Source organism: Massilia sp. IC2-476, assembly GCF_020707295.1.
GTDB lineage: Bacteria > Pseudomonadota > Gammaproteobacteria > Burkholderiales > Burkholderiaceae_D > Telluria.
Map to the genome: position 1 here is coordinate 56508 of NZ_JAJFER010000002.1, position 224522 is coordinate 281029.

220 protein-coding genes, 1 pseudogene and 1 riboswitch (2 of these 222 cut by a window edge) are annotated in these 224522 nt (G+C 65.2%); of the genes and pseudogenes, 130 read left to right on the forward strand and 91 right to left on the reverse strand.

Annotated features, from left to right (window positions below; all coding sequences use genetic code 11):
• The 9 genes from LK539_RS05065 to argS form a co-directional block, all read right to left on the reverse strand.
• Positions 1 to 221 carry the 5' portion of a helix-turn-helix transcriptional regulator gene (locus LK539_RS05065; RefSeq protein ID WP_227799824.1) on the reverse strand. It extends 106 nt beyond the left edge of the window, so only the first 221 of its 327 coding nucleotides appear in the window; the start codon lies at positions 219 to 221; the stop codon falls past the left edge of the window.
• The gene (locus tag LK539_RS05070) at positions 208 to 723 is read right to left on the reverse strand and encodes an SRPBCC family protein (protein ID WP_227799825.1); all 516 of its coding nucleotides are present in this window, start codon (positions 721 to 723) and stop codon (positions 208 to 210) included. Before LK539_RS05070 ends, LK539_RS05065 begins: the two co-directional genes overlap by 14 nt.
• 83 nt (positions 724 to 806) lie before the next feature.
• Positions 807 to 1517, reverse strand: a complete 711-nt coding sequence (locus LK539_RS05075) for an SPOR domain-containing protein (protein ID WP_227799826.1) — start codon at positions 1515 to 1517, stop codon at positions 807 to 809.
• 13 nt (positions 1518 to 1530) lie between these two features.
• Positions 1531 to 2256, reverse strand: a complete 726-nt coding sequence (locus LK539_RS05080) for a type III pantothenate kinase (RefSeq protein WP_227799827.1) — start codon at positions 2254 to 2256, stop codon at positions 1531 to 1533.
• A gap of 13 nt (positions 2257 to 2269) precedes the next feature.
• Positions 2270 to 3034: a biotin--[acetyl-CoA-carboxylase] ligase gene (locus LK539_RS05085; RefSeq protein WP_227799828.1), complete on the reverse strand. Its 765-nt coding sequence runs from the start codon at positions 3032 to 3034 to the stop codon at positions 2270 to 2272.
• Positions 3031 to 3837 (reverse strand): SDR family oxidoreductase, encoded by an 807-nt coding sequence (locus tag LK539_RS05090; RefSeq protein WP_227799829.1) that lies wholly within the window; start codon positions 3835 to 3837, stop codon positions 3031 to 3033. The genes LK539_RS05085 and LK539_RS05090 overlap by 4 nt, the downstream gene beginning before the upstream one ends.
• Complete coding sequence (locus tag LK539_RS05095) at positions 3834 to 4496, reverse strand: thiol:disulfide interchange protein DsbA/DsbL (protein ID WP_227799830.1); 663 nt, start codon at positions 4494 to 4496, stop codon at positions 3834 to 3836. Before LK539_RS05095 ends, LK539_RS05090 begins: the two co-directional genes overlap by 4 nt.
• Positions 4497 to 4521: 25 nt before the next feature.
• On the reverse strand, positions 4522 to 5202 hold the full coding sequence (locus LK539_RS05100) for an SPOR domain-containing protein (RefSeq protein WP_227799831.1): 681 nt from the start codon (positions 5200 to 5202) through the stop codon (positions 4522 to 4524).
• Positions 5203 to 5209: 7 nt separating this feature from the next.
• Positions 5210 to 6964 (reverse strand): arginine--tRNA ligase, encoded by a 1755-nt coding sequence (argS, locus tag LK539_RS05105; RefSeq protein WP_227799832.1) that lies wholly within the window; start codon positions 6962 to 6964, stop codon positions 5210 to 5212.
• 162 nt (positions 6965 to 7126) lie between these two features.
• Here argS and rsmB point away from each other — a divergent pair, with 162 nt between their 5' ends.
• The 8 genes from rsmB (at position 7127) to LK539_RS05145 (ending at position 15419) form a co-directional block, all read left to right on the forward strand.
• Positions 7127 to 8662, forward strand: coding sequence for a 16S rRNA (cytosine(967)-C(5))-methyltransferase RsmB (rsmB, locus tag LK539_RS05110; protein WP_227799833.1), 1536 nt, complete (start codon positions 7127 to 7129; stop codon positions 8660 to 8662).
• A gap of 55 nt (positions 8663 to 8717) precedes the next feature.
• The gene (locus LK539_RS05115; protein WP_227799834.1) at positions 8718 to 9281 is read left to right on the forward strand and encodes a DUF4390 domain-containing protein; all 564 of its coding nucleotides are present in this window, start codon (positions 8718 to 8720) and stop codon (positions 9279 to 9281) included.
• A gap of 5 nt (positions 9282 to 9286) precedes the next feature.
• A complete protein-coding gene (locus tag LK539_RS05120) occupies positions 9287 to 11602 on the forward strand; it encodes an ATP-binding protein (protein WP_227799835.1) in 2316 nt (771 codons plus the stop codon).
• A gap of 80 nt (positions 11603 to 11682) precedes the next feature.
• A complete protein-coding gene (locus tag LK539_RS05125; protein WP_227799836.1) occupies positions 11683 to 12417 on the forward strand; it encodes a response regulator in 735 nt (244 codons plus the stop codon).
• Complete coding sequence (locus LK539_RS05130; protein ID WP_227799837.1) at positions 12418 to 12801, forward strand: GTP-binding protein; 384 nt, start codon at positions 12418 to 12420, stop codon at positions 12799 to 12801.
• 128 nt (positions 12802 to 12929) lie between these two features.
• Positions 12930 to 13187 (forward strand): DUF3567 domain-containing protein, encoded by a 258-nt coding sequence (locus tag LK539_RS05135; RefSeq protein WP_027865841.1) that lies wholly within the window; start codon positions 12930 to 12932, stop codon positions 13185 to 13187.
• Positions 13188 to 13264: 77 nt separating this feature from the next.
• Positions 13265 to 14041, forward strand: a complete 777-nt coding sequence (locus tag LK539_RS05140; RefSeq protein ID WP_227799838.1) for a class II glutamine amidotransferase — start codon at positions 13265 to 13267, stop codon at positions 14039 to 14041.
• A gap of 100 nt (positions 14042 to 14141) precedes the next feature.
• Positions 14142 to 15419, forward strand: coding sequence for an EAL and HDOD domain-containing protein (locus LK539_RS05145; RefSeq protein WP_227799839.1), 1278 nt, complete (start codon positions 14142 to 14144; stop codon positions 15417 to 15419).
• Positions 15420 to 15501: 82 nt separating this feature from the next.
• Here LK539_RS05145 and LK539_RS05150 read toward each other — a convergent pair whose 3' ends face one another.
• Both LK539_RS05150 and metH read right to left on the reverse strand, forming a co-directional pair.
• Entirely contained in the window at positions 15502 to 15876 is a 375-nt protein-coding gene (locus tag LK539_RS05150) for an SPW repeat protein (protein ID WP_227799840.1), read from the reverse strand.
• A gap of 117 nt (positions 15877 to 15993) precedes the next feature.
• Positions 15994 to 19764, reverse strand: coding sequence for a methionine synthase (metH, locus tag LK539_RS05155; RefSeq protein WP_227799841.1), 3771 nt, complete (start codon positions 19762 to 19764; stop codon positions 15994 to 15996).
• 244 nt (positions 19765 to 20008) lie between these two features.
• Between metH and LK539_RS05160 the strand changes: the two genes are divergently transcribed.
• Positions 20009 to 20242 (forward strand): BrnA antitoxin family protein, encoded by a 234-nt coding sequence (locus LK539_RS05160; protein ID WP_227799842.1) that lies wholly within the window; start codon positions 20009 to 20011, stop codon positions 20240 to 20242.
• A gap of 29 nt (positions 20243 to 20271) precedes the next feature.
• Here the strand turns inward: LK539_RS05160 and fmt are convergent, their stop codons facing one another.
• Positions 20272 to 21219 (reverse strand): methionyl-tRNA formyltransferase, encoded by a 948-nt coding sequence (fmt, locus tag LK539_RS05165; protein WP_227799843.1) that lies wholly within the window; start codon positions 21217 to 21219, stop codon positions 20272 to 20274.
• On the reverse strand, positions 21219 to 21758 hold the full coding sequence (def, locus tag LK539_RS05170; protein WP_227799844.1) for a peptide deformylase: 540 nt from the start codon (positions 21756 to 21758) through the stop codon (positions 21219 to 21221). Before def ends, fmt begins: the two co-directional genes overlap by 1 nt.
• Positions 21759 to 22024: 266 nt before the next feature.
• Here def and LK539_RS05175 point away from each other — a divergent pair, with 266 nt between their 5' ends.
• The 3 genes from LK539_RS05175 (at position 22025) to LK539_RS05185 (ending at position 24944) form a co-directional block, all read left to right on the forward strand.
• Positions 22025 to 23122: a LysM peptidoglycan-binding domain-containing protein gene (locus LK539_RS05175; RefSeq protein WP_227799845.1), complete on the forward strand. Its 1098-nt coding sequence runs from the start codon at positions 22025 to 22027 to the stop codon at positions 23120 to 23122.
• Positions 23123 to 23130: 8 nt separating this feature from the next.
• Positions 23131 to 24249 (forward strand): DNA-processing protein DprA, encoded by a 1119-nt coding sequence (gene dprA / locus LK539_RS05180; protein ID WP_227799846.1) that lies wholly within the window; start codon positions 23131 to 23133, stop codon positions 24247 to 24249.
• A gap of 236 nt (positions 24250 to 24485) precedes the next feature.
• On the forward strand, positions 24486 to 24944 hold the full coding sequence (locus LK539_RS05185) for a DUF494 family protein (protein ID WP_227799847.1): 459 nt from the start codon (positions 24486 to 24488) through the stop codon (positions 24942 to 24944).
• A gap of 54 nt (positions 24945 to 24998) precedes the next feature.
• Here LK539_RS05185 and LK539_RS05190 read toward each other — a convergent pair whose 3' ends face one another.
• Positions 24999 to 27170 carry a metallophosphoesterase gene (locus LK539_RS05190; protein WP_227799848.1) on the reverse strand — a complete coding sequence of 724 codons (2172 nt, stop codon included), beginning with the start codon at positions 27168 to 27170 and terminating at the stop codon, positions 24999 to 25001.
• 202 nt (positions 27171 to 27372) lie between these two features.
• On the opposite strand from LK539_RS05190, the gene LK539_RS05195 reads away from it, so the two are divergent.
• The 7 genes from LK539_RS05195 (at position 27373) to LK539_RS05225 (ending at position 36819) form a co-directional block, all read left to right on the forward strand.
• The gene (locus LK539_RS05195; protein ID WP_227799849.1) at positions 27373 to 27930 is read left to right on the forward strand and encodes an RNA polymerase sigma factor; all 558 of its coding nucleotides are present in this window, start codon (positions 27373 to 27375) and stop codon (positions 27928 to 27930) included.
• A 3-nt stretch (positions 27931 to 27933) separates the two neighbouring features.
• Positions 27934 to 28869, forward strand: a complete 936-nt coding sequence (locus LK539_RS05200; RefSeq protein WP_227799850.1) for a FecR domain-containing protein — start codon at positions 27934 to 27936, stop codon at positions 28867 to 28869.
• Between the two features lie 87 nt (positions 28870 to 28956).
• Positions 28957 to 31308 carry a TonB-dependent receptor gene (locus LK539_RS05205; protein WP_227799851.1) on the forward strand — a complete coding sequence of 784 codons (2352 nt, stop codon included), beginning with the start codon at positions 28957 to 28959 and terminating at the stop codon, positions 31306 to 31308.
• Positions 31308 to 32579: a ComEC/Rec2 family competence protein gene (locus tag LK539_RS05210; protein WP_227799852.1), complete on the forward strand. Its 1272-nt coding sequence runs from the start codon at positions 31308 to 31310 to the stop codon at positions 32577 to 32579. Before LK539_RS05205 ends, LK539_RS05210 begins: the two co-directional genes overlap by 1 nt.
• 286 nt (positions 32580 to 32865) lie before the next feature.
• Positions 32866 to 35517 (forward strand): DNA topoisomerase III, encoded by a 2652-nt coding sequence (locus LK539_RS05215; RefSeq protein WP_227799853.1) that lies wholly within the window; start codon positions 32866 to 32868, stop codon positions 35515 to 35517.
• A gap of 209 nt (positions 35518 to 35726) precedes the next feature.
• Positions 35727 to 36215 carry a hypothetical protein gene (locus tag LK539_RS05220; protein ID WP_227799854.1) on the forward strand — a complete coding sequence of 163 codons (489 nt, stop codon included), beginning with the start codon at positions 35727 to 35729 and terminating at the stop codon, positions 36213 to 36215.
• A 1-nt stretch (position 36216) separates the two neighbouring features.
• Entirely contained in the window at positions 36217 to 36819 is a 603-nt protein-coding gene (locus LK539_RS05225) for a hypothetical protein (RefSeq protein WP_227799855.1), read from the forward strand.
• A 107-nt stretch (positions 36820 to 36926) separates the two neighbouring features.
• Here LK539_RS05225 and LK539_RS05230 read toward each other — a convergent pair whose 3' ends face one another.
• On the reverse strand, positions 36927 to 37889 hold the full coding sequence (locus tag LK539_RS05230) for an IS1595 family transposase (RefSeq protein WP_227799856.1): 963 nt from the start codon (positions 37887 to 37889) through the stop codon (positions 36927 to 36929).
• 258 nt (positions 37890 to 38147) lie between these two features.
• Between LK539_RS05230 and LK539_RS05235 the strand changes: the two genes are divergently transcribed.
• From LK539_RS05235 to LK539_RS05260, 6 genes are all read left to right on the forward strand, one after another.
• Positions 38148 to 39821 (forward strand): methyl-accepting chemotaxis protein, encoded by a 1674-nt coding sequence (locus tag LK539_RS05235; protein ID WP_227799857.1) that lies wholly within the window; start codon positions 38148 to 38150, stop codon positions 39819 to 39821.
• Positions 39822 to 39911: 90 nt separating this feature from the next.
• Entirely contained in the window at positions 39912 to 40298 is a 387-nt protein-coding gene (locus tag LK539_RS05240; RefSeq protein WP_227799858.1) for a hypothetical protein, read from the forward strand.
• 19 nt (positions 40299 to 40317) lie between these two features.
• Positions 40318 to 41082, forward strand: a complete 765-nt coding sequence (locus LK539_RS05245; protein WP_227799859.1) for an alpha/beta hydrolase — start codon at positions 40318 to 40320, stop codon at positions 41080 to 41082.
• A gap of 24 nt (positions 41083 to 41106) precedes the next feature.
• Positions 41107 to 41424: a Dabb family protein gene (locus LK539_RS05250; protein WP_227799860.1), complete on the forward strand. Its 318-nt coding sequence runs from the start codon at positions 41107 to 41109 to the stop codon at positions 41422 to 41424.
• Complete coding sequence (locus tag LK539_RS05255; protein ID WP_227799861.1) at positions 41421 to 41945, forward strand: hypothetical protein; 525 nt, start codon at positions 41421 to 41423, stop codon at positions 41943 to 41945. The genes LK539_RS05250 and LK539_RS05255 overlap by 4 nt, the downstream gene beginning before the upstream one ends.
• On the forward strand, positions 41942 to 42460 hold the full coding sequence (locus tag LK539_RS05260; protein WP_227799862.1) for a hypothetical protein: 519 nt from the start codon (positions 41942 to 41944) through the stop codon (positions 42458 to 42460). The genes LK539_RS05255 and LK539_RS05260 overlap by 4 nt, the downstream gene beginning before the upstream one ends.
• On the opposite strand, the gene LK539_RS05265 is transcribed toward LK539_RS05260, so the two are convergent.
• The 4 genes from LK539_RS05265 to LK539_RS05280 form a co-directional block, all read right to left on the reverse strand.
• Entirely contained in the window at positions 42423 to 43625 is a 1203-nt protein-coding gene (locus LK539_RS05265; protein ID WP_227799863.1) for a serine hydrolase, read from the reverse strand. The genes LK539_RS05260 and LK539_RS05265 overlap by 38 nt on opposite strands.
• Before the next feature lie 88 nt (positions 43626 to 43713).
• Complete coding sequence (locus LK539_RS05270; RefSeq protein ID WP_227799864.1) at positions 43714 to 43920, reverse strand: addiction module protein; 207 nt, start codon at positions 43918 to 43920, stop codon at positions 43714 to 43716.
• Positions 43921 to 43962: 42 nt separating this feature from the next.
• The gene (locus LK539_RS05275; protein WP_227799865.1) at positions 43963 to 47562 is read right to left on the reverse strand and encodes a M1 family aminopeptidase; all 3600 of its coding nucleotides are present in this window, start codon (positions 47560 to 47562) and stop codon (positions 43963 to 43965) included.
• 3 nt (positions 47563 to 47565) lie between these two features.
• Entirely contained in the window at positions 47566 to 48459 is an 894-nt protein-coding gene (locus LK539_RS05280) for an ABC transporter ATP-binding protein (RefSeq protein ID WP_227799866.1), read from the reverse strand.
• Between the two features lie 204 nt (positions 48460 to 48663).
• On the opposite strand from LK539_RS05280, the gene LK539_RS05285 reads away from it, so the two are divergent.
• Positions 48664 to 49089, forward strand: a complete 426-nt coding sequence (locus LK539_RS05285) for a hypothetical protein (RefSeq protein ID WP_227799867.1) — start codon at positions 48664 to 48666, stop codon at positions 49087 to 49089.
• Positions 49090 to 49148: 59 nt separating this feature from the next.
• Entirely contained in the window at positions 49149 to 49793 is a 645-nt protein-coding gene (gene coq7 / locus LK539_RS05290; RefSeq protein WP_227799868.1) for a 2-polyprenyl-3-methyl-6-methoxy-1,4-benzoquinone monooxygenase, read from the forward strand.
• A gap of 181 nt (positions 49794 to 49974) precedes the next feature.
• On the opposite strand, the gene LK539_RS05295 is transcribed toward coq7, so the two are convergent.
• The 4 genes from LK539_RS05295 to LK539_RS05310 form a co-directional block, all read right to left on the reverse strand.
• Complete coding sequence (locus LK539_RS05295) at positions 49975 to 50397, reverse strand: OsmC family protein (RefSeq protein WP_227799869.1); 423 nt, start codon at positions 50395 to 50397, stop codon at positions 49975 to 49977.
• A gap of 121 nt (positions 50398 to 50518) precedes the next feature.
• Entirely contained in the window at positions 50519 to 51703 is a 1185-nt protein-coding gene (locus LK539_RS05300) for an ABC transporter permease (RefSeq protein ID WP_227799870.1), read from the reverse strand.
• Positions 51700 to 52431, reverse strand: a complete 732-nt coding sequence (locus tag LK539_RS05305; protein ID WP_227799871.1) for an ATP-binding cassette domain-containing protein — start codon at positions 52429 to 52431, stop codon at positions 51700 to 51702. The genes LK539_RS05300 and LK539_RS05305 overlap by 4 nt, the downstream gene beginning before the upstream one ends.
• Positions 52432 to 52441: 10 nt before the next feature.
• Positions 52442 to 53890, reverse strand: coding sequence for an alpha/beta fold hydrolase (locus LK539_RS05310; RefSeq protein ID WP_227799872.1), 1449 nt, complete (start codon positions 53888 to 53890; stop codon positions 52442 to 52444).
• 295 nt (positions 53891 to 54185) lie between these two features.
• Here LK539_RS05310 and rplM point away from each other — a divergent pair, with 295 nt between their 5' ends.
• The 3 genes from rplM to LK539_RS05325 all read left to right on the forward strand — a co-directional run bounded on the left by rplM (position 54186) and on the right by LK539_RS05325 (position 55980).
• Positions 54186 to 54614: a 50S ribosomal protein L13 gene (gene rplM, locus LK539_RS05315; RefSeq protein WP_227799873.1), complete on the forward strand. Its 429-nt coding sequence runs from the start codon at positions 54186 to 54188 to the stop codon at positions 54612 to 54614.
• Positions 54615 to 54623: 9 nt separating this feature from the next.
• Positions 54624 to 55016, forward strand: coding sequence for a 30S ribosomal protein S9 (rpsI, locus tag LK539_RS05320; RefSeq protein WP_227799874.1), 393 nt, complete (start codon positions 54624 to 54626; stop codon positions 55014 to 55016).
• A 217-nt stretch (positions 55017 to 55233) separates the two neighbouring features.
• Positions 55234 to 55980, forward strand: a complete 747-nt coding sequence (locus LK539_RS05325) for a helix-turn-helix domain-containing protein (RefSeq protein WP_227799875.1) — start codon at positions 55234 to 55236, stop codon at positions 55978 to 55980.
• A gap of 131 nt (positions 55981 to 56111) precedes the next feature.
• On the opposite strand, the gene LK539_RS05330 is transcribed toward LK539_RS05325, so the two are convergent.
• Positions 56112 to 56570, reverse strand: a complete 459-nt coding sequence (locus LK539_RS05330; protein WP_227799876.1) for a hypothetical protein — start codon at positions 56568 to 56570, stop codon at positions 56112 to 56114.
• A gap of 204 nt (positions 56571 to 56774) precedes the next feature.
• Here LK539_RS05330 and argC point away from each other — a divergent pair, with 204 nt between their 5' ends.
• The 3 genes from argC to erpA all read left to right on the forward strand — a co-directional run bounded on the left by argC (position 56775) and on the right by erpA (position 58814).
• The gene (gene argC, locus LK539_RS05335) at positions 56775 to 57812 is read left to right on the forward strand and encodes an N-acetyl-gamma-glutamyl-phosphate reductase (protein WP_227799877.1); all 1038 of its coding nucleotides are present in this window, start codon (positions 56775 to 56777) and stop codon (positions 57810 to 57812) included.
• Positions 57813 to 57978: 166 nt separating this feature from the next.
• Positions 57979 to 58371 carry a polymer-forming cytoskeletal protein gene (locus tag LK539_RS05340; RefSeq protein WP_227799878.1) on the forward strand — a complete coding sequence of 131 codons (393 nt, stop codon included), beginning with the start codon at positions 57979 to 57981 and terminating at the stop codon, positions 58369 to 58371.
• Positions 58372 to 58445: 74 nt separating this feature from the next.
• Entirely contained in the window at positions 58446 to 58814 is a 369-nt protein-coding gene (gene erpA / locus LK539_RS05345; protein ID WP_227799879.1) for an iron-sulfur cluster insertion protein ErpA, read from the forward strand.
• A 92-nt stretch (positions 58815 to 58906) separates the two neighbouring features.
• On the opposite strand, the gene LK539_RS05350 is transcribed toward erpA, so the two are convergent.
• The gene (locus LK539_RS05350) at positions 58907 to 60001 is read right to left on the reverse strand and encodes an anhydro-N-acetylmuramic acid kinase (RefSeq protein ID WP_227799880.1); all 1095 of its coding nucleotides are present in this window, start codon (positions 59999 to 60001) and stop codon (positions 58907 to 58909) included.
• A gap of 244 nt (positions 60002 to 60245) precedes the next feature.
• On the opposite strand from LK539_RS05350, the gene LK539_RS05355 reads away from it, so the two are divergent.
• The 3 genes from LK539_RS05355 (at position 60246) to LK539_RS05365 (ending at position 61418) form a co-directional block, all read left to right on the forward strand.
• The gene (locus LK539_RS05355) at positions 60246 to 60578 is read left to right on the forward strand and encodes a hypothetical protein (protein ID WP_227799881.1); all 333 of its coding nucleotides are present in this window, start codon (positions 60246 to 60248) and stop codon (positions 60576 to 60578) included.
• Between the two features lies 1 nt (position 60579).
• Positions 60580 to 61152, forward strand: coding sequence for an HD domain-containing protein (locus LK539_RS05360; RefSeq protein ID WP_227799882.1), 573 nt, complete (start codon positions 60580 to 60582; stop codon positions 61150 to 61152).
• Positions 61153 to 61250: 98 nt separating this feature from the next.
• Positions 61251 to 61418, forward strand: coding sequence for a hypothetical protein (locus LK539_RS05365; protein ID WP_227799883.1), 168 nt, complete (start codon positions 61251 to 61253; stop codon positions 61416 to 61418).
• An 82-nt stretch (positions 61419 to 61500) separates the two neighbouring features.
• On the opposite strand, the gene LK539_RS05370 is transcribed toward LK539_RS05365, so the two are convergent.
• Entirely contained in the window at positions 61501 to 62865 is a 1365-nt protein-coding gene (locus tag LK539_RS05370; RefSeq protein ID WP_227799884.1) for a M23 family metallopeptidase, read from the reverse strand.
• Between the two features lie 147 nt (positions 62866 to 63012).
• On the opposite strand from LK539_RS05370, the gene tyrS reads away from it, so the two are divergent.
• The 10 genes from tyrS (at position 63013) to ruvB (ending at position 71906) form a co-directional block, all read left to right on the forward strand.
• Positions 63013 to 64275 carry a tyrosine--tRNA ligase gene (gene tyrS / locus LK539_RS05375; protein WP_227799885.1) on the forward strand — a complete coding sequence of 421 codons (1263 nt, stop codon included), beginning with the start codon at positions 63013 to 63015 and terminating at the stop codon, positions 64273 to 64275.
• Positions 64272 to 64739, forward strand: coding sequence for a D-aminoacyl-tRNA deacylase (gene dtd, locus LK539_RS05380; protein ID WP_227799886.1), 468 nt, complete (start codon positions 64272 to 64274; stop codon positions 64737 to 64739). Before tyrS ends, dtd begins: the two co-directional genes overlap by 4 nt.
• 49 nt (positions 64740 to 64788) lie before the next feature.
• Complete coding sequence (locus tag LK539_RS05385; protein ID WP_227799887.1) at positions 64789 to 65451, forward strand: YbhB/YbcL family Raf kinase inhibitor-like protein; 663 nt, start codon at positions 64789 to 64791, stop codon at positions 65449 to 65451.
• Between the two features lie 32 nt (positions 65452 to 65483).
• Positions 65484 to 66152: a histidine phosphatase family protein gene (locus LK539_RS05390; protein WP_227799888.1), complete on the forward strand. Its 669-nt coding sequence runs from the start codon at positions 65484 to 65486 to the stop codon at positions 66150 to 66152.
• 326 nt (positions 66153 to 66478) lie between these two features.
• A complete protein-coding gene (gene dusB / locus LK539_RS05395) occupies positions 66479 to 67504 on the forward strand; it encodes a tRNA dihydrouridine synthase DusB (RefSeq protein ID WP_227799889.1) in 1026 nt (341 codons plus the stop codon).
• An 83-nt stretch (positions 67505 to 67587) separates the two neighbouring features.
• Positions 67588 to 67821 (forward strand): helix-turn-helix domain-containing protein, encoded by a 234-nt coding sequence (locus tag LK539_RS05400; protein WP_027865797.1) that lies wholly within the window; start codon positions 67588 to 67590, stop codon positions 67819 to 67821.
• Positions 67822 to 67912: 91 nt separating this feature from the next.
• Positions 67913 to 69499, forward strand: coding sequence for a bifunctional phosphoribosylaminoimidazolecarboxamide formyltransferase/IMP cyclohydrolase (gene purH / locus LK539_RS05405; protein WP_227799890.1), 1587 nt, complete (start codon positions 67913 to 67915; stop codon positions 69497 to 69499).
• A gap of 198 nt (positions 69500 to 69697) precedes the next feature.
• Positions 69698 to 70234: a crossover junction endodeoxyribonuclease RuvC gene (gene ruvC / locus LK539_RS05410; RefSeq protein WP_227799891.1), complete on the forward strand. Its 537-nt coding sequence runs from the start codon at positions 69698 to 69700 to the stop codon at positions 70232 to 70234.
• A gap of 17 nt (positions 70235 to 70251) precedes the next feature.
• On the forward strand, positions 70252 to 70830 hold the full coding sequence (gene ruvA, locus LK539_RS05415; RefSeq protein WP_227799892.1) for a Holliday junction branch migration protein RuvA: 579 nt from the start codon (positions 70252 to 70254) through the stop codon (positions 70828 to 70830).
• A gap of 8 nt (positions 70831 to 70838) precedes the next feature.
• Entirely contained in the window at positions 70839 to 71906 is a 1068-nt protein-coding gene (gene ruvB / locus LK539_RS05420) for a Holliday junction branch migration DNA helicase RuvB (RefSeq protein ID WP_227799893.1), read from the forward strand.
• Here the strand turns inward: ruvB and LK539_RS05425 are convergent.
• Positions 71863 to 72231 carry a putative quinol monooxygenase gene (locus LK539_RS05425; protein ID WP_227799894.1) on the reverse strand — a complete coding sequence of 123 codons (369 nt, stop codon included), beginning with the start codon at positions 72229 to 72231 and terminating at the stop codon, positions 71863 to 71865. The genes ruvB and LK539_RS05425 overlap by 44 nt on opposite strands.
• 189 nt (positions 72232 to 72420) lie before the next feature.
• Here LK539_RS05425 and LK539_RS05430 point away from each other — a divergent pair, with 189 nt between their 5' ends.
• A complete protein-coding gene (locus tag LK539_RS05430; RefSeq protein WP_227799895.1) occupies positions 72421 to 73197 on the forward strand; it encodes a class I SAM-dependent methyltransferase in 777 nt (258 codons plus the stop codon).
• Positions 73198 to 73785: 588 nt separating this feature from the next.
• On the opposite strand, the gene LK539_RS05435 is transcribed toward LK539_RS05430, so the two are convergent.
• From LK539_RS05435 to LK539_RS05455, 5 genes are all read right to left on the reverse strand, one after another.
• Complete coding sequence (locus LK539_RS05435; protein ID WP_227799896.1) at positions 73786 to 74535, reverse strand: hypothetical protein; 750 nt, start codon at positions 74533 to 74535, stop codon at positions 73786 to 73788.
• Positions 74536 to 74634: 99 nt separating this feature from the next.
• Positions 74635 to 75639, reverse strand: a complete 1005-nt coding sequence (locus LK539_RS05440) for a hypothetical protein (RefSeq protein WP_227799897.1) — start codon at positions 75637 to 75639, stop codon at positions 74635 to 74637.
• A complete protein-coding gene (locus LK539_RS05445) occupies positions 75636 to 76163 on the reverse strand; it encodes a DUF2867 domain-containing protein (protein WP_227799898.1) in 528 nt (175 codons plus the stop codon). The genes LK539_RS05440 and LK539_RS05445 overlap by 4 nt, the downstream gene beginning before the upstream one ends.
• A 115-nt stretch (positions 76164 to 76278) precedes the next feature.
• A complete protein-coding gene (locus tag LK539_RS05450) occupies positions 76279 to 76836 on the reverse strand; it encodes a dihydrofolate reductase family protein (protein ID WP_227799899.1) in 558 nt (185 codons plus the stop codon).
• A 70-nt stretch (positions 76837 to 76906) separates the two neighbouring features.
• Complete coding sequence (locus LK539_RS05455) at positions 76907 to 77581, reverse strand: glutathione S-transferase family protein (RefSeq protein ID WP_227799900.1); 675 nt, start codon at positions 77579 to 77581, stop codon at positions 76907 to 76909.
• Between the two features lie 116 nt (positions 77582 to 77697).
• Between LK539_RS05455 and LK539_RS05460 the strand changes: the two genes are divergently transcribed.
• From LK539_RS05460 to LK539_RS05475, 4 genes are all read left to right on the forward strand, one after another.
• The gene (locus LK539_RS05460; protein WP_227799901.1) at positions 77698 to 78219 is read left to right on the forward strand and encodes a helix-turn-helix domain-containing protein; all 522 of its coding nucleotides are present in this window, start codon (positions 77698 to 77700) and stop codon (positions 78217 to 78219) included.
• A 99-nt stretch (positions 78220 to 78318) separates the two neighbouring features.
• Positions 78319 to 80124 carry a CIA30 family protein gene (locus tag LK539_RS05465; protein ID WP_227799902.1) on the forward strand — a complete coding sequence of 602 codons (1806 nt, stop codon included), beginning with the start codon at positions 78319 to 78321 and terminating at the stop codon, positions 80122 to 80124.
• A 16-nt stretch (positions 80125 to 80140) separates the two neighbouring features.
• Complete coding sequence (locus LK539_RS05470; protein WP_227799903.1) at positions 80141 to 81247, forward strand: sensor histidine kinase; 1107 nt, start codon at positions 80141 to 80143, stop codon at positions 81245 to 81247.
• A complete protein-coding gene (locus tag LK539_RS05475) occupies positions 81244 to 81849 on the forward strand; it encodes a response regulator transcription factor (protein ID WP_227799904.1) in 606 nt (201 codons plus the stop codon). The genes LK539_RS05470 and LK539_RS05475 overlap by 4 nt, the downstream gene beginning before the upstream one ends.
• Here LK539_RS05475 and LK539_RS05480 read toward each other — a convergent pair.
• The 4 genes from LK539_RS05480 to LK539_RS05495 all read right to left on the reverse strand — a co-directional run bounded on the left by LK539_RS05480 (position 81816) and on the right by LK539_RS05495 (position 83723).
• The gene (locus LK539_RS05480) at positions 81816 to 82301 is read right to left on the reverse strand and encodes a hypothetical protein (RefSeq protein WP_227799905.1); all 486 of its coding nucleotides are present in this window, start codon (positions 82299 to 82301) and stop codon (positions 81816 to 81818) included. The two genes, LK539_RS05475 and LK539_RS05480, sit on opposite strands and share 34 nt — an antisense overlap.
• 87 nt (positions 82302 to 82388) lie before the next feature.
• On the reverse strand, positions 82389 to 82811 hold the full coding sequence (locus LK539_RS05485) for a hypothetical protein (protein WP_227799906.1): 423 nt from the start codon (positions 82809 to 82811) through the stop codon (positions 82389 to 82391).
• 90 nt (positions 82812 to 82901) lie between these two features.
• Positions 82902 to 83243, reverse strand: coding sequence for an SMR family transporter (locus LK539_RS05490; RefSeq protein WP_227799907.1), 342 nt, complete (start codon positions 83241 to 83243; stop codon positions 82902 to 82904).
• Positions 83244 to 83276: 33 nt separating this feature from the next.
• The gene (locus LK539_RS05495; RefSeq protein WP_227799908.1) at positions 83277 to 83723 is read right to left on the reverse strand and encodes a DUF2147 domain-containing protein; all 447 of its coding nucleotides are present in this window, start codon (positions 83721 to 83723) and stop codon (positions 83277 to 83279) included.
• A 189-nt stretch (positions 83724 to 83912) separates the two neighbouring features.
• Between LK539_RS05495 and LK539_RS05500 the strand changes: the two genes are divergently transcribed.
• On the forward strand, positions 83913 to 84875 hold the full coding sequence (locus LK539_RS05500; protein ID WP_227799909.1) for a hypothetical protein: 963 nt from the start codon (positions 83913 to 83915) through the stop codon (positions 84873 to 84875).
• Between the two features lie 17 nt (positions 84876 to 84892).
• Here LK539_RS05500 and LK539_RS05505 read toward each other — a convergent pair whose 3' ends face one another.
• Together LK539_RS05505 and LK539_RS05510 are read right to left on the reverse strand one after the other, a co-directional pair.
• Positions 84893 to 86056: a DUF6447 family protein gene (locus LK539_RS05505; RefSeq protein ID WP_227799910.1), complete on the reverse strand. Its 1164-nt coding sequence runs from the start codon at positions 86054 to 86056 to the stop codon at positions 84893 to 84895.
• 86 nt (positions 86057 to 86142) lie between these two features.
• The gene (locus LK539_RS05510; protein WP_227799911.1) at positions 86143 to 88941 is read right to left on the reverse strand and encodes a valine--tRNA ligase; all 2799 of its coding nucleotides are present in this window, start codon (positions 88939 to 88941) and stop codon (positions 86143 to 86145) included.
• Positions 88942 to 89030: 89 nt separating this feature from the next.
• Positions 89031 to 89144, forward strand: a riboswitch (TPP riboswitch).
• Between the two features lie 67 nt (positions 89145 to 89211).
• Between LK539_RS05510 and thiC the strand changes: the two genes are divergently transcribed.
• The 9 genes from thiC (at position 89212) to LK539_RS05555 (ending at position 97331) form a co-directional block, all read left to right on the forward strand.
• Positions 89212 to 91125, forward strand: a complete 1914-nt coding sequence (gene thiC, locus LK539_RS05515; protein ID WP_227799912.1) for a phosphomethylpyrimidine synthase ThiC — start codon at positions 89212 to 89214, stop codon at positions 91123 to 91125.
• Positions 91125 to 91328 (forward strand): sulfur carrier protein ThiS, encoded by a 204-nt coding sequence (thiS, locus tag LK539_RS05520; RefSeq protein WP_227799913.1) that lies wholly within the window; start codon positions 91125 to 91127, stop codon positions 91326 to 91328. The genes thiC and thiS overlap by 1 nt, the downstream gene beginning before the upstream one ends.
• Before the next feature lie 119 nt (positions 91329 to 91447).
• Complete coding sequence (locus LK539_RS05525; protein ID WP_227799914.1) at positions 91448 to 92242, forward strand: thiazole synthase; 795 nt, start codon at positions 91448 to 91450, stop codon at positions 92240 to 92242.
• Positions 92242 to 92985 carry a hydroxymethylpyrimidine/phosphomethylpyrimidine kinase gene (locus tag LK539_RS05530; protein ID WP_227799915.1) on the forward strand — a complete coding sequence of 248 codons (744 nt, stop codon included), beginning with the start codon at positions 92242 to 92244 and terminating at the stop codon, positions 92983 to 92985. The genes LK539_RS05525 and LK539_RS05530 overlap by 1 nt, the downstream gene beginning before the upstream one ends.
• A gap of 25 nt (positions 92986 to 93010) precedes the next feature.
• Positions 93011 to 93643, forward strand: coding sequence for a thiamine phosphate synthase (thiE, locus tag LK539_RS05535; protein WP_227800554.1), 633 nt, complete (start codon positions 93011 to 93013; stop codon positions 93641 to 93643).
• 20 nt (positions 93644 to 93663) lie between these two features.
• Positions 93664 to 94377: an ion channel gene (locus tag LK539_RS05540; RefSeq protein WP_227799916.1), complete on the forward strand. Its 714-nt coding sequence runs from the start codon at positions 93664 to 93666 to the stop codon at positions 94375 to 94377.
• 139 nt (positions 94378 to 94516) lie between these two features.
• A complete protein-coding gene (locus tag LK539_RS05545) occupies positions 94517 to 95287 on the forward strand; it encodes a hypothetical protein (RefSeq protein ID WP_227799917.1) in 771 nt (256 codons plus the stop codon).
• Positions 95288 to 95391: 104 nt separating this feature from the next.
• On the forward strand, positions 95392 to 96816 hold the full coding sequence (locus LK539_RS05550; protein WP_227799918.1) for a M28 family peptidase: 1425 nt from the start codon (positions 95392 to 95394) through the stop codon (positions 96814 to 96816).
• Positions 96816 to 97331: a GNAT family N-acetyltransferase gene (locus LK539_RS05555; protein WP_227799919.1), complete on the forward strand. Its 516-nt coding sequence runs from the start codon at positions 96816 to 96818 to the stop codon at positions 97329 to 97331. Before LK539_RS05550 ends, LK539_RS05555 begins: the two co-directional genes overlap by 1 nt.
• A 46-nt stretch (positions 97332 to 97377) precedes the next feature.
• Here LK539_RS05555 and LK539_RS05560 read toward each other — a convergent pair whose 3' ends face one another.
• The gene (locus LK539_RS05560; RefSeq protein WP_227799920.1) at positions 97378 to 98940 is read right to left on the reverse strand and encodes a S8 family serine peptidase; all 1563 of its coding nucleotides are present in this window, start codon (positions 98938 to 98940) and stop codon (positions 97378 to 97380) included.
• Between the two features lie 357 nt (positions 98941 to 99297).
• Here LK539_RS05560 and LK539_RS05565 point away from each other — a divergent pair, with 357 nt between their 5' ends.
• Positions 99298 to 100404 carry an S-(hydroxymethyl)glutathione dehydrogenase/class III alcohol dehydrogenase gene (locus tag LK539_RS05565; RefSeq protein ID WP_227799921.1) on the forward strand — a complete coding sequence of 369 codons (1107 nt, stop codon included), beginning with the start codon at positions 99298 to 99300 and terminating at the stop codon, positions 100402 to 100404.
• A gap of 250 nt (positions 100405 to 100654) precedes the next feature.
• On the forward strand, positions 100655 to 102472 hold the full coding sequence (locus tag LK539_RS05570; protein WP_227799922.1) for a M56 family metallopeptidase: 1818 nt from the start codon (positions 100655 to 100657) through the stop codon (positions 102470 to 102472).
• A 199-nt stretch (positions 102473 to 102671) separates the two neighbouring features.
• Here LK539_RS05570 and LK539_RS05575 read toward each other — a convergent pair whose 3' ends face one another.
• Positions 102672 to 103220: an SRPBCC family protein gene (locus LK539_RS05575; RefSeq protein WP_227799923.1), complete on the reverse strand. Its 549-nt coding sequence runs from the start codon at positions 103218 to 103220 to the stop codon at positions 102672 to 102674.
• A gap of 222 nt (positions 103221 to 103442) precedes the next feature.
• Between LK539_RS05575 and LK539_RS05580 the strand changes: the two genes are divergently transcribed.
• On the forward strand, positions 103443 to 103847 hold the full coding sequence (locus tag LK539_RS05580) for a GFA family protein (RefSeq protein WP_227799924.1): 405 nt from the start codon (positions 103443 to 103445) through the stop codon (positions 103845 to 103847).
• 23 nt (positions 103848 to 103870) lie between these two features.
• Here LK539_RS05580 and LK539_RS05585 read toward each other — a convergent pair whose 3' ends face one another.
• On the reverse strand, positions 103871 to 104374 hold the full coding sequence (locus tag LK539_RS05585) for a hemerythrin domain-containing protein (protein ID WP_227799925.1): 504 nt from the start codon (positions 104372 to 104374) through the stop codon (positions 103871 to 103873).
• A 164-nt stretch (positions 104375 to 104538) separates the two neighbouring features.
• On the opposite strand from LK539_RS05585, the gene LK539_RS05590 reads away from it, so the two are divergent.
• Positions 104539 to 106851, forward strand: a complete 2313-nt coding sequence (locus LK539_RS05590) for a UvrD-helicase domain-containing protein (RefSeq protein WP_227799926.1) — start codon at positions 104539 to 104541, stop codon at positions 106849 to 106851.
• Positions 106852 to 107027: 176 nt separating this feature from the next.
• On the opposite strand, the gene LK539_RS05595 is transcribed toward LK539_RS05590, so the two are convergent.
• Genes LK539_RS05595 through LK539_RS05605 form a run of 3 tightly spaced genes read right to left on the reverse strand, consistent with a single transcriptional unit; the run spans position 107028 to position 109331 of the window.
• Positions 107028 to 107810: a BPSS1780 family membrane protein gene (locus LK539_RS05595; protein ID WP_227799927.1), complete on the reverse strand. Its 783-nt coding sequence runs from the start codon at positions 107808 to 107810 to the stop codon at positions 107028 to 107030.
• Positions 107807 to 108766, reverse strand: coding sequence for a homoserine kinase (locus tag LK539_RS05600; protein ID WP_227799928.1), 960 nt, complete (start codon positions 108764 to 108766; stop codon positions 107807 to 107809). The genes LK539_RS05595 and LK539_RS05600 overlap by 4 nt, the downstream gene beginning before the upstream one ends.
• A gap of 58 nt (positions 108767 to 108824) precedes the next feature.
• Positions 108825 to 109331, reverse strand: coding sequence for a hypothetical protein (locus LK539_RS05605; RefSeq protein ID WP_227799929.1), 507 nt, complete (start codon positions 109329 to 109331; stop codon positions 108825 to 108827).
• 156 nt (positions 109332 to 109487) lie between these two features.
• On the opposite strand from LK539_RS05605, the gene polA reads away from it, so the two are divergent.
• The 4 genes from polA to LK539_RS05625 all read left to right on the forward strand — a co-directional run bounded on the left by polA (position 109488) and on the right by LK539_RS05625 (position 117946).
• Positions 109488 to 112262 (forward strand): DNA polymerase I, encoded by a 2775-nt coding sequence (gene polA, locus LK539_RS05610; RefSeq protein ID WP_227799930.1) that lies wholly within the window; start codon positions 109488 to 109490, stop codon positions 112260 to 112262.
• Between the two features lie 187 nt (positions 112263 to 112449).
• Positions 112450 to 113523, forward strand: coding sequence for a S41 family peptidase (locus LK539_RS05615; protein WP_227799931.1), 1074 nt, complete (start codon positions 112450 to 112452; stop codon positions 113521 to 113523).
• Between the two features lie 238 nt (positions 113524 to 113761).
• Positions 113762 to 114352, forward strand: coding sequence for a PEP-CTERM sorting domain-containing protein (locus LK539_RS05620; protein WP_227799932.1), 591 nt, complete (start codon positions 113762 to 113764; stop codon positions 114350 to 114352).
• A 30-nt stretch (positions 114353 to 114382) separates the two neighbouring features.
• On the forward strand, positions 114383 to 117946 hold the full coding sequence (locus tag LK539_RS05625; protein WP_227799933.1) for a pectinesterase family protein: 3564 nt from the start codon (positions 114383 to 114385) through the stop codon (positions 117944 to 117946).
• 72 nt (positions 117947 to 118018) lie between these two features.
• Here LK539_RS05625 and LK539_RS05630 read toward each other — a convergent pair whose 3' ends face one another.
• A complete protein-coding gene (locus LK539_RS05630) occupies positions 118019 to 119629 on the reverse strand; it encodes a diguanylate cyclase domain-containing protein (RefSeq protein WP_227799934.1) in 1611 nt (536 codons plus the stop codon).
• A 434-nt stretch (positions 119630 to 120063) separates the two neighbouring features.
• Here LK539_RS05630 and LK539_RS05635 point away from each other — a divergent pair, with 434 nt between their 5' ends.
• The 4 genes from LK539_RS05635 to LK539_RS05650 all read left to right on the forward strand — a co-directional run bounded on the left by LK539_RS05635 (position 120064) and on the right by LK539_RS05650 (position 123556).
• Entirely contained in the window at positions 120064 to 121683 is a 1620-nt protein-coding gene (locus tag LK539_RS05635; RefSeq protein ID WP_227799935.1) for a methyl-accepting chemotaxis protein, read from the forward strand.
• Positions 121680 to 122186: a GNAT family N-acetyltransferase gene (locus tag LK539_RS05640; protein WP_227799936.1), complete on the forward strand. Its 507-nt coding sequence runs from the start codon at positions 121680 to 121682 to the stop codon at positions 122184 to 122186. Before LK539_RS05635 ends, LK539_RS05640 begins: the two co-directional genes overlap by 4 nt.
• A gap of 82 nt (positions 122187 to 122268) precedes the next feature.
• Positions 122269 to 122949 (forward strand): EAL domain-containing protein, encoded by a 681-nt coding sequence (locus LK539_RS05645; protein ID WP_227799937.1) that lies wholly within the window; start codon positions 122269 to 122271, stop codon positions 122947 to 122949.
• Positions 122950 to 122995: 46 nt separating this feature from the next.
• Positions 122996 to 123556 carry a GNAT family N-acetyltransferase gene (locus LK539_RS05650; protein ID WP_227799938.1) on the forward strand — a complete coding sequence of 187 codons (561 nt, stop codon included), beginning with the start codon at positions 122996 to 122998 and terminating at the stop codon, positions 123554 to 123556.
• Positions 123557 to 123735: 179 nt separating this feature from the next.
• Here LK539_RS05650 and LK539_RS05655 read toward each other — a convergent pair whose 3' ends face one another.
• A complete protein-coding gene (locus tag LK539_RS05655) occupies positions 123736 to 125841 on the reverse strand; it encodes an ATP-binding protein (RefSeq protein WP_227799939.1) in 2106 nt (701 codons plus the stop codon).
• A gap of 17 nt (positions 125842 to 125858) precedes the next feature.
• The gene (locus LK539_RS05660) at positions 125859 to 126965 is read right to left on the reverse strand and encodes an ABC transporter substrate-binding protein (protein WP_227799940.1); all 1107 of its coding nucleotides are present in this window, start codon (positions 126963 to 126965) and stop codon (positions 125859 to 125861) included.
• Positions 126966 to 127305: 340 nt separating this feature from the next.
• Between LK539_RS05660 and LK539_RS05665 the strand changes: the two genes are divergently transcribed.
• Entirely contained in the window at positions 127306 to 128520 is a 1215-nt protein-coding gene (locus LK539_RS05665; RefSeq protein ID WP_227799941.1) for a DUF4382 domain-containing protein, read from the forward strand.
• A gap of 132 nt (positions 128521 to 128652) precedes the next feature.
• Here the strand turns inward: LK539_RS05665 and LK539_RS05670 are convergent, their stop codons facing one another.
• The gene (locus LK539_RS05670) at positions 128653 to 129774 is read right to left on the reverse strand and encodes a metallophosphoesterase (protein WP_227799942.1); all 1122 of its coding nucleotides are present in this window, start codon (positions 129772 to 129774) and stop codon (positions 128653 to 128655) included.
• A 316-nt stretch (positions 129775 to 130090) separates the two neighbouring features.
• Here LK539_RS05670 and LK539_RS05675 point away from each other — a divergent pair, with 316 nt between their 5' ends.
• The 4 genes from LK539_RS05675 (at position 130091) to LK539_RS05690 (ending at position 134415) form a co-directional block, all read left to right on the forward strand.
• The gene (locus tag LK539_RS05675; protein WP_227799943.1) at positions 130091 to 130975 is read left to right on the forward strand and encodes a dienelactone hydrolase family protein; all 885 of its coding nucleotides are present in this window, start codon (positions 130091 to 130093) and stop codon (positions 130973 to 130975) included.
• A gap of 111 nt (positions 130976 to 131086) precedes the next feature.
• Positions 131087 to 131836 (forward strand): ZIP family metal transporter, encoded by a 750-nt coding sequence (locus LK539_RS05680; RefSeq protein ID WP_229520623.1) that lies wholly within the window; start codon positions 131087 to 131089, stop codon positions 131834 to 131836.
• Positions 131837 to 131956: 120 nt separating this feature from the next.
• On the forward strand, positions 131957 to 134035 hold the full coding sequence (locus LK539_RS05685; protein ID WP_227799945.1) for a TonB-dependent receptor domain-containing protein: 2079 nt from the start codon (positions 131957 to 131959) through the stop codon (positions 134033 to 134035).
• On the forward strand, positions 134035 to 134415 hold the full coding sequence (locus LK539_RS05690) for a MerC domain-containing protein (protein ID WP_227799946.1): 381 nt from the start codon (positions 134035 to 134037) through the stop codon (positions 134413 to 134415). The genes LK539_RS05685 and LK539_RS05690 overlap by 1 nt, the downstream gene beginning before the upstream one ends.
• Before the next feature lie 127 nt (positions 134416 to 134542).
• Here the strand turns inward: LK539_RS05690 and LK539_RS05695 are convergent, their stop codons facing one another.
• From LK539_RS05695 to LK539_RS05715, 5 genes are all read right to left on the reverse strand, one after another.
• Complete coding sequence (locus LK539_RS05695; protein WP_227799947.1) at positions 134543 to 134911, reverse strand: Fur family transcriptional regulator; 369 nt, start codon at positions 134909 to 134911, stop codon at positions 134543 to 134545.
• Between the two features lie 6 nt (positions 134912 to 134917).
• On the reverse strand, positions 134918 to 135469 hold the full coding sequence (locus tag LK539_RS05700) for a hypothetical protein (protein ID WP_227799948.1): 552 nt from the start codon (positions 135467 to 135469) through the stop codon (positions 134918 to 134920).
• Positions 135470 to 135516: 47 nt separating this feature from the next.
• On the reverse strand, positions 135517 to 136371 hold the full coding sequence (locus tag LK539_RS05705; RefSeq protein ID WP_227799949.1) for a sulfurtransferase: 855 nt from the start codon (positions 136369 to 136371) through the stop codon (positions 135517 to 135519).
• 8 nt (positions 136372 to 136379) lie between these two features.
• A complete protein-coding gene (locus LK539_RS05710; RefSeq protein WP_227799950.1) occupies positions 136380 to 137300 on the reverse strand; it encodes a DMT family transporter in 921 nt (306 codons plus the stop codon).
• A gap of 160 nt (positions 137301 to 137460) precedes the next feature.
• The gene (locus tag LK539_RS05715) at positions 137461 to 138561 is read right to left on the reverse strand and encodes an aromatic ring-hydroxylating dioxygenase subunit alpha (RefSeq protein ID WP_227799951.1); all 1101 of its coding nucleotides are present in this window, start codon (positions 138559 to 138561) and stop codon (positions 137461 to 137463) included.
• Positions 138562 to 138895: 334 nt separating this feature from the next.
• On the opposite strand from LK539_RS05715, the gene LK539_RS05720 reads away from it, so the two are divergent.
• Genes LK539_RS05720 through dxs form a run of 3 tightly spaced genes read left to right on the forward strand, consistent with a single transcriptional unit; the run spans position 138896 to position 141891 of the window.
• Positions 138896 to 139135, forward strand: coding sequence for an exodeoxyribonuclease VII small subunit (locus LK539_RS05720; RefSeq protein WP_227799952.1), 240 nt, complete (start codon positions 138896 to 138898; stop codon positions 139133 to 139135).
• Positions 139132 to 140019: a polyprenyl synthetase family protein gene (locus LK539_RS05725; protein WP_227799953.1), complete on the forward strand. Its 888-nt coding sequence runs from the start codon at positions 139132 to 139134 to the stop codon at positions 140017 to 140019. Before LK539_RS05720 ends, LK539_RS05725 begins: the two co-directional genes overlap by 4 nt.
• On the forward strand, positions 140020 to 141891 hold the full coding sequence (dxs, locus tag LK539_RS05730; protein ID WP_227799954.1) for a 1-deoxy-D-xylulose-5-phosphate synthase: 1872 nt from the start codon (positions 140020 to 140022) through the stop codon (positions 141889 to 141891). It begins immediately after the preceding gene.
• A gap of 108 nt (positions 141892 to 141999) precedes the next feature.
• Here the strand turns inward: dxs and LK539_RS05735 are convergent, their stop codons facing one another.
• Both LK539_RS05735 and LK539_RS05740 read right to left on the reverse strand, forming a co-directional pair.
• The gene (locus LK539_RS05735; protein WP_227799955.1) at positions 142000 to 142698 is read right to left on the reverse strand and encodes a 2OG-Fe(II) oxygenase; all 699 of its coding nucleotides are present in this window, start codon (positions 142696 to 142698) and stop codon (positions 142000 to 142002) included.
• A 4-nt stretch (positions 142699 to 142702) separates the two neighbouring features.
• Positions 142703 to 143257 carry a cob(I)yrinic acid a,c-diamide adenosyltransferase gene (locus tag LK539_RS05740; RefSeq protein ID WP_227799956.1) on the reverse strand — a complete coding sequence of 185 codons (555 nt, stop codon included), beginning with the start codon at positions 143255 to 143257 and terminating at the stop codon, positions 142703 to 142705.
• Between the two features lie 91 nt (positions 143258 to 143348).
• Between LK539_RS05740 and LK539_RS05745 the strand changes: the two genes are divergently transcribed.
• The 6 genes from LK539_RS05745 to LK539_RS05770 all read left to right on the forward strand — a co-directional run bounded on the left by LK539_RS05745 (position 143349) and on the right by LK539_RS05770 (position 150215).
• Positions 143349 to 144842, forward strand: coding sequence for an FAD-linked oxidase C-terminal domain-containing protein (locus LK539_RS05745; RefSeq protein WP_227799957.1), 1494 nt, complete (start codon positions 143349 to 143351; stop codon positions 144840 to 144842).
• Positions 144843 to 144844: 2 nt separating this feature from the next.
• A complete protein-coding gene (glcE, locus tag LK539_RS05750) occupies positions 144845 to 145891 on the forward strand; it encodes a glycolate oxidase subunit GlcE (RefSeq protein ID WP_227799958.1) in 1047 nt (348 codons plus the stop codon).
• A 1-nt stretch (position 145892) separates the two neighbouring features.
• A complete protein-coding gene (gene glcF / locus LK539_RS05755; RefSeq protein ID WP_227799959.1) occupies positions 145893 to 147113 on the forward strand; it encodes a glycolate oxidase subunit GlcF in 1221 nt (406 codons plus the stop codon).
• Positions 147114 to 147232: 119 nt separating this feature from the next.
• A complete protein-coding gene (locus LK539_RS05760) occupies positions 147233 to 147613 on the forward strand; it encodes a hypothetical protein (protein ID WP_227799960.1) in 381 nt (126 codons plus the stop codon).
• Positions 147614 to 147744: 131 nt separating this feature from the next.
• Positions 147745 to 148059 carry a hypothetical protein gene (locus LK539_RS05765; RefSeq protein ID WP_227799961.1) on the forward strand — a complete coding sequence of 105 codons (315 nt, stop codon included), beginning with the start codon at positions 147745 to 147747 and terminating at the stop codon, positions 148057 to 148059.
• Between the two features lie 116 nt (positions 148060 to 148175).
• Positions 148176 to 150215 carry a glycoside hydrolase family 97 protein gene (locus LK539_RS05770; RefSeq protein ID WP_227799962.1) on the forward strand — a complete coding sequence of 680 codons (2040 nt, stop codon included), beginning with the start codon at positions 148176 to 148178 and terminating at the stop codon, positions 150213 to 150215.
• Positions 150216 to 150319: 104 nt separating this feature from the next.
• On the opposite strand, the gene LK539_RS05775 is transcribed toward LK539_RS05770, so the two are convergent.
• A complete protein-coding gene (locus tag LK539_RS05775; protein ID WP_227799963.1) occupies positions 150320 to 150802 on the reverse strand; it encodes a glutathione peroxidase in 483 nt (160 codons plus the stop codon).
• A 168-nt stretch (positions 150803 to 150970) separates the two neighbouring features.
• Between LK539_RS05775 and LK539_RS05780 the strand changes: the two genes are divergently transcribed.
• Together LK539_RS05780 and LK539_RS05785 are read left to right on the forward strand one after the other, a co-directional pair.
• Positions 150971 to 154873 (forward strand): DUF4214 domain-containing protein, encoded by a 3903-nt coding sequence (locus LK539_RS05780; RefSeq protein ID WP_227799964.1) that lies wholly within the window; start codon positions 150971 to 150973, stop codon positions 154871 to 154873.
• Between the two features lie 132 nt (positions 154874 to 155005).
• Complete coding sequence (locus LK539_RS05785; RefSeq protein WP_227799965.1) at positions 155006 to 157351, forward strand: outer membrane beta-barrel family protein; 2346 nt, start codon at positions 155006 to 155008, stop codon at positions 157349 to 157351.
• A gap of 40 nt (positions 157352 to 157391) precedes the next feature.
• Here LK539_RS05785 and LK539_RS05790 read toward each other — a convergent pair whose 3' ends face one another.
• From LK539_RS05790 to LK539_RS05815, 5 genes are all read right to left on the reverse strand, one after another.
• Positions 157392 to 158033 carry a hypothetical protein gene (locus LK539_RS05790; protein WP_227799966.1) on the reverse strand — a complete coding sequence of 214 codons (642 nt, stop codon included), beginning with the start codon at positions 158031 to 158033 and terminating at the stop codon, positions 157392 to 157394.
• A gap of 143 nt (positions 158034 to 158176) precedes the next feature.
• Entirely contained in the window at positions 158177 to 159889 is a 1713-nt protein-coding gene (locus LK539_RS24465; protein WP_307729088.1) for a methyl-accepting chemotaxis protein, read from the reverse strand.
• Positions 159890 to 159911: 22 nt separating this feature from the next.
• Positions 159912 to 160379: a chemotaxis protein CheW gene (locus LK539_RS05805; protein WP_227799967.1), complete on the reverse strand. Its 468-nt coding sequence runs from the start codon at positions 160377 to 160379 to the stop codon at positions 159912 to 159914.
• A 311-nt stretch (positions 160380 to 160690) separates the two neighbouring features.
• Positions 160691 to 161827, reverse strand: a complete 1137-nt coding sequence (locus tag LK539_RS05810) for a PilT/PilU family type 4a pilus ATPase (protein WP_227799968.1) — start codon at positions 161825 to 161827, stop codon at positions 160691 to 160693.
• 8 nt (positions 161828 to 161835) lie between these two features.
• The gene (locus tag LK539_RS05815) at positions 161836 to 162879 is read right to left on the reverse strand and encodes a type IV pilus twitching motility protein PilT (RefSeq protein ID WP_227799969.1); all 1044 of its coding nucleotides are present in this window, start codon (positions 162877 to 162879) and stop codon (positions 161836 to 161838) included.
• Between the two features lie 80 nt (positions 162880 to 162959).
• Here LK539_RS05815 and LK539_RS05820 point away from each other — a divergent pair, with 80 nt between their 5' ends.
• Both LK539_RS05820 and proC read left to right on the forward strand, forming a co-directional pair.
• Positions 162960 to 163661 carry a YggS family pyridoxal phosphate-dependent enzyme gene (locus LK539_RS05820; protein ID WP_227799970.1) on the forward strand — a complete coding sequence of 234 codons (702 nt, stop codon included), beginning with the start codon at positions 162960 to 162962 and terminating at the stop codon, positions 163659 to 163661.
• A gap of 8 nt (positions 163662 to 163669) precedes the next feature.
• Positions 163670 to 164488: a pyrroline-5-carboxylate reductase gene (gene proC, locus LK539_RS05825; RefSeq protein ID WP_227799971.1), complete on the forward strand. Its 819-nt coding sequence runs from the start codon at positions 163670 to 163672 to the stop codon at positions 164486 to 164488.
• A 26-nt stretch (positions 164489 to 164514) separates the two neighbouring features.
• Here the strand turns inward: proC and LK539_RS05830 are convergent, their stop codons facing one another.
• Genes LK539_RS05830 through ubiA form a run of 4 tightly spaced genes read right to left on the reverse strand, consistent with a single transcriptional unit; the run spans position 164515 to position 166403 of the window.
• Entirely contained in the window at positions 164515 to 164814 is a 300-nt protein-coding gene (locus LK539_RS05830) for a hypothetical protein (protein WP_227799972.1), read from the reverse strand.
• Positions 164804 to 165181, reverse strand: a complete 378-nt coding sequence (locus tag LK539_RS05835; RefSeq protein WP_227799973.1) for a phage holin family protein — start codon at positions 165179 to 165181, stop codon at positions 164804 to 164806. The genes LK539_RS05830 and LK539_RS05835 overlap by 11 nt, the downstream gene beginning before the upstream one ends.
• A gap of 2 nt (positions 165182 to 165183) precedes the next feature.
• Positions 165184 to 165504 (reverse strand): YqjD family protein, encoded by a 321-nt coding sequence (locus LK539_RS05840; protein WP_227799974.1) that lies wholly within the window; start codon positions 165502 to 165504, stop codon positions 165184 to 165186.
• A gap of 44 nt (positions 165505 to 165548) precedes the next feature.
• Positions 165549 to 166403, reverse strand: a complete 855-nt coding sequence (gene ubiA, locus LK539_RS05845) for a 4-hydroxybenzoate octaprenyltransferase (protein ID WP_227799975.1) — start codon at positions 166401 to 166403, stop codon at positions 165549 to 165551.
• A 183-nt stretch (positions 166404 to 166586) separates the two neighbouring features.
• Here ubiA and LK539_RS05850 point away from each other — a divergent pair, with 183 nt between their 5' ends.
• The 3 genes from LK539_RS05850 to LK539_RS05860 all read left to right on the forward strand — a co-directional run bounded on the left by LK539_RS05850 (position 166587) and on the right by LK539_RS05860 (position 169230).
• The gene (locus LK539_RS05850; protein WP_227799976.1) at positions 166587 to 168089 is read left to right on the forward strand and encodes a PhoX family phosphatase; all 1503 of its coding nucleotides are present in this window, start codon (positions 166587 to 166589) and stop codon (positions 168087 to 168089) included.
• 27 nt (positions 168090 to 168116) lie between these two features.
• Positions 168117 to 168686 (forward strand): PEP-CTERM sorting domain-containing protein, encoded by a 570-nt coding sequence (locus tag LK539_RS05855; protein WP_227799977.1) that lies wholly within the window; start codon positions 168117 to 168119, stop codon positions 168684 to 168686.
• A 61-nt stretch (positions 168687 to 168747) separates the two neighbouring features.
• Positions 168748 to 169230, forward strand: coding sequence for a YaiI/YqxD family protein (locus LK539_RS05860; RefSeq protein WP_227799978.1), 483 nt, complete (start codon positions 168748 to 168750; stop codon positions 169228 to 169230).
• Positions 169231 to 169369: 139 nt separating this feature from the next.
• Here LK539_RS05860 and LK539_RS05865 read toward each other — a convergent pair whose 3' ends face one another.
• Positions 169370 to 170311, reverse strand: coding sequence for a hydrogen peroxide-inducible genes activator (locus tag LK539_RS05865; RefSeq protein ID WP_227799979.1), 942 nt, complete (start codon positions 170309 to 170311; stop codon positions 169370 to 169372).
• A 160-nt stretch (positions 170312 to 170471) separates the two neighbouring features.
• On the opposite strand from LK539_RS05865, the gene LK539_RS05870 reads away from it, so the two are divergent.
• Together LK539_RS05870 and LK539_RS05875 are read left to right on the forward strand one after the other, a co-directional pair.
• Positions 170472 to 171656 carry a PilT/PilU family type 4a pilus ATPase gene (locus tag LK539_RS05870; protein WP_227799980.1) on the forward strand — a complete coding sequence of 395 codons (1185 nt, stop codon included), beginning with the start codon at positions 170472 to 170474 and terminating at the stop codon, positions 171654 to 171656.
• 8 nt (positions 171657 to 171664) lie between these two features.
• Positions 171665 to 172141 (forward strand): adenylyltransferase/cytidyltransferase family protein, encoded by a 477-nt coding sequence (locus tag LK539_RS05875; RefSeq protein ID WP_227799981.1) that lies wholly within the window; start codon positions 171665 to 171667, stop codon positions 172139 to 172141.
• 3 nt (positions 172142 to 172144) lie between these two features.
• Here LK539_RS05875 and LK539_RS05880 read toward each other — a convergent pair whose 3' ends face one another.
• On the reverse strand, positions 172145 to 172714 hold the full coding sequence (locus tag LK539_RS05880) for a hypothetical protein (RefSeq protein WP_227799982.1): 570 nt from the start codon (positions 172712 to 172714) through the stop codon (positions 172145 to 172147).
• 129 nt (positions 172715 to 172843) lie between these two features.
• On the opposite strand from LK539_RS05880, the gene LK539_RS05885 reads away from it, so the two are divergent.
• Positions 172844 to 173680 carry a metallophosphoesterase gene (locus LK539_RS05885; RefSeq protein ID WP_227799983.1) on the forward strand — a complete coding sequence of 279 codons (837 nt, stop codon included), beginning with the start codon at positions 172844 to 172846 and terminating at the stop codon, positions 173678 to 173680.
• Here LK539_RS05885 and LK539_RS05890 read toward each other — a convergent pair.
• Positions 173677 to 174126: an ester cyclase gene (locus LK539_RS05890; protein ID WP_227799984.1), complete on the reverse strand. Its 450-nt coding sequence runs from the start codon at positions 174124 to 174126 to the stop codon at positions 173677 to 173679. The two genes, LK539_RS05885 and LK539_RS05890, sit on opposite strands and share 4 nt — an antisense overlap.
• Positions 174127 to 174202: 76 nt before the next feature.
• On the opposite strand from LK539_RS05890, the gene soxR reads away from it, so the two are divergent.
• The 6 genes from soxR to LK539_RS05920 all read left to right on the forward strand — a co-directional run bounded on the left by soxR (position 174203) and on the right by LK539_RS05920 (position 180502).
• On the forward strand, positions 174203 to 174655 hold the full coding sequence (gene soxR, locus LK539_RS05895) for a redox-sensitive transcriptional activator SoxR (protein ID WP_227799985.1): 453 nt from the start codon (positions 174203 to 174205) through the stop codon (positions 174653 to 174655).
• A 58-nt stretch (positions 174656 to 174713) separates the two neighbouring features.
• Entirely contained in the window at positions 174714 to 175376 is a 663-nt protein-coding gene (locus tag LK539_RS05900; protein WP_227799986.1) for a response regulator transcription factor, read from the forward strand.
• Positions 175369 to 176727, forward strand: a complete 1359-nt coding sequence (locus LK539_RS05905) for an ATP-binding protein (RefSeq protein WP_227799987.1) — start codon at positions 175369 to 175371, stop codon at positions 176725 to 176727. The genes LK539_RS05900 and LK539_RS05905 overlap by 8 nt, the downstream gene beginning before the upstream one ends.
• A gap of 60 nt (positions 176728 to 176787) precedes the next feature.
• A complete protein-coding gene (locus tag LK539_RS05910; RefSeq protein ID WP_227799988.1) occupies positions 176788 to 177192 on the forward strand; it encodes a YgiW/YdeI family stress tolerance OB fold protein in 405 nt (134 codons plus the stop codon).
• Between the two features lie 69 nt (positions 177193 to 177261).
• The gene (locus LK539_RS05915) at positions 177262 to 179382 is read left to right on the forward strand and encodes a prolyl oligopeptidase family serine peptidase (RefSeq protein ID WP_227799989.1); all 2121 of its coding nucleotides are present in this window, start codon (positions 177262 to 177264) and stop codon (positions 179380 to 179382) included.
• Between the two features lie 157 nt (positions 179383 to 179539).
• Positions 179540 to 180502 (forward strand): fasciclin domain-containing protein, encoded by a 963-nt coding sequence (locus LK539_RS05920; protein WP_227799990.1) that lies wholly within the window; start codon positions 179540 to 179542, stop codon positions 180500 to 180502.
• 7 nt (positions 180503 to 180509) lie between these two features.
• Here LK539_RS05920 and LK539_RS05925 read toward each other — a convergent pair whose 3' ends face one another.
• From LK539_RS05925 to LK539_RS05935, 3 genes are all read right to left on the reverse strand, one after another.
• The gene (locus LK539_RS05925) at positions 180510 to 181073 is read right to left on the reverse strand and encodes a PEP-CTERM sorting domain-containing protein (RefSeq protein ID WP_227799991.1); all 564 of its coding nucleotides are present in this window, start codon (positions 181071 to 181073) and stop codon (positions 180510 to 180512) included.
• Between the two features lie 148 nt (positions 181074 to 181221).
• On the reverse strand, positions 181222 to 181692 hold the full coding sequence (gene trmL, locus LK539_RS05930; protein WP_227799992.1) for a tRNA (uridine(34)/cytosine(34)/5-carboxymethylaminomethyluridine(34)-2'-O)-methyltransferase TrmL: 471 nt from the start codon (positions 181690 to 181692) through the stop codon (positions 181222 to 181224).
• Between the two features lie 18 nt (positions 181693 to 181710).
• Positions 181711 to 182445: a ComF family protein gene (locus LK539_RS05935; RefSeq protein ID WP_227799993.1), complete on the reverse strand. Its 735-nt coding sequence runs from the start codon at positions 182443 to 182445 to the stop codon at positions 181711 to 181713.
• An 85-nt stretch (positions 182446 to 182530) separates the two neighbouring features.
• Here LK539_RS05935 and LK539_RS05940 point away from each other — a divergent pair, with 85 nt between their 5' ends.
• The 7 genes from LK539_RS05940 (at position 182531) to LK539_RS05970 (ending at position 188429) form a co-directional block, all read left to right on the forward strand.
• The gene (locus LK539_RS05940) at positions 182531 to 183424 is read left to right on the forward strand and encodes a methyltransferase domain-containing protein (protein ID WP_227799994.1); all 894 of its coding nucleotides are present in this window, start codon (positions 182531 to 182533) and stop codon (positions 183422 to 183424) included.
• A 343-nt stretch (positions 183425 to 183767) separates the two neighbouring features.
• Complete coding sequence (gene coxB / locus LK539_RS05945) at positions 183768 to 184955, forward strand: cytochrome c oxidase subunit II (protein WP_227799995.1); 1188 nt, start codon at positions 183768 to 183770, stop codon at positions 184953 to 184955.
• Between the two features lie 28 nt (positions 184956 to 184983).
• Positions 184984 to 186597, forward strand: a complete 1614-nt coding sequence (ctaD, locus tag LK539_RS05950) for a cytochrome c oxidase subunit I (protein ID WP_227799996.1) — start codon at positions 184984 to 184986, stop codon at positions 186595 to 186597.
• A 2-nt stretch (positions 186598 to 186599) separates the two neighbouring features.
• Positions 186600 to 186710: a cytochrome oxidase small assembly protein gene (locus LK539_RS05955; RefSeq protein WP_227799997.1), complete on the forward strand. Its 111-nt coding sequence runs from the start codon at positions 186600 to 186602 to the stop codon at positions 186708 to 186710.
• A 1-nt stretch (position 186711) separates the two neighbouring features.
• The gene (locus LK539_RS05960; RefSeq protein WP_227799998.1) at positions 186712 to 187290 is read left to right on the forward strand and encodes a cytochrome c oxidase assembly protein; all 579 of its coding nucleotides are present in this window, start codon (positions 186712 to 186714) and stop codon (positions 187288 to 187290) included.
• Positions 187291 to 187512, forward strand: a complete 222-nt coding sequence (locus LK539_RS05965; RefSeq protein WP_227799999.1) for a DUF2970 domain-containing protein — start codon at positions 187291 to 187293, stop codon at positions 187510 to 187512.
• Positions 187513 to 187571: 59 nt separating this feature from the next.
• The gene (locus LK539_RS05970; protein ID WP_227800000.1) at positions 187572 to 188429 is read left to right on the forward strand and encodes a cytochrome c oxidase subunit 3; all 858 of its coding nucleotides are present in this window, start codon (positions 187572 to 187574) and stop codon (positions 188427 to 188429) included.
• Positions 188430 to 188567: 138 nt separating this feature from the next.
• On the opposite strand, the gene LK539_RS05975 is transcribed toward LK539_RS05970, so the two are convergent.
• Positions 188568 to 188768 (reverse strand): twin transmembrane helix small protein, encoded by a 201-nt coding sequence (locus LK539_RS05975; RefSeq protein WP_159696392.1) that lies wholly within the window; start codon positions 188766 to 188768, stop codon positions 188568 to 188570.
• A 90-nt stretch (positions 188769 to 188858) separates the two neighbouring features.
• Here LK539_RS05975 and LK539_RS05980 point away from each other — a divergent pair, with 90 nt between their 5' ends.
• The 6 genes from LK539_RS05980 to LK539_RS06005 all read left to right on the forward strand — a co-directional run bounded on the left by LK539_RS05980 (position 188859) and on the right by LK539_RS06005 (position 194215).
• Positions 188859 to 189569 carry an SURF1 family protein gene (locus tag LK539_RS05980; RefSeq protein WP_307729089.1) on the forward strand — a complete coding sequence of 237 codons (711 nt, stop codon included), beginning with the start codon at positions 188859 to 188861 and terminating at the stop codon, positions 189567 to 189569.
• Positions 189538 to 190155, forward strand: a complete 618-nt coding sequence (locus LK539_RS05985) for a cytochrome C oxidase subunit I (RefSeq protein ID WP_227800002.1) — start codon at positions 189538 to 189540, stop codon at positions 190153 to 190155. Before LK539_RS05980 ends, LK539_RS05985 begins: the two co-directional genes overlap by 32 nt.
• 52 nt (positions 190156 to 190207) lie before the next feature.
• The gene (locus tag LK539_RS05990; protein ID WP_227800003.1) at positions 190208 to 191344 is read left to right on the forward strand and encodes a heme A synthase; all 1137 of its coding nucleotides are present in this window, start codon (positions 190208 to 190210) and stop codon (positions 191342 to 191344) included.
• Positions 191345 to 191412: 68 nt separating this feature from the next.
• Positions 191413 to 192306, forward strand: a complete 894-nt coding sequence (gene cyoE / locus LK539_RS05995; RefSeq protein WP_227800555.1) for a heme o synthase — start codon at positions 191413 to 191415, stop codon at positions 192304 to 192306.
• 3 nt (positions 192307 to 192309) lie between these two features.
• Positions 192310 to 192900 carry an SCO family protein gene (locus tag LK539_RS06000; protein ID WP_227800004.1) on the forward strand — a complete coding sequence of 197 codons (591 nt, stop codon included), beginning with the start codon at positions 192310 to 192312 and terminating at the stop codon, positions 192898 to 192900.
• A gap of 193 nt (positions 192901 to 193093) precedes the next feature.
• Positions 193094 to 194215, forward strand: a complete 1122-nt coding sequence (locus tag LK539_RS06005; protein WP_227800005.1) for an AI-2E family transporter — start codon at positions 193094 to 193096, stop codon at positions 194213 to 194215.
• Here the strand turns inward: LK539_RS06005 and LK539_RS06010 are convergent.
• Together LK539_RS06010 and LK539_RS06015 are read right to left on the reverse strand one after the other, a co-directional pair.
• Complete coding sequence (locus tag LK539_RS06010; RefSeq protein WP_227800006.1) at positions 194170 to 194406, reverse strand: helix-turn-helix transcriptional regulator; 237 nt, start codon at positions 194404 to 194406, stop codon at positions 194170 to 194172. The genes LK539_RS06005 and LK539_RS06010 overlap by 46 nt on opposite strands.
• Positions 194406 to 194960 (reverse strand): DUF2975 domain-containing protein, encoded by a 555-nt coding sequence (locus tag LK539_RS06015; RefSeq protein ID WP_227800007.1) that lies wholly within the window; start codon positions 194958 to 194960, stop codon positions 194406 to 194408. The genes LK539_RS06010 and LK539_RS06015 overlap by 1 nt, the downstream gene beginning before the upstream one ends.
• 125 nt (positions 194961 to 195085) lie before the next feature.
• Between LK539_RS06015 and LK539_RS06020 the strand changes: the two genes are divergently transcribed.
• The 3 genes from LK539_RS06020 to map all read left to right on the forward strand — a co-directional run bounded on the left by LK539_RS06020 (position 195086) and on the right by map (position 196923).
• Positions 195086 to 195844, forward strand: a complete 759-nt coding sequence (locus tag LK539_RS06020) for an alpha/beta hydrolase (RefSeq protein WP_227800008.1) — start codon at positions 195086 to 195088, stop codon at positions 195842 to 195844.
• Between the two features lie 72 nt (positions 195845 to 195916).
• A complete protein-coding gene (locus tag LK539_RS06025; RefSeq protein ID WP_227800556.1) occupies positions 195917 to 196159 on the forward strand; it encodes a ParD-like family protein in 243 nt (80 codons plus the stop codon).
• Positions 196156 to 196923: a type I methionyl aminopeptidase gene (gene map, locus LK539_RS06030; RefSeq protein WP_227800009.1), complete on the forward strand. Its 768-nt coding sequence runs from the start codon at positions 196156 to 196158 to the stop codon at positions 196921 to 196923. Before LK539_RS06025 ends, map begins: the two co-directional genes overlap by 4 nt.
• A gap of 18 nt (positions 196924 to 196941) precedes the next feature.
• Here the strand turns inward: map and LK539_RS06035 are convergent, their stop codons facing one another.
• From LK539_RS06035 to LK539_RS06070, 8 genes are all read right to left on the reverse strand, one after another.
• Positions 196942 to 197697, reverse strand: a complete 756-nt coding sequence (locus LK539_RS06035; protein ID WP_227800010.1) for a TerC family protein — start codon at positions 197695 to 197697, stop codon at positions 196942 to 196944.
• Positions 197698 to 197782: 85 nt separating this feature from the next.
• Positions 197783 to 198361, reverse strand: a complete 579-nt coding sequence (locus LK539_RS06040) for a hypothetical protein (RefSeq protein ID WP_227800011.1) — start codon at positions 198359 to 198361, stop codon at positions 197783 to 197785.
• 15 nt (positions 198362 to 198376) lie between these two features.
• On the reverse strand, positions 198377 to 198799 hold the full coding sequence (locus tag LK539_RS06045; protein WP_227800012.1) for an HIT family protein: 423 nt from the start codon (positions 198797 to 198799) through the stop codon (positions 198377 to 198379).
• A gap of 9 nt (positions 198800 to 198808) precedes the next feature.
• Positions 198809 to 199024 (reverse strand): hypothetical protein, encoded by a 216-nt coding sequence (locus LK539_RS06050; RefSeq protein ID WP_227800013.1) that lies wholly within the window; start codon positions 199022 to 199024, stop codon positions 198809 to 198811.
• Positions 199025 to 199112: 88 nt separating this feature from the next.
• Positions 199113 to 200678 (reverse strand): ATP-binding protein, encoded by a 1566-nt coding sequence (locus LK539_RS06055; protein WP_227800014.1) that lies wholly within the window; start codon positions 200676 to 200678, stop codon positions 199113 to 199115.
• A gap of 3 nt (positions 200679 to 200681) precedes the next feature.
• Entirely contained in the window at positions 200682 to 201485 is an 804-nt protein-coding gene (locus LK539_RS06060; protein WP_227800015.1) for an alpha/beta fold hydrolase, read from the reverse strand.
• Positions 201486 to 201592: 107 nt separating this feature from the next.
• Positions 201593 to 202939, reverse strand: coding sequence for a hemolysin family protein (locus LK539_RS06065; RefSeq protein WP_227800016.1), 1347 nt, complete (start codon positions 202937 to 202939; stop codon positions 201593 to 201595).
• A 60-nt stretch (positions 202940 to 202999) separates the two neighbouring features.
• The gene (locus LK539_RS06070) at positions 203000 to 203908 is read right to left on the reverse strand and encodes a LysR family transcriptional regulator (protein WP_227800017.1); all 909 of its coding nucleotides are present in this window, start codon (positions 203906 to 203908) and stop codon (positions 203000 to 203002) included.
• A 132-nt stretch (positions 203909 to 204040) separates the two neighbouring features.
• Between LK539_RS06070 and LK539_RS06075 the strand changes: the two genes are divergently transcribed.
• From LK539_RS06075 to LK539_RS06090, 4 genes are all read left to right on the forward strand, one after another.
• Positions 204041 to 205087, forward strand: a complete 1047-nt coding sequence (locus tag LK539_RS06075) for a DUF475 domain-containing protein (protein WP_227800018.1) — start codon at positions 204041 to 204043, stop codon at positions 205085 to 205087.
• 234 nt (positions 205088 to 205321) lie between these two features.
• Complete coding sequence (locus LK539_RS06080) at positions 205322 to 205897, forward strand: TerD family protein (RefSeq protein WP_227800019.1); 576 nt, start codon at positions 205322 to 205324, stop codon at positions 205895 to 205897.
• A 54-nt stretch (positions 205898 to 205951) separates the two neighbouring features.
• Complete coding sequence (locus LK539_RS06085) at positions 205952 to 206647, forward strand: TIGR00266 family protein (protein WP_227800020.1); 696 nt, start codon at positions 205952 to 205954, stop codon at positions 206645 to 206647.
• Between the two features lie 27 nt (positions 206648 to 206674).
• Positions 206675 to 207259 (forward strand): TerD family protein, encoded by a 585-nt coding sequence (locus LK539_RS06090; RefSeq protein ID WP_227800021.1) that lies wholly within the window; start codon positions 206675 to 206677, stop codon positions 207257 to 207259.
• A 145-nt stretch (positions 207260 to 207404) separates the two neighbouring features.
• Here LK539_RS06090 and LK539_RS06095 read toward each other — a convergent pair whose 3' ends face one another.
• Entirely contained in the window at positions 207405 to 209291 is a 1887-nt protein-coding gene (locus tag LK539_RS06095) for an ATP-binding protein (RefSeq protein ID WP_227800022.1), read from the reverse strand.
• A 199-nt stretch (positions 209292 to 209490) separates the two neighbouring features.
• Here LK539_RS06095 and LK539_RS06100 point away from each other — a divergent pair, with 199 nt between their 5' ends.
• From LK539_RS06100 to LK539_RS06110, 3 genes are all read left to right on the forward strand, one after another.
• Entirely contained in the window at positions 209491 to 209889 is a 399-nt protein-coding gene (locus LK539_RS06100; RefSeq protein WP_227800023.1) for a GntR family transcriptional regulator, read from the forward strand.
• A complete protein-coding gene (locus LK539_RS06105) occupies positions 209886 to 210635 on the forward strand; it encodes an ATP-binding cassette domain-containing protein (RefSeq protein ID WP_227800024.1) in 750 nt (249 codons plus the stop codon). The genes LK539_RS06100 and LK539_RS06105 overlap by 4 nt, the downstream gene beginning before the upstream one ends.
• A gap of 71 nt (positions 210636 to 210706) precedes the next feature.
• On the forward strand, positions 210707 to 212038 hold the full coding sequence (locus LK539_RS06110) for a hypothetical protein (protein WP_227800025.1): 1332 nt from the start codon (positions 210707 to 210709) through the stop codon (positions 212036 to 212038).
• A 7-nt stretch (positions 212039 to 212045) separates the two neighbouring features.
• Here the strand turns inward: LK539_RS06110 and LK539_RS06115 are convergent, their stop codons facing one another.
• The 6 genes and pseudogenes from LK539_RS06115 to LK539_RS06140 all read right to left on the reverse strand — a co-directional run bounded on the left by LK539_RS06115 (position 212046) and on the right by LK539_RS06140 (position 218644).
• Complete coding sequence (locus LK539_RS06115) at positions 212046 to 212936, reverse strand: bile acid:sodium symporter family protein (protein WP_227800026.1); 891 nt, start codon at positions 212934 to 212936, stop codon at positions 212046 to 212048.
• A gap of 106 nt (positions 212937 to 213042) precedes the next feature.
• Positions 213043 to 214007 (reverse strand): annotated as a pseudogene (locus tag LK539_RS06120) (IS1595 family transposase); the annotation flags it as partial.
• A gap of 87 nt (positions 214008 to 214094) precedes the next feature.
• The gene (locus LK539_RS06125; RefSeq protein ID WP_227800027.1) at positions 214095 to 215054 is read right to left on the reverse strand and encodes a hypothetical protein; all 960 of its coding nucleotides are present in this window, start codon (positions 215052 to 215054) and stop codon (positions 214095 to 214097) included.
• Between the two features lie 48 nt (positions 215055 to 215102).
• A complete protein-coding gene (locus LK539_RS06130) occupies positions 215103 to 216347 on the reverse strand; it encodes a diguanylate cyclase (RefSeq protein ID WP_227800028.1) in 1245 nt (414 codons plus the stop codon).
• 133 nt (positions 216348 to 216480) lie between these two features.
• Positions 216481 to 218223, reverse strand: a complete 1743-nt coding sequence (gene ggt, locus LK539_RS06135) for a gamma-glutamyltransferase (RefSeq protein WP_227800029.1) — start codon at positions 218221 to 218223, stop codon at positions 216481 to 216483.
• Positions 218224 to 218239: 16 nt separating this feature from the next.
• The gene (locus LK539_RS06140) at positions 218240 to 218644 is read right to left on the reverse strand and encodes a hypothetical protein (RefSeq protein ID WP_227800030.1); all 405 of its coding nucleotides are present in this window, start codon (positions 218642 to 218644) and stop codon (positions 218240 to 218242) included.
• A 189-nt stretch (positions 218645 to 218833) separates the two neighbouring features.
• Between LK539_RS06140 and pstS the strand changes: the two genes are divergently transcribed.
• The 4 genes from pstS to LK539_RS06160 all read left to right on the forward strand — a co-directional run bounded on the left by pstS (position 218834) and on the right by LK539_RS06160 (position 223955).
• On the forward strand, positions 218834 to 219862 hold the full coding sequence (pstS, locus tag LK539_RS06145) for a phosphate ABC transporter substrate-binding protein PstS (RefSeq protein ID WP_227800031.1): 1029 nt from the start codon (positions 218834 to 218836) through the stop codon (positions 219860 to 219862).
• A 57-nt stretch (positions 219863 to 219919) separates the two neighbouring features.
• Positions 219920 to 220564, forward strand: a complete 645-nt coding sequence (locus LK539_RS06150; RefSeq protein ID WP_227800032.1) for a response regulator transcription factor — start codon at positions 219920 to 219922, stop codon at positions 220562 to 220564.
• Between the two features lie 73 nt (positions 220565 to 220637).
• Positions 220638 to 223331 (forward strand): EAL domain-containing protein, encoded by a 2694-nt coding sequence (locus tag LK539_RS06155; RefSeq protein ID WP_227800033.1) that lies wholly within the window; start codon positions 220638 to 220640, stop codon positions 223329 to 223331.
• A gap of 60 nt (positions 223332 to 223391) precedes the next feature.
• The gene (locus LK539_RS06160; protein WP_227800034.1) at positions 223392 to 223955 is read left to right on the forward strand and encodes a manganese efflux pump MntP family protein; all 564 of its coding nucleotides are present in this window, start codon (positions 223392 to 223394) and stop codon (positions 223953 to 223955) included.
• Between the two features lie 18 nt (positions 223956 to 223973).
• Here the strand turns inward: LK539_RS06160 and LK539_RS06165 are convergent, their stop codons facing one another.
• Both LK539_RS06165 and LK539_RS06170 read right to left on the reverse strand, forming a co-directional pair.
• Entirely contained in the window at positions 223974 to 224483 is a 510-nt protein-coding gene (locus LK539_RS06165) for a gluconate 2-dehydrogenase subunit 3 family protein (RefSeq protein ID WP_227800035.1), read from the reverse strand.
• Between the two features lie 26 nt (positions 224484 to 224509).
• A protein-coding gene (locus tag LK539_RS06170; RefSeq protein WP_227800036.1) for a GMC oxidoreductase crosses the window boundary here: on the reverse strand, positions 224510 to 224522 show its 3' end. Its footprint extends 1709 nt past the window's final position; 13 of the gene's 1722 nt are visible here — the last part of the coding sequence; its start codon lies beyond the right edge, outside the window; the stop codon is at positions 224510 to 224512.

Sequence of the window (224522 nt, forward strand, 5' to 3'; positions counted from 1 at the left end):
TACAGCACTTCGCGGCCCTGGCGGCTGTGCGTCACCAGTCCCGCCGACTCCAGCACCTGCAGATGTTTGACGATGGCCTGGCGGCTGATCGTTTCGCCGCCCGCCAGGGCCGTGGCCGACAGGGCCCCGGCAGCGAGCAGTCGGCTGATCAACTGGAGGCGCACACCGTCGCCCAGCGCCGCGAACACCTGGGCCAGTTCCCCGCGACTAGCGTTCGACATGGCGCTGGATGTTGTTCGCCTGCGCCGCCCAGCCGCCTTCGTTCATGCGGAAGGCACGCAGACGGCGGTGTTCCGGCACGCGCGCAAAGCCCGACTCGACGATCGTCAGCCGGGTGCCGCCAGCCGTGGCGGCCAGCGTGAATTCGACCAGGGTGGTGGACTCGGTGGCCGGATCGCATTCGGCGTCGATGCCGTAGGGGATCCAGCGGAAGCTGAAGGCATGCGGCGCCTCCATGCGCTCGACCGTGCAGAACACGGTGTTGGGCGGGATCGGGCGGATGCCGGACGGCTCGACGCCGAGCGCGCGCTGGCGCTCCATGATCTTGCCTTCGTCAAACGTCATGTTGAACGAGCCGGTGATGGTGCGGCCGGGCTGGAAGGGCTGGTCCAGCGCCACCCCGAACCACTGGCTGAATTCCTTGTGGTCAGTGATCGCCTGCCACACGCGTTCGATGTTCGCGCGCAGGTCGATCGACTTTTCGATACGGTCAAGCGGGTCCATAGCCTCTCCATGAAGTGCAACGTAATGGTTGCATTATAGAGAGCTGCGGCGATTGTGCAACCAATTTGTTGCACAAATGATGACTAGCCGCAGGGGCGCAGCTGGACGCCGGCGAAGTCGTCGGCAATCCCGGCTACCTGCGCGCGTTCGCCGGTAGTGAGGTCGCGGAACTGCCAGGCCGCGCGCGTGCCCTGCGGTCCGCGCGGCAGCACACGCACGCCACGGATGCCCTGCTTGCCCAGGGCCGCGGCCAGGGTCTGCGCCGCCGTTTCGGTCTTGAACACGCCCAGCGACACCGCCCACTTGAGCGGCGACTCGCCCTGCATCACGAAGAAATTCTGCACGCCTTTTTCCTTCAGCTCGGCCACGCGGCGGTCGGCGCCTTCCTTGCCGCCGTTCGGAGGCAGGTAGACCAGGTGGCTGGTGACTTCCTGGAAGGGGACGCTGGTGCGCAGGGCGCGCGCGCCCAGGTCGAGGCGGGCGATGCGGGTTTCGAAACGGCGCGCGTCGCCGGCGGCAAAGGCGCCAGCCTGGGTGCAGGCGATGGTCTCGACCGGCGGAGCCACCGGGGCCGGGGCCGGTTCGGTGACGGGCGCCTCGGCCGGCGCCGGGATGGCTTCGGCGGCGGCGCGGGCCTCGCTTGGCGAGAGCATCACCATGCGCTCGGTGGCCAGCTGGCTCTTGAGGCGCTGCGGCTCGCGCTCGCCGCCCGCGGGCTTGCCGAGGTAGCCCTGGGCATAGGCGAACAGCGCGGCGTTCAGCGCCACGAGTACCCAGAATACGAATTTCAACAAGTGCGTTCTCCGTTCATTGGACGGCCGCCGCGTGCAGGCCGACCAGCACGATGTTATCGACCAGCCGGCAGGAGAACTTGAGGACCGGGGCGATGTAGGGCGCAGCGCCGCCAGAGAGGATGCAGGCCGTGGCGCCATGGGCCGCACAGGCGCGCTCGATTGCGCCGGCCTGGGCCGACAGCACGCCGGAGACGATCGCGTCGTCGGTGTTGTCGCCGAAGACAGGAGGCGGCGCGGCCCCGGGCGTCACCTGCGGCAGCTGGGCCGTGTTGCGCGCCAGCGAACCGGCCATCAGCGCCAGGCCCGGCAGGATCATGCCGCCGATGAAGCGGCCGTCGGCGCTGACGGCATCGACCGTGGTCGCGGTGCCGCAGGTGGCCACGATCAGGTCCAGGCCGGGCGCCAGGGCGCGCGCGCCGATGGCGGCGGCGAAGCGGTCGCAGCCCAGCTGGGCCGGATTGCGGTAGCCGTTGCGCAGGCCTGCCCGTTCCTCGCCGGAGGCGAACCATTCGACCGCGACGCCCTCGGGCAGGGCCGCGGCGATGCGCTCGCGCACGGCGGCGCCGGCCACGTTGGAGACGATGGCGCGCGCCACGCCGGCCGCACGCCAGGCCGTCGCCGCACCATCCAGGCTGGCGTGCGAGACGGCGTCCGCCAGGGTCCAGGCGCCCAGCGCCGCGCCGGGAGCGGCCAGCGCCCATTTGATGCGGGTATTGCCGGCGTCGATCAACAGCAGCATGCTTACTCCTCTGTCATTCACTGAGCCTGAGCGAGACGTCGCCCGCCAGCACCGTGCTGCGGCCCTCCGCCGTATCGAGCAGCAGGCGGCCGCTGTCGTCGACCCCGGCGGCCAGGCCTTCCTGCAGTACCTGGCCATTGTCGAGGATGACGACTGGCTGGCCCTGCCAGGCATGGCGCAGGTTCCAGCGCGCGCTGAAGGCGCCAAAGCCCTGGCGCGCGAACAGGCGCAGCGCATCGGCCAGCGCGTCGAGCAGGGCGGCCACCAGCACGTCGCGCTCCATGCGCGCCAGCCAGGGCGCGCCGGCGGCGCTGCGGCCGAGCTGCGCTTCGACCTCGTCCGGCATGATCAGGTTCAGGCCGATGCCGATCACGGCCCAGGTGCCGCCGCCCGGCGCGGCCTGGGTCTCGATCAGGATCCCGGCCAGCTTGGCGCCGTCCTTCAGTACGTCGTTCGGCCACTTCAGCTGCACCTGCACCCCGAGCGTGCCAAGGGCATCGCCCAGCGCCACGCCGACCGCGAGCGGCAGCCCGGCCAGCATCTGGGGGCCACCGTCGAATTTCCAGGCCAGCGAGAAGGTCAGCGAATTTTCACTGGACGACAGCCAGCTGCGGCCGGCGCGGCCGCGGCCTGCGGTCTGGTGCTCGGCGACCAGCAGCACCGGTTCGGTGAGCTGTGGCGCGCGCGCCAGCAGGTCGGCGTTGGTCGAGCCGGTTTCCGGCACGACTTCGACCGCGATGCCGGCACGGGACAGCGAGGCGATGCGCTCGGCCTTCATGCTTCCCCCCGCTGTTGGTCGATCCTTTGCTTGGTAGGAGCACGCGAGAATGCAAAGTCGAACAGGGCGTTCGGCAGCAGGCGCAGCAGCCTGGCGACGACGCCCATCTGCCAGGGCAGCACACGGTAGCTGCTGCCGCGCGCGATCACCTCGACCGCCCGCGCCGCGAAGCGCTCGGCAGGCATCAGGAAAGGCATGGGAAACCGGTTGTTGCGGGTCATGGGGGTATCGATGTAGCCGGGGGCGATGGTCACCACCTTGATGCCGGATGCGCGCAGCTCCAGGCGCAGCGATTCGCAGTAGCTGTGCACCGCGGCTTTCGAGGCGCAGTAGGCGCCGGCGCCACGCATGCCGCGAATCCCGGCCACGCTGCCGATCCCGACCAGGCGGCGCGGGCCCTGCTGCTGCTTCATGGCCGCGACGAACGGGGCGAAGGTGGCGACCGTGGCGTTGACATTGGTCGCGAACACCGCATCGAAGACCGCCAGGTCGGCGGCGCGCTCGGTGAGCGTGCCGTGCGAGATGCCGGCGCAGGCGATGACGATGTCGGCGCCGCCGTTTGCCGCGATGAAGTCGGCCGCGGCATCCGCCACTGCCTCGCTGTCGGTCACGTCGGCCGCATAAATGCGGTGACGTTCGGGGTGGGGGAGGCTGGCGGCCAGTTCTTCGAGCAGGGGGCGGCGCCGCGCCAGCAGGCCGAGGGAAGCGCCGCGCACCGCGTATTCGCGCGCCAGCGCCGCGCCGATGCCGCTCGAGGCGCCGGTGATGAACACCCGGTCCGCGCGGCCCGGCGTGTGGGTCATTTCTTGTCTGCTTTCGCGCGCGCCACCAGCTGGTCCATCACCTGCAGGGTGCCGGGCAGCGCGGCCTGGCCGGGCGTGCCCGCTTCGTCCACCATGCCGGGCGAGGTCAGGAAGCGGCCGTCGATCGCGATCATCGGCCAGTGGGTGACGCGGTAGGCTTCCATCATCGCCTGGGCGCGGCGCACCTTGGCCTGCACGCCGAAGGAGCGGTAGGTGTCGATGAAGCGGGCGCGGTCGATGCCGGCGCGGCTGGCCCAGTCGAACACCTGCTCGTCCTGCGCCAGCGGCAGGCGGTCGACGTGCATCGCATTGAAGACCTTGCCGTGGTACTGCTCGAGCAGGCCGAGCGACTCGAGCGTGAAGAACAGGCGCTGCTGCGGCGCCACCTGCTGCCCGCGCGGCACGTGCACGCGGCGGAACACGATGTTGTCGCCCTGTTTCTTCACCCAGTCCGCCAGCAGCGGTTCGAAGGCGTAGCAGTGGGGGCAGTAATACGCGAAGAACTCGATGACTTCGACCTTGCGCCCGCTGTCGGTCGGCTGGGCTTCCGGCAAGGCCTGGTATTCGGCGCCTTCCTTCGGGGCGGTGGGCGAAGCCAGGGCCAGGCTGGATGCGGCGAGCAGGACGGCGGAAAGCAGCAGGCGGCGAAGCGGGTTCATGCGGTTCCTCGGGAGATGGAATGAATCAACGCTGGTTGCGGACAATGGCGACGTCGATCCCGCTGTCGAGCAGCTTGGCGCGCGCCTTGTTCATGGCTTCCGGTGCGTTGTACGGGCCCACGCGGACGCGGTGCAGCACGCCGCTGTCGGTGCTGCGGTCGCTGATCGCGGCTTCGAAGCCGAGCAGGGCCAGCTTGGCGCGGGTGTTCTCGGCGTCGGACATCTCGCGGAAGGCGCCGGCCTGCAGGTAGTAGATGTAGCCGTCGCTGCCTGCGGGTGCTGCGGCGGTTGCAGGAGCAGCCGCAGGTGCCGCGGCCGGTGCGGTGGCGGCAGGAGTGGCGGGGGCGGCGGCCGGCGGGGTCTGCATGCCGGCGATGGCCTGGCCCAGCGGATCGGCCTCGGCGGCCGGCGCTGCCGCGGTGGGGGCAGGTGCGGGCTTGGTGACGCGCTCCGCGATCTCGCGGTTCGCTTCGCGCGCGGCGTCGCGGTTGCCGTACAGCGGCTTGTTCGGATCGTTCGCCTGGCTCGGCTCGAGGTCGGCCGGGCGACCCATCTTGGTCGAGCGGTCGGTGAAGGGCGACTGGCCCTTGGTGATCACGAGCGCGACCGCCACTGCGATTCCCAGGCCGATGATCAGGCCGATGATGATGCCGGTCAGGGTGCTGCCGCGCTGGCGCAGCGGGGAGAAAGTACGAATGGCGGTCATGTTGCGATTACTCTTGTGGTTCCGTGGGGGCGCGTTCCATCTTGGTCGGCGCGGACACGCCGATCAGGGCCAGGCCGTTGCGCAGCACCTGGCGGGTGGCCAGGGCCAGGGCCAGGCGCGCCAGCTTCAGGGGCTCGTTGTCGTCCAGCAGCCACTTGTGCGCGAAGTAGTAGCTGTGCAGCTCGCCGGCCAGCTCGCGCAGGTAGAAGGCGACATGGTGCGGGCTCAGTTCCAGCTTGGCGCGCTCCAGCATTTCCGGATAGGCGGACAGCTTGGCCAGCAGGCCGGCTTCGTGCGGCTCGGCCAGCAGCGACAGGTCGGCCTTGACCAGTTGCGCCTCGTCGCCGCCCCAGTTGGCGAGCGCCGAGCAGATGCGGGCATGGGCGTACTGCACGTAGTACACCGGGTTCTCGTCCGAGGTCTTGAGGGCGACGTCGACGTCGAACACGAACTCGGTGTCGGCCTTGCGCGAGATGAGGAAGAAACGCACCGCGTCGCGGCCGCGCGTGATGTCGCCGTTGCCCGACCATTCGATCAGGTCGCGCACCGTGACATAGGAGCCGGCGCGCTTGGAGATCTTGACCTCTTCGCCGTTCTTCATGACGGTGACCATCTTGTGCAGCACGTAGTCCGGATAGCCCTTCGGGATGCCGATGTTCACCGCCTGCAGGCCGGCGCGCACGCGCGCGATGGTGCCGTGGTGGTCGCTGCCCTGCACGTTGATGGCCTGGTCGAAGCCGCGGCGGAACTTCTGCATGTGGTAAGCGACGTCCGGCACGAAATAGGTGTAGCCGCCGTCGGACTTGCGCATCACGCGGTCCTTGTCGTCGCCGTAGTCGGTGGTCTTGAGCCACAGCGCGCCTTCCTGCTCGTAGGTGACGCCGGCGTCCACCAGGGCCTGCACGGCCTGCTCGACCTTGCCGTCCGCGTACAGCGAGGACTCGAGGTAGTAGTTGTCGAACTTGACGCCAAAGGCCTGCAAGTCCTGGTCCTGCTCGTTGCGCAGGTAGGTCACGGCGAAGCGGCGGATCGATTCGATGTCCTCCACAATGCCCGAACCGGTGGCAGGCTGGCCATCGCTGGCGGAGACGGTCTTCCTGGCCAGGAAGTCGGCGGCGATCTCGGCGATGTAGTCGCCGTTGTAGGCCGACTCGGGCCACTCGGCGTCGCCCGGCTTGAAGCCGCGTGCGCGCGCCTGCACCGAGGTGGCCAGGGTGGCGATCTGCACGCCCGCGTCGTTGTAGTAGAACTCGCGGGTGACGTCGTGACCCTGGGCTTCGAACAGGGACGAAAGCGCGTCGCCCAGTGCGGCCTGGCGGCCGTGGCCGACGTGCAGCGGACCGGTCGGGTTGGCCGAGACGAATTCGATGATCGCGTGGTGGCCCTGGCCGGAAGTGCCGCGGCCGAATGCCGACCCCTGCTCGAGCACGGTGCGCACGACCGACTGCTTGGCGCCTGCGGCCACGCGCAGGTTGATGAAGCCGGGGCCGGCCACGTCAGCCGACTCGACCAGGCCGGCAGCGCCGGGTTCGGCCAGCAGGGCCGCGACCAGGCGGGTGGCCAGTTCGCGCGGGTTGGTCTTGAGCGGCTTGGCCAGCTGCATCGCAATGTTGCAGGCGATGTCGCCGTGGCTCGGGTCGCGCGGGCGCTCCAGGACAATGTTCAGCTGTTGAAGCGTGGGGGCGAGGTCGGTGCCGGCGACGATCGGCGCGAGGGCAGCCTGGAACAGGGCAACGATCTGTTGTTTTTGTTGGGCGAGCATGGGGATGTCGATCTGATAAAAAATGGCGGGCCTGTGGGCAGGCAATCAGTAACCATTATACTGGTTTGGCGCACTGCGCAAACTCTTCGCATCGGCAAGCTTAAGCGGCGCCAAAGCCTTAGCCGTTACAATGGGCGCCATTTTCACCGTATCGACCCTGCCATGACCGACAAGCGCCCGACGCTCACCCTGAAACCCAAAGCCAGGCCCGCCCGCACGACGGCGGAGAAGACGGCGCGCCCGGCGGCCAAACCGGGGCAGGGTGCAAGCGAGGCTGGCAGCCAGAAGCCGGTCTACCGTCCTTCGCCCGAGCGCGCCGCGGCTGCACCGCGCCGTGAGCACGCGCCGCTGCGCCAGAGCCATGAAGTGAAGGTGGCGCCGCAGCGCGACTACCGTCCCGACCTGAAGTCCGACTCGCTGGCCCTGAGCCTGCTGGGCGCGGCCAATGCGGTGGCGCGGGTGCGCGCCGGCAGCGCGCTGCCGCAGGCCCTGAGCGCCGTGTTCAGCGCCTACGAGGCCACGCCCCAGGCGCGCGGCGCGATCCAGGACATCGCCTACCGCAGCATGCGCCAGCTGGGCCGCAGCGAGACCCTGCTCGGCCTGATGACGAGCAAGGCGCCGGAGCCGCCGATGCTGGGCGGCCTGTTGTGCGCGGCGCTGGCGCTGCTCGATCCGCCCGAGGGGTCGGCTGCGCCGTACGAAGCCTTCACCGTGGTCGACCAGGCCGTCAATGCGGCCGCCAGCCATCCCGATTTCGCCCACGCCAAGGCCATGGTCAATGCCGTGCTGCGCCGCTTCCTGCGCGAGCGCGAAGCGCTGGTGGCCGAGGCCGTCCGGCAGCCGCTGGCGCGCTGGAACTATCCACAATGGTGGATCGACAGCACCCGCGCCGCCTATCCGGAGGCGTGGGAATCGATCCTCGCGGCCGGCAATGTGCATCCGCCGCTGACCCTGCGCGTGAACCGCCGGCGTACGGACGTCGAAACCTACCTCAAGACCCTGCAGGAGGCCGGCTTCGCGGCCGAACAGGTGGGCCCGGGCGCGGTGCGCCTGGCCCAAGCCGTCAACGTCAGCCAGATCCCGGGCTTCCACGAGGGCGTGGTCTCGGTGCAGGACGCCGGCGCCCAGCTGGCGGCGCCGCTGCTCGACCTGGCGGACGGCATGCGCGTGTTAGATGCCTGCGCCGCGCCGGGCGGCAAGAGCGGCCACATCCTCGAGACGGCCGACGTCGACCTGACCTCGGTGGACGCCGACCCCCAGCGCCTGGCGCGGGTGGGCGACAACCTGGGCCGCCTCGGCCTGGAGGCGAAGCTGGTCGCGGCCGAGGCCCAGGAGACCGGCTGGTGGGATGGCCGGCCCTTCGATCGCATCCTGGCCGACGTGCCGTGCACGGCCTCCGGCATCGTGCGCCGCCACCCGGACATCCGCTGGTTGCGCCGCAAGTCGGACACGCTCCAACTTGCAACACTTTCTACCAAAATACTCGACAATCTTTGGCAGATGTTGCTGCCCAATGGTAAATTGTTGTTTGTGACATGTTCGCTCTGGCCCCAGGAATCGGAGGCACAGGCTGCCGCTTTCGCGGCGCGCCATGATGCCATCCGCCTCGACGCGCCGGGCCAGCTGCTGCCAGCCAGCGGTGCCGGGCAGGATCATGACGGCTTGTTTTACGCCCTGTTCCAGAAAAAAGCGGCGTAATGGTCTTCCCGACACAATAAAAGGCTTCGGCTACAGATAAGGCTCCGGCTCACCCGTGACGTTACGATTTTTCTGCATACTCGCTTGCCAGCTGCTGCTGGTCTTCGCGTGCGCGCAGGCACGGGCGGCCGACGTCATCGACATCACCAAAGCAGAAATCCAGTCCAGCGAAGAGGGCTATCGCCTCAATACCGCCTTTGCTTTCGACCTGAACCACGAGCTCCAGGACGCGGTGCAGAACGGCGTCAAGCTGCACTTCACCACCGAGATCGAAATGACGCGCCCACGCTGGTGGTGGCGCGACGAGAAGGCGGTGCTGTCCAAGCGCACCATCGGCATCTCCTACGACGTGCTCACGCGCCAGTACATCGTCGCCATCGGCGGCAGCGTGCCCCAGCCCTTCAATACCCTCGACGACGCCCTGTCGCTGATCCGGCGCCCGGCGCGCTGGCTGATCGCACCCAGGGACGCGCTCAAGCGCGGCGAAACCTATGAGGTCTCGCTGCGCATGTTCATGGACCGCGACTTCCTGTCCAAGCCCCTGCAGGTCAATGCCATCAACGACTCGAGCTGGCGCCTGGCCTCGAACCGGAAGACCTTCACCTACCGTGCGGAGTAAGGCGCATGCGCGCTAAATCGGTCGGCAAATCGGTCAACCAGGCCTTGCGCTATGCCCTGGTGGTGGGCGGCGCCATCGTCTCGATCCTGCTGTTCCTGCTTGCCTCGGCCTCCGAGAACTCGGGCTTCTTCGGCCGCTATTACACCTGGCTGCTGGGCGTAAACGCCGGCATGGCGGTACTGCTCCTGGTCCTCGTGATCGTCGCGCTGGCGCGTCTGTATTCACGCTACAAGGCAGGCAAGTTCGGTTCGCGCCTGGTGGCCAGGCTGGTGCTGCTGTTCGCCGGCATCGGCATCCTGCCGGGGCTGGTGATCTTCATGGTGTCGGTGCAGTTCGTTTCGCACTCGATCGACAGCTGGTTCGACGTCAAGATCGAGGCCGCGCTCGAATCCGGCCTGAACCTCGGCCGCGCCGCACTCGACGAGGCCGTGGCCGAACTGGGCGCCACCGGCCAGACCGCGGCCGCCACCCTGGCCGGCCAGGACGCGGTGATGGTGCAGGGCGTCCTGACCGGCCTGGTCAACGACGTCAGCGGTCTGCAAAGCGCCATGCTGCTTGCGGCCGACGGCACGGTGCTGGCGTCGAGCGCCCAGGACCGCAACGCCAACCTCGAGCTGGACCGCCCGACCCCCAACATGCTCAAATCGGCCGCGCTTCCGGGCGGCTATGCGCGCCCGGAAGGCACGGTCGAGCGCGAAGTCAGCGGCGAGGACGAAAGCCAGAACGGGCTGGACGCGGCGACCGGACTGCGCCTGCGCGTGGTATTGGCAGTGCCCGAGGCTGCAGGCATGGAAGCACGCTACCTGCAGCTGCTGCAGGCGGTACCGGTCAACCTGGCGTCCAATGCGGTGGTGCTGCGCAGCGCCTCCGAGGAATACCGCGCGCGCGACCAGGCCCGGCGCGGACTGCGCAAGATGTACGGCGGGACCCTGACCCTGACCCTGCTGCTGGCGATTTTCGGCGCGATCGGCAGCGCCTTCCTCATGGCCGGTAACCTGGCGCAGCCGCTGCTGGTGCTGGCCGAGGGCACCCAGGCCGTGGCCGAGGGCGACCTGTCGCCGCGCCCGACGGTCGAGACCAACGACGAACTGGGCACCCTGACGCGCTCCTTCAACGCCATGACCGGCCAGCTGTTCGAGGCCAGGAGTGCGGTCGAGCGCAACCGCATGGCCCTGCAGAACGCCAAGGCCCACCTGGAGTCGGTGCTGGCCAACATGTCGGCCGGCGTGCTGGTGCTGGATGCCGAGGGCCGGGTGGTGAACTCGAACGATGCCGCCTACCGCATCCTGCAGGTCGAACCGGGTGCGCTGGCCGGTCCGCTGGCCAGCATCCCCGGCCTGGAGACCTTCTACAACTGCGTGACGCGCGCGATCTCGGCCCAGAGCGCCCAGAGCGCGGCCGGCGGCGACCGGCGCCGGCGCGCCCACTGGCAGCAGCAGATCGAGATCCCGCGCCGCGGCAGCGGCGACGAGCAAGACCACGACATCACGCTGCTGGCGCGCGGCTCGCGCCTGCCGGTCGGCACCGGCAGCGGCTTCATCGTGGTGTTCGACGATATTTCGGACGTGATCTCGGCCCAGCGCTCGGTGGCCTGGGGCGAGGTGGCGCGCCGCCTGGCGCACGAGATCAAGAACCCGCTGACCCCGATCCAGCTGTCGGCCGAACGCCTGCAGATGAAACTGGAAGGCAGCCTGCCGCCCCACGAAGCGGAGCTGCTGAAGAAGAGCACCAGCACCATCGTCAACCAGGTCGACGCCATGAAGCGCATGGTCGACGACTTCCGCGACTACGCGCGCACGCCGCCGGCGGTGCTCGAGCCGCTCGACCTGAACGCCCTGATCGACGAGATCCTGCAGCTGTACCTGACCGGGGACGCCTCGGACGTCATCCACGCCGTGCTGGCGCCCGACCTGCCGAAAGTGATGGGCGACCCCACCCAGCTGCGCCAGGTGATCCACAACCTGGTGCAGAATGCCCAGGATGCGCTGGCCGACCGCGGCCCGCAGGCGCCAAGCCCGCGGGTGGACGTCACCACCGAGGCGATCCACTACGAAGGCGCGGACGGCGCCGCCGGCACCGCGGTGCGCCTTGCGATCACCGACAATGGCCCCGGTTTCTCGCCGCGCATCCTGGCGCGCGCCTTCGAGCCCTACGTGACTTCAAAGGCCCGCGGCACCGGCCTGGGCCTGCCGATGGTCAAGAAGATCATCGACGAACACGGGGGGCGGATCGACATCGGGAACCGGGCGGACGGATGTGGCGCGTCAGTATTCATTTTGCTGTTAAAGTTAGCTCCCGAGGCGAACTTGGCCGAAATATAATAGGCCTATAAAATCTCATTGGCGTAAATGCAAGCAGCAGGTGCGCACTGGACGGGTAAGAGATCAGGAAGGCGAAACAGATGGCGAACATACTCGTAGTTGACGATGAAATGGGCATCCGTGAGTTACTCTCGGAAATCCTGGGCGACGAAGGCCATGCCATCACCCTGGCGGAGAATGCGCAGCAGGCGCGCGAGGCGCGCGCCGCCGGCGCTCCCGACCTGGTGCTGCTCGATATCTGGATGCCGGACACCGACGGCGTCACCCTGCTCAAGGAATGGCAGCGCGACGGCCTGCTCACCATGCCGGTCATCATGATGTCCGGGCATGCCACGATCGATACCGCCGTCGAAGCGACCCGCATCGGCGCCCTGAATTTCCTCGAGAAGCCGATCGCCCTGCAGAAGCTGCTCAAGGCCGTGCAGCAGGGCCTGACCCGGGCCCAGGAAGTGGCGCGTGCGCCGATGGCGCCGCCGCGTCCGGTCGCAGCGAGCGTTCCGGTGGCGGAGACCGGATCCATGCAGGCCGCGGCCGTTCCGATGTACGCGCCGCCGGTCCAGCAAATGGGCAATGGCTCGCGCATGGTGCATGCGATTTCGCAAGGCGAGGGCACCGGCTACACGCTGTCCTTTGACCTGCCGCTGCGCGAGGCGCGCGATGCCTTCGAGCGCATGTATTTCGAACACCACCTGGGCCGCGAAGGCGGCAGCATGACGCGCGTCGCCGAAAAGACCGGCCTCGAACGCACCCACCTGTACCGCAAGCTCAAGCAGCTCGGCGTCGAGCCGGGCAAGCTCGCCAAGAAAGGCGTCTGATTGCCTGAACTACTCGGACGCGTCGCGACCACCCTGGTCACCGGCGCGTCCCCGGTTGCGCGCGAGGCAGCCATCGCAGGGCTGCTCGAGGCGCAGCCAGCAGCGCCCGACCGCTTCAACGCGGTGATCCTCGAAGGCCTGGCTTCGGGTTCTTCATCTATCCCAACAGACTCTTCTGTCAGACTTGTCCGACTCGCAGCCGGGTGTGTGTGCTGCACCGGCAACCTGGTTTTGCGTGTAACATTAAATCGTCTGTTGCGCCAAGGCCCGGAACGCTTGTTCATCGGTGTGGCCAGCAGCGAACACCTTGATCAGTTGCGATCGTGGCTGCAAGAAGCGCCATACGATCAGCTGTTGGCCCTGAATCCGACCGTGTGCGCCTGACATCTTTGCCTCATTCGAGCGCACTTGAAATCGGTCCAGCAAGCCCCACCTCTTAACCGAAGTGATCAGCCAGGCGCCTGCCGCCAAGCGTTTGACTGACACGAATCTGATCGAGAGAAGGAGTCATCATGAACATGATCTATAACAGCGAACAGTACAGCGTCGTCGAATTTGGCGTTGATCGCGACCTCGAAGCCCTGCGCTTCGGCGGATACGAGATCGTCGACAAAGCAGGCCGGCGCGAAGCGTTCATCGGCGGCAAACTGGCTCAGTCTTTCCGTCGCGATGTGAACAACCTCATCGCGAGCGAGCCGACCATGGAAGAAATCGACGACTTCCTGGGTTCCTACGATACCCTGATGAGCCAGCCCGTCGTGCTGCACTAATCATCGGGAAGGCCGCCACTACCGTTCGAGGAGTAGTGGCACCGCCATCGGCACCTCTGGCGTGGTAAGCTGCGCGCATGTGCCAGCTCCTCGGAATGAACTGCAACGTCCCCACGGACATCGTCTTCTCCTTCACCGGCTTCGCCCACCGCGGCGGCCGCACCGATACCCACCATGACGGCTGGGGCATCGCTTTCTTCGAAGGCAAGGGCGTACGCCACTTCGTCGACCACCAGGCCGCCATCGATTCTCCCATCGCGGAACTGATCAAGCGCTACCCGATCAAGTCCACCAACGTCATCGCCCATATCCGCAAGGCCACGCAGGGACAGGTCGCGCTCGAGAACTGCCATCCCTTCGTGCGCGAGATGTGGGGCCGCTACTGGGTGTTCGCCCACAACGGCGACCTGAAGGACTTCACGCCGACGCTGCACGGACCGTTCCGCCCGGTCGGGAACACCGACAGCGAGCTGGCCTTCTGCTGGCTGATGCAAAGCCTGCGCGACGAATTCGGCGATGGGACCGAAGGCAGCGCGCCTTCGCTCGCCGAGCTGCGCGCCGCGCTGGAACGCCTGGTGCCGCAAGTGGCGGCGCACGGCACCTTCAACATGATGCTGTCGGACGGCACCGCGCTGTTCACCCACTGTTCGACCAAGCTGTGCTACATCGTGCGCCAGCACCCGTTCGCGCAAGCGCACCTGTCGGACGAAGACCTGTCGGTCGACTTCTCGCAGGTGACGACGCCGAACGACCGGGTCGCCGTCATCGTCACCGAACCGCTCACCAAGAACGAAACCTGGACCCACTTCGCGCCCGGCGAACTGAAGCTGTTCGTGGATGGCGTGCCACAATAATGCCAAGGAATTAATGTTTCTGCTTTTAATTAGTGCCAGAATGCCACCAAATTGAGCAGATACGGTAAAGTACGACTGTTCGCGCGACCAAGCCCACAACATGACCGATACCGCCAGCCCTGACCAGGCTTCCCAACCGCTGAAGCTGCGCAATTTCTACCTCGGGCGCCAGCCGGTGCTCGACCGTAACCAGGCGCTGTTCGGCTACGAGCTGCTGTTCCGCGGCAGCGCCCAGGGCCCGGCGGAGATCAGCTCCGGCCTGTCGGCCAGCGCCAGCGTGATTCACCACGCTTCGCAGCTCGGCCTGCCGCGCGCGATCGGCGACGCCACCGCTTTCCTGAACGTCGATACCGACGTCCTCATGAGCGACATGTTCGCCTTCCTGCCGCGCGAACGCACCGTGCTCGAGATCGTACGCTCCGTGGAAGCGAACGACGCCGTCATCCGCCGCATGACCGAGCTGTCCACGCACGGTTTCCGCTTCGCCGCCGAAGCCTCGGCCCATGGCGCCAGCCTGGCCAGGCTGCTGCCGGTGATCGACTACGTCAAGATGGACCTGCGCGAGCTGCCGGTGGTGACCCTGCTGTCGCTGGCGCCGCGCCTGCGCGGCACCGGCAAGCGCCTGGTGGCCGAGAAGGTCGAGACCCACAGCGAATACCGCACCTGCCTGGACATCGGCTTCGATTACTTCCAGGGCTATTATTTCGCCAAGCCGACGGTGATCGCCGGCCGCAAGCTGTCGCCCTCACAGGCGGCGGTGCTGGACCTGATGAACCTGGTGACCTCGGATGCCGACAATGCCGAGATCGAGCGCGCGGTGAAGAAGGACGTCAGCCTCGGCCTGAACCTGCTGCGCCTGGTGAACACGCCGGCGGCGGGAGCAGGGCGGCGCATCGAGTCGGTCAGCCAGGCCCTGATGCTGCTGGGCCGCCGCCAGCTGCAGCGCTGGCTGCAGATCCTGCTGTACGCCGAACCGGGCGTGCGCGGCCACAACCTGTGCCCGCTCCTGATGCTGGCCACCACCCGCGCTCGTCTGATGGAACTGCTCGCGCAGCGCCTGCGCCCGGGCCAGCGCAACGTGGCCGACATCGCGTTCACGGTGGGCATGATGTCGCTGATGGACACGCTGTTCTGCATCCCGATGCAGGACATCGTCGAACAGATCCCGGTGATCGACGAAGTGCGCCACGCGCTGCTGGTGCGGCGCGGCTTCTTCGGCGAACTGCTGCGCTTGGCCGAATCGATCGAGCGCATGGACGATGCGCAGGACGAGGTACTGCCGGCGCTGCACGAATTGTCGATCGACGGGGACGACCTGGCCGAGCTCGAAGTCTCCGCCTTCGAGTGGAGCGACAAGGTCGTCCGCTACGCGATCTGAATTCGTTTATACGTTGACCGCGTGGGGTGCATTGGTCCAGTGGACCAATGCACAAGCCGCCCACCCTACAAAAGCCACGTCATCACGTGGCGCCGGAGCGCGTCCACTGCTGGTGCAGCTCCGGATCGCTGCGCAGCTCCCACACCGCCAGCACGATCGTGGCGATCCCCGCGATAACCAGGCTCCAGGTCATGGCCGGGTCGCGCACCACGCCGACCAGCCAGGGCGAGACCGCCACCCACACCCCCGCAATGATATTCAGCAGCACGGCCCAGACGTGGGTCTTGACCAGGTCGAAGGCCGCCAGCAGCGCGATCAGCACGCCGGCAACGTAGGCGTTGACGGCCGGCGGCGATTCGGACGGATAGCCGAGCGCCCAGGGCGAAATGAACAGCCAGACGCCGATCACGACCATGAGCTGGTCCTGCCAGCGCCGGGACGACAAATGCATTGCCATGATGTCTCCCTCCCATAACGATGACATTGCACTGGCTTAGACCGTGCAGCGGGGACGAAGTTTGCAGGAACGGGGGAGGCCGGCGCGGTCGAAAAGACCGCGCCGGCAGGGGAGGAATTACGAGAGGTTCGGCGCCAGGTGGCGCTCGAGTTCGGCCTTGTCCATGCCGCGGCGGCGCGCCATGTCCTCGAGCTGGTCTTCGCCGATCTTGCCGACCACGAAGTACTTCGAGTCCGGGTGGGCAAAATAGAAGCCCGACACCGCCGCGCCCGGATACATCGCGAAGGACTCGGTCAGTTCCATGCCGATCTCCCCGGCCTGCAGGGTACGGAACAGCTCGGCCTTCACGGTGTGCTCGGGGCAGGCCGGGTAGCCCGGCGCCGGACGGATGCCGCTGTATTCTTCCTTGATGAGCGCTTCATTCGACAGGTCCTCGTTGCCCGCATAGCCCCACAGGTCGGTACGAACACGCTCGTGCAGGTACTCGGCAAAGGCTTCGGCCAGGCGGTCGGCCAGGGCCTTGAGCATGATCGAGGAGTAGTCGTCGTGCGCCGCTTCGAAGCGCTGCTCGTGCTTCTCGATGCCGAGGCCCGCCGTCACCGCGAACATGCCGATGTAGTCGGCGATGCCGGAGTCTTTCGGCGCGACGAAGTCGGACAGGCACTGGTTCGGACGCTGCTCGCCGTCCACCACCGGCTTGACGCCCTGCTGGCGCAGGCCGTACCAGGTGAAGGCGACTTCCTTGCGCGATTCGTCGGTATAGATCTCGATGTCGTCCTCGTTCACCGCATTCGCCGGCAGCAGCGCGATGGCGCCGTTGGCGGTCAGCCAGCGGCCTTCGATGATCTTCTTGAGCATGGCCTGGGCTTCCTCGAACACCTTGGAGGCCGCTTCGCCCACGACCTCATCGGTGAGGATGGCGGGGTAGGGGCCGGCCAGGTCCCAGGTCTGGAAGAAGGGACCCCAGTCGATGTAGCGCGCCAGCTCGCCCAGGTCGACGTTCTTGAACACGCGGCGGCCGATGAACTTCGGCTTGACCGGGGCGTACGCCAGTTTCGCCTTGTTGGCGCGCGCCTGCTCGATACTCAGGATCGGCAGCGCCTTCTTGTTGGCGTGCTGGACGCGGATGCGTTCGTAGTCCTGGGCCAGCTCGATGATGTAGGCGTCGCGGCTGTCCTCGGTCAGCAGCGACTGGCCCACCGACACCGAACGCGAGGCGTCCGGCACGTAGACCACCGGGCCTTCGTAGTGGGGCGCGATCTTGACGGCCGTGTGGGCGCGGCTGGTGGTGGCGCCGCCGATCAGCAGCGGGATCTTCTTCTCGCGGAAGTAGGGGTCGCGCTGCATTTCGCGCGCCACGTGGGCCATCTCTTCCAGCGAAGGCGTGATCAGGCCGGACAGGCCCACGATGTCGGCGTTTTCTTCCTTGGCCTTGGCCAGGATGTCGGCGCACGGGACCATCACGCCCATGTTCACGATCTCGAAGTTATTACATTGCAGGACCACCGAGACGATGTTCTTGCCGATGTCGTGCACGTCGCCCTTGACGGTCGCGATCACCATCTTGCCCTTGGGCTTGGCGACCACGCCGGTGCGGCGTTCTTCTTCCGCCTTCTCTTCTTCGATGAAGGGCACCAGGTGGGCCACGGCCTGCTTCATGACGCGCGCCGATTTCACCACCTGCGGCAGGAACATCTTGCCCTGTCCGAACAGGTCGCCGACGATGTTCATGCCGTCCATCAGCGGGCCTTCGATCACGTGGATCGGACGCCCGGCGGTTGCCGCTACCCTCTGGCGCATCTCTTCGGTGTCCTCGACGATCCACTGCGTGATGCCGTGCACCAGCGCGTGCGCCAGGCGCTTCTCGACCGGCGCTTCGCGCCAGGCGAGGTTCTGTTCCTGCTTGCCGCCGCCGGCCTTCAGGGTGCCGGCGAATTCGATCATGCGCTCGGTGGCGTCCTCGCGGCGGTTCAGCACCACGTCTTCCACGCGCTCGCGCAGTTCCGCAGGGAGGTCGTCGTACACGCCGACCATGCCGGCGTTGACGATCCCCATGGTCAGGCCGGCCTTGATGGCGTGGTACAGGAACACGGTGTGGATGGCTTCGCGCGCCGGGTCATTGCCGCGGAAGCTGAACGAAACGTTCGACACGCCGCCCGAGACCTTCGCGTGCGGCAGGTTCTTGCGGATCCAGGCAGTGGCTTCGATGAAGTCGACCGCATAGTTGTTGTGCTCTTCGATGCCGGTGGCGATCGCGAAGATGTTCGGGTCGAAGATGATGTCTTCCGGCGGGAAGCCGACCTGCTCGGTCAACACCTTGTAGGCACGGCCGCAGATCTCGGTCTTGCGCGCGAAGGTGTCGGCCTGGCCCTGTTCGTCGAAGGCCATGACGATCACGGCGGCGCCGTAGCGGCGGCACAGTTTGGCCTGGCGGATGAATTCTTCTTCGCCTTCTTTCATCGAGATCGAGTTGACGATGGCCTTGCCCTGCACGCACTTCAGGCCGGCCTCGATCACGCTCCATTTGGAAGAGTCGATCATGATCGGCACGCGCGAGATGTCCGGTTCGGACGCGATCAGGTTCAGGAAGCGCGTCATCGCCGCCTGCGAATCGAGCATCGCCTCGTCCATGTTGATGTCGATGACCTGGGCGCCGTTCTCGACCTGCTGGCGCGCGACCGACAAGGCCTCGTCGAACTGCTCGTTCAGGATCATGCGCGCGAACGCCTTGGAGCCGGTGACGTTGGTGCGCTCGCCGACGTTGACGAACAGCGAGCTGTCGTCGATGGTGAAGGGCTCCAGGCCCGACAGGCGCATCGCGACCGGGGGCTCCGGCACCTGGCGCGGCGGGCGGCCTTCCAGCATCTTCGCGATGGCGGCGATGTGCTCGGGCGTGGTGCCGCAGCAGCCGCCGGCGATGTTCACGAAGCCGGCGTCGGCGAATTCGCGCAGCAGGGCCGAGGTATCGGCCGGCAGTTCATCGAAGCCGGTGTCGCTCATCGGATTGGGCAGGCCGGCGTTCGGGTAGATGCAGACGAAGGTATCGGCGATCTGCGAGAGCTCTTCGGCATACGGGCGCATCAGCGCAGCACCGAGCGCGCAGTTCAGGCCGATGGTGATGGGCTTGGCGTGACGTACCGAGTTCCAGAAGGCGGCGACGGTCTGGCCCGACAGGATGCGGCCCGAGGCGTCGGTGACGGTGCCCGAGATCATGATCGGCAGGCGCGGCAGTTCCGGGCGCTCTTCGAAGTAGAGGTCGATCGCGAACAGCGCGGCCTTGCAGTTGAGGGTGTCGAAGATGGTCTCGACCAGCAGCAGGTCGGCGCCGCCGTCGACCAGGCCGCGTACCTGCTCGTGGTAGCTCTCGACCAGCTGGTCGAAGGTGATGTTGCGCGCGGCCGGGTCGTTCACGTCAGGCGAGATCGAGGCGGTCTTCGGGGTCGGGCCGAGGGCGCCGGCCACGAAGCGCGGCTTGTCCGGCGTACTGTATTTGGCGCAGGCGGCGCGCGCGAGCTTCGCGGCTTGCACGTTCATCTCGTAGGCGAGATGCGCCATGTGGTAGTCGTCCTGCGCCACGCTGGTTGCGCCGAAGGTATTCGTTTCGATCAGGTCGGCGCCGGCGGCGAGGTAGCGCTCGTGGATTTCCTGGATCACCTGCGGCTGGGTGAGCGTGAGAAGCTCGTTGTTCCCCTTGACGAACAGCTCGCGCGCGCCAGCGCCTTCCGGCGCGCTGAAATCCTTGAAACGCTCGCCGCGGTAGGCGGCTTCGTCGAGCTTGTATTGCTGGATGATGGTGCCCATCGCGCCATCCAGGATCATGATGCGGCGCTTGAGGATGTCGCGCAGCTGGGAATCGATCGGGGAGATGGTAGGGAGTGGGGCGTTCATGTGAGCTTTTTCTCGCGGCTTTACTGGCCGTTACTGTTGGGCGGTCTACGATTATACGTCATGACGCTGCCTTGCTCAGGGAGGGGCAAAAACGCAGTTTTGTGTTTGTATCTTTATGTATTGATGCGCCCGACTGTTACATGACGTTACAAAACCCAACACATCCGCAATCTTTACGTTACATACACGGACGACAATTACCCCGTCGCCACAATGTTGGCGAAGCTTTTAACGGGATAATTGCATGAACAAAGAATATGAGCCGGATTGGGATCAATCCGCGAACCGCATTGAAGAGCCGGCAGTTGCCGTGAAGCAGCAAGCTAACAATGGCGTCAAGCAGATCGTGACGATTCGCCTGGACGTGGACATGCTGGAATGGTTCAAGTCGGCAGGTCCCGGCTACCAGACCCGTATCAACCAGGTACTGCGCGAATACATGGATGCGCAACGCGCTGCGGGAGCGCAGCAGAAGTGATCGATCGGGGCATTGCCCCGATTTTTATTTTACGAGAAGACTTTCCCGTCCAGCGGGAAGCTTTTGAGGAACTCCGGCGCCGCTAGGCGCTTGCCACCTGGCTTTTGCAGTTCGGTCATGCGCAGCGCACCCGTGCCGCAGGCGACCACAATGCCTTGCGCATCCGCCGCCAGCACCTGGCCCGGCGTGCCCGAACCTGATACCAGTTCCGCATTCCACACCTTGACGGTCACGCCATCCACCAGGCCATGCGCACCCGGGAAGGGATTGAAGGCGCGCACCCGGCGCCACAGCAGCTCGGCGGGCAGGGCGAAGTCGAGCTTCGCCTCTTCCTTGCTGATCTTGGCGGCGTAGGTCACGCCTTCTTCCGGCTGCGGCACGGCGGTCGATTCGCCCGCTGCCATCTTGCGCAGCGCCTCGACGATCATGCGCCCACCGAGCAGGGCCAGCTTGTCGTGCAGGCTGCCGGTGGTGTCCCTGTCTTCGATCGCCTCGCGCTCCATCAGCATCATCGGCCCGGTGTCGAGGCCTTCTTCCATGCCCATGATGGTCACGCCGGTATCCGCGTCGCCGGCTTCGATCGCGCGGTGGATCGGCGCCGCCCCGCGCCAGCGCGGCAGCAGCGAACCGTGGATGTTGATGCAGGGCTTGATGTCGAGCGTGCTGCGCGGCAGGATCAGGCCATAGGCGGCCACCACCATCACATCGTAATCGAGCCCCAGCAGGCGTTCATGGGCGTCGCGTGCTTCCTGCGCGCGCTGCGGGTCCTTGGCATCCATGCGCAGCGACAGCGGCTGGGCGACTTCCATGCCGTGCGCCAGCGCGTACTGCTTCACTGCGGATGCCTGCAACTGCATGCCGCGCCCGGCCGGGCGGTCAGGCTGGGTCAGGACCAGGGGAATCTCGAAGCCGGCCTCGTGCAGGGCACGCAGGGCGACGGCAGCGAACTCGGGGGTGCCGGCAAAAACGAGCTTCATCAGCGGCGCGCGCTGCGTTGCGCGGCGTCGCGTTCCAGCGAACGCTCTTCCTTCTGCAGCTTGGCCTTGATGCGGTTGCGCTTCAGGGGCGACAGGTACTCGACGAAGACCTTGCCCATCAGGTGGTCCATTTCGTGCTGGATGCACACGGCCAGCAGGCCATCGGCTTCGACTTCGAATTCCTTGCCGTCGACATCATGGGCCTTGCACTTGACGCGCGCCGGACGCTCGACGCCGTCGTAGATGCCGGGCACCGACAGGCAGCCTTCGTCGTAGACCTGCTTTTCTTCGCTGGCCCAGGTGATTTCCGGGTTGATGAAGACCATCAGCTGGTCGGTGGTTTCGCTGACGTCGATGACGATCACGCGTTCGTGCACGTCCACCTGGGTGGCGGCCAGGCCGACGCCGGGTGCATCGTACATGGTGTCGGCCATGTCCTTGACCAGCTGGCGCAGGCGTTCGGTACCGAATTCGGTGACCGGCTTGGCAACCTTGTGCAGGCGTGGATCAGGGTAGCGGAGGATCTTCAGTAAGGCCATGGTCGGAAAAATAAGAGGGAATATCAGTTCAATAAGGTTTATGCGCGCGTACGGAAAATGCAACACATCGCCTATCCTGCAGGACGCGGTTTGTCTTGCTAGTTCAGGGATTTGTGTGCAGAATTTGATTCAGTACGGCAACCTTTTGTCAATCGAGAGGGGTCATCGTCATGTCTCTTCCAGCACTAGCGCAGGAAGATGCGTGCGCGCTGCCAGCCATCCGGTGTCAAAGCCGCAAATTCACGGACGCAATGACGGACGTTTCAATGAAAAATTTTAGCACAGTCGTGACCCGCGCTGCTGCCCTGGCGCTGCTTGCCTGTGCCGCGGCGGCCCCGGTCCAGGCAGCCGAGCGCTGCGCATTCCGCCCGAATGCGCCCGACCAGCACGTCGTGGTCAAGGGCGATACCCTGTGGGACATCTCCGGCACCTTCCTGCAGAACCCTTGGTGCTGGCCGCAGGTGTGGGGCATGAACCGCGAGGAGATCCGCAATCCGCACTGGATCTATCCCGGCCAGATCATTTATTTCGACCGCGCACGCGGCCGCCTGTCCCTGAACCGTCCCGGCAGCGGCGACGACGCGGGCTTGCCGCCGCTGACGAAACTGTCGCCGCAGGTGCGCACCGAATCGCTGGAACGCAATGCCGTGCAGTCGATCCCGGCCGGCATGATCGAACCCTACCTGACCCAGCCGCTCGTGGTCGAGGCCAACGAACTGGCCGGCGCGGCGCGCATCGTCGCCTCGCAGGAAGGCCGCGTCTACCTCGGCACCGGCGACCGGGTCTATGTAAAAGGCAACATCGGCGCCGGCAAGACCTTCCAGGTCTTCCGTCCGACCGGCCCGCTGAAAGACCCGCAGACCGGCAAGGTGATGGCGCATGAAGCCGCCTACCTGGGCAGCGTCACGCTCGACCGCGCCGCGGCGCCAGGTGTGGATGCACATACTTTCCGCGTCACCGAGACGCGCCAGGAAATGGGCGTCGGCGACCTGCTGATCCCGATGCCCCCGAGCCCGGTGCGCAACTACATGCCGCATGCGCCGGCGCAGCTTGTCGATGCGCGCGTGATGTCGATCTACGCGGGCGTGAGCTATGCCGGCCAGAGCCAGGTCGTGACTGTCAATCGGGGTTCTGTTGACGGACTCGATGTCGGCTCCGTGCTGCAGCTCTATCATCTCGGGAAGACGGTCGCGGACCCCGCCAGCAAAGGCGTGTTCAGCTTCCGCAAACCGCAGATCAAGCTGCCCGACGAACAATATGGCAGCCTGTTCATTTTCCGTGTGTTCAGGAACGTGTCGTATGGCCTGATCATGCAAGTAACGGCGCCGGTGGAAGTCGGCGACGTAGCCCGCTCACCGGAGTAAACCCTACCGTGCAGGACACGGCCCCCCACACCCCGCCAGACCCCCGCGCCATCGCCGACTGGATCCGACTGGAAGGGACGAACGGGGTGGGGTGCCGGACTGCAAACCTCCTGCTGGCCGCCTTCGGTTCGCCCTTGGCAATCTTCCGTGCCGGCCATGCAGCCCTTGCGGCCCAGGTGCCGGCCGCCCAGGCCGCCGCACTATGCGCGCCCGTCACGCCGGAGCTTGCGCGCCGGATCGAGCTTACGCTGGCCTGGCTGTCCGAACCGCATCATCACCTCGTCACGCAGCAGGACGCCGACTATCCAGGCGACTTGCTCCACATTCCCGATCCGCCGCTGCTGCTCTATATAAATGGACGGCGCGAACTTTTGCATATGCCCATGATTGCCGTGGTCGGCAGCCGCAACGCCAGCACGCAGGGCAGGGCGAATGCGGAAAACTTTGCCGAGGCCCTGTCGCGCGCTGGCCTGTGCGTGGTATCGGGCATGGCGCTCGGCATCGACACCGCCGCCCACGAAGGCGCCTTGCGCGGGTCGGGTTCGACCATCGCCGTCATCGGCACCGGCCCGGACCGGGTCTATCCGGCACGTAACCGCGCGCTGGCGCATCGTATCGCAGACGCGGGCTGCATCGTCAGCGAATACGCGCTCGGCACGCCGCCCGTCGCCAATAACTTCCCGCGCCGCAACCGCATCATCAGCGGCATGGCGGCCGGCGTGCTGGTGGTCGAGGCGGCGGCGCAGTCGGGTTCGCTGATCACGGCGCAGATGGCGGCCGAGCAAGGGCGCGAGGTATTCGCCCTGCCGGGATCGATCCACTCGGCGCTGGCCAAGGGTTGCCACCAGTTGATACGCGAAGGCGCGCAGCTGGTCGAGACGGTGGACGAAGTGCTGGCCGCGATGCAGGTCTCGCCGTTGGCGCGGCAGGTAGCGGCCTGCCCGGCCGCCGGCGATGCCGCCTTGCTGGCGGCGCTGGGCCACGATCCGATGGAGCCGGACGCGCTGCTCGACAGCCTGGGCCAGGATGCCGGCTGGCTGGCCGGCGAGCTGCTTGCGCTCGAGCTTGCCGGACAACTCGAACGCCTGCCGGATGGCCGGGTCCAGCGCCTGGTGCGCCCCGCCTGAAAAAAAACGTATTCCTCCAAGTATGTTTGTTTCCGCACATGCTCTATGCGGGATGAATGCGAAAAACAGTATTCTTTTTGAGATATTTATGTGAAATGTTTGGCCTTCGTTTTGTTAAATCTCGACAAAACTGAATGAACGGATAAGGCCGTGATACAACGTTTTGCCCGCACGGTACGTGGGTGTGCGTGCCAGGCTTGTGCCTCGGCGAACTTAGCTGCTACAGTAGCGTCACTATGTTCGACATCCTGGTCTACCTCTACGAGACGTACTATCGTCCTGACGCCTGCCCCGAGCCGGCGGCCCTGGCACGCAAGCTGTCCGCCGTCGGTTTCGATGACATCGAGATTTCCGAGGCGCTGGACTGGCTCTCCGGGCTGACCGAAGCGGCAGTTTCCGACGCAATCGATGCATGCACCGGCATCCGCTACTATGTGGACGAGGAATACATCGAACTGGGCAGTGCAGCCATCGGCTTCATCCAGTTTCTCGAAAGCGCCAAGGTGCTCAGTCCCACGCAGCGCGAAATCGTCATCGAACGCGCACTGGCCTGCGATGAGTCGCCGGTCGCACTGGGCAAGCTCAAGATCATCGTGCTGATGGTCCTGTGGAGCCAGGGCAAGGAGCCCGACGCGCTCATGTTCGACGACCTGTTTGGCGACGACGACGAGCAGGAACCGCGCATGCTGCACTGATCTGAATGGATCATCGAAAACACAACGGGGCCGCAAGGCCCCGTTTGCATTTCCTTAGTTGAAGCTCAATCCCGCGCCATTGGCGTTGTTGATCTTCTTGCCTTTCAGGTCGATGGTGAAGCGGTCGCTCGGCTTGGCCGAACCGAGGCCCTTGAAGATCGCGAACACCTGCTTGAACTGGTGCTGGAAGGCGAGGTGCACCGGGTTCTGGTCGGACGGCTTGTCGCCGATTTTCACGGGCGCCGTGGTGGTCGCAGGGAAGGCCGCCATCAAGACCTTGTACTGGCTGACGCGTTCCTGGCCCATGTCGCGCAGCGCCAGTTCGCCGGCATACACGGTGCGGTGGAAGTCGCCGTAGAAGTCGTAGGGCGTGATCTTCGCGAACGAATCGAGGCTCAAGCCTGCAGCGCTGGCGAGCTTCTCGGCGCGCGCGGTCGCCTCGGCCCAGTCGGTGGTCAGCTGGGCGGCGGCCACCGGCATGCTTGATGCCGTACCTGCTGCGGCGCAGCTGGCGGTCAGCGGCAGCACCGACGGATAGTCCTTCAGCTGGGCCAGCGTGACGCGGGTCTGCAGCTGCGACAGGATCAGCATCTGCCGGCCGTTCAGGGCCATCGCCGCTTCCTTCATCTCGCACGGCCAGTATTCATCCATGAAGCGCAGGCGCGACAGCTCGCCGAAGTACTGGCGCGTGTAGTCGCCGTATGAGCGGGTGTCGAGGATCGAACGGTCCCAGCGCTTGGCGATGTCGGCCGCCAGGGTGCTGCCCTTCAGGTAATCGTTCTCGACCTGGTAGTAGGGGAACAGTTCGTTGAAGCGCGCCACCGAATTCAGGGCCACGGTCTGGACGTCGACGGTGTCGAGGTCCTTGTAGCTGATGATCTTGTAGGCCGCGCCGTAGACCGCGAGCGAAGGCGACTGCACGTTCACCAGGTAGTTGCCGTTGGCGTCGGCGAAATCGTTGGTGCCGTTGAAGTGCATGTGGCCGCCCACGTGCCAGCGCAGCCCCGTGGCGGCGACGCCGGCCGCGGTGGCGGCGTCCGGCACGCGCGCGGTCTGGAAGGCGCCCGGCTTGAAGGCCGCCTTCATCGCCTCGGTCTGGTTGGCGTAGAAGTCCATGGTCGGGTAGTGCGAGTAGGCCATCAGCTGCTTGCCCTCAAGCTTGGCGCGCGCGCTGACCGACTTGATCCAGTCCACCAGGTGCATCTTGTGGGTCAGGACCTTGTTCCAGCCGGCGTTGCCGGCGCCATCGTAGCCGCTGAATTTTTTCGGATTGGCGGGATCGAATTTCGCGTTCGGCACGAACACGTTGGCGTCGATCGCCAGCAGCCACAGGCCTTTCACCGGTTCCACCAGGTAGCTGGCGTCCATCATGGTCGCGCACTTGGTGTAAGCCTTGCCCAGCTTCGCTTCGCCCGCGGCCTTGTAGCTGCCGCCTGAGCCTTCGGCGCAGATCTCGAACTCGCGCTTGGCGACGGCCGACTGCGCGACCGCCTCGTCATAGCTGTACTTGTTGTTGGTGTACTTGCTGAATGGGGTTTCCCAGTGCAGGTCGGCCTTGTTCGGGTTGAAGCCGAAGTCGCCCAGCTTGGCCATCAGCTTTTCGTAGCCCTGTTCCATCAGCTGGTCGGTGCAGACCACAGTCGGGTCCTTGGCCAGGCAGGCGGCGTTCGAGGTGGCGTACACCTTCTGCTCCTTGCCTTCCTTGGTGAGGAAGTCGTTCTTGCCGGCTTCCAGGTCATCGAAAGGCTCGTTCGGATCATGGTTGCCCGGCGCCAGGAAGAAGCGCATGCCCTTGGCCTGGTATTCCTTCAGCACTTCGGCGATGCCGTCGATGTTCATCGGCTGGGCGTCGTCCGAGTAGTCGCCCGGGAAGGCGACCAGGCGGATGCCCTTGGCATGGGCATCGTCCAGCGCGGCGCGGAAAGCAAAATAGTTTTCGTTGAACAGGCGCGTCGAGGTCAGCTGCGCATACATGGTGCGGATGGTGGCGTTCTTGCCGTCCTTGGTCGGGATGCCGGCGAACTGCGGGCTCTTGAAGTCGCCGTACACGTTGTGGAAGTGGACGTCCGACATGAAGGCCACGCTGGCGTTTGGCTCGGCGGCCGGCGGCGCCGGCTGCTGGACCACGGGCGTGGTCTGGGCCGGGGTGGAGGGATCGTCGCTGCCGCAGCCGGACAGCAGAGCCAGCGCGGCGGCGCTGGCACACGAGAGGAGGAAACGGGACATGCAAGCTCCGGTCGTTGGAAAATGCCGGGATGGTGGCATCGTCGGATGACGGGACGATGACAGCCTGGCAGGTTTCGCACAGGTTTCGCATTGCCGCTTCGTTCATTGGCGCGTCACATGACCGTGCCAGGATAGGATCGCGCACATTTTTATTTTTCCGGATACCGGAATTTCATACGACCTTCGTCTACCCTTGCAAGACATGCCCAACGACCTGGACGACTGGTTCATCCGCGAGGTGCTCGCCGTCGAACCTGCACTGATGCGCTACCTCAGACATAACTGGCGCGACGCCGGCGAATGGGCCGACTTGCGGCAGGAGGTCTACGCGCGCGTGTACGACGCCGCGCGATGCGGCCTGCCGGAACGGACCGCCCCCTTCGTGATGGCCACAGCGCGCAATCTCCTGATCGACCGTGCGCGCAAAAGCCAGGTGGTATCGATCGACGCGTATGCCGAGATCGACGACCTGATCATCGACGAACTCACGCCCGAGCGGCATGTGAGCGGCAGGCGCGAGCTCGGCGTGCTGGTCGAAGCGCTGGATGCGCTGCCACCGCGCTGCCGGGAAGTCGTCGTGCTGCGCAAGGTCGAGGGATTGTCGCAGCGCGAGGTGGCGGCCGAGATGGGCATTGCCGAGGACACGGTGGAAAAACAGATCGCGAAGGGCATGCGCAGTCTCGCCGATGCATTGTTTTCCCGCGGCCTGGGCAGCGGGATCGCCAGGCTGGAACGCAAGCTGCGCAAACGAGGTACATGAGACATGATGGACAAGAACAAGAACGCGGAGACGATTGAAGAGACGGCGGCCGCCTGGGTGGCACGCCAGGATGCGGCGGACTGGAACGGCGAGCTGGAACGCCAGCGCGATGCCTGGCTGGACGCCGACACGCGCCATCGCGTCGCCTGGCTGCGCCTGGGCGCGGCCTGGAGCGCCGCGGACGCCCTGACCGAGCAGGACGCTGGCCTGCCGGCTGCGCGCACCGCACTGGCGCGCTTCTCTCCATGGCGCATCGCAGCCGGCGTGCTGCTCGCACTGGCGTTCGGCGCCTGGCTGGCCCCGCTCGGCGGCAACCAGGTCGAGCGCTACGCCACCCGCATCGGCGAGAACCGCATGGTCGCGCTGGAAGATGGTTCGCGTATCACGCTCAACACCGGTACACGTCTGCGCGCATCCCGCGAGCACGGGCGCCACGTCTGGCTGGAAGGCGGTGAAGCCTACTTCGACATCGCGCACGATCCCGCCCATCCCTTTGTCATCGAAGCAGGCGCCAGCCGGGTCACCGTGCTGGGGACCCGCTTCACCGTGCGCCGCGAGGGCGGCGCGGTGCGCGTGCTGGTGGAGCAGGGGCGCGTCCGCGTGAGTGGATCCGGCGCGCCGGTCGAACTCGGGCGCAACGAGGAAGCGGTCGCGCAGGGCGGCCGCATCATGCGTGCGCGCCACGACGCTGCCGCGACGGAAAAACGCATGGCTTGGCGCGAAGGCCGCATCGTGTTCGACCAGACCAGCCTCGCCGACGCCGCCGCGGAATTCAACCGCTACAACGAAAGGCGGATCGTGGTGAACGGAGCGGCCGCGCAGATCGCAGTCGGCGGCAGCTTCTCACCGTCCAACGTGGACGGCTTCGTGCGCCTGCTGGAAAAGGGCTTCGGGCTAAAGGCGCAACGGCGCGGCGACGAGATCGTGCTCTCGCGCTGAACATGTTCCGGCCGCATACCGGATTTTTGCGGCCCGCGCGTCTAAGAAGGAAGCAGCAAATCCCTCTACCATGCAAGGAACATGACAATGGCTATTCCAAGACTGAGCGGCACCTTGTGCCTGCTGCTGTTCTGCGGCACCCTCCACGCCCAGACAGCGGCACTGGACATTCCCGCGGGCGACCTGAAGACCGCGCTCGACCAGTACGCTACGCAAACCGGCGTGCAGCTGCTGTACCGCGCCGACGACGTGCGCGGGCGCACCAGCGCCGGCGCGCAGGGGACCATGGATGCACAGCGCGCACTCGACACGCTGCTCGCCGGAACCGGGCTGGCGGTGCGCCGGGATGGAGCCGGCGCGGTCCTGGTCTTTCGCGAAGCGCCGGACGGCGCGCCGGTCCCCACGGCCGACAGTGAACTGAACACGGTCACGGTTACCGCGCAGAAGCGCAGCCAGTCGGCGCAGGCGGTGCCGATCGCGATGACCGCGCTGTCGGCCAAGTCGATCGACGCGCATCGGGTGCAGGGATTGCAGGACCTGGCGCGGCTCACTCCCGGGCTGTTGGTCTCGGCCTTCAGCCAGGCCAATCCGACCATCGCCATTCGCGGCATCAGCAATACCTTTTCCCAGGTGGGCGTCAACAAGCCGGTCGGGATCTTCGTCGACGACGTGTTCATTCCCCGTAACAGCGCCGCCAGCTTCGAGCTGTTCGACCTGGAATCGATCGCGGTCCTGAAAGGGCCGCAGGGAACCCTGTTCGGCCGTAATGTGACGGGCGGCGCCATCGTGATCAACACGCGCCAGCCGGACCCTGGCCAGTATGCCGCCGAGGCCGAACTCATCGCGGGCAACCACGGCGAGCGCCAGGCGCGCGGCCTGGCCAACCTGCCGCTGGGCGAGCAGGCCGCCCTGAAGCTGTCGACCTCGCTCCGCCGGCGCGACGGACTCGGGCGCGACCGCCTCACCGGGGCGGAGCAGGACGACATCGACAGCCAGAACTTCCGCGCCCAGGCGTTCGTGCGCCTGGTCCCTGCTGTCGATCTCACTGTGAGCGCGGACTATAGCGACGACCGCAACGGCGGACGCACGCTGTCGTCCGATACCCTGGGAGACGATGGAGACGTGCGCACGTCCGAACTCGGCGTCCCGCAGCGCTTTGCACGCATCATCTCGGGCGCATCGGCCCGGCTGGTGTGGCGCCTGCCCGCCGGCGAGCTCACCTCGATCACCGCCTACCGCAAGTCGCAGTCGGGCGAAGACTACTCCGGCGTTGGCGCGAACTACGCCTTCCTTGCCAGCGGCAGCCAGAGCGTCACCCGCGACGCCGACCAGATCGCCACCTTCTCGCAGGAGCTGCGCTACGCCAGCCCGCGCTGGGCGCGCGGCGATGTCGTGGCCGGCCTGTACTATTCGGACGAAGAGGGGGAGCGCCAGCTGGGCACGCGCGGCCTGGCGGCGCGCACCGGTGCACTGGCCAGCGCGACGCTGGCCGAACAGGCGGTCGACAGCCGCAGCATCGCGGTGTTCGCCGACGGCGTCCTGCACCTGAGCCCGCAGTTCGACCTTAGCTTGGGCGCCCGCTATACGCGCGATCGCAAGCAGGCCTCGCTGGTGCGGACCGACCTGCTGCGTCCGACGGCATCGTTCAGCGTACAGGGGCTGTCGCAGGCATGGAGCGAATTCACGCCGCGCATGGTGCTCGGCTGGACGCCGCGTCCCGGCGTGCTGGGCTACCTGAGCGCGACCCGCGGCTTCACCAGCGGTGGCTACAACGCCGACGCGTCCAGCGCGGCTGCCTTCCGTACTGCATTCGCGCCGGAGACCGTCAACAACTTCGAGCTCGGGCTGAAGTCGCAGTGGCTGCAGAACCGCGTGCGTCTGAACGCCTCGCTGTTCCGCATGAAATACCGCGACAAGCAGGAACTGGTCAACAATACCTTGACCGGTATCCTGACGATCGTGAATGCCGGCCGCGCCAGCGTCGACGGCAGCGAGATGGAACTGGCCTGGAAGGTGGCCAGCTGGCTCGACCTGTCGGCCAGCGCGGCCTACCTGGACAGCCGCTACGACCGTTTCGCCGTCGGCACCGTCAACAATACCGGCAACCGCCTGTCGAATTCCCCTCGGCGCCAGGCCAGCGTCGCCGCCAACCTGAGCTACCCGGTGTCCTTCGGCTATCTGGTAGGCGCCGCCAGCCATGCCTGGAAGGAGAGCTACAACACGGGCGCGGCCAACGATCCGAACCTCCAGCTGCCTTCCTATGGCCTGGCCAACCTCTCCGCCGGCATCGAGTCCCTGGACCGCAACTGGCGCTTGCTGGCGTGGGTGAAGAATGCCGGCGACACCGCCTACCTGCTGACGCGCTCGACCCAGGTGGTGCGCGCCCGCTATGCGGGCGAGCCGCGCACCTTCGGCCTCAGCCTGACGGGGCGTTTCTGATGGCGCAACTCGACCAGCATCGCCGCCTGCTGCTGGCCGCCCTGCTGGCGCTGCCGGCGGCGCGCCCGGTGCGAGCGGCCGCCGCATCGTCCGAGCGCGTGGGCGAGCCCCTCGCGCCCTGGCTGCCGGGATGGCTGGACATCCACCACATTGCCACCGGCCGAGGCAACGCGACCTTCGTCATGCTGCCGGATGGGACCAGCCTACTGGTCGACGCCGGCGCCTCGCTGAACGCGCCCGATGTGTCGGTGGCGCCGCGTCCGGACGCCAGCCGCCGTCCCGGCGAGTGGATCGGCCGCTACGCGGCGCGCCACCTGCGACGCGCCGGGCTGGACGGACTCGACTACCTGCTGGCGACGCACCTGCATCCGGACCATACCGGCGACGTGAACGAATCGTCGCCGATCGCGGCCGGCGGCGCGTACCGGCTCGGCGGCGTGACCGATGTCGCCGAGCAGCTGAGGGTGAGAACCCTGATCGACCGCGGCTATCCCGACTACGCGTATCCCCAGCGGATCGATGCGCCGTTCTGGCGTAACTACCTGGCATTCGCCGGGGCGCGCCGCAAGGCCGGGCTGGCGGTCGAGCGCTTCCGGGTCGGCAGCGCAGCCCAGATCGCCGCGCGTGGCCACCGCCCGTCTCCGCATCGCTTCGAGGTGCGCAACGTGGCAGCGAATGGCGAAGTCTGGACTGGCGAAGGGGAGGGCAGCCGCAAGCTCTTTCCCGACCTGGCCACCCTGCCGCGCGCCGACTGGCCCAGCGAAAACCAGTGTTCGGTCGCGATCCGGATCGGCTACGGGAACTTCAGCTATTTCACGGCCGGGGACCTGACCAGCTATACGAACGATGGCGTCTTGCCATGGCAGGACGTGCTCGGTCCGGCGGCGCGGGCGGCTGGACCCGTAACGGTGGCGACGGCCGACCACCACGGCATGTTCGACGGCTTGAACGGGGACGTCGTGCGCAGCCTGCGGCCCCGCGTCTGGGTCATCCCATCCTGGCATATTGCCCATCCGGACATGCTGCAGTTGGAGCGCATGTTCAGCGAGCGGCTCTATCCGGGACCGCGCGAGGTGCTCGCCACGACCGTCATGCGCGAGAACCTGCTGGCGAACGGCCGCCTGACCCGGCGCATGCTGAGCCATGACGGGCATGTGCTGGTGCGCGTGGCGCCCGGCGGCGAACGGCTCCAGCTGGTGGTGACCGACAACCGGAACGAGCAGGATATCGTCCGGCTGGCGCCTCCCGCCATCCTGCTGACGCCAGGCTGACCAGGGAAACCGCTGGCATCCCGCGCCCGGGAACCTGCCCGGGTCGTCCCGCGTTTATGTTCTCGGCACGCGCCAGAAATCCCACGGCGCGCGTGTCCAATAGTGCATCATGGCAACAATCGCCCTGACACGCACACTTGCAGTGCGGCTGTCATCGCGCTTATCATTGGCCGCTCAATCCAAACTGTTACTCTTCAGACACTACGGCTTTCAAGACCGTCGAGCCCGCGAGCATGTATGATGCGCGGGCAAAAGCCACTTATATATAGAGCACCCGAGAATCACTATGACCAAATCCCTCATCATCGCCGAGAAGCCGTCGGTCGCGAACGACATCGCGAAGACGCTGGGCGGCTTCACCAAGCACGATGAGTACTTCGAGTCCGACGAATACATCCTGTCGTCCGCAGTCGGCCACCTGCTCGAGATCACGGTGCCCGAGGAGTACGACGTCAAGCGCGGCAAGTGGACCTTCACCCACCTGCCGGTGATCCCGCCGTACTTCGCGCTGAACCCGATCGCCAAGACCGAGTCGCGCCTCAAGGTGCTGAACAAGCTGATCAAGCGCAAGGACGTCACCACCCTGATCAACGCATGTGACGCGGGACGCGAAGGAGAACTCATCTTCCGCCTGATCGCCCAGGCTGCCAAGGCCAAGCAGCCGGTCAAGCGCCTGTGGCTGCAGTCCATGACCCCGGCCGCGATCCGCGACGGCTTCAAGCACCTGCGCAGCGACGACGAGATGCTGCCGCTGGCCGACGCCGCGCGCTGCCGCTCGGAAGCGGACTGGCTGATCGGTATCAACGGTACCCGCGCCATGACCGCCTTCAATTCGAAAGAGGGCGGCTTCTACCTAACCACCGTCGGCCGGGTGCAGACCCCGACCCTGTCGATCGTGGTCGAGCGTGAAGAGAAGATCAAGAAGTTCGTCCCGCGCGACTACTGGGAAGTGCGCGCCGAGTTCGTGTGCGCCGCCGGTGTCTACGAAGGCCGCTGGCTGGACACCAACTTCAAGAAGGACGAGAACGATCCGGAAAAGCGCGCCGAGCGCCTGTGGAGCCGCGCCGCCGCCGATTCGATCGTCGCCGCCTGCCGCGGCAAGCAGGGCGTGGTCACGGAAGAATCCAAGCCGACCACCTCGATGGCGCCGGCCCTGTTCGACCTGACCAGCCTGCAGCGCGAGGCCAACGGCCGCTTCGGCTTCTCGGCCAAGAACACGCTGGGCCTGGCCCAGGCGCTGTACGAGAAGCACAAGGTGCTGACCTATCCGCGTACCGATTCGCGCCACCTGCCGGAAGACTACATCGCCACCGTCAAGGGCACGATGGAGTCGCTGAACGAGACCAACAACTACCAGCAGTTCTCGAAGCAGGTGCTGAAGAACGGCTGGGTCAAGCCGAACAAGCGCATCTTCGACAACAGCAAGATCTCGGACCACTTCGCGATCATCCCGACCGGCGTCATCCCCAAGAATTTGAGCGAACCGGAACAAAAGCTTTATGACTTAGTGACGCGCCGCTTCCTGGCCGTGTTCTTCCCGCCGGCCGAGTTCCTGGTCACGACCCGCTTCACGGAAGTGTCGGGCCACCAGTTCAAGACCGAGGGCAAGGTGATGACCAACCCCGGCTGGCTGCAGATCTACGGCAAGGAGTCGCAGGACGACAAGGACGGCGCCAACCTGGTGCCGGTGCAAAAAGGCGAAAAGGTCCTGGCCGACAAGGTCACGCCCAACGGCCTGGTGACCAAGCCGCCGGCACGCTACACCGAAGCGACGCTGCTGTCGGCGATGGAAGGCGCGGGCAAGCTGGTCGACTCGGACGAGCTGCGCGATGCCATGGCCGGCAAGGGCCTGGGCACGCCAGCCACGCGCGCCGCTATCATTGAAGGCCTGCTGACCGAGAAATACCTGCTGCGCGAAGGGCGCGAGCTGATCCCGACCGCCAAGGCCTCGCAGCTGATGACGCTGCTGCGCGGCCTGGGCGTGAACGAACTGACCGCGCCCGAGCTGACGGGCGAGTGGGAGTTCAAGCTCTCGCAGATGGAAAAAGGGAAGATCTCGCGCGAAGAGTTCATGCGCGAGATCGCGCAGATGACCCAGATTATCGTCAAGCGCGCCAAGGAATACGACAACGAGACCATTCCCGGCGAGTACGCGACCCTCTCCACGCCGTGCCCGAACTGCGCCGGCGTGGTCAAGGAAAACTACCGCCGCTTCGCCTGCACCAAGTGCGACTTCTCGATGTCGAAGACGCCGGGCAGCCGCCAGTTCGAGATCGCCGAGGTCGAGGAACTGCTGAAGAACCGCACCATTGGTCCGCTGCAGGGCTTCCGCTCGAAGATGGGCCGCCCGTTCGCGGCGATCCTGCGCATCGTGCGCGACGAGGACATCAACAACTTCAAGCTCGAATTCGACTTCGGCCAGGATCAGGACGACGGCGAGGAAGGCGAGGGCGTCGACTTCACCGGCCAGACCGCGCTCGGCCCCTGCCCGAAGTGCAATGGCAACGTCTACGAGATGGGCCTGGCCTATGTGTGCGAAAAAACGGTCGCCAAGCCGAAGGGCTGCGACTTCCGCAGCGGCCGCATCATCCTGCAGCAGGAGATCCTGCCGGAGCAGATGGCCAAGCTGCTGAACGACGGCAAGACCGACCTGCTGCCGGGCTTCATCTCGCAGCGCACCCGCCGTGCCTTCAAGGCCTTCCTGGTGCGCGGCAAGGACGGCAAGATCAGCTTCGAGTTCGAGGAGCGCAAGGCCAAGCCAGGCGCGAAAGGCAAGGCGGCCGCAAGCGATGGCGCAGCGGATGGTGCCGATGGCGCGGCAGCACCGGTGAAAGCGGCGCGCAAGGCGCCCGCCAAGGCCGCGGCGAAAGCGCCGGCCAAGTCGGCGGTGCGCAAGCCGGCAGCGAAAAAGATCGCATCGGCGGCAAGCAAGAAGTAAACGCTGCGACCATCGGGTCGGGTGCAATGCCGTTCAGTCGAGACTGGACGGCATTTTTTTTTAAATTTCCTAATGGTAACTTTATAAGGTTTCCGTTATAGAATATTTAGGAAGTACCCGGACGAATTCAGAACTCGGCTTCTGGAACATTCAGCGCGCTGACGGTGAACGGCCGCCCGGCTAGCAATTGCCTCGAGAGGGATGAAACCATGCTCGAACCTTGGGTGAAACAGGCGTTTGCCTGGGCCGCGCCGGCCGCGCTGCTCGCGTGCGCCGCCCTGGCGGGATATGTCTATCACCTGCAGCGCGCGGACTACGACAGGGTGGAGGAACGCCGGGGCGTGATCGAGCAGATCCGGTTCTCGCAGACCGGCCGGGCCGGCCAGCTTACCCGCATGCCGATACTGGTCGTGACGGTACGGCCGCTCGGGGGCACGCGTATGCAGCCGCAGGAGCTCAGCACGGATGCGCCGTCGGAGGTGCAGGCCGCTTACTTCCAGGGCCACCGGGTCGGAAACGAAGTCGCCGTGTGGGTGGATCGGCGGTCTGGTCGCATCGTCGATGTGCTGCCGCCGGCGCCGCCCGACTTTGCACACATGTTCCTGATTTTGCTGCCCACCCTTGGACTGCTTGTTTTCCTCATCCTGATGGCCGTCATCGGTCATTCCTCACAAGGTCGTTCCAAACAGGAGACGTGACATGAAGCGATTCTTTCCAGCTTCCGTGCTGGTATTACTGCTGGCCCTCTCCCCCTCCGCTGCGGCCCAGAACATCCCGCTCGGCCAGGCCGAACCGCGCCAGATGACCGAGGAAATCCTGCATTCCTATACCGTCTATCCCTACCAGCCAGCCTTCTTGATCGAGACGCGGCCGGCTGCCGGCGTGCGCGACGACGTTCCCGAATCGGTGGTCGCCGGCTGGATCGGCGCGATGCGGGCGGGCCAGGTCGATGCGGTCGCCGGTTTCTGGGACAAGGCGTCGCAGCGCCAGATCGCCGAGCGCGACAAGGCCATGGGCAAGCAGCCGTCCGATTGGGTGCAGCAGTGGAAGCGCCTGTTCGGTAACAGCAAAGTGGTCCTGAACCACAAGATCAAGTATGGCAAGTACTGGATGATCGCCTATACCGCGCTTGATCCCGCCGGCCAGGTCCTGATCCACGAAACCGTCGCCTTGACGAATGCAGAAGGCAAATGGCGCCTGACCCTGGCCCTGGCCGACAACGTCGTGCTGAACAACTGGGAGTCGGGCAAGACGCGCGTCCAGCGCCTCGCCGCGCCCCTGTTCAAGTCGAGCGCCCAATAAGCGCCACAGCGCGTACGGAGCATCTCCGGTACGACGCATGGATGCGCTGCTCTACTTTGCAGCGCTGAGCGGCATCAGACCCGCAGGGGCTGTTTTCTTTGGCGCTGTCATCGTTGGATGTGGAAAATGGCGATTGCCGTCTGCAGCAGGTGCTTGGGGGCGTTAATTCGGTCTTCATCCAGCGCCCAGCGCCAGGCAAGGTAATTCGGCAGATAGCGCGAAGCAACGCCGCGAAAGCGCGAGAGCCAGCCGCGCAGGCGTTGGTGGTAAGCGTTGACGTTTTGCACGTGCACGGCGCCGCGCATGCGCTCACCCGCCCGCAGGTTCACATACGCATGCGCAATCCCAGCCTCGCGCGCGAAGGTTCGGTACGCAACATGCCCGTCGGTCACCAATAGGACGTCAGGGTCGAGCACGGGCAGCAGGTGCCGGTGCAGCTGTCTAGCCGTGACCGCAGCCCGTCCGGTGATACAGGAGCAGGTCTGACCGCTGCGGTCGCGGGCGATCAGAACGCAGTCGTGCTCGTGAGTGATGCCGCGGGTACGGGCATGCCCCCCACGCTTGCGGGCCGGCCGATCCAGGCGGCGCGATCCCTTTTGCGATTCGAGGATGAACATTTCGTCCGCCTCGGCAATGCCCGCCAGGCGCTCGGGCTGGTCGCGCCGTGCCCCGTCAAGAAAACGGTGGCGCCAGCGAAAACTGGTGTTGCGGTGCACCCCAATACGCACGGCTGCCGCGCGCACGCTGCGCGAGTCGAGCATGTCCCTGAGGTAGTCGAGCCATTTGGATCGGTGGCGCAGCCTGGCAAGAGGCGTGCCGCTCAAGGCGCTGAAGGTGCGGCCGCAAGCACGGCAGCGGTAGCGCTGCAGGCCTCGAACGATGCCGTGACGATAATGCCGGGTGCCGCTGCAGCCGGGGCAGCACAGGGGAGCAGGCCGGACCCCATCGATGACTTCGCACACCTGATCCAGGCCAAGCGCCGGGCGCAAGGATTCGATCAGCAGCGATCGTTGCTGGCGGCTGAGCAAACCAGCCTGTCGCAGCAGGCGACGAAAGTCGGCGGCATTCATGGTCCCTCCTGGTCATCGACCCAGCTTGGACATCCATTCGGCTCAGCAGTTCAATTTCCACACTCAGCGATGACAGCGCTTTTTCTTTCCTCGATCTACCCTGCATAAGTCTGTTGCATCCCTTCCCCATAGCACAACAATTTGCTTTTCATTAAGCACCAGCCCGGTAATAATCGACCAGCCTTACTTTCAGTTTCATCATTCGGTCGCCTGCCACGCAGGCATAACACTACAACGATATCGAGACCCGTCTGAACCATGAAGCTCTCCGACCTGAAGATCGCGACCCGCCTGTACCTCGGCTACGGCATCCTGATCGGCATTACCGGCATCGTCACCGCCATCGCCTATGCCGACGTCTCCACCCTCGATTCCGCCAACGACGCCAATGTGCACAGCTACCAGGTGCTGGGCGAGGTCGATGGCGCGATGGAGGCGCTGGTGAACATCGAAACCGGCCAGCGCGGCTTTGCCCTGACCGGGCAGGACGCCTCGCTGCAGCCCTACACGGCGGGCAAGGAAGCATTCCAGCAGCACCTCGAACGGGCGCTCGCGCTCACCCTTGATAACGCGGCGCAGCAGGGCCGCCTGCAGCAGCTGGCGCAGCACCAGCGCGACTGGCTGGCAAAGGCCGTCGATCCGGTGATCGCGCTGCGCCGCGGCGCCGTCGACGGCGACCTGGCGCCGGTCGTCGCAAGCGTCCAGGAAGGCAGGGACAAGGCCGGCATGGATGCCATGCGCGCCGTGGTGGCCCAGGTGCGGGCCGACGAGGAAGCCCTGCTGGCGCAGCGCGCGGAGAACATCGCCAGCGCCCGCTTGGCCATGCGCCGCACCCTCGTCGGCGGCGGCCTGATCGCCGCCATCCTGGCGGTCTTCATGGCTTACCAGCTGGGCCGCAGCATCGGCATCCCGCTGCGCCGCGCCGTGAAGCTGGCCAGGCAGGTGGCCGAAGGCGACCTGAGCGCCGAGGTCAAGGTCCGCACCAATGACGAGGCGGGCGAACTGATGGCGGCGCTGAAGGACATGAACACCTCGCTGGTGACGATCGTGTCGCAGGTGCGCGCCGGCACTGCGACCATCGAGACCGCTGCGCGCGAGATCTCGGCCGGCAACCAGGATTTGTCGAGCCGCACCGAAGAGCAGGCCAGCTCGCTGGAAGAAACCGCCTCGTCGATGGAAGAGCTGACCTCGACCGTCAAGCAGAACGCCGACAATGCGCGCCAGGCGAACCAGCTGGCCGCGAGCGCCGCCGACACCGCGGCGCGCGGCGGCGAAGTGGTGGCCGAGGTGGTCACGACGATGGGCTCGATCAACGAGGCGTCGCGCAAGATTGCCGACATCATCACCGTCATCGACGGCATCGCCTTCCAGACCAATATCCTGGCGCTGAACGCGGCGGTGGAAGCAGCGCGCGCGGGCGAGCAGGGCCGCGGCTTTGCGGTGGTGGCGGGCGAGGTGCGCAACCTGGCGCAGCGCTCGGCCGCGGCGGCCAGGGAGATCAAGGGCTTGATCGGCGACTCGGTGTCGCGGGTGGAGGCGGGCTCGCGCCTGGTGGACCAGGCCGGCCGCACCATGGGCGAAGTGGTGGCGAGCGTGAAGCGCGTGTCCGACATCATCGGCGAGATCGCCGCCGCCAGCGACGAGCAGCGCGAAGGCATCGAGCAGGTCAACGGGGCGATCGTGCAGATGGACCAGGTGACGCAGCAGAACGCGGCCCTGGTCGAGCAGGCTGCGGCTGCCGCCGAGGCGATGCGCGAGCAGGCGGGCGCGCTGGCGCAACTGGTCGGTACCTTCCAGCTGGCGCAGTCGGCCGCACCGGCACAGGCATTGCAGGCGCCGAAGCCGCCCGCGATCCGGCCGGCACTGCCACGTGCAGGCAAGGCGCCGGCAAAGGCCGCGGGCGCCAAAGCGCAGGAGGCCGCCGAGGCGTGACGAGTCCCGGATTTGTCACGTAACTGGCGGGGGCGCGCCCGGTTCTGCGGGTAGAATCGGCCTTCCCCGCACCTAGCCAAGGAGACCGGTATGTTCAGCCTGGACGATTTTGCGCAGCTGCAGTTCCTGCAAGGCCGCTGGAAGGGCGTCGCCCCGGACGGCAAGGAATTCTTCGAAGAATACACGCGGCCGGAGCCCGCCGTGTTCCAGTCGCACCGCTTCCCGGACAGCGCCTTTACCGGGCATACGGACGGCGCCACCATCAGCCTGAAGGATGGCGAGGTGATCTCGCAGTGGGGAGACTTCACCTGGAAGGCGTCCAGCATCGCCGGCGACAGCGCCGCCTTCGAGCCCGTGAACGCGCCCAGCCAATTCACCTGGCGCCGCGTCGACGATGCGACCCTGGAAGCGCGCCAGCGCTGGACGGCCGACGGCAAGGAGCAGGAATTCACGCTCCAGATGACCAAGCTGAACTAGTCGCGGGGCCGGCGAACGCATGCAAAGGACGCTCGCCGTCATCCTGGTGCTGGCCATGGGCGCGTACGCCGCTGCCTGCCTGCTGCTGTTCCTCCTGCAGCGCTCGCTGATCTATTATCCGCCGGCGGCAGCCGCCTATCCGGCGCCGAAGACCTGGGTCCTCGAGCAGCCCGGCGCCACCGTGAAAGTGTCGGAGCGGCCGCTGGCGGGCCCGCGCGCCCTGGTCTACCTGGGCGGCAATGCGGAAGATGTGACCGCCAGCCTGCCGCTCTTGGCGCAGGCCTTTCCCGACCGCGCCATCTACCTGCTGCACTATCGCGGCTACACCGGCAGCACCGGCAAACCGTCTGAGGAAGCGCTGGTGCTTGATGCGCTGGCGCTGTACGACCGCGTGGCGCGCGAGCACCCTGATGTGGCCGTGATCGGCCGCAGCCTCGGCACCGGCGTGGCGGTGCAGCTGGCCAGCCAGCGGCCCGTCAGCCGCCTGGTGCTGGTCACCCCGTTCGACAGCATCGCGGGCCTGGCGCAGCAGCAGTTCCCGTATTTTCCGGTACGCTGGCTGCTGCGCGACCGCTACGACTCCATGCAGTACGCACCGCGCGTGCGCGCGCCGACGCTGCTGCTGGTCGCCGCACAGGACGAGATCATCCCCGCGCACAGTCCCAAGGCGCTGCTGTCCTATTTTCCGAAAGGCGTGGCGCGCCTGCACGTGATCGAGGGTGTGGGGCACAATACGATCTCGAACAGTCCCGATTACATTCCTTCGCTCCAGGGAGCGAAGTAAGACCACCCAACAACAAGGAAGCTTATGCCAGCCAACCCATCCCTTCGCCATGTCGTGCTGTTCGCGTTCAAGGCCGACGCCGGCCAGGACGCGATCGATGCCGTCGTCTCGGACTTCGCCAAGCTGCCCGACGCGATCCCGGGCATCCAGGCCTACGAGTGGGGCACCAACGTCAGTCCGGAAGGCCTGAACAACGGTTTCACTCACTGCTTCACGCTGACTTTCGGCAGCGACGCCGACCGCGACGCCTATCTCGTGCATCCGGCGCACGAACGCTTCGTGGGCACGCTGGGCGGCGCGCTGGAGCGCTCGCTGGTGGTCGATTACTGGACGCAGGGATGAAGTCCCTGCTGCTGGCGCTAGCCGCGGCATGCCCCTTATTGGCATTGGCGGACGATGTCCTGCCGGGGCACCTGGTCGGTGTCTGGGGTACAGCGGAATCGCTGTATGCAGGTACCACCGCGCAGAGCGAACTGCATCTGCTGGCGAACGGCACGGGCATCATGGCGGGTTCCTCGCCTCCGGCAATTTCTATCGCCGATCCGGGCAAGATCAACCCCAACATGCGCGCCGTGGTGGGATTTCCGGTTCGCGCCACATCTGACGGCGATCGCCTGTCCCTGCAGCCGGCCATGCCGCCAGAACGCAATAGCCCGACACCGGAAGAGGCGCGTTTCGTCTGCCGTTACGATGGCGGCGGCCCAACCCTGACCTGTAGCGTCAAGGGGCGTCCCGAGATCGTCATGAAGCGGCGCAGCGACAGCGTGGAGGAAAAGACCGCGGAGATGATCCGTGACGCCCTGATCCAGGTGTCGGCCTATGCCGGCAAGGCCAGCGTACTGCGTCCGCAGCCTGCCAGATGAAACGCGCGCTGATCGTGGCGCTTGCGCTGGCATCGATGGTGTCCGCCGATGCTGCCGAGCAGATGCCAACTCATATAGCAGGCGTCTGGAGCACCGCCGAATCGCTGTACGCCGGCACCACCGGACAGACCGAACTCTACCTGCTCCGGGATGGCACCGGCGCGATAGGGGTTTCGTCACCTGCCAAGGCGGCCACGGATGGTCCCGACAAAGGCAAGCTCAAGCCGCACGTGCGGGTGATCGGGGGTTTTGCGTTTCGCGCACGTATGGAGGGAGAAGTCCTGGTCCTGCAACCCATCGTCGATCCGGGCGAGGGGGGAGGCCGGGCTTCGCCACTCCGGCTTACTTACTGGCAGACCGCCGATGGCCCGATCCTGAGCTCGCCCGGCAATGCGATCCCGGGCGAGGCCATGAAGCGCCGCAGCGACACCGTTCCGGAGCAGATCGCCCAGATGATCGCAGGCTATCTTGCCAAGCTTAGCGCACCGCGCCCAGCTCCTTCCATACGCCCCTGAACTGCTGGACGACCCTCGGATCGTCCTCTTCGCCGTCGCTGCTGAATTCCGTATTGGTCATCAGGATGCGCCCGGTGCCGCTGGCCGGGTCGATGAACATGAAGGCGGTGACGCCGGGGTCGCTCCCCGTGTGGCCGACCTGTCCGTTGCGCCGGATGCGCCAGAACACGCCGCTGTTCGGCTCACCCGCCGGGCTGCCCTCGGGCAGGGCGTCGGGCGCGAACTGGGGATCGAACAGCAGCGTGAAGCCTGCCTTGCTCAGCACGTTCTCTCCCCCCTTGTAACCCTGCACCATCGCCGTCAGGAAGCGCGCCAGGTCGGCAGCGGACGTGGTCAGGCCGCCGTCCGGGTAGGTGATCAAGGCATAGCGCGGATAGGCCTGCTGGCGGCGGTTGTAGACCTGCGCCTGGCGCTTCGCCAGCGCGGGATCGGGGCGCCAGGAGGTGGCGCGCATCTGCAGCGGCTCGAAGATGTGGCGCCGGGTGAAGGCGTCGAAGCTCTGGCCGCTTTTGACTTCGACCAGGTAGGCCGCGAGCGCCGCACCGATGTTCGAGTAGTGATAGGCGCTGCCCGGTGCGGCCTTGTCGAAGTTGGTCTTGCGGTAGTGGCGCCCGCCCGCGGCCAGGTAGGCCTTGAGGAAGCCGCCCAGGCTCAGGTCCTCGCGGCCGGGCAGGGTGAAATCGCGCTTGAACTGCCGGTACAGTGGACTGTTCTTGTCCGCATGGGGCAGCAGGTAGTAGGAGTGGCCGTAGATCTCGTCGTCATCGACGATGCCGGAGGTATGCGTCACCAGGTGGCGCACCGTGATGGGCGCGCCGGTGTGCGGATGCTGCACCTTGAAGGGCAGGATGCGGTTGATCTCGGTGTCCAGCCCGAAGTAGCCGAGTTCGATCGCCTTGACCACCGCCACGCCGACCAGGGTCTTGCTGACCGAGCCGACGTTCTGCAGCGTCTCGTGGGTGTACGGGCGTTTGGCCTGCAGGTCGGCCAGGCCGAAGCCATGCTGGTAGAGCACGCCCTTGTTCGAGACCACGGCCACGGCGAATCCCGGTAGCGAGGACTGCTGCTGCAGGGCCGACAGCCTGGCGTCAACAGCAGGGCCTTCCGCGGCCGCATGGCCCGGCATGCAGGCGAACAGGAGAAACAGGGCGAACAGGCGTTTCATCGGGCGGTCCTGGCAATCAAGGGTCTGAAATGCAAAACCGCGGCCAGGCCGCGGTTTCATCGTGAGCGCTCGAGGCACTATCGGGTGCTTACTCCTGCCATTCCTGCAGGGCGCGGATGGCGGCTTCGCCATTGCGGATCGCCTTCACGCGGCGCACCACTTCGTTGCGCCAGGCTTCGTCCGCGTCCTCGTCGGGACCGTCGATGTCCTGGATCAGCATGCGGATCAAGGTATGCTTTTCTTCTGCGTTCAGCAGCTGGATCTTTTCGGCGATCTCGGCAACCAGGTTCGACATGATATTCCTCGACGTAATATTTCAGAAATATTAGCGTTAATTTTAGGGGTTGTCGACAGGAAGCATATTGTCCGTTGGTTTTCTGTCAATTAACTTATTGTCAGGATCGATGCCCGCCCGCGCCGGTCGCGCGTCCACCACCAGGGTGACGGTCTGGGCGGCCCGGTCGACCAGGCGCCGCTCGCGCGCCAGGGGCTTGCCGTTGCGGTCGTCGACGCCGAATTCGATGTAGTCCGAAAGCAGCACCGGCTTCTCGTTGCCCAGTTCGTCCGCGCGCACCTTGCCGGCATGGGCCTTGATCGTGACTTCGAACTTGCCGTCCTTGCGCTGGCGCACGGTGGCGCTGTCGGCGCGGTTCTCGTACAGGACGATGTGCTCGAACAGGTCGTCGATCAGGTAAGCCTTGTCCGGCGGGGTCACCTTGCGCAGGGCGTCGACCAGCACTGTCACGGTCGGGTAGGGCGCAGCCTTGAATGCATGCTCTTGCAGGAGGCCGCGCAGCACGCCGTTGACGACTTCCTCGCCGAGCAGGTCCTGCAGCAGGTACAGCGCCAGACTGCCCTTGCGGTAGTGGACGTAGTCCTGGTTCTCGTTCTGCGCCAGCGGCAGCTCCTTGCGGCGCTCGGTGGCGCGGCCCATCAGGTAGGCGTCCAGGTTGTAGCGCAGGAAGCGGCGCATCTTCTGGCCGCCGGTCGCGCGCTTCATGACCATCAGCGCGGTGTATTCGGACAGGCTTTCCGACAGCGCGGTAGCGCCGCGCGTATTCGCACCCACCAGCTGGTGGCCCCACCACTGGTGCGCGGTCTCGTGGGCGCTCACGTAGAACGGATAATCGATGTCCTTGGGCGAATCGTTGTCGATGCGGGCGATGAAGCCCATGCTTTCCGAGAACGGGATGGTGCCGGGGAAGGCCTGGGCGTAATTGCCGTAACGCGGGAACTCGACGATGCGCAGTTCGCGGAAGGGATAGGGGCCGAAGCGGCGCGAGGCGTAGTCGAGGCCGGCCTGGGCGCCGCGGATCATGCGTTCGACATTGACTTCGTGTCCCGGGTGGTAGAACACGTCGATGGTCACGTCCTGCCAGCGGTCGTGCCGCACTTCGTAGCGCGCCGACTGGATCGCATAGAAGTTCAGGATCGGCTTGTCCATCCGGTAGTGGAACCAGCGGCGGCCCTTGTCGATCCACTCCTTCTCCAGCGTCCCCGGAGCGATCGCGATCTGGTCCGGGCTGGTCGAGACGACCGCATCGAAGCCGATCCAGTCGGCGTCCACGCCCAGGCCGTTGTTGGCGCGTGCGGCCTGGTCGTCGCGCGCGGCCATCGGATCCTTCGGCGGCAGGCCGCGGCGCTTGCGGTCGCGGTCGTCCGTCAGCTCCACGGCGGGCTGGTAGCCGATGCGCGGCATCAGCTCATTGGTGAAGAAGCTGCCGTTGCCCACCACCGGGGTGTCGCGCCCCAGTCCCAGCAGGCCGCCGGGTACGTAGCTGACGCGGAATTCGAGGGCGATGCGTGCCCCCGGGGCCAGCGGTTCGGCCAGGCGGAAGTGGTAGAAGCCACGCTCCGGATCGGCCTGCACGGGACGCGCCGGCTGCGACAGGTTGAATTCCAGGTTGGCGCGGCGATCCTGGTACAGGATCACGTCCTGCAGCGGCTTGCCGGTCCGGTTCTCGAGCTGGTAGGTCCCTTTCACGCGCAGGCTGCGCTGCTCGGGATGGATGTCCACCGCCAGTTTCACATCCGTGATGCGCGGCTGCGGCAGGCTGGCGTAGCGGCGGTAGCGCAGTTCGTATTCGGCGCGCTGGCGTTCCTGCTGGGCGCTGGTCTGGAAGCGGCCGGCGTGCAGTTCATAGGCCAGCAGCGCGCCGGTGCCCGCGAAGATCAGGAAGCCGATCCCGAAGCCGGCCAGCACCGGCCGGGTCAGGTTGCGGCGGCCCAGGCGCAGGCGCTCGCGCCAGCCGCTGTCCACCCCGCGCGCCCACAGCACGCGCGCCGCCACCAGCAGCATCAGGGCCAGGCCGCTCCAGTACAGCTGGAACAGGTGCTCGCGCAGGAGGTAGTGGCCGAAGCCGTTCATCGCCGAATAGGTGAAGGATGGGGAGCCGGCGTACACCAGCATCGGGTGGTCGTAGCCAATGCTCGCGGCGGTTGTGAAGACCAGGTACAGGGCGATCAGGATGAAGTAGGCCAGGTAGCGGTTGTTGACGATGACCTGCACCGCCACGGCCAGCGCCGCCAGCAGGACGTACTGCGGCAGCAGCACCGTGAACAGGAAGCGCAGGTAGAGGCCCGGCTCGAGACCGAACCAGCCCTTGAACAGCTGGATCAGCATGCCGACCACCATCGCCATCAGCAGCAGCAGGGCCTGCAGGCCGACCAGCGCCAGGGTCTTGCCGGCCAGCGGCAGCCAGGTCGGCGCCGGCATGGCATCGAGCATCTGCGACATGCGCGCCTCGCGTTCGCGCCACACCATCTCGCCGGCGAACAGGGTGGTCACCACCAGCATGTAGAGCGCGAACACGTCGCGGATCAGTTCCAGCACCATGTAGGTGACCGGATAGGTATTGGTGCCGTAGATCGAGCCCAGGTCGAGCGAGCTGGCCGCCAGGATCAGGGCGCCGGCGATCGCCAGCGCCAGGAAGTAGACGTTCCGGCACGATTCGCGCAGGTTGTACAGGACCGACTTCCCGAGCAGCACGGCCAGGCTGCGGCGCTCGAAGTCGGGACGCTCGCGTGTGTCGACGGCGGAGTGAGAGAGGCTGCCGGGAGCGAGGCCGGCGAGCGTGTCGGCCAGCTGCTGGCCCTGGCCCTTCTTGTGGCGCGGGTCCAGGTTGCCGGTGGTGTGGAAGCGCCAGTAGCCGAGCAGCAGGACCACCAGGCCGAAGGCCAGCCAGATCAGGCGGTTGACCAGGTAGACGCCTTCCAGCATCACGGGGCGCGCGTTGCGCTCGGCGATCGGCCAGTATTCGGTGAGGCGGATCAGGGCCGTGGTGCCGAAGGGGTCGATCAGGGCGGCCAGGGTCTTGTAGTCGAGGTCGCGCGCCAGCGATGGCGCCACGATGTAGCCGATCATCATGACGATGCTGGCCACGTAGACCGGCAGCATGCGGCGCGACAGCGCGGCCAGCACGAAGAACAGGGAGCCGAAGATGAAGGTATTCGGCAGCAGCGTGAGCAGCCAGGGCAGCAGGTAGCTGGAGACGTGGTGGGGTCCGACGCGGTCGGGCTCGATGCCGGGAATGAAGCTGCCCAGCCAGGCGCCCAGCACGATGCTCGACAGGATCACCGCCAGCGTGACGAAGGCGCCGAGGAAGCGTCCCAGCACGTAGTCGGCCTTGCGGATCGGCGCGCTGAAGAAGAAGTGCTGCATCTCGTATTCGAAGTCCTGCTGCACCGAGCGCCCCATCACGGCCGCCACCACGATCACCCCGAAGCAGCCGAGGAAGGACGCGGTCAGCGCGACCTGGCGCGGCGCATTGATCAGGACCCGGCCGCCGAAGGTGACCAGGGCGTCCTTGAAGGCGCCGCCGGCGGCCGCCATCCACAGCATCGCCAGCGCCAGGAACATGCCGAAGTAGATCCAGGTCGACAGCAGCTTGAGGCGCTGCCGCGCCTCGAAGCGGGCGATGGCGAAGAGCTGCCCCATCGCTCAGCAGTTCCCTGCTGCGGCATTGTGCTTGCCGGCGATGGTGGCGAAGTAGACGTCTTCCAGGCTGGCGCGGGCCGGCTCGAAGCCGTCGCCCGGATCGGTCTCGGAATACACGTGGATCAGGGTGCGGCCGGTGAGCAGGCGGGTGGAGATGACCTGGTGGCGCTTCTGGAACACCGGCAGCTCCTGCTTCGTGACGAAGCGTGCCCAGATGAAGTCTTCGATCTCGTAGGTGAGGTCCTGCGGGTCGCCGCACAGCAGCACGTGGCCCTTGTTGATGATCGCCATGTTCGAGCACAGATCGGCCACGTCGGACACGATGTGGGTCGACAGGATGACGGTCTTGTCCTCGCCGATCTCGGACAGCAGGTTGTGGAAGCGCACCCGTTCCTGCGGGTCCAGGCCGGCCGTCGGTTCGTCGACGATGATCAGGCGCGGGTCGCCCAGCAGGGCCTGGGCGATGCCGAAGCGCTGGCGCATGCCTCCCGAGAAGGTACCGAGGCGCTGGTTGCGCACTTCCCATAAATTGGTTTGCTGGAGCAGGCCGTCCACCACTTCCCTTCTGCGGTGCTTGTGCGACAGGCCCTTGAGCTGGGCGAAATGGTCGAGCAGTTCGTAAGCGGTTACTTTCGGGTAGACGCCGAAATCCTGCGGCAGGTAGCCGAGCATGCGGCGCACTTCGTCCTTCTCGTCCAGGACGTCGATGTCGTCCAGGAAGACCGAGCCCGAATCGCACTCCTGCAGGGTGGCCAGGATCCGCATGAGCGTCGATTTGCCGGCGCCGTTCGGACCGAGCAGGCCGAACATCCCGGCCGGGATGGTCAGCGTGACGCGGTCGAGCGCGACCACGCCATTGGCGTAGGTCTTCGACAAATTGCGGATCTTCAATTCCATGCCATGCCCCCAAGCGTGCATATAAACCTTTTCTACACTTGCATTGTATTAAATTGTTTTGATGTTTGTGGTATCTCTGCGACGCACGGACGCATTAGTGGCCCAGACTGCATAATCCGGGGATAGGCCGATGACGCCATGCACGAAGTGTTTCTTTTTATAAACATTGCTCGCGCTAGCCGTATAAACGTGGATAATGGCAGGATGAACAAGGCCATCCAGGACAAGCTGCTGGCGCTGATGCGCGAAGGACGCGACCGTGCCGAATCCACCGACTGGTTTCGGGTCGCGCTCGGGCTGTTCTACCTGGCGGCGTTGATGACGGAAGAGGCGATCGACTTCAAGAAGGTCGACCGCGAATTCAACCGCTTCATCTACCACACCCTGGGCAAGGGCCACACCATCACCAGCGTGCTGCAGTTCATGAGCGGCGAGAAGGTCATGCCGACCGTCGAGTCGGCGCGTTTCATGGAGGCGTTCGCGCGCCACTGCCCGGAAGTCCCGGCGCCGTCGATTCCCTTCCTGCTCGAGCTGAACCTGGGCGTGGCGAAGAACATCTCGGGGCTGGAGCCGGCCGGACCGCTGGCCGACTGGATCGCACGCCGCAAGGCCGAGCTTCCCGGCAGCTAGCGCCGGCCCATCCCGGCAAGGCCTATAATGATGTTTTCGCATATCGCATCGACAACATCATGAGTGCATACCGTTCCAGTACCCCCCTCGACAGCCTGATCACCGGTTTCGACAAGGCCCTGCGCGTGGTCGGCGGCGTCGCCGCGGCCTCGCGTCCGAACCCGGGCACCCAGCACACCGACTGCGAGCTGAGCGACGACGACCGCCGCCACAGCGCCGGCCTGATGCGCGTGAACCATGTCGGCGAAGTGTGCGCGCAGGCGCTGTACGATGCGCAGGCGCGCTTCGGCAAGAGCCCGGCGATTCGCTCCCAGTTCGCCAAGTCGGCGCGCGAGGAAGAAGACCACCTGGCCTGGACGGCCGAGCGCCTGTCCGAACTGGGTTCGCAGCCCAGTCTGCTCAATCCGCTGTGGTATGCCGGTTCCTACGTGCTGGGCAGCATCGCCGCCAAGCTGGGCGACCCGCAGAGCCTGGGCTTCGTGGTCGAGACCGAGCGCCAGGTCGAGGCGCACCTGAACCGCCACCTGGAAGACCTGCCGCCACAGGATGTGCGCTCGCGCGCGATCGTGGAGCAGATGCGGGTCGATGAAATCGCCCACGGCGCGTCGGCGCAGGCGCTGGGCGCGGCGGAGACGCCGGTGCCGGTGAAGTTCCTGATGCAGGCGATGTCGAAGGTGATGACGACGACGGCGTATCGCATTTGATAGCTGGCCGACCACTAAGGTATTTCTATTCACGCAGCCCGTAAACGTCGTTCCGGCGAAGGCCGGAACCCAATTTTGCATGCGTTACGACTGCTCATGCAAATTGGATTCCGGCCTTCGCCGGAATGACGTTTTGAAGCTAATGGTCAGGTGAAGCGTCAGCGATCAGCTGGCGACACAGTTACACCTCGACGATTTCGACCGTATGCGTGATCTCCGCCGTCTTGGCCAGCATGATCGACGCCGAGCAGTACTTGTCGTGCGACAGGCTGACTGCGCGTTCCACCGCCGCCGGCTTCAGGTTGCGGCCCGTGACCGTGAAGTGGAAGTTAATCTTGGTGAACACCTTGGGATCGGTCTCCGCGCGTTCGGCCTGCAGCGTCACGTCGCAGCCGCGCACGTCCTCGCGGCCGCGTTTCAGGATCAGGACCACGTCGTAGGCGGTGCAGCCGCCGGTGCCGACCAGGACCATCTCCATCGGGCGTGGCGCCAGGTTGTGGCCGCCGCCCTCCGGCGCGCCGTCCATCGCCACCATGTGGCCGCTGCCGGTCTCGGCGCGGAAACTCATGCCCGAGGGGCCGTTCCAGCTGACTTTCACTTCCATTCGATTTCTCCGCTGAGGATGCTGTAGCCGGAGCATTGTAAAACAGAAGGGGACAACCAGTGGTTGTCCCCTTCGGGCGCCCTTGCCGGACGCCCCTTCGAGGTCGATGGCGCGGATGGCCTCAGACGCCCAGCACGTAGCGCTCGCTCTTCATGCGCCAGCTGGCGTAGGCGATGATCAGGGCGGCCGGGATTGCCGAACACAGGACGGTCAGCAGGAAAGGCATGGCGCCGACGTGGCCCGCCTTCGACATCTCGGTGACCAGGGTCTGGTTCGACAGGAAGGGCACCATGTACATCCACTGCGCGGTCTTGAGTTCCATGAAGGACACCACGAAGCCCGGGATGATCGGCACGATCAGCACGAAGCTGATCATGGTCTGCGCTTCCTTGAACGATTTCGAGTTCATCGCCAGCGCGATGTGCAGTGCGCCGCCCAGCAGCGCCAGCGGCACCGTCACCAGGCAGACCAGCAGCAGGTCGCCCCAGCCCAGGCTCCAGGTCATGCCCAGTTCTTCCAGCGGCAGCCAGCTCAGGATCAGGTGCGCCAGCATCAGTTCCAGCGTCACGCCGACGATGCCGAGCGTGCTGGCGGCGAGCCACTTGCCGCACACCAGTTCCCAGGTCCGGGCCGGCTGCGCCATCAGCACTTCCAGCGAGCGGCGTTCGCGCTCGCCGGCGGTGCTGTCGACCGCGGCCGACATGCTCAGCATGAAGGCCGGGAAGAACAGGATGCCGATGATGCCGCCGATCAGGACTGCCGAGCGCGATGCATTGGTGCCGGTGTCATAGCGTTGCACGATGACCGGGTTGAGGGCGGCCGGCGACACGCCATGCGCCAGCAGGCGCGCACCGGCGATGTTGCTGCCGTAGGCCCTGAGCACCTCTTCCACGTCGCCGCGCTGGCGATCGCGGTCCGAGGCCGAGTCGTACCAGATCTCGACCCGCGCCGGGCGCATCGCCATGTAGTTGTCGGTGTAGTCGTCCGGCAGGCGCAGTACCGCCGCCACCTTCTTGGAGCGCAGCAGCTCGCCGATGGCTTCCTCGTCCATCGGCGCCGTCTCCTTGGCGGTGATGTTCTTCTGGGCCAGCTGCGACATCAGGGTCGGCGCCTTGGCCCCGCCGATCACGGCCAGCTCGATGCCTTCGCGTTCGGTCTTGGTGCTCTTGTTGATCCCTTGGTGCAGCATCAGGCCGATCATGGCCGGGTAGAACAGCGTGAACAGGGCGAGCATGCTGAGCGAACGCTTGTCGCGCAGCGTCTCGCGCAGCTCCTTCCAGAAGACGATCCAGAGTTTGGTTTTCATGCGATTCCTTCTTCGGTGCCGACCAGGTTGACGAACGCGTCTTCGAGGTTGGCGATGCCGGTGCGGCGGCACAGTTCTTCAGGCGAGCCCTGGGCCACGGTGTGGCCGCCGGCGATCACGATCACGTCTTCGCACAGCGCGGTCACTTCCTGCATCACGTGGGTGGCCATGATCACGCAGCAGCCGTCGGCGCGCAGGACGTTGAGGGCGGTGCGCAGGGCGCGCGTGCTCATGACGTCCAGGCCGCGGCTCGGTTCGTCCAGCAGCAGGTGGCGCGGGCGGTGCAGCAGCGTGCGCGCCATCGCGACCTTGATGCGCTGGCCCTGCGAGAAGCCCTTGGTGCGGCGCTCGAGGATATCTTCCATGCCCAGCAGCTCGGACACTTCGTTGATGCGCTTGTTCAGGTCCGGGCCCTTCATGCCGTTCAACTCGCCGAAATACACGAGGTATTCGCGCGTGCTGAGGCGCTCGTACAGCCCGAACTGGTCGGTCAGGAAGCCGATGTTGCGGCGCACCTCCATCGGGTCCTTTTCCGGATCGACGCCGTCGATCGCGATGCTGCCGTGATCGCGCCTGAGCAGGCCGACCAGGGTGCGCAGCAGGGTGGTCTTGCCGGCGCCGTTGGGGCCCAGCAGCGCGGTGATCTGGCCGTCGCGCGCGGTAAAACTGACCCCGCCCAGGGCCTGGACGGCGCCGAACTTCTTGCGTACATCGTGGACTTCAATCATGTTCTTTGCCTTATGGTTGCGGACCGAAGCTGCCGAGCTGGAAGGTCGGGGGCGGAATCTCTTTCAGGCAGGCGGCGTCCAGCTTGTCCTGCGGCTTGTCGAGGAAGGCGCGCAGCAGGCGCGGCGCGCAGCCGAGCTGCGACACGCCGTGGCCGACGTTGTCCACCACCACGTGCTGGGCGCGGCTCATGTACTTGGCGGCCGTTTCGGCGCGGTGCGGCGGGGTGACCGGGTCGAGCGCGCCGGACAGCAGCAGGGCGGGGGCCGCGATGCGCGCCGGCTCCTTGTATGGCACGGCGGGCACGTTCAGCGCCTTGCAGAGCGCAGGGATCTTGTCGGCCAGCGTCTTGGTCAGCTTGCCCTTGTCGGCGGCGAGCAGCTCCGGCGTCATGCGCGGCACGTCCTCGGCGCACACCACGGCGAAGTGCAGCAGGGTGGCGATATGGCCTTCGCCGCCGAAATCGCCCGACAGGTTCTGGCGCGCGATGAAGGGCTGCCAGCGGCCCTGGGCGGCGCTGTGCACCAGGAAGGGCAGGCGGCGCGCGTCGGCCGGCGAGTACAGGATGCCGTGCACGGTGCCGAGGAAGCGCGAGGCCGTCATGGTGATCTCGACTGGCTGGGCGGTGCGCGGATCGGGCAGGTTCAGCTTGAGCGGGGCCGCTTCCAGCTTCGCCACCAGGCCTTCGTATTCGGCGCGCAGGTTGGGATAGGTCTTGTTGCAGCCGGCATCCTTGGCGCACTGGGCGAACAGCTTGTCGAGCGCGGCCTGGCCATCCTTGGCGCCGGCCGGGATCACCTGGTCGGGCGCGGCTACGCCATCCAGCACCAGGCTGCGCACGCTCTGCGGATACAGGCGCGCATAGGCCTGGCCGAGGCGGGTGCCGTAGGAACCGCCGAACACGTTGACCGTCCCGTAGCCGAGCGCCGTGCGCACCGCTTCGATGTCGCGCGCGGCGGCGTCGGTGGTGTAGGCCGCGAACGGTGCCTTGGTCGCCGCGATGCAGCTGCGCAGTTCCGCTTCCAGCTGGTCTTCGGTCATGCGCTCGTGCTCCGGCTTGCTCTTGCAATCGAGCTTGCCCGAGCGGCCGGTGCCGCGCTGGTCGATGAAGACGATGTCGCGGGTGGCGCGCACGCGGTTGAAGGCGGTGGACAGCAAGGGGGCGACGTCGCTGCCGGCTTCGCCGGGGCCGCCGGCCAGCACGAACAGCGGATCGCCGCGCGTGCCCTGGCGGTGGGCCGGGGCGATGGTGACGTGGATTTTCAGCTTGTCGCCGCCCGGCTTGGCATGGTCCACGGGCACGTCGATGGTGACGCAGCGCAGGGTATCGGTGACGCCGGGGAGGTGGCAGCCGCGGACGGCCTTGGATGCGGCGGTGGCGGCCGCGCCGGAGGGTAGGGCTTGGGCTGCGGAGGCGGCCAGCCACAGCGCAGCCAGGGGAAGTAACGATCTTGTCTTCACACAATCTCCTCAAAGGATGCCTGCATACTAGATTGGCATCGTTTTAACGGTCAATGTCTTAGTTGCACCATCGCATGAAATTATGCGATCAGGGAATGCTTTGTTTGCGAAGAACGAACTAAGTCAGAAGCGGGCGGAGAAAATGCGACAGCGGGCCCTGCGCGGATTGACGGGAAGTCTGCTGTTCGGCTATCATCGTGGGCTTTCCCTTTGCTCGGGGAAGATAATAAGGCAGAGTCCGCTGCAACAAGGGCGGAACCACCACAGTGAGCATTTAACTTATTAGGAAGTCAACATGAAAACTTTTTCCGCTAAGGGCCATGAAGTCCAGCGCGACTGGTTTGTGATTGACGCGACGGACTTGGTCCTCGGACGTGTTGCCAGCGAAGTGGCACTCCGACTGCGCGGCAAACACAAGCCGGAATTCACTCCGCACGTCGATACCGGTGACTTTATCGTCGTCATCAACGCAGGCAAGCTGCGCGTGACCGGCACCAAGGCCACCCAGAAGACCTACTACCGTCACTCGGGCTACCCGGGCGGTATCTACGAAACCAACTTCCTGAAGATGCAGCAGCGCTTCCCGGGCCGTGCCCTGGAAAAGGCTGTCAAAGGCATGCTGCCGAAGGGCCCGCTGGGCTATGCAATGATCAAGAAGCTGAAAGTGTACGCGGAAGGTTCGCACCCGCACGCAGCACAGCAACCACAAGCACTGACCCTCTAAGGAACTGACATGATCGGTAACTACAACTACGGCACTGGCCGTCGCAAGAGTGCAGTCGCTCGCGTGTTCATCAAAGCTGGCTCGGGCCAGATCATCGTGAACGGCAAGCCGGCCGCAGAATACTTCTCGCGCGAAACCGGCCTGATGGTCATCCGTCAGCCGCTGGAACTGACCGGCAACGTCGAGCGTTTCGACATCAAGGTCAACGTGCACGGTGGTGGTGAGTCGGGCCAGGCAGGCGCCGTCCGCCACGGCATCACCCGCGCCCTGATCGATTACGACGCAGGCCTCAAGGGCGACCTGGCACGTGCCGGTTTCGTCACCCGTGACGCCCGTGAAGTCGAGCGTAAGAAAGTCGGCCTGCGTAAAGCACGCCGCGCAAAGCAGTTCTCGAAGCGTTAATTCGCCTCCTGCTGCTGGCAGCGCCCCTGGGCGCTGCTGCGAAAGCCGTCCTCCGCAAGGTGGGCGGCTTTTTGTTTTTCGGGTCCATTTCTGCCGCTTTCATGCGCCGCGCATGGCGAGCAGCCAGATTCATGCGTATTCGCCGATATTCATCTTTCAAGTCCTGCATGAATCCCCAAGAATACGGGTTTTCCATCGACTTTCAGGAGGGGACGACATGAATTTTGGCGAAAGACTCAAGGACCTCAGGACCGACAAGGGACTGACCCAGCCGCAGTTCGCGGCGCTGGCCGGCATCGAGCAGTCCTATCTGTCGAAGCTGGAAAACGACAAGTCGATCCCCTCGGCCGAGATGTTCGACACCATCGTGTCGGCCCTGGGGGTAGACGCGGCCACCTTCCTGCAGAAGATGGACCGGGACGTGATCGACACCACCCTGCGCCACGTCCCGGCCGTCAGCCAGTTCAAGAACCAGGTTGTCACCGAACAGGTACACCAGACCAGGCGCTGGCTGTTCGGATCGGCGGGAGCATGGATACTCGGTTTCGCCATCATGCTGGCGGCGAACGATGGCATCTTTTTCCCGAACAACCTGTACGTCTATAAATCTCCCGGAGTGTTCCTGGCTGGCGAAGGGGAGAATGTGTTTGACAGCTACGGAAAGATCCTGGCGCTGCAGCAGCGTGCCAAACTCATCTCGAATGAAGAGGCGGGCAAGCTGCTGTCCGAGTTCACGGCCAGGCGCGAGCGTCCGCTCACCGTGGAATGGCCCGAAAGCCGCGGCACCGTCTATTACGTAGCCACCGAAAACGGCAAGCGCCGCTTCGAGCTGACCAGGATCAGGGGCATGGAAAGCAGCGGCAACCGGATGTTGCAATACATTGGCGCCCTGGTCTTTGCCTGCGGCTTCGCCGGCATCTTCATCGAATGGCGACTGCGCCGGCTCAAGCGCCAGCTCCTCTGATGCAGGCGGGCAGTTGCGACCGGTTAATGTCGTAACAGCCGGGAAGGTGCCGCTTCAACTTGCTGGTGGCGCCTGTGTCGGCTGAAAGCCCATTGAATAAAACTAAGGGATGCGCAGGGTTGGAGCAAGGGCTAGAACAGCTCGACGCCCTGCCTGACCGCCTCGCGCTCCACGCTGATCATCTTCAAGGCAGGGAGAGCGCCGCCGAGCAGCTTTTGGGCCTCCTGGCGATTAGAGTCCGTAGGAACCATCAGTACCCGCAGCAGCGCGGGATCGATCACGCCCCAGTTCGCTCCGTCATTGCAGCCCGAGCCACCGCAAAAAGCCTGGAATACCACGAGCGGCCTGCCGTCGGCCGCGTTCACGCATTGGCCGCCGATGAAGTCGATGCTACGGAATCGCAGCACGGTGTCGAGCCCGTTCCGGGACATGGTGACGACGCCTTCCGCGCGCTCGTCAAGCATCCGGCTGTCTCGCACGAGCACCTCGATTCGCGTGTCGGAGCCGCCGCAAGAAAATTGGTCGGCCGCCAATGCGGGCCCGGTGAGCGTCGACAGAAAGGCAAGGCAAAGCAGGCCGCGGGGTCGCATGGAATCTCCGATTGGATGGGGTAGCCACACTGCCATGGTAATGATGGCGAGCTCTGTTATGCAAAGAATATTTGCATGGAGAGTCCAACAGGCAAATTTCCTTTGCATCCCGTTCCAGGCCTTGTCGGCGCACGCATTTTTCACCGCTGTTAAAATGCAGCCTCGTCCTGGAAAGGTCATTTTTACATCACGAAGGAACAGAACATGATCAAAGTTGGCATCGTTGGCGGAACCGGATACACGGGCGTGGAATTGCTGCGGCTGTTGGCCGTGCACCCCGATGTGCAGCTGACCGCGATCACCTCGCGCAAGGAAGACGGCCTGCCGGTGGCCGACATGTTCCCCTCGCTGCGCGGCGTCGTCGACCTGGCCTTCTCGAGCCCGGACAAGGCCGACCTGACCCAGTGCGACGTGGTGTTCTTCGCCACCCCGCACGGCGTCGCCATGGCGCAAGCCCCGGCGCTGCTGGCGGCCGGCGTCAAGGTGATCGACCTGGCGGCCGACTTCCGCCTGAAGGACCAGGCCACGTTCGAGAAATGGTACAAGATCCCGCACACCGCGCCGGAACTGATCGAGGAAGCCGTGTACGGCCTGCCGGAACTGAATCGCGACGATATCAAGGGCGCGCGCCTGATCGCCAACCCGGGCTGCTACCCGACCACCATGCAGCTCGGCTTCGTGCCGCTGCTCAAGGCCGGCCTGATCGATGCGGGCAACCTGATCGCCGACTGCAAGTCGGGCGTCTCGGGCGCCGGCCGCAAGGCCGAGATCGGCACGCTGTTCTCGGAGTCGAGCGACAATTTCAAGGCCTACGGCGTGCATGGCCACCGCCACACCCCGGAAACCTCGGCCCAGCTGGCGCGCTATACCGACCAGAAGGTCGGCCTGATCTTCACCCCGCACCTGGTGCCGATGATCCGCGGCATGCACGCGACCCTGTACGCGCGCCTCACCAAGGACATCGACGACGCGGCCCTGCAGGCCCTGTTCGAGGACACCTACAAGGACAGCGCATTTGTCGACGTGATGCCCTTCGGCTCGCACCCGGAAACCCGCTCGACCCGCGGCTCGAACATGCTGCGCCTGGCGCTGCACCGTCCGGAAGGCGGCAATACGGTCGTGATCCTGGTGGTCCAGGACAACCTGGTCAAGGGCGCTTCCGGCCAGGCGGTGCAGTGCATGAACCTGATGTTCGGCCTCGAGGAAACCACCGGGCTGAAGCAGATCGCGCTGCTGCCCTAATCCAGGGGCTCCCCATCCAAGGCCGCGCTCGACGCGGCCTTTTTTATTCCTCCGCGCCGGAGCGCTTCCGGCACGCAATCCTGCCGAGCCGATCTACATCAAGGCCGTACTTGTTGAGCACGGTAAATTGAATGATGCGCGGGTACACATTTGACGGGGGTAGATCATGTTCGGTCGGCAAGTAAAAAGCGAAATTGACAGCCTGGTTGGCATCTCTGCCCGGATCGAAGGCGACCTGTGCTTTACCGGCGGCCTGCGCATCGATGGCGAGGTACATGGCAACGTGGTGGCGGCGGAAGGTGCCGATTCGATGCTGATCGTGTCCGAGCATGCCCGGATCGAGGGTGAGGTGCGCTGCGCCAGCCTGGTGGTCAACGGTTACATCGCCGGCTCGGTGTATTCGTCGGAACTCCTTGAATTACAGCCGAAAGGCCGCATACATGGTGATGTACATTACCGGTTGCTCGAGATGCACGGCGGCGCCCTCGTGACGGGGAAACTGACCCACGAACCCGTCAGCGAACCGGTGTTTCATCTAGCCGACGCTGCTGCTGGTTAGGCGGCAGGGTCGGCAGCATGAGTTGCGCCAACGGTCTATAATGGCTGCAATTCGTATTTCACCAGGAGTGTTTCATGACCGCAGTCGCCGAAGTGCAAGAGCACGACACGATCCCCGTCCCGATCAACTTCACCGACAGCGCCGCACAGAAAGTTGCTCAGCTGATCGAGGAAGAGGGCAATCCCGACCTCAAGCTGCGCGTCTTCGTGCAGGGTGGCGGTTGCTCCGGCTTCCAGTACGGCTTCACGTTTGACGAAATCGTCAACGAAGACGACACCACGATGGAAAAGAACGGCGTCCAGCTGCTGATCGACTCGATGAGCTACCAGTACCTGGTCGGCGCCGAGATCGACTACAAGGACGACCTCGAAGGCGCCCAGTTCGTGATCAAGAACCCGAACGCCACCTCGACCTGCGGTTGCGGTTCGTCGTTCTCCGCCTGACCCCCAGGCCGCCCGGCGATCCGGGCAGCCAACGGCCCGGTTCGTCCGGGCCGTTCCTTTTCAACAGCCCGGTTCCGACCGGGCTTTGACGTTTACGCCGGATACAGTGCGCCGAGGATGCGCGGCCCGCGTGCGCCCGTCACCGCCGGCAGGTTGCCCGGCTGGCGCTCCATGAAGCGGTAACCCAGCCAGGCAAAGGCAAGCGCCTCGACCCGGTTCGGCGCGATGCCGAGCGCCACCGTCGATTCCACCCGCGTCCCGCCCAGCGCGCTGCCGATCTCGCGCAACAGGGTGGCGTTATAGGCGCCGCCGCCGCACACGTAGACTGCCTCCGCCGCCACGCCCTCTTCACGGATGGCGTCGCCGATCGTCACCGCCGTCAGGCGGGTCAGGGTGGCCATCACGTCGGCCGGCGCCAGACCCTCGAAGCCCTTCAGCTTCGCATCCAGCCAGCGGTCGTGGAACAGGTCGCGGCCGGTGCTCTTGGGGGCCGGCTGGCGGAAGTAGGGCTCGTCCAGCAGGGCGTCGAGGAGTGGCTGGTGCACGCTGCCGGCGGCGGCCCAGGCGCCGTCCTCGTCATAAGGCTTGCCCAGGTGGCGGCCGATCCACAGGTCCATCAGCACATTGCCCGGGCCGGTATCGAAACCGGTCACGCGGCCGTCGCCGTGCAGCACGCTGATGTTGCCGATCCCACCGATGTTCACTACCACGCGCGCCGTGCCCGGCTTGCCGAAGGCTGCTTCATGGAAGGCCGGCACCAGCGGCGCGCCCTGGCCGCCGGCCGCGACGTCGCGGGTGCGGAAGTCGGCGACCACGTCGATGCCTGTCAGTTCGGCCAGCAGCGCCGGGTTGTTGGTCTGGCGCGTGAAGCCCAGTTCCGGACGGTGGCGGATGGTCTGGCCATGCGCGGCCACCGCCGCCACCGGCCCATTGGCAGACGGCAGCAGCTGGCGCACGCAGTCGGCATAGCACAGGGCCAGGCCGTTGGCGGCCAGGCCTTCGCGCTCGAGCTCGTTCTCGCTGGCGGCCTGCAGCGCCATCAGTTCGCTGCGCAGCTCCGCAGGGAAGGGCGTGAAGGCGGCCGCAATGCTGCGGATGCTGCCGCCGGCGAAGTCGACTAGTACGCCGTCGACGCCGTCGAGGCTGGTGCCAGACATCAGGCCGATATAGAGAGAGGAGGTGTTCATATTCAGTAGGAAAGCATGCCGATGCGACAGGCCATACTAAACGGTCGAGGCCAAAAGCGGAAGCGAGGCATGTTTCGCATATTGGTGGACGAGAACTTCCGGCCCAAGCGTTAGTGCAATACGGTGGCGGCTGGCGGTGGGAGTGCGAGGAAGTAAGCGCCTGCAGCCATCGAGCGAGAGTTTTGGAGGAATTCCGGCCGCCGCCGCCGTGGTATCGTCGCAACTTTGAACGACGCATTCCACCATGATGAAGCCTACTTTCGTGCTTGCCGCTTTCCTGGCGCTGGCCGGTGCGACCGCCAGCGCCCAACCCGCGATGCAGTTGGGCGGGCGTACCACTGCGACCTACAGCTGCGGCGCCGGCCTGCTGGGCGAATGTGCCTTCCTGCTGTACACCTCCGACTGCAAGGAAGCGGCCGTCAAGAATGGCTCTCCCTCCCTGGTCTGCACCCACGCAGTGTTTGCCGAGTTGAAGCTGAAGAACGGCGAATCGAAGACCTTCACGGACCTGCCTCCCAACGTCAAGCAGTGCCAAGCCCGCAACGGCAAGCTGTCCTTCCCCGACTGCATGCGCTGACATGGACGAGGGACTGCTCGAAGGCCGGCTCGCCTTCCTGAAGGCGGCCGAGGCGCTCAAGGACACGCTGCGCAGCGGACACACCTCGCAGGGCCGCCCGGAAAGTACGGCCGAGCACAGCTGGCGCCTGTGCCTGCTGGTCCTCGCCTTCGAAGACCAGCTGCCCGGCGTCGACATGCTGAAGTTGCTCAAACTGTGCATCCTGCACGACCTGGGAGAAGCAATCCACGGCGACATTCCCGCTGTGGCCCAGGTGGACCGGGAGGCCAAGCGCCTGCAAGAGCGGCAGGACATGCTGCAGCTCACCGCGCCACTCGACCCCGGCCTGCGCGGACAACTGATGTCCCTGTGGGAAGAGTACGACGCGGTAAGCTCGCGCGAGGCCATGCTGGTAAAGGCTTTCGACAAACTGGAAACTGTTTTGCAGCACAACCAAGGCCGCAATCCCCCTGACTTCGATTACGGTTTTAATCTGGACTACGGCCGGCAATACACGGCGGCCCATCCCCTGACTGCGCTGCTGAGGGCCTTGCTAGATCGTGACACCCGCGTCAAGATGCAAAGCGGCAACTGAATACTGTAATTCAGCTACGTTTGTTGCAATGTGCGCATATTGCGGAAAATCAGAGTGCTAGACTGCTTTCGCATCGCACACTTGCGTGGGGTAGGGACATGAGGAAATCGAAGCATTTCACATTCGCGGCTGTCGCCTTCGGCATTAGCTGCGCCGGCTTCGTCTTCGGCGGCCATGTCGGCCTGGGCGGCGGGCTGGGCGCCTTGTCCGCCACCTACGCCGCGCTGGCCTACCGTGCGTGCGCGGCGGAACGCCGCGATTCCTGAACCAGTCTCCCAAAACAGAACGCCCCGCGGCATCAATGATGCGGCGGGGCGTTCTTGTTTCTGGGGAGACGCTTAAGCGCGCTTAGCGGGCTGCCATTGCGTTGCCGCTCGGTGCAAGCAGCGAGAAACGGTGTTTCATGTCGGCGGCGGCCATGCGGAAGCGGGCGGCTTCCGCCGGGGTCAGCGGTTGCTGGGCCAGCGACTTGAACTTGTTCGGGTCCTTGGCTTCGCCTGCGACACGGAACTCGTAGTGCAGGTGGGCGCCGGTCGACCAGCCGGTCGAGCCGACATAGCCGATCACCTGGCCCTGGCTGACCTTGCTGCCTTTGCGCAGGCCCGGTGCGAAGCGGCTCATGTGAGCGTAGGCGCTGCTGTAGTTCGACCAGTGCTTGAGCACGACCTGGTTGCCGTAGCCACCGGAGACGCCGACGAAGTCGATGGTGCCGTCGGCGACCGCGCGGATCGGGGTGCCCATCGAGGCGGCATAGTCGACGCCCTTGTGCGCCTTCCACTTGCCCGAGATCGGGTGCACGCGCATCGAGAAGCCGGACGAGATGCGGGAGAATTCGAGCGGGGACTTGAGGAAGGCCTTCTTCAGCGCCTTGCCGTCCAGGCTGTAGTAGCCGCCCTGCTTGGTGACCGGGTCTTCGTACCAGACCGACTGGTAGGCCACGCCGCGGTTGACGAATTCGCCTGCCAGGATGCGGCCGGTCTTGACCAGTTCGCCGTCGAGCCAGAAGGTTTCGTACACAACATTGAAGCGGTCGCCACGCTTGATGTCCGAACGGAAGTCGATGTTGGTTGAGAACATCTCGATCATCTGGTTGACGACCGAATCCGGCATGCTGCCGCCGTCGACGTTGGAGTCAGTGGCCGAGTACAGCGAGCTGGTGATCTCGCGCGAACGCATTTCGACGCGGCGTTCCAGCTTGGCTGGCGCTTCGACAGCGACGAACTTGTCGCCCTGGCGCTCGACCGAGATCTGGCGTGCTTCGCCAGCCTTGCCGTCGGTGATCGTGGCGCGCATCGACAGCAGCAGGCCATTTTCATCGGTTTCGGCCTGGAGTCGCTTGCCGGTCTTGAGGGACAGCAGGCGGCGGGCGGTCTTGTCGGTGCGGACGAATTTCTGGGCGTCGGCGTCGTCGACGCCAAGGCGGTTGAAGAGGGAGCCGAGCGAATCGCCTGGGCGAATACGCTCCTCGTGGATGAATTGCTGCTCGTTCTGCTGGAGGGCGGCGATCTGGTCTGCCAGGTTAGGCAGTTCCAGGGTTTGCTCGATCGATTTGACCGGCACGTCCGCCGCGTCAGGAGCGATCGGGGCCACGGCGACGGCGCCGAAGGCGCACACGCTCAGGAACGCAGCGCCGGCGCTGACGATACGCGCCTTGCGGGTCCGGGGCACCAGCTGGAGCAGGCTTTGACGGGTGATTTTCTGTATAGGGTTCATGCAATCAGTTAAAATTTGCGGCTGAACTTCCAGGACTTTTCTTATTATGCTTCTGCAAAGTTTTCTGCAAGAAACATAAAAAGGATCGTGAATTATACCAAAAGAAGTGGTCCTACAACCGTCTTAGATCTTTTCCTACACGAATTTATGACTTCAAATGAAGCGTCCGGCAGCACCGTCCCGGCAAAATCCTCCGCTCCCCTGCCGCTGACGGACAAGGTGCTCGAGGCGCTGGCCATTACCAAGCGCGGTGTCGATGAACTGCTGATCGAAAGCGAGTTCGCCCAGAAACTGGCGCGTTCCGAACAATCGGGCACGCCGCTGCGCATCAAGCTCGGCCTGGACCCGACTGCGCCCGACCTGCACCTCGGCCATACCGTGGTGCTGAACAAGATGCGCCAGCTGCAGGACCTGGGTCACCAGGTAATTTTCCTGATCGGCGACTTCACTTCGATGATCGGCGACCCTTCGGGCCGCAATGCCACGCGTCCGCCGCTGACCCGCGAGCAGGTCGAGGAAAACGCGATGACTTATTTCCGCCAGGCGTCCCTGGTGCTGGACGCCGCGCGCACGGAAATCCGCTACAACTCCGAATGGTGCGACCCGCTGGGCGCGCGCGGCATGATCCAGCTCGCCTCGCGTTACACCGTGGCACGCATGATGGAGCGCGACGACTTCACCAAGCGCTACAAGAGTGGGACCCCGATTGCGGTGCATGAGTTCCTTTACCCTTTGATGCAGGGCTATGATTCGGTCGCTTTGAAGGCGGATCTGGAACTTGGGGGCACAGACCAGAAGTTCAACCTCCTTGTTGGCCGTGAGTTACAGAAAGATTACGGTCAGGAACAGCAGTGCATCCTGACCATGCCGCTGCTCGAAGGCCTGGACGGCGTCGAGAAGATGTCCAAGTCGAAGAACAACTACATCGGCATTACTGAGGCCCCGAACACCATGTTCGGCAAGCTGATGAGCATCTCGGACGACATGATGTGGAAGTACTACGACCTGCTGTCCTTCCGCTCGATCGCCGAGATCGCGCAGGTCAAGGCCGAGGTCGTTGCAGGCGCCAACCCACGTGACGCGAAAGTGGCGCTGGGCAAGGAAATCGTCACGCGCTTCCACTCGGCCCAGGCCGCCGAGGATGCCCTGGCCGACTTCGTCAACCGCTCCAAGGGCGGGATCCCGGACGACGTGCCGGAAGTCACCCTTTCTGGCGCGCCGCTGGGCGTGGCCCAGCTGCTGAAAGCGGCAGGCCTGTGCGCCTCGACCTCGGAAGCCATGCGCATGGTCGACCAGGGCGGCGTGCGCATCGACGGCGCCGTCGTCAGCGATAAAGGCCTGCAGATCGAGGCCGGCACCTTCGTCATGCAGGTGGGCAAGCGCAAATTCGCTCGTGTCACCCTGGCATGATTGGGCTGCTGCAGCGCGTCAGCGAAGCCAGCGTGCGCGTTGACGGCGAGACCGTCGGCGCGATTGGCCCCGGCCTGATGGTGCTGGTGTGTGCCGAGAAGGGCGACACCGAGCGCGAAGCCGAGGCCCTGCTGGCCAAGCTGCTGACTTACCGGGTGTTCTCCGACGAGGCCGGCAAGATGAACCGCAGCGTCACCGATACCGCCGGCGGCCTGCTGCTGGTACCGCAGTTCACGCTGGCTGCGGATACGAAATCGGGCACCCGTCCCTCGTTCTCGCCGGCGGCGGCGCCGGAAGACGGGCGGCGCCTGTTCGACCATGTCGTGCGCCAGGCCCGCGAACGCCATGGCATTGTCGAGACCGGCAGATTCGGCGCGGACATGAAAGTTTCGCTCATCAACGATGGTCCCGTCACTTTCTGGCTTCAGGTTGATCCGGTCGCGGTGTCGGCTGCGGGGCGCTGAAACCCGCACTGCCATCAAGGGTCAATAGCAGGGAGGGCAGGGAGGACTTATGCGCATCTGGAGCGATTCATTCACCGAAGGCGGGCTGATCCCGCCTCACTGTGCGTTTGCCACGATCGATCCCGGCAGCCGGATCAAGCTGTCCAGCAACCGCAGCCCGCACCTGGCCTGGGACGATGTCCCGGCTGGAACCAAGTCGCTGGTGCTAATCTGCCACGACCCCGATGTGCCCTCCGTGGGTGGCGACGTCAACCAGGAAGGCAAGACCGTGCCGGCCTCGCTGCCGCGGGTCGACTTCTTCCACTGGTCGCTGGTCGACATCCCGGTCTGCATCAAGTCCCTGGCCGAGGGCATGTTCTCGGACATGGTCACGCCGCATGGCAAGTCCGGTCCCCTGGTGCCCTTCACCATCAAGAACGGCACCGAGCACCAGCTGCGCCAGGGCATCAACGACTACACCGGCTGGTTCGCGAGCGATCCCGACATGGCGGGCGAGTACTACGGCTACGACGGCCCCTGTCCACCATGGAACGACGAACGGGTGCATACTTATGTGTTCACGCTGTACGCGCTCGACATTCCGCGCCTGCCGCTGGTCGGCCGCTTCACCGGCCCCGAACTGCGCCTGGCGATCCGCGGCCACATCCTGGACGAAGCGCGCACTTTCGGCGTGTATTCGCTCAACCCCAACGTCGCACCCACACTTCTGTAAACACCGCCCCGAGGTTCGGGCGAACGGACCTCATGCCTTTGAACGATAACGCAGTCACGCCCACCACCATCTTCCTGATCCGCCATGGCGAAACCGCCTGGAACGCCGAGAAACGGCTGCAGGGCCACCTCGACATTCCGCTCAACGCGGAGGGCGAGCGCCAGGCGGCGCTGCTCGGCGCCGCCCTGGCTGCGGAGCCGGTCGACCATATCGTGTCCAGCGACCTGATGCGCGCGCGCCAGACGGCCGAGGCGATCGCCCGCACCCGCGGCGCCCGGGTAGCCACCGACCCGGCGCTGCGCGAGCGCTGCTACGGCGGCTTCGAAGGCCTGCTGTACAGCGAGATCGCAGCCCGCTTCCCGCTCGAATTCGCAGCCTGGCAGGCGCGCGACGTCGATGGCGTGCTGCCACCGGGAACCAACCAGGGGGAGAGCTTCCGCCAGTTCTACGAGCGGGCAGTCGGCGCGATCCTGGCGCACGCACAAGCGCATCCGGGCAAGACGATTGCACTGGTGGCGCACGGCGGCGTGCTGGAATGCGCCTACCGCGCGGCGCTCGGCCTGTCGCTGGAAACACCGCGCGACTTCAAGGTGCTCAATGCGAGCGTGAACCGGTTTGTGGTGGAGGAGGGCGGGCTGAAGTTGGTGAGCTGGGGAGAGGTGGGGCATCTCCGGCCGGCGGTGTTGGATGATTTGACGTAGGGGGCTTTGGTGGGGAAATTGGATCCCGGCCTGCGCCGGGATGACGGTCTTCAGGCTATAGGTTGAAACATAGATTACGGCAGTTCATGCGTTAGCCTCAAAACGTCGTTCCGGCGAAGGCCGAAGTGATGCCGCCGGCATCACTTCGCCCAATTCTGTCGCCTGCCGTTAGCTTATCCTTGCACCTGAAACTGCACCGCCTACCCCCACTTCCCCCACCTGCCAATATCACACACGCAACAACCCCCAAAAATTCTGCCGCTATTTTGAGCAGCGAATGAGGTAAAATAATAGGTTCCCCGAGAAACTTTAGAGACTTTTCCGCTGTGCAAATCGGTCCATACACCCTGCGTAACAATGTCTTCGTCGCCCCCATGGCGGGGGTGACCGACCGTCCGTTCCGCCAGTTGTGCAAGCAGCTGGGCGCCGGCTACGCCGTGTCCGAAATGGCGGCGTCGAACCCGCGCCTGTGGGCCAGCGAAAAGACCTCGCGCCGCACCGACCACACTGGGGAAATGGAGCCGAAGGCAGTCCAGATCGCCGGCGCCGATCCGAAGGACCTGGCTGATTGCGCCAGGTTCAACGTCGAGCGCGGCGCCCAGATCATCGACATCAACATGGGTTGCCCGGTGAAGAAGGTGTGCAACAGCTGGTGTGGCTCCGCCCTGCTGCAGCACGAAGACCTGGTCGAGCGCATTCTGCATGCCGTCGTCGAAGCGGTGGACGTGCCGGTGACGCTGAAGTTCCGCACCGGCTGGGATCGCCAGAACAAGAATGCCCTGACCATTGCCCGCATGGCGGAACAGGCCGGCATCCAGATGCTGACCCTGCACGGCCGCACCCGCGCCGACGGCTACAAGGGCGAGGCCGAATACGACACCATCCGCGCCGTCAAGGCGGCGGTGGGCATCCCGGTGGTCGCCAACGGCGACATCACGACCCCGGAAAAGGCGAAGTTCGTGCTCGACTACACTGGCGCCGACGCCGTGATGATCGGCCGCGCCGCCCAGGGCCGCCCCTGGATCTGCCGCGAGATCGACCATTTCCTGCGCACGGGTGAGTATTTGCCGGCGCCGATGGTCGAAGAAGTACGCGGCCTGATGAACGAACACCTGCCGGCGCATTACGCCTTCTATGGCGAATACGTCGGCGTGCGCACCGCCCGTAAACACATTGGGTGGTATGTGCAGGACTTGCCGGGCGGGGAAGAGTTCCGCCAGCGCATGAACCTGCTGGAATCGACCGCCGAGCAGCTGGCGGCGGTCGACGCGTTTTTCAAATCGCAACTCCGTCATGGCGAGCGGTTACAATACCGGCCCGCGCATCAGGTCGACGAGGCGATGGCGGCATAAAGCACGACATAAGAATCAGAACATACGGGGACACGTTGCGTCAGCAGCGAGCAATCATTAACCAGGATAAAGCAGCAGAGAACATGAGCAAAGAAAGTATCCAGGAAGTCGTCCAGAAAAGCCTCGAGGACTATTTCAACGATCTGGGCGAGCAGAAACCGACGAACATCTACGACATGATGGTCCTGACGGTGGAAAAACCGGTCCTTGAAGTGGTCATGACGCGCGCCGACGGCAACCAGTCGCACGCGGCGCAGATGCTGGGCATCAACCGGAATACTTTGCGCAAGAAGCTGCAGGAGCACGGTCTCTTGTAACAGACCGCATGGCGATGGCCGTGCGTCTGGGGCGCGGCCGGTACGCCGTCCGTCCGCCCCGACGCCAGAATTCTCAACAACAGGCCTCACCATGATCAAACAAGCACTGATTTCCGTTTCCGACAAAACCGGCGTCCTCGATTTCGCGAAGGCGCTGTCGGCTCTCGGCGTCAACATCCTGTCCACCGGCGGCACCGCAAAGCTGCTGCAGGAAAATGGCGTGCAAGTGACTGAAGTCGCCGACTACACCGGTTTCCCGGAAATGCTCGACGGCCGGGTCAAGACCCTGCACCCGAAGGTCCACGGCGGCATCCTGGCCCGCCGCGACTTGCCGGAGCACGTCGCCAAGCTGGAAGAGCACGGCATCCCGCAGATCGACATGGTCGTGGTGAACCTGTACCCGTTCCAGCAGACCGTCGCCAAGGAACAGTGCTCGCTGGAAGACGCGATCGAGAACATCGACATCGGCGGCCCGACCATGCTGCGCTCGGCCGCCAAGAACCACCGGGACGTGGTCGTGATCGTCGATCCGGCCGACTACGGCGTGGTGCTGGCCGAGATGAAGGGCACTGGCGCTGCCGCCGGCCCGGTGAGCTATGAGACCAAGTTCCGCCTCGCCAAGAAAGTCTTCGCGCACACCGCACAGTACGACGGCGCGATCACCAACTACCTGACCAGCCTGGGCGAAGACCGCCAGCACACGACCCGCTCCAGCTATCCGCAGACCCTGAACGTGAGCTTCGAAAAGGTCCAGGACATGCGCTACGGCGAGAACCCGCACCAGGGCGCCGCCTTCTACCGCGACCTGGTCGCGACCCCGGGCGCGCTGGCCAACTACCGCCAGCTGCAGGGCAAGGAACTGTCGTACAACAACATCGCCGATGCCGACGCGGCCTGGGAATGCGTCAAGTCGCTGGGTGGCCTCGGCCAGCCGGCCGGCTGCGTGATCGTCAAGCACGCCAATCCGTGTGGCGTGGCGATCGGTGTCGATGCGCTGGACGCCTATTCGCGCGCGCTGCAGACCGACCCGACCTCGGCCTTCGGCGGCATCATCGCCTTCAACGTCGAAGTCGACGCTAGGGCTGCTGAAGCCGTGGCCAAGCTGTTCGTGGAAGTGCTGATCGCTCCAGGCTTCACCGCCGAGGCGCGCCAGATCATGTCGGCCAAGCAGAACGTGCGCCTGCTCGAGATCCCGCTGGGCGAGGGCCAGAATGCCTATGACCTCAAGCGCGTCGGCGGCGGCGTGCTGGTGCAGGCGCCGGACGCGAAAAACGTCGGCCTGGGTGAACTGCGCGTGGTCAGCAAGAAGCAGCCGACCCAGCAGCAGCTGCAGGACCTGATGTTCGCCTGGCGCGTGGCCAAGTTCGTCAAGTCGAACGCCATCGTGTTCTGCGCCAACGGCATGACCCTGGGCGTGGGCGCAGGCCAGATGAGCCGCATCGACTCGGCGCGCATTGCCTCGATCAAGGCGCAGAACGCCGGCCTGTCCCTGAGCGGCTCGGCGGTAGCCTCGGATGCCTTCTTCCCGTTCCGCGACGGCCTGGACGTGGTGGTGGATGCAGGCGCGACCTGCGTGATCCACCCGGGCGGCTCGATGCGCGACCAGGAAGTGATCGATGCGGCGGATGAGCGTGGGGTTGTGATGCTGTACACGGGTACCCGTCACTTCCGTCACTAATCCCGTAGGGTGGGCGGGTTTCCCGCCCACGCGGTCAACGGACCCCGGAACCACCGCGACTATTCATATCTAACCTATCACCGCGTGGGGTGATCTGGTCCAGTGGACCAGATCACAAGCCGCCCACCCTACAACACCCACTGTGTTTTTGCACAGTATTTTTCCCACGAACACCCTCCAGCCGTATATCATTCCGCAATGATTATTCTCGGCATCGACCCGGGCCTGCGTACGACGGGATTCGGCGTCATTGAAAAACACGGCAGCAAACTGCGGTACATTGCGTCCGGCACCATCAAGACCGGGCTGGAAGGGGCATTGCCTCCGCGCCTGAAGGTGATCCTGAACGGCGTGGGCGAGATCGTCTCGGCCTACCAGCCCACCTGCGCGGCCATCGAAAAAGTCTTTGTGAACGTCAACCCGCAATCCACGCTGCTGCTGGGCCAGGCGCGCGGCGCCGCCATCACGGCGCTGGTCGGGGCCGATCTCGACGTCGCCGAATACACGGCGGTGCAGGTCAAGCAGGCGGTGGTCGGCACCGGCAAGGCCGCCAAGGCGCAGGTGCAGGACATGGTGGCGCGCCTGCTGAAACTGCCGGGCCTGCCGGGCACCGACGCCGCCGACGCGCTCGGCGTGGCGATCTGCCACGCCCACAGCGTCGACACGCTGGCCCTGGTCGGCGCGCTGTCGCCGTCGGCGCCGGCGCTGCGCATGAAACGCAGCCGCCTCGTTTAAGAACAATAGGAAACCACATGATCGGTCGTCTCTCCGGAACCCTGCTCGAAAAAGCGCCGCCCCACGTGCTGGTGGACTGCAACGGCGTCGGCTATGAAGTCGACGTGCCGATGAGCACCTTCTACAACCTGCCGCACACCGGCGAGAAAGTGGTGCTGTTCACCCACCTCGTGGTGCGCGAGGATGCCCACCTGCTGTTCGGCTTCGGCACCGCGTCCGAGCGCGCGCTGTTCCGCCAACTGATCAAGATCACCGGCATCGGTGCGCGCATGGCGCTGTCGATCCTGTCGGGCATGTCGGTGGCCGATTTGTCGCAGGCCGTCACGCTGCAGGAAACCGGCCGCCTGGTCAAAATCCCCGGCATCGGCAAGAAGACCGCGGAACGCCTGCTGCTGGAACTGAAGGGCAAGCTGGGCGCCGACATCGGCGTGGTCGGCGGGGCAGTGCGCGACGACGCCCAGGCCGACGTGCTCAATGCGCTGCTCGCATTGGGGTATTCTGACAAGGAAGCGCTCCTCGCGATCAAGAACATGCCGGCCGGATCGAGCGTGTCTGACGGCATCAAGTTCGCACTCAAGGCCCTTTCTAAAGCATAAGCATAAGCATGAGCATCCAGACCGACAATTTCACCGAGCACCGCGTGATCGACGCGGCTCCGGCCTCGCCCAACGAGGAGGCGATCGAACGCGCCTTGCGTCCCAAGCAGCTGGACGAATACGTCGGCCAGTCCAAGATTCGCGACCAGCTCGAAATCTTCATCAGCGCCGCCCGCAAGCGCCGCGAAGCGCTCGACCACACGCTGCTGTTCGGGCCACCGGGCCTGGGTAAAACCACGCTGGCGCACATCATCGCGCGCGAGATGGGCGTCAACCTGCGCCAGACCTCCGGCCCGGTGCTGGAGCGTCCGGGCGACCTGGCCGCGTTGCTCACCAATCTCGAGCCGAACGACGTGCTGTTCATCGACGAGATCCACCGCCTGTCGCCGGTGGTCGAAGAGATCCTGTACCCGGCGCTCGAGGACTACCAGATCGACATCATGATCGGCGAGGGCCCCGCCGCGCGTTCCGTGAAGCTCGACTTGCAGCCCTTCACCCTGGTCGGCGCCACCACCCGCGCCGGCATGCTGACCAACCCGCTGCGCGACCGCTTCGGCATCGTCGCGCGCCTCGAGTTCTACAACGTCGAGGAGCTGACCAAGATCGTCACCCGCAGCGCCGCGCTGCTCGAAGCGCCGATCAACGAAGCCGGCGCACGCGAAGTGGCCAAGCGCGCCCGCGGCACCCCGCGTATCGCCAACCGCCTGCTGCGCCGCGTGCGCGACTACGCGGAAGTGAAGGGTACCGGCGAGATCACCGTCGAGATGGCCGACCGCGCCCTGAAGATGCTGGATGTCGACACGGTCGGCTTCGATGTCATGGACCGCAAGCTGCTGGAGGCCGTGCTGTTCAAGTTCGCCGGCGGGCCGGTGGGCATCGGCAACCTGGCGGCGGCGATCGGCGAAGCGGCCGACACCATCGAGGACGTGCTGGAACCTTATCTGATCCAGCAGGGGTATTTGCAGCGCACGCCGCGCGGGCGTATCGCGACGCCGCTGGCGTATCAACACTTCGGCGTCACCGCGCCGCGTATCAGTCCGACGGGCGATTTGTGGGACAACCTGCCGCCTGCTTGACGAGGCGCCTGTCAGCTTGGTCGGGAGCCGACACCAGGAGGTCGGCAACGACGTCACCCCGCAGCGGGCCATCGACGAGTTCAGTGCATTCACGCATCCGCTTGCGCAGCTCGACCATGCGTGGGCTTGGCTCGGCTTGTGCAGCCCAGGCGAGTTCGGACGGCCATTGGGCATACGCGAAATAGTGACCATCGGCGCACCGATGCAGGCGCGACCCCAGGCCGCCTCGCTCGTCGCGTACGAGTTCGGTGAGTTCCAGCCAGGCCTGCTCGAAGTCTCGCTCGTGACCAGAGGCTACCTTCCATCTAAAGTAAATCGCGTGCATAAGATCCTTTCGGGCGCGGCCAGATTCGATGCCAGTCGGCAGGAGAGTCGATCAACTCCTTTTTGGTAATGAAGGAATTTGTAAGCTAGCCAACGCACGTTGAGCCGCCAACGCAGCTACACTGATCATTCCTGTTCACCGCAAGCCTGTCGACGCTATTGCACCAGCAACTTCTTACGGAAACCGATCATGCACCCTACCTGCTCGCGCAACTGCCGCACCTGGCACACTCACCGTATTCTACCCATCCTGCTGGCCTGCCTGTCGGCTCTGACGCTGCTGTCATCCGCTAGCATCGATGCCGTCGCACAAGCAGAGACCACCGATACGCGCTATGAACGGATCGAACCCAGCCCTGATGGCATCGGCAAGCGCTACATGGGCCGCGAGATCGCTGGCGTGATGGGATGGGAGGGCGCGCAATGGCTCGAACGCCAAAGCCGCGCACGCGAGGAGCGTCCGGAATTGCTTTTGCGGGAACTGGCGCTGGCGCCCGGCATGACGGTGGCCGACATCGGCGCCGGGACTGGCTACTACACCTGGCAGTTGGCAAAGAAGGTCGAGCCCGGAGGACGTGTGTATGCAGTCGACGTGCAGCCGGAAATGATCGGCATGCTCGACAAGCAGATGGCAAAGCGCGGCGTGCGCAACGTGGTCTCGGTGCTGGGCAGCGAAACCAGCGTCAAACTGCCGCCAGCCAGCGTCGACTTGGCCATCATGGTCGATGTCTATCATGAACTCGCCTATCCCTCGGAAGTCCTCGACAGCATCGTCGGCGCCCTCAAGCCGGGCGGGCGCGTCGTCTTCGTCGAATACCGTGCCGAGGATCCGGCAGTCGCGATCAAGCCGCTGCATAAGATGAGCGAGCAGCAGGTACGGCGTGAAGCCACTGCGCATGGCCTCACGTGGGAACGCAGCGTCAAGTCGCTTCCAATGCAGCATGCGATCGTGTTTCGCAAGCCCTGAGCAGATTTTCTTGCCCTTGGTATCGGTGAGTAGCGGCCACTGCGCGCTCGTGGGCCAGGCATTGAGTCTTACCGAGCCCAGTCAGTGCATCTGCGATGCCCGACGCATACTGCCCAAGCAGACGGCTATGCAGCACTGACCATCTTGAGAGGCAGCTGTCGAGCCAAGGCGGACCTGGGTCCGTGCATTCCTAAGGGATGAGCAAATAAAATGTGTAGCAGAGCGCCCCGATAATGAAATAAATTGCGATAAATGCTGACCACATCATGAAGCGCCCTTCCCAATTGCCCTCCTTGCTGAGTTTTGCATAGTATCCCCATGCATGTCCGGGTTGGTATCGCTTCCGATGTTTGTAGTCAATTATTTGATTGGGAATGCCAACAACGACCAGGAAAATAAGAGTAAGAATCTTAAGTGTAAGCATGGTGTTCCCACTTGGTCGACGTTACTTCAGTAAGATCGCTTCCAGCCGAGTGCTGGCTGTTACCACCTACAGTTCTCTAAGGCACGCGGAAGCAGTCGCATTTTAAATGCGGTCGCTCAACGATATATTAAGCGGCGTGGTATGCGACGGTTTCCGAAACCAAGTTAGACATCATTCAGATTTGCCTTTGACATCGGAACTGCCGACTCCATGACCAAACGAAGCGCAAGGCATGGGTCGAGCGTCGCTCTTCCCATAACGATGACCTCCTGGATGGATAGGCTCAGCAAAACAGGCCAATGTTCTGGATTGGGGCAGAACTTGACGATAAGAGGCTTCAGCGCCGGCCAAAGGGTGTGGATATAGTTGAGTGGAAGATCATGTGGTGTGTGCTGATCAGGCACACGTGGCACACCAAACGCCTGTGTTCCGACCACTGCCGAGGCGTGCTTGAATATGTCCGCGACATCGGGGAGAGTCCCGCAGCCCGCCTGTTGTGCGCCGCCACCTGCGATATTCCAAACGGAATATTGAGACTCGGCTAGCAGTTTGTTCAGGTCGTCACCAAAAAAGTAGATCTTGCCGTCCTTCGTCTCCACGGAAGTGAGCAGGCCAACTTCCGGCAAACCGCGCGCAACAGCTTGCGCCCGAACAGCAGCTTGACACGAGTAACCTGCAAGAGCACCGAGAGCGCAGAGTAGTGATTCGATATGGACGCCGCGCTCGGTTTTCATCGCGCCGAGTAAGCGTTGAGTGAGCTCCTTACTACCAATTTTTGCGCCGATGAGGGGATCTGCTTTACTGCGTTCGGCAATCTGCCGCAGCAACGCTTGCTCGGCAGCATCGGGAATGGGTTGAGCATTGACTTGAGCTGCAGTAGATATCCCAAAGAGTATTAATAGCTGCTTCAGCATTGATCGTCTCGCTATCGAAAAAGATTGTGATGGTGTGAAAGGGGGAGATCTTATGTCTGCTACTGGCTGCGCATTCAATCGGTGCTCGCAACACACTGTTCAGGCAATCGGCAGCTCGGCGCGGGCCTGGCACAGTTCATCGTGTAACCGCTGTACTGCAAGTGCAGCAGGTGCGCTGACGCCGCTGCCGATCGTCTCCATGAAGCGGCAGGCAGCGAAGCCAGCGGCCGCGCGGTCGTAGTGTTCCAGCCACGCTCGTCGCTGCGGCAGCCGCTCAGGGGCAACCGGCCAGACGCCGGGTCGTGGGGTGAGCCGGCCCTCTATGCCAATGCGCCATGGTTTGGCCGAGACGCGCGCCCTGAAGCAGTGCTGGTTCAGGCACATGGCCACGTATACGGGATCGGTGCCCAATTCGCGGAAGCACTCGGCCACCTCGGGCTCCAGCGGATCAAACAGGCGATGGGTGGCAAGCAGGCGCAATCCGGCCGGCGTACGGTAGACATGGATCAACCAGTCGGGACGCTTGCTCATGAAGCGCTGAACGCGCGCACGGGCGATTTTTTCCGGCCCGCCGCCGGTCCGCACCCTTATGCCGTGGATGAGGTTCGCGATCGCGGATGAAAGCGACAGCGTCAGCAGCGCGGCGATCACACCCGCTATCCACAACATGCGGGTGCTTTCGCCGCTCGCCGCCAGGCGATATACCACACCCGCACCGACTGCGAGCAGGACCAGTGCGATGCCGCCGACCATGCGCAGACTGGCGCCGGCAGGGAAATCGATATCGGCAAACAGCACGCCCGGCGTATTCAGGCAGCGCGCGCCGTATGAGTTGCGGGTGATGACGGTGTCGCCGATGCGGTCGACCACTTCTTCCCGGATCGGGAGCCCATTGCCGCCGTTGTATGGCACCTTGCGCTCGCGCCGCGGCAAGGGCTCGCCGGAGACGGCACGCGCAAGCGCTTCGTCGACGCGTGCCTGTGCATTGCGTTGTGCGTCCTCTTCGCTGGCGTCGGACCAGCCGAAACGCCTGATCGTGATCTGCTTTCCTTTACGGCGATACTGGGCCCTCGCTTCAGCCCAGAAACTGGGGACGACCATCATTCGCTGAAGTGGCCCGATGCGGGCCAGCCGATCCTCGCTGCACGGCGCAGGCTGGCCTTGACCACCATGCGGTGGAAGGGGGCGATCACGAACAGATAGGTCCGTCCCAGCAGGTTGTGGCAGTGGACCACCGTGGTCACCGTCAGGTCTTGCGCACCGCACAGGATGGACACCCGGAAGTCGAGGTGCCGGTCGTCCTCGCCCAGCACGATCTCGTTCTCGCACCTGGTGTAGATGCGGAAGATGCCGACCCGCTCGTTCTTCTCCCTGCCGGCCAGCTGCGCCAGCTGGCGCGCTGTTTTCAGGCCGAAGCAGGCGACGATGGTGTCGCGTAGGCCTGTGAGCCAATCGACCCAGCCCGGCTGGTGCGCGACGATGAAGCGGACCAGGGTTTCCGGGTCGCGCGTTGCGCCGGCGGGAAGCGGGATCGCGAAGGCGTCGGCCAGATGGACCGGTTCATCGATCCAGGTGAGGCCCGACTGCGGCAGTGATACCGGCACGGCGACGGTGGATTCGACAGGCATGGGGCAGCTCAAAGTGAGGTTCAGCGCCTGCAGTATGGAGCGGGGACGGCTGATGATCAATGCGTCCTGCATCGCCTGCGCTTTTTCTCATGAGCAGGACGAGGACGCGGTCGAATCAGTGCGCGCGCCGGTAGTGCATGGCGACCGCGCCGTTGCGCAGTGGTGTCGCCGAGACCAGCTCGAGCTGTCGCGTGCCGGGCAGTCCGCCTGCGTACAGGGTAGGGCCATGGCCGGCGATCCTGGGGTGGACGAGCAGCCTGTACTCGTCGATCAGGTCCAGCCGCTCCAGCTCGGTCGCGAGCTTGCCGCTACCGAGCAGCACGCCATTCGGTGTCGCGTCCTTGAGCTGTTGTATGCCCGATCGCAGCTCGCCGACGATGTGGTGACTGTTTGTCCAGGGGAAGTCCGTTCGTGTCGAGGACACCACATACTTTGGCTTGGCCTCCAGCTTCAGCGCCCACTCGCGCATCGCAGGCGGCGCCTCGGTAGCGCCGCGGGCGACCATTGGCCAGTAACTTTCCATCATCTCGTAGGTGACGCGGCCCCACAGCATTGCTCCGCTCTCGTCCATGAGGCGGGTGAAGAAGGCGTGTGTTTCGTCGTCGGCGATGCCTTCCTGGTGGTCGACGCAGCCGTCCAGGGTAAGGTTGATACTGAAGATTAAGCGTCCCAACAGATCCTCCGTTTGCGTTACGTGACGGGCAAGCCGCCGTCCATGCATGCGTCCACCTCAGTTGAAGCAGTCAATCCCTGTCAGGCGCTCCCAAGGGGAAGTAATGCCTGAATGGCCGACCTCCATCCACGGCGCGCGCAAACGAGGGGCGCGCCAGCAAACGCGCCCGGTACGCACGTACTTCCGGATAGGCCGCACTGATCGGATGGGTCCAGTCAGCATAGAACAGGGACGGGGCTGCGGCACAATCTGCGAGAGTAAAATTGGCGCCGGCTACCCAGGGGGCCTTGTTCCTGGCCAGGTGGGCCTCGAGCCATGCGTAGGCCAGTTCGAGTTTTTCTGCCGCATGGGTGTGCGCTTCCTGTTTTTTGAGGGCATCGCCGCTCAATGCGCCGCCCACCGCATGCTGCACCAGAGCGATGACGTGCAGGTCGAAGAAGCGGTCGAGAAAGCGCACGTTCAGCGCATCCAGCGGATCTTCCGGCAGCAGCGGGACAGCGCCCGGGTAGGCAAGCTGCAGGTATTCGACAATCACGCTGGCCTCGACGATGCTACGGTCGGCGTCTACCAGCAACGGAAACGTGCGCAGTGGCCAGCGCTCCAGCCAGTCGGCAGTATGTTGCGCATGGTTCAGCGCATTGTCATCGAGCGATAAAAGAGAATGAGGAACATCGTTTTCGAATAGCGCAACGAGCACCTTTTGGGTGTATGAGGAGAACGGATGACCGTAAAGCAAAAGCGACATGGGACGTCCCTCTACAGAGTATGATGCTCGGGTGAGTTCAACCGATTGCATATTGCAAGTGGTTGAACTCTACGCTGCGGCGCTGTGGAAGGCAATATTAATTTGGAGAGATATCGATGCCGCAAAAAGGTCGCTCAGCTTGCCCGATCAACCTGGCACTGGAACAGTTGGGTGATCACTGGACCTTGATCGTCATCCGCGACCTCATGTTCGGAAACCGGCGTACCTATGGCGACCTGCTGGCGAACAGCGAAGAAGGGATCGCCTCGAACATCCTGGCGGATCGTCTCAAACGTCTGGTCGCCGCCGGCTTGCTGAGCAAGGCACCGGACCCGCAACATCGTCAGAAAGCCATCTATTCGCTCACGGAGCCCAGCATCCAGCTGGTGCCGCTGCTTGCGCACCTGGGATCCTGGGGCCGCCGCCACACGGCACCAAGCAGGGAACTCTCTGTGCGCGCCGAGCTGCTGGAAGCAGGCGGCCCAGCGCTGTGGGACGCATTCATGGAAGAGTTGCGCTACCTGCACCTGGGCGCACAGGCACCCGAGCGCTCGGTCTTCAAGGAACTTCAGGCAGCGTACGAACAAGCCATGCGTGACGGGCCGGCGCCAGGACAGGGGACAGCACCCGCCCCGTAAGGGCATGACAATTGTCATGACAAACTGATGGCGCCTGCTTCTACAGGCGCCATCGCCGTTCTCGCATACTGGCTTCACACCAACCAATGCGAGGAACGCATGAAGCCCACCGCCCTGAAAGTCCTGTCCGTCGCCGCAAGCCTCCTGCTGGCAGCGTCCGCAAATTCGGCCAACGCCGCGCCCACCCTGGTCCAGGACGTGCGCGTCTTCGATGGCGAGCGCGTGCACGAGCGCCGCTCGGTCCTGTTCGATAATGGCGTCATCGTTGACGCCGACTTCAAGGGCAAGGCGCCGCAGGGCGCCCGCGTGGTCAGCGGCGCCGGCCGCACCCTGCTGCCGGGCCTGATCGACGCCCACACCCACGCCTTCCGCTTCCACGAACTGCCGGTGCTGTTCGGCGTGACGACCCAGATCGACATGTTCACCGACGTGCCGACCCTGAAGAAGGCCAAGCTCGAGATGGCACATGGCGGCAACAGCCGCCGGGCCGACCTGTTCTCAGCCGGCACCCTGGTCACGGCGCCCGGTGGCCACGGCACCCAGTTCGGCATCGCGATCCCGACCATCACCAGGCCGGAAGAAGCGCAAGCCTTCGTGGACGCCCGCATTGCAGAAGGCTCGGACTTCATCAAGATCGTGATGGAAGGCGGCTATGGCTACAAATCGCTCGACCTGGCCACGGTGAAGGCGGTGATCGACGCAGCGCACAAGCGCGGCAAGCTGGCCGTGGTCCACATCAGCAACGAGAAGGATGCGCGCGCCGTGCTGGAGGCGGGCGCCGATGGGCTGGTGCACCTGTTTGCGGCTGGTTCCGCCGATGCGGAAGGGCTGGCCAGGCTGGCGCGCTCTAAGGGCGCCTTCGTGATTCCGACCTTCGCGGTACTCGAGAGCATGGCCAACTTCCGCGGCGACGACCTGCTGGCCAACCCGTCCTTCGCTGCGCTGCTCGACAAGGATGGGCAGGCGCCGCTCAAGGCCAGGTACGGCAATGAAGCAAAACCGGCGCTGCTGGTGGCGCCGAAAGCCGTCACCGCCGCGATGGTGAAGGCGGGCGTGCCGGTGCTGGCCGGGACCGATGCCGGCAACCCGGGCACCCAGTATGGCGTCAGCATGCACCGCGAACTGGCGGCCCTGGTCGAGGCGGGAATGACGCCCTCGCAGGCGCTCACCGCCGCTACCAGCGCGCCGGCCGGGGCCTTCAAGCTGGGCCAGCGCGGCCGCATCGCCAAGGGCTACAAGGCGGACCTTCTGCTGGTCGAGGGTAATCCCACCGCCGACATCCTGGCCACTCGCCGGATTGTCGAAGTATGGAAGGATGGCGAGAGTGCGAATGGCCTGGTCGATGCCCAGCGCCGCCAGGTGGCCAAGGCCGCCCAGGAAGCGCAGGGAAGCAATCCCATTGCGCTGCCGCCGGATGGCCGTATAAGCCAGTTCAGCGAGAAGCGCCTGGCCAGCCCGATCGGCATCGGTTGGGGACCGTCCACCGACAGCTTCGCCGGCGGTAAGTCGACCGTGAAGCTGGCGCCGCAGCCGGCCCTGCCGGACGGCCAGGTGCCGCTCGCGATCAGTGCGACGGTTGCGCCGGGCCTGCCCTTCGCCTGGTCGGGCGTGGCTTTCATGCCGGGCGCCCAGCCGATGCAGCCGGCCAACCTGAGCGCGGCGAAGACCGTGCGCTTCAAGGTGCGCGGCGACGGCAAGACCTACCAGATGATGGCGATGTCGCAGGGCGTGCAGATGCCCGGTGCGAAGAGTTTTACCGCGGGCCCGGAGTGGACCGAGGTCAGCGTCCCTTTTAGTGACCTCAAAGGCATCGATCCGGCGGCCATCACCATGTTAGGATTCAACGCCGGCCCGCAGCCGGGCGACTACCGCTTCGAGATCGCCGACGTGCGCCTGCTGCCGTAACAAGAAGAAGACGACGATGAAGAAGATCATGGGGATGCTGAAGGGACCGTGGGTGCCGCCGGAGCAGGGCAGGATGCCTTACTTCTGGCTCCTGAGCCTCGGCTACATGGGCTGGAAGTACGCCTACATCACGCCCGGGCCGCTGGAACTGGCGATGCTGATCCTGACGCTGGGGGTGTTCGTGCCCCTGTACTTCGCCAGCTACTGGGCGCGCGGCTGGCAGGTCTATGCCTGCATGCTCGCGGGCTGCCTGATCGGCACGGCCTGGGTGCGGTGGAATCCGGGTGCGGCCACCTTCTTCATCTTCGCCTGCGCCATGGCGGCCGGCATCGAGCGCATGAAGCAGGCGATGCTGGCGATCGGCGCCATCGTCGTGTGCGCGCTGCTCGCCTCGCTACAGATTAAAGAGACGCGCTTCATGTTCCTGATGCCGATCCTGACCATCAGCCTGCCGGTGGGCTTCGGCTCAGTGATGGATGCGCGCCTGCGCCGTTCGCGCCAGCAGCTGATGCGCAAGCAGGAAGAGGTCGAGCACATGGCCACCATCGCCGAGCGCGAACGCATCTCGCGCGACCTGCACGACCTGCTGGGCCATTCGCTGTCGCTGATTGCGCTGAAAGCCGAACTGGCGCGTAAACTCGTGCACCGCGACGCCGATGCCTGTGCGCGCGAAGTCGGCGACATCGAAGCCAGTGCGCGCCAGGCCTTGGCCGAGGTGCGCGCCGCCGTCACCGGCTACCGCGAAAAAGGGCTGGCCAGCGCGCTGGCAAGCGCACGCGCCAGCCTGGCGGCGGCCGATGTCCGGCTGGAAGAGAAAGTCGAGCGCATCGAGCTGGGGCCGGCTGCCGAGAACGTGGTGGCGCTGGCCCTGCGCGAAGCCGTGACCAATGTGGTGCGCCACGCAGGCGCGAGCCGCTGCAGCGTCTCGCTGTCGCTGGAACACGGCGTGGCGGTGCTGCGCATCGCCGACGATGGCCAGGCGCGCAGCGAGGCCGATATCCGCCACGGCAACGGCCTGTCCGGCATGCGCGAGCGCGTCGCCTCGGTCGGCGGCAGGCTGGCCTTGCGTGCGCGCGCCGGCCTCGAACTCGAACTGCGCATTCCCACCGGAGCCACGTCATGATCCGCATCCTGCTGGCCGAAGACCAGACCCTCGTCCTCGGCGCAATGGCCGCGCTGCTCAGGCTCGAGCCCGACTTCGAAGTCGCCGGCGCCGCCACCAACGGGCGCGAAGCGTTCGACATGTGCGAGCGCCTGCAGCCCGACATCGTCCTGACCGACATCGAGATGCCCCTGATGACGGGGCTGGAGCTGGCGGCCCAGCTGAAGGAGCGCCGCCTGGGAGCGAAGGTGATCGTGGTGACCACCTTCGGGCGCAGCGGCTACCTGCGGCGCGCCATGGAGGCCGGCGTGCGCGGTTACCTGCTCAAGGACGCCCCGGTCGACGCCCTGGCGGCGGCGATCCGCGCCGTGCATGGCGGCGGGCGGGCGATCGCGCCCGAACTGGCAATGGAAAGCTGGAGCGGCGGCGCAGACCCGCTGACCGAGCGCGAACGCCAGGTGCTGCGCCTGGCCGGGGAGGGCAAGAGCAGCGGCGACATCGCGCGCCAGGTACACCTGTCGGAAGGAACGGTGCGCAACTACCTGTCCGAGGCGATCAGCAAGCTCAATGCCGCCAACCGGGTCGAGGCCTACCGTATGGCGCGCGACGCCGGCTGGCTGTAGGCTTGCGCGCGGCGGCCGTTCTTCGGCTTCGGGGTGTGCGTCAGGGGATAGATGAAGCTCATGTACAGCACCAGGGTGAACACCATCAGGAAGCCGCACACCCGCAGCAGCATCGGATGGCCGCCATGCCAGACCACGGTGGCGCTGGCGCCGAAGGGCACCATCATCAGCAGCGAAGCGAGGGAACGCAGCGGCGGAGAACGGCGCATGCGGTGGCCCGCCAGCCCGATCACGAAGTAGCCGCCGGCCGCGAGCAGCATCCCGCCCAGCATGACGAAGGGTTCGGCGATATCCGGCAGCAGGTGGGAGATGCGGCGCAGCAGCAGGGGTGGATGGACCAGGGCGAGCACGCCGGCGAACAGGCTGAGCAGGCGTAGGTAGCGGAGCAGCCGGCCTCGCACCACGGGGCGCGCAGCGTTGATGGGACCTTGGGCACTGGTCGGTATGCTCATCGGGGATCTGGCTACGGGCCGTTCATGGCCCCGACGATAGCACAGAGCGCCTGCCGAAGACGGCGGCCTGTTTTGCCGTGCGCGTGTTTACAGGTGATGCAGAACCGGCGGGCGGTGCTGGCGCTTTTCGCGCGCCCGCACCCGGCTCGGGCTGGGTTCCTGCAGCAGCAGGAAGGCCAGCACCAGCGCGACCATCAGGGTAAAGCAGAGCAGTGCGCCGCTCATCCACAGGGCCAGCGGCTCGGCGCTGTGCCACATGGTCGCCATCCCGGCCACGAAGGCGGCCCCCAGCAGCAGGGCGCACAGGCGGCCCAGCGCCGGCGAGCGCTTGATGCGGTGAATGGTCATGCCGACGATGAAGAAGCTCGACGCGGCCAGCAGCAAGGCCGCCAGCAGGGTGACGGAACGCGACAGCTCGAACAGGCCGGCGCCTTTCGGGAACAGCATGGCCGGTGGCGCCACCAGCACCAGGATGCCGGCGGCAAGGCAGGCGAGACGCAAGAAAATCATGGTTTCCTCGTTACAAATCGTTGTGCATACAACTCAGCAGTAACGAGAAGATAGCGAAATTACAATCCTGGTGGCGCGCGAATGGAAGAGTCAGTGGCTGACGCTGTTCGAGAACAGGTTGATGACCGCGACGCCCGCGATGATCAGCGCCAGGCCGGCGATGGCAGGCAGGTCGAGGCGCTGCCCGTAGACGGCCCAGCTGATCAGGGAAATCAGGACGATGCCGACGCCCGACCAGATCGCATAGGCGATGCCGGTGGGGAGTATCCGCAGGCTGAAGGTCAGCAGGTAGAAGGAGAGGGCGTAGCAGCCCACCGTGACCAGGCTGGGCAGCGGTTTGGTAAAGCTGTCGGAGGCCTTGAGCGCGGTGGTGCCGATGACCTCGGCCACGATGGCGAAGGCAAGGAAGAGGTAGGCCTTGGCGGGCGACATACGAAAAAGCGGCCCGCAGGCCGCCTTGAAAGATTACTGCTCGCGCACCCAGGTCTGGGTACGGCCGAACATCGGCGCGCCGATGTAGCCGCGCACGTCGAGCTTGCTGCCATTGTCCTTCAGGCTCAGCTTGCTCTTGTAGGTCTTGCCCTTGGACGGATCAAGGATCTCGCCGCCGGTGTATTCGTTGCCGTCCTTCTTCAGGCCCCACAGGATGGTCATGCCCACGATCGGCTGGTCCTTGCGCGCGCCTTCGCAGGCGGTGCACTTCGGGTTCTGGTCCTGGTCGGCCGGGCGGAACAGCTTGTCGATCTTGCCGGTCAAAACACCGTTCTCTTCGGTGATGCGGACGAGGGACTTGGGTTTGCCGGTCTCATCGTCGATGGTTTTCCATACGCCCGCTGGCGAGGCGTTTTGCGCCCACGCTGCCGGCATCGCGAACATCATGGCGATCAGGCCTGCCTTCATCAGTTGTCGCATCTTGGGTCTCCAGAATCGTTATTGGTATGGCAGAGTGTAGCAAACCCGTCCAGACAAGTGGATAGTGGAATCCGAGGATTCCTTCCAATCGTGGCGGCAGGGCCATGTTGACAATCCGCCGACACTTTGATGACATGTGAATTGTTTCCAAAGCGATACAATCCGCCATTTTTTGACCGAGGAACCGCATTGAAGAGCTTTTTCCGCTTGCCCCTGGTGCTGGGCGCCATCCTGTCCGCTTCCGCCGGCGCAGCCGAGGTCAAAGGCTTGAGCATGCAAGTGCATGACCTTGCCACCCCCTTCGCGCAGGTGTGGGACCGCAACGCGGGCAAGCCGGACAGCGCGTTCGTGCAGGACTTCAAGACCACCATTGCATCGCGCTTCCCGGCCTTCTACGATGTGCAGCGCTTCGGGGGCAGGCGGACCGAAGCCCAGCACGACGGGGAAATCGCCAAAGCCCGTACCGAATTCCCATCCATGCGAGCCGCCTATGACAGGAAGGTGGCGCGCTTCACCCAGGACCTGCCGGGCCATATCGCGAGCTTCCGCGCCACTTTCCCGGATTACGCGGCCAAGACCGACATCTGGTTCCTGCACTCGCTCGGCGAAATGGACGGCGGCACCCGTACATTCGACGGGAAAACCTATTTCATCTTCGGGGCCGACGCCATGGTCAAGTACCACGGGGATGGCGACGAAGCGGCCTTCTTCCACCATGAGCTGTTCCACGACTACCACAACATGAACTGCGCGAAGGAGCCGGTGTGGGTGGGATTGTGGAACGAAGGCCTGGCGACTTACGTGGCCAAGCGCATGAATCCGTCGGCGAACAACAGCGAACTGCTGCTCGACATTCCCCACAACCTGGTGGCCGACACGCGCAAGCAACTGGGCCGCGCCTTCAACGACCTGCACGGCAAGCTGGAGAGCGAGGACCAGACGCACTATGCGGGCCTGTTCCAGGGCCGGGGCGGCGACGGCACTGGCCTGCCGGCGCGGCGTGGCTACTACCTGGGCTACCTGGTGGCAGAAGAGATCGGGAAGGGCATGAGCATGCAGCAGATGGCCAGGCTGGAGTGCGGGGCAGCGCACAAGGCGGTGGTGGGGGCAGTGGAGGCGCTGCGCAGCCAGCACGCATCGACCGGAAAATAAGGCGTGGCGCGCCGGATTCAGGCCGGCGGCAAGAGACTCTTCAAGGCCTGGACATAGGACGCGCGCGCGGTCTGCAGCACAGCAAGCTGCGCCTGGAGGCGGGCGAGTTCCTGGTCCACGAACTGGATGCTTTGTAACTGCACCTTCGCCTCCTGGGAGAGGCTGGCGACATCATAATCGGTGTTGTCGATCGTAATAGTTTTCACGGCTTGATCCTGGGTGGGTAATGGGTGGGTGTTGGCGGTGTGCTGCACCAGCCGCAGGTTCGCCTGCTGGACGTCCTGGACGACGCGCTTCAGGACATCAGGAGACTGGTGCCAGCGCCTGGCGCGCTGGCGGCTGCACTGCTGCAGGGCCTGTTCGCGCCCCTGCGCTGCGTCACGGGGCAAGGCATATCCGGCACTGCGCAGCGCCGTCGCGGCCTGCTCGAAGACGGCGTCCGGCATCGGCGCCTCGCGCAGCACCGCAGCGCTTGGCGCGAAGCCACCGGCGCGCGTCAGCGCCAGCATGTACTGGGCAGCGTCATGGATCTTGATGTGTCCGTTGGGCTTCACGTGGATGAGCGGGCAATGCGGGGCAAGCTCGGGCAAGAGGTGGTTCGCATACCATTGCCCTTCCCAATAGCCGGACCCGATCTGGCGGAAGTGGACGAAGTCCCGGATCGGTACGAATTGCGCCTCGTCGAAAGGCAGGATTTCGACCTTCGGCTTGGTGATCGTCACGGTGTCGTTGGAGACGTCGACGTACAGGCTGCCGACCTGGAACGCGTTCTGGAAGTATTGTTCGCGCAGCGCCCCCCAGGTCCGGCGCACGGTGCCGCCGGCAGCCTGGAAGGCTCGCAGCGCGCGCAATCCGGCGGCGGCCTGCTCGGGCAACTGCGACTCGTCGAGCGAGCGCAGGCGATCCTGCACAGCCAGGCTGATTTCCAGGCAATGCCCTAGTGGGTATGCCTTGCCCTGCTTGACAGGGCTCGCTCGCCCGAGTTCGGCGTCTACCTGCAGGCGTACGGCCAGCATGCAGGCGCCCAGTTCGGCAATGGCGGGCAAGAGGTACTGGGCGGTCAGCGTGGCCTCGCGGACTGGAGCGGCTACGCGGGGCTCGTTCGGCAGCAGGCGTCGCGCCAGCGGGCCGGGACGGCCAGGCGCGGCGCGTGGACCGGCGCCCGTATCGGAACTTGTCATTGAACGGGAACTGCTTGATTACATGACGCATGGTTCGTCCGGCAGGCATGCCCGCTGGACGAACCGGGGAGGCAAAAGACGACGCCTCAGGCTGCCGGCAGCTTCGCCAGCTGTTCCTGCATCTTGGCCAGCGTCGCCGAGAAGTTCGCCACGCGTTCCTTTTCCTGCTCCACCACCGCGGCCGGGGCGCGGGCGACGAAGCTTTCGTTGGACAGCTTGCCGCTCGCCTTGGCGATCTCACCCTGCAGGCGCGCGATCTCTTTCGACAGGCGCTCGCGTTCTGCGGCGACGTCGATCTCGACCTTCAGCATCAGCTTGGTGGTGCCGACGATCGACACGGCGGCCGGCGATTCCGGCAGCGCGTCGACGATCTGCACCTCGGCAAGCTTGCCCAGCGACTGGATGTAGGGCGCGAACACCGACATGCGGGCGCGGTCGTCATTGTTGCCCGGCTCGACGAACAGCGGCACGCGCACCGACGGCGACAGCGACATCTCGCCGCGCAGGTTGCGGGTGGCGTCGATCAGTGCCTTGAGCTGCTCCATCCAGGCTTCCGCCTCTTCGCTGACAAAGGAAGTGTCGGCCAGCGGGTAGGGCTGCAGCATGATGCTGTCGCCGGTTTTGCCGGCCATCGGCGCGATCGCCTGCCACAGCGCTTCGGTCACGAACGGGATGATCGGGTGCGCCAGGCGCAGCACCACTTCCAGCACGCGCAGCAGGGTGTGGCGGGTGGCGCGCTGCTGCGCTTCCGTGCCCTGCTGGACCGAAACCTTGGCCAGTTCCAGGTACCAATCGCAGTATTCGTACCAGACGAAGTTGTAGATGCTGCTGGCGATGTTGTCGAAGCGGTAGTCGGCGAAGCCCTTGGCCACGTCCAGCTCGACGCGGTTCATCAGCGAGACGATCCAGCGGTCGGCCTGCGACAGGTCTTCCGGGTTCGGCTGGCTGCAGTCCTTGCCTTCCGTGTTCATCATCACGAAGCGGGTGGCGTTCCACAGCTTGTTGCAGAAGTTGCGGTAGCCCTCGCAGCGGCCCAGGTCGAAGTTGATGTTGCGGCCCAGCGAGGCGTAGCTCGCCATGGTGAAGCGCACGGCGTCGGTGCCGAAGGCCGGGATCCCTTCCGGGAATTCCTTGCGCGTCGCTTTCGCGATCTTCTCGGCGGCGCGCGGGTCCATCAGGCCGGTGGTGCGCTTGGCAACCAGCGACTCGACGTCGATGCCGTCGATCAGGTCGATCGGGTCGAGCGTGTTGCCCTTCGACTTCGACATCTTCTGGCCCTGGCTGTCGCGCACCAGGCCGTGCACGTACACGGTCTCGAACGGTACCTTGCCGGTAAAGTGGCTCGTCATCATCACCATGCGGGCGACCCAGAAGAAGATGATGTCGAAACCGGTTACCAGCACGGAGGAAGGCAGGAAGTGCTTCATGTCCGCGGTTTCTTCCGGCCAGCCCATGGTCGAGAAGGGCACCAGGGCCGAGGAGAACCAGGTATCGAGCACGTCGTCGTCACGGCGCAATTCGCCGGCGATGCCTTGTGCGGCGGCCTTGGTCCTGGCTTCTTCTTCGCTGCGGGCGACGACGATCTCGCCGTTCTCGCCATACCATGCCGGGATGCGGTGGCCCCACCACAGCTGGCGCGAGATGCACCAGTCCTGGATGTTGCCCAGCCACTGGTTGTAGGTGGTGGTCCAGTTCTCCGGCACGAACTTGATCTGGCCGCTCGCGACCTTCTCCAGCGCGACTTCGGTGATCGACTTGCCCGGGTTGAAGGTGCCTTCCGGCGCCGGCTTGCTCATGGCGACGAACCACTGGTCGGTCAGCATCGGCTCGATGACGACATTGGTGCGGTCGCCACGCGGGACCATCAGCTTGTGCGGCTTGACCTGCTCGAGCAGGCCTTGCGCGTCGAGGTCGGCGACGATCTGCTTGCGCGCGGCGAAGCGGTCCAGGCCCTGGTACTGGGCCGGGCCGTTTTCGTTGATCTTCGCGTCCAGCGTGAAGATGTTGAGCGGCGCAAGGCCGGCGCGCTGGCCGACCGCGTAGTCGTTGAAGTCGTGGGCCGGGGTGATCTTCACGCAGCCGGTGCCGAATTCCTTGTCGACGTAGCTGTCCGCGATCACCGGGATCTGGCGGCCGGTCAGCGGCAGGGTCAACAGCTTGCCGACTAGGCTCGTATAGCGCTCGTCGGTCGGGTCGACCGCCACGGCGACGTCGCCCAGCATGGTTTCAGGACGGGTGGTGGCGACCGTCAGGTGGCCCGAGCCGTCGGCAAGCGGGTACTTGATGTACCACATCGAGCCGTCTTCTTCCTGCGAGTCGACTTCCAGGTCCGATACCGCCGTGCCCAGCACCGGGTCCCAGTTGACCAGGCGCTTGCCGCGGTAGATCAGGCCCTGTTCGTACAGGCGCACGAAGACTTCCGCCACGGTTTTCGAGCGGGTCTCGTCCATGGTGAAGTATTCGCGCTGCCAGTCCGGCGAGGTGCCCATGCGGCGCATCTGGCCGGTGATGGTGTTGCCCGACTTTTCCTTCCACTCCCAGACCTTTTCCACGAAGGCTTCGCGGCCGAGGTCGTGGCGCGAGATTTTCTGCGCGTCGAGCTGGCGCTCCACCACGATCTGGGTCGCAATGCCGGCGTGGTCGGTGCCCGGGATCCACGCGGTGTTATAGCCGCGCATCCGGTAGTAGCGGGTCAGGCCGTCCATGACGGTCTGGTTGAAGGCATGGCCCATGTGCAGGGTGCCGGTCACGTTCGGCGGCGGCAGCTGGATGCTGAACGACGGCTTGCCGTCCTCCATGGTGGCGGTGAAGTAACCGCGCTTTTCCCACTCGGTGCGCCAGTATTGTTCAATGTCTGCGGGCTCGAAAGACTTGGCTAATTCCATGATGTGGTGGCGTAAAAATTGTGCGAAAAGAACCATTATAGAGTAGATGGCGCTATAATCCGGCCCGCTGCGTCCGGGAAGCCGGGCGCGGCACACGCTAGGGGTCCTGTTGTCGCAGATATGCAAATCCGCGACACGGGTGAGAAATACCCTCCGAACCTGATCTGGATAATGCCAGCGAAGGGAAGCAGTCAGAAGCAGGCCTGAGGTGCGCACGCGCCTGCGCGGCCGTACTGGCACACTCCTTTGCTGGCTCCGCAAAGGAGCCACATGAACGCACCGCACAAGTTTGAAGCCGCGACCGCCACGGTCGACCAGGCGGCGATCGAACCCTTCCCCAACTCGCGCAAGGTCTACATCGAAGGCAGCCGGCCCGACATCCGCGTGCCGATGCGCGAGATCTCGCAATCGCCCACGCCCGACAGTTTTGGCGGCGAAGCCAATCCGCCGCTGTTCGTCTACGACACATCCGGGCCGTACACCGACCCGCTGGCTTCCATCGATGTGCGTCGCGGCCTGGGCACGCCGCGCCTGCCGTGGATCCTCGAACGCGGCGACACCGAGGAGCTGCCAGGTCCCACCTCCGACTACGGCAAGGCGCGCCTGGCCGACCCGGCGCTGGCCGCGCTGCGCTTCGAGCTGCAGCGCACCCCGCGCCGCGCGAAAGCGGGCCGCAACGTCACCCAGATGCACTACGCGCGCCAGAGCATCGTCACCCCCGAGATGGAATTCATCGCCCTGCGCGAAAACCTGCGGCGCAAGGAATATCTCGCTTCGCTGGTCGATTCCGGTCCGATGGGCGCGCGCGTGGCCAGCCTGATGGCGCGCCAGCATCCTGGCCAGTCCTTCGGCGCCAGCATCCCGCCTGAAATCACACCGGAATTCGTGCGCCAGGAAGTGGCGCGCGGCCGCGCCATCATCCCCGCCAACATCAACCACCCGGAAATCGAACCGATGATCATCGGCCGCAACTTCCTGGTGAAGATCAACGCCAACATCGGCAACTCGGCCGTGACCTCGTCCATCGGCGAGGAAGTCGAAAAGATGACCTGGGCAATCCGCTGGGGCGCCGACAACGTGATGGACCTTTCGACCGGCAAGCATATCCACGAGACGCGCGAATGGATCATCCGTAACTCGCCGGTGCCGATCGGGACGGTGCCGATCTACCAGGCGCTGGAAAAGGTCGGCGGCAAGGCCGAGGAACTGACCTGGGAAATCTACCGCGACACCCTGATCGAGCAGGCGGAGCAGGGTGTCGACTACTTCACCATCCACGCCGGCGTGCGCCTGGCCTACGTGCCGATGACGGCCAAGCGCCTGACCGGCATCGTCTCGCGCGGCGGCTCGATCATGGCCAAGTGGTGCCTGGCCCACCACCAGGAATCCTTCCTGTACACGCATTTCGAAGAGATCTGCGAGATCATGAAGGCCTACGACGTGTCCTTCAGCCTGGGCGACGGTCTGCGCCCCGGCTCGATCTTCGATGCCAACGACGAAGCCCAACTGGCCGAACTGAAGACCCTGGGCGAGCTCACGCAGATCGCGTGGAAGCACGACGTCCAGACCATGATCGAGGGCCCGGGCCACGTGCCGCTGCACCTGATCAAGGAGAACATGGACCTGCAGCTGGAGCAGTGCAGCGAGGCGCCGTTCTACACCCTGGGGCCGCTGACCACCGACATCGCGCCCGGCTACGACCACATCACTTCCGGCATCGGCGCCGCCACCATCGGCTGGTACGGCACCGCCATGCTGTGCTACGTCACGCCCAAGGAGCACCTGGGCCTGCCCGACAAGCAGGACGTCAAGGACGGCATCATCACCTACAAGATCGCGGCCCACGCCGCCGACCTGGCCAAGGGCCACCCGGGCGCGCAGATGCGCGACAACGCGCTGTCCAAGGCACGCTTCGAGTTCCGTTGGGAAGACCAGTTCAATCTCGGCCTCGACCCGGACAAGGCACGCGCCTTCCACGACGAGACCCTGCCCAAGGATTCCGCCAAGGTGGCCCATTTCTGCTCGATGTGCGGGCCGCACTTCTGCTCGATGAAGATCACCCAGGAGGTGCGCGAGTACGCCGCCGCCAGCGGCGTTGGGGAAGACGCGGCACTGGCCAGGGGCATGGAAGAAAAGGCGATCGAGTTCGTGCGCGGCGGCGCCAGGCTGTACCGGGAGGTGTGATGCTGGACATCGAACTGAACGGCGAACCCTACCGCGTGCCGCCCGGGGTGTCGCTGCAGGAACTGGCCGGCCAGCTCGGGCTGGCCGGGCAGGCGGTGGCAGTGGCGGTCAACCGCGAAGTGGTACCGCGCCAGCGCTGGGCGCAGCGCCAGGTGCAGGCCAGAGACAAGATAGACATCGTCCGCGCCATCGGCGGCGGTTGAATTCGTAGGGTGGGCGGATTCCGCCCACGCGGTCACATCCCGTATGAATTGACACGACGTTTTGGTATGGGCCGGTCAACCGCGTGGGCGGGAGACCCGCCCACCCTACAGGAGAAGAAATGAACGCAATTGCAGACAATGATTTCCTCACCATCGCCGGCCGCCAGTACGGCTCGCGCCTGCTGGTCGGCAGCGGCAAGTACCGCGACCTGGCGCAGACGCGCGATGCCACGCTGGCAGCGGGCGCCGAGATCGTCACGGTGGCGATCCGCCGCGTGAACATCGGCCAGGATCCTAACGCCCCCAGCCTGCTCGACGTCTTGCCGCCGGATGAATTCACCATCCTGCCCAACACGGCCGGCTGCTACACGGCCAGGGACGCGGTCTACACCCTGCAGATGGCGCGCGAGCTGCTGGGCGGGCGCAAGCTGGTCAAGCTGGAAGTGCTGGGCGACGAGAAGACCCTGTTCCCGCAGATGCCGGAAACCCTGAAAGCCGCGGAGACCTTGGTGCGTGACGGCTTCGACGTGATGGTCTATTGCAGCGACGACCCGGTGCAGGCCCGCATCCTGCAGGAGATCGGCTGCGTGGCCGTGATGCCGCTGGCTTCCCTGATCGGCTCGGGCATGGGCATCCTGAACCCGTGGAACCTGTCGCTCATCATCGAGCAGGCCACGGTGCCGGTGCTGGTCGACGCCGGCGTCGGCACCGCGTCGGATGCGGCAATCGCGATGGAGCTGGGCTGCGACGGCGTCTTGATGAACACCGCAATCGCCGCGGCGGGTGACCCGGTGCGCATGGCGCGCGCCATGCGCCACGCCGTGATCGCCGGGCGCGAAGCCTACCGGGCGGGGCGCATGCCGAAACGTTTCGCTGCCGCGCCCTCGTCGCCGCTGCAGGGCATGGCCACCTGATGGTGCCGACCGTGCTGGTGTTCGCCGGGCTCGATCCCGGCGGCGGGGCCGGGCTGGCGGCGGACATTGCCGCCATTGGCGCGCTCGGCGGCCATGCGCTGCCGGTCGCGACCGCGCTCACGGTGCAGGACAACAACCGGGTGCACGAGGTGCAGCCGGTCGATGCTGGCCTGATCCTGCGCCAGGCGGACGCCCTGATCGATGCCTGCAGCATCGATGCGGTCAAGATCGGCATTCCCGGCTGCCGCGAGAACGCGCTGGCCATCGCCCGCCTGCTGCGCCAGCTGCGCGCCGCCGACCCGCAGCTGCCAGTGGTGCTCGACCCGGTGCTGGCCAGCGGCCACGGCGATGCGCTCGGCAGGGGCAGCGCGCTGGCGGCGCTGGCCGAACTGCTGCCGCTGGCCACCGTGCTGGTGCCGAACCTGCCGGAAGCGCAGGCGCTGGGGGCCGTGCCCTGCGAGCATGTGCTGCTGACCGGCGGACACGACGAGGGTGACATCGTGGTCAACCGCTGGCTGCGCGCCGGCGTCGAACAGCGCAGCTGGCGCATGCCGCGCCTGCCGCACAGCTACCACGGCAGCGGCTGCACGCTGGCCGCCGCGATCGCGGCGCGCCTGGCGCTGGGCGACGCCATGGGCGAAGCACTCGAGCACGCGCAGGACTACTGCCACCAGACGCTGGCGCATGCCTTCTGGATCGCGCCGGGACAGCGCATCCCGCGCCGCATCCTCCATACACACTGAAAGGAGCATCATGGACACGCACTCCCTGCGCGGACTCTATCTCGTCACACCAGACTGGGACGACACCGACACCTTGCTGGCGGTGACCGGCAGTGCGCTGGCCGCCGGCGCGTCGCTGGTGCAGTACCGGCACAAGAGCGCTAGCCCGGCCCTGCGCGCCGAACAGGCGGGGGCCTTGCTCGCGCTGTGCCGCCGCTACGGCCGGCCGCTGGTCATCAACGACCACATCGACCTGTGCCGCGACATCGATGCCGACGGCGTGCACCTGGGCGGCACCGACGCACCGGTCGCCCATGCGCGCGCGCTGCTCGGTCCGGACAAGATCGTCGGCGCCTCCTGCTACGGCGAGCTGAAGCTGGCGGAAAGCGCCCAGCAGGCCGGCGCCAGCTATGTCGCCTTCGGCGGCTTCTATCCGTCGCCGGTGAAAAAATACAGTTTCGTCACCCCGGCGGAACTGGTCGACGTGTGGCGCGACCGGGTGTCGCTGCCGATGGTCGTGATCGGCGGGATGACGCCGCAGAATGCCGCTCCACTGGTAGCGCGCGGCGCGTCCATGGTGGCGGCCATCACCTCCGTCTACGCGGCCGAGGATCCGGACGCGGCGGTGCGCGCATTCTGTGCGCTGTTCGGCCAAAGGGGTCCTACAATGAGGGGGTGATCCACTTTGCTTTTTTGACCATGCGACCTTTGCGCCTGCTGATCCATACGCGCCGCCATCCCTCCGCCGTCCTGCTGCTGGTGCAGCTGCTCGGCATGCTGCTGTATCCCTTCATCGAACATGCGCCGGCCGGGCACGCGGCCTTCAATGTGTTCGGCGTGCTGGTGCTGTCGCTGACCATCCGCATGGTGCGCCGCACCCCGGGCGAGACCTGGATCAGCGTGGCCTTGGCGGTGCCGATCGTGATCCTGCTGGCGCTGCAGTCCTTCCTCGACCTGCGCAGCACGCTGCTGCCCTGGTCCTCGGCGCTGGAAGCACTGTTCTACTTCTACGCCGCCGGCAGCCTGATCGCCTATATGATGGCCGACCGTCGTGCCACCACCGACGAACTGTTCGCGGCCGGCGCCACCTTCACCCTGCTGGCCTGGGGTTTCACCCACCTCTATCTGATGGTGCAGGAGCTGCAGCCCGGCACCTTTGCGGCTGCCGTCAACGCATCCGCACCGCGCTCGTGGAGCGAGCTGAATTACCTGAGCTTCGCGCTGCTCTCGAGCACCGGCATCGGCGACGTGATTCCGCTCACGGTGCATGCGCGCGCCCTGTGCAGCATCGAGATGCTGGTCGGCGTGATGTACCTGGCGGCGGTGGTGGCGCGCCTGATCGGCTTCACCACCCAGGGCAAGGTCTACCGGCGGCCGCCGACCGCGGCGCACGAGGCGTGGGAAGAGGACTGAGTTCTACGCAATTCGCATATTCTTCACCCGGCGGGGCGCGACGCGCCCTCCGTTAAGCTTTCGATAAGACTCGTTCAGTAACTTGCGCCTGTCGCGCATCCGGCATCCCGCCGGTCGCCGCCCTGACGCGAGAACGATCTTGATAGCACGGACCATCCAAACCGCCCGCCCGGTTCGCCGCCTTGCGCGCTTCCTGAAGACCTGCCTGGCCGGCCTGCTGGCGGTGGCAAGCCTGTACCTGCTGGTATGCGTGTTCCCCAAGCCGGTGTTTGCCTACCGCAGCGTCTACCAGAACTATCAGGTCTGGTCGGACCAGCCGATCCCGGGCGAGATCACGGAAGTGCTCGACGACGTGACGCGGCGCCTGCGTACCTCGTCCCTGCACGACCGCGAGGTCCCGGTCGAGATCTTCTTCTGCAACGAGCCCTGGCGGCTGTGGCTGTACGGCCGCGCCTTCCATTCGCGCATGGGCGGCGCCACCGACGTCTGGCTGACACGGCAGGTGTTCATCCGCGCTTCCGATATCCCGGCGAACCGCATTCTGCCGCCAGGGCCCCGACCGATCGCCGATGCCGCGCAGCGTTCGCTGTCGTACTACATCGCGCATGAAATCACCCACGCGGACGTGTCGCGCGCCTTTGGCCGCACTGTCATGCTGCGCTATCCGCAATGGCTGCTGGAAGGTTATGCCGACTACGTGGGCAAGGGCGGCGACTTCGATTTCGACGAGAACCGCAGCCTGTTCTCCATCAACGCCTGGGAGCTCGATCATGGCAGGAGCGGGCTGTATCGCGAATTCCATCTGAAGGTCGCCTACCTGCTCGACAAGAAGGGCTGGACGCTGCAACAGGTGTTCGCCAATCCGCCGGAAGAACACGAACTGGAGGAGCGGCTGCGGGCCAGGCCGTGAGCGGGGCCGAGACATATGCATTCATTTGTGGTTGCCGCGGATTGACCAGCCGTGGGGCGCCATGCGATATTGCCTTTCTTGCCATTTGACCCGAAAGCAATCGCATGCGTCTTTACCTTTCCGCTCTCGTCCTCGCACTGGCCGCCGCCGGCTGCGCCCAGGTTCCCACCGCGACCATCACCCCCGATGCGCTGCGCACCCACGTGAAATACCTTGCTTCCGACGAGCTGGAAGGCCGCGGCACGCCCTCGCGCGGGCAGGACCTGGCGACCGACTACATCGCGACGCAGTTCCGCAAGGCGGGCCTGGAGCCGGCCGGCGACGACGGCTACTTCCAGACTGCGAACTGGCAGTACGCCGAGCGCAAGGCCGGGGACGTGAGCCTGAATATCAATGCCGGCGGCAGCACGATCGCCGTGCCGGCGGGCGGCGCGACCGGCAACTTCCTCGATGCGGTGTCGCTGGCGAGTACGCCGGCCGTGTTCATGCCCTGGAAGGAAGCGCTGGAAAACAGCGAGGCCGCGAACGGCAAGGTGCTGGTGGTGCCGGCCGCCCCGGTACCGGGCGCCGCGCGCCAGCTGCAGGAAAAACTCAAGAGCAAGCCGGCATTGGTCATCATGATCGACCGCGAGAAGCGCCACGGCGCCGGCACCGGCGGCTGGCTGATCAATCCGGAGCAGCCGGTCGTGAAGGGCGCGCCGCCGGTGCTGGTGCTGCACGCGGCTGACGCCGCAGCGGCGCTGGAAAAGAGTGGGGCGCAGGTCCGCGTTGCGGTGGCGGCAGCAAGCGTCCGTCCGGTCAAGCTGCGCAACGTGGTCGGCGTGCTGCGCGGCTCGGATCCGCAACTGAAGAACACCTACGTCCTGATGACGGCCCACCACGACCACGTCGGCATCCGCGACGGCGAGATCTATAACGGCGCCAACGACGACGCCAGCGGCGTGGTCTCGGTGATCGAGGCGGCCAACCAGCTGGCCTCGCGCAAGGAGCGTCCGCGCCGCAGCATCGTGTTCATGACCTTCTTCGGCGAAGAACTCGGCATGCTCGGCTCGAAGTACTATGCGCGCCACCCGGTGTTCCCGCTGAAGGACACGGTGGTCAACATCAACCTCGAGCAGACCGGCCGCACCGACGACAGCGAAGGCAAGCAAGAGAATTCCATCGCCATGACCGGCTACGACTTCTCGACCCTCGGCAGCATGCTCAAGAAGTCGGCCGACCAGACCGGCATCCGCCTGTGGAAGCACGCGTCCTTCAGCGACGCCTTCTTCTCGCGCGCCGACAACCAGTCGCTGGCCGACGTCGGCGTGCCGGCGCATACGCTGTCGGTGGCCTACGGCTTCTCGGACTACCACGGCAAGGACGATACCTGGGACAAGCTCGACTACGACAACATGGCGCGTGTGACGCGCATGCTGGCGCAGGGCGTGTACGACATCGCCAATGACACGGCGCGCCCGACCTGGACCGATGCGCCCAAGGCTTCCGGCTACGCTGCCAAGGGCCGCACGCTGAATCCGGGCCAGTGATGGCGCAAGCCTCGATCCGCCGCCTGCGGCCGGACGACGGGCCGGCTTACCGCAGCATCCGCCTGCGTGCGCTGGAAGACTCCCCGGAGGCCTTTGGCAGCTCGCTGGCAGAGGAAGCGGCGCGCCCGCTCGACAGCTGGTCTGCGCGGCTCGACAAGGCAGCGGTGTCCGGTATCGATTGCCCGCTGGTCGCGGAACTGGACGGCGAAGCCGTCGGACTGGTGTGGGCCAAGGTCGATGCCGACGATGCGGACACCGTGAACCTGTACCAGATGTGGGTCGCACCGCAGTGCCGCGGCCGCGGCGTCGCCGCCGCGCTGCTGGACGCAGCGGTGGCCTGGGCCAGGGAGCGCGGCGCGCACACCGTCGGGCTGGGCGTGAACTGCGCCAACCGCGCGGCGGTGGCGCTGTACCAGCGCGCGGGCTTCACGGTGCTGGGCGAGGCCTATCCGATGGCGGGGGCGCCCGGACGCATGGAATACGCGATGCGGCTGCGCTTGCACGCAGCGCCATGAAAAAAGGGACGCCGGAAAGCGTCCCTCTTCACTTGCGGCGCAAGCTTTAGTTACCGCAGCCCAGCGAAGCGATGCGGTCGCGCGCGGCCTTGGCCTGGACCAGGCCGAAGCCGTACTTGGTGTCGCGGCCGGCGGTACCCAGGTCGAGCGCGCTCTTGGTGAGCGAAGCGCGCATCTGGGCCGCGGTACAGGTCGGGAAGTAGCTCCACACCAGGGCGGCGACCGCGGACACGTGCGGGGTCGCCATCGAGGTGCCGTCGAAGTAAGCGTAGTTGCTGGCCTTGATGCCGACCGTCGCGCTCTGGCCCAGCTGGCCCTTCATCGCGGCGCCTTCCACATCGGTGGCGGTGACCGACGGGATGCTGGTCACGGTGGTGCCGAGCGTGCCGCCGAAGGAGCCGGCCACGTTGTTGTACACGACCGCGCCGACGCCGCCGCTGTTCTGGCAGTTGCTGACCTTGACCGCGAAGTCCACGGTGCCGCGCTGGATCAGGCAGACCTTGCCCGACACGGCGGTGTTGACCTTGTCGCCGATGCCGAAGTCGGCCAGTGGGGCGGTGGCAACCTTGACCGGCGAGCCTTCCATCGCACCCGGGGCATAGGTGGAGCTGCCCACCGTCAGGACGGCTTCCTGGCCGCCGCCCATCGGGACGGTCGACAGCACGCCCACGCCGGGGCCGGCAAGTTCGACCTTGCTGTTGTACTGCGAGAAGGTGGCCCAGGCCTTGTTCTCGTCGACCGCGCCGACCATCACCACGCTGGTGTAGCCGGCCGGGTAGGAGACCACGGTGTTGCCGTCGTTGCCGGCGGCGGCGATGTTCAGCACGCCGTTTGCATACAGGGTATCGAAGGCCTTCTGCTCGGTCACGCTCTTGCGGCCGCCGCCCAGCGACATGCTGACCACATTCGCACCTGCAGCGCCACACTTGTTGGCGGCCGAGGCCAGGGTGGAGGAGTAGGCCCAGCCGTCCTTGCCGAACACCTTCACGATGTGCAGCTTGAGGGTCTTGTTCGCGTTGACGCCGACCACGCCGGTGCCGCTGTTGTTGATGGCGGCGATGGTGCCGGCCACGTGGGTGCCGTGGTGGTTCTCGTCGGTGTACCACCAGCCGGTGCCGGCATCGTATTCGCCGGTCACGTTGTTGGCGGACAGGTCTTCGTGGTTGCGGTCGTAGCCCGAGTCGATGATGCAGACCTTGCGGTTGCCGGCGGCGCTGTCCGACAACAGGTCGGCCTGCACCTGCTTGATGCCATACGGGACCAGCTGGCCCGACAGGTAAGGGGTGCCGGTTGACGGGGAGGTGAGGGCGAAGGGCTTGCGGATGACATCCTCTTCGATGTATTCGACGTTCGGATTGTTCTCCAGCCCCTTCAGCGCGACCGCCGGGACCTCGATGGCCATGGCGTTCATGCCGAAGATGTCGTGCTTCACCGCGCCCTTCGAGGAGGCGACCAGCGACTTGACCTTGGCGGCGGCGCCCGGTTTGAAGGCGACGATGACGCGGGTGGTGTCCGGCGCCGCAGCCTGGGCGTTGCCGAACACGCCGGCTGCGACCAGGGCCGCCAGGCCGATGCGAAGGGAGGATGCGCGAGTGTTTTTGTCTACCATTACTATTCTCCGTGTGAAAACTAGTTATTGCGCCTCGGCTCTGTAGGCCTTGTGCGCTTATGGCCCGCCTTGTAGGCGGTAAATTTAGTGTATTTCAAACGCATCAATATATGCACGTCGAATTCAACTGTACGTGGGAAATTTTTTTCAAGCTGGGTTTGCTAACGTGTTCTTAACGCCGCGGCTCTGGCGGCGTGATATGTTTTGAACCAAACGTCCACCGTCGGCGTCATGAGATTCCTGCTTCTCTTCCCAAATGCAGACGCGCGCAACGCGCGAGCGCACTCCTTGTTATCATTCCAGACTTGACGGCGTTGCAAGCACTGCAGCGCCGCGCGCCATTCTGGAAGGGAGAACATGAAGACCAAGGCTGCAGTTGCATGGAAGGCGGGCCATCCGCTCACGATCGAGGAAGTCGAGCTCGAAGGCCCGAAGGCGGGCGAGGTGCTCGTCGAGGTGAAGGCAACCGGCATTTGCCACACCGATTACTACACCTTGTCCGGCGCCGATCCGGAAGGCCTGTTCCCCGCCATCCTCGGGCATGAAGGCGCGGGCGTGGTGGTCGACGTCGGTCCGGGCGTAACGAGCCTGCGCAAGGACGACCACGTAATCCCGCTGTACACGCCGGAGTGCCGCCAGTGCAAGTTCTGCCTGTCGCAGAAAACCAATCTGTGCCAGGCGATCCGCTCGACGCAGGGCCGCGGCCTGATGCCCGACGCGACCTCGCGCTTCTCGCTGGACGGCAAGCCGCTCTACCACTACATGGGCACCTCGACCTTCTCGAACTACATCGTGGTGCCGGAGATCGCGCTGGCCAAGGTGCGTTCGGACGCGCCCTTCGACAAGATCTGCTACATCGGCTGCGGCGTCACCACCGGCATCGGCGCCGTGATCTTTACCGCCAAGGTGGAGGCGGGCGCCAACGTGGTCGTGTTCGGCCTGGGCGGCATCGGCCTGAACGTGATCCAGGCCGCGAAGATGGTGGGCGCCGACAAGATCATCGGCGTCGACCTGAACCCGGAACGCGAAGCGATGGCGCGCAAGTTCGGCATGACCCACTTCATCAACCCGACCAAGGTGGAAAACGTGGTCGACACCATCGTCCAGCTGACCGACGGCGGCGCCGACTACAGCTTCGAATGCGTCGGCAACGTCACCACCATGCGCCAGGCGCTGGAGTGCTGCCACAAGGGCTGGGGCCAGTCGATCATCATCGGCGTGGCGGCGGCCGGCCAGGAAATCTCGACCCGTCCGTTCCAGCTGGTGACCGGCCGCGTGTGGAAGGGCTCCGCATTCGGCGGCGCGCGCGGACGCACCGACGTGCCGAAGATCGTCGACTGGTACATGGAAAACAAGATCAACATCGACGACCTGATCACCCACCACCTGCCGCTCGAGCGCATCAACGAAGGCTTCGACCTGATGAAGTCGGGCGAGTCGATCCGCTCGGTCGTCGTCTTCTGATTTGCCAGGCGGGCCGCCACGGTCCGCCCGATGGATTCCTCCACGCGGCCTCCGGGCCGCGTTTTTCATTCTGTACCGCCGATCGTGCCGCCTGTCGCACCGGGCTGGCCTGGCGCGCCACGCGCGCCTACAGTGTTCCCATCGCCAGCCCCATTCGCCGCAAAGTAGAAAAAAAGTTCTAGACAAAATTATCTAGAACTTTTAATCTAGTTGCCAACGGTGGAGCTGGAGCACACCTTACGGAGACCCGATGAACGCGCTGCTGGACACTGCTGCACCGGCCCTGGCCTGGGCCCTGATCGACTTCCTGTGGCAGGGGCTGCTGGTCGGCTGGGCCGCGGCGCTGCTGCTGGCGCTGATGCGCAAGGCGAGTCCGCAGGCGCGCTACCTGGTGGCCTGCGCCGCGCTGCTCCTGTGCGCGGCCCTGCCCGTGGCCGGCACCGTGCAGCGCGTACTGGATGCAGATACCGGCGCGGTGACGACCATGCTGCCCGTGACCGTGACGGGGCAGGTGAGCGGCACCCTCCCTGCGCTGCCGGCGATGGCGATCGACGCCGGCCGCTTCGCCGGCTGGGAGATGGCGCTGGAGCAGCGCCTGCCCCTGGTGGTGCTGTGCTGGTCGCTCGGCGCCGGGCTGCTGGCGCTGCGCATGGTGCTCGGTCTGGCCTGGGTGCGCCGGCGCAGCCGTCCCGGCCAGTACCGGGTGGACCCGGTGTGGCAGGCGCGGCTGGATGCGCTGGCGCGCGGCATGGGCATCGCCCGCCGCGTCACGCTCGGCCTGGTCGACGATCTGACGAGCCCGGTGACGGCCGGCTGGTGGCGTCCGGTCGTGCTCGTGCCGGCGGCGCTCGTGTCGGGCATGCCGCCCCAGCTGCTGGAAGCGCTGCTGGCGCACGAGCTGGCCCATGTGCGCCGTTGCGATTACGTAGTGAATTTGATCCAGAGCGCGATCGAGATCCTGCTGTTCTACCACCCGGCCGTGTGGTGGCTGTCGAACCGGATCCGCGAAGAGCGCGAACAGATTGCAGATGATGTAGCCGCAAGCAAGCTCGGCGAACCGCGGCGCCTGGCACTTGCATTGTCCGAACTGGACCTGTTCCAGTTCACCCCGCAACTTGCCCAAGCAGCACATGGAGGAAAGCTTATGTCCCGCATCAAACGCCTGGTTCGTCCGGAAGCCGAACCGCTGAACTGGAAACTCGCCCTGCCGATCCTGGGCCTGGCCACCGCCGCCGCCTTCTATTCCTGGTCGGCCCCGGTGCAGGCCGCCGCGGAGCAGCCGGCGCCAGCGCCCCAGGCCACGCCAAACGCCCGTCCCGATCCGGCGCCGGCGGCCGTGCGCCGCGTCGTGCGCAAGGAGGGCAGGGAAGATCCCTACGCCGTCGTCCGCGCCAACGACAAGAACACGACCATGAGCGGCAGCAGCGACGACTGGGACGATATCAAGGACGCCAGGCGCCGCATTGGCGGCGACTTCCTGTGGTTCCGCGAAGGCGGCCAGGCGTACTACATCCAGGATCCGGCCGTGCTGGCCAAGGTCGATGCAGCCTGGGCGCCGATGAACAAGCTGGGCGCACAGATGGACGTGCTCGGCAAGGAAATGGACGTGCACGGCAAGAAGATGGATGCGCTGGGCAAGGAAATGGACACCGCGGCAAGCGGCTTCAGGCCGGACGAGAAGAAGTTGCGCGCCATCGAAGGCCGCATGAAGACCCTGGGCGACGAGATGGGCAAGCTGGGCGAGCAGATGGCGGCGACCGACAGCATCAAGGAGCGTGAGCGCATCCAGCGCCGCATGAGCGAGCTCGGCCAGCAGATGTCGGTGGCCGGCACCGAGATGGGCGCCTTGCACAATGAGCCGGGCATGCGCCAGGCGCAGAAGTCGATGGACCAGATTGGTCGCCGGATGGGCGAGGCGGGCAAGCCGATGGATGCGCTCGGCAAGAAGATGGGTGTGCTCGGCAAGGAGATGGAGCGCGAGAGCAAGACGGCCGACCAGACCGTCCGCGCCCTGATCCGCGAGGCGCGCGAAAAGGGACTGGCGAAGCCGGTGCCGCAGGCGGGCTGATCCCCGCTTGCGGGGCAGCCAGCCCGAGGCAAAAAAAGGCCTGCCGGTTGTCGCGGCAGGCCTTTTTTTTACCGGATGGTCAAACTCCGGGGCGTTAGAGCGTGTGAAAAAACCTCCAGGGCAAGGCGCATTGTCGAAGACAGTACGTTAGTACGGCGAGACGATGCAACGCAGCCATGGAGGGATTTTTCACAGGCTCTTAATGTTGCTTGATCTGGCCGCGCCATGCGCCGGTTTCCGAGCCACGCTTCTCGAGCAGTTCCTTGAAGTTCTGCAGGTTGCCGCGCAGTTCCATGCGCACGGCGCCCATGGCGTCGCCGATGGCTTCGAGGGCGCCGTCCGGCGTATAGTCCATCTGGACCGTGACGCGGCAGCAGGTGTCCGAGATCTTGTGGAAGTCAGCAACGCCGCCGTTCTTCACGCCGGTGATGCTGCGCCATGCGATGCGCTTGTCCGGGATCTGTTCGGTGATTTCGACATCCCACTCTTTCTCTTCGCCCGCCACGTTGGCGCGCCAGTGCAGGTGCTTGTCGTCGAGCTGGCGGATTTCCTTCACGCTCTTCATGAACTGAGGGAAGTCCTCGAACTGCGTCCACTGGTTGTACGCGGTCTTGACCGGGACGTTGATCTCGATCGTTTCCGTCACGGACGAGCTGGCGCCAAAGCCCTGGCGGTTCGATTTGAGTTTTTTGGACAGCATCATGCCGCCGACGGCAAGCGCGGCAACGGTAACTACGCGGTTCAGCATAAGAATTCTCCTTTGGTCTGGTAAGCCCTTGCACATGCCCACACAGTCTGGCCCGAGACATGGCACGCGCAAACGATGGCTTCGAACGGAACGGTCCTGCGGGCCACGCGATCTGTCGCGAATCTCCAAATAAAATAAGCGAAAAGACAATCGGGCGGCGCGCGAAAGGATGGGCCGCTTATACTGTTGAGTCAGTTGTTGGTTGCCAGAAAGGAGACCAAGATGAACCTACAGGGAGGCTGTTTCTGCGGTGCAGTTCGCTACACCGTTACAGGAGAAATTTTCAACAGTACGCTGTGCCATTGCACCGATTGCCGCAGGATTTCCGGCGCGCCCGCGCTGGCCTGGTTCAGTGCGCGCCGCGCCGATTTCCGCTACACAAAAGGAGATCCCCAGCGCTTCGCATCCAGCGAGCACGTACTGCGCGGCTTTTGCCCACAATGCGGCACCACGCTCACCTTCGAGGACGCGCGCTGGCCGGAAGAGCTCGACATCACAAGTGCCAGCCTCGACGACCCGAACACGGTCCCGCCGGGCGACCACACCTTCGTGCGCAGCCGCCTGCGCTGGATGGACTTGCACGACGGCCTGCCGGAATACCCGAGCACCAGGTCGGCAGGCCGCTGACGCCGCGTTAGGCGGCCGGGGACTCAGCGCCGCATCCTTCCCTGGTCGCTCATCTGCGCCTGCGTGTGCACCATGTTGGCCTCAAACGATTGCATCTCCAGCCCGACCGACGTCATGTCCACGCCGGAGCCTTCGATGCGCGGGAACAGCTGGTTTTCCTCTTCCTGGATGTGCGCCGTCACCGCGCTGATCAGTTCGCGCATCAGGGCGTCGCTGTGGGCATCCGCGAGTGACATGCCGTCCAGCGTCGCCAGCAGGTTGTCGACCTTGTCGTGATCCCGCTCGAAGCCCCTGACCAGCGCCTCGTCGATGCAGCGCACCGCCGGGTAGAACACGGATTCCTCGATCCGCGAATGCATGTGCAGGGCCTGCAGGATCTGCTTGCCGGCCTGGACCTTGAATTCCTGGCTGTCGCCGTTCAGGTACCTGTCGCTCAGCGCGCGCACCATGTCGTGGTCGCGTTTCAAGGCCTCGGTCGGTCGGTCGACCGGGAACGCACCCTTGCCGGGATCTTTATCAATAGCCATCTCACTCTCCGATTCGTCGTTGTCGATGTGGCGACGGCGTCCTGCCGCCACCCTGGTCTTCCAGCCTAGCGCGGATGCGGCGAAGGTCAATGGCCAATGTGGGACTGTCGCGACTGTTGCACAGCTGGATGGGCATACAGTAATCGCGGCGTTATAATGGCCGGATGCAGAATCTCCTCCATAACCTCAATCCTGAACAGCTCGCCGCCGTCACCCTGCCGTCGCAGAGCGCGCTGATCCTGGCCGGCGCCGGTTCCGGCAAGACGCGCGTGCTGACGACCCGCATCGCCTGGCTGATCCAGACGGGGCAGGTGTCGCCCGCCGGCATCATGGCCGTGACCTTCACGAACAAGGCGGCAAAGGAGATGCTGACCCGCCTGTCCTCCATGCTGCCGATTAATACGCGCGGCATGTGGATCGGCACCTTCCACGGCCTGTGCAACCGGCTGCTGCGCACCCACTACAAGGATGCCGCGCTGCCGCAAGCCTTCCAGATCCTCGATTCGCAAGACCAGCTGTCGCTCATCAAGCGCATGCTGAAGGCGCACAACGTGGACGATGAAAAATACCCGGCCAAGGCGCTGATGTACTTCATCAACAACGCCAAGGAGCAGGGCCTGCGCGCCAACCGGCTCGAGCCGAACGACCCGATCGAGCGCCGCATGATCGAGCTCTACGAGCTGTACGAGGGCCAGTGCCAGCGCGAGGGTGTGGTCGATTTCGCCGAGCTGCTGCTGCGCTCGTACGAACTGCTGGCCCGCAACGGCCCGCTGCGTCACCACTACCAGATGCGCTTCCGCCACATCCTGGTCGACGAATTCCAGGACACCAATGATCTGCAGTACAACCTGCTGAAGCTCCTGGCCGGCCACGACGAGGACGGCGGCGGCGCCATCTTCGCGGTCGGCGACGACGACCAGAGCATTTACGCCTTCCGCGGCGCCAACGTCGGCAACATGCAGGCCTTCGAGCGCGAATTCCGCGTCAAGAACCTGATCAAGCTGGAGCAGAACTACCGCTCCTTCGGCCACATCCTCGACTCGGCCAACTACCTCATCGCCAACAACACCAAGCGCCTGGGCAAGAACCTGCGGACCGACGCGGGGCAGGGCGAGCAGGTGCGCGTGTACGAGGCGGCGAGCGACCTGGAAGAGGCGCAGTGGATCATCGAGGAAGCCAAGAGCCTGATGAAGGACGGCCTGTCGCGCAGCGAGATCGCGATCCTGTACCGCTCCAACGCGCAGAGCCGCGTGATCGAACACGCGCTGTTCGCAGCCGGCCTGCCCTACACCGTGTACGGCGGCCTGCGCTACTTCCAGCGCGCCGAGGTCAAGCACGCCATCGCTTATCTGCAACTGATGGACAACCCGCACAACGATTCGGCCTTCCTGCGCGTGGTGAACTTCCCGACGCGCGGCATCGGCGCGCGCTCGATCGAGCAGCTGCAGATGGCGGCCGATTCATACGGCATCTCGCTGTACGCGGCGGTGCCCTACATGACCGGCAAGGCCGGCAGCTCGCTGGGCGCGTTCGTGAAGCTGATCGAATCGGTGCGCTTCGAGACCCAGCAGCTGCCGCTGCCGGAACTGGTGCGCGTGGTGCTCGAGCGCAGCACCCTGCTGCAGCACTACCAGAACGAAAAAGAAGGCGCCGACCGCATCGAGAACCTGGAGCAGATGGTCAACGCCGCCACCCAGTTCGTGCAGGAAGAAGGCTTCGGCCAGGGCGCCCCGGCCCACCTGGGGCCGCAGGCCTTGCCGCAAGCGGGCGAGGCGATCGTGAACCAGGACGGCATCGAGATCCTTGATTCGGATGCGCCGCTGGCGAGCGTGATGTCGCCGCTGTCGGCCTTCCTCACCCACGCCTCGCTGGAAGCGGGCGACGCCCAGGCCCAGGCCGGGCAGGATGCGCTGCAGCTGATGACGGTGCACTCGGCCAAGGGCCTGGAATTCGACGCGGTCTTCATCACCGGCCTGGAAGAAGGCCTGTTCCCGCACGAGAGCAGCGCGCGCGAGCTCGATGGCGTCGACGAAGAGCGGCGCCTGATGTACGTGGCGATCACGCGCGCCCGCAAGCGTCTATATATGAGTTTTACCCAGCAGCGCATGCTGCACGGCCAGACGCGCTTCAACATGAAGTCGCGCTTCTTCGACGAACTGCCCGACGAGTCGATCAAGTGGCTGTCGCCGCGCGTGCAGACCAACTGGTTCGCCGGCCGCAAGCAGACCACGGCCTGGGACGACGCCAACTTCCGCGAGGGTTCGGACAACCGCATCGCCCAGCAGATCACCCAGAAGTCCGGCAACGGCTCCGGCTGGCGCGTGGGCGAAACGGTGGCGCACGCCAAGTTCGGCGAGGGCGTGATCGTGAATATCGAGGGTGGGGCAGGGGCGGCGCGCGCCCAGATCAACTTCGGCGCGGCGGGGATGAAGGTGCTGGATTTGTCGGTGGCGAAGCTCGAACGCGTCGGCCGCTGAGCCGCTAATTCGTTATTCTCTGCGTTAGCCTGTAAACCGTCATCCCGGCGAAGGCCGGGATCCAATTTTGCTCGCGTTACCGAAACGCCAGCAAACTTGGAGGGAATCATGCCAGTGGCATGATTCCCGCCTTCGCGGGAATGACGTTTTGAAGCCAACAAAATAACGGGCTCGTGCTACTTGCTGAGATTGACGGTCCCAGCCGGCGCACTATCCACCGGCTTGCCGAAAATCTGCCGGTACCCCGCATACATCGCGCACTGCAGCAGCAGCACGAACAGGAAGATCAGCCACATCAAGACCACGCGCGTCATGCTCGAAGGGCCCAGCAGCATGGTGATCACGCTGGTGATGCCGATGAAGATCGCGAACCAGGCCAGCAGCAGCACGATGAACACGCGCGCGCTGCGCACCACGGCGAAGAAGCTGTAGAAGGTCGCCTTCCCCGCGCTCATCTTCTGCCAGTAGGTCAGCGGCGCGGCGAAGCACAGCGACATCAGGATGATCACGTCCAGCCCGAACACCGCCATCACACCCAGCACGTCGCCTGGCGCCACCTGCGGCTGGCCGCCTTCGCGGCCTTGCCGCGCCATCTGTTCCCAGAATCCCGGATCGACCACGAAGCGCATCAGGAGCGCCATCAGCAGCGACACGCCCAGGTAGATCAGGCCGACCTTGCACAGGTCCGGCAGCACCGGCTTGCGAAAACCGGTCAGCAGGACCGGGGGCGTGACGCGCTCGCCGTTCTCGATCATCAGGCAGGCCTTCATGAAGGCCATCGAGAACGAAGGGATCAGGATCACGGCGATCATCGGCCCGAGCAGGGGCACGGCGCTGATGCCGATGCTGATCAGGATGTTCGCGAACAGCAGCGTGGTCAGCGCGGCCGGTTGTTTGCGGAACAGGCCGGCGCCTTGCTTGAGCCAGTGCCAGCCGGTGATTGCAGGGATAGAGTTCATGTGGGGAGGTCAGGGGCGCCGCGCTCGATGCGCGCGCGCAGGATGCGTTCGAAGTGGGTCGGGTCGTGGGGCGTGAGCAGTTCTGCCGCACGCGGGATATGCAGATCGTACAGGCGCGACAGCCAGAAGCGCAGGGCGCCGGCGCGCAGCATCGGCAGCCAGGCGCCCTGTTCTTCCGCCGTGAACGGGCGCACGGCGTGGTAGGCGGCGAGCAGGGCGCGCACGCGGGCTTCATCCAGTTCGCCGGTGGCCAGGTCCACGCACCAGTCGTTGACCGTGACGGCGACGTCGAACAGCCAGGTATCGACGCCGGCAAAGTAAAAGTCGAAGCAGCCGGTCAGGCGCTCGCCCTCGAACATCACGTTGTTGCGGAACAGGTCGGCGTGCACCGGGCCGCGCTGCAAGGCGGCATAGGTGACGCTGCCGGCGAACTCGCCCTGGTAGGCCACCTCGCTGCGCAGCAGCGCGGCTTCGGCTTCCGAGATGAGCGGCAGCACCGTGGGCGCGGTGGCGCGGATCCAGTCGAGGCCGCGCAGGTTGGGCTGCACCAGCGGAAAGGCCTGCCCGGCCAGGTGCATGCGCGCCAGCATGGTGCCGACTTCGGCGCAGTGGACAGGTTGCGGATCGAGCTGGGAAGCGCCGGAGAGGCGGCTGACGATGATGGCCGGCTTGCCGTGCAGTGCGACCACCAGTTCGCCTTCGATGGTCGGCACCGGCGCCGGCACGGGTATGCCGCGCCCGGCCAGGTGGCGCATCAGCTGCACGTAGAAGGGCAGCTGCTCGAAACCGAGGTTTTCGAAGATGGTGAGCACGAATTCCCCACGCTCTGTTGTGAGGAAGAAATTGCTGTTGTCGATACCGGAAGAAATGCCGTCAAGCGCGAGCGCGCGGCCGAGGGGGAACTGCTTGATCCACTGGGAAAGGTCGTCCAGCGAGACCGCGGTGAAAACTGCCATGTGCTAGCAACAAAGGTGAGGGTCGGCTGCCGTGGCCATCGCGACGGCAGCGCCAGGATTATTTTTTCTCGACAGGTTCCAGCCGTGGCGGAGGCGGCGCATCGGCGCGCGCGGGTACGCCCGCTTTGGCAGGGGCCGGCGACGGAGAGGTAGTGGCCGGATCGGCCGCCTGCTTTTTCGGGTTGCCGAAGTCGAATTCCATGACCTGCCATTGTGGGGCGCGGATCGAGTTGCTCTGGGCGTCGCCGGGTTGGGCGTTACCAGGTGCAACATTGGGTTTCATGATGTAGCGGCTCTTGCCGCTTTGCACTTCCACTTCGGTAACCGAGCCATCGTTGCCGCGCTTTTCGGTGATGCGGGTGCGCTCGCGTGGCGGGATGGTGGTGGTCGGCACGTCGCTGCCCGGCTCGATACGCTCGAGCTGCGGCGGCGCCTGGCTGGGGCGCGCCTGCTGTGCAGGCGCCTGCTGGGCCGGCGCCTGCTGTTGGGTCTGCGCCGCGGCCAGGCCGGCGTGCGCCAGCAGGCACAAGGTCAGAAGTTTCAGGCGGGAAGATGTGCGCAACATGATGGTCACCTTGTGTCGTTTAGTTCATTGTAACAAACAGACACGCTTCCCTGTGAAAAGTGTGCAGAGTTTGAACCGCCGCGCCTGCCGTCCCCTGGTACCGAATCTGCGATAATGCTGGACACTTTGTCTGCCTTGTTTGCTTCTGCGCCCCCTATGGAAAATACCCTGCTGCTCGTTGACGGTTCCAGCTATCTCTACCGCGCCTACCACGCGCTGCCCGACCTGCGCAGCGCGGACGGTTTCCCGACCGGCGCCATGCACGGCATGGTCAATATGCTGCGCCGCCTGCGCGCCGACTACCCGGCGGCCTACATCGCCTGCGTGTTCGACGCCAAGGGCAAGACCTTCCGCGACGACCTCTACCCGGAATACAAGGCCACCCGCGCCTCGATGCCGGAAGACCTGGGCAAGCAGATCGAACCGATCCACGAAGTAGTGCGCCACCTCGGCTGGCCGATCCTGATGGTCGACGGCGTCGAGGCCGACGACGTGATCGGCACCCTCGCGGTGCAGGCGGCCGCGCGCGGCATGAAAACCGTGATCTCGACCGGCGACAAGGACCTGGCCCAGCTGGTCAACGACAAGGTCATGCTCATCAATACCATGAGCAACGAGAAGCTCGATGAAGCCGGCGTGCTCGCCAAGTTCGGCGTGCCGCCGAACCGCATCATCGATTACCTGACCCTGATCGGCGACACCGTCGACAACGTCCCCGGCGTGAACAAGTGCGGCCCCAAGACCGCCGTCAAGTGGCTGACCCTGCACGGTTCGCTCGATGGCGTGGTCGAGAACGCCCATGCGATCACCGGCGCGGTCGGCGAGAACCTGCGCGCGGCGCTCGAATGGCTGCCCAAGGGCCGCGAACTGATCACCGTGAAAACCGACTGCGACCTGGTCAACCACGTGGTCTCGTTCGAGGAAACCCTGGTCGGCCGTCCGGAAGACGCCGAAGCCCTGCGCGAGTTCTTCCAGCGCTACGGCTTCAAGACCATGCTGCGCGACCTGGGCGGTGGCGGCCGTGCCGATGGCGCAGTGGCACCAGCGCGCGGCGCCGGCCCTGGCGGCGCGCCGCTCAACTCCCCCGAAGGCGCGTCCGGTACCCTGCCGGGCATGCCCATCATCAAAGGCGAGTACGAGACCGTGCTCACCGAGGAGCAGCTCGACAAGTGGCTGGCGCTGGTCGATGCGGCCGAGCTGACTTCGGTCGATACCGAAACCACCTCGCTCGACCCGATGACGGCGGAGATGGTCGGCATCTCGCTGTCCGTCGAAGCAGGCAAGGGCGCCTACATCCCGCTGGCGCACCGCTATGCGGGCGCACCCGACCAGCTCGGGCGCGAGCACGTGCTCGAGCGCATGCGTTCCTGGCTGGAGAATCCGGCCAAGCCCAAGCTGGGCCAGAACCTGAAGTACGACATGCACATCTTCGAGAACCACGGGGTGAAGCTGGCCGGGATCGTGCACGACACCCTGCTGCAGTCCTACGTGTTCGAGTCGCACAAGCCGCACGACATGGACACCATGGCGATGCGCCATCTCGGCTACACCACGATTCCCTTTGTCGACGTGTGCGGCAAGGGCGCCAGCATGATCTGCTTCGACCAGGTCGAATTGAACCGCGCCACCGAGTACGCGGCCGAGGATTCCGACATCACCCTGCGCCTGCACCAGACCATGCTGCCGCACGTCGAAACCGACAAGGGCCTGACCTACATCTACCGCAACATCGAGATGCCGACCATGGAAGTGCTGCAGAAGATCGAGCGCAACGGCGTCCTGATCGACGCGGCGCTGCTCGAGGTGCAGTCGTCCGAACTGGGTGCGCGCATGCTGGAGCTGGAGCAGCAGGCCTACGAATTGGCCGGCGGTCCCTTCAACCTGGGTTCGCCCAAGCAGATCGGCGAAATCTTCTTTGGCAAACTCGGTCTCCCGGTGATCAAAAAGACCGCCACCGGCGCGCCCTCGACCGACGAAGAGGTGCTGCAGAAGCTGGCCGAGGACTACCCGCTGCCAAAGATCCTGCTCGAGTACCGCGGCATGTCCAAGCTGAAGTCGACCTACACCGACAAGCTGCCGAAGATGGTCAACCCGAAGACCGGCCGCGTGCACACCAACTACGCGCAGGCGGTGGCGATCACCGGCCGCCTGTCCTCGAACGAGCCGAACCTGCAGAACATCCCGGTGCGCACCGCCGAGGGCCGCCGCATCCGCGAAGCCTTCATTGCGCCGCCGGGCAGCGTGATCGTCTCGGCCGACTATTCGCAGATCGAGCTGCGCATCATGGCGCACATCTCGGGCGACCCGGCGATGCTGAAGGCCTTTGCGGAAGGCGAGGACATCCACCGCGCTACCGCTGCCGAGATCTTCGGCATTGCGCCGGAAGAGGTGCAGAGCGAGCAGCGCCGCTATGCGAAGGTGATCAACTTCGGCCTGATCTACGGCATGAGCGCCTTCGGCCTGGCCCAGAACCTCGGCATCGAGCGTTCAGCGGCGTCGAGCTACATCGACCGTTATTTCGCGCGCTTCGCCGGCGTCAAGCAGTACATGGACGAGACCCGCCTGCAGGCCAAGGCGCGCGGCTACGTGGAGACCGTGTTCGGCCGCCGCCTGTGGCTCCCCGAGATCAACTCCCCGAACGGCCCGCGCCGCGCCGGCGCCGAACGCGCGGCGATCAATGCGCCGATGCAGGGCACGGCGGCGGACCTGATCAAGCTGGCCATGATCGCCGTGCAGGAGTGGCTGGAGACCGACAAGCTGGCGACCCGCATGATCATGCAGGTGCACGACGAACTGGTGCTGGAAGTGCCGGAAGCCGAGCTGGAACTGGTGCGCGTCAAGCTGCCCGAGCTGATGGCCGGCGTGGCCAAGCTGAACGTGCCGCTGGTGGCGGAGACCGGTGTTGGACCGAACTGGGAGCAAGCCCATTGAGTATGGGCTTGCGCCCATTGAGTATGGGCTTGCGCCCATTGAGTATGGGCTTGCGCCCATTGAGTATGGGCTTGCGCCCATTGAGTATGCGCAGCGAGTAAATCGCCGGGCGCGACTTGAAAATGTGCAATCTTTCCTTAGATTGAATCGGTGGCAGGACCGTCTGTCAGCCCTCACTAAGGAAAACATGAAAGCATTGCGCGTCCTGGCGGGTCTCCTTCTTGCCGCCAACCTGCTCAGCCTGCCGGCGTCGGCCGAAGTCCGCATGACCCCCGCCAGCCGCCAGCAGCTGGTGGACACCCTGGCAAAAGAGGTCGACCAGCGATACGTCTTCCCCGACGTGGCCGGCAAGGTCGCTGCGGCGCTGCGCGCGCAGCAGCAGCGGGGCGCCTACGACGGCGTCGCCGACGCGCGGCAGCTGTCGGAAGCCTTGAGCCGCGAGATGCAGGCTGCGTCCGGCGACCGGCACCTGCGTGTGAGCTACAGCGACGACCCGCTCCCCACACGCCAAAGCCATGTCGCGTCATCGGCTGAGGATACGGCACGCCGCTTGGCCTGGATGCGCTCGAATAACTTCGGTGTGCAGAAGATCGAGCGCCTGCCCCTGAATATCGGTGTGCTGGAGCTGGACGGCTTCATGTCCGCCGCTCACGCGGCCGACACCCTGGCCGCCGCCATGACGGCGCTTGCCCATACCGACGCCCTGATCATCGACCTGCGCAACAACGGCGGGGGCGACGCCGCCACCTCGGCCCTGCTGGCGAGCTACCTGCTGGACGGGCGCACCCATCTGAGCGACTTCTACCTCCGCGAAGGCAATCGCCTCGAGCAGCGCTGGAGCCTGGACGTGGTGCCCGGGCTGCGCTACGGCCAGAAGAAGGAGGTATTTATCCTCACCAGCAAGGACAGCTTCTCGGCGGCGGAAGATTTCGCCTACGCCCTCAAGAACCTGAAGCGCGCCACCATCGTGGGCGAGACCACGGGCGGCGGCGCCAATGCCGGCAAGGACATCCCCTTGATGCCGCACTTCGTCGCATTCATTCCGCTGAGCCGCCTGAGCAGCCCGATCACCAAGGCGAATTGGGAAGGCGTCGGCGTCACGCCCGACGTCAAGGTGTGCGCCGCGGACGCCTTGCGAACGGCGCAGCTGGCGATCCTGAGCAAATGGGCCGCATCCGAACAGGACAGCGAGAGGCTCGGCCAGCTGACGCAGCGCATTGCAGAGCTGGGCCATCTGAACGCGACCGCAGCATGCCGATGAGCTGATTTTCACAACGATGCTTGGCGAAAGCCCGGGAATTGCGATGGCAAGACCCGGGCTTTTTTCTGATCGGAAACTAATTGTCTCGTGCCATCCACGGTTTACCAATCCACATATTTCGGCCAGACCAAATATGCAAATGGACAGACCAAATGTGATGCATCCGTGCTAACCTTTCAGCACCACTGACGAGTTCGGCAGCTGGCACTTCCTTCTCAACACCGATCAGGACCAAGAAATGAAAACAAAAATCATATTGGAGACACTGGTATTGGCTGCGGCACTCACGGCAACCCAGGCGGGAGCGGGGCCGATTTCCCTGCAAGGCGGCACGGTTACCGCGACCTATAACGGCTCGGCCGACGGCGTGCTGGGGCTCGACCACCTGTTTCAGCCTGAGCCGGGCAGCAACACCTCCGCAATCGATCCCGCTGGCTATCCCGACCTCGAATTCCTGACGGCTGACGGGCTGTTCGGCTTCGACTTCACGCCCGCCGGACGGCTGGACGTCTACCTCAATCAGCCGAGCGTGGAGCCGGGCCAGTATCGCCTGGTCTTCGATTTCGGCGCCAGTCTGGCACAGGAAATCGGCAGCTTCACGCTGCTGGACGCCGGCGCCATCGGCGGCCTGCCGACGCTGTCGGTCCTGAGCGGGACCAGCATTGCGATCGATCTGTCTTCAGTCACCTGGAACGACACGTACGGCATGTTCTCGGCGCAGATCGGCACTGCCGCGGCGGTGCCGGAGCCGGGCAGCGCCGGCCTGGCCCTGGCCGGCCTCACCGGCCTGGCCCTGGCCCGGCGCCGCAAGAGCAGGGCACAACGCTAATCCCATTCCATCCTGTTCCAGGAGGTTCACATGAAACATCCAGGTTTCAAGGCATCGGTATGCGCCGCTGCCTTGCTGGCGGCCGTGTTCGGCCTGCCAGCCAGTGCCGCCACCACCACCACTGACCCAGCGCGCCAGGTCGCGCCACCAGATGGCTGGGCCAGCCAGGCCGGCGGCACCAATGGCGGTGCGGCCGCCACCACCGACAACATCTACACCGTCACCAAGCGCTCGGAGCTGCTGGCCGCACTCGCCAACGGCGCCGACAACCCGAAGATCATCAAGCTGGTCGGCACCATCGACATGACCGAGGGTAAGCCCTATACGAGCACCGCCGACCAGTCGGCGCGCGGGTCGATCCGATTGAGGAGCAACACCACCCTGATCGGCGCCGACGCCAATGCCGGCATCATCAACGGCACCGTGCTGGTGTCGAACGTCTCGCAAGTCATCATCCGCAACCTCAAGATCGTGGCGCCCTGCGACGTCGAACCGGTCTGGGACCCCACCGACGGCTCGACCGGCAACTGGAATTCGGCCTTCGATGCGATCGGCGTCTCCGGCTCGCACCACGTGTGGGTCGACCACGTCACCTTCACCGATGTGCCGCTAACCGACAACTTCCTGCCGATCGAGAACGGCAAGAAGAAGCAGTGCCACGACGGCGCGCTCGACATCACCAATGCGTCCGACTACGTGACCGTGTCGTACAACGTCTTCGGCCAGCACGACAAGAACACCCTGGTCGGCGGCAGCGATTCGGCCACCGCCGACGAAGGCAAGCTGCGGGTCACCTTCAGCAACAACGTGTACCGCGACATCGTCCAGCGCGCGCCGCGCGTGCGCTTCGGCCAGGTCCACGTCTTCAATAACTACTTCGTCGGCAGCAAGACCGCCTCGCCCTACGCGCACAGCGTCAGTGTCGCCGCGGGTAAGGCGGCCAAGATCCTGTCCGCCAATAACGTGTTCGAGATCGCCGGCGCGCAGCGATGCGACCAGGTGGTGACCAACATGAGCAGCACCAATCCCGGCTTCTTCAAGGACGCCGGTTCGCTGCTCAACGGCGCCCCACTTGGCGCCTGCTCGGTGTCGAACGATGTCACCTGGACCCCGCCGTATGCCTTCACCCCGCGTCCGGCGGCGCTGGTGAAATCCAATGCGCTGACCCAGGCCGGGGCCGGCAAGATCGGCACGGCGATCAGCGGCACCGGCAAGGTCACCATCGACCAGAGCCCGACCCTGGTGTGCCCGGCGACGGGCCTGTACTTCTGCGACGACTTCCAGGACGGCAGCAGCGCCAAGTGGGACCTGCTCCCGGTGACGGGCCCGAACGGCAGCTTCAGCGTGAAATCGGAAGTGGTCGGCGGCGACAACAAGGTGCTGCAGTACACGGCCGCCAGCACCGGCGGCGTGCTCGCCCTGGTCAAGCCAGGCGCCTTCGGTGGTGTGCCATCCGGCGACTACTACGTCGAAGCGCGCATCCGTCCAATGACCAACGGCACCACGGGCAACAAGCTGCTCTACCTCGTCACGCGCTACGTCAACGCATCCAACTGGTATGGCGCCGGCCTGAACGTGCAGAGCAGCACCGCCAGCACCCAGGTGGAAATCGCCAAGATGCTGAACAACTCGCTGAGCCGGCCGCGCCAGGTGCGCACCCCGATCGAGATGGATGCCGCCTTCTATACCGTGCGCTTCGAGATGATCGGCAGCACCCTCACGGTCTACCTCGACGGCCGCAACCTCGGCTCGGTCACGGACACGGCCTTTACACAGCGCGGCCTGATCGGCCTGTACACGGCCAACAAGACCTTCATGATCGACGACGTGCGGGTGGGTGACCCGCGCATGAAGCCGGTGCAGCTGAACATCGATCCTGCCGGCCAGGCTTATTCGGCGGAAGTCGGCGACGCACCCTACCAGGTCAAGGTGACGGCGATTACCAGCGATAACCAGCCGGACAGCTTCAGCGCGACATCGAGCAACCCGGCGGTGGTGGCAGTGACGACCGACGGCAATACCGTGAGCCTGAATGCGGTCGGCGCGGGCAGGGCCGACATCGTGTTCCGCAGCGCGTCCGAACCTGCGATCACGCGCACGATCACGGCGACCATCGCACCGCAGTTCGTGCAGCCGACGCAGACCTATGCGATGCAGGGCGCCAGCTTCCCGGCACCGCTGGAGGCATCCGCGCACGTCGACACCTCGCTCAAGCTGGTGTTCGACAAGCCGCCGACCCTGGGCACGAGCGGCAGCATCCGCATCTTCCGCAAGCTCGATGATGCGCTGGTCGACGTCATCCGCGTCCGCGACGAAACCGACGCCATCGGCTACGAAGGCCAGGCGCTGGTGCGCAAGGTGAACACGGCCCCGATCAAAATCGTCGGTAACACCGTGACCATCAAGCCGCACAGTAACAGGCTGGCCTACGGCACCGAGTACTACGTGGCGATCGCCGACGGCGTGTTCACCAACACGAGCCTGGGCGGCACGCCTTTCGTCGGCCTCGGCAAGGCGGCCGGCTGGACTTTCAGCACAAAAGCCGGTACACCGACGGGCAGTACCCTGACGGTGGACGACGATGGCGAAGCCGACTTCCGCACCGTGCAGGGCGCGCTCAACCACGCCATGCAGCGCTTCGCGAAAGCGGATCCGGTCACCATCAACATTCGCAATGGCCGCTACGAGGAGCTGCTCTACCTGAACGGCAAGGACAACCTCAGCATCAAGGGGGAAAGCCGCGATGGCGTGATGATCTCGTATACCAACAACGAGACCCTGAATCCGGGCACGGGCAGCAGCCAGTCCGGTAGCGCGGCCGGTTCGCCCTCGGGTGGACGCGCCGTGATGCTGGTGGAAGCCTCGGACATGCTCAGCCTCGACACCCTGAGCCTGAAGAACACGACCATCCGCTCGAGCAGCATCTCGGGCCAGGCCGAGACCATCTACTTCAACAGCGACGGCCGCCTGGTGGCGAAGAACGCCAGCTTCTACAGCGAGCAGGACACGCTCAACCTGAAGGGCTGGTCCTGGTTCTACCGCACCCTGGTGGAAGGCAACGTGGACTTCATCTGGGGCAGCAGCCGCGCCGCCCTGTTCGAGGAAAGCGAGATCCGCTCGGTGGGCGACAGCGCCAACGCCAGCAGCGGCGGCTACGTGCTGCAGGCGCGGGTGCCGGCCGCCGCCGACATCGGCTACGTGTTCCTCAACAGCGCACTGACCCACGGCCCCGGCCCGGGACCGCTGCGCGGCGACGTGCCGAACGGCGCCACCTACCTGGCGCGCAGCCCGGGCGGCACCGCCACCTGGGACAACATCGCCTTCATCAACACCAGGATGGATACCCATGTGGCGCCAAGCGGCTGGGCAGGGCAGGGCGTGAACGGCCAGCCGGCGCCGAACCCGACGGTCGCACGCGCCGATGCGGGCTGGCGCGAGTACGGCACCACCGACATGGCCGGCAATCCGCTCAACCTGGCGGCGCGGGTCGGCGGCTACATCCTGAGCGAGACCGATGTGGCGAACCGCTTCGCCACGCGCGCAAAGGTGTTTGCGGGGTATGGCAACGGGGCGGGGTGGAATCCGCAGCCGTGATGTAAGGATGCGATAGCATCGATGTGATCAAGCACCGGTGTCTCTTCTCAGGGACACCGGTGCGTTGATGTACTAATTCACAAGTTCAATCGTGCATGCATCTCGTCCGCTACGCTTTGTTTTGTAGAGAGCAGCATCTGCGCTTTGCATCATGAAATCGACGGGAGGGATGGGGAAACGGGCGACAGCAACACCAATACTTGTCGTGACATGCAATGTGCCTTGATTCGATTCGAAAGGTTCCCGTATCCGCTCAAGAATGCGCATAGCAAACTGCCTGGCCCTCTCGGTGGAGCTCATGCCCTCTGAAACGATAACGAACTCGTCCCCAGCGTAGCGATAAACCCGATCGGTAGGCCGAACTGCCGAGAGCAAACGGCGAGCAAATTCCGCAAGTACCATGTCACCCGTAGCGTGTCCGTACACGTCGTTAATTTCCTTGAATTTGTCCACATCTAGAAAGATAACGCTCAGCCCCTGACAGCACAGACCTGCGCGCTCGACAATTGCGTCAACCTGTTGAGTAAATTGACGGCGGTTCCCCAGTCCCGTCAAGACATCAGTTTGGCTGATTCTCTCCAGTTTCTTCTCCGCCTCGAGTCGTTTGACAGACAGCGAATGAAAAGCCCGTCCCAGCGCACCGATCTCGTCTTTCCGGCTAATGTCGAGGACTTCGATGTCAGCTCCATTACGTTCTACAGCGATCACATGCCTGCGCAGCGTTCTTAGGGGCTTGAGCAACACGATCATCATGGCCCATCCGATCAGGCCAGCGAGAAGGGCGACCGCCAGAGCGCACGCCCACGCATATCTGCGAGCCTTCTCAATCCCAGCAAACGCCTCTTCTCCAGGAAACGAGGAACCCAAGATCCATTGAGGCCCCCTGACCTGCTTAAATGTGAGTATTGTCGATTTCTCAGTGTCATCTTCTGCCAGGGTCCAGCCTTCCCATCCATAGAAGGGGTGCTTCTTTCTGTCAATGTCTAATGGATATTGATTACCAATATTACGGGCCAATAATTGGCGATTGGGGTGATTCAATATCATGCCTTTTCGAGTCAAGGCGAAAATATATCCCGTGGCGTTCGGGCGCAGGCGCGCAATATGTCCGAAAAAGTCCGGATCTTCCATGTCGATTCCTCCTGCTAATACGAGGACAATTTTTCCTTTTGAATCGCGGACTGGATGAGTAATCAACACGATCGCTCTACCAGTCGAGCTGCTAATAATCGGCTCGGATAATATGCCTCGCTGCTTCTGGAGAGTAGCCTCTAAATAATTCTTTTCTGTAAACTGGGACCGGACAACATCGCTTGTCTCCTTCAAATCGCCAGTGATTTGGCCAGATCCATTTAATGCGATGACATCGAGGAACGCTGTAGCAAGCCGTGGGTGCTGACTTAACAGCTTTTGCAGGCTCAAAGGGTCCTGGATCTGTTGTGCCGAAATCTCTTCTGCAATCGTTTCCAGTAAAGCACGTTTTGCGTCGAGTTCTGATTCAAGATGCAGCGCTGCACTCGTCAGGAGGGCGTATTGCTGGCGCCCGGTCGACTGCTGCATTTCCTGATACGCGATTTCGAGAGCAATAGCTGTCGTCACAAGGCAAGCCAGTGCCACCAAGGATATAACTGTGGCGATCAACCGCCCCTTCAAAGTCCGTGGCAATATTTTAATTAACTGCATTCACTTCCTATCAGTTGTACTTGCGCTTCTTATTGAGGACCTCCACGACATGTAGAGACTTAATATGCACCATTCCGCTAAAAGTATGGTCCAGGCTAACAGGCTATCAACACCAGCTATAAGTTTTTGGAATCGGTTCCAAAACTTTGGTTATTCGTTTGTTTTCGGAGCGTAATTCTACCGCTCAATTTGTACATATTTAATGCAAATTTGTATCTACCCCCATGCGTGGGGGGAGTACATATCATTACATCGACATACATAATCGCTACATCTTAGCTAGCGTTTTCAATCAGAATCTCGGCTGTAAATATTTATGGTTCAGGGCGCTGCGCACTCCTTTCGTCGCCGTCATTCTGTCTATAACTCCCCTATTGACTGCGCCAGTTCCGTTCATTGACGTGAGCCTTCGCATTTCCATTTAAAAAGAATTCATGGGTAACCTTAAAATCCGTTCGCGGCTGGCGCTGGTTTTTTCCATTTTGATCGCACTTATCCTGGTCATTGCAACCACAAGCATTTACGAATTGAAGGAACTTGAATCCAAGTTGCGTGAGGTTGTTGTTTCGAATAACCAGAAAACCAGGCTGGTAACGCAGATGTCTGAATCCATCCATATCCAGTCCCGAGTGATGCGAACCATTACCCTCCTGGATGATCCCGAGCTGATATCGGTGGAAAGCAGGAAGCTCGAGGAAGCGCGCGCTCGATACGATGAGGCGGCGGCAATGCTGTACTCGCTTCCAACAAGTAATTTGGGCCAGGAGATTCGCACCCGGATCAAGACAGCCCTCGCCCTGGCACGAGTGCAAAACGATCGGGTGCTCGCGATGGCGAGGTCGAATGAAGACGAAGCGGCGGTGGTCCATTTGCTGCGCGTGGCCGGGCCGGCTACCCAGGCTCTGCAAGACGTGCTGCACGAAAACTCGGCGCTGCAGGAGAAGCTCACGTCGGAATCCTTCAAGGCTGCCGAAGCTGCTTACGCTAACGATCTATGGATCCTCGGTACGCTGACGTCTGTAGCGGTGACGTTCGGCATTATTACGGCAGTAGTAATTTCACGATCGATCACGAAGCCAATCACCGCTGCGGTGGATGTGGCGCGGACTGTCGCGGCCAAGGATCTGACCAGCTGCATCACGTCCACAACACGTGATGAGACTGGCGAGTTGCTGGCCGCACTCGGACAAATGAACAATGGCCTTCGAGAGATTGTCAGCAAAGTCCGCGTTGGCGCCGAAAATGTGAGCGTAGCGGCCATTGAGATCTCGAATGGAAATACGGATCTGTCTAGCCGAACTGAACAGCAAGCATGTGCACTCGAACAGACAGCTGCCAGTACTGATCAGCTAGCTAGCACCATTAAAGACAATGCCAGGAGCGCCCAGCTCGCTGATGATCTGGCTTCGTCTGCGACCGATTCCGCAGCGCATGGCAGCACGATCGTGGATCAGGTTGTCACAACCATGGTCAAGATTTCAGGGGCGGCTCGAAAGATCGAGGAAATCATCGGTGTCATTGAGGGGATCGCGTTTCAAACAAATATCCTTGCTCTGAATGCTGCCGTCGAGGCAGCGCGGGCTGGCGAGCAAGGACGAGGCTTCGCTGTCGTTGCCGATGAGGTCAGGAACTTGGCGAAGGGAGCAGCGTCAGCTGCAAAAGAAATCAAGGTTCTGATCGATAGCTCTGTTCATACCATTAATGAAGGCACCGAATTGGCGCAGGATGCAGGTGAGGCAATACGCCAGGTAGTCGACAATATCCTGAGGGTCTCGTCAACCGTAAAAGCGATTGCAGTTGCCAGCGCCGAGCAGGCATCCGGTATTGAACAGGTAAATATTGCTGTCTCGAGCCTTGAACAGGTCACCCAACAGAACGCGGCCCAAGTCGAAGAGGCTGCCGCCGCGGCCGAGTCTCTGCGTAAAGAGGCGGCCACGTTGGCAGAGACGGTAAGCACGTTCAAGCTGCATCAGACGTCGGGGCTGCATGGCAAGCCGTCACACCTTGCCTTGGCGCTCGGCGACTCCACGCAGCCTGCATATCCGGCACGATGAAAAAACTGCCAAGCGACGGTTCCGCTTCGTTCCGGGTATATCAGCTTCAGCAAGTATCGACGAGCGTTCAAGCTCAAATGTGGCGACTGCGAAAGCGGGCAATTTGGGGCAGCTGGACTCCCCATTATCCTGTACACGCACTTGCAGCATGGGCGACGCCCTCATCCACACGCTTTGCAGGTCTGATGACCAAAGGAGGTGCTGTCATTGCGGAGCAGGATGGCGTTCTGTGGGGGTATGCAATGCTGGACATGAGCAACGGCGAAATCGAGTCACTTTTTGTCGAACCGCTATATCAAGGCAGAGGCGTCGGCCAGGCGTTGATGCGTTCCCTTGACGAGATGGCAGCCTCACACGGCGTTCAATATCTCTTCGCGTATGCCTCGCTTAACGCGCGCAGGTTTTTTCAAAGAGCAGGGTTCACGTTCGAGCGCGAACAAGACCATGAGCATCATAGCGGGGCCACCTTGCGAGTTGCGTTCATGGCCAAAGCCTTGCGCTAGATGGCTGTCATCCACACGCAAGTCCTACGAAAACCGCGTTAACGTAATCAGGCGATCAGAATTGTCACACCCTACAAACAAAATGCTGCTCATTGCTGGGCCTGTCGAGAGCGAGACCTTGCCGGAGCTCCCGTTCGAACTCCAGCCGGTCATGCGGTTTTCAACCATGGAAGTCGAGCGTTATGAAATGCTCTACCGCGGCAAAATGCCCACATCCTGGCAGGCGGTGGACGAGGCGGTGATCTTCTTCCTTAGTACTGAACGCCCGCATCTTCCTCCGCTCTTCGTCAATGTGTCCAACGAGGCGCTGTTGACAGTTGCGGATGACATTTTCACGAAAGCATCCTCAAGTAACGATGTGGTGTTCGAGCTGAGTGAAGCCTTTGCTGGATACGCGGACTGCCGCTCGATCAGCGTCAAGGCAAACCTGCTGATCACGAATGGTGCGCGACTTGCACTCGACGATTTCGGTGCGGGACGAGACGGGCTGGACAGGTTCTATTCGCTTGAAGGTATTTCGACCGTCAAGATTGACAGGAATTTCATAGCGACTTGTATGGCGCGTCCCGACGCCGCCGAGACCTTGAAGCATTTGATCACTCAGTGGAAAGCGCAAGCCGTCAGTTCCGTGGCAGAAGGACTGGAAACCGAATCCATGTTCGACTTCGCGCACGAGATCGGGATCGAAATGGCCCAGGGATGGTATGTGGATGCGCTCGCCCAGAATGCCCTCAAATCTCGGATGGAAGAAACGGAGTCATGACTCTTCATGCGCTTGGCGTGGCAATCATCGTGAAAGAATCGCACCGTTGAACAACATCTCTTCAACTCGATCGCTTAACAATCCCCCAGAGAGCACGCTGCAATTTGTCGAGGGGACTCTCGAGTGCATTCAGGCCGAGCTTGAGAGACCGGAAAAGCTGGCTAGCCTCCTTGGTGCCAGGGTGCCAGCAAGCTGGCCGCCAGGGCAGTTTGACCGCGACGCCTTGCTGTACTTCAGGGACCTTATTCAGGAAGACGCGCAGCTTTACTCTGGATGGCTGGTTTGGTATGGGATCATAGAAGAGGCGTCAGGAAGAAAATGGTTGGCTGGGGTTGGTGGATATTTCGGCCCTCCACTCCGTGGTGAAGTCGAGATCGGCTACTCGGTAGCCCCGGAGTTCGAAGGGCGCGGATTTGCGCAGCAAATGACGCAGTTTCTTGTGCGACGCGCGTTTGACAACCCTGCGGTTTCGGTTGTACGGGCTCGTGTCGACACTGGCAATACGCGATCCATCAACGTTTTAATGAGATCCGGTTTCGAGCTCGCGCCCTTCGACGAAGCTACTGAGCAGCTGGATTTCTCGATTCGACGAAGCCAGGTGCCGTGACCGTCGACACGTGGACGTGAAGGATTACCGGACAGGGGAAGAGTAAGGCGGATGTCATATCGTCGGCCTGCTTGAGGGCTGCTGGAGGTGGGCCGCAGCGGCTGATGTACGAGGGCGTATTCGGCGGCGCAGGGGGGGCGACATACGGCGACCGGCCGGATAAGTGACAGCCGAGGGCCTCAGTCCTGACCTGCGCTGCGCCCTTTCGATACGCGCAGGCGCCCGATGGTGTCGATCAGCTCATCCACCCGGACCGGCTTGACCAGGTGGGCCGCGAATCCGGCCTCGCGTGACATCCGGCGATCCTGTTCCTGGCCGTAGCCGCTGACGGCGACGAAGGTGGCGCCGTTGGAGCAGGGCAGCTGGCGGAGCGCCTTGGCCAGCGCGTGTCCGCTCATGTCCGGCAGGCCGATATCGAGCAGGATGAAGTCGAATGCTTCTTCCGTCGCCGTAGCCAGCGCGGCCTGGGCCGAATGTTCGGCCCTGACCCCGTGTCCGGCTGCCTCGAGCAGCATGGCCAGGGTGTTCGCGGCGTCGACGTTGTCGTCCACCACCAGGATACGGCTGGCGGCTGCGGCGGCCGTATTGGTTGCTCCGTCTTCCGCAGTGTCCGCGGCGGATGCGCTGCCTACGGCCGGCAGCAGCGGCAGGCGCACCGTGAAGCTGCTGCCCTGGCCCGGCCCCTTGCTGTCGGCGTCGACGGCGCCGTCGTGCAGCTCGACCAGCTTTTTCACGAGGGCCAGGCCGAGCCCGAGCCCGCCCTGGGCGCGGTCGGGCGTGCGTTCGCCCTGGGTGAACAGGTCGAACACCTCCGGCAGCAGGTCCGGATCGATGCCGATGCCGTTATCCTGCACCTGCAGCACGGCGCGATCACCCTGCTGCTGCAGGCTGACGCGCAGCTGGCCACCATCCGGCGTGTATTTCGCGGCGTTGCCCAGCAGGTTGGCCACTACCTGGATCAACCTGGTCCGGTCGCCGTTCACTGGCATCGGATGGCTCGCGATGTCCAGCGTGAGGCGGTGCCGGCGGGTTTCGATCAGGGGCACGATCTGCTCTACGGCTTCGCGCACCACGGCGCCGAGTTCCACTTGCGTCCTGTTGATGGTGGCCAGGCCGCGCGTGACGCGCGACACGTCCAGCAAGTCGTCGACCAGGTGCGTCATGTGCGCCACCTGGCGCGAAATGACCTCGCTGGTCTGCTTGATCCGCGGCTCGTTCGCAAACAGCATGCGCAGGAGCTGGGCGGCGCTGCTGATCGGCGCCAGCGGATTGCGCAGTTCGTGCGCCAGCATTGCCAGGAACTCGTCCTTGCGCTGGTGTTCCCGCTGCAGGTGCTCCTGCTGCCGGTGCAGGCGATCAAGCATCTGGTTGATCGAGCGGGCCAGGGTCACCGTTTCGCTGCTGCCCGCCAGTTCGGCGCGGTGCTCGCTGATGCCTTCTTCGCCAAGCCGGCTGGCGAACTGCTCGAGCTTGCGCAGGTCCTGGGTCAGGCCGAGCGACAGGCGCGACCCCAGCAGGAACACGATCACGGCCAGCAGGGCTGCGATGCCGCCGATCAGGCTGTACTGCGACCAGGGTGTCTCCAGAATGTGAGCGAGCCCGCTGGTGTCGACGCGCAGCACCAGGCCCAGGTGGGCGAAGCGGGCGGGCGCCGCGACCGGCATGTCCAGGTGGGTTCCCTCGGCCGCTGGGCGCGGCTGCGCCTTCCAGGCCAGCTGTGCGGAAGGGACGGGGGCGAGGTCGCGCATCCTGACTTTGTAGACCAGGGCGCCTTCCGGAGTATTGGTGCGCGAATAGCGCAACAGCGAAACGCCGACGAGTTCCGCGCCCTCGGGCCGGTCGAAGATGGCGGCGCTTTCCACGCCATCGTCGAGACGCGCGCGCAGCCAGGCCAGTTGCGTCTCGTCGAAGCGCTCGAGGCCATTGCCGGCGACCGGCTTGCCTTCGAAATCGGTGAACAGGACCTGGACCGGGATGCCGTTGATCTGCCGCAGGCCACCGAGGAAGGGAGCCAGGTAGGTTTCCCTGCCTGCGCTGTCGACCAGGCCGGTCGCCAGGATGGGGCTGGCCGCCACTTCGTCCATGCGCGTGGCGAGCGTCGCCAGCGTATTGCCCACGGTGCGCGCATTGAACGCGGCCTCGCGCTGCTGCAGCAGCTCCACGGCGGACGCATGCTGGCGGTTGACCAGCCAGAACGAGGCTGCCGCCGCCAGCAGCACGGCGCAGGCGGCCAGGATGGCCGACGCCAGCGCGAAGCGCTGCGTCAGGCTCGCAGACCTGAGCATCGACCACATCGCCATGCTCAGTCGTCCGTCGGCACGAGCACGCCGTCCGCGCGGTAGCGGGCGATCAGCAGTTCTTTGCTGCTGAGTGCTTCGTGACGCGTGGCCGTGAACGGCGGGGCATAGGTCTTGACCAGCCCACGATGCTGGCGCAGCTTCTCCAGCGCGTCGCGTACCGCCTTGCGGTCGGTGCTGCCGGCCAGGTCGATTGCCTTGGCCAGGATGTGCATCAGGTCATAGGCATGGGCCACCCCCACCGGACCCCGGATGTCTTCGATCCTGCGCACCGGCGAAATCGCGGCGGCGCTGGCCATGAAGCGCGCGACGGCCTTCTGGTCCGCCCTGAAGAAGGAAAAGGTCTGGATCACGGAAAAGTCGACCTGGTTGAGAGCCGGCCCTGCCTGCCTGACGAACTCGCCGCCGGTGACGCCCCAGTGGCTCAGGATCGGTATCCGTTCGTTCTTTGGCAGCGCAGCCACTTCGCGCACCAGCACCGCAGCTTCATCGTCGTTGGCCACCAGGATGACGGCCTGCGCGCCGGCCCTGCGCAGCGCCTGGTACCTGGCAACCAGAGTCTGGTCGCGCCAGTTGTACCAGGCGGTCTGCACGATGCTGAGCTCCTTGTGGGTAGCGGCGAACTTCTCCGCCGCGGCCAGGTTGCTGCGGCCCCAGGAGGTATTCGTCAGCAGCAGCCCGACCCGTCCCAGGCCCCGCTTGTGCGCCGTCTGCAGCAGCTTGGGCATGGCCAGGCTGTCGCGCAGCGACAGGCGGAAGACGTAATTCGGATGCATGTCGTTGTCGATGATGCCGTCGGCCGAGGACCATGGCGCCATGAACAGGGTCCGGGTTGCCTTGAGGGTTGGCAGCTCTTCGATGATCACGGGACTGAAGCGTCCCCCGAACACCGCAACGAGATCCGGCATGCGCGCGAATTCTTCGATGTTGCGGATGCCGCGCGCCGGGATCGAACGGTGGTCGCGGGTAATGAGTTCGACGGGCCGGCCGCCCAGTACACCACCGGCGCGGTTGATCTCGGCGATGGCCGTGCGCATGCCCAGTTCGACCGCCTGGGCAGAGGTGCTGTTGTCCAGTCCGAACTCGGCATCCAGGCCGACGCGTACCGGCATGGGCTGAGCCTTTGCCCCGGTACAAACGGCGCACAGGACAAGGAGCACGGCAAGGGAATTGCTCAAACGGGAGAGAATCGGATTCAGCATGGAGAGGTCAACAACATAGTTGGGCGTTCTGATTTTCTATAGAACGCTGCGCGCGCGAAACATGGGAGTATGACAGTATTCAAACCAGCTGGACCACCCTTGTGGCGGCGCAGGCGCGTTAACATTCAACACATCTGTAAAGACTGTAAGCAACTGTTTCAGAATGCCGAAGCGCGTTTAATAATTGCATTTTGGAATGCTAGGATACCTCATCTGTTTCTTTTAGCAGAACAAGAAAGGTATTCATAACATGTCCCAGGCCACATCCCGCTTCGCCCTGCTCGGCGCCACTGTCCTCAGTGCAGCCGTCCTGTCCTCCTGCGGCGGCGGCGGCGGTGGCGATACCGCCCCGGCCACTCCGCTCAGCACCCTCGGCACCCTGGCGGTCTCGATGACCGACGCCCCGGCCTGCGGCTTCGACGCTGTCAATGTGACCGTGTCCAAGGTGCGCGTGCACCGCAGCGAAGCTGCGGCGGAGACGGACAGCGGCTGGACGGACATCACCCTGAACCCGGCGAAGAAGATCAACCTCCTGAACCTGACTAACGGCGCGCTCGAAGCGCTGGGCCAGACCACGCTCGAAGCAGGGCGCTATTCCCAGCTGCGTCTCGTGCTGGACGCGAATGCCAACGGCAGCGCCAACACCGTGGTGCCGACCGCGGGCAAGGCCGAGCAGCCGCTCGACACCCCGAGCGGGGCCCAGAGCGGCATCAAGCTGGTGGGCAGCTTCGACGTGAGCGCCGGCCAGAAGACCGACGTGGTGCTCGACTTCGACGCCTGTAAATCGGTGGTCACCCGGGGCCGCGGCGGTTACGCGCTCAAACCGGTGGTGAAAGTGGTGCCGGCGGCCCTGAACGGCATCTCCGGTTTCGTCAGCACGGCGCTGCTGGGCCGCAGCGTGCAGGTAACGGCACAGCAGAACGGCCAGATCGTCAGCGCCACCGCGCCGAATCCGACCACGGGCGAATTCGTCCTCTCGCGCCTCGCGCCGGGCAACTACGACGTGGTTATCACGGCTGGCGACAGCGCCGCCAGCGTGGTCGCCGGCGTGCCGGTGGCCACGACCACCAGCACCACGGTACTGAGCACCTCGGCCGCCCCAATCCTGCTCGCGCCGGGCAACACCGGTTCGATCGGCGGCACCGTGACCATGAACCCGGCCAATACCGAGGCAGCCTACGTGTCGGCCAAGCAGAGCTTCGTGGCCGGACCGACCGTCACCATCAGGTACCAGGGCGCGGACCTGCTCTCGGGCGCCTACAGCATCGCCAGCCTGCCGGTGGGGGCGCCGCAGTTCGCTGCGTACAGCAGCACGCTGCCGCTGGTGTTCAATGCCAGCACCGCGGCCCCTGCCGGCAAATACCGCGTCGAGGCGGCGGCGGCCGGCTACGTGACGAAAGCGGTGGACGGCGTGGACATCAGCGTCGCCAACCGGTCGAACGTGAACTTCGCACTGACCCGCTGACGTCCTCGGTCCGGGGGCACGCTCCGGGGGCAGGTCTGACAATTGGACACGGGCTCGGCGCTAGTTGTTTGTCCAAGGCAGAGACCGTGTCCGAAAGTCAGACTGACCCTCGTTTTGTGGGAAAGCGCGCGATCACGGTGTCTGACGCCGCAGCGTGATGCGCGTCAACTCGGCTGGCACGCCAAGCCGAAGCGCGAAGCCCGGCCACAGAGCCGTGCCATTGTTCAGGTACAGCGTCATGCCGTCGACCTCGTAGCGGCCTGAAACGAAGCCATTGTTCGCCCGTGCCACCACGCGATCGAGCCCGATGATCATGCCGCCATGCGTGTGGCCGGACAATTGCAGCGCGACGCCGCGGCTGGCTGAGAAGCTGGCATTCCTGGGCTGGTGGTCGAGCAGCACGACCGGCACGCCGGCCGGCGCGCCGCGGAGTGCCGCATCGAGGTCGGGCGCGGGGGCGCCGGTGCGCGGGGCGGTCACGTCGTTGACGCCGGCGAGCACCAGTTGCCCGGTACCTCGACTGATGATGGTGTGACGATTGTCCAGAGGCCTCATGTTGAGCCCCGCAAAGTACGCCATCCATGCGCGGTGGCCAAAAAAGTACTCGTGATTACCGGGAATGACCCAGACCCCATCCGGAGCGCGCAGGTCGCGCAGCGCGGCCACGTCGGCTTCGCGCTGCGCGACATTGCCATCGATGAGGTCACCGGTGATGACGATCAGGTCCGCCCCGAGCGCATTGGCATCATCGACGACCTTGCGTGTCCATGCTGCGTCGAACAGGCGACTGATGTGCAGGTCGGTCAGGTGCAGCACCCGGTAGCCGTCGAACGCACGCGGCAAGTCCTTTACTGAAATCTGTATGTCCTTCAGCGGAGGCGGCTTGATCGCCTGCATGACGCCGAACGCGGCCAGCAGCATGGCAGCGACGCCGATCGCACCGCGCAGGCGCGCGGCGATTGGCACGCGGCGACGCTGAACCAGTGCGACGAGCAGGGCGCCAACATCGAGCAATAGCTGGAACACAGCCAGCAGCAGCATGGCGCCAAACGCCCAGTTGAACAGGATGATGAGGGATTTCGGAAACTCCGGCGAAAACACGCTGCCGGAAGAAAAGCGCGACCAGAGGTGATATTGCGAGGCCAGCGCCAACAGGACGGCGCCAGCCAGCTTTGTGCGCCCGGTCAAGGGTAGCGGCAATAGCCAACGTACCAGCACAACGAGGCAGGGCAAACTGAACATCAGATGGAACATCAGTTGCGCTCCATTTGCTTCCAGTCGCGGCCGGAATCGGCAGGATTGCAGTGTGGGGGTGTGGTGGCGCCGGAAGAAAATAAGAGGAAAATACGCATCATGTCCTGAGTTCGAACTGTCGACCGGTAAGCATAGCGTAGATTGTGTGAAGGCACGGGCGGCGATGCGATCCGGCGCTGCACATGCAGGGCGTATCTGCGCTGAGGGCTTCCGAAACACGATCGCTTGCTGTCCCGCTGATCGCTCGACAGCAAGCGTGCGCCCCTCCGGACTTTGCTAATATAGCAAGCCTGTCCAACACAACCGGAGGGGTGCAATGAAAGATCACATCAGCGACGCCGAAAACCTGCTGTCCGCCAGTGCGTTCAAGGACGGCGTCGACCGTCGCGTCTTCCTGAAAGCTGCCATGGGCAGCGGATTTGCCGTCGCGGCCCTGCCGGTGGTGGCCCAGAACATGATCCAGACCTCGGCCGAAGGCCTGGACGCCGCCGACCACATCGTCGTGATCAACGGCCAGGACGTGCCGGTCTACCGCGCCCAGCCCAAGGACCGCACCAACCTGCCGGTCATCCTCGTCATCTCCGAGATCTTCGGCGTCCATGAACACATCAAGGATGTGGTGCGCCGCTTTGCCAAGGCCGGCTACCTGGCCGTGGCGCCCGACCTGTTCGTGCGCCAGGGCGATGCAACCAAGGCGCCGGATACCGCCACGCTGATCAAGACCATCGTCTCCAAGGTGCCGGACGCCCAGGTGATGTCCGATCTCGATACCATCGTCAAGTGGACCAAGCAGCGCGGCGGGAATACCGACAAGCTGGGCATCACCGGCTTCTGCTGGGGCGGGCGCATCACCTGGCTGTACGCGGCCCACAACCCGGACGTGAAGGCCGGCGTGGCCTGGTACGGCCGCCTGGTGGGCGAATCGACCCCGCTGCAGCCGAAGCACCCGATCGACGTGGCCCAGAGCCTGAAGGTGCCGGTGCTCGGCCTGTACGGCGCCAAGGACCAGGGCATCCCGCTCGACACCGTGGAGCGCATGCGCACCGCGCTCAATGCCGGCAACAGCAAGTCGCAGATCCACGTTTACCCGAATTCGGGCCACGCCTTCCATGCCGACTACCGCAAGGACTTCAATGCCGCGGACGCGAAAGACGGCTGGAGCAAGGCGCTGAACTGGTTCGGCACGCACGGCGTCGCCTGATCTTGCACGGCTATAAACCGGGCAGGTTACAATGCCCGGTTTGCAGCCCGCACTGGGGCTGTAGGCTCCAGAACAAGAGGCTTTCAAATCGACCCCGTCCTTTCTTCCATCCTGCTGGCGACCGTGATCGCCGGCGTCGTCAGCATTACCGGCGCTGCCGTATTCTCGTTCGCGCTGCTGTCGAAAGTGGTGGAGCGGATGGTCAGCCTGTCGGTCGGCATCATGCTGGCCACCTCGCTGCTGCACGCGCTGCCGGAAGCCTTCGAGTCGAACGCCGATCCGCGCAACCTGTTCGCCACGCTGCTGGGCGGCCTGCTGGCCTTCTTCGTGCTGGAAAAACTGGCGATCCTGCGCCATTCGCACCACCACGAAGGCGACGGCCACCATCATGCGCATGGCCATGACGCCCACCAGGCCGGCAAGTCGGGCTGGATGATCCTGCTCGGCGACGCGATGCACAACTTCACCGACGGCATCCTGATCGCCGCGGCCTTCCTCGCCAACCCGGAACTGGGCATCGTCACCGCGCTGGCCATCGTCGCGCACGAGATCCCGCAGGAGATCGGCGACTTCATCGTGCTGCTCAACGCCGGCTTCTCGCGCCTGCGCGCCTACGTCTTCAACCTGCTGTGCAGCCTGATGGCGGTGGTGGGCGGCCTGCTCGGCTACTTCACCCTGGACCAGGCCAGCGGCCTGATCCCCTACGTGCTGGTGTTCGCGTCCTCCGGCTTCATCTACATCGCCGTCAGCGACCTGATGCCGCAGATGCAGCGCCGCGCCACCGTGCGCGAATCGGTGCCCCAGGTGGCGCTGATCGCACTCGGCGTGGCCATCGTGGTGGCGCTCAACCACGCGTACTGACGCGGTTCTCCGTTTTTACTTTTCCGATGTCCGGCAGGGCAGGGCTGCGCACGCTTCTTGTCTTGTTATTGATAATGACTTATCATTACCGTCAGAACTCAACAACAAGGAAGCCCCGCCATGCCATCTCCGACCCTGCAACGCACGCCGCTCGCGTTGGCGATCCTGTTCGCCTTTACCGCGCCGCTCGCCCATGCCCAGACCGACAGCCGCCTGAAGGCCGACCCCGACAGCGTCCCGACCGTGGTGGTGTCCGCCAGCGCGCTCGGTGTGCTGGAAGACGACATGATCACGCCCGTCACCTCGCTGTCCGGCGGGGCCCTGGTGCGCGCCCGCGAATCGACACTGGGCGAGACCCTGGCCAACCAGCCGGGCATCAGCTCGAGCCACTTCGGCGCCGGCGCCAGCCGCCCGGTCATCCGCGGCATGGATGGCCCGCGCGTGAAGATCCTGTCGGACGGTGCGGAAGTGCAGGACGCGTCCACCATCAGCCCGGACCACGCGGTCGGCTTCGAGCCGGTGCTGGCCGAACGCATCGAAGTGCTGCGCGGCCCGTCGGCGCTGGCCTATGGCGGCGGCGCGGTGGGCGGCGTGGTCAACATCCTGGACCGCAAGATTCCAACCCGGATGCCGGACAAGCCGATCGAAGGCAGCGCCGAAGTACGCGGCAATTCCGTGGCGCGCGAAAAAACTGGTGCCTTCGAACTCACCGGCGGGGCGGGCAATATCGCCGTGCACGCCGAAGGCGTCAAGCGCGACGCCGGCGACTACCGTGTCGGCAAGGGCTGGGAAGACGGCAAGCGCGTGAACGGCAGCTACAAGGAAACCGAAACCGGCACCGTCGGCCTGTCCTGGGTGGGCGAGCGCGGCTACCTGGGCGCGGCCTACACCAGGAAGCGCACGGAATACGGCATCCCCGGCCACAATCACGAATTCGAAAGCTGCCACCCGCACGGCGACCACCTGCATTGCGGCGGCCATGGCCACGAGGAGGGCGAAGAGCACGACCACGAGCACGAGCACGGCGCCGAGGAAGTGCCGGTCGTGAAGCTGAATAGTGACCGCTGGGACCTGCGCGGCGAATACCGCAATCCGGTGGCCGGCATCGAAAAAGTGCGCCTGCGCGCCGCCTTCACCGACTACCGCCACGACGAGCTGGAAGAGAACGTGGTCGCCACCAGCTTCCTGAACAAGGGGCACGACGCGCGCTTAGAGGCGGAACATGCGCCGCTGGGCGGCTGGCGCGGCGTGGTCGGCCTGCAGACAACGCGCCGCGACTTCCGCACGCTTGGCGAAGAGGCCTACGTGCCGCCGACCGTGACGAAGAAGCATGCCGTGTTCGTCACCGAGGAATACAAGCTGGACAACTGGCGCTTCGAGGCCGGCGCGCGCCACGAGTGGCAGGACATCGCGGTCGACAGCGCGACGCAGAAAGATACCGATGCGCGCGGCACCTCGGTGGCGCTGGGCGCGGTGTGGAAGTTCCAGCCGCAGTATTCGCTGCGCGCCGGCCTGTCGCGCAGCCACCGCCTGCCCACCGCGGAAGAACTGTACGCCGGCGGCGTGCACCTGGCCACCGCCACTTACGAGATCGGCAACCAGAACCTGGGCAAGGAAACCTCGAACAACATCGACATCACCCTGCGCAAGTTCGAAGGCGACACCACCTTCTCGCTGAGCGCCTTCCACAACCGCGTCGACAACTACATCTACGCGCACACGCTGGACAACCACGATGGCTTCCAGCTGGTGGAATACGCGCAGCGCGACGCCACCTTCACCGGCTTCGAAGGAGAGCTGCGCCACAAGTTCTCGAAGGTGGTGGAGGGCACGTTGTTCGGCGACCTCGTGCGCGCCCGGTTCGAAGGCGGGGAGGGCAGCCGCAACATCCCGCGCATCCCGGCGCACCGCATCGGCGTGCGCCTGAACGCCGACTGGCAGGCCTGGCACGGCATGGTGGAACTGGTCCGTGTCGGCAAGCAGGACCGCGTGGCGGAGTTCGAGGGCCGTACCGGCGGATACAATATGCTGAACCTCGGTACCCACTACACGACGCGCATCGGGGGCGTGCCGGCCCAGCTCTACGCCCGCATCAACAACCTCACCAATGAACTGGCGTTCAGCCACACCTCCTTCATCAAGGAAGCCGCGCCGCTGCCGGGCCGTAACATCACGGCGGGCCTGCGCTTCGTCTTCTGATGAAACAACTGATCAGGTTTGCCGACTACGCGGGCATCGCGGCGTCGGCCCTGTGCCTGGTACATTGCCTGGCGATGCCGCTGTTGCTGGTGGCATTCCCGCTGCTGGGATTGGGGACCGACCACCATGCGCTGCATGACGCCTTGCTGGTAGGCGTGAGCCTTCCGGTGCTGCTGGCGCTGGTGCCCGGCTATGTAAAGCACCGGGATCCGGCGGCGCTGGGGCTCGGGCTGGCCGGGCTGAGCGCCTTCCTGGTGGCGGTGTTCGTGCTTGGCCCGCGCTTCGGCGAATGGGCGGAGACGGGGGCGGCGGTGGGGAGCAGCGTGCTGCTGCTGGCGGCGCATCTGCGCAATCACCGCTACTGCAAGGAGTGCCGGTAATCTGTAGCGTGGGCGGCTATGCCGCCCACGCGGTGGGGTGCTGGCGATACTTGAACGCGTGGGCATTCGTAATTCCGGGCATTGCCCGAAATTACCCCGTCCACCCTACAAAAGCGTCACGTCAGTGTTAACGGCAAGCGCTGCACAAGCCGTACAGCGTCAGCTCATGCGACTCCAGCACGAAGCCATCCGGCGTCAGCTTCTGCATGTCGCCCGGGCAGGCATGTACCTCATACACCTTGTCGCAGGAACGGCAGTGAAAATGGTGGTGATGCCCATGTCCCGCGATCTCGTAGCGGTCCCCGCCGCCCGGCAGTGACACCGTGGTGATCTCGCCCGCTTCCAGCATCGACTTGATGTTGCGGTAGATGGTCGCCATGCCGATCCCCGGCACCACGGTCTGGGCGTGTTCGAGGATCTCCTGCGGCGCCAGAGGACGGCCGGCGTCCTCGATGCACTGGTGGATCGCCTTGCGCTGGCGCGTGTTGCGTTCCATGGCCGCTTACTTCTTCGCGCGCAGCGCTTCGAGCTCGGTGCGCAGGGCGCTGCGCTCGGCGTAGGATTTGTCGAGCTGGGCGCGCAGCGACTTCACTTCGTTGGCGAAGTTGTCGCGCGCGGTGGTGGCGCCGACCAGCTCCATCTCGGCGGCCAGGCGTGCATCCGACTCGCTCGCCTGGGCCGCGACGTTGCGTTCCAGCTGGGCGCGCAGGTCGGCCAGCTGGCGGTCCTTGCCATCGATCGCCAGCTGGTCCTTGGCCTTGCTGACCAGGGCATCGGTGGCGACCTGGCGCGCGTCGCGCAGTTCGGCCGTGAGGCGTTCGATCTCGGCTTCATGCTCGGCCGACGCTGCCAGCGCCTGGTCGCGTGCGGCTTCCAATGCCGCGCCGCTTTCGCGCAGGGCGGCTGCATCGGCTTCGGCTTCGGCCAGTGCCTCGCGCACCGGTCCGGCGGTCTGCTCGGCGACCTGTTGTACCCAGCCACTCAGTGCGGCGGTTACCGATTCGGGGATGTCCAGCGCGGGTGCGCCGGCGTTGTTCTTGTCCTGGTCCGACATTGTCGCGTTATCCTTTGCTGCTGCTTTTTTCATTGATGTGCCCTCGCTCACGCATCGCCCGTGGCGACAGGGCGGGTCGGGTCGCCGACCCATTCGCTCCACGAGCCGGGATACAGGGCCGCCCCGGGCATGCCCGCTACCGCCAGGGCAAGCAGGTTGTGGCAGGCCGTCACGCCCGAGCCGCACTGCATGATGGCGCGTTGCGGATCATCGACCAGCGGCGCGAACTCGCTGCGCAGCGTCGCGGCATCCTTGAAGCGGCCGTCCGGCTGCAGGTTGTCCTTGAAGAAGCGGTTCTTCGCGCCCGGGATGTGGCCGCCCACCGGGTCGATGGTTTCGTTCTCGCCGCGGAAGCGGTCGCTGGCGCGCGCGTCGATCACGATGCGTTCGCCCTTGTCCACGTTGTCCAGCACTTCCGCCACCGTCACGGTCGGCACGAAGGGCGCGCGCACCGTCACGCTGCCGCGCGGCTTAGCCGCCACCTCGGTGCTGAGCGGCTTGCCGAGCGCCTGCCAGGCGGCCATGCCGCCGTCCAGCACCGCGACGTTTTCGTGGCCGAGCCAGCGCAGCAGCCACCACAGGCGCGCGGCGAACATGCCGCCGTGGGCGTCGTAGGCCACGACTTGCGAGCCGTCCTTGACGCCCCAGCCGCGCAGGGTCTCGATCAATGCTTCCTTTTCCGGCAGCGGATGGCGGCCGCGGAATACCCCGTCGGGACCGTGCTTGGCGCCCGAGAGCTGGGTCTCGATGTCGCCGAACACCGCGCCTGGGAGGTGGCCGATGGCGTAGCCATCGCGCCTGGCGGCCAGGTTCATCAGGTCGTGGCGGCAGTCGACCAGCACCCAGTCCGGGTCGTCGATGTGTGCGGCCAGGTCTTGCGCCGAAATCAGTGTCGTGTACATGTCGCTCCTCAAGTCTCGCTGGCGATCGGATCGGTGTCCTTGACCACGGCGCCCTTGGCCGTGCTGCGTGTATTGTAGAACGTCGCGGCGACGCCGGACGCAAGGATCACGCCGATCCCGAGCCAGACGTGCCAGTCGAAGCTATCGCCCCACAGGGCCAGGCCCCACAGGCTGGAAAACACGATGCCGGTGTACTGCAGGTTGGCCACCACGAGCACCTTGCCGACGCGGTAGGCGCGCGTCATCGCCATCTGGGCCATCAGGGCGGTGACGCCGATGCCCAGCAGCAGGATGCCGCTCCCCAGGGTATGGCTCTGGAACACCGCGCCCTTCGGGCCGTCGCCCGCCAGCACGCCCAGCAGGCCGGCCAGCGCCGTGGTCAGCGAGAAGTAGAACACCACGCGGTACTCGGGTTCGCCCATCTGGCCGAGCTTACGCACCTGCATGTAGGCCATGGCCGAGATCACCGAGGAGCATATGCCGGCCAGGCCGCCCAGCCACTGCTCGCTCTCGATGGCCGGCTGCAGCACCAGGGTCACGCCGAAGAAGCTCATGGCGATGGCCAGCACCAGCGGCCATTCGGGCATCTTGGTGCCGCGCCACCAGCCGACGCCGAACATGAAGGCGGCGATCCAGATCGGGGCCATGTAATTGAGGGTGACGGCGGTCGCCAGCGGCAGGCGGGTAATGGCGAAGAACCACAGCCAGAGCGAGATCACGCCGACCACGCTGCGCCAGATGTGTTCCTTGGGGAAGACGGTCCTGAAAGTGCCGCCGCGGTGCCGGACGATCATGAAGAGTACCAGGGTGCCGATCAGGCCACGGTACATCACGAGTTCCGAGGTGGAGTAGAACTCCGAGGCCAGCTTCACGCCCGCGCCCATGGCGGCGAACGCAAAGCTGGCAAACAGCATCCAGAGTGAAGCCATCTTAGAACCTGTTCCAGTAGGCTGGAGTCGCTGCTGGCGCGCCTGACAAGCGGGTGCTGCGTTGCTCGTCGTTGCATGGCGCGCCATGCGGCCTCCTCGCGCCTTGCCCGCGCTTGCCAGTCATCACCATCAGCTTCCTCCCTCCTACTGGAACAGGTTCTTACAGCTCAAGTTTACTTCGGTACCACTCGTGGAAGTGCTGCATTCCGTCTTCCATCGGCGACTGGTAGGGTCCCACCTCGTTGACGCCGCGTTCGAGCAAAATCTTGCGGCCGGCATCCATGCGCAGCGCGATCTCGTCATCCTCGACCGCGGTTTCCATGTAGGCGGCACGTTCGGCTTCCACAAACTCGCGTTCGAACAGCACGAACTCCTCGGGGTAGTAGAACTCGACCACGTTGCGGGTCTTCTGCGGGCCGATCGGCCACAGGGTCGACACCACCAGCACGTTCGGGTACCACTCGACCATGATGTTCGGGTACAGGGTCAGCCAGATCGCGCCGTACTTGGGCGGCTGGCCGTTGTTGAACTTCAGGACCTGTTCCTGCCACTTTTTATACGCCGGCGAACCCGCCTTCTGCAGCGCGCGGTTCACGCCCACGGTCTGGACACTGTAGTCGCGGCCGAATTCCCACTTCAGGTCATCGCAGGACACGAAGTTGCCCAGGCCCGGGTGGAAGGGCTCGACGTGGTAGTCCTCCAGGTAGACCTCGATGAAGGTCTTCCAGTTGTAGTCGCACTCGTGGATCTCGACGTGGTCGAACATGTAGCCGCTGAAGTCGAGGTCGCGGGTAGCCTCCATGTTCTTCAGCTTGTCCATGACGTCATAGCCGTTCTGCTCGAACAGCAGTCCGTTCCAGTTCTGCAGCGGCGTCTTCGACAGGTTCAGGCACGGCGTCTCCGGGAAATGCGGAGCGCCGATCAGCTGGCCCTTCAGGTCGTACGTCCAGCGGTGCAGCGGGCACACGATGGTGTTCGCATTGCCGCGGCCATTGAACATCAGCGCCTGGCGGTGGCGGCAGACGTTGGACAGCACTTCGATGCCGCCCGCGTTGCGGACCAGCATGCGGCCTTCGTTTTCGGATGCAAGTGTCGCGAAATCGCCTACCTCCGGCACCATCAATTCATGGCCGACATAGCGCGGGCCCTTGTGAAACAGTTGCTGCAGCTCGCGCTGCATCAGCGCATTGTCAAAGTAGACATCTACCGGAAGCTGCGCGCACGAGCGCGCCAGCTTGGCGTGGGTAGCCAGATCGGACATCCCAACCCCCCTTTAATCAAGTACCACCAAAGAAGAGAAAGAATCCAAAGACCAGTATTTTGAGAAAAGGAATACGGTGTTTCGGACAGAACCTTAGATTATACCGTGGAAACACGGCTCAAGGGTTCGGCCCGTCGCGCGCAAGGGACGAAACCGTGCAAATAACTTGTTGAAAAATCAAGGATTTCATCCAGGAGGGCGCTTTGCCGTAAAAGGTTTCACACAAGCAAGTTGCGGATGATGCAATGTGCGCCCCTTGAGGGGAAGGATTGGACTAAAATACGCGATTGGACCGACCCTTGGCGCACCCTTGCGCCTATATAAGCAAAACGCTATGTCAAACAATACGAATGCGCCCGAGTCGTTCGAAGGCGCGATGGCCGAGCTTGCCCAGCTCGTGTCGCAGATGGAGTCCGGCCAGCTGCCGCTGGAAGCGTCGGTGGCCGCCTATGCGCGCGGCTCCGAGCTGGTGAAATACTGCGCCGCCCAGCTGGAAAAGGTCGAGTCCCAGGTGAAGGTACTGGAAGGCGACATGCTGAAACCCTTCTCGGCCGAAGGCGAGGGCGATCAATGACGGCGTTCGACACCTGGATGCGCGAGGTGCAGGCCGAGGTCGAGCGCGCGCTCGAGACCCTGCTGCCGGCGTCCGCCACGGTGCCGCACAAGCTGCACGAAGCGATGCGCTACACCGCCCTCGGCGGCGGCAAGCGCGTGCGTCCGCTGCTGGCCTATGCCAGCGGCGCCCTGTTCGGCGGCGATGCGCAGGCGCTGGCCCGCGTAGCCGCCGCCGTCGAGATGATCCACGTGTATTCGCTGGTGCACGACGACATGCCCTGCATGGACGACGACGATCTGCGCCGCGGCAAGCCGACGGTGCACGTCGCCTATGACGAAGCGACCGCGCTGCTGGTCGGCGACGCGCTGCAGGCCCAGGCCTTCGAGGTCCTGGCCGGCATCGACACGCTGCCGCCGAGCCGCCAGGTCACCATGCTGCGCCTGCTGGCCGAAGCGGCTGGCTCCGCCGGCATGTGCGGCGGCCAGGCGATCGACCTGGACAGCGTGGGCCTGGCGCTCACGCGCGAGGAACTCGAGCGCATGCATCAGCTCAAAACAGGCGCGATGCTGCGCGTGTCGGTGATCCTGGGCGCCCTGTGCGGCAAGGACTTGTCGGCGACTGAACTGGAAGCGCTGGGCGCCTATTCGAAGGCGATCGGCCTGGCTTTCCAGGTGGTCGACGACGTGCTGGATGCGACGGCCGATTCGGCCACGCTGGGCAAGACCGCGGGCAAGGACGCGGCGGACAACAAGCCGACCTATGTGTCGATCCTTGGGCTGGACCAATCGAAGGAACTGGCCGAGCAATTGCGGCGTGAAGCGCACGAAGCGCTGGCGCCATTTGGAGAACAAGCACTGCGGCTGCGCGAACTCGCGGACCTCATCGTGCAGCGGAAGGCATAAATGAACCTGCTAGAGACCATCAACGACCCCGCGGACCTGCGCCAGCTCCCGCGCACGCAACTGACCCCGCTCGCCACCGAGCTGCGCCAGTTCCTGCTCGACTCGGTGTCCAAGACCGGCGGCCACCTGTCCTCGAACCTGGGCACGGTCGAACTGACCATCGCGCTGCACTACGTGTTCAACACCCCGCACGACCGCATCGTGTGGGACGTGGGCCACCAGACCTATTCGCACAAGATCCTGACCGGCCGCCGCGGACGCATGCCCAGCCTGCGCCAGCTGAACGGCCTGTCGGGCTTCCCGAAACGCGACGAAAGCATCTACGACACCTTCGGCACCGCGCACTCGTCGACCTCGATCTCGGCCGCGCTGGGCATGGCGAAGGCGGCCAAGCTCAAGGGCGAAGACCGCCACGCGATCGCCGTGATCGGCGACGGCTCGATGACCGCCGGCATGGCCTTCGAAGCCCTGAACAACGCGGGCGTCGAGGACGACTGCAACCTGCTGGTGGTCCTGAACGACAACGACATGTCGATCTCGCCGCCGGTGGGCGCGCTGAACCGCTACCTGGCGCGTTTGATGAGCGGCCAGTTCTACGCCGCCGCCAAGAACGTCGGCCGCAGCGTGCTGCCCGGCCCGGTGCTGGATCTCGCGCGCAAGCTCGAAGAACATGCCAAGGGCATGGTGGTCCCGGCTACCATGTTCGAGGAATTCGGCTTCAACTACATCGGCCCGATCGACGGCCACGACCTGGATTCCCTGATCCCGACCCTGGAGAACATCAAGAAGCTCAAGGGCCCGCAGTTCCTGCACGTCGTGACGAAAAAAGGCCAGGGCTACAAGCTGGCCGAGGCCGAGCCGATCCTGTACCACGGCACCGGCAAGTTCAATCCGCTGGAGGGCATCAAGGCGGCGACCGCGCCGAGCAAGATCACCTACACCGAAGTGTTCGGCAACTGGCTGTGCGACATGGCGGCCAGTGACCATCGCATGGTCGGCATCACGCCGGCGATGCGCGAGGGTTCGGGCATGGTGCGCTTCCACCAGGAGTACCCGGAGCGCTACTTCGACGTCGGCATCGCCGAGCAGCACTCGGTGACCTTCGCCGCCGGTATCGCCACCGAAGGCTTGAAGCCGGTCGTGGCGATCTACTCGACCTTCCTGCAGCGCGCCTACGACCAGCTGATCCACGACGTGGCGCTGCAGAGCCTGGACGTCACCTTCGCGCTCGACCGCGCAGGCCTGGTGGGCGCCGACGGCGCCACCCACGCCGGCAACTACGACCTGGCCTACCTGCGCTGCATCCCGAACATGGTCGTCATGGCCGCGTCGAACGAGAACGAATGCCGCCAGATGCTGACCACCGCTTATCACTACCCGGGCCCGGCGGCGGTGCGCTATCCGCGCGGCGCCGGCGTAGGCGCGGCGATCCAGCCGGAGCTGACGTCGATTGAGATCGGCAAGGGTGAAGTCCGCCGCGAAGGCAAGGGCATTGCGATCCTGGCTTTCGGTTCGATGGTGGCGCCGAGCATCGCCGCTGGCGAAGAACTGAACGCGACGGTGGCCAACATGCGCTTCGTGAAGCCGCTCGACGTGGAACTGGTCAAGCGCCTCGCGAAGGAGCACGACTACCTGGTGACGGTGGAAGAGGGCTGCGTGATGGGCGGCGCGGGTAGCGCCGTGATGGAAGCGCTGGCCGCGGCAGGGATTGCCAAGCCGGTGCTGAACCTGGGGCTGCCGGACAAGTTCATCGACCAGGGTGATCCGGCGGCACTGCTGGCTTCCGTTGGGCTGGATGCGAAGGGGATTGCTGCGTCGATCCGTCAACGGTTTGCTGCGGGAGAGCCGCGCCTGGTAGTCAACAATACCTAACCCGTAGGGTGGGCGGCTATGCCGCCCACGCGGTCAACTGGCGCAAGAATAGCCTGTTCGGCACTTCATTCGCTAACTGTCACCGCGTGGGCGGAGAATCCGCCCACCCTACGAACCACCATATAGCGTCTCGGCTCTCTGGAACAAAATCCACGAGGTCGCAATATACTTGTCCCCGCTGCGCGAAACATGCCCCTTGTGGGTATGCGTGAACCCCGCCGGCGCAATGATCAGCCGTCCCTTGCGCGCTTCCACCTTCCGGTTCTGGTACAGGAACTCGGTCTCCCCGCCATCTTCCACGTCGTTCAGGTAGAACTGCCACAGCAGCACCCGGTGCAGGGTCTCGCAGCTCGGGTTTTGCGGATAGATTTCGGAATGCCAGTGGTGGTAGCCGCCGGTCCCCTGCAGGTATTTCTGCAGGTTGACGTGCCCGACCCGGTAGATCGACTGCATCAGCTCCATGATGTTCGGCGTGCCGAATTCGTCGAAGTTGGCCAGGGACAGGGTCACCGGCTCGCCCGTCGCGGGGTGCGCCACCTGCGGCGACAGGGCGCCGATCAGGAGCATCCGGTACCGGTCCATGTACTGCGCCATGTGGCGCGCCATGGTCTGGGTGAGCAGGGCGCCGACGTCGTCCCACTCCGGGTGGCCGTTGATGGTCAGGTCGTAGCTGTCCTTCTTGCTGACGTCGACGCCGTTGCCGGTGCGGCCGCGCGCCACCTTGCTGCTGGCGTCGAAGCGTGCGCGGATCGCGTCGCACTGCTCGGCCGTCAGAGCGTTGTCGTAGATCCCGATGAAGTCTTCCATGTATTTATCCCCGCTTGCGCTCGTGCTGCCACAGCACGTCGCTGCCGCCGGCGAAGCGGTTCAGCACGCGCGCCAGCACGAACATCAGGTCCGACAGGCGGTTGACGTACTCGCGCGGATGCGGGCGGATGTCCTCGGCGTGTCCCAGCGCCACGATGCTCCGCTCGGCGCGGCGGCACACGGTGCGGCATACGTGGGCCAGCGAAGCGGCGCGCGAGCCGGCCGGCAGGATGAATTCCTTCAGCATCGGCAGGTCGGCGTTGTATTTCGCCAGCAGGCTGTCGAGGCGCGCCACGTGCTCGTCCTTGATCATCTCGTAGCCCGGGATGCACAACTCGCCGCCCAGGTCGAACAGGTCGTGCTGGATCGAGACCAGCTCTTCGCGCAGGTCCGCCGGCATCTCCTCGCACAGCAGCAGGCCGACGAAGGAGTTGAGCTCGTCGACCTCGCCCAGCGAATGGATGCGCGGGCTGTCCTTGACGGTGCGGCTGCCATCGCCCAGGCCGGTGGTGCCGTCGTCGCCCGTCCGGGTGGAGATTTTGGAGAGTCGGTTGCCCATGATGTAACCTTATGCAATATGTTAAAAAAACGATAGGGCGAGCATACGATAATCGCGGCGCTTGTGCTCAATTTTTGCCTACAATTCAAGAATGAGCGCTACCACGTCCGCACCCACCGAGAACCTCGCCGGAAGGCGCGCGCAGGTCGCCGCCGCGCTGCGTGCGCGCCTGCCTGACAACGTCGTCCTGTCCGACCCCGAAGACACCCGTCCCTATGAATGCGACGGCCTGGCCGCCTATCGCCAGCTGCCGATGGTCGTCACGCTGCCTACCAGCGAAGAGCAGGTGCTGCAGATCCTGAACACCTGTCGCGAACTCCGCGTGCCGATCGTGCCGCGCGGCGCCGGTACCGGCCTGTCGGGTGGGGCGCTGCCGATCGCCGACGGCGTGGTGATCTCGACTGCGCGCCTGAACCGCATCGTTCGCGTCGATGCGTACTCGCGCACCGCCGTGGTCCAGCCGGGCGTGCGCAACCTCGCCATCTCCGAGGCGGCGGCGCAGTACGGCCTGTACTACGCGCCCGACCCGTCTTCGCAGATCGCGTGCACCATCGGCGGCAACGTGGCCGAGAATTCCGGCGGCGTGCACTGCCTGAAATACGGCCTGACCGTGCACAACGTGCTGCGCGTGCGGGTGGCGACCATCGAAGGCGAGATCATCGAACTGGGCAGCGAGGCGCTGGATGCGCCGGGCCTGGACCTGCTGGCCGTCTTCATCGGCTCGGAAGGCATGCTCGGCATCGTCACCGAGGTTACGGTCAAGCTCGTCCCCAAGCCCGCGGTGGCGCAGGTCGTGATGGCCTCCTTCGGCGACGTCCTCACCGCCGGCAACGCGGTGGCCAGCATCATCGCGGCCGGCATCATCCCCGCCGGCCTGGAAATGATGGACCGCACGTCGGTGCGTATGGTCGAACCGTTCGTGCGCGCCGGCTACGATACGGACGCCGCCGCCATCCTGCTGTGCGAGGCCGACGGCACCGCGCTGGAAGTGGCGGAAGAAATCGAACGCATGAAGGCGGTCTTCGAAGGGGCAGGGGCCACCGCCATCGCCGTGTCGCAGAGCGAGGCCGAGCGCATGCGCTTCTGGTCCGGCCGCAAGAATGCCTTCCCGGCGGCCGGTCGTATCTCGCCGGACTATTACTGCATGGACGGCACCATCCCGCGCAAGCAGCTGGCGCGGGTATTGCAAGGCATCGAGGACATGGAAAGGACTTTCGGCCTGCGCTGCTCCAACGTGTTCCACGCGGGCGACGGCAACATGCATCCGCTGATCCTGTTCGACGCCAACCAGCCGGGCGAATTCGAGCGCGCCGAAGCGTTCGGGGCCGCGATCCTGGCGCTGTGCGTCGAAGTGGGCGGCACCATCACCGGCGAGCACGGCGTGGGCATGGAGAAGATCAACTCGATGTGCGTGCAGTTCGACCGCAAGGAGCTGAACGCCTTCTTCGCGGTCAAGCGCGCTTTCGATGCCTTCACGCTGCTCAATCCGGACAAGGCGATCCCGACGCCGCACCGCTGCGCCGAATTCGGCAAGATGCACGTGCATGGCGGCGAACTGCCGTTCCCTGAACTTCCGCGCTTCTGAACATGCAATCGATCGAACAATTCCAGGAACGGGTGCGCGCCGCCGCAGCAGACAAGCAGGCCTTGCGCATCCGCGGCGGCGGATCCAAGGACTGGTACGGCCAGCGCCTGGAGGGCGAGATCCTCGACACGCGCGGCTACCGCGGCATCGTCGACTACGAGCCCACCGAACTGGTGATCACGGCGCGCTGCGGCACGCCGCTGAGCGAGATCGAGGCCGTGCTCGCAGAACGGAACCAGATGCTGGCCTTCGAGCCGCCGCATTTCAGCGAGGACGCAACCCTGGGCGGGGCGATTGCTGCCGGCCTGGCCGGCCCGCGCCGCGCCTATGGCGGCGGCGTGCGCGACTTCGTGCTGGGCGCCAAACTGCTGGACGGGAATGGCGACGTGCTCTCCTTTGGCGGCCAGGTGATGAAGAACGTGGCCGGCTACGACGTGGCGCGCATGCTGGCCGGCTCGCTCGGCACCCTTGGCCTGCTGCTGGAAGTGTCGGTCAAGGTGCTGCCGCGGCCCCTTGCCGACACCACCTTGCGCCTCGAGATGAGCGAGATCGACGCGATCCGCCGGCTCAACGAGTGGGGCGGCCAGCCGCTGCCCCTGTCCGCCAGCTTCTGGCACAGCGGTGTGCTCTTGCTGCGCCTGTCGGGCGCCCAGGCGGCGGTCGATGCGGCGGTGCGCCTGATCGGCGGCGAGGTCGTCGAGCATGCCGCCTCCTGCTGGGAAGAGCTGCGCGAGCAGCGCCTGCCTTTCTTTGGCGGCGAGGATGCGCTGTGGCGCCTGTCGGTGCCGTCCACGACCGGCGCGATCGTGCTCGGCGGAGTGCAACTCATCGAATGGGGCGGGGCCCAGCGCTGGCTGCGCAGCGAGCTCGAAGCCGCGACCATTCGCCGCAGCGTGGCGGCCGTGGGCGGCCATGCGACCCTGTTCCGCGGCGGCGACAAATCCGTGGGCGTGTTCGACACGCTCCAGCCCGCGCTTGCGCGCATCCACGAACGACTCAAGGCTTCCTTCGATCCGGCCCACATTTTCAATCCGGGACGAATGTACTGACATGCAAACCAATCTCGCCGATTTCATCAAGGGCACCGCCGACGGCATGGAAGCCGAAGCGATCCTGCGCGCCTGCGTGCACTGCGGCTTCTGCACCGCCACCTGCCCGACCTACCAGCTGCTGGGCGACGAGCTCGATGGCCCGCGCGGCCGCATCTATCTCATCAAGCAGGTGCTGGAAGGCGCCGAACCCACCCGCAAGACCCAGCTCCACCTGGACCGCTGCCTTACCTGCCGCAACTGCGAAACCACCTGTCCGTCGGGCGTCAAGTACGGCCGCCTGGCCGACATCGGCCGCCGCGTGGTCGAAGAGCGCGTGGCGCGGCCGCTGAAGGACCGCGTCAAGCGCACCACGCTGAAGGAATTCCTGCCGCGCACGGCGCTCTTCAAGCCCGCGTTCAGGGCGGGCGCGCTGGCGCGGCCGGTGCTGTCGAAAGGCTTGCAGGACAAGCTGCAGCCCGCGCGCGCACCTGGCGCCTGGCCCACCCGTTCCCATGCGCGCAAGATGCTGGTGCTCGAGGGCTGCGTGCAGCCGGCCATGGGACCGAACATCAATGCCGCCACCGCGCGCGTGCTCGACGCTTTCGGCGTGCAGCTGCTCACCGCACCGAAAGCGCGCTGCTGCGGCGCCGTGCGCTACCACCTGAACGATCAACAGGGCGGCCTGGAGGACATGCGCCGCAACATCGACGCTTGGTGGCCCTACGTGGAGCAAGTGGAGGCGATCGTCATGACCGCGTCCGGCTGCGGCGTCACGGTCAAGGAATATGGCCATCTGCTGGCGCACGACGAAGCCTACGCCGCCAAGGCCGCGCGCATCTCGATGCTCACGCGCGACCTGTCCGAGATCATGCCCGAGTTCGAAGAGCAGCTCGGGGCGAAGCTGAAGGGGAAGATCGCGAAGCGCGTGGCTTACCACCCGCCCTGCACCCTGCAGCACGGCCAGCAGATCCGCGGCAAGGTCGAAGGCGTGCTGCGCGCCGCCGGCGTGGACGTGCAGCTGTGCGCCGACAGCCACCTGTGCTGCGGCTCGGCGGGCACCTATTCGGTGCTGCACCCGGAGATCGCGCACGCACTGCGCGACCGCAAACTGGCCAATTTGCAAGCCACCAGTCCGGACGAAATCGTCTCGGCCAACATCGGCTGCATGACCCACCTGCAATCGGGCACCGATACCCCGGTCACCCACTGGATCGAACTGATCGACCGCGCGCTCACCTGAGTCACCTCGTCCCGGGCGTGCCCCGAATGACCGCGCGCGCAAGCGTGTGCGGCGCTTTTGCTCTTTTGTCTATCGTGGTGTACCGACAAGCCGTATCACCAACAGAACAGGAGAGCAGGATGGAAGCAATCAGGATGCTGCAGATCTCGACGTATTTGTTCGCCCTTACCGCCCTGGGTGGCATCGTGATGGGCTGGATCCGGTTTTCGAGCGGCAGGAATCCGCCCTCATCGTTCGCGATGGGCCATGGTTTCCTGGCGGCTGCCGGCGTGACCTTGCTTGCGTATGCGATCTTTGCGCTGGATGCACCGGGCACGGCGCTCCTGTCGCTGCTGCTGTTCCTGGGCGCCTCGATCGGTGGCGTGGTCCTGAACCTGCACTATCATCTGAAAGAGCAGCCCATGCCCAAGGCGATCGTGGTGGTGCACGCGGTCGTCGCGGTCATCGCTTTCGTTCTGCTGTACATGGCGGCATTCACGGGCGACGCGGCCGGCGTTTGAATCCGGGAGCCGGCTGCCGGCGACGCGCATGCGCGGGCGGCGCTATACTCGTGCTTTCGTCCACGCGCCTGCGTTTCGCCGTTCTCCGTGAACATGCCCATGTATTCCCCATCCGTCCGTGAAGTCCTGCCATGAGCTTCGTTTTTCAGCTCGTTCGTGAAGACGAGGGCATGCCGCCCGCCGTCGTCTTCGAAGAATCCACCACGCCCGGCCTGGTCCCGGTCTGGGAAGCCGTCGGCGTCTACGACGCCCTGTACAACAGCGACGGCAAGCTGGCGCGCGACGTTTCGCGCGCCATCGCCTACGGGCTCGACCGCGTCACCGAAGATGGCTCGCTGGCGCCGCTCATGCCGCCGGGCGTGTCGCAAGCGGAAGCGATCCGTTTCCTGGACAACGTCAACCGCGGCTGCACCACCCATGGCGCGGCCTGGATCCAGACCCGCTAATTCCACTGTTTTCGTGCGCTGGTAGTCGAGTTACGTCTTTTTATCTTACTATGTGGTGCTCAGCCGTATAGGGGGTAGTTTTCCTACGGTGAGCCCCATAAAGACAAGGAGACTCCATGCACGTCCACCGCTTTGCCCTCACGATTGCGGCATCCTGCCTGCTGGCCCTGCCGGCATGGGCCCAGCAGCTCATCGCCAGTGCGGCATCGCCCGGCAATGTCCTCAGCGTGGAAGTGCAGCTCGACGGCATGGGCAAGCTCGCCTACGGCGTCAAACGCCAGGGCAAGGACATCATCGCCCCGTCGCGCCTCGGCTTCAACCTGGCCAATGCGCACAAGCTCGATGGCGGCTTCAGCCTGCGCAAGCAAGCCGTGAGCGAGCATGACAGCACCTGGGAGCAGCCCTGGGGCGAGCGAAAGTATGTACGCAACCGTTACCGCGAGCTGCGCGTCGACCTGGAGCAGAAGAACCGCGCCGGACGCCAGCTCACGGTAGTGTTCCGCATCTACGACGACGGTGTCGGCTTCCGTTATGAATTCCCGGCGCAGAAGCAGCTGCCCAGCGTCGAGATCCTTGATGAGCTGACCGAATTCACCGTGGCCTCGCCGGCGACCGCCTGGTGGATCCCGGCCGGCGAACTGCCGGGTCTCGAAGAAGAGATCCGCAAGGCGCCGCTGAAGGAAATCGGCATCGCCAACACGCCGCTCACCCTGCGCCTGGACGACGGCACCCACATCGCCTTCCATGAAGCGGCGCTGGTCGACTACGCCACCATGTGGCTGCGCAAGGTCGACGGCCAGAAGCTGCGAGCCATGCTGGCGCCGTCGCCGAGCGGCCCGGCGGTAGTGCGCAAGGGCGCCTTCGGCACACCGTGGCGCACCATGCAGATAGCAAGCAATGCGGCCGGCCTGTACATGTCGGACCTGGTGCTCAACCTGAACGAACCGAACAAGCTGGGCGACGTGTCCTGGGTGAAGCCCTCGAAGTTCGTCGGCGTCTGGTGGCAGATGCACCTGAACAGCGGCACCTGGAACGCCGGCCCGAAGCATGCGGCCAATACCGCCAACACGAAAAAATACATCGACTTCGCGGCGCAGAACGGTTTCCGCGGCGTGCTGGTCGAAGGCTGGAACAAGGGCTGGGAAAGCGACTGGGGCCACGGCGGCGCCGATTTCAGCTTTACGCAGCCTTATCCCGATTTTGACCTGCCTGGCCTGGCTTCTTACGCCAGATCGAAGGGCGTGCGCCTGATCGGCCACCACGAGACCGGGGCCAATATCGTCGCTTATGAAAAGCAGATGGACGGCGCCTACCGGCTGTACGCGAAGCTGGGCGTGGACAGCATCAAGTCGGGCTATGTGCACGAGGCGGGAACGGCGCTGTTCACCGGCCGCGACGGCAAGCCGCGCTACGGTCACTACGATTCGCAGGAAGGCGTGAATCACTTCCTGAAAGCCGTCACCGAGGCCGCGAAATACAAGCTCTCGATCGACACCCACGAACCGGTGAAGGACACCGGTCTGCGCCGCACCTACCCGAACTGGCTCACGCGCGAAGGCGCGCGCGGCGTCGAATACAACGCCTGGGGCAATCCGCCCAACAGCGTGGACCACGAGGCCAAGCTGGTGTTCACGCGCATGCTGAGCGGGCCGATGGATTACACCCCGGGTGTCCTGAGCCTGGTGGGGGCGGACGGCAAGACCTTCAATTCGACCCAGGCCAAGCAGCTGGCCAATTACGTCGTCATTTATTCGCCGATCCAGATGGCGGCCGACCTGCCGGAGAACTATGCGAAGTACCCGGCAGCCTTCAAGTTCATCCGCGACGTGCCGACCGACTGGCTTGAGACCCGCGTGATCAACGGCGAGGTAGGGAACTACGTGACCATCGCGCGCAAGGACCGCGCGAGCCAGGACTGGTACGTGGGCGCGGTCACCGACGCCCAGGCGCGTACGCTGGCGGTGCCGCTCGACTTCCTCGAGCAGGGCAGGCGCTATACCGCGGAAATCTACCGCGACGGCGACGCGGCCGACTACCGTACCGAGCGCCGCTTCGACCTGGTGGTCGAGAAGAAGACCGTCACGGCGGCCGATACGCTGCAGTTGCGGCTTGCGCCGGGCGGCGGCCAGGCGATCCGCCTGACGCCCCAGCCGTAGGGTGGTCGGCTCCGCCGACCGCGCGTTCAACTCCGGTTCGCATCACGACTGCGCCCGAGCTGCTTGAACGCGCGGTCGGACAAGCCGACCACCCTACGTTCCACTCAGAGGACCAGCAGCTTCTCGATGTCGCCCGCAATCTCGTCTGGCGCCGTCTGCGGCGCGTAGCGCTTGGCCACTTCGCCGTCGCGCGCGACGAGGAACTTGGTGAAGTTCCATTTGATCGCTTCCGTGCCCAGCACCCCCGGTTTTTCGCCCTTCAGGTGCTTGAACAGCGGGTGTGCGCCTTCGCCGTTGACATCGACCTTGGCGAACATCGGGAAGCTCACGCCATAATTCTTCTCGCAGAAGGCGCCGATCTCGGCTTCCGTTCCCGGTTCCTGCTTGCCGAACTGGTTGCAGGGGAAGCCCAGCACCACCAGCCCGCGCTCGCCGTACTGGCGGTACAGCTCTTCCAGTCCCTTGTACTGCGGTGTGAAGCCGCAGGCGCTGGCGGTGTTCACGATCAGGAGCACCTTGCCGCGGTAGGCCGCCAGGTCGACCGGTTTGCCGTCAAGCGCGCTTGCCTGGAAATCAAAGACGTTCATGCCGAACTTTCATGGTGGATTGATGTGAAAAGTATACGCCAAGCCTGCCGATGTCGCCGCGCTGCGACGCTATCGGCGGGATGGTGGAAATGTGTGTAGTTTCGTCCTGGGCGCTCTGATAATCTTGAACGCTTCCCTACTGTCCAGCACGGCCCGACCCTGCCCGCCATGTCCACACATCTCGCCAGTTCCGCCGCCGTCGACACCTTCGGACCTTACATCATGCAGGCGCCGCGCGACGGCAGCCTGGCTGACGGCAGCTTCGTCATCCGCTTCAACGAGGCGGTGCAGTTCGGGACCGGCACCCTGATCCTGCGCACCCAGGGCGGCACGGTACGGACCGAGGTGCTCGCCGGCAGCCCGTATGTCACCCTGTCCGGCGACACCCTGACCTACAAGCCGCCACAGGCGCTGCAGTACGGGACCAGTTACAGCATTGAATTCAGCAGTACCGCCATCAGGGACCTGGCCGGTAATTTCTACGTGCAGGGCTATCCCTCGCCTGCCAGCTTCCGCACCGGCCTGAGTCCCACCGCCATCCAGTTCAATGGCACCGACGGGGCGGACATGGTCCACGGCAGCGAACTCGCCGACACCCTGTCCGGAGGCGGCGGCGCCGACACCCTGTACGGCTATGGCGGCGACGATGCGCTGAACGGCGGCGACGAGCCGGACGACAGCGACGGCGACATGCTCAGTGGCGGCGAGGGCAACGATACCCTGAGCGGCGGCGCCGGGCGCGACCGCCTCAGCGGCGGCGGCGGCAACGACAAACTGTACGGCGGCAGTGGCGACGACGTCATGTTCGGCGATGGGGGCGACGACGTGCTGGAAGGCGGCGACGGCCGCGACACGCTCACCGACTCCGGCCCGGGCGTCAACCGCCTGCTGGGCGGCGCCGGCGATGATTTCCTGACCTTCGAAAACCAGGCTACCGGCCTGCTGGACGGCGGCGCCGGCGACGACCGCCTGACCAGCGCAGGCGGCACGCTGGTCGGCGGCGGCGGCAATGACCAGTTCACCATCTACGGCGCGCTGGGCGAGGCCGCAGCCACCAGCGCCGATGGCGGCGACGGCGACGACCGCTTCCTGCTGCACATGGACGGGAGCGGACAGCTCCTGGTCACCGGCGGCGCCGGCGCCGACGTCTACGCGCTGGCCCGCATGGTCAACGAGTCGCAGCAGCGCTATGCGACGGTGCTCGATTTCACCTCGGCTGACCGGATCGACATCACCGAACTGATGCCCTTCAGCGGTAATCCGTTCCAGACCGGCGTCGCACGGCTGGCTGCGGCCGACGGCGGCACGCTGCTGCAGGTGAAGCTGAGCGCGACCAGTGCGACCTGGCTCACCGTGCTGGAGCTCAAGGGCGTCCAGCCCGCGCAGCTGGGCGCCGCCAACTTCGTCGGCGCCTTCGATCCGCAGGGCGGCACTGTCGGCATCACCATCCAGGGCGGCGCCGGCGACGACACGCTGCAGGGAACGACCCTCGACGACAAACTGTACGGCAACGGCGGCAACGACCACATCGACGGCGGCGCAGGCCAGGACCTGCTCGAGGGCGGCGCGGGCGACGACCGCCTGGTCGACCGCGACGGCGACAACCGCCTGCTGGGAGGCGAGGGCAACGATGTCCTGGAGGCCGGCTCCTCCGGCACCAACCTGCTCGAGGGCGGCGACGGCAACGATACGCTGTTCGGCGGCAGCGGCAACGACACCCTGGCGGGCGGCGCCGGCAACGACCGCTTCTATGTGGACTGGCGGACCTGGCACCCGGCGCATGCGGTGAGCATCGCCGGCGGCGACGGCGACGACCGCATCGAGTTTTCCGGGTACGCCGATCCGCAGCGCATGGTGACCCTGAGCGCCAGCGGCGGCAGCGGGGCGGACGAATTCGTCATCCGCACCGTCCAGCCGGGCCTGACCATCACCGACTTCGGCAGCGGCGACCGGCTCAACCTGCTGGAGCTGCTGCCGTCGAACGTGTCGGGCAATCCCTTCGGCGCCCTCGGCTACCTGTCGGCGCGCGAGCAGGGCGGCAATACCCTCATCTATCTCGACCGCGACGGCGCGGCTGGCAACAGCTTCGGCTTCACGCTGGCGTTCACCCTGGCCGGCGTGGCCCCCGCCGCCCTGGGCGCGGCCAGTTTCACCGGTGGTTTCGGCACGGATGGCTCGAACCGCGGCATGGTCCTGACCGGGACCGCCGGCGCCGATACGCTCATCGGCGCCATGCTGGACGACACCATCAGCGGCGGTCCCGGCTCCGACCTGCTGCAGGGCGGTGCCGGCCGTGACACGATCGACGGCGGCGACGAGAGCGGGGCCGGAGACCAGATCGATGGCGGCCTCGGAGACGATCTGCTGCACGGGAACGGCGGCGCCGATCTGCTGCGTGGCAGTGCGGGCGACGATACCTTGTACGGCGACGCCGGCAACGACACCCTGGACGGCGGCAGCGACAACGACAGGCTGTTCGGCGGCGATGGCGACGATGTGATCGAAGACTACTACGGCGTCAACCTGCTGGAAGGCGGCGCCGGCAATGACCGCATCCGCGGCGGCAACGACAACCAGTCTGCGAGCGGCACGGTGATCGACGGCGGCGAGGGCGACGACACGATAGAGGCCGGGGTCACGGCCGATAGGGTGGCCGGCGGCGCCGGCGACGACACGATCCGGCTCGAACTCGGTGCGATCAGGAAGTTCGAGACCGCGATGCAGGTGGATGGCGGCGCCGGCAGCGACCTGATTACCGTTGTCGGCAGCCACTTCAGCTCACGCGCCGCGACGCTCGCCACCGGCGCCGGCAGCGACCGCATCGTGTTCCAGGGCTCGGCGCTGCCGGTGCTGACCATTACCGATTTCCAGGCCGGCGCCGGCGGCGACTGGATCGATGTCTTTTCGCTGGTTCCGTCGACCACTACCGGCAATCCGTTCGCGACGGGCGGCGGCCTGCGCCTGGTGCAGGACGGCAGCCGCGTGCTGCTCCAGCACGACGGCGACGGCGCAGGCCCGCAGGCCTTCGAGACGCGCATCGTGTTCGAGGGATCCAGCCTGGCTGCGTTCAGCGGGGCCAATTTCGCCGAGGGCGCGCGTCCGGACGGCAGCACGGGCGGCCTGGAGCTGCTCGGCACGGGCGGCAGGGACCAGCTGACCGGCAAGCGTCTGGACGATACGATCCGTGGCGGCGACGGGGACGACGAGCTCTATGGCGCCACCGGCAACGACAGCCTGTACGGCGACGCCGGCAAGGACTGGCTCGACGGCGCCGATGGGAACGACAGCCTGTTCGGCGGCGCCGGAGACGACACCCTGCTCGACGGCAGCGGCGACAACACCCTCGACGGCGGTGACGGCGACGACCTGCTGTCGGCCTACGGCGCCGGCGTCAACGTGCTGCGTGGCGGCGCCGGCAACGACCGCCTGTCGCTGGCCGACCGCGGCACGCTGGAAGGCGGCAGCGGCAACGACATCCTCAATGGAGGGAAGGGCAATGACCTGCTGTCCGGCGGCGAGGGGATCGACACGGTTTCCCTGTCGGGCAAGCGCGCCGACTACGGCCTTGTGCGTGCGGGCGACGGCTACCAGCTCGCCGATCGCCGCGCCGGGGGCGGGTCCGACGGCACCGATACCCTGAGCGGCATCGAACGGCTCGATTTCGACGACGTCGACCTGGCGCTGGACATCGACGGCGCTGCCGGCCAGGCCTACCGCCTGTACCGGGCGGCCTTCGACCGCCCGGCCGACCTCCCCGGCCTCGGTTACTGGATCGGCGTGATCGACCGCGGCGCATCCTTGCAGGCCATCGCCGCGGGCTTCGCATCGTCCGACGAATTCAAGACCCTGTACGGGACGGCGCCGTCGAACGCCGACCTGGTCGGACGGCTGTACCAGAACGTCCTCCACCGCGCGCCCGAGCAGGCCGGATTCGACTACTGGGTCAAGCTGCTCGATACCGGGGTGCTCGGCCTGCGCGACGTGCTGGTGTACTTCAGCGAGAGCACCGAGAACCGCGACGCCGTGGCAAGCCTGATTGCGGACGGCATCCCCTACCAGCCCTACGGCTGACGATCGGGCGCGCGGCGCGTGTATGCATATGCATGCACGTTTCGCGCAAGACCATGCTTGTTATCTTTTGTTACAAACATTAAGAACTTGGCATGAGAGAATCGCGGTCGCCCTTACTGCCGAGCTTCTTTCATGCCTACCCACCACCAAGTCGTCCATCTCCGCCATCCCCGCCGTCGCCTGATCGCGCATCTCGTCGCGGGCACGCTGCTGTTCCCGCTCGCCGCAGGCGCGCAACAGGCGTCCACCGCGCCGGAACAGCCGAAGCAGCCGGCCGGTGCGCCCGTGCAGGCACAAGCACCGGCGCAGGGACAGGCGCAGGCCCCGGCCCAGGCGCCGGCCGTCGAAGCCACTGTGACGGTCACCGCCACCAAAACCCAGAACCGCATCGACCGCCAGACCTATGACGTCAAGGCCGATCCGGCAACCTCGAACGACAGCGTGGCCGATACCCTGAACAAGGTGCCGGCGGTTGCCGTCGACGCCGACGGCAACGTCACGCTGCGCGGCCGCCAGAACGTGCAGATCCTGGTGGACGGCAAGCCGTCGGCGATGATGCAGGGCGAGAACCGCGCCGCCGCGATCGCGGCACTGCCGGCGGCCGACCTGGACTCGGTGGAAGTCATCAACAACCCGGGCGCGCAGTTCGGCAACGAAGGCGGCGGCGGTCCGATCATCAACCTGGTGATGCGGCGTGAGCGCAGCCCGGGTGGCTTCGCAGTCCTGAACGGCAACGTTGGTACTGAAGGGCGCTACAACACCTCGAGCTTCGGCAGCTATACGAGCGGCCGCTACACAGTGCAGGGCAGCGTGTTCCGCCGTGTGACCAAAGACGACGCTGAAAGCGAGAACCGCCGTGAGCGCATCGATCCGGTAACCGGCGCGATCGCGCCTAGCGAGCAACAAACCAGCAGTGTCAATCGCAGTGAATCGACCGGTATGAACGGACAGGTGACCTACAACCTGGGCGACAAGGACGTGGTGGGCGCCGGCGTGAACTACATGGAGAACTTGCGAGAGGGCGAGTCCTCGCAACGCTATCGCAGCACCACGGCTGCCGGCACCATCGATAATGAATACACGCGTCGGGGACTGAACGAATTCAAGAACCGCAATTACGGATTCAACGCGCGCCTCGACCACAAGGGCGACGCACCGGGCGAAATTTTCAAGCTGGACCTGCGCCTGTCCGGCACGGACTTCGACAATGGTTCACGCTACTCCAATGCCTACACTGTGCGTCCGCCCAGCGCCGGCGCGGCCGACAGCCGCCAGGCCAGCCTGACCGACACCCGCATCGCCGATTTCACCGGCGACTACGAGCTGCCGGGTGCGCACGGCGTATTCAAGATGGGCTACAAGGTGGCGCGCAACAGCAGCGCCTTCGACAACGCCTACTTCGACATCAACGGCAGCACCGGCGCCGAGAGTGTGAACCGCAACCGCACCAACCGCTTCGAACTCGACGACACCACCTACGCCCTGTACGGCAGCTACCAGTGGCGCGTCAACGAAAAGTGGGGCGTGCTGGGTGGCCTGCGCGCCGAATATGCGGACCTGGACATGAACCAGGTCACCACCGGCCAGCGGGTCAGCAACCACTACTTCGACGCGATCCCGAGCGCCTTCGTCACCTATGGGCTGTCGGACGACACGACGCTGCGCCTCAGCTATGCGCACCGTATCCGCCGTCCAGGCGCGGGCGAACTGAACCCCTTCGTAATCTATCGCGACGAGCTGAACATCTCCTCGGGTAACCCGAACCTGCAGCCGACCAATACCGACTCGCTGGAGCTCGGCGTCGAGACCAAGCTGGGCAAGGTCGACACCAACGTGCGCCTGTACGCGCGCCGCGACTCCGACCTGATCCAGGAGCGTCGCTTCGTGCTGGCCAACGACGTGCTCCTGACCACGCGCGAGAACGCCGGCAGCGCCCGTTCCGGCGGTATCGAGTTCAACTTCAGCGGCCGCGCCACCGAGAAGCTGATGATCAACGTGAACGGCAACGTCGGCTACGCCGAACAGGACGTGCTGGGCAGCGTGAACGCCGACAAGCGCAGCGCCACCTCGATCAGTGGCCGCGCGCGCATCGCTTACCAGATGGACCGCGCCAACAGCTTCGCCCTGATGCTCAACGCACAAGGCAAGACCCTGTTCGGCGAAGGCTACCGCCAGCCGGTGCGCACCGCGGACTTCAACTACCGCCGCACGCTGACCCCGGCGCTGAGCCTGGTCGTCAACATCAACGACCTGTTCGATTCGCAGAAGACCGAGACCATCACCGAGACCGACCGCCTGCGCGAGTACAGCGTGCGCCGCGGCAGCGGCCGCATGGCCTATGTCGGCTTGTCCTACCGCTTTGGCAGCTTCGGTAACGCCGGCGGCAATCGCCGTCCGATGTTCATGGGGCCGGGCGGTCCTGGCGGTCCAGGTGGCCCGGGCGCCGGCGGTCCGGTGTTCATCGGCCCAGGCCGCTAAACCGGCATAAAAAAGGGTGGCCCCGAGAGGCCACCCTTTTTCATTGTGCCGTACTGCGCTGGAAGGTCGGCTGGAACGGCACCTCCGGCGCCGTGCACTGCTCGACCCGCTTCGGCTTGCTTCCGTCATTCTTGCGTTCGTAGCATTCGTCGAACACCGAGCAGTAGCAGGCGGACAGGTCGATGTGCTTCATCGCCTCATGCAGGCCGTCGAACTGGACGCTCGGTGTATTCGGCTCTACCCATGACATCATGACCAGCGATGCTCCCGGCCGGATCAGCGCGTTCGACACGTTGCCACGCGTGTGCAGGCCATTGCCCTTCGCGTCCTTGCTGCAGCAGGCCTCAACCAGCGCCTGCATGTCGCGCATCGGCTTGTCCTTGTACGTCAGTTCCACCCATTCCACGCGGGCAGGGCCGATGCCTTCGTTGAGCAGCTCGTATTCGAACTTGCGCCGGATCTCGGATTCGGCGCCGTTCTGCGGGATCACGTGGGTCGAGCGCCCGATTTCGAGGTAGGGATAACTGTTCGATGCCACCAGCTGCTCCATCGAGTGCGCCGAGTGCAGGCCCAGCCAGAGCGACACCAGCGAGACGACGCCGGCGGCGACGCCGAGGGTGATGTCGAGCCAGCGCAGGCCGGTGCCATGGGGATGGTGGTGGTGATGGCTTTCGTGTTCCAAAGGCTGCTCCGAAGCGTGGTCAAAAGTTAAATTCTAGCAACTCAGACCGGCGGGCAGTGAAAGCGGGAAAAAGAATGCGGCCGGCATAGCGGCCGCACTGGCCGCGTGCAGGACGCACGCGGCGGAGGGGGATGACGGGCGGCTTAGAACGTTTCCCATTCCTCGTCGCGCACCTCGGCCGTCGGAGCCGCCTTGCGCGCTGCCGGACGCGCTGCCGGACGCACGGCCGGCGCGGCCAGGCGGGTGGCGACGCTGGCGCGTGGCGCCGGGGCGGTCACGTTGCGTGCCTGTGCCTGCGCGTCGAGCTTGAACACCGACACCAGCTGGGACAGCTTGCCGGCCTGGTCCTGCAGCGATTCGGCCGCCGCTGCGGCTTCTTCCACCAGCGAAGCGTTCTGCTGGGTCACCTGGTCCATCTGGCTGATCGCCATGTTGATTTGCTCGATGCCCGAAGTCTGCTCCACGCTGGCGGAGCTGATCTCGCCCATGATGTCCGTAACGCGGCGTACGCTGTCGACGATCTCGTCCATCGTAGCGCCGGCCTGGTCGACCAGTTTGGCGCCGACATCGACCTTGCTCACCGAATCGTCGATCAGGACCTTGATTTCCTTGGCCGCCGCTGCCGAGCGCTGCGCCAGGGTGCGCACTTCCGATGCCACCACCGCGAAGCCGCGGCCCTGTTCGCCGGCGCGCGCCGCTTCCACCGCCGCGTTCAGCGCCAGGATATTGGTCTGGAAGGCGATGCCGTCGATGACGCCGATGATGTCGACGATCTTCTTCGACGAGTCGTTGATCGAGGCCATGGTATCGACCACCTGCGAGACCACCATACCGCCGCGCCCGGCCACTTCCGAAGCGGTGGCGGCCAGACCGTTGGCCTGGCGCGCATTGTCGGCGTTCTGCTGGACGGTCGAGGTCAGTTCTTCCATCGAGGACGCGGTTTCTTCCAGCGAGCTGGCCTGCTCTTCGGTGCGCGAAGACAGGTCGAGGTTGCCGGTGGCGATCTGGCTCGAGGCCGAGGCGATGGCATCGGTGCCATGACGGACTTCGCCGACGATCTGTGCCAGGCTGTCGCGCATGCGCTTCATGGCGAACAGCATGCTCGACTTGTCGCCATCGCGCAGTGCGACCTCGACCGTGAGGTCGCCGCCGGCAATGCGGCTTGCGATATCGCCGGCATAGGCCGGTTCGCCGCCCAGCTGGCGGGTCAGGCTGCGGGTGATCAGGACGCCCAGGCCGACACCGACCGCGGCGCTGCCCAGCACCAGCAGCAGCATCATCGTGCGGCTCGACTGGTACAGCGAGGCGGCGTCCTCGGCGGCAGCGACGGCATTCTCTTCCTTGAGTTTGCTGAGCTCGGTCATGCGGTTGTCGGCCGCGTTGGCCGCCGGCGCCACGGTGCCGAACAGGTAGTCGATCGAGGCCCGGCTTTCCTGCAGAGCGTCGGTCTTGACCAGGGCCACGGCCTGCGCGACGCGCGTCTGGTACTCGTTCACGTCGGCTTCCACCTGCGCGAACACGCGCTTGCCTTTTTCGGTATAGAACAGCGCGCGCGCCTTGTCGAGGTTGGACTTGAGCAGGCCGCTGTCCGCTTCCAGCTTGGCCAGTGCCGCCTGGCGCTGCTGGTCGGACGAGGCCAGCATCACGTTGCGCAGTGTGCGGCCGACGTAGATCAGGTTGATGTTGGCTTCCTTGACGTAGGAGATGCCGAGCAGCTCCTTTTCGTACAGCGCCTTGGTGCGCTCATTCATCTTCGACATGTTGAAGATGCCGATGGCGGCCACGATGGCGCCAAGCAGGGTCAGGACCAGAAAGCCTGCGATCAGTCGGGTACCGACTTTCATTCGATTAAACATGTTGTTTCCGTAGATATAATTGTTATGCGGCGAGGCGTTCGACCAGGCCGAGTTCTTCCGACGACAGCAGGCGCTCGATGTCGAGCAGGATCAGCATGCGTTCGTCAATGGTGCCGAGGCCGAGCAGGAAGTCGGTCTCGAAAGCGCTGCCCATCTGCGGCGCCGGACGGATGTCGTCGGAGCCGAGACGGACCACGTCGGAGACACCGTCGACCATCATGCCGATCACCCGGTTGGCGATATTCAGGACGATGACGACATCGGCTGCGCCCTTGGCCGGGACCGGCATGCCGAAGCGCATGCGCAGATCGATGATTGGAACGATCACGCCGCGCAGGTTGACGACACCCTTCACGAATTCCGGGGCATTGGCGATCCGGGTAACCGGATCCTGGCCACGGATTTCCTGCACTTTCAGGATGTCGACACCGTACTCTTCCTGGCCGAGCGTGAATGCCAGGGCTTCAAGGGTCGTTTCTTTAATGGTCATGTGTCGATTGAGTAGCGAGCCGGCGAATGACGGCACTCGACGCAACGATATCAATGACGATAATTAGTTCCAAGTAGAAACATTTGTGACCATGTGTCACTATTTTGAGCGTATTTGGTGCATTTTTATTCCAAAATGGTGCAATTCACCCTGATCTTCTCGTAAATATGCTGATGTAAGTGGTCGGGCCAATTTAGGTTTTCTTTGAATCTGTTACAAACCTACAACAGTCATTGTCAGATTGTCGGGCACGGTGCCGCAAAACGAACGGGGCGCCGTGGCGCCCCGTTCGCGGTCTGGCAAGGCCAGAATCAGACGATGCCGAGGTGGTCCATCCCGGCCGAGAAATCGCGGTTCTTGGCGTGTTTGGAATTGAGCTTGATGTTCAGGCGCAGGTCGTTTACGGAATCGGCATTGCGTAGCGCATCTTCGTAGCTGATCTTGTCCGCCTCGTACAGGTCGAACAGGGCCTGGTCGAAGGTCTGCATGCCCAGCTCGCGCGACTTCTTCATGATCTCCTTGATCTCGTGGACATCGCCCTTGAAGATCAGGTCGGAGATGAGCGGGGAGTTCAACAGGATCTCCATCGCCACCACGCGACCCTTGGCTTCCTTCTTCGGGACCAGACGCTGCGAGATCAGGCCCTTCATGTTGAGCGACAGGTCCATCAGGAGCTGCTGGCGGCGTTCTTCGGGGAAGAAGTTGATGATGCGGTCCAAGGCCTGGTTGGAACTGTTGGCGTGCAGGGTGGCCAGGCACAGGTGGCCGGTTTCGGCGAACGCGATCGCATGCTCCATGGTCTCGCGGTCGCGGATTTCGCCGATCTGGATCACGTCCGGCGCCTGGCGCAGCGAATTCTTCAGCGCCGCTTCGAAGCTGTCGGTGTCCACGCCCACTTCGCGTTGGGTGATCACGCAGTTGCGGTGCGGGTGCACGAATTCCACCGGGTCTTCGATGGTGATGATATGGCCGTAGCTGTTCTCGTTGCGGTAGCCGACCATGGCCGCCAGCGTGGTCGATTTGCCGGAGCCGGTGGCGCCGACCATGATGACCAGGCCGCGCTTGGTCATGATCACGTCCTTCAGCACTTCCGGCAGGTCGAGGTCTTCGAATTTCGGGATGGTGGTGGTGATCACGCGCAGCACCATGCCGACGCAGCCCATCTGCATGAAGGCCGAGACGCGGAAGCGTCCCAGGTCGCCCGGGCTGATCGCGAAGTTCGATTCCTTGGTCAGCTCGAAGCCGGCGGCCTGCTTGTCGTTCATGATGGCGCGCGCCAGGTCGGCCGTGTGGCTGCCGGTCAGGGCCTGGCTCGACACCGGCGTCATCTTGCCGTCGATCTTGATCGCCGGCGGGAAGCCGGCCGTGATGAACAGGTCCGACCCGCCCTTGCTGGTCATCAGGCGCAGCAGGTCGAACATGAATTTGGATGCCTGGTCGCGTTCCATGCCAGTCCTTAGCCTGGGAAGTTTTCGGGGATTTTTGCAGCTGCGCGGGCCGCGGCGCTCGAGATCACGTTGCGGCGCACCAGGTCGGTCAGGTTCTGGTCGAGCGTTTGCATGCCGACGTTGCTGCCGGTTTGGATGCTGGAGTACATCTGCGCGATCTTCGCTTCGCGGATCAGGTTGCGGATTGCCGGGGTGCCGATCATGATCTCGTGCGCCGCCACGCGGCCCGAACCATCCTTCGTCTTGAGCAGGGTTTGCGAGATCACGGCCTGCAGCGACTCCGACAGCATCGCGCGCACCATCTCTTTTTCCTCCGCCGGGAACACGTCGACGATACGGTCGATGGTCTTGGCGGCCGAGGAAGTGTGCAGGGTGCCGAACACCAGGTGGCCGGTCTCCGCCGCTGACAGGGCCAGGCGGATGGTTTCCAGGTCACGCAGCTCGCCCACCAGGATGCAGTCCGGGTCTTCGCGCAGCGCCGAGCGCAGCGCGTTGTTGAACGACAGGGTGTGCGGACCGACTTCGCGCTGGTTGATCAGGCACTTCTTGGAGTCGTGCACGAATTCGATCGGGTCCTCGATGGTGAGGATGTGGCCGTACTCGTTCTCGTTGAGGTGGTTCACCATCGCCGCCAGCGTGGTCGACTTGCCGGAACCGGTCGGACCGGTCACCAGCACCAGGCCGCGCGGCTTCAGAGCCAGTTCGGCGAAGATCTTCGGGGCGTTCAGCTCTTCCAGCGACAGGATCTTGGACGGAATGGTACGCAGCACCGCGGACGCGCCGCGCTCCTGGTTGAAGGCATTGACGCGGAAGCGCGCCAGGCCCGGAATCGCGAACGAGAAGTCGCACTCCAGCACTTCCTCGTACTGCTTGCGCTGGCCGTCGTTCATGATGTCATAGATCATGCCGTGCACGTCCTTGTGCTCAAGCGGCGGCAGGTTGATGCGGCGCACGTCACCGTGCACGCGGATCATTGGCGGCAGGCCGGCCGAGAGGTGCAGGTCCGAGGCCTTGTTCTTGACCGAGAAGGCGAGGAGTTCCGAAATGTCCATTGTCTTATAATCCAGAGCGTGAATGGAGCCCAGGCGAAGGTCCTCGTCTCGACTCAAAATATTTCCTACAGAAAATCATTATGTCCATAATCGCCGAGAACTTGCAAGCTGTCGAAGCGACAATCGCGGCCGCTTGCGCTGCGTCCAACAGGGGGCGCGAAACGGTCCAGCTGCTGGCCGTTTCCAAAACCTTCCCTGCGGAGGCCGTGGTCGAGGCGATCGCTGCGGGGCAGCGCGCCTTCGGCGAAAACTACCTGCAGGAAGCCCTCGACAAGATGCAGGAAGTGGCGCGCCTGCAACCGGAAACACCCGTCAGCTGGCATTTCATCGGTCCGATCCAGAGCAACAAGACGCGTCCGATCGCGGCCAGCTTCCAGTGGGTGCATACGGTGGAGCGCCTGAAGATCGCCCAGCGCCTGTCCGAACAGCGCCCACCGGAACTGGGCCCGCTCGACATCTGCCTGCAGGTGAACATCAGCGGTGAAGCGAGCAAGAGCGGCGCGAGCGAGGCCGAGCTGCCGGAACTCGCGCGCCAGGTGGTCGCGCTGCCCAACCTGCGCCTGCGCGGGCTGATGGCGATTCCCGAACCCACGACCATCGAGGCCGAGCAGCGCGCCGCCTTTGCCCGCCTGCGTGGCTTGTACGAGGGACTGAAAAAAAGCGGCCTGGCGCTCGACACCCTGTCGATAGGGATGTCGGGCGACCTCAAAGCGGCGATCGCGGAAGGCGCGACCGTCGTGCGCATCGGCAGCGCCATCTTCGGCGCCCGCCATTACGAATAAGGAAGCACATGAAGATTGCATTCATCGGCGGCGGCAACATGGCCACGGCCCTGATCGCCGGCCTGGCCGGCCAACTCACCGGCGCCGGCAGCCTGCACGTGGTGGACCCGAACCCGGAAGCGCTGGAGCGCCTGGCGAGCCAGTACGGCGTCAGCACGGCCTCGACCATCGACGTGCAGGTCGGCGCCGCCGACGTGGTGGTACTGGCGGTAAAGCCGCAGCAGATGCGCGAAGTGGCGGCAAGCCTCAAGCCCTTGCTCGGCGCCCAGCCACTGGTGCTGTCGATCGCGGCCGGCATCCGCATCGCGGACCTGGGCCGCTGGCTGGGCGGCTACACCCGCATCGTGCGCTCGATGCCGAACACGCCGGCCCTGATCGCGATGGGCATCACCGGCATGGTGGCGGGGAGCGAAGTGGACGAGGTCCAGCGCCAGGCCGCCGACAAGGTGATGCGCGCGGTCGGGCAGACCGTGTGGCTGAAGGAAGAATCCCTGATCGATCCGGTGACGGCGGTGTCGGGCAGCGGCCCGGCCTATGTCTTCTACTTCCTGGAAGCGATGCAGCAGGCGGCCCTGGAGATGGGGCTGGATGCGGAGCAGGGGAGAACGCTGGCCGTGGCCACTTTTACAGGGGCGGCCCAGCTGGCGGCGCAGTCGGGCGATCCGGTCGAGGTGCTGCGCCAGCGCGTGACCTCGAAAGGCGGCACCACGCATGCGGCGATCACCAGCATGGAGGAGTCGGGCGTGAAGGAAGCGATCGTCGCGGCCATGAAGGCGGCCGCGGCGCGTGGACGCGAGTTGGGCGACGAGTTAGGTAAGGACGCGTAGGGTGGGCGGGTCCCCCGCCCACGCGTTCAGTGTACTTCGAAGCCGCGCCACCTGAGCACAGGCAGCAGCCTCTGGACCAGCTTGTAGGCCGAGACCACCGCCGTTACGCTGCCCACCGCCCATTTGGGTTTGGTGAGGAACAGACCGGCTGCGACGCCGCCCACGATCAGCGCCGTCTTCCGATGGCGCAGCGCGTAGGCCGGAATCAGCCCCAGCGTATCGGGCGAGGACAGCGTGGCGACGTCGTACGCCAGCAGCGCACGCTGGTCGGCGCAGCGCGCCACCAGCGCTTCGCGCCGCGCTGCGAGGGTGGATTCAGATGCCATTGGCCTCTTCTCCCTTCAGGGCCGCGGCGTCCTTGCGCAATTCCGCCAGCGTGGCCGGCAGCATCGGCGGACGTGCGGCCAGGCCGGCGCGCAGTTTCGTCACGGCGAACAGGGTGCCCAGGATGAACAGGACGGCCATGCCGCCCACCGCCGCCAGGCGGTGGGTGTCCCAGAACAGCACCAGCACGAACAGGATGACGAGGCCGAGCGCGAACAGTCCCAGCACCGCCGCGGCCAGGGCCCAGACGAGATAGCCGAGCAGGCGGTGCGCGCCTTCCTGCAGTTCGATGGCGGCCAGCTCGAGGCGCGTGCGCGCCAGGTCGAGCACGTTGGCCACGATCCTTCCAGCTGCCGCCTTGATGCTCATGATTAGCGGCGCGCGATCAGCATGCCGACGACCACGCCGACGGCGGCACCCAGGCCCACCGACTTCCACGGGTTCTCGTGCACGTATTCGTCGGTGACGCGCGCTGCTTCCTTGGTCTTCTCGACCACGGTCTGCTGGTACTCGCCCAGGCTTTCCTTGGCGGTCGACAGGGTCTGCTCGAACTTGGCCTTGGCCGCCTTCAGCTCCTCACCGGTGAGGTTGCCGCCGTTGCGCAGCCAGGCTTCGGCGTCCTGGATCACGGTCTTCAGGTCGGACATCAGTTGCTCGCGGGTGCCGGTTTGGGTAGGGATCTTTTCCATCATGGTAGGGCCTCGTGAAGTGGGTGTTGAATGCCTTTTGTGCAATATTACCTGATTGCATAGTCGAGTGCGACACCAATGAACAGTGCGGCGCCCAGCCAGTTGTTGTGGCGGAAGGCCTTGAAGCAGGCCATCCGCTCGCGGTGGCGGATCAGGGTGTAGTGGTAGAGGGCGATGCCGGCCGCGACCACGATGCCACCCACGAACCACCAGCGCAGTCCCAGGTACCAGCCGCACACCAGGTCGATCGCCAGCGCCGCCCCGTAGCACAGCATGACGGCAGCCACGTCGAAGCGGCCGAAGGTGATGGCCGAGGTGCGGATGCCGATCTTGAGGTCGTCGTCGCGGTCGACCATCGCGTACTCGGTGTCGTAGGCGACCGCCCAGAACACGTTCGCCACCAGGAGCCACCAGGCCACCGCCGGCACCGTGCCCTGCACGGCGGCGAAGGCCATCGGGATGCCGAAGCCGAAGGCGATGCCAAGGTAGGCCTGGGGAATGGCGAAGAAGCGCTTGAAGTAGGGGTAGGTGCCGGCCACGATCAGGGCCGCCACCGAGAGCTGCTTGGTGAGCGTGTTGAGCGGCAGGATGAGCAGGAAGGAGATCAGCGACAGCACCGCCGCCACCATCACCGCTTCCCAGCCGCGGATCTTGCCGGCGGTGAGCGGGCGGTCGACGGTGCGCTTGACGTGCTTGTCGAAGTCGCGGTCGGCGTAGTCGTTGATGGCGCAACCGGCCGAGCGCATGAGCGCCGTGCCGAGCACGAAGATCACCAGCACCTGCCAATCCGGCACCCCGCCAGAGGCCATCCACAAGGCCCACAGGGTCGGCCACAGGAGCAGGAGGATGCCGATCGGCTTGTCGGCACGGACCAGGCGGAAGTAGAGCGCCAGCTTGTTCATGGAGGTGGTCTTGTCAAGCAAGAACTGTTGAGCAGAAGACAGGGATTCTAAAGCCTTTTGGCGCGAGAGGCGGCCCTGCTCGCCGAATTCGAAAAGTTGCCATTTTGTTGTCATGGAGCCGACATTTTTGTTTGTTTAAATGCATCGGCTGCCCCTCTCGACCATCCATTCGGAGATGTACCCATGACTGACAAAGACATTTCGTCCACCCGCCGCAACCTGCTCAAGGGCCTGGCCGGTTCCACCGCGCTGCCTTTCGTCGGCGCCTTTGCCGCGCTGCAGTCGCAGCAGGCCCTGGCCGCCAACGGCGCCACTACCCTGGTCGACAGCCCCTACGGCGCGATCGCCCCGGTCAACGACATCACGACCGGCCTGCCGCTGCTGCAGCTGCCGGCCGGCTTCACCTATAAAAGCTTCGGCTGGCGCGGCGACCTGATGACCGACGGGAAGACCTGCCCCGGCGGCCACGACGGCATGGGCGTGGTCCTGACGCGCAAGGTCGGCCGCAGCACCGAGCTGGTGCTGGTCCGTAACCACGAGATCGGCGGTACCTCGCCAAGCAATTTCCTGAATGCGGTCGGCGTCTACGACAGCGGCACCACCGGCGGTGGCTCGACCAACAAGTTCGGCGGCGGCACCACCAACCTGCTGTTCCGCGACGGTAACTGGGTCAGCATGACCCCGAGCCTGGGCGGGACCCAGACCAACTGTGCCGGCGGCATCACCCCCTGGGGCACCTGGCTCACCTGCGAGGAAGTCGGCTCGGACGCCGTCGGTACCGCCGGCAAGAAACATGGCTACGTGTTCGAAGTGCATGCTGATCCAGCGCTCACCACCGGCCAGCCAATCATCGGCATGGGCCGCTTCGCCCATGAAGCCGCCGCCGTCGATCCAAGCACCGGCATCGTCTACCAGACCGAGGATTCGTCCGGCAAGTCGGGCTTCTACCGCTACGTCCCGGACATCAAGACCGGCGCCCCGGGCAGCCTGGCCATGGGCGGCGTGCTGCAGATGGCCAAGGTCAAGGGCATCAACAACGCCAACCTGGCCAACGTGCCAGTGGACTCGGTGTATGAGCTGGAATGGGTCAGCATCGCCGACCCGGACGCCAACCGCGGCGACGCCACGGGGCCGAGCGGCGTGCGCATCACGGGCGCGGCCGGCCCCTTCGTGCAGGGCTGGGTGCAGGGCGCGGCGCGCATGAACCGCGGCGAGGGCATCTGGTACGCCCAGGGCAAGATGTACGTGATGGACACCTCGGGCGGCGCGGTCCAGCGCGGCAGCATCTGGGAGCTCGACCTGGCGACCCAGCGCCTCAAGTGCATCTACTCGAGCCCGAGCCAGCTGGTGGGCAACATGGGCGACAACCTGACCGTCAGCCCGCGCAACGCCATCCTGATCTGCGAAGACGCTTCGACCGCCGCCACCGACCCCTTCGGCTTCGGCCAGCGCCTGATGGGCATCACCGGCCAGGGCGACGCCTACATCTTCGCCAAGAACAACATCAATCTGACCAGCGCCCAGCTGCAGGGCGCGGGCAAGCTGGGCTCGCTCGCGGGCGACCAGCGCGGCAACGAGTTCGCCGGCGCCTGCTTCGACCCGACCGGCCGCTACCTGTTCGTCAACATCCAGACCCCGGGCGTGACCTTCGCGATTACCGGTCCCTGGGCCAAGGGCCCGTTGTAAGACCTTTACTCATTCGGAGCTTTTCTCATGAAACTCACTAAACTGTTTACCGTGCTTGCAGGCCTGACCCTGTCCTGCGCCGCCAATGCCGTGGTCCTGACCACCAGCACCGGCTCGAACCTCGTCACCGATTACAGCGGCACTGGCCTGGTGTCCTTCGACCTCGACCTGGCAGATTTCAGCGGCAGCACCCTGAACTTCGTGCTGGAAGAGGCCGACCTGCAAGGCCCGCTCGCCTTCAACGCCCTGGTGCGCAACCTGGCCGGCGCGGATCTGAGCCGCTTCACCTTCAGCCTGCAGGGCATCAGCTTCACCGGCGCCCCGGGCAGCGTGACCCCGAGCTTCGGCACGGTGGGCCGGATCGATGCCAGCCCCTTCGCGGCCGGCATCAGCTTCGGCCGTCCGGAATATGCCGAGTTCCAGTTCGGGAATGTGCTGGGCGGCGGCCAGGACTGGCTGCTGGCCACCAGCGGCCTGCGCGCCGGCGACAGCTTCAGCATCACCGCCAGCGTGCCGGAACCCTCGACCGCAGCGTTGCTGCTGCCGATGCTGTGCATGGCCGGCCTGATGGCGGCACGTCGCCGCAAGCAGGACTAAGCGGGGCGAAGCAGCGGGGGCTTGCCGGTACAATGCAGTTTTCCGACAAGCCTTCTGAACTATGCACATCTGGGTCGATGCCGACGCCTGCCCGGGCGTCATCAAGGACATCCTGTTCCGCGTGGCCGAGCGCCTGCAGATCGAGGTCACGCTGGTGGCCAACCAGCTGATGCGGGTGCCCGGCTCGCGCTTCATCCGCGCCCTGCAGGTACCCAGCGGGCCCGATGTGGCCGACGCCGAGATCGTCGCGCGCGTACAAAGCGGCGACATCGTCGTGACGGGAGATATTCCACTGGCGGCGCAGGTGCTGGAGAAGGGCGGGCTGCCGCTCAATCCGCGCGGCGAGTGGTACACGAAGGACACCATCGCCCAGCAGCTCACCATGCGCGCCTTCATGGAAGAGCTGCGCGGCAGCGGCGTCGATACCGGCGGGCCGCCCGCTTTCAGCCAGGCCGACCGCCAGAATTTTGCCAATGCACTGGACCGCCAGCTGGCCCGGTCGCTCCCCCGTAGGGTGGGCGGCTCCACCGGGGAAGTCGAATAAGGTTGGCGTTAATGCCGCCCACGCGTTCACAGGCTGGAGAGCAGACGAAACGGCTTTCTTGAGCCGCTTGACCGCGTGGGCGGCGTTCATGCAAGCGTCCGGCAGATCGTCGGGTGGAGCCGCCCACCCTACGGCCTGCTCAGGCCGCGGCTTCCAGCGTCACCATCTCCACACCCGGCAGCTTGCACTCGGCCACGGCCTGGGCCACCGCATCGATGGCAGCACGCCGCGTAAAGCTCTTGCGCCACAGGATGACCACGCGGCGCGAGGGCGCAGGGTGGGCGAAGGGGACATAGGTGAGCAGGCCGTTGGGGTCGTGCATGTCGGCCACCGAGGCGCGCGGCAGCACGGTCAGGCCGATGCCGCTCGCGACCATGTGGCGGATCGTCTCCAGCGAGGAGCCTTCGAAGGTGCGCTGCATGCCGTTGCCCGGCGAGGAGTAGCGCGCCATCTCCGGGCACACTTCCAGCACCTGGTCGCGGAAGCAGTGGCCCGCGCCCAGCAGCAGCATGGTTTCCAGCTTCAGGTCGTCGGCCGGGATTTCCTTGCGCTTGGCCCAGGGGTGCGAGCGCGGCATCGCCACCACGAAGGGTTCGTCGTACAGGGTCTGCATCGACATGCCGTGCTCGGGCAGCGGCAGGGCCACGATGGCGGCGTCGAGCTCGCCCTGGCGCAGCAGTTCGAGCAGCTTGTGCGTGTAGTTCTCCTGCAGCACCAGCGGCATCTGCGGCACCGTGTCGATCAGGCGTTTGACCAAAGGCGGCAGCAGGTAGGGTCCGATGGTGTAGATCACGCCGAGGCGCAGCGGGCCGGCCAGCGGATCCTTGTTCTGTTTCGCCAGCTCCTTGATGGCCGCGGTCTGCTCCAGCACCCGCTCGGCCTGGGCCACGATCTGCGCGCCCAGGGGCGTGACGGAGACTTCGGAACCACCGCGTTCGAACAAGGTGACGCCGAGTTCGTCCTCAAGCTTCTTGATGGCGACGGAAAGGGTAGGCTGGGCAACGAAGCAGGCTTCGGCGGCATGGCCGAAGTGTTTGGCGCGCGCGACGGCGACGATGTATTTCAGCTCGGTCAGTGTCATAGGCTACGGGTCCCAGGATGTCACGGCTGTCTTTACCGGTCATCCTGACACAATGTTGGCATTTAGTCAGCCAGGATTTCATAAAAGTGGAACGATGGGCGAATCATAGTCGATATAATTGCCTCGCAGGATTTTCACCCGCGTTCTCAAGAGGAACCCCATGTCGTCGACCTTCGGCCCGGCGGAAGCCCAGGCCTATATCCACAAGCTGCTGACGGTGATGCACCATCAGGGCGGTTCGGACCTGTTCATCTCCAGCGATTTCCCTCCCAGCATGAAGCACCAGGGCGCCATGAAGCCCCTGAGCCAGCAGCGCCTGTCCGGCGAGGTCACGCGGGCCCTGGCCCTTTCCTTGATGAACGAGCGCCAGCGTGCGGAGTTCGAGGCCGAGATGGAGTGCAATTTCGCGATTTCGCTGCCCGGCGTATGCCGCTTCCGCGTCAACGTCTTCGTGCAGCAGCAGAGCGTGGGCATGGTGGTGCGTACCATCGCATCCGAGATCCCGAACTTCGAGAAGCTCGACCTGCCTGAAGTGCTGAAAGAGGTCGTGATGACCAAGCGCGGCCTGGTGCTGGTGGTCGGCGGCACCGGTTCCGGCAAGTCCACCACGCTCGCGGCCATGATCGACTACCGCAACAGCCATTCGGCCGGCCACATCATCACGGTGGAAGACCCGGTCGAGTACGTCCACAAGAACAAGAACTGCCTGATCACGCACCGCGAAGTGGGCGTGGACACGCATTCCTGGCACAACGCCCTGAAGAACACCCTGCGCCAGGCGCCGGATGTGATCCTGATCGGCGAGATCCGCGACACCGAGACCATGGAACACGCGATCGCCTTTGCCGAAACCGGCCACCTGTGCCTGGGCACCCTGCACGCCAACAATGCGAACCAGACCCTGGACCGCATCATCAACTTCTTCCCGGAAGAGCGCCGCAACCAGCTCCTGATGGACCTGTCCTCGAACCTGCGCGCTGTGGTCTCGCAGCGCCTGATCCGGACCGAGGATGGCAAGGGCCGCAAGGCGGCCATCGAGATCCTGCTGAACACGCCGACCATCAGCGAGATGATCCTGAAGGGGAACTTCCAGAACATCAAGGAGATCATGCACAAGTCGCGCGAGCTCGGCATGTGCACCTTCGACCAGGCCTTGTACGAACTGTATAACAAAGGCTACATCGGCTACGACGAAGCGATTCGCAACGCCGACTCGGCCAACGGCCTGCGCCTGCAGATCAAGCTTTCGGGCGAGCGCAAGGGCCCGGACGGCGCTGCCGGCCGCGCCAGCGAGCTCTCGATGGCGATCGAGGCAGAACCGGAAGACGACGCACCCACTACTTAAGAATTTTTATGGCTCCATTCGAAAACAAGATCTGCACGCGCGCCGAGCTGGCGCAGCGTATCCCCCTCCTACCCAAACCGGTCGTGCTGACCAACGGGGTGTTCGACATCCTGCACCGCGGCCACGTGACCTATCTCGCGCAGGCGCGCGAACTGGGCGCCTCGCTGGTGGTGGCGGCCAATACCGACGCCTCGGTCAAGCGCCTGGGCAAGGGTGATGACCGCCCGCTCAATGGGCTGGCCGACCGGATGGCGGTGCTGGCGGCGCTGGAGTCGGTCAGCCTGGTGGTGGACTTCGACGAGGACACCGCGCTCGAAGTGGTGCTTGAAGCGCGGCCCGAGATCTACGCCAAGGGCGGCGACTACGACATGACGCAGATACCGGAAGGGCAGGCGGTGCTGGCCTACGGCGGGCGCGCCGTGGCCATCGATTTCGAGCATGACCGCTCGACCACCAAGCTGCTGAAGAAAGTGCGGGCCGGCTAGGCCTTACTTGCAGTCCGCCGTCGGGGCGGTCTGGACGTCCTGCATCGTCACCTTGCCCGCCTCGTCCTGGCGGATTTCCTGGACCACGGCAAGGCACTGGCCCGATTGACGCTCGAGGCCGATTTCGTAATCCTTGCCGGCTTCCGGCGTGAAGGTTCCGCCGAGATTGCTGCAGCGGACACCGACGCCTGGGCCGCTCTGGAAGGCCATGCGCAGCGATACCGGCTGGTTGGCCGGGATCTCGTATTCGCGGAAGTAGGCTTTCGATGCCACGCCGTCGCGCCTGGACAGGTTCTCGGTATTCGGGGTGTCCTTCATGCCGATCGAGGTGTTCCTGGCACGGCCGAACAAGGAGGAGAAGGCATCGCCCGCGCCGCCCGACACCCGGGTCTTCTGCGCGTTGCCGCCGACGCAGCTGCTGTTCTGGTAGAAGTCGACCAGCACGCCGTTCTGGCCGAACAGGCGGATGCGGGCCGTGCTGCGGACGGTCTGCTCGGGAACGGCGTCCTGGGCGGCGCTTGACGCGCCAAGAGTGAGGAACAGGGCGCAGGTGGCTGCGCGGGAGATCAACATGGAAGACATGATGCGACAGATCCAAGGACAAGCGGAGCAGGGATTATATAATCTGATGCCACACGGAAACTTTCTGCGCCCGACTTTATCGGAAACTGTGGCGCTTCCGCACATCCACAAGGAGTTCGCATGCTGATCGCCCAAGTCACCGACCTGCACCTGCATGAGGACCCTGCCCATCCGAACCTGGCCCGTTTTACGCGCGTGCTTGCCCACCTGGCCGCGCTGCGCCCGCTGCCCGACCTGCTGGTGCTGAGCGGCGACCTGGCCGACGACGGGGCGATCGAGAGCTACCGGCAGCTGCAGGAGGCACTGGCGGCGTGGCCGCAGCCTGTGCGCTTCGCGCTGGGGAACCACGACGACCGCGCGCACTTTCGCAGCGTGTTCGGCGACAGCCACTTCACGGAAGGTTTCGTGCAGGGCGTGACGGATCTCGCCGGCTTGCGCCTGGTCGTCCTCGACAGCCTGGAAGAGGGGCGCCATGGCGGCGCCTTCTGTGCGTCGCGCGCAGGGTGGCTGCGCCAGGCCCTGCAGGATGGCGGCGACAAGCCGGCGCTGGTCTTCCTGCACCATCCGCCGGTCGACGTCGGCCTGCCGTGGATCGACCCGAGGCCGGATCAAGCGTGGATCGCGCGCCTGGACGCCGCGCTGCAGGGCGCGCCGATCGCCGCCATCTGCACCGGCCACGTGCACCTGGGCGGGGTGTTTCACTGGCAGGGACGGCAGGTCGCGACCTGTCCGTCTTCGTCGTCCGACCTGAGCCTGGCCTTCGCGCCCATGAATGCCGCGCAGCCGGACGGCCGCCCGCTGGTAGAGCAGGGCGAGCCCGCCTTTGCGCTGCACCGCTGGGACGGTAGCGGCCTGGCCAGCATCTTCGGCCGCGTGCCGCAGCGCGTGCTGGCGCACTGGGATGGTGCTACCGCCCAGGTGGTGGCCGACATGCTGCAGGAATCCGGCCGCGCCTAGATCGGACGCGCGGCGCGGCTGTCGGCGAATGAAGGCGGCAGGGCGCCAATCTGCTGCAGCACGCCCAGGCGGTCCACCTGTACCCAGGCGCGCACGATCTGGCCCTCGCGCAGCTGGTAGATCACATTGCCTTCCTGGGTCACCAGCGCGTGGGTCGGCGGCAGGCCCGCGAAGCGCCCGTCGTGCGGCGCACGGAAAGTCCAGCGCACCGCCACCCGGTCATCTTCGGCAAACACGTCGTGCAGCTCGAAGCGCACGCCCGGAAAGCCGGTCAGCACGGTCTCGATACCGGCCCGGAATTCGGCCGGCCCGCGCTCGCCGCGCGGCCCCGTGAAATCCGGCGCGATCAGCGCCTGCATCTCGTCCAGCTTCCGCGCATTGATGCAGTCGTACAGGGTGCGAACCAGCTTCTTGTTGCTGTGCGCAGTCGTCAAGGCTGCCATCATCGTTTTCTCCTCGGGCTTGTCAATCGGTGCAGGCGAGTGTAAAACCTCAAGTTAACTTGAGGTCAAGAGGAAAAACATGGCGAAACTGGATCCTGCGGAGATTGGGAAGCAGCTGACGGTGGGCGAGGTGGCGCGGCGCAGCGGCGTGCCGGTGTCGACCCTGCACTTCTACGAGGCCAAGGGGCTGATCCACTGCGTGCGCAGCAGCGGCCAGCAGCGCCGCTATGGCCGAGACGTGCTGCGCCGGGTGGCGGTGATCAAGGTGGCGCAGCGGATCGGCATTCCGCTGGCCGCGATCGGGGAGGCGCTGGCTTCGCTGCCGGAAGGGCGCACGCCGACGGCTGCCGACTGGGCGCGCCTGTCGCGCCTGTGGCGCGGCGAGCTGGACGCGCGCATCGCCCAGCTCACCCGCCTGCGCGACCAGCTCGACGACTGCATCGGCTGCGGCTGTTTGTCGATCGAGGCCTGCCGGCTGCGCAATCCGCTCGATTCCCTGTCGGACCAGGGCAGCGGGCCGCAGCTGCTGTAGCGCCGGCCCTACCGCGTCCGTGGCAAGATGGGCGCACCTGCATTGACAAGGAACCCGGATGCGCATCCTGCTGGCCGAAGACGACACCTCGCTGGGCGACACGATCCAGGCCTGGCTGCGTCTGGACGGCCATGCGGTGGACTGGGTGCGGCGCGGCGATTCGGCGCAGACGGCGCTGGCGACCCACCGCTATGACTGCGTGCTGCTCGACCGCGGCCTGCCGGGCCTGTCCGGCGACGCCCTGCTGGCCGGCCTGCGCGCCGGCGGCGACACCGTGCCGGTCATCCTGATCACGGCCTTCAACGCGCTGTCCGACCGGGTCGAAGGGCTGGACCTGGGCGCCGACGATTACCTGGTCAAGCCCTTCGAGCTGGAAGAGATGTCGGCCCGCATCCGCGCGGCGGTACGGCGCGGCGCCAGCCAGGCCAGCAACGTGCTTGCACATGCCGGCATCGCGCTCGACCTCGAGTCCCGCCAGGCCAGCCTGCACGGCCAGCCGGTGGCGCTGACCGCGCGCGAATACCACGTGCTGCTCGCGCTCCTGCAGCGCAGGAACGGCATCGTCACCCGCGCCCAGATCGAGGAAAGCCTGTATGGCTGGGGCGAGGAAGTCGAGAGCAATGCCATCGAGGTCTACATCCACAACCTGCGCAAGAAATTTGGTAGCGACAGCATCGTCACCGTGCGCGGGCTCGGTTACCGCCTGAAGGAAGATGCCTAAGGCGCCGTGGTCGCTGCGGCGGCGCCTGCTGGCCGCGATCCTGGCTGCCAGCACCGTGCTGTGGCTGGCCAGCCTGGGCACGCTCACCGCGATCGCCTGGCAGGAGACCGGCGAAGTGTTCGACGATGCGCTCGAAGAGTCGGCTTACATGCTGATGGCGGCCACCACCGACCTCGATGCCCGCGGCCTGCTGGCGCCGCTGCCGCCGCGCCCCTCGCAGGGGGAAGAGGTGCGCAGGGTCGACATGCAGTACCAGGTCGTGGCGGGCGGCGAGGTGCTGCAGCGCACGCCCGATGCGCCGGCGCGTCCCTTCGTCGCTGGCTTCGAAGACGAGCATGGTTTTGCCGACCTGCGCGTGGACAGCGAGCGCTGGCGCGTGTTCGTGGTACGCGACGATGCGCGCCGCTTCGAAGTCCAGGTCGGCCAGCGCGCCGCCAAGCGCTTCGACATCCTGGAAGAACTGGCCGAGGCCCTGTGGCTGCCGGTGCTCGGCTTCCTGCTGCTGCTGGCGTTGCTGTGCTGGTGGCTGACCGGGCGCGTGCTGGCGCCGCTGCGCCGCACCGCCACGGCGATCGCGGCCAAGACGCCGGACGACCTGGCCCGGGTAAAGGTCGCGGGCCAGCCGCGCGAACTGCTGCCCATTGTCGGCGCCCTGAACGAGGTGCTGGGGCGCCTGGATGCGGCGCTGCAGGCCGAGCGCCGCTTCACGGCGGATGCCGCCCACGAGCTGCGTACCCCGCTGGCCGGCCTGCACATGCACGTGCAGCTGCTGCAGCGCAGGCATCCGGAGCTCGCGGCCTCGTTCATGAAGCTGCGCCAGGACGTCGCACGCCTGACCGCCCTGGTCGACAGCCTGCTGACCCTGGCGCGCCTTGATCCCTTGGCGCAGGCCCAGCTGGTGCGCGAACCGGTCGCGCTGCGGCCCCTGTTTGAGGAGCTGGGGCGAGAATTCGCCGACGAGGCGGCAAGGCGTGGCATCGTGCTCGATCTCCACAGCGGCATCGAGGGGGTCGAGGCCAATCCCCAGATGCTGGGCATCGTGCTGCGCAACCTGGTCGCCAATGCGCTGCGCTACTGCCCGGCCGGCAGCCGGGTCGAGGTCGCGGCTACCCGCCATGCAGGACGCGCCCGGATCTCGGTCTGCGACGACGGCCCCGGCGTCGACGCCGCGAGCATGGCGCGCCTGACGGAGCGCTTCTTCCGGGTGCTGGGCCAGGAAGAGGGCGGTAGCGGACTCGGGCTGTCGATCGTGCGCCGCATCGCCGAGCTGCACGGCATCGAATTGCGCTTCGGCACCGGCCTGGACGGACGCGGACTGGGCGTGGCGCTGGAGTGGCCGGTCCTTCCTTAAGATCGGGTTAATGTCGGCTGGGTGTAATGGCGTCCACAGCAACCCCACAAGGAGCCATTCATGAAACGCCTTTTCCAGATTTCCTGCATCGCCACCGTGCTGGCCGCATCGGCCTTCGCCATCGCCCAGCCGACCGGCTACACCGGTCCTTCGACCAAGGCGGCGCCGTCCGGCTATACCGGCCCCACCAGCGTGCCGCTGATGAAGGCCAAGGACCTGCTCGACAAGGGCAAGGACGACCAGCAGGCGCGCCTGCAGGGCAAGCTGCTCAGCCACAAGGGCGGCGACGACTACGAATTCGCCGACGCGAGCGGCAAGATCACCGTCGAGATCGAGGCAGAACACTTCCCGGCTGGTGTGAGCGTCGACCAGAACACGGTGGTCGAGCTGACCGGCGAATTCGACAAGGAGACCTTCGGCGAATCGAGCTTCGAGGTGAAGCAGATGAAGGTCGTGGGCAAATAAGCCAGCTAAAGCTCCCAGATCTGGGTGATCCATGGCAATATTGAAAGACAATATTTCTGAGGAGAACCCATGTCTGGCCTGATTCGTCTGTTCAGCGGTGTCGTCCTGGCCGCCCTGACTGCCGCCGCAGCGGCGGCCCCACCGGTGGCCCGGGTCGAACCCGTCACCGATACCCATTTCGGCGAAAAGGTGGTGGATCGCTACCGCTGGATGGAAAACGACAAGGACCCGGACTGGCTGCCGTTCCTGAAGAACCAGAACCTTCATACCCGCTCGGTGCTCGACACGCTACCGCTGCGCGGTGAGCTCCTGGCGCGCATCCAGCAGCTCTCCGGCGACGTCACCGCGGTGGCCGATATCCAGCGCGCCGGCGCCCGCAGCTTCTATCAGCAGCGCCCGGCCGGCGCCAACAATCACAAGCTGTTCGTGCAGGAAAACGGCAAGAGCCGGATGCTGGTCGACCCGACCACGCTCGACACCGCCACCAGCCACTATTCGCTGGACTGGTGGGTCGCGTCGCCCGACGGCAGCAAGCTGGCCTACGGCCTGTCGAAGGACGGCAGCGAGGATTCGGTCCTGCACATCATGGATGTCGCCACTGGCTCGATCCTGCCCGAGCGCATCGCCAATACCCAGGCCGCCTACCCCAGCTGGCTAGAGGACAGCTCGGGCTTCTTCTACAACCAGCTGACCGGCAAGGTCAACACGCCGGAGCGCTACCTGAACTCGCGTGTCCGTTTCCACCGCATCGGCGACGATCCGGCCAAGGACCGCATCCTCATGGCGCGCGGCCTGGACCGCGCCGTCAAGTACGAGAGCAACCAGTCGCCCTACGTGTTCGCCACCCCGCATTCGCGCCACGCCGTCTTGATGATCACCGACGTGCGCCAGGAAAAGCGCTTCCTGGTCGCGCCGCTGCAGGATGTGCTCAAGGGCAGGGCGCGCTGGACCCACGTGACCGACTTCGCCGACCAGGTGACGAGCGCCGAAGTGCACGGCGACGAGCTGTACCTGCTGTCGACCCTGAAGCATCCACGTGGACGGATCCTGAAGGTTGCCGCGCAATCGCCGGCGCTCGGGAGTGCGCGCGAAGTGGTGGCCGAGTCCGGCCTGGTCATCCAGGGCATGATGCGCGCCAGGGATGGCCTCTACCTGCGCGCCATGGACGGCGGCATCGGCCGCGTGCTGCGCCTGGATGCCAACGGCAAGCTGGCAAACGTCACCCTGCCGTTCGACGGCACGGTCGGCACGCTGGCCGCGGACCCGAATACGCCGGGTGTGCTGATGCTGCTGTCCGGCTGGCTGACCCCGACCGGCATCTGGAGCATCGACGCCGCCGGCAAGGTGACCGACACGGGCCTGACGCCGAAGCCGCCGATCGACGTCAGCGCCTACACCACCGAGCGCCGCTTCGCCACGGCGAAGGATGGGACGAAGATTCCCTACAGCCTGGTGTACCGGAAGGGCCTGAAGAAGGACGGCCGCAACCCGGCCTTCATCTCGGCCTATGGCAGCTATGGCGCCGCGGCCTATACGCCTTCGTTTGTGAACCGCTCGCTGTCCCTGATCGACCAGGGCGCCATCGTCGGCTTCGCCAACGTGCGCGGCGGCGGCGAGTACGGGCGCGACTGGCACCGCGCCGGCCAGCTGGAGAACAAGCCGAACACCTGGCGCGACCTGATCGCGGTGGTCGAGGACATGCACAAGGAAGGCTATACGGCGCCGGCGCACACCGCCATCGGCGGCCGCTCGGCGGGCGGGATCCCGACCGGCATGGCGCTGACCGAGCGTCCGGACTTGTTCGCGGCCGTGGTCTCGGGCGTGGGCTGGCACAACCCGCTGCGCTACGTGGCCGAGCAGAACGGCTACGGGGAAGAAGGGGAGTGGGGCGCGATCCGCGACAAGGCCGGCTATAAAGCCCTGAAGAGCATCGACAGCTACCAGGCGGTGAAGGACGGCGGCAAGTATCCTGCCGTGCTGCTCACCACCGGCGTGACCGACCCGCGCGTGGCGCCTTTCCATCCGGCCAAGATGGCGGCGCGCCTGCAGGCGGCCAGCGCCAGTGGCAAGCCGGTGCTGCTACGGGTCGATTTCGATGCGGGACACGGCATGGGCTCGACCCGTGCCCAGCAGGATGCGGAGGCGGCGGATACCTATGCCTTCATCCTGGCGCAGACCAGGGGCAAGTAAGCACGCTTGAACCGACTCATATCGGTTTGTTCTCATAATGAACCGATATTGAGTCGTGCGCGAACCGAAAATGCGGGTCATGGCGCGATAATTATCCGGGACGGCATTGCCGAAGGAGCGGCAATGAACCGCTTTTATCACTCACCCGGAGAACATCATGAACGTGCGCGCTTTCCTGAAGCTGGGGCTGGCAACGCTGGCCCTGTCTGTGTCCCTGAGCGGTTGCGGCGGGGACGACGATGACGACGACATCCCGCTGCCCCAGCAAAAGACGCTTGCCCAGGTCGCGAGCGAGGGCGGCTACACGGCCCTGGTAGCCGCGGCAACCAAGGCCGGTATCGCCGGCACCCTGTCCGACCCGGCTGCGCAGCTGACGGTGTTCGCGCCGAGCGACCAGGCCTTCAACGCCCTGGCCACGCGCCTGGGCTTCGCCGACGCCACCGCCATGGTGAATGCCCTGCCGCCGGCCGCCCTGCAAAGCATCCTGAATTACCACGTGCTGGGCAGTAAAAAACTGGCCGCCGACCTGAACGCGGGCGGCGCCACCCAGGCCACCGCCTACACCTATGCGGGCGCGCCGGCCCGGCTGAACTTCGATTTCACGGGCGGCGTGAAGATTACCGACGCCGCCCTGACGGTGGCGAACGTCACGACCACCAATGTCCCGGCCAGCAACGGGGTGATCCACGCCATCGACAAGGTGCTGGTGCCGCCGGGGGTGCTGAATATCGTCCAGATGGCGCAGGCCAATCCACAGTTCAGCTCACTGGTTGGTGCGGTGGTCGCCGCCAACCTGCAGGGGACGCTGAGCGGGGCGGGCCCGTTCACGGTGTTTGCACCGAACAATGCCGCATTTGCAGCCGCGCCGCAGAACCTGAGCGCCGCCCAGCTGCGTACCGTGCTCACCTATCACGTTGTGAGTGGCCAGGTGCTGTCCACGCAGATCCCGTTCGGCACGCCGGTGGCGACGGTGGCCGGCCAGAACATCGTGATCAGCGCCGGCACCCCGCCCACGATCCGCGACACCACGGCAACCCCGGCGAAGATCATTGCGGTCGACGTCAGGGCCAGCAACGGGGTCATCCACGTCGTCGACAAGGTCCTGATTCCCACCCTGTAAGAAGGTGCTAGGCGCGCCGGGCCTGGCTGCGCACGCGCCAGGTCAGGCCGAGCAATCCTGCCGCCAGCATCGCCCAGGTGTGCGGCTCGGGCGCCTGCGACATCATGCTCAGGCGCGTGTCGCTGGTCCAGTACAGGTGGCGCTCGGTCGTCATGTTGGGGTTGAAGTCGTAGGCATAGTGCTGGTCGCCGGTGGTGATCAGGCGGCCGCCGCCGACCCAGCCTTCCGGATCCTGCCCGTAGCTGCCGACGCTGAAGTGCAGGCCGGCATCGGGCGAGAACGCGAAACTGCTTGCCCCACACTGGTAGTAATCGTTGCTGGTGGACGCGCAGGCGATGTAATCGAGCTCGCCCACGACCAGCGACAGCAGTTCGCCTTTTTCGAGCACGCCGTCACTGTCCAGGTCATTGCCCTTGAACGAGCCGGAGATGATCTCGTCGGGCAGGAAGCTGTCCGACACACTGTCGTAAAAGCCGTTGAAGGAAAAGCCCCAGGAAATGGTGTCCGTGGGGTCGGCATGAGCGGCCGTGCAGCACAGGAGCAGGGCGCCGGTGGAAAGTAACTTCTTCATGTAAAACCTCGAGCAAAAACAGGGGCGCCGATCAAAAACTGCATGGAACCAGCGTACTCCTGTTCGCCCGATACTGTCGCGCTATCTTGTGGAAATATTCACAATGTGTCGTTCTTGCGCGACATTGATGTAACACTGTTGAGTTCGCTCAGGCGCCACCGGCATAGCCGTTCTGGCGCCAGGCTTCGTACACCACCACCGCCACCGTGTTCGAGAGGTTGAGGCTGCGGTTGTCCGGCCGCATCGGCAGGCGGATGCGCTGGGCCGGCGGGAAGCGCTCGCGCAGGGCCGGGTCGAGGCCGCGCGATTCGGCGCCGAACACGAACACGTCGCCGGGCCGGAAGCTGGCCTCGGCGAAGGGCGAGGAGCCGTGCGTGGTGAGGGCGAACATGCGCGTCGGATCCGGCTTCGCATCGAGCAGGAAGGCGTCCCAGTTCTTGTGCACCTTCATGCTCGCGTAGTCGTGATAGTCCAGCCCGGCGCGACGCATCTTGGCGTCGTCGAGCGGGAAGCCGAGCGGTTCGACCAGGTGCAGCTGCACGCCGGTATTCGCGCACAGGCGGATGACATTGCCGGTATTCGGCGGGATTTCCGGTTCGACCAGGACGACATGGAACAAGTGCTTCTCCTTCTATATTCAAGGGGGTGGCGTGCGGGCGAACACCAGGTTCGTGACGCGCGCCGCGCCGGCGCGCTTGAGCACGCCGGCCAGTTCATCGAGTGTATGGCCGCTGGTCATGACGTCGTCGACCACGCCGACATGCCGTCCCGCCAGCGTTTGCGCATCGTCCGCGACGGCGAAGGCGCCGCGCACGTTGCGGCGCCGTTCGCCCGGCGCCACGCCGGACTGGGCCGCCGTTTCCAGCTGCCGCACCAGCAGCCGCGGCGCCAGCGCAATCCCGAGGGCCCCGGACAGCGGCCGGGCCAGCTCGAGCGCCTGGTTGTAGCCGCGCTCGACCAGGCGGCGCGGCCCCAGCGGCACCGGGCACAGCAGTTCCGGCAGGGCCAGGCCTTCGCAGGCCAGGATGGCGTCGCGCAGGCGGCGCGCCATCCAGGGCGCCAGTGCCAGCCGGGCGCCGAACTTCAGTTGCAGGACCAGGCGGTCGACCGGGTCGGCATAGTCGCAGGCAACGACCGTGGCGTCAAAGGCCGGGCTATCCGCCAGGCAGGCGCCGCAGCGGCGCCCGCTATCGTGAGGGGCGACCGGGTTGGCGCAGCAGGGGCAGCGGGGTCGCAGCTCGCGCGTATGGGCGTGGGCGCAGGCCGGGCAAACCGGCGCATCTCCCGTCGCGCCGCACAGCACGCAGCTGCACGGCAGCAGGGCCCGCAATAGCGAACCCGGCCAACGCAAGGGGGAGGACAGCAGCGGCATCAGCTCGAATCCACGGGAGCATGTACACTCCGCCATTATCTCACTTGTCCGCATCACCACCATGGCTTCACCGCAACCCTCCCGGATGAGCGCGCCCATCGACCTGGACCGCGTCCGCTCCCTGTTCGCCCAGCCCGGCCGCATCGCCCCTTCCGACTTCCTGCGCCGCGAGATCGCCGCGCGCATGCACGAGCGCCTGCAGCTCATCAAGATCGTGCCCAAGCAGGTGCTCGACGCCGGCTGCGGCACCGGAGCCGATCTGGCCTTGCTGCAAAAGACCTATCCAGCGGCCCAGATCCTGGGCATCGACGCCGCGCCCGCCATGGCGCTGGCGGCAAAGGCCCCGGCGCCGGCGACCCGCTCGCTGAACCAGATGCTCAGCCGTTTGCTGCCGGCCAAGGCCGGCGTCGACATCCTGTGCGGTGACTTCGGCAACCTGCCATTCGGGACGAACTCGCTCGACCTGCTGTGGTCGAACCTGGCGCTGCACTGGCATCCGCAACCGGACCGCGTGTTCGCTGAATGGCGCCGCAGCTTGCGCGTCGACGGCCTGCTGATGTTCTCGAACTTCGGCCCTGATACCTTCGCCGAGCTGCGCACCGCCTTTGCCGCCCTGGACGAAACGCCGCACACGCTGCCTTTCGTGGACATGCACGACTTCGGTGACCAGCTCGTGGAGGCCGGGTTTTCCACCCCGGTGATGGACATGGAGCGCATCACGGTGACCTACGACAAGGCGGCGGCACTGCTGGCCGACGTGCGCGCCCTGGGCGGTAACCCGCTTGCCACGCGCCGGCGCGGGCTGATCGGGCGGGCGGCCTGGGGCCGCATGCTGGATGCCCTCGAGGCCGGGCGCCGCCCCGACGGCAAGCTGGCGCTCACCTTCGAGGTCATCTATGGCCACGCTTTCCGTCCGGCACCGAAGACCACAGCGGCAGGGGAGGCGATCATGCGTTTCCAGCCGCGCAAGCCTCAGTAACCCATAGCAACAGCGTTGCCCGATTTTCCTTGAATAAAAATTACTGGTTTGATTATAATCAGTGGCTATTTTTGTCGTCTGGACGAGGAAAACGCTGAAAAAAGCAGCAATCCGGGCGCAAGAATAGAAATAATTTGAAATGAATTGCAGCATCAGCAGAGCCGCCGGCGGCGGGTAGCACGAAGCTACCGACCACTGGCGCGTAGGTTTCCCACCGTTTCCGCAGCGCAATTTCGCGGTATGGTATGGACCTTTCTGCGAATTACGTTTCGGAGCGGCGGCAGTTCGTTCATGGAGCTGCCGACCGTTAAAAATATTTTTATTTTGGGTGGTTGGGGACAACATGACATACGCATCGCGACTTGGGGCCTGGATGTTCGGCCTCGCAGCAACGGCCGGCATCCCAGCATGGGCGGCTCCGGAAATCACGGGCCGGCCGGTCGAACACCAGTTGAACATGCAGCCCCCGGTCAACGAGCTCGGCAGCTATATCTACGGCCTGCACAACTGGATGATGTACGTCTGCCTGGCGATCTTCATCGGCGTGTTCGGCGTCATGTTCTATTCGGTGTTCAAGCACCGCAAATCGCGCGGCCACAAGGCAGCCACCTTCCACGAATCGACCGCTGTCGAAATCGCCTGGACCATCGTTCCCTTCCTGATCGTCATCTTCATGGCCTTCCCGGCCACCAAGGCCGTGATCGCGCTGAAGGACACCTCCAACGCCGACATCACCATCAAAGCCACCGGCATGCAGTGGAAATGGGGCTATGACTACCTGACCGGCGAAGGCGAGGGCATCTCCTTCCTGTCGAACCTGTCCACCCCGCGCGCCCAGATCGGCCTGCCGGGCGAAGAAGCCACCGCCGCGAAGGGCGAAAACTACCTGCTGGAAGTCGACAACGAAATGGTCGTCCCGGTCGGCAAGAAGATCCGCATGGTGTTCACCGCCAACGACGTGATCCACGCCTGGACCATCCCGGCCTTCGCCATCAAGCAGGACGCCATCCCCGGCTTCGTGCGCGACGGCTGGTTCAAGGCCGACAAGATCGGCGTCTACCGCGGCAACTGCGTCGAGCTGTGCGGCAAGGACCACGCCTTCATGCCGATCGTCGTGCGTGTGGTGTCCGCCGAGGACTACAGCGCCTGGGTCGCCGGCGAGAAGAAGAAAATGGCCGCCCTGGCCGACGACCCGAACAAGGTCTGGACCATCGATGAACTGAAGACCCGCGGCGAACAGGTCTACAACGCCAACTGCGTGGCCTGCCACCAGGCCAACGGCAAGGGTGTGCCGAACGCGTTTGCCCCGCTGGAAGGCTCGCAAGTGGTGCTGGGCGCCAAGGCGCACCAGGTCGACGTGCTGCTCAACGGCCAGGATACCCCGGCCTACCCGTCGGCGATGCCGGCCTGGAAGCAGCTCTCGGACACCGAGATCGCCGCCGTCATCACCTATACCCGCAACACCTGGTCGAACAAGGCTGCGGAAAATATCGTCCAACCGGCAGAAGTGCTGGCTGCGCGCAGCAAGTGATTAGCTATTTAGCTTCAGGGATATCGACATGACTACCAGCACCATCGATCACGCACACGACGATCATCACGGCCACGCGCACGACCACGATCACGCGCACGACCATCCGCACGGCTACCGCCGCTGGCTGTTCGCCACCAACCACAAGGACATCGGCACCCTGTACCTGTGGTTCTCCTTCATCATGCTGCTCTCGGGCGGCGTGCTGGCGCTGATGATCCGCACCGAGCTGTACCAGCCGGGTCTGCAGTTCTTCCGCCCCGAGTTCTTCAACCAGCTGACCACCATGCACGGCCTGGTGATGGTGTTCGGCGCGATCATGCCGGCCTTCGTCGGCTTCGCCAACTGGATGATCCCGCTGCAGGTGGGCGCGTCCGACATGGCCTTCGCGCGCATGAACAACTTCTCGTTCTGGCTGCTGCCGCCGGCAGCGATCCTGCTCGCGGGTTCCTTCTTCTCGCCAGGCGGGGCGACTGCCGCCGGCTGGACCCTGTACGCGCCGCTGTCGACCCAGATGGGCCCGGGCATGGACATGGCGATCTTCGCCATGCACATCATGGGCGCCTCGTCGATCATGGGCTCGATTAACATCATCGTCACCATCCTGAACATGCGCGCTCCGGGCATGACCCTGATGAAGATGCCGATGTTCTGCTGGACCTGGCTGATCACCGCCTTCCTGCTGATCGCCGTGATGCCGGTGCTGGCTGGCGCCATCACCATGACCCTGACCGACCGCCACTTCGGCACCTCGTTCTTCAACGCGGCCGGCGGCGGCGACCCGGTGATGTACCAGCACATCTTCTGGTTCTTCGGCCACCCCGAGGTCTACATCATGATCCTGCCGGCCTTCGGCATCGTGTCGCAGATCATCCCGGCCTTCGCCCGCAAACCCCTGTTCGGCTACGCCTCGATGGTGTACGCGACCGCGTCGATCGCGATCCTGTCCTTCATCGTCTGGGCCCACCACATGTTCACCACCGGCATGCCGGTGACCGCGCAGCTGTTCTTCATGTACGCCACCATGCTCATCTCCGTGCCGACCGGCGTGAAGGTGTTCAACTGGGTCGCGACCATGTGGAAAGGTTCGATGACTTTCGAAACGCCGATGTTGTTCGCGGTCGGCTTCATCTTCGTGTTCACCATGGGCGGCTTCACCGGCCTGATCCTGGCCGTGACCCCGATCGACATCATCGTCCACGACACCTACTACGTGGTGGCGCACTTCCACTACGTGCTGGTGGCGGGCTCGCTGTTCGCGTTGTTCGCCGGCTTCTACTACTGGGCGCCGAAGTGGACCGGCCACATGTATCCGGAATTCCGCGGCAAGGTGCACTTCTGGGCTTCCTTGATCACCTTCAACATCACCTTCTTCCCGATGCACTTCCTGGGCCTGGCCGGCATGCCGCGCCGCTATGCGGACTACGCCACCCAGTTCACCGACTTCAACATGATCGTGTCGATCGGCGCCTTCGGCTTCGGCCTGTCGCAGGTCTACTTCCTGTTCTTCGTCGTGCTGCCGACCATCCGCGGCGGCAAGAAGGCGGAAGCCAAGCCATGGGAAGGCGCGGAAGGCCTGGAGTGGACCGTGCCGAGCCCGGCGCCGTTCCACACCTTCGAAACCCCGCCGCTGGTGAAGTAATCATGGACAAGCAAGCGCAGAAGAAGAGCAACCTGAAGACCGCGCTGGTGCTGGGCGGGATCGCCTTGCTGTTCTTCGCCAGCGTGTTCGTCAAGTTCACCTGGCTGAGCTGAGATGACGCCGCTGAGCAGCCGAATCAGGCGCCTGAACCGCTCCACCCTGGGCAAACTGGTGGTGGTGGCGGTCATGATGTTCGGCTTCGGTTACGCGCTGGTGCCGGTGTACCGCCAGATCTGCGAAGTGCTGGGCATTAACGTGCTGACGCAGAAGGGCGACTTCGTCGAGGCGCCGGTGAATTCCCAGGTCGACAAGACGCGCACCATCGTCGTCGAGCTGGACGGCAATGCCCAGGGGCCGTGGCGCTTCCGCCCGACCCAGAGCAGCATCTCGGTGCATCCGGGCGAGCTGGTCACCGTCACCTACGAGGTCGTCAACAAGCAGGGCAGGGCGATGAAGGCGCAGGCGATCCCGAGCTACGCGCCGCAGGTCGTCACGCCGCACTTCAAGAAAGTGGAGTGCTTCTGCTTCCGCGAGCAGACCCTGCAGGCGAACGAGGCGCGCCAGATGCCGGTGGTCTTCTTCATCGACCCGGCGCTGCCGCGCGAAGTGAAGAACATCACGCTGTCGTACACCTTCTTCGAGATCGGCGGTGGGCTGCAGACGGCGGCGAACGGTGCGGCGAAAGTGCAGTAAATGGAAGACCAACCGCATCAGCAGGTGCACAAACGGCCGGCCAGTTTCCTGGCCACGATGAAGGCCGTGTTCTGGTCGTTCTTCGGGGTGCGCAAGCGCCGCGACTACGAGCAGGATGCCGCCAACCTGAACCCGGTGCACGTGATCATCGCCGGGCTGATCGGGGCGGCGATCTTCATCGGCGTATTGGTGCTGGTGGTGCGCTTCGCGGTATCGCAGTAGAAGAATTAGCGACACAAAGAATCACCCGAAAATTTAAAGAGTAGATTGAGGAGATGAAAATGAGTTCGCCACAAACCGTGCCCTACTATTTCGTGCCAGGCCCATCGCGCTGGCCGATGTTCGCCGGCCTCTCGCTGCTGGTGACCATGGCCGGCGCGTCGGGCTGGGTCAACAGCGCCCCGTGGGGCCCGGCAGTGTGCCTGGCCGGCATCGCCGCCACCCTGGTGGTGCTCTACTTCTGGTTCGGCGACGCCATCGGCGAATCCGAATCTGGCATGTACGGCAAGCGCATCGACACCTCCTACCGCTGGTCGATGAGCTGGTTCATCTTCTCGGAAGTGATGTTCTTCGGCGCCTTCTTCGGCGCGCTGTTCTACGCCCGCGCCGTCACCATGCCCTGGCTCTCGGACCTCGACCACAAGATCCTGTGGCCGGATTTCGCGCCGACCTGGGGCAACACCGGCCCGGCCGGCGTGGTGGACAACTTCCAGACCATGGGCCCGTTCCCGATCCCGACCATCAACACCGCGCTGCTGCTGCTGTCGGGCGTCACCCTGACCATCTCGCACCACGCGCTGCGCGCTGGCCACCGCGGCAAGACCGCGTTCTGGCTCGCCGCCACCATCCTGCTGGGCGCGATCTTCATGGGCTTCCAGGTCTATGAATACATGCACGCCTACCAGGAGCTGAACCTGAAGCTGACCTCGGGCATCTACGGCTCGACCTTCTTCATGCTGACCGGCTTCCACGGCTTCCACGTGACCATGGGGGCAATCATGCTGTCGGTGATCCTGTACCGCGTGCTCAAGGGCCACTTCACGGCGGACAACCACTTTGGCTTCGAAGGCGCGGCCTGGTACTGGCACTTCGTCGACGTCGTGTGGCTGGGGCTATACGTCGTCGTGTACTGGCTGTAAAGAAGGATCAATTTCGTAGGGTGGGCGGGTCTCCCGCCTACGCGTTCAACTGTCGGGCGAATGGATGCACCGTGGCTCGCATAGGTTCACTGAACGCGTGGGCAGGAGACCTGCCCACCCTACGTTAACGGCAGCTGCTCAGCGAATCCCGGTCGGCGCAATCCAGCCCATCTTGTAGGCACCGAGCAGGCACAGGAACAGGGTAATGGACAGGCCGACCCGCATCGCCAGCGCATGCACTGTCCGGTTGCTCTGCCCTTTGTCACGCATCAGGAAGAACAGGGCCGAACCGAGGCTGGCAAGGATCAAAATAAAGGCAATGGCAACAAACAGTTTCATGGTCGGCCCGGGAAAAGTTGAGGCTTCATTGTAATGCGCTTCCCCTTCCATTTTCGCCCCATTCCATTCATCGCCGCCTTGGTCCTTGCCTTGCTGGGTATTGCACTGGGTAACTGGCAGCAGGGCAGGGCCGCGCAGAAACTGGCTGTACAGGAAAAGCTTGCCGCACGGGCCGCCGAAGCACCGGTGGCGCTCGGCCCCAGCCTCACCCCGCCGAGCGCGCTGGAATACCGCCGCGTCACCGTTACCGGCGAGTTCGTGGCCGACTGGCCGCTGTTCCTGGCCAACCGCCCGATGGCCGGCCGGCCTGGCTACTATCTCGTGATGCCGTTTAAAATCGCCGGGTCGCACACACATGTGCTGGTGATGCGCGGCTGGCTGCCGCGCGAAGCGGAATACGGCAAGCTGCCGGCCTATTCGACCCCCGCCGGCACCGTGCGTATCGAAGGCATCGTCATGGCCTCGGCAGGACACGTGATGGACCTGGGCGCCGCCGCGCCGCTGGCGCCCAGGGCCATCGTCCAAAACATCGAGCCGCAGGCGGCGGCCAGGGCGACTGGCCTGACGCTGCAGCCATTCTTCGTGCAGCAGACCGGCCCGGACCAGCCGGGCGACAGCCTGCTGCGCGTGTGGCCTTCGCCCTCGAGCGGGATCGACAAGCACCGCGGCTACGCCTTCCAGTGGTATGCGCTGGCGGCGATGGCGCTGCTCTTTTTTGTGATAACAGGATTCCGAAGTGGATCAAAACAACGTGATGCAGGAAAACGTAATGCAGAAACAAGCGACGCAGGCAGCCACTGATCCGGTCAAGGCGCGCCGCTCGGGGCGCTGGAAACTGTTTGCCGTGCTGATGGTCTGCGCGTCGCCGCTGATCCTGTCCTACCTGACGTATTACGTCATCAAGCCCAGCGGCCGCACCAACTACGGCGCCCTGATCGACCCGCGCACCCGGCCGATTCCGGCCATGGCCACGGCCACGCTCGACGGCCGCCCGGAAAAGCTGGAGCAGTATGCGGGCAAGTGGATCATGCTGAAGGTGGGCGGCGGCGAATGCCTGGAGGCTTGCCAGAAACAGCTGTTCGCGATGCGCCAGTGGCGCCTGATGCAGGGCAAGAACATGGATCGCATGGAGCGCGTCTGGCTGGTGACGGACAATCAGCCGCTCGACACCATGACGATCCGTAACTACGACGGCATGCACCTGCTGCGCGCGCCCCAGGACACCGTGACCAAGTGGCTGCCGGCCGAGCAGGGCACCACGCCTGCCGACCACATCTACCTGATCGACCCCCTGGGCAATCTGATGATGCGCTTCCCGGCCAATCCGGACCCGCGCAAGGTCTACAAGGACATCGCCAAGCTGCTCAAGGCATCGGCGATCGGCTGACCGGCCGTCGTAGCGACGGCCCGACGTATCAACACACAAGCCTTACTCAACAATGGAAGCTTCCTCCCTGCTGCAACTGGCCCTGATGGGCCTGCTGGTGGCCATCCTGCCGCTGTCGATGGTCTGGATGTCTTCGGACCCGAACAAATTCCGCAAGCTGGTCTGGGTCGCGGTCTTCCTGACCTTCGACCTGATCGTGTTCGGCGGCTTCACCCGCCTGACCGACTCGGGCCTGGGCTGCCCGGACTGGCCGGGCTGCTATGGCATGGCCAACCCCTTCCTGGCGCACGAGCAGATCGCGGCGGCCGAGGCCCTGATGCCGACTGGCCCGGTCACCAGGGTCAAGGCCTGGATCGAGATGATCCACCGCTACCTGGCGATGGGCATCGGCGTGATCATCATGGCCCTCTTGATCACTGCGATCGTCCAGTGGCGCAAGACGAAGGTGCAGGCCTTCAAGCCGGGCATCCCGCTGGCGCTGTTCGTGTTCGTCTGCATCCAGGGCGCCTTCGGCGCCTGGACCGTCACCCTCAAGCTGCAGCCGGTGATCGTCACCATCCACCTGCTGCTGGGCATGGGCCTGCTGGCGCTGCTTGCCTGGCTCGGCGGGCGCGAAGACTTCCTGATGCATCCGCCGCCGCCGAGCAGCGACCGTCAAAACGACAGCGCCGGGCTGCGTGGCATCCGCACGCTTGCCATCCTGGCCGCCGTGGTCGTCACGGCGCAGATCGCGCTGGGCGGGTGGGTGAGCACTAACTATGCCACCCTGGCCTGCGATGAATTCCCGCTGTGCGACGGCCGTGTGGTGCCGGAGATGGACTTCGAGCATGGCTTCCACCTGTGGCGCGAGCTGGGCAAGACGGCAGCCGGCCACTACCTGCCGTTCTCGGCCCTGGTAGCGATCCACTGGGTGCACCGCAACTTCGCCATCGTCGTCGTCGCCGTGCTCGGTCTGCTGATCTGGCGCGCTCGACGCCACGCCTGGCTGGCAAAACACGCGCGCTGGCTGGCCATTGTGCTGTTCGTGCAACTGCTGACCGGGATCGCCACCGTCTACCTCGACTTCCCACTCGCCATTGCCGTAATGCATAACGCGGGGGCGGCCCTGCTGGTCCTGCTGGTGGCCATGTTAAACTACCGGGTAAAGCAGCAAATCGACGTAAATCGCCTGAACCCGGCCGCGAGATGAAGCGCGCGATGCAAGGCGTGATGACCAGCGCGGCGCCGCCGCGCTCCGAGCCAGCCAGCACCCCATTGATGACGACCCAGACCGCCCTCCACAAACCCCCGAGCCGCGTTTCCCAGTATTGGGCCCTGACCAAGCCACGGGTGACGCAACTGGCCGTGTTCTGCGCGGTGATCGGGATGTTCCTCGCCACCGACGGTTTCCCCGGCTGGCAGGTGCTGGTCGCCGGCACCGCCGGCATCTGGCTGCTGGCCGGCGCCGCCTTTGCCGTGAACTGCCTGGTGGAGGCCGAGATTGACGCGCGCATGGCGCGCACGGCCCGGCGCGCCACCGCGATGGGCGAGCTCACCAGCACCCAGACGATCATCTTCTCGGCGATCATCGGCGGGCTCGGGATGTATATCCTGTATGCCTTCGTCAATCCGCTCACCATGTGGCTGACCTTCGTGACCTTTGTCGGTTATGCCTTCATCTACACCATGCTGCTCAAGCCGGCCACGCCGCAGAACATCGTGATCGGCGGCCTGTCGGGCGCCATGCCGCCGGCCCTGGGCTGGGCGGCCGTCGCCAACGACGTGCCGATGCAGGCCTGGCTGCTGGTGCTCATCATCTTCGTCTGGACCCCGCCGCACTTCTGGGTGCTGGCCATGTACCGCCGCGAGGACTACGCCCGTTCCGGCCTGCCGATGCTGCCGATCACCCACGGCATGCAGTACACCGGCCTGCAGGTGTGGCTGTACACGATCGCGCTGGCCGCGACCACCTTGCTGCCTTTCGCCGTCGGCATGAGCGGGTTGATCTACCTGGCCGCCGCCGTCGTGCTCAACGTCATCTTCCTGCGCCATTCCTGGCGCGTGCATAAGAACTACAGCGACATGGCCGCACGCAACGCTTTTACCTGGTCGATCGTGTACCTGTCCCTGCTGTTCGCCGCACTGCTGGTGGACCACTATTTCAAGTTCTGAGCCATGAAAAAACTGCTGAGCGCGCTGATTCTGGGCGCGGCGGTGCTGGCCGCCGGCTGCGACAAGCTGTCGACCAAGGCCCCCGCCTTCAATAACACCGATATCACCGGCCTCGATTACGCCAAGGGCTTCTCGCTGACCGACCATACCGGCAAGCCGCGCACGCTGCAGGACTTCCGCGGCAAGGTGGTGCTGCTGTTCTTCGGCTACACGCAATGCCCGGACGTGTGCCCCACGACCATGGCCAAGATGGCCACCGTGATGAAGGACCTCGGCCCGTCGAGCAAAGACGTGCAGGTGCTGTTCGTCACGCTCGACCCGGAGCGCGACACCCAGGAACTGCTCGCCGCCTACGTGCCGGCCTTCCACCCCAGCTTTATCGGCCTGTACGGCAACCAGGAAGCCACCGCGCGCACGGCCAAGGAATTCAAGGTGTTCTACTCCAAGCGCCCCTCCGGCGACGATCCGAAGAACTACACGGTGGACCACATGACCGGCAGCTACGTGTTCGACCGCGAGGGCAGGGTACGCCTGCTGGTGCGCCACGAGAGCGAACCGGGTGCAATTGCCGCCGACCTGCGCCAGCTGCTGTAAATCTTTTGTAGGGTGGGCGGATTCCGCCCACGCGGTGATACGCGAGGGCTCCGCTTTCGTTCCGGATGATCTTGCTGCCATCGATCACCGCGTGGGCGGAGGATCCGCCCACCCTACGTCTGTAAGCCTTTCCTAAGTCATCCATATTTCGTCTGCTGCTATGATGGTGTAAACATCACGTGACAGGGACGGCATGGAACAACGACCAGGCAGGAACTACACCCGCATCGCCATTGTCGTTCTGCTGACGCTCGGCTGTCTCTGGGTCCTCAAGCCCTTCCTGGCCGCGATCCTGTTCGCGGCCTGCGTCGTGATCTCATCCTGGCCCCTCTACCTGCGCCTGCAGGACGCCATGCGCGGCCACCGTACGCTGGCGGCGCTGACCATGACGCTGTCGCTCACGCTGCTCATCATCATCCCGCTGGCCATGGTGGCCTATAACCTGGCCGACGACGTCGCCCACGGCTTCACCGACCTGCGCGCTGCCATCGAACACCGCGAGCTGATGCCGCCGCCCTGGGTGCGCGACATCCCGCTGGTGGGCGAGGCGGCCGATACCTATTTGCGCAAGCTGGTCGCCAGCCGCGAAGAAATGATCGCCCTGGCCCAGCGCATGCTGGAGCCGGCGCGGCGCTACCTGCTGGCCGGCGGCCTGATGCTGGGCACCGGCGTGGTCCAGCTCAGCCTGGCGGCATTCGTGAGCTTCTTCTTTTACCGCGACGGCAAGGCCCTGCTCGAGGTGGTGGCCGTGACCATGCGCCGCGTGATGGGCGAGGGCGCCGAATCGGTCTCGCATACCGTGAGCCAGACCGTGCGCGGCGTCATGTACGGCCTGCTCGGCACCGCGCTGGCGCAGGCGCTGGTGGCGGCAATTGGCTTCGCCATCGCCGGCGTGCCGGCGGTGCCGCTGCTGTCAGTGCTGATCTTCGTATCGTCCCTGATCCCGGTCGGTCCGCCCATCATCTGGGGCGGCGCGGCCTTCTGGCTGTTCATGCAGCACGAGACCGGCTGGGCAATCTTCATGGTGATCTGGGGCACGGTCCTGATTAGCGGCGTCGACAACATCGTGCGTCCGATGCTGATCAGCCGCGGCAGCAGCCTGCCTTTCCTGCTCACCCTGCTGGGCGTGCTAGGCGGGGTGATTGCCTTCGGCTTCGTCGGCATGTTCATCGGGCCGACCCTGCTGGCGGTGGGCTATTCCCTGATGACCGACTGGACCGGTACGCCCGACCGCGTCATCCGCCAGGACCCGGAGGCCCGGGACCAGCCCTACATGTCGGGGCCATCCTCGGAGACGGGGGCGCCAGGTTCGTAGCGGATGATGTCGCCAGGCTGGCAATCGAGCCGCTCGCAGATCTTCTCGAGCGTCGAAAAGCGGATCCCCTTCACCTTGCCCGATTTGAGCAGGCTGAGATTCTGTTCCGTGATGCCGACATAGGCCGCCAGCTCTTTCGACTTGATCTTGCGCTGGGCCAGCAGGACATCCAGGTGCAGCACGATTGCCATCAGACGAAGCCCTCGTTTTCCTCGGCGATCCGGCGCGCCTCGTGCATCAGGGAAGCGACCACGAAAAACAGCGTGCAGATCAGGAGCAGCGTCAGTTCTTCGGACGAGACGCCCACACTGAAAAATCCCTTGGCAGGATCGCCGAACCCATGGCGCCACACGAGCGTGCGCAGTACCGGCTCGACGATGCCCAGCGCCAGCGAAGCCAGCACGCAGCCGATGAAAGCCTTCATGTGGGCGACGGTGGACAGCGCGAACATCCGGCCTGCGGTGCAGGCCCTCAGCATGCGGTCCAGGCGCAGCAGGGCATAGCCGAGCAGCAGCAGTGCCGGCAGCGCGAGCAGGATGCCGGTCCAGCGCATCCCTTGGGTCAGTCCGGCGACCGCACCGGGCTCCATTCCGCGAGGATAGAACACGACGGAGACCGGGCCAAGCTGCGAGGCCTCGGGGAAGCACCACGACAGCAGGAAGTAGGCAAGCTGCAGCAGACCGAGCAGGGCTGCGAGAATACGGACAAGGAAGATGTAGGGCCTTGTTGACTTATCGTTAAACATTAATTTATTATCGTTTTATAGTAATTAATTAACCCATAACGATCAGTATAACAGGAGACATGATGCGTATTGGCTTGCTCGCAATAACGATTTTCGGCTGTGCTGTCCTGTCCGGATGCGCGCAGATGCGCATCACCGAACGTCATTTCATCCGGCCGGACCCGGCAGGCACGGTGATCCAGAAACGCTTTGCCGGCAATACCGTCAGCGAACTGGCGGTTCCCGCCCAGGATGGCGTGCAATTGCAGGGCATCCTTGCCGAACGGGCGCAGGCGCGCACCACCGTGCTCTACTTCGGCGGCAACATGTTCCACCTGGACCAGCATGCGGAGTCGCTGCTGGGGCTGCTCTCAAGCTGCGACACGAACATCGCCGTCTTCGATTACCGCGGCTACGGGCGCAGCAAGGGTGCACCGGATGTCGAGAACATGAAGGCCGATGCGCTTGCGGTGTTCGATGCCCTGAATACGCGTTATCCCGGCCGTGTCGTGGTCCATGGACAGTCGCTGGGAAGCTTCATGGCTGCCTATGTGGCGCAGGCGCGGCCGGTCCTGGGAGCGGTGCTGGAGACGACCGCAACCAGCGCGACCGAACTGGCCAGGTCGAAGATCCCCTGGTACGCGAAGCCTTTCGTGCAGATCGACATGCAAGCCTCCTTGCAGCAGGTCGACAATCGCACCGCCGCCAGCCGCATCACAGCGCCGACCCTGGTCGTTGCTGCGGGCAAGGACGACCAGACGCCGGCATGGATGGGGAAGCGGGTATTCGAGGCCATCCCGCACAAGAACAAACGCCTGCTGGTGCTCGATGAGGCGGGCCACAACAATGCCTTGCACAGCCAGGGCGCCATCGCATCGTACTGTAGCTTCGTGCAGGCCTTGTGAGCCGGACCCGGCTGCTTGCCACTTTGCCTGTTCAGTATATAATCCGTATATGGAATATATATGGAGTGTATGATGGGCATTGTAAATATTGACGACGAAGTGCATGACCAGATCCGCAAGGCGAGCAGCGTGTCCTGCCGTTCGATCAATGCGCAGGCGGCGTTCTGGATCAAGGTCGGCATGCTGTGCGAAATGAACCCGACGCTGAGCTTCAACGAGCTTGTCGCGCGCGAACTGAAGGCTGCCGGGGTCGCCCCGGAGAAGGTGAGGGTGGCCGGAGGCGTGCCTGAAGCAGTTAAGGTATCGGCCGCATGATCAAGCGTCCGGAAGAGATCGCGCTGATGGCCGAGTCGGGCCGGCTGCTGGCGCAGGTGTTCGCCTGGCTGGACCGCCAGCACCTCGCCGGCATGTCGACCATGCAGGTCAACGATATGGTCGACCGCTACATTGTCGAGGACTTGCAGGCGCGGCCTGCCAGCAAGGGCCAGTACGGCTACGCCTATGCGCTGAACGCCTCGCGCAACCAGGTGGTCTGCCACGGCGTGCCTTCAAACAGCGACATCCTGCAAAGCGGCGACATCGTCAATCTCGACATTACCCTCGAGAAGAACGGCTACATCGCCGACTCCAGCAAGACCTACCTGGTGGGCGAGGTGTCGCCGGCAGCCAGGAAGCTGGTCAAGACTACCTATGAAGCGATGTGGAAGGGCATCCGCGCCGTGCGTCCCGGCGCCCGGCTGGGCGACGTCGGCCATGCGATCGAGCGCCACGCGCGCAAGCATGGCTATTCCATTGTTCGGGAATACTGCGGCCACGGCATCGGCCGCGAGATGCACGAAGCGCCGCAGGTCCTGCACTGGGGGCAGCCCCGGACCGGCCTGGTGCTGCGCGAAGGCATGACCTTCACCATCGAGCCGATGCTCAACCAGGGACGCCATGCCGTACGTACCGAAGACGATGGCTGGACGGTGGTCACCGTCGACGGGCAACTGTCGGCCCAGTTCGAACACACGGTCGCCGTGACGCGCAGCGGCGTCAAGGTGCTGACCTTGCGGCCCGGGGAAACGGTGCCGGCTTGAAGCCGGCACCGTCCCCTGTCAGATCCGCGGCGGCAAGGCCTTGCGCTTGGCGCGGGCACGGATATTGAGGCCCTCCACCACCAGCGAGAAAGCCATGGCCGCGTAGATGTAGCCTTTCGGGATGTCGGCCTCGAAGGCTTCCGCCGTGAGCGCCATGCCGACCATCACCAGGAAGGCCAGGGCCAGCACTTTCACCGAGGGATGGCGGTCGACGAATTCGCCGATCGGCTTGGCCGCCACCAGCATCACCAGCACGGAAAAGATCACGGCCGCCACCATGACGGCGATGTGGTCCACCATGCCGACCGCGGTGATGACCGAATCGAGCGAGAACACGATGTCGATCACGGCGATCTGGCCGATGATGCTCCAGAACAGCTTGTTGGTCGCCGCGGCCGCGGCGGCAGTGCCGGCCACGTCCTGCGGCCCGGCCGCGTCCTTGGCTTCCACCTCCACGAAGATCTCGTGCGAGGCCTTGTAGAGCAGGAACAGGCCGCCGAACAGCAGCACCAGGTCGCGTCCGCTGATCCCCTGGCCGAACACATTGAAGAGATCTGCTGTCAAGCCCATCACCCAGCTCAGCGAGAACAGCAGCAGCAGGCGCGACACCATGGCGAAGCCCAGGCCCAGGCGCCTTGCCTTGTCCCGCATTTCCGGCGGGAGGCGGCCGACGAGAATCGAAATGAAGATGATGTTGTCGACCCCGAGGACGATCTCGAGGGCGCTCAGCATCAGGAAGGCAATCCAGACGTTCGGGTCGGCTAGCAGTTCCATTATCGCTCCCTTATGAAAAATGCCATGGTAGCAGCCTGCGACACAATGACGTTCTCGGTGTGAGTGCGGGATCGGCCCGTACGCCCTAAGCGGATGAAACGAGGTTGAAAGCCAAGCCGGTCATGCCGCCTGACAGCAAGCCGACAACGACTTCTTGTCGCGTATGACGGCCAAGGACGAGACGCGACCAGGACACGGCCAATGCGAGAAGCAGGACAACGGTAGTGCTGGCCATATCAGGCCAAAGTAAAGCTGCTGCGAATATCGCAAAACTCGCATGAAGCGACACCTTTAGCCGATCGCGGCATAACCAGGCGAGTACGATCAGCAGGCCACAACAGGCGGTGCCCAGGACCATGCGCAGAGGCTGACCAGCTACCCACAGCACTGCTGCCACTCCGAGAAACAGCAGCAACAGCACCGTATGCAGCTGGCGGCGCTCTCGTGGCACGGATGCATCGACATGTCGCCAATGTCCGCTCCGTACCTGAATCCAGCTGTAGGTGACCACGCTGACACCCAGGAAGAGAGAGACAGGGATGAGCAGTGGAAGCGCAAGTTTGGATCCACTCTTCGTCAAGACACTCAATATGGCTGCGACCGGGGTGAGCAAGGCCGGGTGGCAGATGAGCGAAAGCGTCCGTGCAACAAGTGTCCGTCTCATGCAGTCTGCCGAGAATCAGGCCGGCAAGGCGGCAATGATCCGGGCCGCGATCTGGCGCAGTTGCTCGACATCCGCCGCTACAGCCGCATGCGGCTTGAGCATGGCCGCCTGTTCGCGCGGGATGACATGGAAGTGCACATGCGGCACAGTCTGGCCCGCTGCACTGCCATTGAGCTGGGCGACCATGACCCCCGGCGCCCCCATGGCGGCCTTGACCGCCGTCGCCACCTTTTTGGTGGTGCGGATGCAGGCAGCCGCCGCCTCGTCGGACAAGCCGAACAGCTCGGCCGCCGGCTCCTTCGGCAACACAAGCACGTGACCTTCCGCCTGCGGCATGATGTCCATGATGGCGAGCGTCAGCTCGTCTTCGTAGACCTTCACGCAAGGCAGCTCGCCGCGCAGGATGCGTGCGAACGGGTTGTTGTTGTCGTAGTCCATGGGTCGTCCTTATGTGCGCTCGTCCGGCCAGCACATCACGCTCAGCATCAGGGCAAAGAACAGCCAGAAGATGACCACGCTGACGATGCCGCCGGCGATGTAGAAAGCGGTCGGAAACGCGAGGCCGCTCAGCAGCGAAAAGCACTTGATGGCCGCAGTGGAGAAGCTCAGGGCGAAGGCGTAGAACGCCAGCTGGACGCGCAGGGGAAAATGGATGATCTTCACAGGTGCTGTAACAAGCGAAAACGGACCGGAAGTTCAGGATAGCACGCGCAGGCGCCCGAAAATGAGCACATTGTCACGCCGGGCAGCTTCAGCCGGCCGTGCCCGGCCCCAGCACGCTGCGCAGCCGCTCGAAGTCGATCGGCTTGGTCAGGTGATGGTCGAAACCGGCGTCGAAGGCGCGCTGGCGGTCCTTTTCCTGGCCCCAGCCGGTGGCCGCAATCAGGCGCATCTTGCGGCCGGTCTCGGTTTCGCGCAGGCGCCGCGCCAGCTCGTAGCCATTCAGGTCGGGCAGGCCGATGTCGAGCAGGGCGACTTCCGGTGCGAATTCCTGCGCCAGTTCGAGCGCCGCGCTGGCGCTGTGGGCGGCGCGCACTTCGCAGCCGAACAGTTCCAGCGCCATCAGCAGCATCTCGGCGGCGTCGGCATTGTCGTCCACCACCAGGATGCGCGCCGGGGGCGGCGTCGGCGCCGCGGTCGGTTCCGGCAGCGCTGCGTCGAATAGCAAGGGCAGGCGCACCGTGAAGCAGCTGCCCTTGCCTTCGCCCTCGCTGGCGGCGGCGATATGCCCGCCGTGCAGCTCGACGATGCCGCGCACCAGCGACAGCCCGATGCCCAGGCCGCCGCGCGAGCGCTCCAGGGCCGGCTCCAGCTGCGAGAACATGTCGAACACCGTTTGCAGGGCCTGCGGCGGCAGGCCGATGCCGTTGTCGCGCACCGCCAGCACCGCTTCGCCGTCCTCGATGGCGAGCGTGAGCGCGATGCGGCCGCCGTCCGGCGTGTACTTGGCGGCATTGGTCAGCAGGTTGACCAGCACCTGGTTGATGCGCGTCGGGTCGGCGTCGACCAGCACCGGCTGCGGCGGCAGCTCGACCTCGAGCCGGTGGTGCGCCTGTTCCATCAGGCCCGCGGTGTCGCACACGGCGGCACGGGCCAGCGCCGTCAGGTCGAGCGGCTCGCGCCGCAGTTCCATCTTGTCCTGGGTGATGCGCGAGACTTCCATCAGGTCGTCCACCAGGTGGGTCAGGTGGTGCAGCTGGCGGTCGAACACCGACAGCAGGCGCGCGTGGCCGCCGCCATCGGCCGGCAGGTGGCGCATCACCTCCAGCGCGCTGCGCAGCGGCGCCAGCGGGTTGCGCAGCTCGTGCGACAGCGTGGCCAGGAATTCGTCCTTGCGCCGGTCGGCCGCCGACAGCGCGGCGTTCAGCGACTGCAGCTGCAGTTCGGCGCCGCGGCGCGCTTCCAGCGCTTCCTCGGCGGCGCGACGCGCGTTGCGCAGCTCGCGCTCGTAGGACTGGCGTTCGGTGGCCATGAACAGGGCCCACTGGTCGCGCACCTGGCCGTCCACGATGCGGCGCACGATATTCACCAGCATCGGCAGGCGGGTGCCGTCGCGGTGGCGCAGGTCGATCTGCAGTTCCGCCACCGAGCCGCGCACCTGCAGCAGCGGTACGCAATGCGTGTGGTGGAACAGGCGCGCGCCCACGGTCATCAGGTCCTGGATGCGCACGATGCCCGCCAGCTCGGACAATTGAAAGCCGAGCCAGCCGCAGGCGGTGCCGTTGGCGCGCAGCAGCAGGCCGTCGGCGTCGGCCAGCAGCAGGCCGCAAGGGGCGTCATCGTACAGCGCGTCGGCGGGGATCGCGGCGCTATCCATGTTTCAGTCCAGGGTGGCGGCCAGGAACGCGTCGATCGCGCGCGTGCTGGCGGTGGGGGCGCTCATGTGCGGGCAGTGCCCGATGTTGTCGATCACATGGAGCTCGCAACGGGGCAGGTGACGGGCCAGGAAGTCGCCCGCGCTGCGCGGTGCGATCAGGTCCTCGCTGCATTGCAGGACCAGGGCCGGCGTCGTGGATGCCGGCACGTCGGCGCGGTGGTCGGACAGGAAGGTGACGCGCGCGAAGTGCTTGGCGATGTCGGGATCGTTGCGGCAGAAGCTGTCGGCGAGCTCCTCGCGCAGGGTGGGGCGGTTGGGCGCACCCATGATGGCAGGCGCCAGGCTGCTCGACCAGCCGAGGTAGTTCGCTTCCATCGTCTCGAGCAGTTCGTCGATGTCCTCGCGTTCGAAGCCGCCCACGTAACCGGGATGATTGATGTAGCAGGCGGATGGCGCCACCATGACCTGGGCAAGGAAACGCTCGGGAGCCTTGATGGTGGCCAGCATGCCGATCATCGCGCTCACCGAATGGCCGACCAGGATCACCGGGCCGGTGGCGCAGGTGTCGAGGATCTGGATCAGGTCGTCCGCGTACCCATGGAGGGTGGCATAGCGCGCGTGGTCATAGGCGGAGAGATCGGAGCGGCCGCTGCCGACCAGGTCATAGGTGATGACGCGGTAGCGCTCGCCGAAGGCGGGGGCCAGGTAGCGCCACATGGTCTGGTCGCAGCCGAAGCCGTGGGAGAACACCATGGTGGCCCCGCCGTTGCCGCTGACATGGACGTTGTTGCGGACTTGCACGGACATCTGCGCTCCTCGTGGTTGCTACCGCTGGGGAATCACGTCAATCCGCAGTATGCTCTATGAATATTGCAAACGCAACAACTTTGTGAGAACTTGATGCTGGAAACGTTTCAGTCGTGTTCGTCGTCCGCATCGATGCGTTCCAGCTTGGGGTAGACCTTCACCAGCAGGATGCGCGGTCCGTTCATCTTCTTGACCACGACGTCGAACTGCGGGAAGTCGATGCGCTGTCCCTGCTTGGGAATATCGCCCAGCTTGGCCATCAGGAGCCCGCCCACCGATTCGACGTCGTCCAGGCCCATCTCTTCGTTGTCGATGTCGATCCCGAGCAGGCGCTCGAGCGAGAAGATCGGCAGGCTGGCCTTGCCGATATACGTGCCGTCGGGCTGCGACATCCAGTCGTTCTCGTTCATGCGGAACTCGTCGCGGATCTCGCCGACCATCGCGCCCAGCAGGTTGTCGAGCGTGATGAAGCCGACCGGGCGCTTGCCCTTTTCGCCGATCAGGGCGAAGTGCGGGGCGCCGCTGCGGAAGCGCCGGAAGATGTCCTGGGCCGGCGTACGCGCCGAGATCGTCTCCACGGGGCGCAGGTGCTGGGTCAGATCAAGGATGGTGCGGCCGGCCTGCTGGGCGAAGAACAGGTCCTTCAGGTGAATCACGCCCAGCACTTCCTCGCCTTCCTCGTCGAAGTAGGGGTAGCGCGAGAAGCGGTTGCGGCGCACCGTCTCCATGTTTTCTTCCAGCGTGCGGCTGGCGTACAGCGCGCTCACCTCGTTGATCGGCCGCATCAGGTCGGAGACCGCCAGTTGGCTGAAGTCGAGCGACTGGGCCAGGATGTTGCGCTCGTCGTTGGTGAATTTTTCGCCCGGCGTGTTGGTGTTGCTGCGCAGGATCAGCTTCAGCTCGTCGGTGGAGTAGTGGGTCTCGTGGCTGCCGCTGCCGGCCAGGCCGGCGACGCGCAGCACCATGTTCGCGCTGGCGTTGAGCAGGGCGATCGCCGGGTACATGGCCCAGTAAAAGGCGTACAGCGGAATGGCGCACCACAGCGCCACCACTTCCGGAATGCGGATCGCCAGCGACTTGGGCGCCAGCTCGCCGACCACGATGTGCAGGAAGGAGATCACCGAGAAGGCGACCACGAAGGACACCCCGTGGATCAGTTCGGGCGAGGTCACGCCCAGCATGGCGAAGACGGGTTCGAGCAGGCTGGCGAAGGCCGGTTCGCCGACCCAGCCCAGGCCCAGCGAAGCGAGGGTGATGCCGAGCTGGCAGGCGGAGAGGTAGGCGTCGAGCTTGTCGTGGACCTTGCCGAGGATGCGTCCGCGCAGGCCGGAGGTCTTGGCGATGGCGCGAACGCGGGTCTTGCGCAACGTGACGATGCTGAATTCAGCCGCCACGTAGAAGCCGTTCAGCGCCACCAGGAACAGGGCGAGAACGACGAATAAAAAGTTTTCCATTGAAGCGATTAAGTTAAAAAATGGCAATAGCCGACACCCATTGTACCGCTCATGCCTGCCTTATGTGCCAGCGAGGACTCCCTGGTGAACCGCGGAGAGGATCGCTTCCACCGCCGGATGCTTGATCTTGCGCTCGTTCGAGATGGCATAGAAGTGTTCGCGCACCTGCGGCACCCGTCCGACCGGCAGCGCGCCGAACTGCTCCTCGACGTCGTGGACCAGGGCGGAGGGCGCGAAGAACAGGCCGAGCCCGCGCCGCCCGAAGGTGTTGAGCAGGGCGTTGTCCTCGAATTCGCCGACCACGTCGGGCCGCACGCCGGAGAGCTCGAACCATTCGTCGATCTTCCCGCGCAGGGCATTATTGCGGGTCGGTAGCAGGAACGGCGCGCCGTTCAGCGAGCGCGGGAAGTCCCCGCCCCAGTCCTTTACCAGGCTGGGCGCGCCCACCACAATGGTCTCGCTGTCGGAGAGCAGGTGGCTGAACACGCGCAGGGTGGTGCCGGAGCGCACCGCGCGGTCGGTCAGCACCACGTCCAGCTTGTGCAGGGCGAGGTCGGCCAGCAGCTCGTCGAATTCGCCCTCGTAGCACACCAGGCGCACCGGGCGCGGCAGCTGGGTGGCGATTTCCAGCAGTCGGTAGGCGGTCAGCTTGGGCAGCGAGTCCGAGATGCCGACCGTCAGGCGGGTGCGCGCGCTGTCGGATTCGGCCAGCGCTTCCTGCATTTGTTCTCCCAAAAGGAAGATCTGGTCGGCATAGGACAAGGCAAGGCGGCCCGCCTCGGTTAAATTGAGGCGCCGCCCCTGCTGGGTGAACAGGGCCTTGCCCATCGACTGTTCCAGCTGGGCCAGCTGGGTGCTGACGGTCTGGATCGCCAGTCCGAGGCGCTCGGCGGCGCGCGTGATGCTGCCTTCCTTGGCGACCACCCAGAAGTAGTAGAGGTGACGGAAATTCGGGGGACTATGGTTCATTGCTTCGGTTTTTATGAAGTAATTCTTCGAATATCTTCGCTTTTTTAAGACGCACACAAACTCTACACTGCGTCTGTCGTTTCAACAACAACGAAGTTTTATCGAAAATACTCAACAAGGGGAAAACCAAACATGAAGCACTTTACGTGGTCATTCATCGTGACCGCCGTCTGTATGGGCCTGGCAGGCTGGTGGGGATACGACCATGGCGGCGTCGCCGGCATGGTCACCGCGCTCGGCGTGACCGCCATCCTGTCGGTCATGGAAGTCTCGCTGTCGTTCGACAATGCGGTGGTGAACGCCTCGGTCCTGAAGGGCTGGAACGAGTTCTGGCTCAAGCTGTTCCTGGGCCTGGGCATGATCATTGCCGTGTTCGGCATGCGCCTGGTGTTCCCGCTGGTGATCGTCGCGGTCGCGGCCGACCTGGGCATGATGGACGTGTGGAACCTGGCGCTGACCAATCCGAAGGAGTTCTCGTCGCACCTGACCAACCACCACGCGGAAGTGGCGGCCTTCGGCGGCATGTTCCTGCTGCTGGTGTTCCTGAACTTCCTGCTGGATGACGAGAAGGAAGTCCACTGGCTGGGCAACATCGAGCGCAAGCTGGGTTCGCTGGGCAAGGTGTCCTCGATCTCGGTGCTGGTCGCGCTGGGCGCGCTGCTGTACTCGACCAGCTGGATCGCGGAAGCGCAGAAGATGATCGTGCTGGTCGCCGGCCTGTGGGGCATCCTGGTGTACATCGGCGTCGACATGATCTCCAGCCTGCTCGAGAAAAGCGAGTCGGACGAGAGCAGCGGCGTGGGCAACATGGTCAAGACCGGCGGTATCGGCGGCTTCCTGTACCTCGAAGTGCTCGACGCGTCGTTCAGCTTCGACGGCGTGATCGGCGCCTTCGCGATCACCCAGGACGTCGTGATCATCATGCTGGGCCTGGCGATCGGTGCGATGTTCGTGCGTTCGATGACGGTCTACCTGGTGCGCCAGGGCACGCTCGACGAATTCGTCTACCTGGAGCACGGCGCGCACTACGCGATCGGTATCCTGGCTGTGATCATGCTGGTCAGTATGCACATGCATGTGCCGGAGCTGATCACCGGCGGTGTGGGCCTGGCCTTCATCCTGGCTTCGCTGTGGAGCTCGATCAAGCACAAGCGGAAGCACGCGGCACTGCCTGCGTAAGCAGCGTAGGGTGGGCGGGGTCATTCCGGGCAATGCCCGGAATGACGAACGCCCACGCAGTGAAAGTAAGAGTTGAGTAGTAACGCATGCGCTGGTTGACCGCGTGGGCGGCATAGCCGCCCACCCTACAACGGCAATGCGGCGCAACGAACCGCGCGACGAGCGGCAGAACACCAGCTCGTCACGCGTGATACCCCGGTGTTCAAGCAGTACAACTTTAGGAGAGTCACAATCATGGCAATCAGTCTGCAAAAAGGCGGCAACGTCAACCTGTCGAAAGAAGCTCCTGGCCTGACCAATCTGAAGGTCGGCCTCGGTTGGGACACCCGCGCCACCGACGGCGCAGCGTTCGACCTCGACGGCGCGGTGTTCCTGCTCAATTCGCAGGGCAAGGTGCGTTCGGATAGCGACTTCATCTTCTACAACAATCTGAAGTCGGCGGACGGCTCGGTGGTCCACTCGGGCGACAACCGCACCGGCGAAGGCGAGGGCGACGACGAAACCGTGAACATCGACCTGTCCAAGGTGCCGGCCGACGTCGACAAGGTCGTGCTGGGCGTGACCATTCACGACGCCGAAGCACGCCGCCAGAATTTCGGCATGGTCGGCAAGGCCTTCATCCGCTGCGTCAACGGCGCCAACAACAGCGAGATCGCGCGCTACGACCTGTCGGAAGACAGCTCCACCGAAGCGGCGATGATCTTCGGCGAGGTGTATCGTAACGGCGCCGAATGGAAGTTCCGTGCCGTCGGCCAGGGCTTCAACGGCGGCCTCGGTCCGCTGGCCCGCAACTACGGCGTCAACGTTTAATCATTGCTCGCGGCCCGTGCACATGGCGCGGGCCGTCCACGAAAGGAAGTCCACATGCCAGTATTTACCGTGACCGGGGACGTCGATCCCTTCCTGCATGTCTCGATGCGACGCGGCGAAACCATCTATTGCGAATCGGATGCGATGGTGATGATGGAATCGACGCTCGACCTGAAGGGCAAGATGAAGGGTGGCCTCGGCAGCGCGCTGATGCGCACCTTTGCCAACGGCGAGTCCTTCTTCCAGCAGCACATCGAGGCGACCCGCGGCGACGGCGACTGCCTGCTGTCGCCGACCCTGCCGGGCGCGATGCAGACCATCGACTGCGGTCCGAACCAGTACATCATCAGCGACGGCGCCTTTGTCGCCGCCACCTCGGGCGTGGACCTGAAGGTCCGCACCCAGAGCCTGGGCAACGCCCTGTTCGCGCAGAGCGGCGGCTTCTTCGTCACCGAGACGACGGGCAGCGGTCAGGTGGTGGTGTCGGGCTTCGGTTCGATGTCGATGCTGGACGTCGAACCGGGCAAGGACGCGATCATCGACAACTCGCACGTGGTGTGCTGGGACAGCGGGCTGCGCTACGAGATCTCGGTCACGACCGGTCAGAACAGTGGCTTCCTGGGCAACCTGATCAACAGCCAGACCAGCGGCGAGGGCATGGTGCTCCGCTTCTCGGGCAAAGGCAAAGTCTACGTATGCTCGCGCAACCGGATGGCATTCAAGGCCTGGATGCAGGCCCCGGCGCGCTGAACGACGTCTAACTACTAGGAGAATGACATGGCAGTGAATCTGCAAAAGGGTCAAAAGATTTCGCTGGACAAGGAAGCCGGCGGTGCGCTGAGCCGGGTCACGATGGGCCTGGGCTGGGACGTGGCCAAGTCGAAGGGCTTCTTCGGCTTCGGCGGCGGCGCCGGCCAGCCGGTCGACCTGGACGCCTCGGTCGTGCTGTTCGACGAATCGAACCGTCCGGTCGACGTGGTCTGGTTCCGCCAGCTCAAGAGCAAGGACGGCAGCATTACCCACACCGGCGACAACCGCACCGGCGCGGGTGACGGCGACGACGAGCAGATCAGCGTCGACCTGTCGCGCGTCCCGGCCACCGTCAAGTCGCTGGTGTTCACCGTGAACAGCTTCACGGGCCAGAACTTCTCGACCGTGGAAAACGCCTACTGCCGCCTGATCAACGCCGGCAACAACCAGGAAGTGGCGCGCTTCAACCTGTCGGTGCAGGGCGCCCACACGGCCCAGATCATGGCCAAGCTGTACAAGCACAATGGCGAGTGGAAGATGCATGCGATCGGCGAGAACGGCTCCGGCCGTACTTTCGACGACCTGATGCCGCTGATCACGCCGCACCTGTGATGGTCGCTTGATGCACACGAAGAGCCGGGCTTGCCCGGCTCTTTTTTTGTAGGGTGGTCGGCTTCGCCGACCGCGCGTCCGACTGACGGATTCGGTTCGACAACTCTGCTTATGGTTGAACGCGCGGTCGGCAGAGCCGACCACCCTACGCTAGTGGAAGCCAGACCGTGAAGGTGCAGCCCTTGCCGCTGCCCTCGCTGTGCACCTGCACTTCGCCCCCGTGCAGCGCCACCATGGTGCGCACGAGCGCCAGCCCGATGCCCAGGCCACCCTGCGAGCGGTCGGGCGTGCGCTCGGCCTGGGTGAACAGGTCGAACACGTGGGGCAGCAGGGCGGCGTCGATGCCGATGCCGTTGTCGACCACGCACAGCTGTACGCGCGCGCCGTCGCGCGTTGCGCGCAGGTCGATGGTGCCGCTGTTCGGGGTGTACTTGGCGGCGTTGTTGAGCAGGTTGGTAATCACCTGCACCAGGCGCGTGGCGTCGCCCTCGACCTGCGCGCCGGCCAGTTCCGGCGCCACCTCGAGCGACAGCGCATGGCCGCGCGCAGCCACCAGGGGCCGCGACTGCTCCACCGCGCTGGCCACCACCGATTCGATGCCGACCAGGGTGCGGTCCAGCTTGATCAGGCCGCGCGTCACGCGCGACACGTCGAGCAGATCGTTCACCAGCGAGGTCATATGCCGCACCTGGCGCGTGATCACCTCGCTCGACGCGCGGATGCGTTCGGGATTGGCGGCGATCCGGAGTATCTCGGCGGCGGACGCGATCGGCGCCAGCGGGTTGCGCAGCTCGTGCGCCAGCATGGCGAGGAACTCGTCCTTGCGCCGGTCCTGCTCGCGCAGCGACCCGTACAGCTGGGCATTGGCGAAGCCGGTGGCAGCGATCGCCGCCAGCTGCACCAGGATGGCTTCATCCTGCTCGTCGAAGCTGCCATCGTGCTTGCCGGCGACCCGGATGCAGCCGATCCTGCGGCCCTTGCGGTCGACCAGCGGCACCGCCAGCGCGCCAGGGCCCGCGGGCGTGCAGTCGTCGCCCGCGTCGAGCGACACTTCGACCTGCGCGCATTCGAGGATGGCGCCGACTTCCTGCGCCAGCGCGTCCGCGATGTCCTCGCTGCGCAAGGCCGTGTGCAGCGTGCGCGCGGCGCTGGCCACCTTGGCCAGCAGCGCCGACTGGCGCTGCTCGCGTCCCAGGCGCTCGGCCAGGCCTTCCTGCTGCGTGACGCTGTCGTGGATGTCGCGGTTGGCGCCGACCCATTCGCGTACCGCGCCGTCAGGCCCGAGGATGGGAATGCCCTTGACCGCGGTCCAGCGGTACACGCCGTCGGCGCGGCGCAGCCGGTATTCGGTCTCGAACACGCTGTGCGTGGCCACGCAGGCGGCCCAGATCTCGGCCACGCGCGCGCGGTCGTCCGGATGCAGGGCATCCTGCCAGCCAAGGCCGCACCATTCCTCGTAACTCTGGCCGGTGAAGGCGCGCCAGGACGGCGAATCCTCGAGCACCCGGCCGTCCGCGGTATTGGTCCAGACGATCTGCGAGGTGGCCATGGCCAGGGTGCGGAAGCGCTCCTCGCGTTCGCGCAGCGCGGTCTCGGCTTCGACCCGCGCGCTGATGTCTTCGTGCATCAGCATGACTTCGACCACCCGGCCGGCGCCGTCCTTGATGGGATGGGCGCGCGCGGTGACCCAGCGCGCGCGGCCCGGCTGGCCCAGGGCCGCGGTGTCGTAATGGATGGCGGGGACTTCGACCGATTCGCCGGCCAGCGCGCGCGCCAGGTAGGCGCTGATGCCGCTCTCGACCAGTTGCGGGTCGCGCAGCACGTTGTACTCGCGGCTCAGCACGTAGCGTTTGAGCTCGCTGCCCTCGTAGATGTGCCAGAGCGCTTCCCAGGCCCGGTTGACCTGCACCGTATAGCCCTCCGGATCGAGGATCTGCAGGCTGACCGGGGCCTGCTCGAACAGCTCCCGGAAGCGCAGCTCGGGGTAGGCGTGGGGGGCGGCCGGGATGGCCGCATCTGGGCTGGAGGACATGATCTTGTTCTTGTTCGTGGGTGAAGCGCAAGCGGCAATGCAGCAAGGCCGGCGTGCGCATCATGTCACAGTTTTGTTGGCCGTGGGATATATACGCAGGGCATATTTTACGCCGATCGCTTGACAGGGAAGAGGCCCGGGGATAGTGTATTACTCAATTAATACACATATACGCAGACCCCATACACCCGGACCCGCGATGGCGACCCACACATCCCAGCTTTTTTCGATCACGCCCGGCTCGACCGAACCGATCTACCGCCAGCTCGTCGAGCAGGTACGGCGCCTGGTGGCCGGCGGCCAGATGGCGCCGGGCGACGAGCTGCCTTCGGTGCGCGAGGTCGCTTCGGCGCTGGCGGTCAACCCGATGACCGTCTCCAAGGCCTACAGCCTGCTCGAGACCGAGGGCCTGCTGGCGCGCCGGCGCGGCCTCGGCATGATCGTGGCCGAGCGTCCACGCAGCCTGCGCAGCGACGCAGAGCGCAGCGCGCTGCTGCGCCCGACCCTGGAACGCGCCGCGCGCGAGGCGCGCGAGCTCGAGCTGGATCCTGCCACCGTGCTTTCCCTTTTCACCCACATCCTGAAGGAACAATCGTGACTCCACCCATCATCCAGATGCGCGGCGTGGCCAAGCACTTCGGCAGCGCCATCGTCTTGAACGGCCTTGACTGGGAGATCCGGCAGGGGCAGGTGGTCGGCCTGCTGGGCCGTAACGGCGCCGGCAAGTCGACGCTGATGGAATGCCTGCTCGGCCTGCGCGAAACGGATGCGGGCAGCGTGCGCCTGTTCGGCGCGGACGTGGCGGCGCTGTCCGACGCCAACCGCGCCCGCATCGGCTACGTGCCGCAGAAACCGAACCTGTTCGAGTGGATGACGCCCTTGCAGATGCTGGACTACTTCAAGGCCATGTACCCGCGCTGGAACACGGTCAAGGTCGAGGCCCTGCTGGAGCGCTGGGGCTTCGACGCGCTGCTGCTGAACAAGCCGATCGGGCGCCTGTCGGGCGGCGAGCAGCAGCGCCTGTCGATCATCCGCGCGCTGGCGCACGACCCGGAACTGCTGGTGCTGGACGAGCCCGTGTCCGCGCTCGATCCGGCGGGACGACGCGCGTTTCTGTCCGAGCTGGTGGACGGCGTGATCGAGCGCGGCACCACGGTGCTGTTCTCGACCCACATCCTGACCGACCTGGAACGGGTGGCGCTGGACGTCGCCTTCCTCAAGGATGGCCGCATCGCGCTGCAGGGCCAGCTCGACGATCTGCTGGAAGGCGCGCGCAAAGTCACTGGCGGCGCCCGCGCCGAGCCGGTCAGCCTGGAAGACCTGTTCATCGAGGTGACCAAATGAAGGCGCGCCTGCGGGAGTACCGGATGCTGTGGCGGGCCGCGGTGACGCATGCGGAGCCGCGATCGACACGCTTGATCGGCTGCCTCCTGTGCCTGGTGGTGATCGCCGTCGGCGCAGTGGCGGCCAACGAGGGCCCACGCACGGCGCTCGCCTTTTTCTGGTGCGGAGCCTGCGTCATCCTCCTGATGAACTGGGCCTGGCGCTTCATGCCCGGCGCGGTGAAACTCAACAACCCGGCCAACGCCCGGCTGGTGCCGCAGGCGCGCCGGCGCCTGGTCGAATTGTCCTGTCTGGTGTGCTTCGCCGGCCTTGCCGGCATCGCGAGCGCGCCCTATACCAGCACCACGCAACTGGGCGCAGCGCTGTTCTGGGTCGTGCTCATCACCATGGGAACGGGCCTTGCCGCGGCCGGCCATCCGGCGGGCACCACGATCGTCGTCGTGGGAGGGCTGTGCGCCGGTTTCGCGGGCAAGCTGTCGGGACTGACGGGCGCGCTGTCGCATCCGATCGTCATCCTGCTGTCGCTGCCGGTCTATGCCGTCGTGATCGTGGTGGCGGTGCGGGCCATGTTTGCGCAGGGCGGCGAGCGGCACTGGAGCATGGAGGCGCGGCGCACCCGCTGGACGGATACCGCCGCCAAGCGCGATCCCCTGGTCGCGCAACTGGACGGTTTCAATACCCGGGGCTGGTACGCCGCCGCGCTGCGCCGCGACAGCGCCCGCCGCGACGGCCGGCGCCTGCTGCTGCACGCGCTCGGTCCTGTCCACCACCCGGCCGAGATGGCGGTCGGAACAGGCATCCTGGCGCTGGTCCTGGGCTGCGTCGGCCTGCTCACAGCCTGGCGCGTCGATGCCGAGGTGGTGCGCGGCATCGGCTGGATGTTCGCCGCGGTCCTGCTGTTCGTGCCGCTCTCGTTCTGCCTGCGCCTGGGACAGCTGGCGGACAGCAATCCGGCGGAGCAGGCGCTGGCGCGGCTGGCGCCGACCGCGCCGGCATCGAGCGCCGATTTCAACCGGCGGCTCGGCCGTTTCCTGGTGCAGCGCGCAGTCGGGGGCTGGCTGCTGGCCAGCGCCGCCGGCCTGGTGTTGTTGGCGCTCGGCGGTGCGGATGGCGAGGCGGTGCTGCGCCTGGCGGGCATCTGCTGCCTGGCCCTGCCGATGGTCGCGCTGCCGCTACGCGACCACGCCGGCAGAAACCTGTCCGGCGTGGCGGGCATCCTGTTGCTACTGCTGTCCTTCACGGCCGATCTGCTGCTTGCCTTCCCGATCGGCCGGGTCACTGGGCTGCCGGTGATGGCGGTCGCCGCGCTGCTCGGCATCGCGACGACCCTGTTCGCGGTGGCGCGGGGCCTGCGCACGATGCGCGCATCGCCCTGCGCCTTCCCGGCCGGGCGACTCGCGTGAATGCCGCTCAGGCGGAGGTGGGCGCCGTTGCCGCGGCCTGCTGTTTCCTGCCCAGCACCAGCAGGCCGAAGGCGGTGGCGAACACGTACATGCTGACCGAGTAGATCGCCGCCGGCAGCATCAGCTGGAAGTCGCCCAGCACCGACACCGCCACGAAGATCGCCAGCGTCGAGTTGTGGATGCCGATCTCGTAGCCGATCGCGATCGCGTTCGGCTTGTCCAGGCCCAGCAGGCGCGGCACGTAGTAGCCCAGGCCCAGGCTGGCGATGTTGAACAGGATGACGGCCAGGCCGATCGAGGCGAACGAGGTCGTGATGGCGTTCCATTCCTTGGCGATGGCGATCACGGCCAGCAGGGCCAGCACCGCCATCGAGAAGCGCTTCATCGGCTTGTCCATGCGCGCCGCAAATGCGGGTGCGCGGCTTTTCACGAACATGCCGAGCGCCACCGGGATCAGGACGATCACGATCACCTCGACCACCTTGGCGGTCTGCATCGGCACCACCTGGCCGCTGCGGGCGAAGGTGTCGATGGCGAAGTTGGCGATCAGGGGCAGGCTGACGATCGACAGCACCGTGTTGATCGCGGTGAGCGAAATGTTCATCGCCACGTTGCCGCCGAACAGGTGGCTGAACAGGTTGGCCGATACGCCGCCGGGCGAGGCCGCCAGCAGCATCAGGCCGACCGCGTAGACCGGCGCCACGCCCAGCCCGACGATCAGGCCGTAGCAGATCGCCGGCAGCACCACGGCCTGCAGCACGAGGGCCAGGACCACGGCCTTTGGGTGGCCCAGCAGGCGGCGGAAGTCGCCGAGGGTGAGTGACAGGCCCAGCCCGAACATGATCAGCGCCAGCGCGCCGATCAGGAGGGTGGGCAGCAGGGTGATGAAGTTGCTCATGCGTTGTCTCCGTTATTGTTGGTGTCGGCGACAGCGCATGCCGCACTGCCTGCCGTAATGACAGTGTAGAGCAGCTGCTGAGCGAAGCGGAAAAAAAGCGTCGCGCTGTCATCGTTCGATGTGGAAAAGGCCGATCGCTGTTCGCAGCAGGTGATCTGGGGCGGCAATGCGCTCCGCATCCAACGCCCAGCGCCAGCCGAGGTAGTTCGGCAGGTAGCATGAAGCGACGCCGTGAAAGCGCGACAGCCAGCTGCGCAGGCGCTGGTGATACGCATTCACATTCTGGACATGCACGGCACCGCGCATGCGTTCGCCCGCCCGCAGGTTGACGAAGGCATGGGCAATGCCGGCCTCATTCGCGAAGGTCCGGTACGCCCGATGCCCATCAGTCACCAGCAGGACGTCGGGGTCGAGCACGGGCAGCAGGTGCCGGTGCAGCTGCCTGGCCGTGACGGCAGCACGTCCGGTCACGCAGGAACAGGTCTGGCCGCTGCGGTCGCGGGCGACCAGGACGCAGTCGTGCTCATGGCTGATGCCCCGGGTGCGGGCGCTACCGCCACGCTTGCGGGCAGGCCGGTCCAGGCTGCGCGAACCCTTTTGTGATTCGAGGATGAACATCTCGTCCGCTTCTGCGATGCCGGCGAGGCGCTCGGGTTGATCGAGCCGTACCCCGTCAAGAAAACGGTGGCGCCATCGAAAGCTGGTGTTGCGGTGCACGCCGACACGTTTGGCTGCCGCGCGCACGCTGCGGGAGTCGAGCATGTCACTGAGGTAGTCGATCCATTTGGATCGGTGGCGCAGCCTGGCGAGGGGCGTGCCGCTCAAGGCGCTGAAAGTGCGGCCGCAGGAACGGCAGCGGTAGCGCTGTAACCCTCGGACGATGCCATGACGGTAGTGACGGTTGTTGCCGCATCCGGGGCAGCACAGCGGAGCGGTCTGGACGCCATCGATGGCTTCACATACCTGATCCAGGCCAAGCGCCGGACGCAGGAAGTCGATCAGGAGCAATCGTTGCTGGCGGCTGAGCAAGCCTGCCTGCTGCAGCAAACGACGAAAGCCGGCGGCGTTCATGGTCCCTCCTGGTCATCGACGCAGGTTGGACATCCGCTCAGCTCAACAGTTCAGTTTCTACAGCTAGCGGTGACAGCGCCAAAAGCGTCAACGGACGGCGTTGGCTTCTTCCAGGATGGCGCACCAGTCGGTGTTGTACAGGGTGCCGAACAGGCGCCCGGCATTGCTGGTCGGCTCGACGCGCTTGTGCGTCAGGTTGCTCATGGTGGGCCCGGCGGCGCCCACGTAGACGGTCATGAACTGGATGTCCGAGCGCGGGCGCGACTTGTCGAGCAGGTCCGGGTTGACCACCTTGCGGCCATGGCCGTCGTCGACGTGGATCGGGCGCTCGGTATTCGATATCACGAACATGTAGCCGTAGCGCAGTACCGTCATGCCCTTGTAGCTGCCCGAGGACACGCGTGAGCCGATCTCTTCCGGGTTGTTGACGGTGATCCTCAGCACCGGCCCTTCGCCCGGCGTGTGATAGGTGCCGTCCGGGAAGCGCTGGGTGTCCTTGTCGCCGAGGGTGATGGGGTAGGCGATCAGCGACATGCTGGCCGGGATCGGTCCCCCGTTTTCATATCCGAACGAAGGAATCCACGTCAGGCTGGCGCCGCGGATGTTCACCAGCGCCGGCTGTTCCAGCACACGCCCGATGATGCGCTCCAGCTTGCGCTGCAGCGCGGCGTATTCCGGCTGCTTTCTGACGCCGCTCCATTGCCCCGACACGGGCCGGATGTAGCCCAGGGCGTCGGTGTCCGGCGTGCTGCCTCGGGTATCGGCGTCCGGCCGGCTCCAGTAGTCGACGATGTAGTCGGCGTAGAAGACGGTGCCGTCCTCGAGGCGCATGCGCTGCGGCGTGCTGCCGGCGCGCACGTACGGGGCCCTGGCCGCTGCCGGTGCGGCAGGGATAGCGGCCGGTTTCGCCGTCGCCTGGTTGGCCAGCGACTGCACCGCCGTGCCCACCGCCTGCTTTGCCAGATTATTGAGGAAGTCGTTGGCCGACACCGGCTGTGCCGCGAGGCAGGCCGCCAGCGCGGCCGCGAGGGAGAAGGAGTGTTTCATACCGATCCGGAAGAGTGGGGTCGGCTGAAACTGTAGGGCAGCCCCGCGCTAGAAAACAGCCCCCGCCGTGGGGGTTGCGCCCTGGGTTTCGGCGGGCAGGGGCGCGGCCATGCCGGGCTCGACGCGTGCGAAGGACAGCATGCCGCGCCCGCCGTGCTTGGAGGCGTACAGCGCGTCGTCGGCGGCCTGCATCAGGCCTTCCAGGTCGGTGCCGTTGTGGGGGAACACGGCGGCGCCGATGCTGGCGCCGACAGCGTTGTCGGCCGTGCTCGGGTGCAGGGCCGGGTACAGGCTGTCGATCAGGCGCCGCCCGATGCTGGTCGCCTCGTTGCGCGAGATGTCGCCTTCCATCAGGACCACGAATTCGTCGCCGCCCAGGCGCGCCAGGAATTCGCCGCCGCGCAGCGCCCCCTGGAAGCGCAGCGCGACTTCCTTGAGCACCTCGTCACCCACGCCGTGGCCGTAGGTGTCGTTGACTTCCTTGAAGCGGTCCAGGTCGATCGCCAGCAGGGTAAAGGGCTTGGCGCTGCGCAGGCTCCGGGCGACCAGGCGGCGCGCCCAGCGGTCGAAGAAGCGCCGGTTCGGCAGGCCGGTGAGGACGTCGTGCGAGGCTTCCATCGCCAGGCGCTTGGCCAGCTCGTTGTTGCGGCGCGCCGCCGCGCTCAAGGAGCGCCAGGCGTGCAGGGCCATTGCCACCACGGTCGAGAGCATCACGACCAGGATTGCCGCGGCGCGCAGCAGGCGCTCGTTGAAGCCGTCGATGATGGCGTCGCGCGCCACCCGCAGGCGCGCGACTTCGTCCTGGATCAGCTGGCGCGCTTCCAGCATCTTCTGGCGGCCGAAGCCCTCGCGCACGATGTTCATGGCGGCATCAGGGTCGCCGCGCTTCCTGAGCTGCACCGTGCGTTCCAGTTCTTCCAGCTTGCTCTCGCTGACCAGGGCCAGCCTGCGCACGCTGGCCAGGAATTGCGGGTCCTGGTAGCCGGACTGTTCCGCCTGCTGCAGGTGCTCGCGCACGCTGTCGCGTCCCAGCTGGTAGGGCTGGAGGTAGGCCGGGTCGCCGGTGAGCAGGTAGCCGCGCTGGCCGGTCTCGGCATTGAGCAGGTTGAGCAGCACGTTGCGGACCTGGATCCGCGCCGCATCGTTCTGGCGCAGGGCGCCCATCGCCTGGCGCAGGTCGACCACTTCACGCACGAAGAAGATGCTCATCGCCAGGATGATGGCGAGCGCGACCGCCAGGGTGGCGGCGCTCCGGCGGATGGGCAGGGCAGGCACGGCGTAGGGCGTGGGCATAACGGTAAGCAGGTGTGCTGATTACCATATGTTATCTCAACGTAAGATCATTCCTACATGAACTTGTTCTTCCAGCCATGAAAGATTTTGAACATGTACACAATGCCCAACAGTGGTGCGCCCGCTCCCGCGTTTAATGGCCGCGGCGCTGCACCAGCGCCGTGCCGACGCCGTGGCGCTTGCCCTCGCTGACGGCGGTCACGGTGCCATCCGGGTTGAACACCAGGGCGTTGGCCGCGCCGATTTCTTCCGGGTCGGCTTCCCAGCGGTGGCCGAAGCGCGCCAGCGCCCGTGCCTGTTCGGTGCCGGCGAAACCCGGCTCGATCGAGGTCGCCTCGCCGTTGCGCTCCGAGATGCGCGGAGCGTTCACCGCCTGGTCCATCGGCATGCCGAGGTCGATGTAATTGAAGATGGTCTGCAGCACCGTGGTGATGATGGTCGAGCCGCCCGGGCTGCCGATGGTGAAGGCCGGCTTGCCATCCTTCAGGGCGATGGTGGGCGCCATGCTCGAGCGCGGGCGCTTGCCGGCTTCCGGCACGTTCGGGTGCGGGCCGCTGAAGTCGAAATCGGTCAGCTCGTTATTCAGCAGGAAGCCGTAGCCGGGCACCACGATGCCGCTGCCGCCCCAGGATTCGATGGTGAAGGTGTAGGACACCACGTTGCCGTCCTTGTCCGAGACCGTCAGGTGGGTGGTGTGGGCGTTTTCCAGCTGCAGGCGGTGCGACTGCGGACGCAGCGGCACGCTCTGGTCGTGCTGGTAGCCGTAGGGATCGCCCGCCGCGGCGCTGCGGCCGGCGCGCTGGTTGATGAGTTTCCTGCGCTGGGCCGCGTATTCCTTCGACAGCAGTCCCGCCACTGGCGCGTCGATGTATTCGGGGTCGGCAAGGTAGGCGTTGCGGTCGGCAAAGGCGAGGCGGCTGGCCTCGATGTACAGGTGCTCGGCCTGGGCGCGCGGCATGCGCGACAGCTCGAAGCCCTCCAGGATATTGAGCGCCTCGGCCACGGTGGCGCCGCCGCTGCTGGGCAGGGGCATGCCGTAGATCTCGTAGCCGCGGTAGGTGCTGCGCAGCGGCTGGCGGATGCGCGCTTCGTAGTTGGCCAGGTCGGCCATGCTCATGCGGCCCGTGCGCGCGCTTTTGCCGGGTGCAAAAGGCGGTTTGTTGACGGCCTCGACGATCGCGCGCGCGATCGGCCCTTCATAGAAGGCTTTAACGCCGCCCTGGGCGATCTCGCGATAGGCCCTGGCCATGCCGGGATTGCGGATCAGGGTGCCCGGCTGCACGGCCTTGCCGTTCCGCAGATACAGGGCGCTAGTCGGCGCATAGAGCTGAAATTTCCTTTCATTTTGGGCCGTTAAATGAGAGAAAATTTCAGTGACTTTGTAGCCCTTGTCGGCTACCTCGATCGCCGGCGCCAGCACCTTCTTGAAATCCATGCTGCCGTAGCGCGTCAAGGCTTCGTGCCAGCCGCGCACCGTGCCCGGCACGCCGACCGAGGCGCTGCTGGCCACCACGCTCTCGAAATCGACCGGCTTGCCGTTCTCGAGGAAGGCGGCAGGGGTGAAGCCGGCGGGCGCCGTCTCGCGGTGGTCGATGGTGATGACGCGCTTGTCCTTGGCCAGGTAGATCACCATGAAGCCGCCGCCTCCGATGCCGCAGCTGAACGGGTCGGTCACGCCGAGCGTCGCCGCGGCGGCCACGGCCGCGTCGATGGCGTTGCCGCCCCCGTTCAGGATGCGCAGGGCCGCGTTCGACGCCTGCTCGCTGATGGTGGCGACGGCGCCGCCCGTGCCGGTGGCCACCGGGGTCCTGGCGAGCACGGGGCCCAGCACGATGGACAAGCTGAGCCCGCAGGCGAGCAGCGTCGCTTTCTTCATGGCGCGTCCCCGGCGCTTATTGCGCGTACATATTGAAGGTCACTGGATAGGAAGGCGGCGGACTGCCCGCCATGCCGCGCGGCGGGGGCGGCGTCAGGTGGTCGAGCTCGATACGCGAGCCGCGCAGGGCCGGCGACATGTAGCCCGGCTGGCCCTGCACCAGGTAGAAGGCCTGGGCCACGCTGCCGATGCGCATCGTGAAGCGGTAGGCCAGGCGCCCCGGCCAGATGCAGCGCGTATTGTCCGGGCAGCGGCTGTCTTCCGCGCCTTCGTAGGTGATGGTGAGGCGCTCGGCCAGCGGCAGCACCTGCTGCGGCGCGAGGGTGTAGCGCGCTTCGGGCAGGCGGTCCTTGGTGGCCGCGCAGGCGCTCAGGAGCAGGCCGGCGCAGCCGAGGGTGACGACACGGAGCAGGGTGTGCATGCGATGTCCATCGGCTTGTATTTTTGGAATCTCCATCATAGCAAACCTGCCGTGTGTGGTCGCGCATGCACGCATTGCCATGTCACCCCGATGTTATCCACGAGGTCATAAACCGGTCATATTCGCGCACTAGACTTTGCTGCGTGGTCCAAAACACATCCCTCAACCAGGAATAGGAATAACAAGCCAATGTTCAAGAAGATCCTTGCCGGCGCAGCAGCCGCACTCGTGATGTCGACCTCCTTCGCCGCCGACATGACCGGCGCCGGCGCGACCTTCCCGTATCCGATCTACGCCAAGTGGGCCGAGTCGTACAAGGCTGCCACCGGCAACGGCCTGAACTACCAGTCGGTCGGTTCGGGCGCGGGCATCAAGCAGATCAAGGCCAAGACCGTGGACTTTGGCGCATCGGACATGCCGCTGAAAGCCGAAGAGCTGGATGAATCGGGCCTGATGCAGTTCCCCGCCATCATGGGCGGCGTGGTCGCCGTGGTCAACGTCGACGGCGTCACCCCGGGCCAGCTGAAGCTGACCGGTCCGGTGCTGGCCGACATCTACCTGGGCAAGATCACCAAGTGGAACGCCCAGCCGATCGCCGCGCTGAACCCGGGCGTCAAGCTGCCGGACGCCGACATCACCGTCGTGCACCGCGCCGATTCCTCGGGCACCTCCTTCCTGTGGACCGACTACCTGTCGAAGACCAGCCCGGAGTGGAAGACCAGCGTCGGCGCCGGCACCACCGTGAAGTGGGCCGTGGGCGTGGGCGGCAAGGGCAACGAAGGCGTGGCCGCCAACGTGCAGCGCATCAAGGGCGCGATCGGCTACGTCGAGTGGGCCTACGCCAAGAAGAACAAGCTGTCGCACACCCAGCTGAAGAACAAGGACGGCGTCTTCCTGCAGCCTGACGACGACGCCTTCAAGGCCGCCGCCGCCGGCGCCGAGTGGACCAAGACCCCGGGCTTTGGCGTGGTGCTGACCGACCAGGCGGGCAAGCAGAGCTGGCCGATCACCGGCGTCTCGTACATCCTGATGCACAAGACCCAGGCTGATGGCGCCAAGGGTGCCGAAGTCGTGAAGTTCTTCGACTGGGCCTTCAAGAACGGCGCTCCGGCTGCCGCCGAGCTGGACTACGTGCCGATGCCGGCATCGGTCGTCAAGCTGGTGCAGGCCAACTGGAAGTCGCAGCTGAAGGATGCATCGGGCAAGGCGGTCTACTGATCGTTCGATCTCTCCACGATTCCGGCGGCCTGGCCGCCGGATTTTCATTGGATTCCCATGACTACGGCAAACACGATCGTCCTGGTCGTCGACGACAAGCCGGCCGTCGCCGAGCTGCTCAAGTATTCGCTGCACGAAGACGAGTGGATCTGGCATAGCGTGCCGAGCCTGGCGCAGGCCTGGGATTTCATCGGGCGCGAGCGCCCCGAGCTGCTGCTGCAGGAATCGATGCTGCGCCAGGAAGGCGGCATGCGCCTGCTGGCGCGCCTGCGCGGCGAGCGCCGCCTGCGCGACCGGCCGGTGATCCTGCTGGCGGCCGAATGCGGCGAAGGCGAACGCAGGACGCCGGCCCCGGCGCCCGTCGCCGAATTCATCCCCCAGCCATTGCCCGAAGACGCGCCGGACGAGCGCCTGCTGCGTTCCGGCCGCCTGGTGCTGGACCCGCTCAGCTGCAGCGTCCGCGTCGGCAACCACAAGGTCGAGGTGCGCCACGCCGAATACCGCCTGCTGCGCTTCCTGCTGTGCCATCCGGGCCAGGTGTTCTCGCGCGCCCAGCTGCTCGAGCACCTGTGGGAGTCGCACGAGACCCTCGACCAGCGCACCGTGGACGTCCACGTGCTACGCCTGCGCAAGGCGCTGGGCCGCGCCAAGTCGGTGATCAAGACCGTGCGCGGAGCCGGCTACATGCTGTCGCCCGCCTGAAGGTCGAATGTCACGAAGATGACATCTTGGCTATTTAGACTGGCGGAAATTTTGCCTAGTTGAAATAGCTTGTATGAGCATCCACGTCGCTTCCCGCACCAACCGCTTCCTCGTCTTCATCTGGCCGGCCCTGGCCGTGCTGCTGGCGGCCGCCCTGTGGGCCGCCACCATTGTACGCGCGGATGCCGAGCACGCCCGCGCCGAGAGCCAGGCGCGCAAGGACGCCAGCGCCTATGCCGAAGCCTACGAGCAGTACATCACACGCTCGGTCGGGCAGATGGACCAGGTCACCATGCAGCTCAAGTTCAGCTGGGAGAAGGGCAGGGACGCTGGCCTGCTCGACGAACTGCGGCGCGACGGCATGTTCACCGACGGCGCCTTTCGCGCGGTCGCGATCGTCGATCGCAGCGGAATCGTCAGGGCCTCGACCCGGCCCGCGCTGATCGGCAGCGACCTCTCCGCCGGACCCTATTTCGTCCAGCACCGCAACCACATCTCCACCGCCCTGCGCATCGGCGGCGCGCCGGCAGGTTTCGCTGAGCAGGGCGAGCTGGTGCTGTTCACGCGCCGCCTGGACACACGCGACGACGAATTCGACGGCATCGTGCTGATGGCGGTCGACGCGCGCTACTTCACCTCGTTCGTCAGCCCGGCCACGCTGGGATCGGGCGGCGTGGTGGCGCTGGCCCACCGCGAAGGACGCCTGCGCACCGAGCAGCGCAGCGACGGCGCCGCCTTCCTCGACGCCGGCAAGCGGCTGCTGCCGGCGGACGACAGCCTGTGGTCGAGCGAACGGGGCGTGCGCCTGGTCGGGGGCGACGGCGCCGTGGGCTTTGCCGACGGCCAGGCGCGCGTGCTCGGCTGGCGCCACTCGAGCGCCTACCCGCTGGTGGCCTTGGTCGCGCTGTCGCACGGCGCGGCCCTGGCGCCAAGCGCGGCCGCCTGGGCCGACGGCCGCGACCGCGCGATCGCCATCAGCGCCTGCCTGCTGCTGCTGGGCGCCGTGGGCTCGGTGCTGGCGCGGCGCGCGGTACTGCGCGAACGCGAACAGGAACAGGTGCAGCGCGCCTACCGTACCGCCACCGAAAGCGGCAACGACGGCTTCTACATGGCGGCCGCGGTGCGTGCGCGCGACGGCAGCATCGCCGACTTTCGCATCGTCGACTGCAACGAGCGCGGCGCCTTCTTCTACGGGATGACGCGCGCCACGCTGGTGGGCAGCAGCCTGTCGCAGATCGACAGCGCGCTGTTCGGCGAAGCCCTGCTCGACACCTACCGCAAGGCGATGGACACCGGCTTTCACGAGGACGACCGCCGGATGCCGCTGGATAACCGCCTGAACATCAGCTGGGGCAGGCGGCGCCTGGTACGGGTCGGGAACGGCCTGGCGGTGACGCTGCAGGACATCAGCGAGCGCAAGGCCCACGAGAACCAGCTCGAGCGCCTGGCCAACGAAGACGTGCTGACCGGCCTGGCCACGCGCCACGCCTTCCTGAACGCGATGCCGGACATCCTGGCGCAGGCGCGTGCCAACGAGGCCGGCCTGGCGCTGCTGTTCATCGACCTGGACGAATTCAAGCACGTCAACGACAGCCACGGCCACGCGGTCGGCGACCAGCTGCTGAAATCCGCGGCGGGGCGCCTGCTGTCGCTGTTGCGCCCGAGCGACCAGGTGGCGCGCTTCGGCGGCGACGAATTCCTGGTGCTGCTGCATCCCTGCGAGGGCGAGCGCCAGGCCGCCTCGGTGGCGGCGCGCATCGTCGAGGCCTTCGCCGTGCCCTTCCTGATCGCCGACGAACTGCATGCGGTGGGCGCCTCGATCGGCATCAGCATGTATCCGCGCGACGGCCAGGACGCCGAGACCCTGGTGCGCCACAGCGACATCGCGATGTACGCCGGGAAGAACGAGGGCAAGGGCCAGTACCGCTTCTTCGACCCGGCGCTGTCGAACAACCTGAACTCGCGCGCGCGCCTGAAGCAGCGCATGCTGGAAGCGATCGAGCGCGACCAGTTCCTGCTCTACTACCAGCCGCGCGTGGACGCCCGCAGCGGCGAGCTGCTCAGCATGGAAGCCCTGGTGCGCTGGCAGCATCCGGAACTGGGCCTGGTGCCGCCGGGCGAATTCATTCCGCTGGCGGAAAGCACGGGCCTGATCCGCCGCATCGGCGACCTCGTGATCGACAAGGCCTGCGCCCAGCTGGCCGCCTGGCGCGAGGCCGGCATCGTGCTGGTGCCGGTCTCCATCAACGTCTCGCCCAAGCAGTTCCTGCGTGGCGGCGTGCAGCGTCACCTCAGCAGCGCGATGGCGCGCCACCGCATCCCGGCCAGCCTGATCGAAGTCGAGATCACCGAGTCGGCGATGATGGGCGACCACGAGGAGATCCTGGCGGAGCTGGCCGCGCTGCGCGCGCTCGGGGTCAAGCTGCATGTCGACGACTTCGGCACCGGCTATTCTTCGCTGTCGCAGCTGCAGCGCCTGCGCATGGACGTGCTGAAGGTCGACCGCGCCTTCACCATGGAGCTGGGCAACTCGAAGGAGGGCAAGGTGTTCTTCCAGGCGATCGTGTCGATGGCGCACGCGCTCGGCATGTCGGTGGTGGCCGAGGGCGTCGAGACCGCCGAGCAGCTCGACATCCTGCGCGCGCTCGACTGCAACGAGGTGCAGGGCTACTACATCGCGCGCCCGGTGCCGGCGCCCGATATGCAGGCCATGATGGCGCAGCGCTTCCTGCTGTCTTCAAGCGCGGGGGTGCCGGCAGGGGGCTAGCCGAAGGCTGGGACGGCCGCGCAGGATGTGGTATCGTCTCGCGCTCGACTGGAACCCCGCATGACTTTCACCGCTCTCATCTTCCTCGCCCTGGCGATGTCGACCGACGCCTTCGCCGCGGCGATCGCCAAGGGCGCCGCCCTGCGCAAGCCCGGCCTGCCGCAGGCGCTCCGGATTGGCCTGCTGTTCGGCTGCATCGAAACCATCACCCCCCTGATCGGCTGGGCCCTCGGCTCGCTGGCCGCCGACGCCATCCGCCAGTGGGACCACTGGATCGCCTTCGTGCTGCTGCTCGGCCTGGGCGCGCGCATGATCTGGCTCTCCTTCGGGAAGGACGAGGAGGAGGAAGAAGAGGGCGGCTCGCAGAATCTCCTGGTGCTGGTGCTGACCGCGGTCGCCACCAGCATCGATGCGATGGCGGTCGGGGTCGGGCTGGCTTTCGTCGACGTCTCGATCGTGCACGCGGCGATCGCGATCGGCATCGCCACCACCACCATGGTCACGATCGGCGTGCTGCTCGGGCGCCGCCTGGGCGCGGCCGTGGGACGCAATGCCGAGCGCATCGGCGGCGTGGTGCTGGTACTGGTGGGGACGACCATCCTGATCGAGCACCTGTCGCACTAGGAAGCGTGTCGAAAGTCGCTACGTGGCCCAGCGCCTGTCGCCCTTGGCGTACCGGATCCGGCGATAACTGCCCGGTACCGGATCGTAGCGCAGGGCCTGGGTAGCCCCAAGTTCCGACGTCAGGTAGCCGTGCACGGTCAGGCGCTTGAGCATGGCGACCATTCCGGCGCCCGCCGGGTCGACGCTCCAGCGGGTCAGGAAGCCGAGCTTCTGCGCGTCCGTCAGCGTGGTGAAGCCCTTCCCATGCTCGTGGGCGCACGCTGCCTCCAGCGCATCGAGGCCCCGGACCAATGCTTGCGCCTCCTCTCGCTGCCAGCATGCGTTGACCGTGGCGATCATGTAGAGGCCGATGGCGGCCGCGCGCGCGCCGCCAAGGCCGGGCGTGGCCGGCACGATGGTCTCGCCCAGCTCGTCGAGCAGCAGCACGTCGCGTGCTCCGAGCGCGTTTCGTCGTGCGTCGCGCCGCCGGGCCGGCAGGCTGCAGCCGCCAAGGAGGCCGATGCCGCCCAGCGCCGTAGACAGCAGCATGCGGCGGCGGCTGGTCCCCGGCCAGCTCACAGCTCCCCC

Coding starts and splice junctions, on each gene's coding strand:
- LK539_RS05070 (WP_227799825.1), bottom strand. CDS start 723: ATGGACCCGCTTGACCGTATCGAAAAGTCGATCGACCTGCGCGCGAAC.
- LK539_RS05080 (WP_227799827.1), bottom strand. CDS start 2,256: ATGCTGCTGTTGATCGACGCCGGCAATACCCGCATCAAATGGGCGCTG.
- LK539_RS05085 (WP_227799828.1), bottom strand. CDS start 3,034: ATGAAGGCCGAGCGCATCGCCTCGCTGTCCCGTGCCGGCATCGCGGTC.
- LK539_RS05090 (WP_227799829.1), bottom strand. CDS start 3,837: ATGACCCACACGCCGGGCCGCGCGGACCGGGTGTTCATCACCGGCGCC.
- LK539_RS05095 (WP_227799830.1), bottom strand. CDS start 4,496: ATGAACCCGCTTCGCCGCCTGCTGCTTTCCGCCGTCCTGCTCGCCGCA.
- LK539_RS05100 (WP_227799831.1), bottom strand. CDS start 5,202: ATGACCGCCATTCGTACTTTCTCCCCGCTGCGCCAGCGCGGCAGCACC.
- argS (WP_227799832.1), bottom strand. CDS start 6,964: ATGCTCGCCCAACAAAAACAACAGATCGTTGCCCTGTTCCAGGCTGCC.
- rsmB (WP_227799833.1), top strand. CDS start 7,127: ATGACCGACAAGCGCCCGACGCTCACCCTGAAACCCAAAGCCAGGCCC.
- LK539_RS05120 (WP_227799835.1), top strand. CDS start 9,287: ATGCGCGCTAAATCGGTCGGCAAATCGGTCAACCAGGCCTTGCGCTAT.
- LK539_RS05125 (WP_227799836.1), top strand. CDS start 11,683: ATGGCGAACATACTCGTAGTTGACGATGAAATGGGCATCCGTGAGTTA.
- LK539_RS05135 (WP_027865841.1), top strand. CDS start 12,930: ATGAACATGATCTATAACAGCGAACAGTACAGCGTCGTCGAATTTGGC.
- LK539_RS05140 (WP_227799838.1), top strand. CDS start 13,265: ATGTGCCAGCTCCTCGGAATGAACTGCAACGTCCCCACGGACATCGTC.
- LK539_RS05145 (WP_227799839.1), top strand. CDS start 14,142: ATGACCGATACCGCCAGCCCTGACCAGGCTTCCCAACCGCTGAAGCTG.
- LK539_RS05150 (WP_227799840.1), bottom strand. CDS start 15,876: ATGGCAATGCATTTGTCGTCCCGGCGCTGGCAGGACCAGCTCATGGTC.
- metH (WP_227799841.1), bottom strand. CDS start 19,764: ATGAACGCCCCACTCCCTACCATCTCCCCGATCGATTCCCAGCTGCGC.
- LK539_RS05160 (WP_227799842.1), top strand. CDS start 20,009: ATGAACAAAGAATATGAGCCGGATTGGGATCAATCCGCGAACCGCATT.
- fmt (WP_227799843.1), bottom strand. CDS start 21,219: ATGAAGCTCGTTTTTGCCGGCACCCCCGAGTTCGCTGCCGTCGCCCTG.
- def (WP_227799844.1), bottom strand. CDS start 21,758: ATGGCCTTACTGAAGATCCTCCGCTACCCTGATCCACGCCTGCACAAG.
- LK539_RS05175 (WP_227799845.1), top strand. CDS start 22,025: ATGAAAAATTTTAGCACAGTCGTGACCCGCGCTGCTGCCCTGGCGCTG.
- LK539_RS05185 (WP_227799847.1), top strand. CDS start 24,486: ATGTTCGACATCCTGGTCTACCTCTACGAGACGTACTATCGTCCTGAC.
- LK539_RS05190 (WP_227799848.1), bottom strand. CDS start 27,170: ATGTCCCGTTTCCTCCTCTCGTGTGCCAGCGCCGCCGCGCTGGCTCTG.
- LK539_RS05195 (WP_227799849.1), top strand. CDS start 27,373: ATGCCCAACGACCTGGACGACTGGTTCATCCGCGAGGTGCTCGCCGTC.
- LK539_RS05200 (WP_227799850.1), top strand. CDS start 27,934: ATGATGGACAAGAACAAGAACGCGGAGACGATTGAAGAGACGGCGGCC.
- LK539_RS05205 (WP_227799851.1), top strand. CDS start 28,957: ATGGCTATTCCAAGACTGAGCGGCACCTTGTGCCTGCTGCTGTTCTGC.
- LK539_RS05210 (WP_227799852.1), top strand. CDS start 31,308: ATGGCGCAACTCGACCAGCATCGCCGCCTGCTGCTGGCCGCCCTGCTG.
- LK539_RS05215 (WP_227799853.1), top strand. CDS start 32,866: ATGACCAAATCCCTCATCATCGCCGAGAAGCCGTCGGTCGCGAACGAC.
- LK539_RS05220 (WP_227799854.1), top strand. CDS start 35,727: ATGCTCGAACCTTGGGTGAAACAGGCGTTTGCCTGGGCCGCGCCGGCC.
- LK539_RS05225 (WP_227799855.1), top strand. CDS start 36,217: ATGAAGCGATTCTTTCCAGCTTCCGTGCTGGTATTACTGCTGGCCCTC.
- LK539_RS05230 (WP_227799856.1), bottom strand. CDS start 37,889: ATGAATGCCGCCGACTTTCGTCGCCTGCTGCGACAGGCTGGTTTGCTC.
- LK539_RS05235 (WP_227799857.1), top strand. CDS start 38,148: ATGAAGCTCTCCGACCTGAAGATCGCGACCCGCCTGTACCTCGGCTAC.
- LK539_RS05240 (WP_227799858.1), top strand. CDS start 39,912: ATGTTCAGCCTGGACGATTTTGCGCAGCTGCAGTTCCTGCAAGGCCGC.
- LK539_RS05245 (WP_227799859.1), top strand. CDS start 40,318: ATGCAAAGGACGCTCGCCGTCATCCTGGTGCTGGCCATGGGCGCGTAC.
- LK539_RS05250 (WP_227799860.1), top strand. CDS start 41,107: ATGCCAGCCAACCCATCCCTTCGCCATGTCGTGCTGTTCGCGTTCAAG.
- LK539_RS05255 (WP_227799861.1), top strand. CDS start 41,421: ATGAAGTCCCTGCTGCTGGCGCTAGCCGCGGCATGCCCCTTATTGGCA.
- LK539_RS05260 (WP_227799862.1), top strand. CDS start 41,942: ATGAAACGCGCGCTGATCGTGGCGCTTGCGCTGGCATCGATGGTGTCC.
- LK539_RS05265 (WP_227799863.1), bottom strand. CDS start 43,625: ATGAAACGCCTGTTCGCCCTGTTTCTCCTGTTCGCCTGCATGCCGGGC.
- LK539_RS05270 (WP_227799864.1), bottom strand. CDS start 43,920: ATGTCGAACCTGGTTGCCGAGATCGCCGAAAAGATCCAGCTGCTGAAC.
- LK539_RS05275 (WP_227799865.1), bottom strand. CDS start 47,562: ATGGGGCAGCTCTTCGCCATCGCCCGCTTCGAGGCGCGGCAGCGCCTC.
- LK539_RS05280 (WP_227799866.1), bottom strand. CDS start 48,459: ATGGAATTGAAGATCCGCAATTTGTCGAAGACCTACGCCAATGGCGTG.
- LK539_RS05285 (WP_227799867.1), top strand. CDS start 48,664: ATGAACAAGGCCATCCAGGACAAGCTGCTGGCGCTGATGCGCGAAGGA.
- coq7 (WP_227799868.1), top strand. CDS start 49,149: ATGAGTGCATACCGTTCCAGTACCCCCCTCGACAGCCTGATCACCGGT.
- LK539_RS05295 (WP_227799869.1), bottom strand. CDS start 50,397: ATGGAAGTGAAAGTCAGCTGGAACGGCCCCTCGGGCATGAGTTTCCGC.
- LK539_RS05300 (WP_227799870.1), bottom strand. CDS start 51,703: ATGAAAACCAAACTCTGGATCGTCTTCTGGAAGGAGCTGCGCGAGACG.
- LK539_RS05305 (WP_227799871.1), bottom strand. CDS start 52,431: ATGATTGAAGTCCACGATGTACGCAAGAAGTTCGGCGCCGTCCAGGCC.
- rplM (WP_227799873.1), top strand. CDS start 54,186: ATGAAAACTTTTTCCGCTAAGGGCCATGAAGTCCAGCGCGACTGGTTT.
- rpsI (WP_227799874.1), top strand. CDS start 54,624: ATGATCGGTAACTACAACTACGGCACTGGCCGTCGCAAGAGTGCAGTC.
- LK539_RS05325 (WP_227799875.1), top strand. CDS start 55,234: ATGAATTTTGGCGAAAGACTCAAGGACCTCAGGACCGACAAGGGACTG.
- LK539_RS05330 (WP_227799876.1), bottom strand. CDS start 56,570: ATGCGACCCCGCGGCCTGCTTTGCCTTGCCTTTCTGTCGACGCTCACC.
- argC (WP_227799877.1), top strand. CDS start 56,775: ATGATCAAAGTTGGCATCGTTGGCGGAACCGGATACACGGGCGTGGAA.
- LK539_RS05340 (WP_227799878.1), top strand. CDS start 57,979: ATGTTCGGTCGGCAAGTAAAAAGCGAAATTGACAGCCTGGTTGGCATC.
- erpA (WP_227799879.1), top strand. CDS start 58,446: ATGACCGCAGTCGCCGAAGTGCAAGAGCACGACACGATCCCCGTCCCG.
- LK539_RS05350 (WP_227799880.1), bottom strand. CDS start 60,001: ATGAACACCTCCTCTCTCTATATCGGCCTGATGTCTGGCACCAGCCTC.
- LK539_RS05355 (WP_227799881.1), top strand. CDS start 60,246: ATGATGAAGCCTACTTTCGTGCTTGCCGCTTTCCTGGCGCTGGCCGGT.
- LK539_RS05360 (WP_227799882.1), top strand. CDS start 60,580: ATGGACGAGGGACTGCTCGAAGGCCGGCTCGCCTTCCTGAAGGCGGCC.
- LK539_RS05365 (WP_227799883.1), top strand. CDS start 61,251: ATGAGGAAATCGAAGCATTTCACATTCGCGGCTGTCGCCTTCGGCATT.
- LK539_RS05370 (WP_227799884.1), bottom strand. CDS start 62,865: ATGAACCCTATACAGAAAATCACCCGTCAAAGCCTGCTCCAGCTGGTG.
- tyrS (WP_227799885.1), top strand. CDS start 63,013: ATGACTTCAAATGAAGCGTCCGGCAGCACCGTCCCGGCAAAATCCTCC.
- dtd (WP_227799886.1), top strand. CDS start 64,272: ATGATTGGGCTGCTGCAGCGCGTCAGCGAAGCCAGCGTGCGCGTTGAC.
- LK539_RS05385 (WP_227799887.1), top strand. CDS start 64,789: ATGCGCATCTGGAGCGATTCATTCACCGAAGGCGGGCTGATCCCGCCT.
- LK539_RS05390 (WP_227799888.1), top strand. CDS start 65,484: ATGCCTTTGAACGATAACGCAGTCACGCCCACCACCATCTTCCTGATC.
- LK539_RS05400 (WP_027865797.1), top strand. CDS start 67,588: ATGAGCAAAGAAAGTATCCAGGAAGTCGTCCAGAAAAGCCTCGAGGAC.
- purH (WP_227799890.1), top strand. CDS start 67,913: ATGATCAAACAAGCACTGATTTCCGTTTCCGACAAAACCGGCGTCCTC.
- ruvC (WP_227799891.1), top strand. CDS start 69,698: ATGATTATTCTCGGCATCGACCCGGGCCTGCGTACGACGGGATTCGGC.
- ruvA (WP_227799892.1), top strand. CDS start 70,252: ATGATCGGTCGTCTCTCCGGAACCCTGCTCGAAAAAGCGCCGCCCCAC.
- ruvB (WP_227799893.1), top strand. CDS start 70,839: ATGAGCATCCAGACCGACAATTTCACCGAGCACCGCGTGATCGACGCG.
- LK539_RS05425 (WP_227799894.1), bottom strand. CDS start 72,231: ATGCACGCGATTTACTTTAGATGGAAGGTAGCCTCTGGTCACGAGCGA.
- LK539_RS05430 (WP_227799895.1), top strand. CDS start 72,421: ATGCACCCTACCTGCTCGCGCAACTGCCGCACCTGGCACACTCACCGT.
- LK539_RS05435 (WP_227799896.1), bottom strand. CDS start 74,535: ATGCTGAAGCAGCTATTAATACTCTTTGGGATATCTACTGCAGCTCAA.
- LK539_RS05440 (WP_227799897.1), bottom strand. CDS start 75,639: ATGATGGTCGTCCCCAGTTTCTGGGCTGAAGCGAGGGCCCAGTATCGC.
- LK539_RS05445 (WP_227799898.1), bottom strand. CDS start 76,163: ATGCCTGTCGAATCCACCGTCGCCGTGCCGGTATCACTGCCGCAGTCG.
- LK539_RS05455 (WP_227799900.1), bottom strand. CDS start 77,581: ATGTCGCTTTTGCTTTACGGTCATCCGTTCTCCTCATACACCCAAAAG.
- LK539_RS05460 (WP_227799901.1), top strand. CDS start 77,698: ATGCCGCAAAAAGGTCGCTCAGCTTGCCCGATCAACCTGGCACTGGAA.
- LK539_RS05465 (WP_227799902.1), top strand. CDS start 78,319: ATGAAGCCCACCGCCCTGAAAGTCCTGTCCGTCGCCGCAAGCCTCCTG.
- LK539_RS05470 (WP_227799903.1), top strand. CDS start 80,141: ATGAAGAAGATCATGGGGATGCTGAAGGGACCGTGGGTGCCGCCGGAG.
- LK539_RS05475 (WP_227799904.1), top strand. CDS start 81,244: ATGATCCGCATCCTGCTGGCCGAAGACCAGACCCTCGTCCTCGGCGCA.
- LK539_RS05480 (WP_227799905.1), bottom strand. CDS start 82,301: ATGAGCATACCGACCAGTGCCCAAGGTCCCATCAACGCTGCGCGCCCC.
- LK539_RS05485 (WP_227799906.1), bottom strand. CDS start 82,811: ATGATTTTCTTGCGTCTCGCCTGCCTTGCCGCCGGCATCCTGGTGCTG.
- LK539_RS05490 (WP_227799907.1), bottom strand. CDS start 83,243: ATGTCGCCCGCCAAGGCCTACCTCTTCCTTGCCTTCGCCATCGTGGCC.
- LK539_RS05495 (WP_227799908.1), bottom strand. CDS start 83,723: ATGCGACAACTGATGAAGGCAGGCCTGATCGCCATGATGTTCGCGATG.
- LK539_RS05505 (WP_227799910.1), bottom strand. CDS start 86,056: ATGACAAGTTCCGATACGGGCGCCGGTCCACGCGCCGCGCCTGGCCGT.
- LK539_RS05510 (WP_227799911.1), bottom strand. CDS start 88,941: ATGGAATTAGCCAAGTCTTTCGAGCCCGCAGACATTGAACAATACTGG.
- thiC (WP_227799912.1), top strand. CDS start 89,212: ATGAACGCACCGCACAAGTTTGAAGCCGCGACCGCCACGGTCGACCAG.
- thiS (WP_227799913.1), top strand. CDS start 91,125: ATGCTGGACATCGAACTGAACGGCGAACCCTACCGCGTGCCGCCCGGG.
- LK539_RS05525 (WP_227799914.1), top strand. CDS start 91,448: ATGAACGCAATTGCAGACAATGATTTCCTCACCATCGCCGGCCGCCAG.
- LK539_RS05530 (WP_227799915.1), top strand. CDS start 92,242: ATGGTGCCGACCGTGCTGGTGTTCGCCGGGCTCGATCCCGGCGGCGGG.
- LK539_RS05540 (WP_227799916.1), top strand. CDS start 93,664: ATGCGACCTTTGCGCCTGCTGATCCATACGCGCCGCCATCCCTCCGCC.
- LK539_RS05550 (WP_227799918.1), top strand. CDS start 95,392: ATGCGTCTTTACCTTTCCGCTCTCGTCCTCGCACTGGCCGCCGCCGGC.
- LK539_RS05555 (WP_227799919.1), top strand. CDS start 96,816: ATGGCGCAAGCCTCGATCCGCCGCCTGCGGCCGGACGACGGGCCGGCT.
- LK539_RS05560 (WP_227799920.1), bottom strand. CDS start 98,940: ATGGTAGACAAAAACACTCGCGCATCCTCCCTTCGCATCGGCCTGGCG.
- LK539_RS05565 (WP_227799921.1), top strand. CDS start 99,298: ATGAAGACCAAGGCTGCAGTTGCATGGAAGGCGGGCCATCCGCTCACG.
- LK539_RS05570 (WP_227799922.1), top strand. CDS start 100,655: ATGAACGCGCTGCTGGACACTGCTGCACCGGCCCTGGCCTGGGCCCTG.
- LK539_RS05575 (WP_227799923.1), bottom strand. CDS start 103,220: ATGCTGAACCGCGTAGTTACCGTTGCCGCGCTTGCCGTCGGCGGCATG.
- LK539_RS05580 (WP_227799924.1), top strand. CDS start 103,443: ATGAACCTACAGGGAGGCTGTTTCTGCGGTGCAGTTCGCTACACCGTT.
- LK539_RS05585 (WP_227799925.1), bottom strand. CDS start 104,374: ATGGCTATTGATAAAGATCCCGGCAAGGGTGCGTTCCCGGTCGACCGA.
- LK539_RS05590 (WP_227799926.1), top strand. CDS start 104,539: ATGCAGAATCTCCTCCATAACCTCAATCCTGAACAGCTCGCCGCCGTC.
- LK539_RS05595 (WP_227799927.1), bottom strand. CDS start 107,810: ATGAACTCTATCCCTGCAATCACCGGCTGGCACTGGCTCAAGCAAGGC.
- LK539_RS05600 (WP_227799928.1), bottom strand. CDS start 108,766: ATGGCAGTTTTCACCGCGGTCTCGCTGGACGACCTTTCCCAGTGGATC.
- LK539_RS05605 (WP_227799929.1), bottom strand. CDS start 109,331: ATGTTGCGCACATCTTCCCGCCTGAAACTTCTGACCTTGTGCCTGCTG.
- polA (WP_227799930.1), top strand. CDS start 109,488: ATGGAAAATACCCTGCTGCTCGTTGACGGTTCCAGCTATCTCTACCGC.
- LK539_RS05615 (WP_227799931.1), top strand. CDS start 112,450: ATGAAAGCATTGCGCGTCCTGGCGGGTCTCCTTCTTGCCGCCAACCTG.
- LK539_RS05620 (WP_227799932.1), top strand. CDS start 113,762: ATGAAAACAAAAATCATATTGGAGACACTGGTATTGGCTGCGGCACTC.
- LK539_RS05625 (WP_227799933.1), top strand. CDS start 114,383: ATGAAACATCCAGGTTTCAAGGCATCGGTATGCGCCGCTGCCTTGCTG.
- LK539_RS05630 (WP_227799934.1), bottom strand. CDS start 119,629: ATGCAGTTAATTAAAATATTGCCACGGACTTTGAAGGGGCGGTTGATC.
- LK539_RS05635 (WP_227799935.1), top strand. CDS start 120,064: ATGGGTAACCTTAAAATCCGTTCGCGGCTGGCGCTGGTTTTTTCCATT.
- LK539_RS05640 (WP_227799936.1), top strand. CDS start 121,680: ATGAAAAAACTGCCAAGCGACGGTTCCGCTTCGTTCCGGGTATATCAG.
- LK539_RS05645 (WP_227799937.1), top strand. CDS start 122,269: ATGCTGCTCATTGCTGGGCCTGTCGAGAGCGAGACCTTGCCGGAGCTC.
- LK539_RS05655 (WP_227799939.1), bottom strand. CDS start 125,841: ATGCTCAGGTCTGCGAGCCTGACGCAGCGCTTCGCGCTGGCGTCGGCC.
- LK539_RS05660 (WP_227799940.1), bottom strand. CDS start 126,965: ATGCCGGTACGCGTCGGCCTGGATGCCGAGTTCGGACTGGACAACAGC.
- LK539_RS05665 (WP_227799941.1), top strand. CDS start 127,306: ATGTCCCAGGCCACATCCCGCTTCGCCCTGCTCGGCGCCACTGTCCTC.
- LK539_RS05670 (WP_227799942.1), bottom strand. CDS start 129,774: ATGTTCCATCTGATGTTCAGTTTGCCCTGCCTCGTTGTGCTGGTACGT.
- LK539_RS05675 (WP_227799943.1), top strand. CDS start 130,091: ATGAAAGATCACATCAGCGACGCCGAAAACCTGCTGTCCGCCAGTGCG.
- LK539_RS05685 (WP_227799945.1), top strand. CDS start 131,957: ATGCCATCTCCGACCCTGCAACGCACGCCGCTCGCGTTGGCGATCCTG.
- LK539_RS05690 (WP_227799946.1), top strand. CDS start 134,035: ATGAAACAACTGATCAGGTTTGCCGACTACGCGGGCATCGCGGCGTCG.
- LK539_RS05695 (WP_227799947.1), bottom strand. CDS start 134,911: ATGGAACGCAACACGCGCCAGCGCAAGGCGATCCACCAGTGCATCGAG.
- LK539_RS05700 (WP_227799948.1), bottom strand. CDS start 135,469: ATGTCGGACCAGGACAAGAACAACGCCGGCGCACCCGCGCTGGACATC.
- LK539_RS05705 (WP_227799949.1), bottom strand. CDS start 136,371: ATGTACACGACACTGATTTCGGCGCAAGACCTGGCCGCACACATCGAC.
- LK539_RS05710 (WP_227799950.1), bottom strand. CDS start 137,300: ATGGCTTCACTCTGGATGCTGTTTGCCAGCTTTGCGTTCGCCGCCATG.
- LK539_RS05715 (WP_227799951.1), bottom strand. CDS start 138,561: ATGTCCGATCTGGCTACCCACGCCAAGCTGGCGCGCTCGTGCGCGCAG.
- LK539_RS05720 (WP_227799952.1), top strand. CDS start 138,896: ATGTCAAACAATACGAATGCGCCCGAGTCGTTCGAAGGCGCGATGGCC.
- LK539_RS05725 (WP_227799953.1), top strand. CDS start 139,132: ATGACGGCGTTCGACACCTGGATGCGCGAGGTGCAGGCCGAGGTCGAG.
- dxs (WP_227799954.1), top strand. CDS start 140,020: ATGAACCTGCTAGAGACCATCAACGACCCCGCGGACCTGCGCCAGCTC.
- LK539_RS05735 (WP_227799955.1), bottom strand. CDS start 142,698: ATGGAAGACTTCATCGGGATCTACGACAACGCTCTGACGGCCGAGCAG.
- LK539_RS05740 (WP_227799956.1), bottom strand. CDS start 143,257: ATGGGCAACCGACTCTCCAAAATCTCCACCCGGACGGGCGACGACGGC.
- LK539_RS05745 (WP_227799957.1), top strand. CDS start 143,349: ATGAGCGCTACCACGTCCGCACCCACCGAGAACCTCGCCGGAAGGCGC.
- glcE (WP_227799958.1), top strand. CDS start 144,845: ATGCAATCGATCGAACAATTCCAGGAACGGGTGCGCGCCGCCGCAGCA.
- glcF (WP_227799959.1), top strand. CDS start 145,893: ATGCAAACCAATCTCGCCGATTTCATCAAGGGCACCGCCGACGGCATG.
- LK539_RS05760 (WP_227799960.1), top strand. CDS start 147,233: ATGGAAGCAATCAGGATGCTGCAGATCTCGACGTATTTGTTCGCCCTT.
- LK539_RS05765 (WP_227799961.1), top strand. CDS start 147,745: ATGAGCTTCGTTTTTCAGCTCGTTCGTGAAGACGAGGGCATGCCGCCC.
- LK539_RS05770 (WP_227799962.1), top strand. CDS start 148,176: ATGCACGTCCACCGCTTTGCCCTCACGATTGCGGCATCCTGCCTGCTG.
- LK539_RS05775 (WP_227799963.1), bottom strand. CDS start 150,802: ATGAACGTCTTTGATTTCCAGGCAAGCGCGCTTGACGGCAAACCGGTC.
- LK539_RS05780 (WP_227799964.1), top strand. CDS start 150,971: ATGTCCACACATCTCGCCAGTTCCGCCGCCGTCGACACCTTCGGACCT.
- LK539_RS05785 (WP_227799965.1), top strand. CDS start 155,006: ATGCCTACCCACCACCAAGTCGTCCATCTCCGCCATCCCCGCCGTCGC.
- LK539_RS24465 (WP_307729088.1), bottom strand. CDS start 159,889: ATGTTTAATCGAATGAAAGTCGGTACCCGACTGATCGCAGGCTTTCTG.
- LK539_RS05805 (WP_227799967.1), bottom strand. CDS start 160,379: ATGACCATTAAAGAAACGACCCTTGAAGCCCTGGCATTCACGCTCGGC.
- LK539_RS05810 (WP_227799968.1), bottom strand. CDS start 161,827: ATGGAACGCGACCAGGCATCCAAATTCATGTTCGACCTGCTGCGCCTG.
- LK539_RS05815 (WP_227799969.1), bottom strand. CDS start 162,879: ATGGACATTTCGGAACTCCTCGCCTTCTCGGTCAAGAACAAGGCCTCG.
- LK539_RS05820 (WP_227799970.1), top strand. CDS start 162,960: ATGTCCATAATCGCCGAGAACTTGCAAGCTGTCGAAGCGACAATCGCG.
- proC (WP_227799971.1), top strand. CDS start 163,670: ATGAAGATTGCATTCATCGGCGGCGGCAACATGGCCACGGCCCTGATC.
- LK539_RS05830 (WP_227799972.1), bottom strand. CDS start 164,814: ATGGCATCTGAATCCACCCTCGCAGCGCGGCGCGAAGCGCTGGTGGCG.
- LK539_RS05835 (WP_227799973.1), bottom strand. CDS start 165,181: ATGAGCATCAAGGCGGCAGCTGGAAGGATCGTGGCCAACGTGCTCGAC.
- LK539_RS05840 (WP_227799974.1), bottom strand. CDS start 165,504: ATGATGGAAAAGATCCCTACCCAAACCGGCACCCGCGAGCAACTGATG.
- ubiA (WP_227799975.1), bottom strand. CDS start 166,403: ATGAACAAGCTGGCGCTCTACTTCCGCCTGGTCCGTGCCGACAAGCCG.
- LK539_RS05850 (WP_227799976.1), top strand. CDS start 166,587: ATGACTGACAAAGACATTTCGTCCACCCGCCGCAACCTGCTCAAGGGC.
- LK539_RS05855 (WP_227799977.1), top strand. CDS start 168,117: ATGAAACTCACTAAACTGTTTACCGTGCTTGCAGGCCTGACCCTGTCC.
- LK539_RS05860 (WP_227799978.1), top strand. CDS start 168,748: ATGCACATCTGGGTCGATGCCGACGCCTGCCCGGGCGTCATCAAGGAC.
- LK539_RS05865 (WP_227799979.1), bottom strand. CDS start 170,311: ATGACACTGACCGAGCTGAAATACATCGTCGCCGTCGCGCGCGCCAAA.
- LK539_RS05870 (WP_227799980.1), top strand. CDS start 170,472: ATGTCGTCGACCTTCGGCCCGGCGGAAGCCCAGGCCTATATCCACAAG.
- LK539_RS05875 (WP_227799981.1), top strand. CDS start 171,665: ATGGCTCCATTCGAAAACAAGATCTGCACGCGCGCCGAGCTGGCGCAG.
- LK539_RS05880 (WP_227799982.1), bottom strand. CDS start 172,714: ATGTTGATCTCCCGCGCAGCCACCTGCGCCCTGTTCCTCACTCTTGGC.
- LK539_RS05885 (WP_227799983.1), top strand. CDS start 172,844: ATGCTGATCGCCCAAGTCACCGACCTGCACCTGCATGAGGACCCTGCC.
- LK539_RS05890 (WP_227799984.1), bottom strand. CDS start 174,126: ATGATGGCAGCCTTGACGACTGCGCACAGCAACAAGAAGCTGGTTCGC.
- soxR (WP_227799985.1), top strand. CDS start 174,203: ATGGCGAAACTGGATCCTGCGGAGATTGGGAAGCAGCTGACGGTGGGC.
- LK539_RS05900 (WP_227799986.1), top strand. CDS start 174,714: ATGCGCATCCTGCTGGCCGAAGACGACACCTCGCTGGGCGACACGATC.
- LK539_RS05905 (WP_227799987.1), top strand. CDS start 175,369: ATGCCTAAGGCGCCGTGGTCGCTGCGGCGGCGCCTGCTGGCCGCGATC.
- LK539_RS05910 (WP_227799988.1), top strand. CDS start 176,788: ATGAAACGCCTTTTCCAGATTTCCTGCATCGCCACCGTGCTGGCCGCA.
- LK539_RS05915 (WP_227799989.1), top strand. CDS start 177,262: ATGTCTGGCCTGATTCGTCTGTTCAGCGGTGTCGTCCTGGCCGCCCTG.
- LK539_RS05920 (WP_227799990.1), top strand. CDS start 179,540: ATGAACGTGCGCGCTTTCCTGAAGCTGGGGCTGGCAACGCTGGCCCTG.
- LK539_RS05925 (WP_227799991.1), bottom strand. CDS start 181,073: ATGAAGAAGTTACTTTCCACCGGCGCCCTGCTCCTGTGCTGCACGGCC.
- LK539_RS05935 (WP_227799993.1), bottom strand. CDS start 182,445: ATGCCGCTGCTGTCCTCCCCCTTGCGTTGGCCGGGTTCGCTATTGCGG.
- LK539_RS05940 (WP_227799994.1), top strand. CDS start 182,531: ATGAGCGCGCCCATCGACCTGGACCGCGTCCGCTCCCTGTTCGCCCAG.
- coxB (WP_227799995.1), top strand. CDS start 183,768: ATGACATACGCATCGCGACTTGGGGCCTGGATGTTCGGCCTCGCAGCA.
- ctaD (WP_227799996.1), top strand. CDS start 184,984: ATGACTACCAGCACCATCGATCACGCACACGACGATCATCACGGCCAC.
- LK539_RS05955 (WP_227799997.1), top strand. CDS start 186,600: ATGGACAAGCAAGCGCAGAAGAAGAGCAACCTGAAGACCGCGCTGGTG.
- LK539_RS05960 (WP_227799998.1), top strand. CDS start 186,712: ATGACGCCGCTGAGCAGCCGAATCAGGCGCCTGAACCGCTCCACCCTG.
- LK539_RS05965 (WP_227799999.1), top strand. CDS start 187,291: ATGGAAGACCAACCGCATCAGCAGGTGCACAAACGGCCGGCCAGTTTC.
- LK539_RS05970 (WP_227800000.1), top strand. CDS start 187,572: ATGAGTTCGCCACAAACCGTGCCCTACTATTTCGTGCCAGGCCCATCG.
- LK539_RS05975 (WP_159696392.1), bottom strand. CDS start 188,768: ATGAAACTGTTTGTTGCCATTGCCTTTATTTTGATCCTTGCCAGCCTC.
- LK539_RS05985 (WP_227800002.1), top strand. CDS start 189,538: ATGCAGAAACAAGCGACGCAGGCAGCCACTGATCCGGTCAAGGCGCGC.
- LK539_RS05990 (WP_227800003.1), top strand. CDS start 190,208: ATGGAAGCTTCCTCCCTGCTGCAACTGGCCCTGATGGGCCTGCTGGTG.
- cyoE (WP_227800555.1), top strand. CDS start 191,413: ATGACGACCCAGACCGCCCTCCACAAACCCCCGAGCCGCGTTTCCCAG.
- LK539_RS06000 (WP_227800004.1), top strand. CDS start 192,310: ATGAAAAAACTGCTGAGCGCGCTGATTCTGGGCGCGGCGGTGCTGGCC.
- LK539_RS06005 (WP_227800005.1), top strand. CDS start 193,094: ATGGAACAACGACCAGGCAGGAACTACACCCGCATCGCCATTGTCGTT.
- LK539_RS06010 (WP_227800006.1), bottom strand. CDS start 194,406: ATGGCAATCGTGCTGCACCTGGATGTCCTGCTGGCCCAGCGCAAGATC.
- LK539_RS06015 (WP_227800007.1), bottom strand. CDS start 194,960: ATGTTTAACGATAAGTCAACAAGGCCCTACATCTTCCTTGTCCGTATT.
- LK539_RS06020 (WP_227800008.1), top strand. CDS start 195,086: ATGCGCATCACCGAACGTCATTTCATCCGGCCGGACCCGGCAGGCACG.
- LK539_RS06025 (WP_227800556.1), top strand. CDS start 195,917: ATGGGCATTGTAAATATTGACGACGAAGTGCATGACCAGATCCGCAAG.
- map (WP_227800009.1), top strand. CDS start 196,156: ATGATCAAGCGTCCGGAAGAGATCGCGCTGATGGCCGAGTCGGGCCGG.
- LK539_RS06035 (WP_227800010.1), bottom strand. CDS start 197,697: ATGGAACTGCTAGCCGACCCGAACGTCTGGATTGCCTTCCTGATGCTG.
- LK539_RS06040 (WP_227800011.1), bottom strand. CDS start 198,361: ATGAGACGGACACTTGTTGCACGGACGCTTTCGCTCATCTGCCACCCG.
- LK539_RS06045 (WP_227800012.1), bottom strand. CDS start 198,799: ATGGACTACGACAACAACAACCCGTTCGCACGCATCCTGCGCGGCGAG.
- LK539_RS06055 (WP_227800014.1), bottom strand. CDS start 200,678: ATGGATAGCGCCGCGATCCCCGCCGACGCGCTGTACGATGACGCCCCT.
- LK539_RS06060 (WP_227800015.1), bottom strand. CDS start 201,485: ATGTCCGTGCAAGTCCGCAACAACGTCCATGTCAGCGGCAACGGCGGG.
- LK539_RS06065 (WP_227800016.1), bottom strand. CDS start 202,939: ATGGAAAACTTTTTATTCGTCGTTCTCGCCCTGTTCCTGGTGGCGCTG.
- LK539_RS06070 (WP_227800017.1), bottom strand. CDS start 203,908: ATGAACCATAGTCCCCCGAATTTCCGTCACCTCTACTACTTCTGGGTG.
- LK539_RS06075 (WP_227800018.1), top strand. CDS start 204,041: ATGAAGCACTTTACGTGGTCATTCATCGTGACCGCCGTCTGTATGGGC.
- LK539_RS06080 (WP_227800019.1), top strand. CDS start 205,322: ATGGCAATCAGTCTGCAAAAAGGCGGCAACGTCAACCTGTCGAAAGAA.
- LK539_RS06085 (WP_227800020.1), top strand. CDS start 205,952: ATGCCAGTATTTACCGTGACCGGGGACGTCGATCCCTTCCTGCATGTC.
- LK539_RS06090 (WP_227800021.1), top strand. CDS start 206,675: ATGGCAGTGAATCTGCAAAAGGGTCAAAAGATTTCGCTGGACAAGGAA.
- LK539_RS06095 (WP_227800022.1), bottom strand. CDS start 209,291: ATGTCCTCCAGCCCAGATGCGGCCATCCCGGCCGCCCCCCACGCCTAC.
- LK539_RS06100 (WP_227800023.1), top strand. CDS start 209,491: ATGGCGACCCACACATCCCAGCTTTTTTCGATCACGCCCGGCTCGACC.
- LK539_RS06115 (WP_227800026.1), bottom strand. CDS start 212,936: ATGAGCAACTTCATCACCCTGCTGCCCACCCTCCTGATCGGCGCGCTG.
- LK539_RS06125 (WP_227800027.1), bottom strand. CDS start 215,054: ATGAAACACTCCTTCTCCCTCGCGGCCGCGCTGGCGGCCTGCCTCGCG.
- LK539_RS06130 (WP_227800028.1), bottom strand. CDS start 216,347: ATGCCCACGCCCTACGCCGTGCCTGCCCTGCCCATCCGCCGGAGCGCC.
- ggt (WP_227800029.1), bottom strand. CDS start 218,223: ATGAAGAAAGCGACGCTGCTCGCCTGCGGGCTCAGCTTGTCCATCGTG.
- LK539_RS06140 (WP_227800030.1), bottom strand. CDS start 218,644: ATGCACACCCTGCTCCGTGTCGTCACCCTCGGCTGCGCCGGCCTGCTC.
- pstS (WP_227800031.1), top strand. CDS start 218,834: ATGTTCAAGAAGATCCTTGCCGGCGCAGCAGCCGCACTCGTGATGTCG.
- LK539_RS06150 (WP_227800032.1), top strand. CDS start 219,920: ATGACTACGGCAAACACGATCGTCCTGGTCGTCGACGACAAGCCGGCC.
- LK539_RS06155 (WP_227800033.1), top strand. CDS start 220,638: ATGAGCATCCACGTCGCTTCCCGCACCAACCGCTTCCTCGTCTTCATC.
- LK539_RS06160 (WP_227800034.1), top strand. CDS start 223,392: ATGACTTTCACCGCTCTCATCTTCCTCGCCCTGGCGATGTCGACCGAC.
- LK539_RS06165 (WP_227800035.1), bottom strand. CDS start 224,483: ATGCTGCTGTCTACGGCGCTGGGCGGCATCGGCCTCCTTGGCGGCTGC.